The organism is Herbidospora mongoliensis (assembly GCF_001570545.1).
Lineage (GTDB): Bacteria > Actinomycetota > Actinomycetes > Streptosporangiales > Streptosporangiaceae > Herbidospora > Herbidospora mongoliensis.
Genome location: NZ_BBXD01000010.1, coordinates 115,344 through 346,029, shown reverse-complemented (window position 1 = coordinate 346,029; position 230,686 = coordinate 115,344). Strand labels below are relative to the sequence as shown.

Here is a 230,686-nt window from a genome sequence, read left to right as displayed (position 1 = left end):
ACGTCGTAGAACTCACCGTGATGGGTGACCAGGCCGCCCTCCCACAGTTCACGGATGATCCCCACCGCCTCTTCCAACATCCGCTGCCGGTCGACGGCCGGGGGCCACGGGTCGCCGAAGATGTGCTCGTTGAGTGCCTCGCCCGTGCCGACCCCGAGGTGGAAGCGGCCGTCGAGCAGGACCTGCGCGGTGGCCGCGGCCTGCGCCACGATCGCCGGGTGGACGCGGACCAGCGGGCAGGTGACCGCCGTCGTCACCGGCAGCGAGATCACCTGCGAGAGCGCGCCGATCACCGTCCAGACGAAGGAGCTCTCGCCCTGCTCGTCGATCCACGGATGGAAGTGGTCGGAGATCCACAGACCCTCGAAACCCGCGTGTTCCGCGAGCACCGCCTGCCTGACCAGCTCTTTCGGGCTGTGCTCTTCGGAGCTGAGGAAGTAACCAAAACGTGTCATGAGATTTCCCTTGCCCACGTTCCCTGGCGTTAATGACCCTTTCGGGGGGGCAGTCAGGCTTCATGGCTACTTTGCTCTGGATCATCGCAGTTGTACTCGTCATCGCCGGGATCTATGTGATCCTCGCCCGTCGCGACATCCTCTGGGGGATCGTCCTCATCGTCCTCGGGTTCCTGGTGGGCCCCGGCGGCGTCAGTATCTTCAACGTATAGAGATCATGGAAACGCGAACGGCGGCCGGAGACTCCGGCCGCCATCTCGTGTTCTGACGGATATATCAGCACTCTTCGGAGTCCAAACAATATGTCGCGTACGCCCGGCGGAGCACTGGTAGCGCCACATTGCGCACCCGGATCCCGCCGGGCGTCATGCCTTTCTCGGTGCCCGCGTGGGCGTGGCCGTGAATGATCAGGTCGGCGCCCTCGGCGTCGACCGCCTCGGCCAGCAGATAGCTGCCGAGGAACGGGAAGATCTCCGGCGGCTCCCCGGCCAGGGTCTCCTTGACCGGTGAGTAGTGGCTGAGCACGACCCGGTATTCGGTGTCGAGGCTCTTCAGCGCGACCCGCCACCGGTCGGCGATCTCCCGGGTGTGCCGGACGAACGCCTTGGTCTCGGGCTCCCCGAACTCGCTGGCCGACTTGCCGGCGAACCCGCCACCGAAGCCCTTGCCGCCGGCGACGCCGAGCCGCCCGTCCAGGAGCGTCTCCGCGCTGTCGTCGAGCACGATGCCGCCGGACTCCCGCAGCACGGCGATGATCTCCTGCTCGGCGTCGGAGTGATAGTCGTGATTTCCCAGCACGAAGACGACCGGCACCGGCAGGCCCTGGAACTCCTCCGCGACGATCTTGCCCTCGTCGAGGGTCCCGTGGCGGGTCAGGTCACCGCCGACCAGCAGGACGTCGGCACGCTCTTCGATGCCGTCGAGATGCGCTCGGTAGGAGCCGCGCTGGGCCGGGTCAAGGTGGATGTCGGCTACGGCCGCGACACGGATGCTCACAGGTGTTCCTCCTCGCCGGGGTCACGGACCTCCACGCAGGTCACCTCGTTGTGGACGGTCAGCCCGGGGGCGGCCTCCCGCGCCACGTCGGTCAGCAGGTGGAGCTGGTCCTCGCCGCTGACCTGACCGCGCAGGAACAGCTGGTCTCCCCGCACGTCGACCCGGATCCCGAGTTCGTTGGTGCGGCCGTCTTCCGCGATCGCTTGCTGCACGCGGGCGGCCACATAGTGAGGTGTGTCCATACAGAAAACGCCTGCCCGTGCCCTTTCCAGCGAAACAGGATGTTTCTTATAGGGCTTTATGAGTTAAAGTGGAAGCAATCTTGTGCCTAGGAAGCAGGCACCTCCCGCGTTGACGCATGCGTCCCGGAGGTCCCTTGCACCCCGCACAAATCCCCCTTTACGCCGCGTGTCCCCGGCGTGCGCTCCTCCCGGCTCCCGTGACCCCGGACTCGGGCTACCCGTTCGCCCGCGATCCCGCCCGCGAGCGGGATCAGCCGTTCCCGGAGGTAACGCCGTGAAGGTCGCCATGATCTCGGAGCACGCCAGCCCACTCGCCTGTGTCGGCACCACCGACGCCGGAGGCCAGAACGTCCACGTCGACGCCCTGGCCAGGGCGGTCGCCGCCCTCGGCCACGAAGTGATCGTCTACACCCGCCGCGACGACGAGAACGTTCCCGAGCGGGTACGGCTGGCGCCCGGCGTCACCGTCGTCCACGTCCCCGCAGGACCGGCCCGCAAGATCGCGAAGGATGACATCCTCCCCTGGGTCCCGCACTTCGCGAAGTGGCTGCGGGAGCAATGGCTGTTCGACCGGCCCGACGTCGTGCACAGCCACTTCTGGATGAGCGGCCTGGCCGCCCTCGGCGCCGCCCGTGACCTGGGGATCCCCGTCGTGCACACCTACCACGCGCTCGGCGCGGTCAAGCGCCGTCACCAGGGCGTCGACGACACCAGCCCGCGCGAGCGCATCGAGGCCGAGACCCGCATCGGCCGCGAGTCCGACGCCATCATCGCGACCTGCACCGACGAGGTCGACGAGCTGCGCCGGATGGGCATCAGCCGGCGCCAGGCCCGGGTCGTGCCGTGCGGGGTCGACCTGTCCCGGTTCCACCCGCACGCCGAACCCTTGGACACGGCCCGGACCCGGCTCGTGGCGATCAGCCGCCTGGTGCCGCGCAAGGGCGTGGCCACGATCATCGAAGCGCTCCGCGGCGTGAAGGGTGTCGAGCTGGTGGTGGCCGGCGGCCCGCCTCCGGGTTCGCTGCACCGCGACCCCGAGGTCACCCGGCTGCGCTGGCTGGCCCAGCGGAACGGGGTCGCCGACCGGGTGACGTTCACCGGCCAGGTCACCCGTGAAGACGTGCCCGCGCTGATGCGCTCGGCCGCCGCCGTCGTCACGGTGCCCTGGTACGAACCCTTCGGCATGGTCGCGCTGGAGGCGATGGCCTGCGGGGTGCCGGTGATCGCGTCGTGCGTCGGCGGCCAGAAGGAGACCGTGGTCAACGGGATCACCGGCGTGCTGGTGCCGCCGCAGCGGCCGACCGCGCTGGCCCGTGCGATCCAGCGACTGCTCGCCGACCCGGTGCGGCGCAGCGCCCTCGGCATCGCCGGCGCCGACCGGGCCAAGGCCCGCTACGGCTGGAACCGGATCGCGGCAGAGACGGTCGCCACCTATCGAGAGGTCGGCGTCCGATTGGAGGCAACAGCGTGACAACCGCACTCGTGCTGCGCGCGCAGGGCATCGGCCATCTCCTGACGGCCGTGCCCGCCCTGCGCGCCCTGCGCCGCAGCGGCATCAGGATCGCCCTGGCCTGCCCGCCCGAACTCAGCGAACTGGCCGCCCTGACCGGGGTGGTCGACCGCCTCATCCCCGCCTACGGCCTGGAGCGGATCCTCTGGCCCGGCCTCACCGACCGCAACTCCGACCTGCCCTTCTTCCCCGAGATAGCGATCAACCTGCACGGCCGGGGCCCGCGCTCCACCGACCTGCTGGCCGACCTGCGCCCCCGCAGGCTGTGGGCGTACGCGGAAGAGGCCTATCCCCCCGGCCCCAAGTGGGACGAGAACGAACACGAGACCAAACGCTGGTGCCGCCTGGTCGAGTGGTACGGCCTCAAAGCCGACCCCCGCGACCTGCTGCTCCCCTCCCCCACGACCCCGAGCCCCGCTCCCGGCGCCGTGGTCATCCACCCCGGCGGGACGGGCCTGTCCCGCCGCTGGCCCCCGGCGCGTTTCGCCGAGGTGGCCCGCGCCATCGCCGGAGAGGGTCTGCCGGTCGTGGTGACCGGTTCCCGGAAGGAACGGCCACTGGCGCTGCTGGTGGGCAACCAGGCGGTGCTGCCACCGCAGATCGTGTTCGCGGGGCGGACCTCGATGCGCGAACTGTGCGCGATCGTGTCCGGGGCCCGGCTGGTGATCAGCTCGGACACGGGGGTGTCCCAGCTGGCGACGGCCTACGGCACCCCGTCGGTGACCATCTTCGGCGCGGAAAGCCCGGAACGCTGGGGCCCCCCGAAGGAGCGCCCCCGCCACCAGGCACTGAGGAACAGCGCCGACCCCACCAGCGTGACGACCAGGGAGGTCCTGTCGGCAGCGGCGGCGGTCCTGAGCGAAGGACTGGTCAGGCGCTGAGCAGTTCAGGCGCTGAGTAGTTCGTCCGCCTGTTCGGCCACAGCCTCGGCGCCGACGTCGGTCAGCCAGGAGACCGGGTGGGAGCAGCCGCCCGGTTCGCGGAGGCCCGCGCCTCCGCAGGCCGGGCAGGTCGTCGTCCAGGAGATGAGTGGGCGGTGGTGGCTGCGGGTCAGCGGGCCGGCGTTGATCAGGTCGCCGCACCAGTAGACGCCCACGGTGGGCGTGCCCATCGCGGCCGCCAAACGGCGGGGGCCGCTGTCGTTGGCGATCACCACGTCGCAGGCCGTGTAGAGGGCGGCCAGGCCGCCGGCAGACAGGGTCCCGACGACCGGGATCGCTTTCGGGATCAGGGCGCAGACCTCTTCCACCAGGTCGCGTTCGTGTTCCCCACCGGTCACCACGACCGGGCGGCCCAGGCGGGCCGCGGCCTCGGCGAAGCAGGACGCGGGCCAGCGACGCCGGGCGTCCTTGCCCCCGGGGTGGACGGCGATCAGGCCGCGCGGCAGTTCGCCCAGGGCGGAGCGCAGTTCGGCGTAGTCGGCGCGGGTCACCTGCATGCGCGGTTCCACGTAGTCGCAGCTCGCCCCGACCAGCCCGGCGACCTCCAGGAAGCGCAGAGTCTCGTGCTGGTAGGGGACATAGGGCAGCCAGCGGTCAAGGGGCTGGGCGTCGTCGCCGCGCAGACCAGCGGTCACGCGGGCGCCCAGGCCGTTGACGAAGGCGTTGGCGTGCTGCCCGTCGCCGTGCATCTGGAGGGCCAGGTCGAACCGGCCGACGAGTTCGGGTGGCGCCTCGGGGGATTCCTCTATCGGGGGCACGACGACCACCTCGTCGACCGGCCCGGGACGGCCGCGCAGGAACGGCACTTGCCACTCCCTGCCGAGAAGAGTGATCGACGCGGCCGGATAGGTGCGGCGTAGCGCCTCCACGGCGGGGAGGATCAACAGCAGGTCACCCAGAGCCGTAGCCCGCAGGACGGCGATCCGCTCGACGCTCTCAACGATGAGGTTCATCGATTGGCCTTCGCTCGGTTCGTTTTCGGTACCTCGGCCCGGTTACCCGAGGGGTGCATGAGCAAACACGCTGCGGTTTTCCCCGCACACCCCCGGGCAGCAGAGACGACCATGACGGAAGAGACAGTCCGCCGCTTTCCCGGCCTCACGGCCGTGGTCGTCGGTGACGTAATGCTCGACTCGTGGCTTCAGGGCCGGGCCGGCCGGATGGCGCAGGAGGCGCCGGTCCCGGTGGTCAGCGTCGAGCAGATCGACGACGCCCCCGGCGGCGCCGCCAACACCGCCGCCAACCTGGCCGCGCTGGGTGCCCGCGTGCACCTGCTCGGCGTCGCCGGCGCCGACCCGGCCGGAACCGCGCTCATCGGGTCACTGCTCCGCCACGAGGTGGACGGCCCCATCATCGCCCGAGGCCGCCGGACCGCCGTGAAACGACGGGTCATGTCGGGCGGCCAGATGGTGGCCCGCTACGACGAAGAGGACCGTTCCCCTGTCACCGCGTCGGTCGAGCGGGAGCTGGTGTCCCAGATCCGCGAGATCGCGGAACTGGCCCACGTCGTGATCGTCTGTGACTCCGGCGCGGGCGTCTGCACCGCGGCGGTCCGCGAGGCCCTGGCCGGGCTCCCGCTGCTGGTCGTGGACGCCTACGACCCCGAACTCTGGCGCGACAGCGGCCCCGCCGCCGTGCTGGCCCGATACGACGCCTGCGACCTCGTCGCGGACGACCCCTTCGACGTCACCGGCGCCCCGATAGTGATCACCGACGAGGGCGACGGCGCGGTCGTCCACCGCGAGGACCGCCCGCCCCACCGCACTCATCGCGCCTCCGGCGACCTCATGGGCGCCGGCGCGGGCGACACCTTCACGGCGGTCTTCGCCCTGGCCTTGGCGGCCGGAGCCGACGCCGCCACCGCAGCCGACCTGGCGCAGGCGGGTTCCGACGTGGTCTCCCGCCGCCCCGGCACCGCCGTCTGCGACGCCGACGACCTGCTCGCCGAGGTGGGCCCGCGACCGACCATGCCGGCCAAGGTCCTGGCCGAACGCGTCGCCGTCGAACGTGAACAGGGCCGCCGCATCGTCTTCACCGACGGCAGCTTCGACGTCCTGCACCCCGGCCACGTGACCTGCCTGGAGCAGGCCAGACGGCTGGGCGACGTGCTGGTGGTGGGTGTACGGGACGACGCCAGCGCCGCCCGCAGGAAGGCCCCCGACCGGGTGGTCAACACGGCCGAGGACCGGGCGGCGGTGCTGGCCGGGCTGGGCTCGGTCGACTACATCACCTTGATCGAGGACGACAGCCCCGCCTCGCTGCTGCGGCTGATCCGCCCCGACTTCTACGTCAAGGGCGCCGGCGGCCACCCCGACCTGGTGCCGGAGGCACGGCTGGTGCGGGAGCTGGGCGGCGAGGTCCGGCTGGTCGAACGGCGGTAATCCGCAAAATCGGAGGGTAGGGGATAAATCATGACAGAGCCGAGAAAGACCGAAGAGCAGCACGACGCCAGGGGCAAGCCCATGGTGGCGGCGACGCCTCGCGACGTCGTCCACGTCAGGCTCGGGTCGTTCGGGCTGGTGATCGCGATCGCCGTGGCGGTGATCGCGGGGCTGAGCCAGGTGTGGTGGCTGATGATCATCGGCATCGTGGCGGCGGCCGCGATCGGCGTCGACATGTACCTGGCCACCCGGCGTCAGCGCACTCTGGGGGGCGGGCCGCAGTCAGAGGCGGGGTAGCGGAGATCGTCCAGAGAAGAGACCGGGCCGGGACGTGGTGTCCCGGCCCCAGGTTTCCCACACGTCGCCACCCGCGACCACGACCTTCGTCACGCCGAACGACACGACATGGCGTCCCGGCCCCAGGTTTCTCGCACGTCGCTACCGGTGACCCCCGCCGAATAGTGCGACGTGGCGTCCAGGCCCAAGATTCCTAGATGTCGCCGGCCGCGAACTGGTCGATCGTGGTCGCCACGGAGGTGACTCCGCTGAGGACGCAGCCCGCACCGATTTCGATGAGGTTGCTGGTGGTGCGGCCGTTGGCGCGGGCGGTCCCGCCCGCGAAGGCGCCGGCGGCGATGCCGCCGCCCTCGAGGCTGAACGAGCTCGCGTCCCCACGGAAGGTCGACTGGTCGATCGTGGTCTTGGAACCGTCGTTCCAGTTGATCGACACCTTGGCGTAGCCGGGGCCGATCGGCCCCGGGCATACGGCGGTGAGAGAGGACTCGACGCGGATGGTCCCTCCGGTGATCTTCGGGTACTTCTTCGAGCTGCAGATGCCCAGTTCGCCGCTGCCGGACAGGCGGACGGTCTTCCTGCTGAACGTCAGTCCGGGGTTGAACTGCAGGTTGAGAACGCCGCCGTTGCAGACGACGTCGCCGATGTCGGCGGCCGTAGCCGACTGGGCAGGTGCGAGGCCGAGGCCGAGAGCCAGGGCGACGGCGGGCCAAAGGATGGAGCGCATGGAACTTCCCCTCTGTCGAAGGGTTCCATGATCATCTCGACCGGCCGCCTGGGCCGCCGATCACGTGTCAGCGAACGGCCATCGTTCTTCCAGAGGTCGTACAGAAAAGAAGAGGAGCCGGGTCGGGACACCCGGCTCCTCTTGCTTCGTACGGCTTAGATGGGGTCGTTGTAGCGACGCTCCTCGTAGACGCGGCGCTGGGTGGTGTGCACTTCGTCCACGGGGGCCACAGGGGTGACGGCGGTGGCGCGGCGGACGGTGCTCAGCCGGTAGAGGCCGAACAGCAGCCCCGCCAGGCCGCCCACCATGAGAATGACCCCGATGACCTGGATGTCGAGCCCCGCGAGGCTGAACTCGACGGCCCAGGTGAGAATGGCGCCCAACATGATCAGGATGATGCTTCCGGCGATTGTCATGGCGTTCCCTCCTTCGACCGATGCACTATCCCGTCAGCGAATCTCAAACGTGACGGGACCAAAACAGAACCACCGGGGCAGAATGCCCGTCATGAACGAGACCCCCATCGTGATCATGGGCCTGATGGGCGCCGGCAAGAGCACGGTCGCCCGGATGGTCGCCGAGGCGCTCGGGCGCGAGATGCGCGACAGCGACGGCGACCTTGAAGCCCGCTACGGCCAGACCGCCGCTCGCATGAACGAGACCGTCGGCGCCGACGTCCTGCACGACCGGGAGACCGAGGTCCTGCTCGACGCGGTCGCGGCCCGGCCTCCGGTCGTGGTGGCCGCGGCGGCCAGCACCGTCGAGGACCCGGCCGCGCGTGAGGCGCTGACCTCGTCGTTCGTGGTCTTTCTGGACGGCCCGCCGGAGGTCCTGGCCGAACGGATGCTGTCGAGCAGCCATCGGCCGCACTTCGAGCCCGATCTGGTGCACATGCTGAAGACCCAGCGGGACAAGCGGCTGCCGAAGTTCCTGGAGGTGGCCGACCACACGGCCGACGCGACGATGACGCCCCACGAGATCACCACGGCGGTGCTCGCCGCGTTCCGCTGACGCGGAGTGGAACGCGCCTACGCGTCGCCCAGCACGAACCAGACGATCTTGCCGCCGCGCGCTCCCGGCGCGTATCCCCAGGAAGCGGCCAGTGCGCCGACGATCAGGAGACCCCGGCCGTCGGTGGACTCCGGGCGGGGATCGCGGGGTCGCGGCGCGGTGCCGCCGGTGTCGTAGACCTCGCCGTATATCCATTCGGCGGTGCCGCGCAGGCGCAGGGCGAAGGCGGTGCCCGCGTGGCGGACGGCGTTGGTCACGAGCTCGCTGACGATCAGCTGACAGTCGTCGACCAGGTCGGTGCGGCCCCGGCTGGTGAGTTCACGCCGGACCAGTCTGCGGGCCTCGGCGACGCTGGCGCCGACGGCCGGGAGCAGGCACTCCGCCGACCAGGTGTCGAAATCGTCGAGCCCGTCGAGCGCAGTGGCGGCGAAAGGGACTGTCATGCCCGCGTCCTCCTCACCGTCTCGTTGGGAGCGCTCCCACTACTCTCCAAGGTACGTCACCCGGCCCTTCATGTGAACCAGCGGGGTCGAACTTGTTACATGCCGCGACGCCCCTGCCCCCGGACCGGCATGGTCGAGCGAAGCGAGTGCCGCCCGAGCGAAGCGAGGCCTTGCCAGGGAGCGCGAGGGGCGGAGCCCTTCGCAAGGAGCGAAAGCGACCCGGAGCGACAGCGACGCCGGGACGCGTCAGCGGTCAGGGGGAGCGTGAAGGGGCGCAAGCCCCCTCACAGCGGGGGTTCGGGGGTCGTCCCCCGAGCGAAATTGGACGGTGTCCAACACCATCCGGTTCCCTTCCATCAATGTGATCTGAGTCACACTTATAACAACCTGCGGGGACTATCCGAATCGTCACATGTAACGTCCTTGCCAATCCATTTACTGACGGATGGGGCGCAAGTGACGTCCCACGGCAGAGCAAGGGAGACCCCTCAGTGCAGCGCACCCTCCTCATCGGCAGCACCATCGCCGGGTCCATCGGACTGCTGGCCGCAGCGCTGGTCGCGACCCCCGCCGCAGCCGCCCCCAAGTACATCGAGAAGGAGGTGCTGGCCGGTTCCAGCGAGGCGCAGGCCATCGCCTACTTCTGGGACAAGGCGCAGCTCCAGGACGCGACCCCCTACAACGTCGAGACCACGGTCGCGGCCAAGCACATCTCCACCGGCGGCCCCTCCGCCGACACCAAGGCTGGCACCGTTCCGGCGATCGGCGACGAGAAGAAGTCGACCAGCACGTCCAAGAACGTGAACCTGCCCCGGACGAGCGGCAAGGTCTTCTTCATGGGCGCCGACGGCAAGCCCCACTGGTGCTCCGGCACCTCGCTCCAGTCGAAGTACCGCAACCTCGTGGCCACGGCCGGCCAGTGTGTGTACGACACCGAGAGCAACAAGCCCGTCCTGGACAACTGGGTCTTCGTGCCCGGCTACTACCAGGGCAAGACCCCCTGGGGCATCTACGTCGGCAAGACCTCCTACACCCACTACGACTACGACGTCTTCGAGGACGGCGACCGCAACTACGCGTTCGTCACCGTCTACAACGGCGTCAAGCTCACGGGTGACAAGGAGGTCGACAAGGCCGCCTACGGCAAGTGGAAGGGTCAGAAGAAGATCCTCTCCGAGGTCGTGACCAAGGCGGAGTTCGAGGCCAAGTACACCGAGGGCGGGCCCTACTGGAAGAAGACCCTCGCCCCGGTGACCGCTCCGGTCGACCCGCCGAAGGCGTCGTTCTCCCAGGCCGAGGCCGAGAAGTACTACACCGACGGCGTCGACGGCGTGAAGCTGACGACCGAATCGGTGTCCAAGGCCGCCTACACGGCCGCGCCCACCGGCACCAACGCCATGAAGAACGGCGAGAAGTGCCCGACCTGGTGCGGGCCCGACTCCGGCGTGGAGTACCCGATCGACGAGGCCGCCTACAACAAGCTGAAGGCCGACACGGCCTTCAAGGGTGAGCTGCGGAAGACCGACCAGAACCAGTTCTTCAAAAAAGAGTGGTTCGTGAAGAAGTGGGTCAAGACCTCGGTGGCCGAGGCCTACTTCAAGGACCACTACATCATCCGCGGCGTCGAGGACGTCGGCCGTCTCGGCGACAACGTCGGCGGCCAGGGTCTGGCCTACAACCAGAAGGTGGGCAAGGCCCACTACGTGTTCGGCTACCCGAGCGGCGCCCACCCCGACGGCAACCGCGTCTTCTCCGGGAACACCCTCAAGTGGTCGTACGGGAAGACCTTCGCCGCCTCGGCGTCGGCGATCAAGGCCCAGGAGCTCGTCGGCATCAAGTCCTCCTTCACCGGTCAGGGCGCCATCGGCTCCTCGTGGCTGGCGAGCTACAAGAACACCCGCCGTCTCGGCTACCTGAACGGCGTGACCATCGCGGTCTCCGACCGTGACGGCAACCGACGCATCGACACCTCGGTCTCCGCCTACTTCGACGGCGAGACCTACGGCGTCTACAAGCAGGCGGCGAACGTCTGGTCCGGTTCGATCGTCTAACCCGCATTTTGGGAGCGCCCGTATCCACGTGGATGCGGGCGCCTCTCGTTTTTATGACTTCGCATCCCAGGCCGGATCGTGAAGTATGGTCGCAAGCGCTAACCAGACGGGATTAGAGGGGATTCGCCGGATGCCGTTGCGCCTCGCCGGACCGTTGCGTCCGGGCAAGGGGCGGCGCCGAGCGGCCGGGGCCCGCACGGCGTTCGCTCTCGCGGTGCTGCCGTTTCTCATGATGCTCCTGGTGACGCTGCTCGATCTGAGCACCGGCCCGGAGATCGGCTTCCTGCCCCTGCTCGCGGTCGGCCCGGCCTTCGCCTCGCTCACCGGCGGGATCCGGCGGACCCTGCTCGTCGGGGTGACCGCGCTGGTCTTGGCCCTGGGGCTGTCGGCTTACAACCATCTGGAGCTGCGCAGGGCGTACATCACCATGGGTTCGATCGCCGGTGTCACGGCGGCGAGCGCCCTGGCGACGGTGGGACGCCGGCGCAGGGAACGGGAACTGGCGCAGGTCCGGTCGGTGGCCGAGGTCGCGCAGCGGGTTCTGCTCCGCCCTGTCCCCCGGCGGGCCGGGCACATGCGGGTGGCGGTCTCCTACACGTCGGCCATGGCCGACGCGCACATCGGTGGTGATCTGTACGAGGTCGTCGTCGCCCCCACCGGAGTCAGGGCCATCGTGGGCGACGTCCAGGGCAAGGGTCTGGAGGCGGTCGAGACGGCCGCGCTGGTCCTGGGGGCCTTCCGTGAGGCAGCGCATGACGAGAAGGACCTGGAGGGCGTGAGCGCCAAGCTGGAGAAGGCGCTCAACCGGCGTCTTTCGGGCGAGGAGTTCGTCACCGCCGTGCTGGCCGAGTTCAACCTGGAGGAGACGACGATGACGCTCCTCAACTACGGCCATCCGGCGCCTTTGGTGCTGCGGGCCAACGGGGAGATCGAGTTCGCCGACCCCGATGACCATGTTCCCCCGCTGGGGCTCGCGGTTCTGGGGCCCGAGGGTCCGGCGCCCTACACGATCACCTTCGAACCGGGCGACCAGATCCTCTTCTACACCGACGGCGTCATCGAGGCCCGCGACGCGTTCGGCCGGTTCTATCCGCTGGACGACCGGGTCCACCTGCTCAACGACGACGACCCGGAGGCGGCGCTGGAGTCCCTGCGCCGCGATCTGATCGCCCACATCGACGGCCCCCCGACCGACGACGCGGCCATGCTGCTGATGCGCTGCCGGGAACCCGGCCTCGACCTGCCGTAGAGCCGGTAAAGCGGTAAAGCCGTGGTCCCGCCGAGGAGGACCCCCAACCTCGGCGAGACCACGACGTCCTCAATTAACTGATGGGCGGGTAGGCGTTGGCGAGGAGCTGACGGAACTGCGCCGAGAACCAGTGGCCCGACAGCGGCGAGTTGGCCAGAGCGCCGGTCGCGCTGTTGCCGTTACGGTCGTTGCCGCCGTACGTCGGGTCACACATCCGGTCGAAGCCCTTGCCCTCGTTGTTGTCGATCTGCGTCGAGGAGCCGTCCGACTCGCCCGGCGGCTTCACCCACACGTAGGCGTCGATACCGGACGCCGGAGCCGAGCGCGGACGCTCGCCCAGGCCCGCACCGCTCTGGTTGCACCAGTTGCCGGCGTGGATGCGCTTGTCGACACGCGAGTTGTTGACGAAGGTGTTCAGGTCGGTCGAGGTGCTGGCCGCGGTCGGACGGGCCGAGCCGCCCCAGCCGTTACGGCTGGTGTCGATCAGCATGCCGATGTTGGAGGAGAAGCCCTCCTGGACCAGGCGGGTGCGGAAGGCCTGGGCGAAGGACAGCTCGTCGATGTAGAAGTTCCAGTCGACCCAGCGCGACTGGCGGATCTGCTGGCCGTTCACCGAGCCGTTGACCGAGAAGTACGGCTCGGTCAGCGCGCTGTAGTTGGCGGTGTTGGTGATGAAACCGTGCACCGTCGCCTTGCCACCGGTCGCCAGGTCGGCCGTGGAGCCGAACAGGTCAGCCGAGGGGCCGAAGTTGGTGTCCCAGCCGAGCCAGCCGTGGTGACCGGCGTCGACGTAGTTGTAGACGTTCGGGACCGCGTACAGCTTGCCGAGCGCGTAAGCAACGCCCTGCTCGTAGGCGCCGGTCGACTTGGCCTCCGCGCACTTGGCCACACCGAGGTTGGTCACCAGGTTCGGCAGCGAGTCGATCTCGACGATCGCGGCGATCCGCAGGTTGGCGTACTTGGTGTCGGCCATGATCCCGGCGATCACGTCGATGTACTCGGTCTTGTACCTGTTCAACCCGTTCTGCGCGATCAGCAGTTCACCGTTCGACGCCAGCGCCGAGCAGTCACGGTTGGGCAGGTTGTAGATCACGACCTGGATGATCACCGGCGTGGAGCCGTTGGCGGCGTCCTGAGCGACGGCCAGGTCCAGGTGGTCACGCAGGCCCTTGCTGTTGCTGCCGGCCGAGCCGCTGGTGATGGCGGCGATCCGGTCGAGCCAGATGGCGGTCGAGGTGTTCGCGACGGCCGAACCGCCGGGCTCGGACGCGGCCTGGGCCGACCAGTCAGGGTTCACATAGCCGGCCGCACCCGCATAGGGGTTGTCGACGCGGCCGGGCGGCGGGGTGCCGTCGTCGTCGCTCTCGGTGGCGGTGACCGTGACGCTGGTCAGGCCCGAGGAGGCGACGGTGATCGGGCGGGTGCCGTTGGTCGAGTCGCTGTCCTGCGCGGCGGCCAGGGTGACCGTCTGCGCGGTCTGCCAGTTCGACGTGGTGAAGGTCAGGCTGGCGCCCGAGCTGACGGTGATGTTGGTGTCACCGGAGCCGGCGGTGTTCGTGACGGTCACGTTGCCGCTCGGCGCGGTCGCGAGGCGGACGGTGTAGGTGCCGGTCCCGCCCTCGTTGACGGTCACGGCGGTCGAGGAGACGACCAGCGACTGGGTCTGCGTGGTGTCGTCGTCGGCCTCGGTCGCGTTGACCGTGACGCTGGTCAGACCGCTGGAGGCGACGGTGAACGGGCGGGTGCCGTTGGTCGTGTCGCTGTCCTGGGCGGCGGCCAGGGTCACGTTCTGCGCGGTGGCCCAGTTGGAGGTGGTGAACGTGAGGCTGGCGCCCGAACTGACCGTCAGGTTGGTGTCACCGCTGCCGGCCGTGGTGCTCACGGTCACGTTGGAGGTGGGCTGCCGGTTGAGCCGCACCGAGTAGGTGGCGGTGCCGCCCTCGGGGACGCTCACGCTGGTCGGCGTCACGATCAGCGACTGCTGCTGCGGCGACGGGCTCGGCGACGGAGAGGGCGACGGCGACGGGCTCGGGCCACCGTTGCAGACGGTCCCGTTCAGGGAGAACGACGTCGGGTTGGTGTTGGTGCCGCTGACCTGCCCATTGAACCCGATCTGCACCGACTGGCCGGTGCCCAGGTTGCCCGCCCACGAGGGTGCCACGACGGTCACGTTCTGGCCCGACTGGGACCAGGTGGCGTTCCAGCCCTGCTGAATGGTCTGGTTCCCCGGCCACGTGTACGTGAGCCGCCACGGGTTCACCGCGTCACCGAGATTGTTGATCGTGATGTTGGCGCCAAAACCACTGCCGTTGTCCCACTGTTTGGCGTAAGTGACCTGGCATGCGACGGCAGCGCCCGCTGGGGCCTGCATGACGGCGAGCCCGGTGACGGCCAGCAGCATGGCCGCCGCCATCATCATGACTCTCCGCCAGGAACTCAATCGGGGTCCCATAGCTTTCTCTTCTCCTCGGCGTGCACGATTGGGAGCGCTCCCAACATGGGTTCGTTTCGTCGAGGTGTACAGCGTGTTTCCGATTTAGCGAGATATCACCAGGATGCCTATGAAAGATTCAGAGTCCGCTCGGCCAGCCGATGGAGATGCCGCCGGAACCGGGCGAGCACCTCGGGGTTCTCCGCCCCCAGCCGATCGCCCGCGTCGTCGAGGACGCCGCCCTGCACGAACCCGTGCACGCACCAGATCAGCGTCCACACGCAGTACTCCATGTCGGCCGAGTCGTCGATGTACCCGGCCTCCGCGGCCTGCTCCAGTACGGAGGTCGTCATGGTGATCAGCGGCTGCGAGTACTGCCGCTCCAGACCGGTGAGGTCGGCCGCGTCGTACAGCCACCGGTGGATCCACAGGGCGGGGAACTCCGGATTGGCGACGCAGAAGTCGATGTAACGGTCGACGATCTCGTGCACCGCCCCCGCCGCCGTCACGTGGTCGGCCGCCATCATGTCGTTGACGACGCCTTCGAGCGCCTCGGTCTCGATCCGGGCGGCCCGCTCGATGACGGCCAGGTAGAGGTCCCGCTTCGACCCGTCGAAGCCCTCCTCGGCCGGGTCGAGTCCGGTCGAGTCGACGATCTGCTTCAAGGTCGTGGCGTCGTATCCGAGTGCGGCGAACAGTCGTGTGGCCCCCTGCAGCAGGATTTCCATCCAGGGCTCCCGATCCCTTGGTCCTTACCTTTTCCAAGTCCAGCAGCCGACCGGTCACGGGAGAGCAAACGGCACGCTTGACGCCGGAATCCCCTGATTCATGGGCGTTTCATGCCTTTCTGAGATGTTTTACTGTCTTACGTTTGCCTTGTCATGGTTTGGTCACTAGTGTCGGTTTCGTTGCCAAGAGCTGACCATCCCACAAGCCAGCACTTGACCTCCCAGTCCGGGCAGCGGCCTCCAGGGCCCGCCGGACCCGCCACCTCATCTGACCCGAGTGGCAGTCCTGTCGTCGTACGGAAGATCTCCCTTTTTCATGTACGCCATCAAAGGCATCCTGAAGAACAAGACCGCGACCACTGCCCTCGCCGCCTGCGGACTGGCCGTCCTCGGCCTGGGCGCGACCGGCGCCGCCAGCGCGCTGGCCGCTCCTCCGCACGCCGGCCACGTCCGCATCCACACCAAGCCCGCCGCGATCGTGAAGCCGGCCAAGCCCGCCGCGATCGTGCAGCCGGCGAAGCCCGCGCTGAAGGAGCCCAGCTTCGTCAAGCCGGCCGTGCTGACCGGCAAGACCACCGCCTCCTACTTCTGGGACGACGCCTCCGGCCGGGCCGGCGACACCGGCCTGCCCGCGAGCGGCAAGCCGATGCAGAAGGGCATGGCCGCCTCGCCGAGCTGGCCCCTGGGGACCGAGGGATACGTGGTCTACAAGGGACAGAAGAAGCCGTTCTTCGTCGGCGACCGCGGACCGGGCGTGCCCTCCTCCAAGGGGATCATGCTGGACCTCGACGGGCAGACCTTCGCGGAGCTGACCGGCGGCACCTTCGACATGACCAGCCTGGCCGTGAAGGACAACGGCGGAGCCGGCCACATCCCGATCGAATACCACATCACCAAGTGGGGGACCGGGACCGGACTCAAGGCCGACCCGGTGCCGTTCGCGATCGGCGCGTGGCGGCGCTGACCGCTAAGGATGTGCGTTACGGGTGAGGGAGCTGCTAAAGTTTTCTCGTTGGCGCCGCTAGCTCAGTTGGTTAGAGCAGCTGACTCTTAATCAGCGGGTCCGGGGTTCGAGTCCCTGGCGGCGCACCAAAGAAATCCCAACTCGGTTCGGCTGAGTTGGGATTTTCTCGTTCCACGGCACGACATGCGCGACTGCGGCGGACCCGGGGGATCCGCCGCACCCGTCAGCGGCCGAAGGCGATCGTCCGGCCGTTCCGGACCTTGTCGGCCTTGTACGTCACGGTGTCGATCACGACGCCCTTCGGGTCGACGATCATGATCGAGTCGCCGTCGTTGTTGAGCCAGCTCACGTTGACGACCTTCACCGTGCCCGCCTCGACCGCGCCCGACAGCGGCGTCTTGTTCCCGGAGCCGTCGCGAAGGTGCCAGCCGTCCAGCTTGAGCGGGTCGGGGGTCACGTTCAGCAGGGTGATCTTCTCGGCCCCCGCGTCGGCGCCCACCGGGTTCGGCAGCGCCGCCACGATGAGCAGGTCGCCGGTGAGGACGCCGGAAGGCGTCGTCGGGCCGGTCGCCGGGTCCGGGGCGATGACGAAGTCCTCGGGCCAGGCCGTGAGCTCGATCGTGTTCCCGCTCGCGCGGACCACGTCGTGCAAGTTGCCGAGTTCCTGCTTCTCGATCAGCCACAGCGCGTCGTCGCGGTGGACCGGGTCGGCGCGCAGCCACGCGTCGAACTGGTCGAAGTTCGGGTGGCCCGCGGCGAAGTAGGGCACCAGCCGCCGGAACAGCTTCGGCCAGATGATCGTCTCGTCGAGGGTGTCGGCGGTGACGGTGGCCGGGCGGCCCGGATCGCCGCTCGCGTGGGGCCACAACCCCGTGGAGGGGCGGGCGGCGCGTGAGATCCCGGCCAGGTGGTCCCGCAACTCGGCCGGCAGGGTCGCGTAGTAGGCCGGGTAGGCCAGACCTTCGGCCAGCAGGATCCGGTTGGCCGAAGCGTCGGCCGTCTCGGGGGTCAGGAAGACCGGCAGCCCGTCGGGCGATTCCGTCGGGCCGCCGTACACGAAGGCGATCAACCGCCCGTTGGCGTCGATCCCGTTCGAGAGCACGTAGCCGCGGATCGAGTCCTGATCAGCCCGTCTGACCTTGTTCGGCAGGTCGTCGAAGAACTCGACGCCCGTGAAGCCCAGCAGGGCCAGCAGCCGGTCACGGGCCGCGTTCGCCCATTCCAGTCGCTGGTGGGTCTCCTCGAAGTGCGTCTCCAGCGTGTCGATCGCCTCCAGGCGGACCGAGATGCCCCGCCGGTTCAGGTCCGGGGACGTCCCCGAGGGCCTGGGGAGCGCTTCGATCAGCGCGGGCGTGTCGGGCAGGAACTTGATGGTGTCACCGTCGGGCTCGGGGCCCTGGCGCGGGAGATCGGGATATCTGATCACGAAATTGCCGCGCAAAAGTGTATATGTCATCGCCTATCACCCCTCGGCGAGAATAGCCGGGCCCGGAATTCAGATCCAGCCTGCTTCTGTGGCTATGCGTATCGCGTCCACACGATTTCTCGCGTTGAGTTTGGTGACGATTTTGGTCAGGTAATTGCGCACCGTTCCGACCGAAACGTGCATTTGGGCGGCGATCTCCGGGGGTTCCGCTCCCCCGGCCGCCAGGCGCAGCACCTGGATCTCACGCCCCGAAAGGGGGATCTCGCCGACGTCCCATGCGGTCAGCGCCAGCTGCGGGTCGATGATCCTGCGGCCGGCCGCCACCTCCCGTACGGCCTGCGCCAGCCGTTCCGACGGGGTGTCCTTCAGCAGGAAGCCGGACACCGAAACGGAAAGGGCCCGCCGCAACGTGCCGGGGCGGCCCAGGCCCGTGAGGATCAGGGTCCGGCACGACGGGAGTTTGACGTGGAGTTCCTCGGCGGCGGACAGGCCGTCGATCACGGGGAGGTCGACGTCGATGATGGCCACGTCGGGGCGGTGTTCCAGGGCCGCCGGGACGATGTCGGCGCCGCTGCCGACCTGGGCGACCACGGTGAGGTCGGGCTCGATCTCCAGGAGTGCGGCCAGGGCGCCCCGGACGATGCGAACGTCCTCGGCGAGGAGGATCCGTAACGTGAGCACGCCCATTCCCCCGGCCGGTTTCAAGGTCAAAATGAATCTTGTACCGACGTGGCGGAAATAGGCAATGCCGGACATTCTTGACAGAGCGTCATTATGGGATGTCGACCTTTAGTAGGAACGCCCCGGAATCTCGTTCACATTTCAACGACCCGCCGACGGATTTCAGGCGTTCGGCCAGGTCATCAAGGGCGGTGCCGGGTTCACCCGGAGGCGCCGAAGCCGGGACTCCGTCGTTCCAGACGGTCAGGGTCGCGGGTGGGGTCAGGACGATCTCGCAGCGGGTGGCGGCGCTGTGCCGCAGGACGTTCGTGACCGCCTCCCGGAGCACGACCGCCAGCAGCGCGTCGACCTCCCCGGAGGGCTCCCCGGAACGCACCTGGACGCACACCCCGGCCGCGGTCATCGTCGCGCGGGCGGAGTCGAGTTCGGCGGTGAACGACATGTGGCGGTAGCCGCTCGCGACCGATCTGACGTCGGCGACGGCGCGGCGGGCCACGTCCAGGACCTCGGCGAGTTCGGCGCGGGCCCGGTCGACCGAGCCGGGCAGCAGGCGGTAGGCGCGTTCGCTCTTCACCGTCATGTCGGCCAGGTCGTTGCCGAGCAGGTCGTGGAGTTCGCGGGCCACGCGTAGACGTTCGCGGGTGACGGCGCCGCGGGCCAGGTCGTCGCGGGCCTGGTCAACCTGGGCGACGAGGCCGGTGAGCGAGCTGATGCCGTACACGACCAGGCCTGTCAGCAGGGTCGAGAGGGTGAGGTAGACGGTCCACTCCCCCGCGTCGCCGTTGAGCACCGACAGGGCGGCCACGCTGACGCCGACGGCGGCGTAACAGCACCAGCGCCAGGCGCCGGACAGGACGATCAGCGCCGTACCGGCCAGGAAGCCGCCCATCGAGCCCCAGGGGTCGCCGATCCACAGCAGGGGGAGGTAGGTCGCCACCGCCTGCGCCGGCAGGGCGAAGCCCCGTAGATGAAAGCCCAGGGCCAGGGCGATCTGCACGCCGACCAGCACGGCCACGCAGAGGGCGAACTCCAGCAGGCCGAGGGAGCCGGGGCCCTGGGCCAGGACGTTCACGACCATCAGCACGCCGTAGCCGAGCAGCACGACGACGGCGATCGTGCGGGCCACCCGCAGGTGCCAGGGCTGGGCGGTGATCTGGGCGAACGTCCTGGTCACCGGGTCTTCCACGACCGGCTGGGCGATCGGGACCTCGGCGGTGAAGGTGAACCACTCGTCGTCCTGGACGGTGGTGCTGGTGCCGCCGGCCGCCTCGACGCGGGCCGACAGGTTGTCCAGGCCCGCGCCGCCGTCCAGGTCCTCCGCCGGGAGGTCGGGGCCGTCGTTGACCACGCGCAGCACGATGCGGTCGCCTGCCAGCGCGGTCTCCACCAGGCAGTGCTGGGCCTTGCTGTGCCGGAGCACGTTCGTGACGGCCTCGCGCAGCACGATGGCCAGGACCGTGTCGACCTCCTCCGGCAGCGGGCAGGGCGACAGGGCGATCTCGACGTCCATGTCGGCGGCGATCAGCATCGACTCCGCCGACCGCACCTCGGCCGCCAGCGACATCGGCCGGCTGCCGCCCGCGACCACCCTGACGTCGCCGAGCGCCTGGCGCGACAGCGTGAGCACGTCGCGCAGTTCGCGGCGGGCGCGGTCGGCCGCGCCGGGGAGCAGGCGGTAGGCCAGTTCGCTCTTCAGGGTCAGCGCGGAGACGTTGTATCCGAGCAGGTCGTGGACGTCCCGGGCCACCCGCAGCCGCTCCTGGGCGACGGCCACTCCGGCCAGTTCGCCCCGGGCGGCGTGCACGGTCTGGGCCAGTGAGGCCAGGGAGCTGAGGCCGTAGACCATCAGGCCGGTCAGGGCGGTGAAATAGGCGCCGTAGACGACGTCGAGCGGGGCCATTCCCAGCACCGTGAGGACCGCGAAGATGGCGGCGGGGACGGCGGCGTACAGAGCCCAGCGCAGTGGACCCGGGACGGCGAGGAGCATCGAACCGGCGAGGAACCCGGCGACCGACCCGGCCTGCGGGCCCACCCAGGCGAACGGCGCGAACATGACGGCGGCCTGGGCCATGAGCGAGAGCGCCTTCTTCGGCGGGGACCAGAAGAGGACGTCGCGGGTCGAGTGGACGAGCTGGAGCCCTAACCCGGTCAGCAGGCAGGCGGCGAAGGCGGCCAGAGGCGGGCCGCGCAGGTCCTCGCCCCAGACGAACATCAGGGCGTTGAAGGTGTAGGCGAACAGCACGACGCCGATGACGGCGCGCGCCATGGTTCCGGGCCGCATTCCTAACGACACCACAGAGCCCTCACTTACCCGGAAATTTCGGCTTATGCGAGAAGGGCGGCGGCGAGCATCGGCCAATCGGCGTCGTTGACGGGGAATCCGTCACCGACGACAACAGGCTGGGCGTGGCCTACGGCGTAGCCGCAGACGCTCGACTCGGTCCGCCAGTCGAGCCCGAACACGTGCGCCGAGGCGTCGATGTCGGGGCCGTCCACCCGGCATCCGGCGAGGCCCATGGCCGTCCCGGCCAGCGACAACGTCTGCACCAGCGCTCCCGCGTCGGTGAGCACGAGCGAGTAGCCGAGGCCGTTGTACTTCCACGACAGCCGCCGGAACCGCGCGGTGATCATCAGCAGCACGGGCGGCCGGGAGGCCAGGTTCGCCGAGGCGAGCAGCTCGTCCGGGTCGCCGTCGAGCGCGGTCAGCCTGTGGTGGTAAGGGTCGTAGTGGTAGACCCCTCGGGCCAGGCCGGCGCACCGGTCGACGACGGCGTAGAGCTCCAGTTCGTGCAGGTCGCCGCTGGTCGGGCAGGGCCGGTCGCTCGTGGTCTGGGTGGCCGCGGTGGAGGGCGAGCCGTTCAGCGCGCGGACCCGGGCGGTCCGATAGAGGAGTGTGCCCAGGTCGTCGAGGGTCATCGGCTCTTCGGAGAAGGTCTGGGCCGGCCGGTGCGCCTCGACGACGGCGGAGAACGGCGGGTCTTCGGCCAGGTCGTCCCAGGAGGGCCGGGGCAGCGAGATGCCCGCCTTGGTGTCCTTCACGACCGGTTCCACGCTGCCGTGCTCGCCGAGCGGATAGGTCACGCCGAAGTCCTGGTCGTGGCGGCCCAGCGTGGAGCGGGTGTGGAACATCAGGTCGATCGGGGCCCACATGGTCAGCGCGGGATCGTTGTCCTCGGCGAACTCGATCCGCTGGAACGGGTCGCCGGTCGCGGCCTCGACGACCATCCCTGCCGCCATCAGGAAGGCGATCACCGACCGGGTCTCCGCGCCGACCGCCGCCGGGACGGTCGGGCGCATCAGCGTGCCGAGATGGCCGATCGCGTCGGCGCGGTGCAGGATCACGCGATGCTGCGACAGCGGCGATTCCAGCAGGTAGTTGGTGCCGTCGGTGGTGAGGACGGCGAAGCGCGACAGGCGCACCGGATGAACCAGCGGGCCCTGCGGCAGGTGGAAGGTGGCCTGCGGGGTGAGCGGCACGACGGACACCAGCGGCTGCTCCCGGTCCAGGCCGAACGACCGCACGACCAGATGGGCCAGGTCGTCGAGCAGCGCCGTCAGGGCCCGCCGGTCGGCGCCCGATCTGATCACGTTGCCGAGCGAGATGGGCCCCAGGCTCATCCGGCGCAGCGCCTCGACGACGGGCGGCGCGGGCATAGGCAGGACGGTGTCCTCCCAGCGTGAGTGCACGACGACCACGCCCTCGCCGGTGTCGGGTTCGACGAAGACGTCCTCGCGGAACGACCACAACGGGAATGGGGGGAGCGTGTCGTGCATGTCGGCTCCTCTCACATGAACAGGGCGACCGGGTTCAGGTCGTCGTAAGCGGTCGGCCGATCGAGCCGCCCCAGTTTCACCGGGATGTCGAACAACCTGCCCGGGGCGAAACGTGGCCAGAAATGCCGCAGCCCCGGAACGACGACCTTCACGACGGGAAGCCCGATGTCCGGGCGGGTCTGGTCGAGAACGAGCGGATCGAACCGCCGGATCAGCTCGACGTCGGCTTTCAGATCTCCGTTCTCTCTGTACGAACTGAGCCCGGCCACCCCGTCGGGAAGCAGACAGGGATGACTCCGGGTCGAGACGCGGCCCCACCACGGGCGCATGTCGATGTCCGTGGCGGCGGGGAGGAGCTGGCCGAGTTCGGTGAGGGCGCGGCGGGCGGCCGTCGCCGGATCCAGATGGGCGCCGAAACCCAGCATGACCTCCTGGCCGTTCTTCGTGGAGACGGCGGCCATGGCCGGGATGTCGATATCGGTCGTCAGGTCGAGGACCCACAGGTCACGGCCGATTCTGGCGTAGTCGAGTTTCAGCGCGTCGGTCCACGGGTCGTTCAGGACGACCTCAGGCTGACGGGTCCGGTTGTACCACCAGATTCCGACCGCATCGCGTTCGACCAGCTCGAAGAAGCCCTGAAGAATGGCGTCTTCGATGGAGGCCCCGGCGGCGTTTCCATTGGAGTCGGCCTGGCCGCCTTCGGTGAAATAGAGCATTTCGGTGGGCAGGTAACGCCTGCCGCCGTCGAGGGTGAAGAGCGGGGTCCATTCGATTTCCGCGCTCTCGTCGAAGCGGGCGCGCTGACGGGTGTCGAAAAGCAGGACATCGTCCGGGTGCACGGCCGGCTCGCCGATGTTGCGGTAGGAGTCGTGGATGACGTGTTCCTCGCCGAGGCGGGAGCCGCAGTAACGTTCCACGGCCTCGCACAACGCGCCCACCCGCGCCTCGAGCGGGGTGCCGCCCTTGCCGCCGCTGTTGGCCCGCAGGCCGCTGACGGGGAGGGCGAGGTTGCGGCCGGAGAGGTAGGAGTTGAGAAATCCGGGGGCGCGGGGGTCGCGGCGGACCCGGTCGGTGACGCCGGTGGCCGGGTCGGTGAGGTGGACGTAGCGATCCCAGGTCTCCTGGAGGCCGGCCGACCTGTGGGCGTGCACCTTGGGCTTGGACGTGATCTCCACGGGTCCGCTGTGAGTTCGCGAGTCACCGCAGGCCGGGCACTGCGGGCGTCGGGTCACGGGGTGGTGCGCGGCGTCGAGGGTGAGCGGGTCGAACGTCCACAGGCTGTGGAGCTCCTGCCCGGCCAGCCATCCCGCGATCCGCACGGCCGCGATCTGCGCGCCGATCGACTTCGTCTGCGGCAGGGCGGCGGACGGCGCGAACCCCGGCGGCGCCTGCCGCCGGATCCTGAGGCGGGCCGCGAGACACTCCCAGCAGGCCGACTCCCCCGGCTGGAATCCCGGGCCGATCCACAGATCAGGACCGTTGACCGCGACGGGAAGCCACGGCCGTCCGTCGGCGAGGCGGTCGGCGTTGATCGACGCGAGCGCGGGATCGAGGTAGTCGTCACAGACGACCAGCACCTTCTCGGCCGTGCCGGTGCGCAGGCCCAGATCCTGGAGAGCCCTCTCGGCCGGCGAGGAATCGCCGAGCGAGATCACCTCGACCGTGCCGGTGGGCAGGCCGAGCCCGGCCAGGTCCCAGTAGGCCCGGACCTCCGGCGCCACGTCGTCGTCGGGCCGCGGCGCGACGAGGTCGGCCTCGGACAGCCGGCCGAGCAGCCGCCCCAGGTCGCCGGCTCCGATCCCGGTCTGTTCGTGCAGGTCGGCCAGGTCGTGGTTGCCGTCGAGGAGGGGGGCGACCTCTTCGATGTGGTCGCCGTGGAGGGCGACCGTGGCGCGGGCCGAGGTCAGGTAGACCCCGTCACCGGGCACGGTCACCGCTCGCCAATGCCGCTTGAACCCGACCTTCATCCGCAGTAGGTCCATTTCGCGGATTTCATCGATGGTTCGGACAGGTCGGCGATGCGCAGCGGGTCACCGCCCGCCGACAGCGGCGGCGCGTCGTCGGCGCCGAGGTCGATGCCGAACTGGGCCAGGGTGCCGGCCGGGTCGTCTTCGTAGCGGGCGGCCAGAGCGGGTTCCGTCCACGCCCGCATCACCAGTTCGGCGAATCGCCAGTCTTCGTCCGCGTGAGTCATCGTGGCCATGGAAAATCCTCCTGTCGGATCGTCTTCGATTCTCCGCAGGGCGGCCCGCGCGTCGACAGTCATCGATTCACGAGACGGGTGTGAGATTTTCACATCGGGATCGTGAAACCACGTACAGACGACCGGATGTAAGCGCTTCTAGGCTGAGCCTCGTGAATCGCATTCGAATCCGCCGGCCCGTGAGGCCGCGGCCCGGGACGGTCCGGGACATCGACACGCGGACACCGTCCGGGGTCCATCTGCCTTATTAAGGGAAATGGCATGTATCACGATCTGCAAATCAATCGGCTGAGGGCTTTGGTGACCGTGGTCGAGCTCGGCGGGTTCCGTAAGGCGGCCGAGGCGCTGCATGTGACCCAGCCGGCGGTGAGCCAGCAGATCCGTCAGCTCGGCGGTCTCGTCAAGGGGCCCATTTTCACCTCGACCGGCCGCATCCTGGAGCTCAGCACCGAGGGCGAGGAACTGCTCGGCTACGCCCGCCGGATCGTCGCGCTGAACGACGAGGCCGTGGGCCGTTTCGTCCCGCCGTCGGGCACCGCCCGCCTGACGATCGGCGTGGTCAACCAGCTCGCCGAGGCGCTCCCCGAGATCCTCCGCCTCCTGAACCGTGGGCTGCCCCATGTCCAGGTCGGCGTGCAGACGGGGTTGAGCGAGTCGCTGGAGAACCAGGTGTCGTCGGGCCAGCTCGACCTGGCCCTGCTCCTCCAGTCGGAACCGGCCGCCGGCCCCGCCCACCAGCTGGGCGAGATGCACATGGACTGGTTCGGCCGCCCCGCCCACGGCGAAGGCGCCGCCCTGCCGCTGACCCTCTTCACCGAGCCGTGCACCCTGCGCCGCCGCATCGTCGACACCCTCGACGCGTCGGAGGTCCCCTGGCGAGTGGCCTACGAGGGGCCCGAACTCGTCGGGCTGCGCTCCGCCGCGAAGGCCGGCCTCGGCGTCGCCTGTCTCGTCGCCAACGGCGACGAACTGTGGGACCTGCCCCGCGCGGCCCGGCTCGCGCTTCCCTCCGCGCCGGGCCCCCTGCCGGTGACGGTCGCCCTCTCGGCCAACGCGACCCATTCGGAGTACGTGCCGATCGCGGAGCGGGCCTTCCAGCAGGCGCTGCGCGGCTACCCGTTCGCCTGACCCCTGGGCGGAAGACATCCTACGTGTGGCCCTCGCGTGAGCAGGCACGGAGGCACCACAAGCCCGATCATGCCGGGTGATTGCTTGAATACATTAGTAATCAATCCCCGTTTGATCCTTGACAGGTCGGATGTTTCGGGGCGTCAATGTTGCACGTACATTTCGTCTGGTTCGCCTCCCCATGTAGCGGCGTACACGCGGCGGCGAGCTGATCGCATCCAGCCACCTGAGAGGACTTCATGCGGTCAAGATTCTTACGGGCAGCCCTGTCACTGCTCGTGGCGCTGACGGCCACGGTCGTCGTGCAGTCGTCGCCCGCCGCCGCCGCGCCCGGCGACAACTACGTCGTCGACGACGCGCTGACCTCGTCACGCACCCGTTGGTTCGACGAGGCGCGCTTCGGGATGTTCATCCACTTCGGGCCGTACGCGTTGTACAAGGGTCAGTACAACAACTGCCGCGAGGTCGAGTGGATCAAGCGTCAGTGCAACATCCCGTGGAACGAGTACGAGGCGAAGGCCGCCACGTTCAACCCCACCGCGTTCGACGCGAACGCCATCGTGCAGATGGCCAAGCAGGCCGGGCAGAAGTACATCGTCATCACCTCCAAGCACCACGACGGCTTCGCCATGTGGCCCACGGCCGTCAACCGGTGGAACATCCGCGACCACTCGGGCTTCAACCGCGACATCCTGCGCGAGCTGAAGACCGCCGCGACCGCCAACGGCATCAAGCTCGGCTTCTACTACTCCATCTGGGACTGGCACGACCCCGACTTCACCGGCAATTTCCCGGCCTACGTCACCAAGATGAAGGCCCAGCTCCAGGAGCTGGTGACCGCCTACGACCCGGCCGTGCTGTGGTTCGACGGCGAGTGGACCGAGAGCAACCCGGTCAACCCGTGGTCGGCGCAGAACGGCGAAGATCTTGAGCGGTACGTCCGCAGCATCGCCCCTCAGGCCGTCATCAACAACCGAGTGGGCAAGCGGCGCGCCCTCGACGGCGACTTCGGCACCCCCGAGCAGGCGCTCCAGGGTTCCGCGCCGTCGATCCAGCTCAACGAGTCGTGCATCACGATCAACAACACCTGGGGCTACGCGGCCTGGGACACGAACTTCAAGACGCCGACCTCGATGGTGCGCGACCTGGCGACCCTGACCAGCAACGGCGCGAACCTGCTGCTCAACATCGGCCCGACCGACACCGGCGCGGTCACCACCGGCCAGTCCGACGGCCTGCGCGGCATCGGCAACTGGATGGCCGTCAACAGCGCCGCCATCCACGGCGCGGGCCACACCGGCCTGGTCGCCCAGCCGAGCTGGGGCAAGGTCACCCGTAAGGGCAACAAGCTCTACCTGATCGTCAACAACTGGGCGAGCACCCTGCACGTCACCCAGCGGGCGCCGTTCACGGTGACCGGCGCACGGGTGATCGGCAGCGGCTCACCGGTGACCTTCCAGGCGGCCGGCGACGGCTACGACTTCCGGCCGAGCGGCTCGGCCACCAACTCCATCGCCACCGTCATCGAGGCCGACATCACCCCGACGGCCCCCAGGGCGGTCGGCACCGGCACCGGGCTCAAGGGGACGTACTGGAACAACACCACGTTCTCCGGTTCCCCGGCGGTCATCAGGACCGACCCGACCGTCAACTACGCCTGGCGCTACAGCGGCTCCCCGGCCCCGGCGATCAACACCGACAACTTCTCCGCGCGCTGGACCGGCACGATCGAGCCGCGCTACTCCGAGCGCTACACCTTCACCACCGGGTCGGATGACACCGTCCAGCTGTGGATCGACGGGCAGCTCGTCATCAACAACACCACCCCGCACACGGCCGCCGTCGACCAGGGCAGCGTGACCCTCGTCGCCGGTCGCCGCCACGAGATCCGCGTCGACTACACCGACCGGACCAACGAGGCGTTCATGAAGCTCGCCTGGGCGAGCCCGAACACCCCGGCCGAGATCGTGCCGAAGACGCAGCTCTACTCGACGGGCGCCACGATCCGCCGGGTCAACCAGGACGCGGCCACCTACAGCACCGGCTGGTCCACCAGCAGCGGCCGGGGCTACGGCGACGTGAACGACGACGTGCAGTACACGACCACCAACGGCGCGTCGTTCACCTACACCTTCACCGGCACCGGCGTCGACTTCCTGTCGGAGAAGTACTCCGACCAGGGTCTCGTCGACATCTACCTCGACAACGTCCTGCGGGCCACCGTCGACACGACCAGCGGCACCCGCCAGGCCGCCGCGGTCATCTGGGGCGTCCGCAACCTGTCGCAGGGGTCGCACACCCTGCGCGGCGTCAAGCGGTCAGGCCAGTACATGCTGGTCGACGCGTTCGACGTCTTCTCCTAGCCGACGCGGGAGAGCCTCCGCACCGGAGGCTCTCCTCTCAGCTGCTGCACCGGCCGAACATCTGCACATACGTCACGGCCGGGGTGGCCGACACAGACGGGTCGGCGCTGCCGTAGGCGGCCTTCGTGTACAGCTCGGTGTAGCCGGGCGTGAGGATCGTGGCCCGGTGGGGTGGGCTGCCCATCCACCAGGTGACGGCGGCCCTGGGCGTGACCGACGGGCTGCCCCAGCCGAGGTAGGCGTTCTCGCCGACGGCCCACGAGGTGCCGCGCTTGCAGTATCCGGCCGCTTTCGCCCTGGCTCCCGGGTCGGTCCCGGTCTCCGGGTTGACGTGGACGTCGCAGCGGCTCGGGTCGGACTTCAGCGGCGTACAGTTCCCGACCTGCGCGACCGTCCCCCACCAGCGGATCCGGACGGCGGCCGCGACCTGCTTGGCCGTGGCGCTGCTGAGCGCGACGGTCGTCCCGCGCAGGGCGATGTACCGCTTGACGGGCTGCAGTCCCCGGGCGGCGCGCTCGGCGTTGACCAGGCACTGGACCGACTTCTCGATCCTGCTCCCCTGCATCATGTGGTCGTAGCGACCCCGGGTCGTGTCCGGGAAGGCGGACTTCTGCTGGAAGACGAGATCGACGTCGGCGCAGGTCGCGGCACCGGCCAGCGGCGCGGCCGCCAGCGCGGGCGAGGCGGGGACGGTGACGGCGGCGGCCACGAGAGCGGCCGACCCGAGGAGCGCGAGGCGTTTCATGCGCCCATGGTGCGGCGGGGGGCTTGCCGTGGGCTTGAGTACGCCTTTACTCAATTCCCGCCGAAGTGGCCCACGTTGAGTGGTCCACCGGTGAATGCGCAGGTCACCTGCCTGGGGAAGGCATTTCTCGCGGCGCTCATCGCCGAGCTTCAAGCCCAGTGCAAGCAGGCGGACGAATGGTGCGTATCGACCGCCACTGCCGCACAGGAGAAACCCGTGTCCCCTTTCAAGAAGCTCACCCGCGTCGCCGCCGTGACCGCCGCAGCGGTGTTCGCCCTCGGCACCCCCGCCCACGCCGCCGACGAGGCCGGCAAACTGACCGCGCGCCTGGTCATCACCGGAGGCGGCAGCGACTGCCGGATCTTCACCACCGGCAAGGTCGGGATGACGAACGCCCAGGCGCAGTATCTGGTCGACAACGGCGCGACGGCCCGGGTCGAGGTCTGGGCCGACGACCCGATCTACGACAACCGCGTGTACAAAGGGCCGAAAGCGACCCTGATCCCGGTGTCGGACAAGAACGGGGGCGGTCTCCTGATCGTCTCCGACCTGCACCTCTCGTGTGTCAGTTACCTCGACGAGGACGACAAGCCGCCGTTCGACTACGGCGACGAGATCTACACCAAGATCATCTTCGAGGCCCCCGGATACTCCCGCATGACCAAGAGCTCGAACGTGATCCACCGTAACTTCGGCTTCGGCGAGCCCTAAATCGAGAATGACGTTTGCCCTCTCCTCCACGGGCACTAGGAGGTTGCACGCCCGCATCCGACGTCCGGTCCCAGGGGTCTGGCCGGTCGCCGGATGCGGGCTTTTTCGCGTCCAACCCGGAGGTTCATCGCGATTCGGGAAAACGGCAGCCTGCCGGCGGGGAAGGGCGGCATGATCCTGGGATGATGTCGCCGTGACCGGGCCTTCGGCGGAGCGGTTCGAGGAACCGCCCGCAGCGATGAGAGCTGTGCTCATGGCCGGCGGGCTCATGGGCGAGATGATCGCGGCCCACGACTGGTCCTGCTCGCCGATCGGGCCGATGGCCGGGTGGCCGCAGTCGCTGCGCAGCGCGGTGAGCCTCTGCCTGGTGTCGCGCTTCCCGTGCTTCGTGTTCTGGGGGCCGGAGATGATCCAGCTCACCAACGACGCCTTCATCCCGGTGCTGGGGTCCAAGCATCCGGCGGCCCTGGGACGGCCGGCGCGCGAGGTCTGGTCGGAGACGTGGGATCTCGTCGGCCCGATGCTCGCGGGGGTCGTGGCCGACCGGGAGTCGGCGTTCTTCGAAGACCTCCCGGTCGTGCTGGAGCGGGGCAGGTTCGCCGAGGAGTGCTACTTCACCTTCTGCTACAGCCCGATCATCACCGAGACGGGCGAGGTCGGCGGGGTGTTCGCGACCGTCACCGAGACCACCGCCGAGGTGGTGGGGGCGCGGCGGACGGCCGTCCAGGCCGAGCTGAGCGAGCACACCCGCACCGCCGGGTCGGCGGCCGAGGCGTGCGAGCGGGCCGCGCAGGTGTTCGCCCGTCATCCGGTCGACGTGCCCTTCGCGCTGCTCTACCTGCTGGAGCCCGGCAGCGACCAGACCGTGCTGGTGTCCGCGGCCGGGCTGGTCGCCGGTGACGCGGCGGCTCCCCCGGTCGTGCCGCTCCATTCGGGAGGCGCGTGGCCACTGGGAGAGGCCCTGGGCGGGCCGGTCGAGGTCGGCTGCCCGGCCGACCCCCGGCTGGAGCGGATGGCGCGCGATCGGTTCGCGCCGCCGTCCCGGGCCCTGGTGCTGCCGATCACGGCGGCCGATCAGCCCGCGGGGTTCCTGGTGGTGGGGATCAACCCCGGGCGCCCGCTGGACGCCGCCTACCGGACCTTCCTGAACCTGCTGACCGGCCAGGTCGCGGCGGCGATCACCGACGCCTCGGCGCTGGACGCCGCCCGGCACCGGGCCGAACGCCTCGCCGCGCTCGACCGGGCCAAGACCACCTTCTTCGCCAATGTCAGCCACGAGCTGCGCACCCCGCTGACCCTCATGCTCGGACCGCTGGAGGGCCTGCTGGCCGACCCGGCCACACCGGAGCGCGAGCAGGTGGAGATGGTCCACCGCAACGCCCTGCGGCTGCTCCGCCACGTCAACACCCTGCTCGACTTCACCAGCGCCGGCCACGCCGACCAGCTCAGGTTCGAGCCCGTCGACCTCTCCGCCTACACCGCCGAACTGGCCGCGCTGTTCGGGCCCGCCCTCGAACACGGCGGCGTCACCCTCGTTCTGGACTGCCGTCCGCTGCCCGAACCGGTCTGGGTCGACCGCCCGGCCTGGGACCAGATCGTCCTCAACCTGATGTCCAACGCCTTCAAGTACACGCTCGGCGGCCGGATCACCCTCGGCGTCGACGCCCACGACGGCCGCGCCCGGCTGCGCGTCACCGACACCGGGGTCGGCATCTCCCCGGAGGAGCTGCCGCTCATCTTCGACCGCTTCCACCGGGTCGAAGACAGCGCCTCCCGCAGCGTCGAGGGCAGCGGGATCGGGCTCTCCCTGGTCAGAGACCTGCTGCACCGGCACGAAGGCACCATCGAGGTGACCAGCGAACCCGGCCGGGGCAGCACCTTCACGGCCCTGCTGCCCTTCCGCGCGACCGCGGCGGCGGCCGCCTCGAACGCGCCGGTGCGGACGCGTGAGGAGCCCGAGGCCGCGGTGTACGTCAGCGAAGCCTTCAGCTGGGTCGACGGCGCCGATCACCGCGACGAGTCAGGCGGCCCGGTCGAGGTGCTGGTCGTCGACGACAACGCCGACATGCGGGCGCATCTGGTCCGGGCGCTGTCACCCCATTGGCGGGTCCGCGCCGTCGGCGACGGCCAGGCCGCCCTGGAGAGCGTCCTACGGCAGCCGCCCGAGCTGGTGCTGACCGACGTGATGATGCCGAGGCTCGACGGTTTCGGCCTGCTGAAGGCGCTGCGGCGGAACGCGGCGACCAGCGACATCCCGGTGGTGATGGTGTCGGCCCGCGCCGGCACCGAGGCGATCATCGAGGGGCTGGACGAGGGCGCCGACGACTACCTCGTCAAACCCTTCACCACGGCCGAGCTGCTGGCCCGCGTACGGACGCATCTGACCACCACCCGCCAGCGCCGGGCCGCCGCGACCCGCATCCAGCTGCTCGCCGACATCACCCACCAGCTCAACACCAGCCTCGATCCCGGTGCGATCGCGGCCACCCTCGCCCGGCACCTCACCCCCGCCTACGGCGAGACGACCAGCATCTGGCTGCACGAGAAGACCCCCGACTCCTCCCGGCGGCTCCTGCACGGCACGGGCGAGGCGGCCGACGACCGGCTCGTCCTGCCGCTGATCTACGGCGGCGACTACATCGGCGCCGTGGAGCTGAGCGGGCTGACCGCCGCCGCCCGGACGAATCTGGAGCGCCCCTTCCTCTTCCAGCTGATCGACCGTGCCGCGCTCGCCCTGGGCAACGCCACCCGCTTCCAGCACGAACACGACACCGCGCTGAACCTCCAGACCGCGATGCTCACCGATCTCCCCGATGTGCCCGGCCTGGCCATGGCCGCCCTCTACCAGCCCGCCGCCGCCAAGGACCTGGTCGGCGGCGACTGGTACGACGCCTTCGTCATCCCCGCCGATGAGGGCGTCGACGTCTCCCTGGCCGTCACGATCGGCGACATCACCGGCCACGACATCCACGCGGCGGCCCTGATGGGCCAGGTCCGCAACATGCTCCGCCAGGCGGTGATCGACCACCCCGGGCAGGGACCCGCCGCGGCCGTCACCGCTCTCGAATACGCCTGCGACAACCTGCCGATCACCGCCTCCGGCACCCTCGTCCAGGGCCAGCTCGACCGTGACACCGCCGGAGCCTGGACCTTCACCTGGACCAACGCCGGCCACCCCCGCCCGCTCCTGCTCCACCCCGACGGCACGGTCGACCAGCTCCTCGAATACGGCCTGCTGATCTTCCCCAAGCTGCACCCGCACCCCCGCCTCGACCACCGGCGCGCGCTCCCGTCCGGGTCGACGCTCCTGCTCTACAGCGACGGCCTCATCGACCGGCCCGGCAGCGACGTCGAGCACGACATCGCCCTGGCCATCCGCCTCCTGGCCGAACACCACGACCAGCCCCTCGACGAACTCCTGCACACCCTCGCGACCCGCATCCCCGGCCCCCACCCGACAGACGACATCGCCCTGCTCGCCGTCCGCATCCCCTGACGACGCCGGTGAGGCCGAACACTCGACGGCCGGGCTCGGCCTCCGGTAGATGCACCGACGGGTGTTGCGTGACCTGACGTCCGGATTTTTTACGTTTTCTTGACGCCCCGCCTTGACGAGTTCCATACGCGGCCTCAGTAGCGTGTGCACTCGTCTGACTTGCCCCGATACGAAGGTGGCCCGGTGACCGGCACGCTCCGGGAACACACAGTGCGGCGATGGCTCCTCAAGGGTCTGAAGCGTCCAGAAGGACTGGCCGGAGGGTCGCACGACGAGGAGCCGCCCGAGCACCAGCACTCCTGGTGGCAGGTCATGTGCCTGACCGGGGTCGACTACTTCTCCACGCTCGGCTACCAGCCGGGCATCGCCGCGCTGGCGGCGGGGGCGCTCAGCCCTATCGCCACCCTGGTGCTGGTCGCGCTGACGCTGTTCGGGGCGCTGCCGACCTATCGGGCCGTGGCCGAGCAGAGCCCTCATGGGCTGGGCTCGCTGTCGATGCTGGAGCGGCTGCTGCCCGGGTGGCGCGGCAAGCTGCTGGTGCTGTTCCTGCTCGGGTTCGTGGCCACGGCGTTCATCGTCACCATCACGCTGTCGGCCGCCGACGCCACCGCGCACATCCTGCACAACCCGTTCGTGCCGCACTTCCTGGGCGACTGGCAGGTGCCGGTCACGCTGGCGCTCATCGCCGCGCTGGGCGCGGTGTTCCTGGCCGGGTTCAGCGAGGCGATCTCGGTCGCCGTCGTGCTGGTGGCCGTCTATCTGTCGCTCAACGTGGTCGTGGTGGGCGTCGCCCTCCAGCACGCGCTCACCGCGCCGGACAAGCTCGTCGGCTGGCAGAACACGCTGGACACCGACTACGCCAGCCCCATGGCGATGGTCGCCGTCGCGCTCTACGTGATGCCGAAACTCGCCCTCGGGCTGTCCGGGTTCGAGACGGGCGTGGCCGTCATGCCGCTGGTCAGGGGTGACGTCGCCGAGCGGGTCAAGGGCACGCGCAAGCTGCTGACCACGGCCGCGCTGATCATGAGCGTCTTCCTGATCGCCTCCAGCTTCGCCACCACCGTGCTCATCCCGCCGGCGGAGTTCGCCGAGGGCGGCTCGGCCAACGGCCGGGCCCTGGCCTATCTGGCCCACCTGTATCTCGGCGACTGGTTCGGCACCGCCTACGACCTGTCGACCATCGCCATCCTGTGGTTCGCGGGCGCGTCCGCGCTGGCCGGGCTGCTCAACATCGTGCCGCGCTACCTGCCCCGCTTCGGCATGGCGCCCGACTGGGTGCGCGCCTCCCGGCCCATGGTGCTGGTCTTCACCGCCATCGCCTTCCTGATCACCGTGGTCTTCGGCGCCGAGGTCGAGACGCAGGGCGGCGCCTATGCGACCGGCGTGCTGGCGCTCATCCTGTCGGCGGCGGTGGCCGTGGCCCTGTCGGCCTGGACGAGAGGGCGCACCCGCCAGGCGCTCTTCTTCGGCGTGGTCACCCTGTTCTTCGCCTACGCCACCGTCGCCAACATCATCGAACGCCCCGACGGCCTGGTCATCGCGCTGCTGTTCGTGCTCGCCATCGTGGTGGTCTCGCTCATCTCCCGCGCGACCCGCTCCACCGAACTGCGGGTGACCAGCATCAGCCTGGACGACGCCGCCCGCCGGTTCGTCAACGAGATGGGCGAGCTCTACATCGTCGCCAACGAGCCCAACGGGCGAGAGGCCAAGGAGTACGTCGACAAGGCGCGCGAGGCCTGGGAGCTGCACCGCCTGCGCACCCGGGAGGGCCTGCTGTTCCTGGAGGTGACCGTCCCGGACGCCTCGGAGTTCGCCGGGGAGCTGCGCGTGATCGGTGAGGAGCGGCACGGGTTCCGGGTGCTGCGGATGCAGAGCACGACCGTCGCCAACGCCATCGCGGCCCTGCTGCTGCATCTGCGCGACCAGACCGGCAAGACCCCGCACGTCTACTTCCACTGGGCCGCCGAGGGCAACCCCATCGGCGCCCTGCTGCGCTACCTCGTCTTCGGCGGCGGCGACATCCCGCCCCTGACCCGCGAGGTCCTGCGCCAGGCCGAACCCGATCCGGCCCGCCGGCCCATCGTCCACGTCGGCTGATCTCCGGAGTCCCCGGACAGCACGGTCGTACCGGCGCCTTGTCATGCGCTCCAGCATATACGTATGCTTATGCGTATAAGTCCTTGCGTCTCCGCTATTCAGCATTGCTATGTACCAGTAGTCAGTGTTACTTTGTAGCGGTAGTCAGCATCATTGAGTAGCGCGCTCCACGGAGGAGACAACGATGAGTCAAACGATCCGAGTACGGGGCTTGGAGAAGTCGTACAAGGAACTGAAAGTGCTGCGCGGCGTCGACTTCGAGGTGGCGCGGGGCAGCATCTTCGCGCTGCTCGGCTCGAACGGGGCCGGCAAGACCACGGTCGTGCGCATCCTGTCCACCCTGCTCAAGGCCGACGCGGGGACCGGCGTCGTCAACGGCTTCGACGTCGCCGCCCAGCCCGCGAAGGTGCGGGAGTCGATCAGCCTCACCGGCCAGTTCGCGGCCGTCGACGAGATCCTCACCGGGCGCGAGAACCTGGTGATGGTCGCCCGGCTGCGGCACCTCAAAGACGCCGGCAAGATCGCCGATGACCTGCTCGAACGGTTCTCGCTGACCGACGCGGGCGCCCGCAGGGTGGCCACCTATTCGGGCGGCATGCGCCGCCGCCTCGACATCGCGATGAGCCTCATCGGGAACCCGCCGGTCATCTTCCTCGACGAGCCGACGACCGGCCTCGACCCCCAGGCCCGCCTCGAGGTCTGGGCCTCGGTCAGGGAACTCGCCAGCCAGGGCACGACGGTCCTGCTCACCACGCAGTACCTGGACGAGGCCGAACAACTCGCCGACCGGATCGCGATCCTGCACGAAGGCAAGATCATCGTGAACGGCACCCTCACCGAACTCAAGCAGCTGCTCCCGCCCGCCAAGGTCGAGTACATCGAGAAGCAGCCCACCCTCGAAGACGTCTTCCTCACCCTCGTCGGCGCCGACTCCAAGGACCCCCGATGACCACTCACTTCTTCGCCGACACCGGTGTCCTGCTGGGGCGCTCCATGCGCCACATCACCCGCAGCGTGGACACCATCATCACGACCACGATCATGCCGATCATGTTCCTGCTGCTGTTCGTGTACGTCTTCGGCGGCGCGATCCAGACCGGGTCGGACTCCTATGTGAACTACCTGCTGCCCGGCATCCTGATCATGACCGTCGCCTCCGGCATCTCCTACACCGCCTACCGGCTCTTCCTCGACATGCAGGGCGGCATCTTCGAGCGGTTCCAGTCGATGCCGATCGCCCGGTCGTCCGTCCTGTGGGCCCACGTGCTGACCTCGCTGGTCGCCAACCTGTGCTCGGTCGTGGTCGTCGTGCTGGTCGCCCTCCTGATGGGCTTCCGCTCCTCGGCGGGCCTGGCGTCGTGGCTCGCGGTGGCCGGCATCGTGATCCTGTTCACCCTGGCGCTGACCTGGCTCGCCGTCATCCCCGGCCTCACCGCGAAGACCATCGACGGCGCGAGCGCGTTCGCCTACCCGCTCGTCTTCCTGCCGTTCATCAGCTCGGCGTTCGTCCCCACCGACGGCATGCCCGGCCCGGTCCGCGCCTTCGCCGAGCACCAGCCGGTGACCTCCATCGTCAACGCCATCCGCGACCTGTTCGCCCAGCAGCCGGTCGGCACCGGCATCTGGGTCGCCCTGGCCTGGTGCGTCGGCATCCTGATCGTCACCTACGCCTTCGCGATGGCCGCCTACCGCCGCAAGATCACCTGACCTGCGGCCCGCCGGGCGATGGTCATGACGTACAGGAGAAGACCGGCTGTGGTCAGGGCGAAGCCGGCCCAGACGGTGGACAGGACGCCCCAGCCGGCGGCGAGGGTGATCGCGCCGCCGATCGCGCCCAGGGAGTTGGCCAGGTTGAGGGCGGCCAGGTTGAGGGCGCCCATCAGGGTCGGGGCGTCCGGGGCGAAGGCGGTCAGCCGGACCTGGATGGTGGGGATGGCGAACATCATGGTCGCGCCGACGCCGAACAGGCAGGGCAGCAGGATCAGCAGGTCGCTCCCGGCCACGCCGATCAGCACCAGAAGCGCCAGGACGCCGCCGTATCCCCAGATCAGGCCGCGGTGCTCGAATCTGTCGGCGACGCGGCCGCCGAGATGGTTGCCGACCGCCATGCCCAGGCCGAAGACGGCGAGGGCGACCGGGATGAGCGCGGCGTCCCGCAGCGCGGCGTCGGTGACGAACGGGCCGATGAACGTGTAGACGGCGAAGATGCTGGAGATGCCGAGCGACGCGACGACGACCATCAGCCAGACGTTCAGCCTGCGCAGGCCGGTCAGCTCGCTCCCGATGGAACCGCCGCGAAGGTCGTCGGTACGCGGTAGCCAGGCCACCAGGCCCGCGCCGGCCACCAGGCCGACGGCGACCACGGCCCAGTACATGACGCGCCAGCCGGCGTGCTGGCCGATGAGGGTGCCGAGCGGCGACCCGGCGATGGTGGCGATGGTGAGCCCGCCCATGACCGTGGCGAACGCCTTGCCGCCCTGGCCAGGTCCGTAGACGTAGGCGGCGACGACGGCCCCGGCGCCGAAGAACGCCCCCTGCACGCTGCCCGCGACGAACCGGAAGACCACGAGCGACGTGATGTCCGGAGCCACCGCGGACAGCCCGTTGCCGACCAGGAAGAGCACGACCAGGCCGAGCAGGAGCGTCCGCCGGTTCACCCGGGCGGCGAGCAGGGTGATCGCCGGGGAGCCGATCACCACCCCGAAGGCGTAGGCGGTGATCGCGTGCGTGGCGACGGGGATCGAGACCCCCAGATCCGACGCGAAGAGCTGGATGATGCCGTTGCTGCCGAACTCCCCGGTGCCGATCGCGAAGGTGCCCAGCGCCAGCGCGAACAGTGTCAGTCTCGGATTCCTGATGGGCGACCCGGCGGTGGTGTGCCGCGTCTCCTCTGCGGTGCACTGGCCCGCGTACGCACGTCCATGCATCGTGGCCTCAGCGCGCGGCGCGCTTGATGAGGTCGGCGGTCGCGCCCGGCTCCGAGATCATCGCGACGTGCGAGGCGCCGATCTCGCGGACCTCCGACCTGGCCCGCTTCGCCATGAACCGCTGCGCCCGCGCGGGGAGCACCCGGTCGTCGCGGGCGACGAGGTAGAAGGAGGGGATGGTCTTCCACGCGGGGACGCCGGAGGGCTCGCCGAGCGTGCGGGCGTCGGCGGGGCGCTGGCCGGCGTGCATGAGGTCGGTGGTCGATTTCGGCACGTCGGCCGCGAAGACCTCCCGGAAGAACCGCTTCTTGATGTAGCCGTCGACGAGGCCCTCGGCGTAGGGGCGGAAGTCCAGTTTCGACTCGTCGAGCCTGCTTCCCGGGAACTTCGTCTGCAGCTGCACCAGCGACTCGCCCTGGTCGGGGGCGAAGGCCGCGACGTACACGAGCGCCTTCACGTTCGGGTTGCCGGTCGCCGCGTTGGTAATGACGATCCCGCCGTAGGAGTGGGCGGCGAGGACGATCGGGCCGCTGATGGTGGCGAGGACGGAGGCAAGGTAGGCGGCGTCGGAGGCCACGCTCCGCAGCGGGTTCGCCGGCGCGATCACCGGATAGTCGTCGCGGATCAGCCTGGCGGCGACGCCGTTCCAGCCGGAGGCGTCGGCGAAGGCGCCGTGGACGAGCACCACGGTGGGCTTGGGTTTCCTCGGCCGGGGACGTGCCTGGGCCTCGGAGGTTCCCAGTACGGCGGCGGTCGCGACCGCTACGGATCCGGCCAGCACCGCTCGGCGGGTCGTCGTCATGATGTGAACCTTTCAAGGTGTCGTGTTCGCACCTCGAATGGTGGGCCGGGCTTGTGGATGATCACTGAACGACCTGTTCACGGATCGTCAAGTACGCCGATCTAGCGTGCGAGCATGAACTACAAGAAGAGCGAAGCCGCCAAGGCATGGGGCCTGAGGATCCACCTGTTCTGCTATCTCGCGGCCAATCTGGCCCAGGTCATCGTGTGGTACCTCTACGACTCGGACAACTTCTTCTGGCCCATGTGGTCGATCGTCTTCTGGGGCATCGGTGCGGCCTTCCACGTCTGGGCCGTCTACTCGCCGCCGAAGTCGAGAGTCGAGTAGCGCGGCACCGTGAGCGACATCCGCTTGGCCGACCCGTTGACCGCGGCAGCCGTGGACGACACCCTGCTGCATCGCGGCCTCACCTCGCGCCAGATCGGGATGGTCACGATCGGCGGCGTCATCGGCACCGGGCTGTTCCTCGGCTCGGGCCTCGCCGTGTCCATGGCCGGCCCGACCGTGCTGCTCGCCTATCTCGTCGCCGCGGCACTCGCCGCCGCGCTCACCTACGCCGCCGTCGAGATGGCCGCCGCCAATCCCGGGCTCAACGGGTTCGGCGCGTTCGCCTACCACTACCTCGGCCCCCTCGCCGGGTTCACCCAGCGGTGGCTGTACTGGGGCGTCGTCGCGATCGCCGCCGGGGCCGAGACCGTCGCCGTGGGGATCTACATCCGATATTGGTGGCCGGGGGCGCCGCTGTGGCTCCCGGTGGTGCTCACGGCCGTCTCGGTCGTCGCGATCAACCTGTTCCCGGTGCGCACCTTCGGGACCTTCGAATACTGGTTCTCGACCGTCAAGGTCTCGGCGATCATGGCGTTCGTGGTGCTCGGCGTCGTGTTCATCGCCGTCGGGCTGCCCGACCGGCCCGCGATCGGGCTGTCGGCGTTCACCGACGCGCCGTCGTACCTGCCGCACGGTCTGACCGGCCTGGTGATCGCGCTGATCGTGGCGACCTTCAGCTTCGGCGGCACCGAGACGCTCGCGCTGACCGCCGCCGAGTCGCGGAACCCCGGCCACGACCTTCCCCGCGCCGCCCGCTCGACGATCCTGCGGCTGAGCGCGTTCTATCTGCTCGGCATGGCCGTCGTGGTGTCGATCTCGCACGCGGTCGGCCGGGTGCCCGACGGCGGGCTGACCGCGAGCCCGTTCGTACGGATCCTGGAGTGGACCGGGCTGCCGACCGCCGCCGCGGTGATGAACTTCGTGGTGCTCACGGCGGCGTTCTCGGCGCTCAACACGACCTTCTACGTGTCGACCCGCACGCTGCACTCGCTCGGCGTCGACGGCCAGGCCCCGGCGTGGGCGATGCGGGTCAACCGTTCGGGCGTGCCGGTGAACGCGGTCGCGGCGTCGGCCGTCGGGCTGCCCCTCGCGGTGACGGTGTCCATGGTCTCGCCCGACGACGCGTTCGCGAAGCTGCTCGGCATCTCGACGTTCGGCGCCGTCACGACCTGGGTGCTGATCTTCGCCACGCACGCGGCCTTCCGCCGCCGGCGCACGTCTGACGAGGTGCGCCGCTCGCCGCTGTCGCTCCCCGGCGGCGGGCTTACCAGCGCCGCGGCGGCGGTCGCGATGAGCGCTCTGCTGGTCGGCATGCTGTTCATCGAGATGTTCCGCACCGCGTGGACGGTCGGCGCGCCGTGCCTCGTGGCGATCCTGATCGCGTACGCCGTGGTGCGGCGGGTGCGTGGGTGACGGGTCAGAGCCCGGCGAGGAACCTCTCGGCGCGCCGGGCGAACAGATGGGCCTCGCGTTCGGCCGACCGGGCGTGGGCCTTCTCGGCTGAGGCCCGGACCACGGCGACGGGTTCTCCTGCGGCCTGGAGCAAGCGCGCCCGGTGCAGCAGGAGCAGGCCCTCCGCGTAGCGCTGGCCATAGGCACCGAGGGCCCGGTCGCCCCGGTCGAGAGCGGCGGCGGCCCGCTCGGGACGCCCGGCCGCCAGCCACATGTCGGCGATCAGTCCGTAGTGGTGGGCTATCCCCCACCTCGGCGGATCGAGCAAGTGGTCGGCCAGCAGCAGTTCGGCCTCGGCGGCGGCACCGGCCGGGTCGTCGCCGGTGAGGGCACGCGCCCAGCACCAGTTCAGGCGGATGTAGTGGTCGATCTGGGCGTTGAGACGGTCGAGGCCGGCGGCGACCCACCGCTCACCGGCCCGCCTCGCCAGGGCGGCGTCACCGGCCATGGACGCGATCATGGTGGTGTAGTAGGCCCAGACCGAGACGGCGTAGGAGTCGCCCGGGTCGTCCCAGGTGTCGACGAAGGCCAGGGCCGTGTCGACGTCGCCGTGCAGCGCGGTCGTCACGGCCTGCCATCCAGGCCCCTCCCCCGGAATGCCCCCGTCGCGCCGGAGCGGGGTCTCCTCCCGCGCCGAGACGGAAGGGCCGCCGTCGACCGCGGTGAAGGACCGGAAGGCCGCGCCGATGTTGCCGATGTCCCACTGGTGCAGGCCCCAGGCCTGCCGGCTGTACACCCGGACGGTCGGATCGGGCGACGCCTGGCCGTGTTCGAGCATCCGGCGGGCCAGCCGTCCGCGGTCCTCGTCGATGGTCGTGTAGGCCCCGATCAGGCGGATGAAGAGGAAGTCGGCGGCCTCCGCGTCCCGGCCGAGGGCGCGGGCCAGGTATTCGGCGCGCTCCAGCAGGTCGAACGTCGAGCCGCCGAACCCCGCCTGCCTTCTGGCGACGATGGCGAGCAGGGTGAGGGCGGACAGTTCCAGCTCCATGAGTCCCGCCGTCCGCGCGATCCGCGCGGCCGACTGAAGGTGCCGGCCGGCGGCCTCGAACGCGAGCTTGGACGCCGCGCGGTGCCCCGCCCGCACCAGCGCCGCCGCGGTGCGGACCGGCTCGCTCAGAGGTCCGGCGGCCCACAGGTGGTAGGCGAGCCGTTCGGCGACGGACTCGTCGTCCGCGTGGGTCTGTTCGAGAGCGTCCGCGACACGGAGATGCAGCCGGACTGCCCGCTGCCGCGCCGTGGTCTCCGAGACCGACTCGCGGACCAGGTCGTGCGCGAAGCGCAGCGAGAAGGGGTCTTCCGGGTGGGTCTCCAGCAGACCCAGGGCCTGCAGGGGCTCCAGGCGTTCGAGGCAGTCGGCGACGTCGACCCCGGCGGCGCGGGAGAGCAGCCTGAGTTCGACGTCGCGGCCGATGAGCGCGGCGACGTGCAGCAGGTCGCGCGCGCGGTCGTCGAGGCCGGCCATCCGATCGCGGACCACGTCGCGCACGGTGGACGGCACCCCGGCGTCGCCGAGCACGCCGCCCGCGCCGAGGAGCCGTGACAGTTCCCGGACGAAGAACGGGTTGCCCGCCGTACGGGCGTGGATGGTGCGGGCGACGCCGTCGCCGGGGTCGTGGCCTGTTTCGCGGCGGATGAGCTGGGCCACGGCGGCCGGGTCGAGGGGACCGAGCCGGAACCTGCGGTGGCCGGGCAGCCTGCCGGCCGAGGCCAGCACCCGGGACAGGCCGGAATCGACTGCGGGGGCGCGGTCGCGCAGCGCGCCGATCATCGCGGCGCCGCCCGGCAACCGGCCCGCCAGATGGCTGAAGAGCTGGAGGGAGGCGGCGTCGGCCCATTGGAGGTCGTCGAGGATCAGGAGTGCCGGCCGTCGCGCCGAGGCCTGGCCGACGACGGCGACCACCTGTTCGAACAGCCGGAACCGGGCCGTGTCGTCGGGAACCGCCCGGGTGTCGTCGTCGCGCGTTTCGAGGAGGCCGCCGAGTTCGCCCGCGCGCCACTTCTCCCGCTCCGGCGCGGGCAGGCTGTCGACGACCGCGCCCAGCGCCTGTTCCCAGGGCCACATCGCCGGCGTCCCGTCGCCCTGCAGGCAGGAGCCCCAGACGACGAGTGCGCCGTGCCGGACCGCCACGGCGGCGGCCTCTTCCAGCAGGCGGGTCTTCCCCGCCCCCGGTTCGCCCTCGACGACGCCGATCGCCGTGCTCCCGGCGAGCGCCCTCTCCACGACGTCCCGCAGCACGCCCAGCTCCTTGGCCCGGCCGATCAGGGCGGACGGCGTCGTCGCCCGGATCGGCGCCGGCGTCGAGGGCTGGGTCAGCACCTTGCGGTGCATGTCCTTCAACGCCGGACCGGGCTCGACGCCGAGTTCGTCGGCGAGGCGGTCGCGGACCGTGTGGAACACCGACAGGGCCTCCGCGTGGCGTCCGGTGGCGTCGAGGGCGCCAATGAGAGCGGTCTGCACGGGTTCGTGGAACAGCGCCACCGACGCGGCCTGCCGCAACGCCGGGAGCACCCGCTTCGCCTGGCGCAGCGATATCGCGAGATCGGCCGCCGCCACACACGTGGTGTAGAACTCGTCGTCGACGGCGGCGAAGACCGCCATCGCGGTCGTCCCCTCGGCGACGCCGTTACCCGCCGGGCCGCGCCAGAGGCCGAGCGCCGCGACGTAGTGGTCGAGCGCCGCTTCGCGGCTCCGCCGGGCCAGGGCCGCCTCGGCGGCGTCGACGAGTTCCCGGAAGGCGACGAGGTCCAGCGTGCCGGGGGTGGCGGTGAACAGATAGGAACCACCGTGGCGCTGCAGGAACGAACCGGCTTCGCGGAGGAGGAGCGCGGGTTCGAGCGCCCGCCGCAACGCTCCGACGTATTTCTGGATGACGTTGAGGGCGCTGGAGGGGGCGTCGTCGCCCCAGATCAGGTCGATCAGCTCGCCCGTGCTGATCGGCCGGCCCGCCTGGGCCAGGAGCAGGGCCAGCAGATATGCCTGCTGCCGGGGGCCGGCGTCGAGTTCGACACCGTCGCGCCAGATCCGTAGCGGACCGAGGATCTGCAGGCGCAGGCCTTCGCTACCGGCCCGGACCGGAGGGGCTGAGCTATCCACGCCGCTTCCCGCTCGAATTCGTCTGTGATCCGCGGAAACAGCCGACAGGGAAGTCTCCGTTCACACTTTCCAGGTTTCGTTCAGTAGTAGTCAAGTTCGCATTCGTACATTAAGGCCGTGTAAAACGAGCGATAAGGAGCGCTGGATGCCCACTCGAGTGACCCGGCAGACCGTCGACCTGTCCGCGTATCCCGACCTCATCGTCCTGTATCTGGGCATGCGGGTGAATCGTCTGTACGGGGTCCGGACCTTCCTCGGCTTCGGCAAGAAGATCCAGGAGTCGGTCGCGAGCCGGCCGGACGGGCTGCTGCTGCACGAGCCGGTCTTCTACTCGGTCTTCCCGATGAACATGGGGATGCGCCAGTACTGGCGGGACCTGCCGTCGCTGCTCGCCTACGCCCGGTCCGAGCCGCACCGGCAGTGGTGGCTGGACTTCCTGCGGGACTCGGGCGGCACCGGTTTCTGGCACGAGACGTACTCGGCCAAGGGTGGCATGGAGGCCGTCTACGACGACATCCCCCGGCCGCTCGGCTTCGGGCGCTTCGCCGGAATTCAGCGCGCGCGGGGACCCATGTTCGGTTCCGCGTCCCGCCTGGGACGTTCCGACGACAGCAGCCCGGTCCTGAGCGAGACGGACCTCTACGGGTCCTGACCGGACCAGCCGTCAGACGACCGCGCCGACAGGGGCCGGCGCGGTGCTGACGGGCTCGTTCAGGTCCCGGTCCCGGGTCTCCGGAGCCAGCGCCACGGCGGTGCAGCAGATCAGCGCGCACCCCGCGATCAGTGCCGCGATCGGCCATGACGCGCCGCCTGTCGCCGCGACCAGGGCGGTGGCCACCAGGGGGGCGGGGCCGCTGCTCAGCGCCGCCCCCCACTCGCGCACGGCGGCGATGCCGCTGTACCGGTAGCGGGTGTCGAACAGTTCGGCGAACAGCGCGGCCTGCGCGGCGGACATGGCGGTGATGCCGATCCCGTACGCGAAGGTCACCGACAGCACGATGAGCACGGGCTCGCGGGTGTCCAGCAGCCAGAACATCGGGAAGGCGAACAGGGCCAGCAGGATCGCCCCGCCGAGGAACACCGGCCGCCGGCCGACGCGGTCGCTGAGCAGGCCGAACAGCGGCCCGGCGACGATGGCCACGCAGGCGGAGGCGATGTTGGCGATCAGGCCGACCGTCGCCGGCACACCGAGGGTCCTGGTGACGTAGGACAGCACGAAGACCTGGATGAGGTAGCCCACCGCTCCGTAGGGCGCGGTGGCGAAGAAGAGGGTGAGCACGCTCCGGGGCTGGCGCCGCAGCACCTCCATCAGGGGGAAACGGCTCACCCCGCGCTCGCGCTGCCGCTCGAACACCTGCGACTCCGGCAGCCGCGACCTGACGTACAGCCCGAGAGCGACTCCGGCCAGGCTGAGCAGGAACGGGATCCGCCAGCCCCATTCCTGGAAGCCGGGCAGCGCCGAGGCGAGCGTGAAGACCAGGGTGGCCAGCAGGATGCCCACCGACACTCCGGCTCCGGGCAGCGAGGTCCACAGGCCGCGCCGCCGGGGCTCGCTGGCCTCGGCCGCGATGACCAGCGCCCCGGCGAACTCGGCGCCCGCGCCGAACCCCTGTGCCACGCGCAGCAGCACCAGCAGGATCGGGGCCAGCACGCCGGCCGTCTCGTAGGTGGGCAGCAGTCCGATGCCCGCCGTGGACACGCCCATCAGCAGCAACGTGGCGGCGAGCATCGGGCGGCGGCCGACGCGGTCGCCGAAGTGGCTGAAGATCGCGCCGCCGATCGGGCGGGCGACGAAACCGACGGCGAAGGCGGCCATGGAGCCGAGGGTGCTCGCGATCGGGCTGCCGGCCGGGAAGAACTGGTCGTTGAAGACGAGCGCGGCGGCGAGTCCGAAGAGGGCGAAGTCGTACCATTCCACGACGCTGCCCACCACCGCGGCGCTGACGAGCCGTTTCGCGGTCATGATCACTTCCTCCGCAGGATCTGGGCCAGGAAGCGCCCGGCCTGGTCGATGGCCATCGCGGCGGCGTGGGTGCCGCGCAGGGCGTTGAGGGTGACGAACCCGTGGATCACCCCGTCGTAGCGTACGGAGGTGGCCGTGACGCCGGCCGCCCGCATCCGGGCCGCGTAGGCCTCGCCCTCGTCCCGCAGGATGTCGGCCTCCGCCGTGATGACCAGGGCCGGGGGCAGCGCCGCGAGGTCGGCGTCGGTGGCGCGCAGCGGGCAGGCGGTCATCTCGGCCCGGTGGACCGGGTCGGCGAGGTACTGGTCCCACGACCAGCGCATGTCGGCGGCGCGCAGGAAGTAGCCCTCGGCGAACTCCCAGTAGGAGCCGGTGTCCGCGGAGGCGTCGGTGGCCGGGCAGAGCAGAAGCTGCCCGGCCAGGTCACGGGGGTCGAGCAGGGCCAGCGCGGCGGCCAGCGCGCCGCCTTCGGCGTCACCGGCGACCGCGATCCGGGCGGGGTCGAGGCCGTGCGCGGCGCCGTGCGAGCGGATCCAGCCGAGGGCGGCGCGGGCCTCGCGCAGGGCGACCGGATAGCGGGCCTCGGGCGCCCGGCTGTAGTGGACGAAGGCCACGGCGGCGCCGGAGCCCCGGGCGAGTTCGCGGGCCAGCCTGCCGTGGCTGTGCTCACCGCCGAAGACCCAGCCGCCGTGCAGGTAGACCACGACGGGCAGCGGACCGCCGGCGTGATCGGGGCGGAAGAGCGTCAGGCCGGCGTCCGTGAGACGTTCCCGCGTGACGCCCGGGACCAGGAACTCGGGGTGCTGGAGATCGCGGATGGCGGCGCGGGCCTCGGCGGGCGGCATGCCGTACAGGAAGGGGGGCTGAGCGGTGGCGTCGGCCAGCGCCTTGGCGGCGGGCTCCAGCACGGATCTGCGCATGACGGCTCCAGGGGTCGACGCCGCAGCCGACCTTAGGGGGAACTCGCACCAGGGGCATTCGTCACGTGACGTACACCTGAGACAATCCGGGGGCGATCACGGGAGGAGCCGGTCAGTGACCCCCTTAATCGGGCGCGAACGCGAGACCGCCCGCCTCGAAGCGCTCGTGGACGACGTCCGCGAGCGCGGCGACGCGCTGGTGGTGCGTGGCGCTCCCGGCATCGGCAAGTCGGCGCTGCTGGCGGTCGCGGCGGCCCGCGCGCGGTCGCGTGAGGTGACCGTGTCGAGCACCTCGGGCGTGCAGAGCGAGACGCACCTGCCGTTCGCGGGCCTCTACCAGCTCGTGCACCCCCTGCTCAAAACGGCCGGTGACCTGCCCGCCCCGCAGCGCGAGGCCCTGCTGGGCGCCTTCGGCATGGCGGACGTGAGCTCCCCCGAACCGTTCCTCATCGCGCTGGCCGTTTTGAACCTGCTCGGCGAGGCGGCGGCGCAGCGGCCGATCCTCATGCTCGTGGACGACGTGCAATGGCTCGACCGGCCCACCACAGAAGTGCTCGGCTTCGTGGCCAGACGGGTGCGGTCGGAACCGATCGTGCTGCTGCTCGCCGTCCGCGACGGCTACCCCACCAGCCTCGACGACGGCGACGTGGCCGAACTGCGGCTGGCCGGGCTGAACCCGCACGACGCCGAGGCGCTGCTGGACTCGCGGGCTCCGGCGCTGCCGGTGGGCATGCGCTGGCGGGTGCTGGCCGAGGCGGCGGGCAACCCGCTGGCCCTGGTCGAGCTGCCCCGGGCGCTGACCACGGCGAGCACGGGCAACCTGGAGTTCCTCCCGCTGACCGCGCGCCTGGAGCGCGCTTTCGCCGCGCGTCTGGCGCTGCTGCCGCCGGGCACCCGGTTGCTGCTGCTGGCCGCCGCCGCCGACGACGGGCCCGACCTGACCACCGCGCTGAAGGTCGCCGCCGTCGTCACCGGCGAGCCGGCCACCGCCCACGCGCTGAGCCCCGCCGTGGACGCCGGGCTGGTCGAGGCCGACGCGGACGGCATCCACTTCCGCCACCCGCTGGTGCGCTCGGCCGTCTACCAGAAGGCCGGGGTCGCCGACCGCCTGGCCGTCCACGCGGCGCTGGCCGATGTGCACGCCGGCAACCCCGACCGCAGGACCTGGCACCGCGCCGCGGCCATCGCCCACCGGGACGACTCTGTCGCCGACGACCTGGAGCAGGTCGCCGCGCGGGCCCAGCGGCGCGGCGCGATCACCGTGGCGGTGTCGGCGCTGCGCCGTGCCGCCGAGGTCGGCGACGACCGGGGCGCCCGGGTCGAACGGCTGCTGCGCGCCGCCGAACTGTCCTTCGAGCTGGGCCAGACCGGCCAGATCGCCGAGCTGACCGCGCTGGCCGAGCCCGATCTGGAGGGCGAACGCCAGCAGGCCCGGCTCGCGTGGCTGAAGGAGGTGCGCGAGGAGAACCGCGACGAGGGCGCGCCCCGCATCCTGCGGCTCATCGCCGCCGCCGAGAGCGTCGCCGACCGCACTCTCGCGCTCAACTTCCTGCGCGCCGCGGCGCTGCGCTGCTGGTGGACCGACTCCGGCTGGGACCTGCGGCAGCGCGTCGTCACCCTGGCCGAGCACCTGGCCACCGGTCCTGACGACCCGGAGCTGCTGCAGATCCTGGCCACCGTCAGCCCCGTCGAGAGCGGCGGCCTCGTGATGGAACGCCTGGCCGCGCTGCGCGACCGGCGCTTCGACGGGCCCATGTCCAGGATCCTCGGCGTGGCGGGCAGCGCGATGGGCGCGCACGACCTGGCGGTGCCGTTCCTCAACGCGGCCATCGCCGACCTGCGGTCGCAGGGCCGGTTGGGGCTGCTCGCCCAGGCGCTGGTCTCGCTGGTCTGGAGCCTGCTCTTCTGCGGCGACGCGCCGGGCGCGCTGCTGGCCGCCGAGGAGGCCGAGCGCCTGGCCCGCGAGACCGCGCAGGACCGCTGGCACGCCTCCTCGTTCGCCGCGCAGGCGATGGTCGCCGGATTCCGGGGTGAGGAGGCGCAGGGCCTGGCGCTGGCCGCCGAGGCCGAGCGCGCGCTCGGCGCCCGCCCCAACAGCTCCAACCTCGTGCTCATCGAGCACGCCCGAGGGGTGATCGCGCTGTGCGCCGGACGGCACGAGGACGCCTACGGCCACCTGCGGCGCCTGTTCGACCCCGCCGACGTCGCCTTCCACCCGCTGGTCCGGCTGTGGGCCATCCCCGACCTGCTCGAAGCCGCACTGCCCGCCCACCGGGAGGAGATCAGGCCGCTCCTGGCCGAGGCGGAGGAGATCGGCAGGCGCACACCCGCCACCCTCCTCCACCAGAACCTGCGCCACGCACGGGCGCTCATGGCCGACGACGCCGACGCCGAACGCCTCTACCTGGACGCCCTCAACGCCGACCCGGCCCCGTGGCCCATCGGCCGGGCCCGGCTGCTGCTCGCCTACGGGATCTGGCTGCGCCGCCGGCGCCGGATCCAGGACGCGCGGGTGCCGCTGCGCACCGCGCGCGACGCCTTCGACGCGCTCGGCCTGCTGGCCTGGGGAGAGAAGGCCCGCCAGGAGCTGCGGGCGGCGGGCGAGACCAGCGACCTGCGCGTCTCCAGCGGAGTCGACCGGCTCACGCCGCAGGAGCTGCACATCGCCCGGCTGGCGGCGGGCGGGCTGTCCAACCGGGAGATCGGCCAGCAGCTCTACCTGTCGCACCGCACCGTCAGCACCCACCTCTACCGGCTGTTCCGCAAGCTCGGCATCACCGCGCGCGGGCAGTTGCGCGACGCGCTCGGCCCCTCGGCGTACGTCGGCTGACGGATGCCGCCCGGCCACGCCGCCACGTAGCGTCGATCCCGCCAGGTCACGGACGGCGCTTCGGGAAGGGTGACGAGCATGGGGTCAGCGACGTGGCCCCTGTGATCATCGGGCGGGCCGGGGAGCGCGCGGCGCTCGATCGTTTCGCCGCCGCCCTGCTCGACGGGTTGAGCGGTGTCGTCGTCCTGCGCGGCGACGCCGGCGTCGGCAAGACCGTGCTGCTCGACCACGTCGCGTCGACGGTGCCGCCCCAGGCCGTGGTCGCCCGGGTGGCGGGCGTGCGGGAGGAGGCGGTGTTCGCGTACGCCGCGCTGCACCGCCTGGTCATCCCGTTCCTCCACCGGCACGAGAACCTGATCCCCACGCAGGCGCGGGCGCTGCGGGTGGCGTTCGGGCTGGCCGACGGGCCGCCCCCGGACCGGCTCCTGGTCGGCCTGGCCACGCTGGGCCTGCTGGCCGACGCGACCGCCGAACAGCCGGTCCTGCTGTGCGTCGACGACGCGCAGTGGCTCGACGACGAGTCGCTGGGCGTGCTGGCCTTCGTGGCCCGCCGGGCCTACGCCGAGGGCATCGGCCTGGTCTTCGCCATGCGCACCGAACTGCCGGGCCTGGCCGGGCTGCCGGTCACCGAGGTGACCGGACTGCCGGAGCACGACGCGCTCGAACTCCTGCGCACCACCGTCGGCGGCGCCCTGGACGAACGGGTCGCGATCCGCCTCGTCGCCGCCACCGCCGGGAACCCGCTCGCGCTCACCGACCTGGGCCGCGAGCTGTCGTCCGAGCAGCTCAGAGGGGGTCTTTCGCTGCCCGACCCGCTGCCGATCGGCGGCAGGCTGGAGGAGCACCACCTCCGGCAGGTCAGAGACCTGCCGCCCGACACGCAGACCTGGCTGCTGCTGGCCGCCGCGGAACCCGACGGCGACCTGGCCCACATCACCGCGGCGGCCGAAGCCCTGGGACTGAACCCGGCGGCGACCGCTCCGGCCGAGTCGGCCCGGATGCTCGCCGTGGGCCGGACCGCCGTCTTCCGGCATCCCCTGATCCGCTCGGCCGTCTACGGCGGCGCGACCAGCGTGAACCGCAGGCGGGTCCACTGCGCGCTGGCCTCGGCGACCACCCGGCCGGCCGACGCGGACCGGCGGGCCTGGCATCTGGCCGCCGCGTGCCGGTGGCCCGACGAGCGGGTCGCGGCCGAACTCGAACGCTCCGCCGAACGGGCCGGGGCACGCGGCGGTTTCGCCGCACGGGCCATCCACCTGGCCAGAGCCGCCGAGCTCACCCCGCAGGGCCCTGACCGCGACCGCCGGCGGGTCGCCGCCGCCGAGGCCTCCTTCATCGGCGGCGCCCCCATGCAGGCCCAGACCCTGCTCGGCGCTCTCGACGAGGCCGATCTCGACGACGTCACCCGGGGCCGCGCGCTGATCGTCCAGGGCGGCGCGTCGTCGTCGCTGGGCGTGCCGGGCGCCTTCGGGCGCGCCCCCGCGGTGTTCATGGAGGCCGCCCGCGTGCTGGCCGGAGTCGCCCCGGAACTGGCGAGGGCCGCGCTGATCCGGGCCGCGGAAAGCGCGGTGACCGCCGGGCATCTGATGACCGGCACGACCCTCACCGAGATCGCCACGGCCGCCCGGGAGCTGGGCGGCGACGATCCCGTCCTCACGGCCTTCCGGATCCTGGTCCTGGACGGCTACGAGGCGGCCGTCCCCCACCTGCGGCGCGCGGCCGAGCGGGTGCTCGACCCGGCGACCTCCGACGACGAGGTCCTGCTCACGTCCATCCTGACCGTCACCCTGGTCATGGTGCTCTGGGACGACGACACCCAACGCGCCGTGCTGCGCCGCACCGTCGAGGTGGCCCGCCGGACGGGCTCCCCATTCAGCCTCGACGCGTCGCTCTACGCCTGGTCGATGCAGGAGACCAGGCTGGGCGACCTCGACCGGGCCGACGCCCTGATCGTCCAGTGCCACCAGATCCGCTCGGCCACCGGCGCCGGTGAAGACCTGCTGGAGATCCACCGCCATCCCGAGCTGCTGGCCCGGCGCGAGGGCGAGCACCTGGAGACCCGGCTGGCCCGCACGATGGAGGCCGCGACCACGCTGGGCGTGGGCGCGATCGAGGCGCAGGGCCGCATCGGCCGGGCCCTGATCGCGCTGGGCCGAGGTGAATACGCCCAGGCCGCCCATGTCCTCCGGCAGCTCGTCGACGGCGACGGCCTGGCCGTCCACACCCGCCTGCTGCCCGACCTGGTCGAGGCGGCGCTGCGCTCGGGCGACCGGATGCTCGCCGAACGGACGCTGGAGACGCTCACCCGCCGCGCCACCGCCAGCGGCGCCCCCCGCGCGCTGGGGGTGCTGGCCTTCTCCCAGGCGCTGCCGGCCCACGGCGACCACGCCGAAGCGCTGTATCGGCGGGCCCTGGACCATCTCGACGGCCTGCCCTCACCGAGCGACCTGGCCCGCGCCCATCTGCTGTACGGCGAATGGCTGCGCCGCCGCAGACGACGCCGCGACGCCCGCCACCACCTGCGCACCGCGCTCACGCTCTTCGAGCGGCACGGCCTGACCGGCTTCGCCGCCCGCGCCCGCAAGGAACTCGCCGCCACCGGCGAACCGGCCCGCCCCGGCTCCGGCGACGCGGCCACCGGCCTCACCCCGCACGAGGTGTCGATCGCGACCCTCGCGCGGGGCGGCGCCACCAACGGCGAGATCGCCACGCGCCTGTTCCTGTCGGCCAACACGGTCGACTACCACCTGCGCAAGATCTTCAGAAAACTCGGCGTGACCTCACGACGCCAGCTCAGCGACGCCATGGACGACAGATCGAGACCCCGCCGACCGGAGAACCGGCGGTAGCGACCGTCAGCGAACAGCGGCCAGGTTCAGCACGGAGATCTGCGTGCCATCGGCCTGCTGCCGGGTGACGCATCCGGTCGAGCTCTTGGACGGGCGAGCCGGCGCGACGACGCCCTCGGCGCTCCCGCAGGTTCTGACGGCGCGCCGACTGGGATCCCAGTAGACGACGGACGTGGGGGACGAGGAGAGCCCCACCCCGAAGGCCGCCAGATCACCGATCTTGGCCACCCTCCTGGTCTGGGGATCGTAGACGACCGTGGCGGACGCGTCGGCCGTCTTGCTTCCTCCCGCGAGAAGGAAGCCTCCGGCCAGGGCAGGCTGGTCAAGGGATCTCAGCCCCGGGGCGACGTGCCGCCCGGAGCCGTCCGGCTTCTGGACGAGCATCCCCTCACGCGTGTACCCCGAGCACCATGCCTCGTCGCAGCGGAAGCCCCGGACCGAGGCGGGCGTACCCACCGCGGTCGTCGTCCCGGTTTCGAGGTTGACGATCTTCTGCTGCCCGGACGCCGCGTTCCCGGAGACGTCGCTCGCCCACGGCCAGCCGAGCAGGTGCAGCCCCGCGCCCTCCGTGACCCGCTCAGGAGTCCCTCCGGTGAGGGGGACCCGGTAGATCCCCCCGGAACGGACCGACCAGACGACCTCGTCCGCGACGACCCCGAGACGCTCCACCTCACTGGCCTCACCGGTGAGCTCGGCCAGCTGGATCGCCCCGCCCCCGGTCCGGGGGACCGCCCAGACATCCGCCCACTTGTCGTCGTCGTTGGGAGTGCTCCCCCACCACACGAAGTGCGCGGATCCCACCTCGACCTGCTGCGCGTAGTAGCCCTTGATCCCGGCCGGTTCCGGCATCTCCGCGACGACCCGGCCGGTCTTCGCGACCGAGTCGTAGATCTCCAGCCGGGACGCCTTCTCGAAGGAGGTCTCGGCGGTGACCAGGATCTCGGTCGCGGACAGACCCGTGACCGGCCGGTAGGCCGCCCCGTCGGGAGCCTTGGCCGGCATCGTGAAGACGGCGTCCCGCCACACCTCGCTCACCGGAGCAGCCACCGCCGCACTCCGCGCACCGGCGTCCGTCTCCTCACCCCGGGTGCCGGAGACCACCGCGGTGGCGCCGACAACGGTGGCCAGAACTCCGGCCGCCGCGATGACGGCGAGGAAATTCCGGTTGCGCGCTAAAGAAGGGCTCGCTGACTCGACATTCATCCTGAATTACTCCCCTGTCCTCGTCCGGCTGCCATTGCTGCGTATGCCGGCTGAGATCACCAGCTGGGGTAGAGGCGTCGATAGGACGAGCAGGCGGGATTCGCGTACGCGTCGCTCGTGCAGAGCAGATATTGCTGGTAGATCGGATGGTCGCTGTAGGTGTCCAGCCATGACAGGACGATGCCGTCGAGGCGGACACTGCAGCCGGCGCCGCACGCGGACTCGCCGATCATGTCGTTCGTCTGGTTCTGTTCCGCGATCCACACCTCAGCACGGCGGCCGTCCTTCAGGGTGTCCTTGATCCAGGACGGGTGATGGAATTCGATGTCGTCGAAATCGATGTCGTCGGTGTCCAGATAGAAGCAGCTGTTGAGGTTGGTCTGCGCTCCCGTCATGCTTCCCGACGCGTTGTCGCAGCCGGCCCAGAGGTCGGCGTACGCGGGGCTGGAGAACAGGGGAATTGTGGTCAGCACCAAAAGGAGGGCGAACAAAGAGCGAGTTAATGCTTGCGAAGCACGCCTCAACTAACATTCCCTTCTCTTGACCGAATTCCTTACAACGATCAATATGCGTTGTAAGGATCTTCACGTCAAGGTCGCGGGATCAGGGGGCGACGAGCCGGCGGACGGAGTCGACGACCAGGCTCCGGCGTGACTCGGCCGGGACCAGCGCGCGCGTCTCCTCGCCCTGGTGGTGCCACATGTTCGCGATCGTCAGCACCAGGGAGAGCACCTCGCCCGGGGCGATCCGGTCGGTCACGACGCCGCGCCGCTGGGCGTCGGCTATCACGGCCACCTTGGCGGCCATCGCCCCGGTGACCGAGGCGCGCGGCCCGGCGTGCTCGCCGCGTTCCAGCATGTACCAGGCGACGAAGCGCATGACTTGAGGATGGGCCAGGCCCGCGTCGTAGAGGCGGCCGGCGTATTCGGGGAGGTCGTCCGCGTCGATCGGGATGCCGTCGACGGTCTGCTCGACGACGGCGTCGTAGACCGCCTCGAAGAGCCCTTCCTTGCCGTCGTAGAAGGAGTAGACGTGCCCGGCGCTGACCCCGGCGCGCTTGGCCAGCCGGTCGACGCGGGCGCCGGCGACGCCGTGTTCGGCGAACTCGGCGAGGGCGGCGGCCAGCAGGAGCTGCTTCTTCGTGTCGGGGTCTCGCACTCTCATGACCCCTCATTGTTCTTAATGAACGTTCATTTGACAACTCGCGACCAGGCGTGCCAGCTTAGTAAATGAACACTCATTCAATTGGAGGCGGGATCATGACCATGACCATCCCCCGCTGGACCCCGGCGGAGATCGCCGACCAGAGCGGCCGCACCGCGTTCATCACCGGCGGCAACAGCGGCATCGGGCTCGAGACCGCCCGGGTGCTCGCCGCGCACGGCGCCCGTGTCATCCTCGCGGGCCGCAGCCAGGCCAGACTCGACGAGGCCGTGGCCGGACTCCGCGCGGGCCAGCCCCATGCGCGCCTCGACACCGTCGTGGTCGACCTCGGCAGCCTCGCCTCGATCCAGGCGGCCACCGCCCGGGTGGCGGCGACCGAGACGATCGACCTGCTGGTCAACAACGCGGGCATCATGAACGTGCCCGAGCGGCGCACCACGAGCGACGGCTTCGAGCTGACCTTCGGCACCAACCACCTCGGCCACTTCGCCCTCACCGCCGGCCTCATGCCCGCCCTGCGCCGCTCCCCCGCGGCCCGCGTCGTCACCGTCAGCGCGATCGCGGCCACCTGGCGCTCCGGCCGGCTCGACGACCTGATGAGCGAGCGGAGCTACGGCGCGATGACCGCCTACGCCAAGTCCAAGCGCGCCAACGTCGTCTTCACCGTGGAACTTGCCCGGCGCCTGGCCGGAACCGGCATCCAGGCGATCGTCGTCCACCCCGGCTCGGCGGTCACCAACCTCCAGCGGCACGGCGCGGGGGTCCTGAACCGGCTCGTCCTGGCCGCCGCCCGGCGTTTCCTGATGGGCTCACCCGAGGGCGCGGCCTGGCCCTCGCTCTACGCCGCCACCAACCCCGCCGTGCGCAACGGCCAGTTCATCGGGCCCGCCGGCACGGACCAGACCGCCGGGACGCCGAAGCCCGTCGCGCTGCCCAAGGGCGCCGACGACCTGGCGGAGGGCGCGTCCCTGTGGACCCTCAGTGAGCGCCTCACCGGCGTCCGCTTCGCCGTCTCAGGTGACTGAGATCATTCCGGCCGAGCGGGTGGCGCCGTCGGCGGGGTCGATCAGCAGGCAGGCGCCCGTCGTGCGGCTGTCGGCGTAGTCGTCGACGGCCAGGTCTGCGGCGGTGCGGACGACCACGTCGCCGATGTCGTTGATGCCGAGCGAGTCGCCCGGCTCGATCGACGAGACGACCGCCTGGACCGTCCGGGTCGTGTGTTTCACCAGGATCTTTTCGCCGACCCGCAGGTCCTTCTCGTGCAGGTGGCAGACCGTGGCGTGCAGGTCGCGGGTCACCGCGGGGGCCGTGGCCGCCGGGGAGATGAGGCAGCCGCGTGAGACGTCCAGGTCGTCGGTCAGGCGGACCGCGATCGACTGCGGGGCCCAGGCCGTCGTCACCGGGTCGCCCAGCACGTCGATGCCGGCGACGGTGGTCGTGTGGCCGCCCGGCTGGACGGTCACCTTCTCCCCCACGTGCAGGATGCCGCCGGTCAGCTGGCCGGCGTAGGCGCGGCGGCCGCGCGTCTTGATGACGTACTGGACGGGAAGGCGGGCCGGGAGTCCGGTCGGGTCTTCGGCGGCCTCGACCGTTTCGAGGAACTCCATGATGGTCGGGCCGGTGTGCCAGTCCATGTGGGCCGAGGGCGAGACCACGTTGTCGCCGGTCAGCGCCGAGATCGGGATGGCCGTGACCTCGCCGGGGTAGTCGAGGGAGTCGGCGACGGCGGCGAAGACCTCCTCCGACCAGTCGACCAGGTCCATCTTGTTGACCGCGAGCACCAGGTGGGGCACCCGCAGGAGCCCCGAGACGGCGGCGTGCCGTCTGGTCTGCTCGGTCACGCCGTTGCGGGCGTCGACCACGAGGACGACCAGCGAGGCCGTCGAGGCGCCGGTGACCATGTTCCGGGTGTACTGCACGTGGCCCGGGGTGTCGGCCAGGATGAACCGGCGGCGGGGCGTGGCGAAGTAGCGGTAGGCCACGTCGATGGTGATGCCCTGTTCCCGTTCGGCCCGCAGCCCGTCGGTCAGCAGCGCCAGGTCACTGGGCGAGGCGATCTGCGAGAGCTGGTCGGACATCACCGACTTGGAGTCGTGCAGGAGACGTCCGACCAGAGTGGACTTGCCGTCGTCGACGGAACCGGCGGTGGCCAGCCTGAGCAGCGTGGACATCAGAAATACCCTTCTCGTTTGCGGTCCTCCATGGCGGCCTCGGCCAGCCGGTCGTCGGCCCGGGTCGCGCCGCGTTCGGTGATGCGCGAGGCCGCGATCTCCTCGATCACCTCCAGCGGAGTGCGGGCGGTCGACTCGACGGCGCCGGTGCAGGACATGTCGCCGACCGTGCGGTAGCGGACGGTCTTCCGCTGAAGAGGTTCGGAATGGCCGCCCCACGAACCGGGGCAGAGCCACATCCCGCGACGGTCGAACACGTCGCGTTCGTGCGCGTAGTAGATCGGCGGGAGGGCGATGTCCTCGGCCGCGATGTACTGCCAGACGTCCAGCTCGGTCCAGTTGGACAGCGGGAAGACCCGGACATGCTCGCCCGGCACGTGGCGGCCGTTGTAGAGGTTCCAGAGCTCCGGCCGCTGGCGGCGGGGGTCCCAGGCGCCGAACTCGTCCCGCAGGGAGAACACCCGTTCCTTGGCGCGGGCCTTCTCCTCGTCGCGCCGGCCGCCGCCGAAGACGGCGTCGTGGGACCCGCTTTCGATGGCGTCCAGCAGGGGCGTGGTCTGCAGGCCGTTTCGCTCCGGTACGTCCGGCAGCGCGCCCCGGTCGATGTACTCCTGCACCGAGGCGACCTCCAGTCGAAGGTCACTCGTCACCCGGTCACGGAACGCGATGACCTCGGGGAAGTTGTGGCCCGTGTCGACGTGCAGGAGCGGGAACGGCAGCGGCGCGGGGGCGAACGCCTTCAACGCCAGGTGCAGCATGACGATGGAGTCCTTGCCGCCCGAGAAGAGCAGCACCGGCCGCTCGAACTCGCCGGCGGTCTCGCGGAAGATGTGGGCGGCCTCGGCCTCCAGCACCTTCAGGTGGGTGGTGGCGCCTATCTCCAGGGTTGGCATCATGCGGCCCTCCGGACGGTCTGGCTCTCGGCGGCGATCCATTCGGCGAGCGCGCGCGACAGGACACTGCGGGCCTGCCGATACTCCGCGGCCTCCAGGTGCTCGTGCGGGGTGTGGTCGAGCTTGGCGTCGCCGGGGCCGTAGGCGACCATCGGCACCCCCTGCCACGTCGTGGCCAGGGTGTTCATGTCGCTGGACCCCTTCTTGGCCAGGAACCGGCTGACGACTCCTTCGGCCCGGAAGGCCCGCGAGAACGCCTTGACCAGCGGGCTCGTCCGCGCGGTGACGTGTCCGGGGGTGGCCCGGAGCACCTCGACCTCGACGGGCTGGGCGACGTCGCGGATGAGCCCGACGAGGTCGTCCAGGGCCAGGTTCGACGGCACCCGGACGTCCAGGACCGCCTCCCCGAGCTGCACGTCGCCGCCGTTGACGGCGTGGATGCCGAGCACGGCCAGCAGGGCGTCGGGGCCCTCTTCCGTCAGACCCGAGCGGATCCGGGCCAGCACGTCGACCATCTGGTCGGCCGCCGTGGTGACGCCCTGACCCGCCGTGTGCCCGACGGGGTCGGCGACGCCGATCCGGACTTTCAGCAGGCCGTAGTAGCCGATGGTCAGCGCGCCCGCGCCCGAGGGCTCTCCGATGATGACGGCATCCGCCTTGTAGTGGTCGCGGACGAAGAACGCGCCCGCCGAGGTGATCTCCTCCTCGACCGCGCCGACCACGCGGATCTGCACGTCCGGCGGGACGTCGAGGTCGTGCAGGGTCTCCAGGTAGGCGACCAGGCTGCCCTTGGCGTCGACGCAGCCCCGGCCGGAGATGGTGCCGTCATCCCACTGGACGGGCCATCGGTGCGGGACGGTGTCGAGGTGGCCGAGCATGAGGAGACGGTGACGGCCCGAACCCTTCGATGCCACGAAATTCCCGGCTTCGTCGACTTCGGCGTCGATGTCACGCTCGTGGCACCACGAGACCAGGTATTCGGCCAGCTCCCGCTCGTCCCGGGAGACCGAGGAGATCTCCACGGCCCGGGTCAGCAGGGTCAGGTCGTCGGCGGGGACGTCCGCCCGCCAGAACCGGGTGCCGACCTCCAGCGAGTGCGGGCCGGTGATGGCCACGTCGGCGTTCCCGTCGAGGGCGATCTCGGCCGCGCGCACCTTCTGCCGCATGCGGCCCTGGGCGTAGCGGAGCCCCTCCCCTCGACCGATATCCGGAATTCCCGAAATGTCGGAGGAGGGGTCGGCCAGCAGGCCCGGCGTCCCGGTGACCAGCCGCAGATGGTCGGCGTCGAGCGCGTTGGCCAGTTCGGCGGCCAGCACGTCGGCGTCGATGTTCAGCGGCGAACCGCCGTCGGAGGCGGCGGCCGGAGGCGCCACGCAGACGACGTCGAACGCGTCGAGCAACTGCGTCAGGCACTCGGTCGCGACCTCGGACACGGTCCCCGCCCGGTGATCCCTGACGATCACGGATCGGCTCTCGGAGGCCGAGGCACCGCCGTTCAGCTCAGGTCCGGTCAGCTCAGGCCCGGTCAGCCGGGCTCTCAGCGGCGGGTTGAGGTCCGCGGTCACCAGCGAGCCCGCCTGGGCGGTCGAGGTGAAGCAGGTCAGGCCGCGCGAGGTCAGCGCCTCACGCACCCGTGGCAGGGTGACCCGCTCGTAGGCGGCCACGATGTGGTCCATCTCCGCCGGCGGGCAGTAGCGCGCCGTGGAGCCGTTCTTCAGGGCGAGACTCCGCACCGGACGGCCGATGGCCTCGTAGTGGGCGGAGATGCCGGCCGCGCCGCCCGCCACCAGGAGGATCTTCGCGCCGCGGCCGCGCAGGCGGGCCACTTCGTCGAAGACCGTCTCGTGGGCGAGGCTCGCGCTGCCGATCTTGATGACGTAGAGGGCCGCGGTATGGGTCGTGGCGACCTCACCGAGCACAGACACGATTTCACACTCCTCTGGTGTTGCCGCCGTCGGCCACGAAGACCGTCCCGGTGACGTAGGACGCCTGGTCGCTGACGAGGAAGGCGGCCAGCGCGCCGAAGTCGTCGACGTCGCCGACCCGTCCCAGCGGGATCCGCTGAGCGACCTTCACCAGCTCCTCGTCGATGGAGGAGCCGAACTGCTGGTCGAGGATCGGGGTCCGGTGGAAGCCGGGGGCCAGCACGTTCACGGTCACGCCGCTCGCGCCCAGCGCTCCGACCAGGCCCTTCATGTAGCCGAGCAGGCCCAGCCGGGCCACTGACGACAGGCCGCTCTCGGGGTGGGGCTGCTTGACCGACTCGGAGGCGATCATCAGCAGCCGGCCCCAGCCGTCCTTCTTGACGTAGGGCAGCGCGGCCAGGGTCAGCGCGATGTGCGGGATCAGGTTGGCGTCGAGCGCCGCGCGGTAGTCGGCCACGCCGAACGCGTCGACCGGGCCGAACGGCACGCCGCCCGAGTTCGTCACCACGATGTCGATGCCGCCGAGAGTGGCCGCGGTGTCGCGGACCCAGGCGGCGGCGGCGTTCTCGTCGCACAGGTCGACCGGGACGCTCAGCACGTCGCCGTCGCCCATCGCGCTCACCTCGACGTGGGCGCGGGCGAGTTTGTCGGGGTCGCGTCCGCAGATGGCGACGCTGGCCCCCTCGGCGGCCAGGGCCTTGGCGACGCCCAGGCCGAGGCCGCTGCTGGAGCAGGCCACCAGGGCGACACGCCCCTTCAGGCGCAGATCCATGGGATTTGTCCCCTCAGGTCAGAATCGGGTAGCCGTACCTGCCCAGCAGTGGAAGCGCGGGGCCGGTGGCGGCGGCGCGGGCGTGGGCGGACAGGCCCGTGCGCCAGCGTTCGTCGGCGCGGATGCGCGCCGGACCGGCCGACAGCCGGTCGGGGTTGCCGGTGACCGTGTGGTTCACGCTCAGCACGACGTTGCCGTCCGCGTCGGCGGGCGGTTCGTCGTCGAGGCCGGCGAAGGCGAGCACCCGGGCGAGGGTGCCGCGCGGATCACGGCACAGGTCTTCATGGCGAACCCGCAGATAGCGGTCGGGGGCGGCGTGGGCGGAGAGTTCCGATGCGACGTTGAAGCCGGTCCAGAAGCCGCTGCTGCGGGCCGGGCTCATCGGGTCGATGTAGTCCTTGGCCTTCGCGTAGGAGAACGCGGTCGCGCGCGGGTCGCGCACCATGTGCAGCACCTTCACGTCGAGGTCGGCGCGGCCCAGCAGGGCGGCGGCCTCGGCCGGGAACTTCGAGCCGTCGACGATGAGACGCTCGCCGCCGTGCGCGGCGAGGGTCCGATAGACCTCGGCGGTACGGCCGACCGCTTCGGCCACTCCCGGAGCCGTCACTGTTCTTCCGGTCGACTCGGCGATCCGGTCGCGCGTGTGGCGGGTGCGCAGCAGCGCCCGCTGCTGGAGGGTCATCAGCCGCGCCTCGCCCTCTGACGAGGTGATGACCTTCGACCACAGCTCACACGCGGTGACGTCGGCGCCGCAGCCGCAGGTCGAGTTGGTGCCGGCCTTCAGGATGCCGTTCTGCCACAGGTAGTGCAGCTCGCCGACGTGCAGCACGCCGGGCAGTTCGCCCAGGACGTTGCCGAGCATCGTGCTGCCGCTGCGCAGCCAGCCGGTGATGTAGAGGACGCGGGGCTCACCCATGCCATTTCACCGCCATCAGGTGCTGCGGCAGGTGCACCGCGAGCCCGATCCGCGAGACGGCCCTGACCGCGCCGGGAACCAGCGCGATCGAGGCGACGCCCGGCATGAGCAGCGTGCAGGCGGCCCGGAAGTCACCCATGAGCAGGGTGTCCTTGGGCATCATCCGGGTCCGCGAGACGGTGATCCCGGCGTTCTGGAACCTGACCAGCAGGTCGTCGCGGACCATCTTCCAGTACGTCTCCGGGTGCGCCACCACGCCGTCGCACGATCCGCCGGTCTCCTCGATCTCCCCGGCGGCCCGGGTGACCGTGGTCGCCAGGTCGTCGTGGCTCTCGGCCGAGCGGCTGCCCGGCAGGCCGAGCAGGCCGGTGATGGCGCCGTCGGACGTGCCGTGCAGCAGGGATTCGTTCTCGACGACGGAGAGACGTACGAGAACCCGGTAGTCCACATAAGCGGCGAGCAACGCCGGATCGGCGGCGACGCCGTCGGGGAGCGGAACTTCGACGGAGAGATCGGTCAGCGGCGCTTTCATCAACCGGGGCGCGAACGCGGCCTCCGGGGTGGCGCCATAAGCGGTTCCGGCGCTCTCCAGCCGGCCCTTCACGGGTTCGTGGACGTAAGAGACCGCGCCGTCGGAGACATCCGCTGTTTTCAGCAGGTGCCGGACGGTGTAGCGCGGCCGGGACGCGAACAGCGGGAACGCGGCCGGCAGGTGCAGGTCGAACGGGACCTCACGGGCCCCGGCCGCCACCTCGGCGGCGAACCGCTCCCCCGGCGACCCTCCCTGTGACACAGGGGCCGGGGCATCTTGCAGGGCGATCGCTCGCATGAGCCCTCCTAGAGATATACGACTCCCACCGAGCCTAATTTCGCCGTTGAGAAATTTCTTCGGCCAAACAAGTAGCAGCGCTTATGCGGCGGCAATCACCTGTTTATATGACCCCCGATAAGCGCGGGAATTCACTTCGATCGGCAACCCTTATTGGCGGTTCAGCGCCGATTCTGGTTACGGTTGAAACGCCGAAATTTCCCCGACGACAAAGGGACGAGCCATGCAGAAGGTTGTGAACGCCCCCGAGTGTCCCGAGTGCGCGGCGCAGGTCTCCCTCGAATCCGACGCCCGGGTGAGCGAGATCGTCGAGTGCCTCGACTGCCGCAGCGAGCTGGAGATCGCCTCCGTCGCGCCGCCGTCCCTGACGGTCGCGCCCGAGGTCGAAGAGGACTGGGGAGAGTAATGACCACCGATGCCCGTCTCGCCGTGCTCGCGTCACGGGTGCGGTTCGAGGAGAAGCAGATCATGGCCGCGCTCGACCGGCGCGGCGTGTCGTTCGTCCACCTCGATCCCCGGTCTCTGGTCGTCACCGACGAAGCCCACTTCAACGAGAAAGTGGTGCTCAACCGGGAGATCGGCCACTACCGGGCCCTCTACGCCGCCAGTGCGCTGGAGTCGGCGGGGGCGGCGGTGCTGAACACCGCCGCCGCCACCCACGTCAGCGGCGACAAGTGGCTGACGACTTCGGCGCTCATGGCCAAGGGCCTGCCGACCCCCCGCACCGCGCTGGCCATGACGCCGGAGGCGGCCTTCGACGCCCTCGACCAGATCGGCTATCCGGCGGTCGTCAAACCGCTGGTCGGCTCGTGGGGACGGCTCGTCACCGCGATCCCCGACCGGGCCACCGCCGTGGGCATCCTCGAACACGTCGCGGCGCTGCCCTCGCCCCAGCAGCACATCATCTACGTGCAGGAACTCGTCGAGAAGGCCGACCGGGACATCCGGGTGCTGGTCGTCGGCGGCGAGGCGCTGGGCGCGACCTACCGGCGCGGTGACGAATGGCGCACCAACGTCGCCCGGGGCGCCCTCTCCATCCGGTGCGAGCTGACCAACGTCCACGCGAAACTCGCCGTGGCCGCCGCCGAGGCGGTGGGCGCCGAGATCGCCGGGGTCGACCTGCTCGAAGACGACGACGGGCGCCTGACGGTGCTGGAGGTCAACGACCGGGTCGAGTTCCGCGGGTTCCAGGAGGCCCACGAGATCGACGTCGCCGACGTCATCGCCTCCTACGCGATGGCGAGGGCCGAGGCATGATCCGTTGCGCGGTCGTGGGAGGCGCCGGCTACATCGGCGGCGAACTCCTGCGCATCCTCACCGGGCACCCCTCGGCCGAACTGACGGCCGCCACCTCGCGGCGGCTCCGCGGCCGGCTGATCGACGGCGCCCACCCCAACCTGCGGGGCCGCACCCGGCTGTCCTTCGTCTCCGAAGAGGAGCTCGACCAGGACGGCCCCTATGACGTGCTGTTCCTGGCCACCCCGCACCGCGAGACGATGCGGCGGATGCCCGAGTATCTCGGGCTGGCCGCGACCGTGATCGACCTGTCCGGCGACTTCCGGCTCAACGATCCCAAGGTCTACGCCGACTACTACGGCGTCGACCACGTGACCCCCGACCTGATCGGGAGCTTCACGACGGGCGTACCGGAACTGCACCGCGCGGAACTCCAGAAGGCCGGCCGCATCAGCGTGCCCGGGTGCATGGCCAACGCCGGCATCCTGGCGCTGACCCCGCTGGCCGAGGCCGGGCTCATCCACGGCGAGATCTCCGTGGACGCCCGCACGGGTTCCAGCGGCGCCGGCGCGACCGCCGGGGCCGAGAACCTGCACGCCGAACGCAGCGGCGCCCTGCGCGTCTTCGCGCCGACCCGGCACCGCCACGAGGCGGAGATCTCGCAGGCCACCGGCCTGCCGGTCCGCATGCGGGCCACCGGGATCGAGGCGGTGCGCGGCGTGCAGCTGGTCTGCGCGGCGGCCCTGACCGAAGGCACCGAGGAGCGCGAGATCCGCTCGGCCTACCGCGACCGCTACGCCGACGAGCACTTCGTGCGCGTGGTCGCCCATAGGCGCGGCCTGCACCGGTTCCCGGACGCCAAGATCCTCTCCGGCTCGAACTTCTGCGACGTCGGCTTCGCCCTCGACACCGGCTCGACCACGGTCACCGTGATCGCGGCCCTCGACAACCTCGTCAAGGGCGGCGCCGGAAACGCCGTGCAGTGCATGAACATCCGCCACGGCCGCCCCGAACGCGAGGGCCTGGAATTCGTCGGACTGCACCCCAACTAGGCCGCCCCCGAATTGGGCCGCCCCCGAACCAGGCCCGCGCTCAAACCCAGCCGGCACCCCCTTTAGGAGACCCGGATGACCACCACCATCGGTGCCCCGCCGGGCACGGCGGCCGAGACCGCCGCCCGGATCAGGGAGCACATCGTCAACCTGTGCGCGAGCGCGGAGGGCGGCCACCTGGGCGGCTCGATGTCGCTCGCCGAGATCCTCGCGACCCTCTACACGCGGGTGCTACGCGTCGATCCGCTGCGGCCCGCCGATCCGTCACGGGACGTGCTGCTGCTCAGCAAGGGGCACGGCGGGCTGGCCCTCTACGCCGCGCTGACCGAGGCGGGGTTCTTCCCGGCGACCCGACTCGACGAATACGCCCAGCCGGGCAGCGAGTTCATGGCCCACCCGCACGCCGAGATCCCCGGCGTCGAGATGCCCTCCGGGTCTCTCGGCCACGGGCTGGCACTGGCGGTCGGGTTCGCGCTCGGGTTCCGGCTCGACGGCACGGACCGGCGCTGTTTCGTCGTCATGGGCGACGGTGAACTCCAGGAGGGGTCCGTCTGGGAGGCCGCCTCGGTGGCCGCCGCCCAGCGACTCGACGGCATCGTCGCCGTCGTCGACCGGAACCGGCTCCAGATCACCGGCGCGACCGAGACGATCGACGCCCTCGAACCTCTGGCCGATCGCTGGTCGGCCTTCGGTTGGTCCGTACGAGAGGTCGACGGCCACTCAATAGAAGAACTCGAGACCGCGCTGAGCGAGCCCCCGGTACCGGGCAAACCGACGGTCGTGATCGCCCACACCGTGAAGGGCAAGGGCATCCCGTTCGTCGAGGACCAGCCCCGCAGCCACTACGCCAAGCTCGGCGAACGCCAGCACGCCAAGGCCCTCGCCGCACTGCGAAAGGGGGCCGGCTCATGACCGCGTCATCTCGTGAGGTCTATCGGGAAGCCGTCCTGGAACTGCTTCCCCAGGACGAGCGGCTCGTCTGCCTCGACTCCGACACCGGGCTCTTCGACAAGACCGCCTTCCCCGAGCGCTACGTGAACCTCGGCATCGCCGAGCACACGCTGATGGGCGCGGCCGCCGGCCTCGCCAAGTCGGGCCGGATGCCGCTGGTCAACACCATGGCGGCGTTCGCGTCGTCGCGCGCCAACGAGGCCGTGAAGATCGACATCGCCCTCAACAACCTGCCGGTGCGGATCGCCGCGACCCATTCGGGCGTCTCCGCCGGGCACCTCGGCCCGACCCACCACGCGCTGGAAGACCTGGCCGTGATGCGGACCCTGCCCAACATGACCGTGGTCGTGCCGGCCGACGGCCCGCAGACCGGGACCCTGTTCCGGCAGTCGCTCCGCGTCGACGGCCCGGTCTACCTGCGGCTCGGCCGCAACGCGACCCCCGAGCTCCCCGACGCCCCGCCGGTCGAGCTCGGCCGGGCCCAGGTGCTCAGAGACGGTACCGACGTGACGCTGGCGGCCTGCGGGCCGTACCCGGTGATCGCCGCCCTCGACGCCGCCGACGCCCTCGAAGAGGAGGGCATCAGCGCGTCGGTGCTCAACGTCCACACCGTCAAGCCCCTGGACGTCGCCACGATCGCCGCCCACGCCCAGCGCTCCGGCGTGGTCGTCACCGTCGAGGAGCACTGGCGGAACGCCGGATTCGGATCCGCCGTGGCCGAATCGCTCGCCGAGATCACCCCGAGCCTGGTGCTCCGGGTTGCGATGCCGGACGCGTTCGTCCCCGTCTCCGGCGGGCAGCGGTATCTCGCCGAGCGCGGTGGCGTCACCTCAGCCGCGGTCGCGGCGAAAGTCCGCACAGCCCTCCGGAGGGACCTGCGATGACCCGCGACGTGACCATCCTCGACGACCTCCGGGGCCACCCGGCGGGCAAACTCGCCCTGGTCTGCCATCAGGACGACACGGCCGTCGAACTCACTTACGGCGACCTGCTCGACCGCGTCGACCGCACGGCCACCCTGCTGCACCGCCTCGGTGTGACGAAGGGCCAGGTCGTGACGTTGCAGCTGCCCAACTCGTGGCAGCTCGTCGCGTTGATCCTGGCGTGCTACCGGATCGGGGCGATCCCCGGTCCCATCGTGCCGATCATGCGGCGGCGTGAGGTCCAGTTCATGCTGAACCTGACCGAGAGCCCCGTCTACATCGCGCGGGAGGAGTTCCGCGGGTTCTCGTACCGGGAAATGATCGCCTCCGTGGACGCGCCCCACCTGCGCCACACCCTCTTCATCGAGGAACTGTCCCTTCCGGAGACCGACCTCGCGGGAGTCACCGAGTCGGGTCCCGACGACCCCGCGCAGGTGGCGTTCACCTCCGGGACGACCGGGGAGCCGAAGGGCGTCGTCCACAGCCACAACACCCTCTACGCGATGAACCGGGCGCAGGCCGACGTCCTCCACCTGACCGCCGACGTCGTCACGGCCATGGGGTCGCCGACGACCCACCAGGCCGGCTTCACCTGGAACCTGATCATGCCGCTGCTGCTCGGCGGCACCGCGATCCACGTCGAGTCGTGGGACGCCGGGCGGATGCTCGACATCCTCCAGGAGAGCCGGGTGACCTTCTTCATGGGCGCCCCGACCTTCCTGTCCGACCTCATCGAGACCCAGGCCGAAGATCCCCGAGATCTGTCCGCGCTGGAGACCTTCGCGACCGGCAGCGCGCCCATCGCGCCCTACCTGGTCGAACGCTCCCGCGACGTGCTCGGCTGCCGTCTCTACGCCCTGTGGGGCATGACGGAAAACGGCTGCGTCACCATCACCCGGCCGGAGGACCCGCCGATGCGGGCCGCCGAGAGCGACGGGACGGCCGTGCCCGGCATGGAGGTGCGGATCGCCGCGGACGGCAGGCTCCAGGTGCGCGGCGCGTCGCAGTGCCTCGGCTACTTCCGGCGCGACCACGTCTACCAGGCGTGCCTCACCGTCGACGGCTGGTTCGACACCGGCGATCTGGCGCGTGACGACGGGTACGGCGGGATCCGGATCATCGGCCGGGTGAAGGACGTCATCATGCGCGGCGCCGAGAACATCCCGGTCGTCGAGGTCGAGAACGCCCTGCTCCGGCACTCCTCCATCAGCGACGTCGCGGTCGTCGGCTACCCCGACGCGCGGCTCGGCGAGCGGGCCTGCGCGGTGATGGTCGCGTCGAAGACGCTCAGCCTCGACGACCTGCGGGTTCATCTGGCCGGGCTCGGGATGGCCAAGCAGTACTGGCCGGAACGGCTGGAGATCGTCGGGTCGTTGCCGCGCACGCCGTCCGGAAAGATCCAGAAATTCGCCCTGCGAGAGGGGCTGCGATGAACACCGACTTCACACCCCAGCAGGAGACGCTGGCCAAACGGGTCCGCGAGTTCGCCGCCGACCGCATCGCGCCCTTCCGGGCCGAGAGCGACCGGCGGGGCGAATATCGTCCGGGCCTGCTCACCGAGATGGCGGCCGAGGGTCTCTTCTCGATCCGTGTCCCCGAGGAGTTCGGCGGCCAGGGGCTCGACGCGGTCAGCGCCGGCATCGTCCTCGAAGAGCTCGCGGCGGCCGACCTGTCGGTCTGCTATCCCGTGCTCAACGCGGCACTGGTCGGCGGCGTGCTGGCCGCGAACGGAACCCCGTCGCAGCTGGCCCGCTGGCTTCCCGGGATCGCCTCCGGTACGTCCATCGTCGCCCTCGGCCTCACCGAGTCCGGCCACGGGACAGACGCGGCGGCCATCGAGGCCACCGCCGAACACGATCGCGACGGCTGGCGGCTGACCGGCGAGAAGACCTCCATCATGGCCACCGCCTACGCCACCCACGGCCTCCTGTTCGCCCGCACCGGCGAGTCCGGCGCGCGCGGGATCAGCGCCTTCTACACCCCGATGCACGGCGTGCGCCGGGAACTGCACTCCGACCTGGGCTGCCGGTCCGGCGGTCGCGGCCGGTTCACCCTCGACGGCCTGCGGGTCGCCGACGAGGACCTGGTCGGCCGGCCCGGCGCCGGATTCGTGGAGGTCATGCGCGGCTTCGGGGTGTCCCGGGCGCTGATCTCGCTGATGGCCATCGCCGTCGGCAAGGCCGCCCTGGACGAGGCCATCGCCTACGCCGGACTGCGGGAGGCCTTCGGGCAGCCGATCGGCAGGTTCCAGTCGGTCGCGTTCCCACTGGTCGAGCACGCGACGATGCTGCACGCGGCCCGCCTGGTCTCCTATGAGGCCCTGGCCGCCGCCGACGCCGGACGCGACCCGCGCCTGCCCGCGAACATGGCCAAGTGGTGGGCCCCGAAGGCCGCCATGGAGGCCGTCCACCAGTCGCTCCTCACGATGGGCCACGTCGGCTGGTCGGAGGACGGCCCGGTGGCCCAGCGGTTCAGAGACGTCATCGGCCTGCAGTTGGCCGACGGCACCGCCGCGGCGACGAAGCTCGTGGTCGCCCGTCAGCTCCTCGGACGGGAGGCCGCACCATGATCTCGACGGCTCTCGTATCGAGAGGTGGTGCCGTGACCTCGACGGTCGCGTCGAAGCCTCGCCGGTCAGCTCTCCACGCGGCCGACTGCTCCACTGCGGTAGGTCCGCATCTTCGCTCGGGTGCCGCACACGGCCATCGAGCACCAGCGGCTGCCCCGGTTGCGGGAGCGGTCGTAGAAGGCCCATTCACATCGATGCTCGTGGCAGGCCTTCAGCCGGGACCACGAACCATCGGCGACCGCTCCGGCCACAGCGGCCAAGACGGTCGCGAAGACCCCTCTCAGATCCACCATCGCCGGGCGCAGGCTCAAGGTCTGGCCCGACAGCACCAGCGGGCAGTCGCGGGCGACGTGGTCGATGGTCAGCCGCGCCTCCCGATCGGGGGCGGAGCCGTTGTTCTCCCGCAGGACGGCACGCAGCGCCTCCCGCAGAGTGACGGCATCGCGCCGGTCGAGCTCGCCGACTCCTTCCACGGCGAACCCGTTGCGGCCGAGCCAGCGCCCGACCCCCTCGGTCGTCGCGAACTCGTCGGGCCCGAACTCCACATTGACGCTGTTCACGAACGACTGAACCAGCGCCAGCGGCCCCGGCGCGATCTCCCTGTCTCCCGGCTGACCTTTCATACTTACCAGTAAACGGATTTCACTGGTAACAATCAAGCAAGAGGAGGAAAGACCATGTTCCAGGAGAACCGGAAGCCGGCCCTGGCATTGCTGTGTATGGCCCAGTTCGTGCTGGTTCTGGACTTTGCGATCGTCAACGTCGCATTGCCCTCCATTCAGCAGGATCTAGGTTTCACCGACAGCGCCCTGCAGTGGGTCGTCGGCGCGTACGCGTTGTTCTTCGGCGGGTTCCTGCTGATCGGCGGGCGGCTCGGCGACATCGTGGGACGCAAGAGGATGTTCGTGGGCGGCCTGGTCGTCTTCACGGCCGCCTCATTAGTGGGTGGGATCGCGACCGAGCCGATCATGCTCATCGTGGCCCGCGCCCTGCAGGGCCTGTCGGCGGCGGCGGTCTCGCCGGCCGTGCTGGCGCTGATCGCGGCGGGCTACCCCGAGGGCAAAGAGCGCGCGAAGGCCATGGGCATCTTCGGCGCGGTCGCCTCGGCCGGGTTCACCGGCGGTGTGCTCTTCGGCGGCATCCTGACCGAGCTGTTCGGCTGGCGGGCGGTCATGTTCGTGAACGTCCCCGTCGGCGTCGCGCTGGTGCTTCGGGCGATCAAGCGCCTGGACGCCGACCACGTCACCGGCCACGGCCGGAAGATCGACATCCCCGGCGCGATCCTGGTCACGGCCGGGATGTGCGCGCTGACCTACGCCCTCACCACCGCCACCGACCACGGCTGGTCGGCGCCCGGCGTCATCTACCCGCTGGCCGGGGCCGTGGTGCTGCTCATCGCGTTCTTCGTCCTCCAGACGAAGTCGGCCAACCCGCTGGTGCCGCTCTCCATCTTCAAGATCCGCGGCGTCGTCGCGGGTGACTCGATCGCGTTCCTGTCGGGCGGCGTCATGTCGATCTCGACCTACTTCCTGACCCTCTACATGCAGCACGGCCTCGGCTACTCCGCCATCCAGACGGGCATCGCGTTCTTCCCGCAGGCCGTCGTCACCATCCTGGCCGCGAAGTTCGTGGCCGACCTGACCGGCCGCATCGGGCCCCGGCCCGTGCTCATCGGCGGCGCCGCCTTCCTGACCGCCGGTTCCGCCTGGCTGCTCACGATCCCCGTGGGCGGGAGCTACTGGCTGCACGTGCTGCCCGGCGGCGTCCTGATCGGGCTCGGCGTGACGGTCATGATGATCTCCACCGCGGTGGCCGCCACGACCGGGGTCGACGGGCCCCGGATGGGCCTGGCCAGCGGTCTGTACAACTCGCTGCGCCAGCTCGGGGTCGGGCTGCTGCTGGCCATCGCCGTGACGGCGGCGGTGCCCAGCACCGACCCGCAGAACATCGGCAGCTACCACGTCGCGTTCGGGATCAGCACGGTCCTGTCGGTGCTGATCGCGCTGATCGCGGCGGCGGTCCTGCCGGCGCGCAAGACCGAGACGCCGGTCGCCGAACCGGAGAAGGTCAACGCCTGAGAAAACTCCGAAAAGGCCGGTCTCCGCATAAGGAGGCCGGCCTTTTATTTACATAAGGAGCCCTAATCACCGTGCCATTGTTTGCCTGTGGTTACCGCCATAGCGTTGTAAGCGGTAACAGCGAAAGGACGGACATGGCGAACACACTGATCGCCGGCGGCGGGATCGGCGGCCTGGCGGCCGCTCTCTCGATCGCCCGAGAAGGCAATCGCGTGACCGTGCTCGAACGCGGTGACCGGTTCGCCGAACTCGGCGCCGGGATCCAGCTCGCGCCCAACGCGTTCCGCGCCCTCGATCTGCTGGGCGTCGGCGACCAGGTGCGCGAGCGCGCGGTCTTCATCGACGAACTGCGCTTCATGGACGGCACCACCGGCCACCGCGTCGCCGGGCTGCCCCTCACGGGGACCTACCGGGAACGCTTCGGCAACCCCTACGCCGTCGTCGCCCGGGGCGACCTCTACCAGCCGTTGCTGGACGCCTGCCGCGCCGACAGCCGGATCGAGCTGCTGCCGGGCCAGGCCGTCACCGGCTACGAACTGTCGCAGGACCATGGCGTCACCGGCTGCGGACAGGCCCCCGGCAAGGTCCTCGCCCTGACGGAAGACGGCCCCTTCGAGGCCGACTTCCTGATCGGTGCCGATGGCATCCGCTCCGCGGTCAGGGCGCGGATGGTCGGTGATGGGAGACCGCGCGTCTCCGGTCACACGATCTACCGGTCGGTCATCCCGATGGACCGGGTCCCCGAAGAGCTGCGGTGGAACGTCGTCACCCTGTGGGCCGGGCCCAAGTGGCACTTCGTGCACTATCCGATCGGCGGGGGCGCGTTCCTCAATCTGGCCGCCACCCGCGACGACGGAGCCACCCGGGAGGTCGCGGGGGAACCGGTCGCGCGAGACCACGTACAGAACGAGTTTCCCGATCTGAGCGACACCGCCCGAGCTCTGCTCGCGCTCGGCGACGAGTGGCGGACCTGGGTCCTCTGCGACCGCGATCCGGTGAACACCTGGACCGATGGCCGCGTGGCCCTGCTGGGCGACGCGGCGCATCCGATGCTTCAGTACGCCGCCCAGGGCGCCTGCACGGCTCTCGAGGACGCGGTCGTGCTCGGCGGGGTCTTCCCCGACCTCGACACCTACGCCGAGCTGCGGCGGGAGCGCACCGCGAAGGCGACGCGCGCCGCCCGGTGGCTCGGCGAGCAGCTCTACCACCCCGCGGGCGACGCCGCCCGGAACCGGAACTCCATGCTGGCCGGGCTGTCCGAACAGGACCTGCACGACCACGTGGCCTGGTTACACGCCTACAACACAGAGAGGATCCCGAGCGATGCGGTTCGATGACATATGGGTCGCCGGAACCGGCGGCACGCTCGGCGAACGGGTCCCGGTCGAGCGGGCCGTCGCCTGTGGCGACTACTCCGCCGACGCCGCGAAGAGCACCGGGCAGGTCTCGGTCTCCATGTCGCGGCAGGCCCCGCCCGAGATGGCGGTCTCCGCCGGGCGCCGCGCGATCAAGTCGGCCGAGGACGGCGGCGCCGTGCTCGACCCCGACACCTTCTACCTGCACAGCCACAGCCACTTCCAGGGCGTCGACATGTGGCCGGCCGCCTGCTGGATCGCCGGGGAACTCCTCGGCACCGATCTGCGCGGCATGCCGATGTCGGTCCAGGCGGCCTCCAACGGGTCGCTGGGCAGCCTGGAGATCGCGGCGAACATGCTCACCGCCCGGCCCGAGGTCCCCTCGGCGCTGATCACCGTCGCCGACCGGTTCGCGCCGCCCGCCGACCGGTGGTACCTGTCGCCCGGCATGGTGTTCGGGGACGGCGCGGCGGCGGCCGTACTGACCAGAAGCAGCGGGCGGCTCCGGCTCCGCAGCCTGGTGTCGGAGACCGACGCCACGCTCGAGGGTCTGTCGCGGGGGGACGAACCATTCCGCTCCGCGCCCCAGCCGGGAGCCGACATGCGGAACCGGACCCGGTCGTTCCTGGCCCACAGCGGCCTGTCGCTGAAGGACGTGCGGCGGCGCTCGGCCGACCGGACCCACAGCGTGGTCACCCGGGCGCTCGACGACGCCGGCAAGAGCCTCGATGAGATCGACTGGTTCGTCGCGCCCTTCGTCGGGCGGGCCCTCTACCAGGACAGCTTCATCCGGCCGTTCGACGGCTTCACGCCGAGGAACACGCTGCTGGAGCTGGGCCTGTCCACCGGCCATCTCGGCCCGGCCGACGGGCTCTATGCGCTGCACCACCTGATCCGCGACGACCTGATCGCGCCCGGGGCCTCGGTGCTGGTGCTCGGCACCGGCATGGGCTTCACCTTCTCCGCAGCAGTGCTTACCAGGGAGGACACGCAATGCGTCCGGTGAACCCCCGCATCGCCGCGGTCGAGCCGCTGCTCACCCCGGCCGAACTGCGCGCCACCGTCCCGGTGAGCGATCTGGCCACCCAGACCCTGCTCAGCAGCCGGCACGAGATCTCCCGGGTGCTCGACGGCACCGACGACCGGCTGCTGGTCGTCACGGGCCCGTGCTCGGTGCACGACGCCGACGCCTGCCTGACCTACGCCGAGCGCCTCGCCCACCTGGCCGAGGAGGTCTCCGACACGCTGCTGCTGGTCATGCGGGTGTACGTGGAGAAGCCGCGCACCCGGCTGGGCTGGAAGGGCCTGGTCAGCGACCCGCACCTGAACGGCTCCCACGACGTCAACGAGGGCCTGCGCCTGTCGCGCGAGCTGCTGACGAAGGTGCTGGAGCTCGGCCTGCCCACGGGTTGCGAGTTTCTCGACCCGACCGTGGCCCGCTACCTGTCCGACCTGGTCAGCTGGGGCGCGATCGGCGCCAGGACCGTGCAGAGCCAGACGCACCGGGCGCTGACGAGTGGCCTGGAGATGCCGGTCGGCATGAAGAACACGACCACCGGCGCGGTCGGCGACGCCATCGACGCGATCGTCTGCGCCTCCCAGGGCCACGTGTTCCCCGGCATCGACGACGACGGCCTGGCCTCGGTCATCGAGACCAGCGGCAACCCCGACTGCCACATCGTGCTGCGCGGCGGCGCGGAAGGCCCGAACTACGGCCCGCTCGACGTCGCCAGGACCCTCGACGCCCTCGGCGGCGCGGGCCTGCCGAAACGGCTCGTCATCGACGCCAGTCACGGCAACAGCGGCAAGGACCACGAACGCCAGCCCGTCGTCGTCGCCGAGGTCGCCCGCCGCATCGCCGCGGGTGAGGGCGGCATCGCCGGTCTGATGGTCGAGAGCTTCCTGGCCTCGGGGCGGCAGGACCTCGTCCTGGGCGAGACCGAGCAGCTGACCTTCGGCCAGAGCGTGACCGACGCCTGCGTCGGCTGGGACCGCACGACCCGCATGGTCGCCCAGCTCGCCGACGCCGTCACCGCCGGCCGCGCCGCCAATGTCGCCGCCTGAAGCGAGACGCTGACGGCCGAAGGCCGGCAGTGGCTCGCGCTGTGAACCTGCCCAATAGACAGGACATGATCATGGAATCCACCCTTCCCCTGGCCCGTCCCGGCGGGGACCCGGCCGTCACGCACGAGCGCCCGGTCGAGGCGTCCGGCAGCGCCCTGGTGGCCCTGCTGCACCGCTACACCGGTGAGACCGAGATCGCGGGATCGCACGTCACCGGCGACATGACCATCGACGAGATCGTCGCGGAACTGCCCATCACGATCGGCCCGCTGTCGTTCGACGGCACCGTCCTTCGGATGAAGGGCGCAGAGTTCGACGCCGACGCCGCCGACCAGTACGCCACCCACCTCGGCCGCTGCACCGACCCGTCGGCGAAGGTCCGGGACGTCGAGATCCTCACCCCCGAAGAGACCGAGCGCATGCTGGTCGCCTGGAACCAGACCGACGAATCGGTGCCGGCGCCCTACTTCCACGAGCGCGTCGCCGAGATCGCCCAGGCCACCCCGCACGCCCCGGCGATCGTCTGGCCGGGCGGCACGATGACCTTCCGGGAGCTCGACGACGACGCCAACCGCCTCGCCCACCGCTTGAAGAAGCTGGGCGTGCGGCGCGGCGACCGCGTCGGGACCTGCTTCCCGCGCGGACCGGAGAGCCTGATCGCCCAGCTCGCCTGCTTCAAGGTCGGCGCCGCCGCGATCCTGCTCGACCCCGACTTCCCCGCCGACCGCGTCCAGTTCATGATCGTGGACGGCGAGGCGAAGCTGACCCTGACCATGAACGCCCACCGAGAGGTGGTCACGGGCAACGTGGTCACCCTCGACGGCGACGACTGGTGGCTGGAGGCCCCCACCCCGATCAACTCGATCGTCGGCTCCAACGACCTGATCCACATCTGCTACACCAGCGGGTCGACCGGCAAGCCGAAGGCCGTCATGGTCCGCCACGGCGCGGCCCGGAACCTCATCTACTCCATGCGCACGATCTGCGGCATCGAGGCGGAATCGCGCGGAACGTGGCTGGCCGCGCCCGGCTACGGCATGGTCGAGGTCGAGTGCTTCTCGGTGCTGGCCGCCGGAGCGCCCGTCCACATCCCCGAGCCGTCGGTCGTCACGTCGCCCGAATGGCTGCGCGACTGGCTGGTCGAGAGCGAGATCACGCACACCCTGCTCATGAAGGCCATGTGCGAGCGGTTGTGGCCGCTCGACTGGCCCGCCGAGACGGCTCTGGAGAACATCCGCATCTGCGGCGAGCGCGTCCAGTCGTGGCCGCTCGATCTCCCCTTCCACGTCTTCAACCTGTACGGCTCCGCCGAGGCCACCGTCGTCTCGACCTGCGACATCACCGAACTGGGCCAGAAGCTCGGCGAACGCGAGCGGGCCAGGCGCCTGCCGCCCATCGGCCGGCCCACCCCGAACGTGCGGACCTACGTCCTGGACGAGCGGCTCAAGCCCGTCCCGCCCGGTGTCGTCGGCGAACTGTGCGTCGCCGGGGAGAGCCTGTCGTCCGGCTACCTCAACCGCCCCGAGGCGACCGCGGAGAAGTGGGTCAAGCACGAGCTCGGCACCCTCTACCGGACCGGTGACCTGGCCCGGTTCTGGACCGACGGCAGCATTGAGATCGTCGGCCGGACCGACAACCAGGTCAAGGTGCGCGGCAACAGGGTGCACCTCGGCGAGATCGAGGTCGTCATCGCGGCCCAGCAAGGGGTGCGTCAGGCGGCGGTCCTGGCCAAGAAGGACACGGACGGGGACACCCGGCTGGTCGCCTACATCGAGGGCGAGCCCACGATCCGCGACCTGCGACGGACCCTCTCGAAACTGCTCCCCTCGTTCATGGTCCCCTCGGCCTACGTCGTCGGGCAGTTCCCGCTGACGACCAACGGGAAGATCGACCGCACCGCGCTGCCCGAGCCGCCCAAGGAGCGCCCCGACGTCGACAGCCCCTACGAGGAGCCGCGCACCGACGTCGAGTTCGCCCTGCGCGACCTGTGGGCGAGCACCCTCGACCTCGACGGCATCGGGGTCCGGGACAACTTCTTCGACCTGGGCGGCGACTCGATGCGGGCCGCCGCGCTGACCGACCGGATCAGGTCGCGGTTCTCCGTGGACGCCGACATCGACGACCTCTTCGACGACCCGACGATCGAGCGCATGGCCGTGGCCATCGCCGCGAAATGAGGACGGCATGCATTACTTCGAGACCCAGGTCCCCCTCACCGAGGACGCCGTCGAGGTGGCTGCCCGGCTCGCCGACTCGGGACTCTTCGCCGACTACGTCGTCTACGAGAACGGCGGCTGCTGGTCCTACGCGGGCGGCGCCCGCGCCGAGCTGACCCTCGACCGGAACGGAGCGCTCCTGCGACACGAGAACCGGGACGACGTCTTCGAGGCGTGGAACGGCGACCCGCTGCACCAGGCCGCCGGGCTGCTGGAGAGCGTGTCGATCCCCGAGTGGCGGGCCTACGGGTGGGCGGCGTTCGAGCTGTCGTACACCGAAGAGCACGTGGGCGACGGGCGGCTGCTGCACCTGGTGGTCCCGAAGGCCGAGGCGCGGCTGGAAGACGGCCACGCCCGGCTGCGGGCGGTGGACACCGCGACGCTGACCTCGCTTCTGGCCGCGATCCAGGACGCGCCTTCGCGGAAGGCGACGAAACCCACTCCGCTGGACGTCTGGTGCACCGGCGAGGACGCCTACCGCGAGGCCGTGAAACTGGCCGTCGAGTCGATCAACGCCGGGGAACTGCACAAGGTCATCCTGTCCCGCGTCGTCGAGGTGCCCGACGAGGTCGACCTGACCGCCACCTACTTGGCCGGACGCCGGGGCAACAACCCCGCCCGCTCGTTCCTGCTCAACCTGGGCGGCCTGGCCGCGACCGGGTTCAGCCCCGAGATCGTCGTGCAGGTCTCAGAAGACGGGCACGTGGTCTCGCAGCCGCTCGCCGGGACCCGCGCGCTGACCCCCGACCAGACCGTGAACGCGGCCCTGCGGGCCGACCTCTACGGCTCCGCGAAGGAGGTCTACGAGCACGCCATCTCCGTCAAGGTCGGCACCGACGAGCTGGTCGACGTGTGCGAGCCCGACTCGGTCGAGGTGCCGGAGTTCATGGCGATCCGCGAGCGCGGCAGCGTCCAGCACCTGGCCTCCCGGGTCTCCGGCCGGCTCTCCCCGGGGATGCAGGCCTGGGACGCCTTCGGCGCCGTCTTCCCGGCCGTCACCGCGTCGGGCGTACCGAAGAAGGCCGCCTACGAGGCGATCAGGACGCACGAGCCGGAGGCCCGCGGCCTCTACAGCGGGGCGGTGATGACCGTCGACCACACCGGCGCGATGGACGCCGCCCTGGTCCTGCGGTCGGCCTACCGCCGCGACGGCCGGACCTGGCTGCGCGCCGGGGCCGGGATCGTCGGCCAGTCGACACCCGAGCGCGAGTTCGAGGAGACGTGCGAGAAGCTGGAAAGCGTCGCGCGTTACCTGGTGAGGAGCGCGGCATGAGATTCGACGACCTCTACCTGGCCGGAGTCGGTTCCTTCCTGCCCGACACGGTCACCACGAGCGAAGCCGTCTCCCACGGCCTTTACGACGCGGCGGACCGTGAGAGGTCCGGCATGCTCAGCGTGATGGTGGCCGGCGAGACGCCCGCCCCCGAGATGGCCGCCACGGCCGGAACCATCGCCATGAAGCACTCCGGGCACTCGGCGGACGACTTCATCGCGCTGCTGCACAGCGGCAGCTACCACCAGGGCCCCGACGGCTGGTCGGCCCCGCACTACGTGCTGCGCAACACGATCGACCGGCCCATCACCGCCCTCGAAGTTCGGCAGGGCTGCCTCGGCATGCTGTCCGGCCTGCGCATCGCCGCCGGCCTGCTGAAAGACGAAGACGACGCCGTGCTGCTGACCACCGGCGACAACTACGGCACCCCGCTGGTCGACCGGTGGCGGGCCTCCCGGATGTTCCTGCTGGCCGACGGCGGCGCGGCCGTGGTCGTGTCGCGGCGCGGCGGGTTCGCCAAGGTCCTGGCTGTCGGCGCGATGTCCCATCCCGAGATGGAGGAGCTCCACCGGGGCGGCGAGACGCTGTTCCCGCCCGACCTCTCGCGCGGCCTCAACTTCGAGGAGCGCGTCGGCTGGTGGCGCGACCAGTGGGCCGCCGGGATCGCCCCGCCCATGGGCCACCTGGGCGAACTCGTCAGCGAGGTCGCCTTCAGGACCCTGGAGGAGGCGGGCAGTTCGTTCGACCGCGTCAAACGGGTCTGCCACGTCGGCTTCACCGAAGGACCGCTGAACGACATCTACCTCGACCCGCTCGGCATCGACGCCGCGAAGGGCACCTGGGAGCTCACCCGGACGACGGGACACGCCGGCGCCGCCGACCCCTTCATCGGCCTGGAGTGGCTGTGGACGCGGGGCGACGTCGAACCCGGCGACCACGTGCTGCTCATCGGCACCGCGCCCGGCATGGAGTCGGGCTGCGCGGTCGTCGAGATCACCGAAAGGAGCATCTGATGTTGCCCGGTTGCACCCCGTGGCCGGAGGACCTGGCCGCCTACTACCGATCCCAGCACGTCTGGCAGGGCGTGTCCCTGGGCGACCTGCCGGCCGCCTGGGCCGCTCAGTACGGCGACGCGACCGCGCTGGTCTGGCGGGAGGAGCGCATCTCGTACCGGGACCTGGCGATCAGGGTGGCCCGGACGGCCGCCGGGTTCGCCCGGCACGGCATCGAGCCCGGTGACCGGGTGGTGCTCCAGCTGCCGAACACGCCGGACTTCGTGGTCGTCGCGTTCGCGATGTTCAAGGCCGGGGTGAAGGCGGTGTTCTCACTGGCCAGCCACCGGTCGAACGAGGTCGGGCACCTGTCCGACACGGCCGGGGCCATCGGCTACATCGGCCCGAACCACGACATCGCCCACTCGCTGCGGATCAAGCACGTCCTGTCACCGGAGGATCTCGACGCCACCCCGATCACCCACCCCGAGGTCGACCCCTCCGACGTCGCGTTCTTCCTGCTCTCCGGCGGGACGACCGCGCTGCCGAAGCTGATCCCGCGGACCCACGACGACTACGCCTACCAGACCCGCATCGTCGCCGACCTGTGCCGGGTCACCTCCGATGACGTCTATCTGGCCGCGCTCCCGGTCGAGTTCAACTTCACCTGGGGCTGCCCCGGCGTCATCGGCACCCTGCACAAGGGCGGCACGGTCGTGCTGGCCGACGACCCCGGCGCCGACGAGTGCTTCGCGCTGATCACCCGGGAGAAGGTCACCGTCACCTCGGTCGTGCCGACGGTCGCGCACCTGTGGCTGGAGGCCCGCGAGTACCTCGACGACGACCTGTCCACGCTCCGCCTGATGCAGATCGGCGGCGCCAGGCTCCAGCCGGAACTGGCCGCCCGGATCGAGCCGGAGCTCGGCTGCCGCCTGCAGCAGGTGTTCGGGATGGCCGAAGGACTGCTGTCCATGTCCCGCCTCGACGATCCCGTCGAGCGGGTGATCGCCACCCAGGGGCAGCCGGTCAGCCCGTACGACGAGATCCGGATCATCGACGGCGAACTGCTGACCCGCGGCCCTTACACCCTGCGCGGCTACTACAACGCGCCCCAGCACAACGCGAAGGCGTTCACCCCCGACGGGTTCTACAAGACCGGCGACCTGGCCTCGGTCACGGCCGACGGCGACCTGGTCATCGAGGGGCGGATCAAGGACGTCGTCATCCGGGGTGGCGACAAGATCGCCGCCGGCGAGGTGGAGGGCCACCTGCTCACCCACCCCGACGTCGACCGCGCGGCCGTGGTGCCGGTGCCCGACGAGTTCCTCGGCGAGCGCATCTACGCGTTCCTGGTCAGCCGCAGGGTCCGGCCGTCGCTGACCGACCTCAAGCGGGCCCTGCACGAACGCGGCCTGGCCGACTTCAAGCTCCCCGACCGGATCGAGTTCGTGGACGCCTTCCCGCTGACCCCCCTCGGCAAGGTCGACAAGAAGACCCTGGCCGCCGCGGCGGCCGATCCCACGATGGGCCGCGACTGGAAGGAAGAGGCATGAGCGTCAAGGAAGAACTCCGCACCACGGTCGCCGGCCTCGTCGGCGCCGACCCCGCGTCCGTCGCCGACGACGACAACCTGGTCCTCCTCGGCCTGGGCTCGCTGGAGATGATGCGCCTGGTCACCAAGTGGCGCCGGTCGGGCCTGAAGGTCGAGTTCCGCGACCTGGCGGCCACCCCGACCATCTCGGCCTGGACCTCGAAACTCGAGGAGGCCAGCGCATGAGCCGCCTCCTGATCAAGGGCGGGACCGTCTACCCCGCCGATCCCGCGCACGGGGTCATCCCCGGCGGATCGGTGCTGGTGGAAGACGGTCTGATCGCCGGACTGGTCGATCATGCCGATGACGCCGAGGTGATCGACGCCACCGGGATGCTGGTGCTGCCCGGCTTCGTGAACCCGCACTGGCACGAGATGTTCGCCCTGCGCTACCCGTTCAAGGGCGCGCTGCGCCCCCCGTCGGACCGGGACGACAAGCCGGCCTTCATGGCCCACGGCGGCGACATCCCGGCCATCTCGATGGCGTTCGACCGCTTCTACGGCCTGGTCGACGCCCTCACCGACGACGAGGCGCTGGCCATCGCCCGCTATTCGCTGTGGACACAGCTCCGCTCCGGCGTGACGACCCTGGGCGACGTCGGGTCGGTCAACAAGCCCGCCGCGCTGGCCCAGGCCGCGCGCGAGTTCGGGATGCGGCTGTCGGTGTCGGCGTGGGCGAGCGACACGGTCTGCGGCCGCCGCACCCGCGACGCCGACGAGGTCCTGGCCCGGGTCTCCGCGCTCATGGATCTGCGGGATTCGTTCGTGCGGGTCAGACCCACCGCCGTGTACGGCACCAACATGACCGACGAGCTCGGCGCCGGCCTCCGGGACCTCTGCGAGAAGCACGATCTGCCGTTCGCCGCCCACGTGGGCGCGCTGCGCAACGAGACCGAGGCCATGCGCGCCTGGTTCGGAGTCGCTCCGGTACGCCGGTTCGCCGACCTCGGCCTGCTCGACGAGCGGTTCACGGCGGTGCACTGCGCGTTCGCCTCATCGGAGGAGAGAGACCTGCTCGTCCGGGCGGGGGCGCACATCACCCACTCCCCCGCCAAATACGGGCCCGCCGGCGAGTCGACCATGACCGAGACGCGGCAGATCCCCGCGCTCCGGGAGGCCGGGCTCGACGTGTCGTTGTCGACCGACGGGGCTTCGACGCCCGTGCCGGGGATGGCGGAGAACATGACGGCGGCGTGGCAGACGTACACGGAGATGGCCGCCGATCCGACCGCCCTGCTGCCCACCGACGCCCTCGCCATGGCCACCCGCGTCGCCGCGAAGGGACTCGGGTTCGCCGACGTCGGGTCGCTGGAGGTCGGCAAGCGCGCCGACCTGGTGCTGATCCGGGCCGACGACTGGCGCTACCTGCTCAACCCCCGTCCGCTGGAGGCGTTCCTGACCCTCGGCGGGTCGGCCGACATCGAGACGGTCATCGTGAACGGGCAGGTCGTGAAGGCCGACGAGAACGCGCTGCGCGACTCCTACCTGGAGGCTCTGACGTCGTTCTCGGTCCGCTGCCTGGGGGTGGAGCTGTCATGATCGCCCTGGTCACCGGTGCCTCCGGAGGAATCGGCGCGGCGGTCGCCAAGCGGCTGACCGACGACGGCTTCACCGTGGTCGGCCTGGACGTGGACGACGCCGACGTGACCTCGTCCGAGCAGGTCGAGGCGTTCGTCGATCGGATCGAGGACTCCACGGGACCCATCACCGCGCTGGTCAACACGGCCGGGATCCTGCGGACCGGCAAGGCCGTGGAACTGTCGGACGCCGACTGGGCCGCCACGATGGCGGTCAACACCTCCGGCGTCTTCCACGTGTCCCGGGCCGTCGCCCGGCGGATGATCCCCCGGCGCGCGGGGGCGATCGTGACGGTCGCCTCCAACGCCTCGAAGACCGCACGCCAGAACATGGCCGCCTACGCCGCCTCCAAGGCCGCGGCCACCGCCTTCACCAAGTGTCTGGGGCTGGAACTGGCCGAGTTCCACATCCGCTGCAACGTCGTCGCGCCCGGCTCCACGGACACCCCCATGCTGACCGGCCTCTGGGACGGCTCCGACGCACTGCTGACCTCGGTCGAAGGGTCGCCGGAGGCGTACAGGGTCGGAATCCCCCTGGGCCGGGTGGCCCAGCCCTCGGATGTCGCGGACGCGGTCGCGTTCCTGCTCTCCGACCGGGCCGCGCACATCACCATGCAGGACCTGACGGTCGACGGAGGCGCCTCACTGGGCGTCTAAGCGAGACGCGGACGGCCGCAGGCCGGCCGTGGCTCGCGCCGTGAATCTGCCGGAAGACAGGAGTTGTTCAACCATGGCGATCCCCGCGATCGAGCCCTACCCGATGCCGACCGAGCTCCCCGAGAACATCGCCCAGTGGCAGGTCGACCCTTCCCGGGCCGCGCTGCTGGTCCACGACATGCAGAACTACTTCCTGAGCCCGTTCACCGACCCGTCGGCGCTGCTGGGGAACGTGGGCGCGTTGAAGGACCGGTTCTCCGAGATCGGCGCGCCGGTCTACTACACCGCCCAGCCCGGCGGTATGAGCACCGAGGACCGAGGGCTCCTGATGGACTTCTGGGGCCCCGGCATGACCGCCGACCCCGCGCACCGGGCGATCGTCCCCTTCCTGGAGCCGTCACCCGGCGACGTGGTCCTGACCAAGTGGCGGCCGAGCGCGTTCTGCCGCACCGACCTGCTGCGGATGCTGCGCGAGCAGGGCCGCGACCAGCTCGTCATCTGCGGCGTGTACGCCCACGTGGGCATCCTGATGACCGCCCACGAGAGCTTCTCCCACGACATCCAGACCTTCGTCGTGGCCGACGCGATCGCCGACTTCACCCCGGACTTCCACCGCCTGGCCCTCGACTACGCGGCCTCCCGCTGCGCGGTGACCATCACGACCCGGGGTGTGCTCTCGTCGATGGAGGGATCATGTTAGACCGGCTGCTGAGCACCGACCCGCCCCCTTTCGCCCTGCTGCACCGCCCGGGTTCTGACGTCTCCGAGATCGACGTGCTCGTGGGCGACATCTCGGCCTACGAGCGGATCGCCGACATCCCCCTCTCCGACGAGGGCGCCGACCGCCACGAGACGCTGGTCGTGCTCCCCTACCGCCAGATCCGGGAGCGGGGCTACGAGTGCCCCGACGACGCGGCCCCCCTGCTGGCGATGACCGTGACCGACCAGTCGACACTGTCCGTCGAGGACGCCCTGCGCGTCCTCCCGAACGAACCGATCGTCCTGCGGGACGACTCCTTCGACACCACGGACGCAGAGTACGAAGCCGTCGTCCGCCGCGTGCTGGCCGAGGAGATCGGCGAGGGAACGGGCGCCAACTTCGTCATCAAACGAACCTTCAGCGCCAAGATCGACGACTGGTCCCATCTCTCCGCGCTGTCGTACTTCCGCCGCCTCCTGGGGAGAGACCCCGGCTGCCACTGGACCTTCGTCATCTGGACCGGCACGCGGACGTTCGTCGGCTCCTCCCCCGAACGCCACATCACCCTGGAATCGGGAAACGTCGTGATGAACCCCATCAGCGGCACCTACCGATATCCGAGGAGCGGCCCCGAACTCCCCGGCGTCCTCGACTTCCTGGACGACGACAAGGAGGCCGGCGAGCTTTACATGGTCCTCGACGAGGAACTCAAGATGATGGGCCGCGTCTGCGAACAGGGTGGCCGCGCGATCGGCCCCCACCTGAAGCAACTGGCCCGCATCGCCCACACCGAATATCTGATCGAGGGCCGCAGCTCCCTGGACGTCAGAGACATCCTCCGAGAGACGCTGTTCGCCCCGACCGTGACCGGAGGACCGTTGGAGAGCGCCTGCCGCGTGATCTCCAAGTTCGAACCGGAAGGCCGCGACTACTACGCGGGCATGGTGGCCCTCATCGGCCGCGACCCGGCGGGCGACCGTTCACTGGACTCGGCGATCCTGATCCGCACAGCGGACATCTCGTCCGAGGGAGAAATGCGCATCTCGGTCGGCGCGACCCTGGTCCGCGACAGCGACCCGGCCTCGGAGGCGGCCGAGACCCGCGCCAAGGCGGCCGGCCTCCTGGAAGCCTTACAGGGCGGGACCTGCCGCGACGCCCCCGCCGGCCTGAACGGCCACCCGGCCATCTACCAGGCCCTGATGTCCCGCAACGAACCCCTGGCGGGCTTCTGGTTCGAGGGCCCGGAGTCCCGAGACCGCAGGGTGCCGGAACTGTCCGGCCTCCGCGTCCTGGTCATCGACGCCGAAGACACCTTCACCGCGATGGCCCGCCACATCATCCGCGCGCTGGGCTGCGACGTGACGGTCACCCGCTACGACGAGCCCTACGACGTCGGCGACCACGACCTGGTGATCGTCGGCCCCGGCCCCGGCGACCCCCGCGACCTGCGCCACCCCAAGATCGCCCGCCTGCGCGAGACGACCCGCGAACTGCTGGACCGCCGTATCCCCTTCCTGGCGGTCTGCCTGGGCCACCAGGTGCTCTGCACCCTGCTGGGCCTTTCGATCACGAGGAACCCGTTCCCCAACCAGGGCGTCCAGCGCACCATCCCGTTCTTCGGCCGCAGGGAACAGGTCGGCTTCTACAACACCTTCGCCGCCCGCTGTTCGACCGACTTTCTCGGTGAGATCGCCGTCTCCAGGGAAGAGGACGAGGTCCACGCCCTCATCGGCCCGGGTTTCGCGTCGGTCCAGTTCCACCCGGCGTCGGTCCTGACGAGGAACGGCGTGGAGATCCTGGCCGACCTGCTCAAGAGACTCACGAGAGAGGACGCCACATGCTGAACGTCCGAGAATGGGGCACCGGCGAGAAGACAGCGGTCCTGGTCCACGGCATCCTGTCGGACTCGGGCTGCTGGTGGCAGGTGGGGCCCGACCTGGCCTCACGCGGCTACCACGTGCTGGCCGTCGACCTCCCGGGCCACGGCCGCAGCGCGCCTATGCATGACGCGACGGTGGAACGGATGGCGCTGGAACTCTTCCAAGCCGTCCCGGCCGAGATCGACCTGGCCATCGCCCACTCGATGGGGTCCTTCATCCTGGGAACCGCCCTCACCGCGGAGCGCGTCGTGTACGTGGACACCCCGGCGGGCCCGAGCCACACGATCCCGGAAGACGCGCTGCGCTCGACGTACGTGAAGGCCAAGGCCAAGCGGACCCTCGCCACCCTGACGGACCGGCACCCGGATTGGCACGAGGTCGACCGGGAGGTGGAGGCCGAGGCGGCCAAGCACTTCGACGTGGAGACAGCGGTGGCGTTGTTGCTCAACGCGGCCGGCAAGGACTTCACGCCACCCCAGCAGGGCCTGGTCATCAGACCGGAGGGCAGCCGCTTCGTCCCGGAGGAGACCGAGGGCGCGATCACCATCAAGGGCGCGGACCACCACGTCTGGTACGGCCACCACGACGAGTTCATGAAGGCCGTGGACGCGTAAGCAGGCACCCGTTGAACGCGGCGACCCCCGGGCATACGTCGGGGCCGGCCGCAGTCCCCCAACTGCGACCGGCCCCGACTCCAAGCGGTGCCGCCGAGACGTCCTCCCCCAAAGACGTCTGGACGGCTTCCCCCGCTCTCGGGCGCGGTTCCCCCTCCGCGCCCTTATGGGAAAAAGGCTTGTGTGGCGGCTTTCCAGCCCCCTTGACCTGCTTCCACGTTACTGAACCGACCTTAAGGACCACGCAATGCCACAGCCGGTTGTTGGTCTAACTCTCAGGAGTGCGGCAGGTCGAGCTTGACCTCGGTCCCGGCTTCCAGGGATCGGCTCACGATGCAGTGCCTGTCGTGCACACGCTGGGCTATTTCGTGGAACTTGGCCATCGTCATGCCCTCGGGCAGCTCGATTTCGTAGCTGACCGTCACTTTGCCCAGGAGGGTCGGAGCAGACCTTTCGGCGCTGACCGTCACAGAAAGCTCGGACAGCCGGAGCCCCCGCTGAGCGGTCAACGGCTCGACCGTCATGGCGTTGCAGGCCCCTACGGCGACCTGAAGCAGTTCGACCGCCCCGAACTGCCCCTCGCCGTGTCCGAGGGCCACCGAGGCGCCTCGTTCATTGGTGGCGACAAAGCCGGACGGGGTCCGCGAAACCCGTACATCTCCCATAGAGCAGCACCCTACGGGAAGGCCAGCCGGACGAGCGTTCCCCCGCCAGGAGCGGGACCTGCGGAAACGGAACCGCCGTGGCTGTCGACCACCTGGCGGACGATGGCGAGGCCCAGCCCTGACCCGGGCTGGGAGCGGGCGCTGGACGAGCGGTAGAAGCGGTCGAAGACATGCGGCAGATCGTCGACGGCGATGCCGGGGCCGTGATCGCGGACGGTCAGCACGCCGTCCCTGAGCAGGACCTCCACGGCGGACCCCGTGGGGCTGTATTTGGCCGCGTTGTCCAGCACGTTGCCCACCGCCCGGGACACCCGGTCGGCCACGCCGTGGACCACTACGGGCTCCAACTCGGAGGCGTAACGGGTGAGGGGCCAGTGGGCCGAGGCCCGGGAGATCTCCCGGGTGACGATCTCGTCGAGGCGCAGCGGCTCCACCAAGGCCTGGGGTTCCTCGTCGCGGGCCAGTTCGACGATGTCGGAGACCAGGCCGGTCAGTTCCTCCAGGCCGCTGATCACCGCGGCCTCGACCTCTTCCCGCTCCCCGGCGGGCAGTTTGCCGCGCTGGAGGAGTTCGGCGTTGGTGCGGACGGCGGTGAGGGGGGTGCGCAGCTCGTGGGAGGCGTCGGCCACCAGGCGCTTCTGGGCCTTGGCCGAGCGTTCGAGCGCGTCGAGCATCGTGTTGAAGCTGCGGGCCAGGCTGCCGAGCTCGTCGTCGCCGGTCACGTCGATGCGGGTGGTGAGGTCGCTGGTCGCGGCGACCCGCTGGGCGGCGTCCTTGAACTTCCCGACCGGGCGCAGGCCCGTCCAGGCCGCGATCCAGCCCAGCGCGCCGGACAGGCACAGGCCGCCGAGGGCGATCGCGAAGAACGGCCAGCCGAGGTCGGTCACCTCGGTCAACCCGGCGAGGACCCCGGCCGGCGGACGGTATCCGTAGCTTCCCATCGCCGACTCGACGCGGTTGCAGGTGATCCGCCAGGCCGCGTAGATGACCACGATCACGCTGACCGCCCCGGCCAGTGCCGAGGCCAGGGCCATCCGCCAGTGCAGTTTCACGAACGCTCCCGCAGCGCGTAGCCCAGACCGTGGACGGTCTGGATGAGCCTCGTCTCCCCGTCGGCCTCGGTCTTGCGGCGCAGGTAACGGATGTAGACCTCGAGGGAGTTGGACCCGGGGGTGAACTCGTATCCCCAGATTCTCTCCAGGATGACCTCCCGCGTCAGGACCTGGCCGCCGTTGCGGATCAGCAGCTCCAGCAGGGCGTACTCGGTGCGAGTCAGGTCGAAGACCCGCGTTCCGCGCTGTGCCTGCCGCCGGTCGGGCAGCAGGTGCAGGTCGGCGAACGAGGTCTCGGGAGGCGGGGCGGCGCGCCGCAGCAGGGCCCGGACGCGGGCGAAGAGCTCCTCCAGGGCGAACGGCTTGACCAGGTAGTCGTCGGCGCCGGCGTCCAGTCCCGCCACCCGGTCGCCCACCCCGTCCAGCGCCGTCAGCATCAGGACGGGGGTGCGGTCGCCGTTCCTGCGGAGGCGGCGGCAGACCTCCAGGCCGTTCATCTCGGGCATCATCACGTCCAGGACGACCACGTCGGGGGCGTTCCCGGCGATGGCCGCGAGAGCCGTCACGCCGTCGACGGCGCTGGCCACGCGGTGGCCCTCGACGCGGAGCGCGCGGGCGATGGCGGTCCGCACTTCGGGCTCGTCGTCCACGACGAGCACTCGGGTCTCTGGCACGTCGGCCATTGTGCCGCCGGATGATGAAAAGTCGCTGAGGAACGTAAAGAATCCGACATACCTCTTAAAAAGGACGAAAGGGTTGAGATTAAATCGTTATCGGGGTTGAACGCGTCCGTGCTCCGGCGCGTACCTCCCGTCGGAGACGAAGGAGTGCGATGACTACCTCTACGGACACCACCACCCGCCGTATCGACCGCTTCCCCGGTGCTCACCGGGCTGAGGACCTCATGGGGTCGCATGTCGGGATCGACATCCGCACGGCTCTCCCCCAGCGGGAGCTGCGGCCGCTCCTCGATGACGCCTTCCAGTGGCTGCGCTGGGTCGAAGAAACTTTCAGCACCCGCCGGGACGACAGCGAGCTCAACCGGCTGGCCCGGGGGGAGATCACCCTGGAGGAGGCCTCGCCCGAACTGACCGAGGTCCTCCAGCGGATCGCGGAGATCGGCAAGACCACGGACGGCTTCTTCGGCGGCCCGGCGGGCGACCCGGCCGGCGCCGCGGCGGGGGCCGCGTACGTACGCGACTGGGCCCTCGAACGGGTCTCCCGCGCGCTGGCCGCCGCCGGTGCGGTGGACCACTGCGTCAGCGCCGACGGCGACGTCCGCGTCCGCGGCTCCGCCCGGCCCGGAGTGCCGTGGCGGGTCGGTCTCAAGGACCCCAGCGAAGGCGCCGTCTCACGCGTCGTGTTCGCGCACGACCTGGCCGTCGCCACGGCCGAGCGGCCGGGGGGCTCCGGCGGGCAGGGCGACCTGGCCTCCGTGACCGTCGTCGGGCCCGACCTGGCGACGGCGGGCGCGTACGCCGCGGCGCTCTACGCCATGGGCTCGGTCCGGGCCCGCCGGTTCGCCCGCGAGGTCGCCCTGCCGAAGGACGTCCAGGCGACGCCCTACGACGTGATGCTCACCGGGCTCGACGGCCGGGTGACCAGCACGCCGGGCTTCCTCGTGTACGGGCCAGAGGTCAAGGCGAGCTAGTCGTCGAGATCGACGTCGTGTTTGGAGAGGTACTCGATGTAGACCGGGCGAAGTGCCTCTCCGAGTTTGCCCTCGCCCGACGCGAGGGCGTCGCTGAGCAGCGCGGAGACCCGGCTGAGGTCGTTGGCCGACTCGTCTTCGCTCCCGCTGGCGCCCTGGGCCGCCGGGATCACCTTCAGCAGGTCCCAGAGGAACCCGAAATCGCCGTGTCTCACGGCATATCGGACCGCGCGGTCGTGCAGTTCCTTCGCGGAGAGCTGTTCGAGCTGGTCGACGTTCATGATCTGGCCCACCCCCAAGCGGTGATTTCCCGGGACGATCACCACCTATGCCCAACAACGGGTCAGAGTCACGCGACCTTCGCTCAGAACGCCTCGACATGCGAGGATCACCATCGTGAAAGTCATCGTCAAGATCATCGTGATCGCGGCGGCACTGTGGGTGTCCACACGTGTCGTCGACGGCATCACGATCGGCGGCGATTCGACCGCCAAAGAGATCGGCACGCTGCTCGCGGTCGCGCTGATCTTCGGGGTGATCAACGCCCTCCTGAAGCCGATCATCAAAACGATCGGCTGCGCCTTCTATGTCCTGACCCTGGGCCTGTTCGCGCTGGTCGTGAACGCCGGCCTGCTCCTGCTCACGAGCTGGATCGCCGAACAGCTCACCCTCCCGTTCGAGGTCGTCGGCTTCTGGGCGGCCTTCTGGGGGGCGCTCATCATCGGCGTCATCTCCTGGCTGCTCGACCTGATCTTCGGAATTGACGACTAAGACCGTTCTCCTCGATGGCTCGACCCTGACCTGCGATCAGGTCAGGGCCGTCGCCCACGGCGCGGCGAAGGTCGTCCTCGGTTCCCTCAAGCAGGCCGAGGAGGCCTTCGCGGCCGCCCGCGCGCAGACCGGCCCGGTCTACGGCCGCACCACCGGAGTGGGCGCGAACAAAGACGTCGAGGTCCACGAACCGGGCCTCGACCTGCTGCGCAGCCACGCCGGCGGGGCGGGCCCGCTCGTCGACCCGGCCTGCGCGACCGCGATGCTCACGGTCCGCCTCAACCAGCTCCTCCGGGGCGGTTCCGGCATCGATCCGGCCGTGCTGAACACGCTGGCCGAGGCGATCAACACCGGGGCGACCCCGCCGATCAGGCGCTACGGCGCGATCGGCACCGGCGACCTGACCGCCCTGTCCACCACGGCGCTCTGCCTGCTCGGCGAGGTGCCCTGGAACGGTCCGCTCTTCCCGCTGTCCTCCGCCGACGCCCTGCCGTTCATCAGCTCCAACGCGCTGACCCTGGCCGACGCCGCGCTGGCCTGCGCCGATCTGGCCCGGCTGCTGGAGGCGTCGGTGCGGGTCGCCGCCCGCACCTGGCGCGCCGCCGGGGCGTCGGTCGAACCTCTCGCGTACGAGGTCCAGCGCGCCCGCCGCCACCCCGGCCAGGCCAGGGTCGCCGCCGCGCTGAGCTCTCTGCTCGACGACCACTCCCCCGCCGGGCGCATCCAGGATCCCTATGGCTACCGGGCGTTGCCGCAGGTCCACGGCGCGGCCTTCGACGCGCTCGACGTGGCCAGGCGGGCGGTCACCATCGACATCAACTCGGCGGCCGAGAACCCGCTGATCGCGGGCGAGGCAGCCTGGCACAACGGCAACTTCCACACCGCGCCGGTCGCCCTGGCCCTCGACGCCCTCAGGGCCGCGCTCGTGCAGACCGCCTCGCTGTCCACGGCCCGGCTGGCCACGCTGATGGAACCCGCCTACTCCGGCCTGCTCCCCTTCCTCGCCGGGTCACCGGGAGGATCGGGCGCGTTGATCCTGGAATACGTCGCCCACGACGCCCTCGCCTCGCTCAGGCAACTGGCCGCACCGGTCACACTGGGCGGCGCGGTGCTGTCGCGCAGCGTGGAGGATCACGCGGGCTTCGGCACCCAGGCCGCGCGGGCGTGCCTGGCGGCGCGGGAGCCCTACGAGATCATCCTGGCCTGTGAGCTGGTCGCCGCCGACCGGGCGCTGGCGATGCGCAACGGCGAGGAACCGAAGGACCGGTCGCTGGAGGCCGACATCGAGGCGGCCAGGTCGGCGCTGGCCGACTGACCGGCGTTTCGACAGGGCGACCTCCGCGGAAGCGGCCGCTCAGCGTCGGCCGACTGATCCGCGTTCGCGCAGCGTCGGCGCCTGCACCACCCGGCGGCGGCGCAGGGTTCCGTCGGCCGCGCCGAGCACCAGCCGGACCGCCGACCGGACGATCCCGTCGAGATCCCAGCTCACCGTGGTCAGGCCGAGCAGCTCCGACATCGGATAGTCGTCGTACCCCATGACCGAGACGTCGCCGGGCACCGACAGCCCCAGGTCGCCGGCGGCCTTCAGCACCCCGTAGGCGATCGAGTCGGAGAAGCAGAACACCGCGCTCGGCCGTGACCTGAGCACCGCGCGGGCGGTCTCCGCCGCCGGGCCCAGGCCCTGCGGGCAGTTCTGCACGGTCACCTCGAGCCCCAGCCGGGCGGCTTCGGCCGCGACGAGCCGGTCGGCGGGCCGGTCGGGCGTCTCGGCCAGGGTCGAGGTCAGCACCGCGACCCTCCGGTGGCCGCGTCCGGCGAGGTACTCCAGCGCCAGCGTCACCCCGCGCTGGTTGTCGAAGACCACCTCAGCGGCGGTGCGGGTCCCCTTCAGCGCGTCACCGATGGTCACCAGCGGGACGTTTTCGGCGATTTCCGCCCAGAACGGCGCGGCCGGGTCGACCGGCTGCACGATCAGCCCGTCGACCCCCCGGAGCTGCCGGGCCAGCGTGCGTTCCCGGTCGGGATCGCCGGCGGCGTCGAGGATGAGGCCGTAGTGGTCCTTCTCGCGGAGGGACCGGCCGATGCCCACGGCCAGCGACTGCTGCCAGAGGTCCTCGAGTGAACCGCAGAGCACACCGATCATTCCGGTACGCCCGCTCGCCAGCGCCCGCGCGTTGGGATCGGCCTCGTAGCCGAGTTCGGCCGCGGCGCGGCGGACCCGGTGCATGGTCTCCTCGGAGACCTGGAGACCCCGCAGCGCGTAGCTGACGGCGGCGGTGGACAGCCCGGTCGCCTGGGCCACCTCACGGATCGTCGCTCGCTTCCGTTGGGGCATCGGCCCAGACTACTTGACACATATGGGGTGAAACGGTTCACTGAAGCGAATCAGTGAAGCGGTTCACTAGCCTCAGATCGATATACCTGTATTATGAGTAGGGAATTCGGGTTGGAGGAGGCGGAGATGGCTGTCGACGTGCACCAGCACCTCTGGCCTGCGCCTTTCCTCCACGCCCTGCGTTCGAGGGCCACCAATCCCCGCCTCGACGGCTGGACCCTGCTGCTCGACGGCGAACCGGTGTACGAAGTGAACCCGGCCGATCACGATCCAGCCGCGCGGGCGAAGCTGAACAAGGAACTCGATCTCGCGCTCATCTCGCTGTCGAGCCCGCTCGGCATCGAGCACCTCCCGCCCGATGAGGCGTGGCCGCTGATCGACGCCTTCCACGAGGGTGCGGCCGAGCTGCCGGAGCCCTTCGGTTTCTGGGCGTCGGCGCCGGTGACCGACATCTCTGTGCCGAAGCTCGAAGAAGCCCTGAACGCGGGCGCGGTGGGGCTGCAGCTCCCGGCGACAGCCGTACAGGACCAAGAGGGTCTTGAGAAGGTGGCCCCGCTGCTCGGCGCCCTCGACGACCGGCCGCTCTTCATCCACCCCGGACCGGCCAGCGCGCCCGGCACTCCGGGCTGGTGGCCCGCCGTCGTGCCCTATGTCCAGCAGATGCACGCCGCCTGGTACGCCTTCCAGGCGTTCGGGCGGCCTCGGCATCCCCGGCTCAAAGTCTGTTTCGCGCTGCTGGCGGGCCTCGCCCCGCTGCACTCGGAGCGCCAGATCAGCCGCGGCGGGCAGGGCCGCGGCCTCGTCGATCCCGGCCTGTTCGTGGAGACCTCGTCCTACGGCCGCCGTGCCGTCGACTCGATCGTCCGCGAACTCGGCATCGACGTGGTCGTGAACGGATCCGACCGCCCTTACGCCGAAGCCCCGGCCCTCGATTTCGGGGACGCGGCCCAGCACGCCATCACCGTGGCGAACCCGACCAGATTGCTGACACGAAAGGAGCCGTCCTCATGAGCACGCCCACCCTTCCGGTGCCCGCCACCTGTCCAACGGCCCCTTTCGAGACGCTGCCACCACGGTCGCTCGACCGGCGTGAGCTGCGCGAACTGGTCGACGACCTGGCGACCAAGCCCGGCCTGTGGGAGGAGCACCTGTCGTTCGAGGGCTCCGAGGACGGCGGCCGCCACTACGCCTCGCTCTACCGCGACTCCTACGTCGACGTCTGGCTGCTGTGCTGGCGACCGGAAGACGACACGGGCTGGCACGACCACGACGTCTCGTCGGGCGCGGTCAACGTGGTCAGGGGCACGCTGGTGGAGGCCAACCCGCGCATCGGCGGCGAACACCTCGAGACGAGCGTCAGCGCCGGCACCTCGTTCAGCTTCGGGCCCGACCACATCCACCGCCTCACAGGGGCGGAGCACGGCAGCGTGTCGATCCACGCCTACTCCCCGCCCCTGTGGCGGCTCGGTCAGTATTCGATCAGCGACGACGGCATGATGCGCCGCCAGTCGGTGAGCTACGCCGACGAGCTGAGGCCCATCGACCCGGCCTGATCGGCCTGCCTAGCGCTCGGTGCTGAGCACCGCGCGCGGCATCGAGGGGTCGTCGGCGAAGATGCCGTCGATCTCCTGCTCGAACAGCGCCGCCGCGAAGCCCATCACGTTGCCGACCGCGCGCGGGAACACCGGGCTGGCCGGGTTGCCGAACTGGTAGTCGGCCGGGAGCTGGGAGTTCTCGTTGCGCAGCGTCCACGCGTGGACGATCAGGTCCTCGCGGTGGGCGTCGCGCACCAGCGTGGTCGGCGGCAGGGTGCGGTTGTCCGGACCGACGGGGAGGATCCGGCGGGTGTTGACGCCGATGCCGTTGGCGTAGGTGCGGATCTCGCGCAGGCCCTCACGGGTGACCATCTGGTCGTAGGTGAGGGTGGCGGTGTCGAACGGCTTGCCGGCGGCGTCGATGAGCTGGGCCAGCTTGAGCTTGGTCTTCGGGCGCAGCGCCTTCAGGTTGCCGACCTCGAACGACTGGATGATGACCGGGTCGCCGGAGCGGCGCCAGCCGTACCGGTCGAGCAGCGCGAGGAGGGGCTCCTCCAGCGAGAGGCCGATGGAGTCGAAGTACGTGGGGTGCTTCGTCTCCGGGTAGATGCCGACCTCGTGGCGCTGCGCGAGCTGGATCACCTCTTCAAGGGTGGGGATCTCGGCCAGGCCGTTGAAGGCGGCGTTGCCGGGCCGCAGGTCCGGGATGCGCTCGGTGGCCCGCAGCGTCTTCAGCTCGGCGAGGGTGAAGTCCTCGGTGAACCAGCCGGTGATGGGCCGGCCGTCGATGATCTTGGTGACCCGGCGGCTGGCGAACTCCGCCTTGGCCGAGACGTCGGTGGTGCCGCCGATCTCGTTCTCGTGCCGGGCGACGAGCACGCCGTCCTTGGTGGAGACCAGGTCGGGCTCGATGTAGTCGGCCCCCAGGGCGATGGCCGCCTCGTAGGAGAGCAGGGTGTGCTCAGGACGGACGGCGCTGGCGCCCCGGTGGCCGATGACGGTGACGTCACCGAAACGCTTCTTGGCGAGTGCGGGGGTGGTGCCCATCAGGGCGCCGGCGGCCGTTCCGGCCGCGAGCACGGTGATCGCGCCTCTGCGCGTGAGACTCATGGGCCGGACGGTAGGGGGGTCAGATGAAGATCAGGTGCCCTGCGGTTGACGTGCGGCGAGATAACCCAACACCAATTGCACACCGCAGACCCCGAGGCCCACGGTCAGGGGAACCGTCCAGTTCCCGCTGACCTGGTAGATCGCGCCGATCACGACCGGGCCGATGGCGGCCAGGGTGTAGCCGGTCGACTGCGCGACCGCCGACAGGGCGGTGACCGAGCGGGGGTCGGGCGCGCGCAGCGTGATGATCAGCAGGGCGAGGGCGATGGAGGCACCCTGGCCCACACCCAGCACGATCATCCAGAGCCACGGGACGGTGGTCGGCCAGAACAGCACGCCGACGTATCCGACGATGGTGATCAAAGCGGCGCCCACGACGTGCGGAACCTGGGATTTCGCCTTCCCCGCGTGAATCGGCACGGTCAGGGTGGCGGCGATCTGGGCCAGGTTGGTGAGGCCCAGCAGGTATCCGGCGTCGTCGGCGCTCAGGCCGGCGTCGGTGAAGATCGTGGGCAGCCACGCCAGCATGATGTAGAAGCTCATCGACTGGACGCCCATGTAGGTGGCGACGTACCAGGTCACCCGGCGTCTCATCAGGGCGCGGAACGGCCGGGGCGCCTGCGGCGCGGGCGGGGTCGGGGGCTTGAGCACCTGCGGCAGCCAGACGACCGCGGAGATCAGGGCGAAGACCGCCGTCGTGGCGGCGGCCCAGCGCCAGCCCATCTCGTGGGCCAGCGGCACCATCACGGCCGAGCCGAGGGCGGCGCCGCTGACCAGACTGGTGACGTAGAGGCCGGTGAACAGGCCGATGCGGTCGGGGAAGTGCTGCTTGACCAGGCCGGGCATGATCACGTTCATGAACGCGATGGCGGTGCCGGCCATCGCCGCGCCCAGATAGAGCGTGAAAACGCCACCGGAGCTGCGGATCACGACACCGAGGATGAGCAGCAGCATGCCCGCCATCAGGGTCCGGTCGAGACCGAGCCGCGATGACAGGACGGGCCCGAGCGGGCCCAGCAGGCCGAGGCACAACAACATGACTGTGGTGATGGCCCCGGCCGCGGCGGGGGTGAGGGACAGGTCGGACATGATCTCGCCCAGGAGTGGCGAGACTCCGGCAAGCGCCGGTCGCAGGTTGAGTGCCGCCAGGACGAACCCGGCGACCAGCAACAACCAGCCGTTCTTTCTCATGACCCGCGAACCTACAACATGGGTCAGAACGGGTAAGCAGCGATGTCGCCCTGCATCGTCACCCACTGGGTGTGGGTGAACGCGTCGGCGTTCGCGCGGGCCCCGCCGAACCGCGATCCGGTGCCCGAGGCGCCCAGTCCGCCGAACGGCGCGACCGCCTCGTCGTCGACGGTCTGGTCGTTGATGTGCACGATCCCGGTGGGGATCCGCTCCGCCAGATGCATCGCCTTCATGACGTCGCGGGTGAGGATGCCCAGCGAGAGGCCGTATTCGGTGTCGCCCGCCAGGGCCACCGCCTCCTCCAGGGAGTGGAAGGGCATGACGGGGGCGACCGGCCCGAACACCTCGTTGTCGTAGGCGGGGCCCGCTCCGGCCAGCACCGTCGGGCGGTAGAAGAGATCCTCGTACGTCCCTCCCGCCGCCAGCCGCGCCCCCGCGTCGACGCTGCCGGTGACCAGGGCATGCACCTTGTCCCGCTGGCTCGCCGAGATCAGCGGCCCCAGGGCGACCTGCCCGGTCGCGGGGTCGCCCACCGGGAGGTGGTCGGCCTTGGCGGCGAGGCGCTCGACGTACTCGTCGGCGAGGGAGGCGTGCACCAGGTGGCGGCCTGTGGTCATGCAGATCTGGCCCTGGTGCAGGAACGACCCCCACGCCCCCGCTGAGACGGCGAGGTCGAGGTCGGCGTCGTCGAGCACGACCAGCGCCGAGTTGCCGCCGAGCTCCAAGTGGGCGCGCTTGAGGAGCCGTCCACAGGCCTCGCCGACCTTGCGCCCGGCGGCGGTCGAGCCGGTGAACGAGATGACCGGCACCAGCGGATCGGCGACCAGCGCCTCGCCCACGTCGGGCCCGCCGGGCAGCACGTGCAGCAGCCCCTCGGGCAGCCCGGCCTCCTCCAGCACCCGGGCGATCACCACGCCGCCGGAGACGGCGGTTCTGGGGTCGGGCTTGAGCACCACGGCGTTGCCCAGCGCGAGCGCGGGGGCCACCGAGCGGATGCCGAGGATCAGCGGCACGTTGAACGGCGCGATCACGCCGACCACCCCGACCGGGATCCGCCGGGCGATGCTGAGCCGCTTGCGGTTGGTCGGCAGGATCTCCCCGGTCGTCCCGGAGGCCAGGGCCGCGGCCTCGAAGCACTCCTGCGCGGCGACGTGGGTCTCCAGGCCCGCTTTCGGCGGTACGGAGCCCGTCTCCCGGATGATCCAGTGGTGGATCTCGTCGGCGTACTGCTCGAAGAGGGCGCCCGCGCGGCGGAGCACGGCGGCCCGCTCCTCGAAGTTGGTCGCGGCCCATTCCCGCTGCGCCTGGGCGGCCTTGCGGACGGCGGCCGTCACGTCGGCGGCGCCGGCCACCCCGACCCGGCCGATTTCACTGCCGGTGGCGGGCTCGACCACGGCCGCGTCACCCGTTTGGGAGGTGACCCAGCCGCCGCTGTGGATCAGGCCGGTCCAGAGTTTGGGGTCCAGCAAGGACATGTGACCCTCCGAGGAGTAGGGGATCTGCCCGTTCTACTCCAAGTTGGCGTCCAGGTCACTGTTCCGGCGGCTCCGTTGTGAGCGCGGGCCGGGCGAGCGGCCGCCACAGGAAAGCGCCCGCGACGATCACCAGCCCGCCGCAGATCGCGATCGCGTGGTGCACGTCGACGAGTTCGGCCAGGCCACCGGCCAGCGCCCCGCCGACCCCCTGGACGGTCATCATCCCCGACCCCTGCAGCCCGAACGCCAGCCCCCGCTGGTGCTCCGGCACGGCGTCGACGAACGGCCGCTGCAGCACCAGCTGGTAGGCGAGCCCGTTGCCCGCCAGGAACGCCAGGATCCCGGCCCACCAGGGCCCCGGTTCGAGCACGAACCCGATCAGCGGCACGCCCATCAGCGCGACCAGTGGCAGCCCAAGGCGGTTCCGCTTCGACGGCGTTACGAACCGGCCGACGATGAACTCCCCGAAACCCATCCCGGCGGCCGTCGCGGCCAGCACGAACCCGGCCGCCCCGGCCTGGCCCATCCCGGTCAGGTAGGGGATGAAGACCGCCTCGGAGCCGACCATGAACATCAGCGGCAACCACCCGGCCAGCAGCAGACCCAGGATGGTCCCGTCGCTCAGCAGCGCCCAGTTGCCGCGCAGGGTGGCGCGGACCGCGCCGGTGCCGTCCTTGACCGCGCGCGGCGGCCGGTCGGCGAGGCCGAACCTGATGAGCGGGACCGCCACCAGCGAGAGCACGGCGGTGACCAGCAGCGCGCCCTCCGGACCGAGCAGCGCGATCACGGTGCCGCCGACCGCGAGCCCGGCGATCTGCGCCCCGGCCCCGGTCATGGTGAACAGCGCCCGGCCGAGCACGAAGCGGTCGCCGTCGAGGATGTCGGGCAGCACCGCGTTGCGGGCCGCCATGAACACGGCGGTGGGCACGCCGGTGACCAGGACGACCGCGAACATCGCCCACACCGGCAGCCCGGCGAACGCCAGGAGCAGGCACACGGCGACCCGGGTGACCTCGCCGGTGATCATCAGGGACCGGGGCCGGATCCGGTCGGCCAGCGACGCCAGGAACAGGCCACCGAGCATCATCGGCACGAAGCCGAGCATCCAGGAGACGGCCGACAGCCCGGCGGAGTTGGTCTGTTCGAAGACGATGACGGAGAAGGCCAGCATCTTGACCGACTCGCCCAGCGTCAGCAGCAGCTGACTGCCGAACAGCACCCGGAACTCGCCGATCCGGAAGAGTTCTCCGAAGGTCGCGCTCCGGTCGTCAGTCACACTCACCGGGCGATGCTATGACAAACCGGTCATTGGCCGCTGTTTTTCGCTGCCAGCACCAGCGCCCGCTGCAGTTCCACGACGTCGGGGTTCTCCATGAAGATGCCGACCGCGTCGTTGATGGCCGCCCGCCAGCCGTCGCCCGCGACGACGCCGTGCTGGATCGACCCGGCCAGCTGGTCGCGGGCCCATTCGCCCTGGTTCCAGGCCAGATAGTCCTTGTAGAGCGAGGTGTCGGCGTCGCGGCGGGCCGGGATCGAGCCCTTGAGCGGGTTGAACGCGTCCTGCCCGGCCTTGCTGGCGGCCACCTTGAGCCAGGCCAGCGCGCCCTCCCGGTTGGGGGCGCCGCGCGGCAGCGTGAAACTGTCCGAGAGCCACATGAAGGTGCCCGCGGTGCCCGGCGAGGGCGCCCAGTCGAAGTCCTTCTTCGAGGTCTTGCCCAGGCCGCCGTCGGGCGGGTTGTGGAAGTAGCTGTAGGCCCAGTCGCCCATGACGGTGAACGCGGCCTCGCCGTCGGCCACCTGCTTGGCGGCCGGCTGCCAGTCGGTCTGCGGCGGCCCGGTGAACGCCAGCACCGCCGCGAAGTCGGTCAGCGCCCGCTTCATCGCCGCGCTGTTCCAGTCGCCGTCGGCCGTCCAGAGCTTGTTGTACGCCTTGGTCCCCAGCGACCCCAGCAGCACGGATTCGAAGAGGTGGACGACGGTCCACTGCGGCCCGATGGCCAGCGGGACCTTCCCGGTCGCCTTGACCTTCTCCAGCGCTTCGAGGAACTGCGGGAGGGTCTGCGGCGCCCCCGGCACCCCGGCCGCTCGCAGCACCGCCGGGTTGAGCCACAGGACGTTCGAGCGGTGGATGTTCACCGGGACCGAGTAGATCTCACCGTGCACCGAGATCTGCTCGACGAGCTGGGGCGGGAAGGCGTCGCGTAACTTCAGCTCGTCGTACAGGAAATTGAGGGGTTCGAGCTTGCCGGCGGTGATGTAGCCCTGGAGCTCGGCGCCCGCGTGACCCTGGAAGGTGTCGGGCGGCTGGTTGGCCTGGAGCTTGCTGGATAACAAAGCACGGGCCTGGTCGCCCGAGCCGCCTTCGACGGCCGCGTCGACGAACGTGAAGCCGGGGTTCTGCTTCTCGAACAGGGCGCGCATCGCCTTGAGGCCGTCGGCCTCGCCCAATCCCGTCCACCAGGAGAAGACCTCGACGCGCTCTCTCGCGGAGGACTCGGGGGTTTCCACGGCCTCGCCGCTGCATGACGTCACCAGCACGAGCAGTGCTGCGGCGACCGCGGTCAAACGTCGCCTCATCGCGGCCGACCTCCGGGTGTGAATGGCAGCCAATCAACCCACCGAGGGAGGTACCACGTCAAGCAACGGTTCTATATACACGTTCAGATCCGACGCACGCAGCGTTTCCCGCACTCCACGACGGCCGCCACCGTCACCCCCAGCTCCCGCCCGCCGCCCGTCACCACCACGGCCCCCTTCGCGAACGCCAGCCCGGCCAGCACCGCGAGGTCGGCCGACCCCGACGGCGGCCAGTCGACCAGCACGACGTCGCGCTCCTTGAGGAACAGATGCCCGTCGAGCAGCGCCATCGCCTCGGCGAACCCGTCGTGCCCGAGGTCGCCCTCCTCCGCGGTGATCGCCGGACCCGCCGAAACGGGGAGCGGCAGCGGATCGAGACCGAGCAGCGTCTCGAACTCGGTCGCGCCGTGCCCGCCGCCGAACGAGACGACCTGCCGCACCCGCGACGCCTCGGCCGCCGAGACCGCCTCGGCGGCCAGCTTCCCGCTGGTGAACATCAGCCGGACGTCATGGGCCAGCAGTTCGGCCGGATCGGGCACCGTCAGCGGCAGCGCCACCCCACCTGCCGCGATGACCGCGAAGACGGCGGTCAGATGACCGAAGACCCCGTCGGTGTAGACGGCGGCGGTCTGCCCGGGGCGGGTCCCCCTCCGAACCAGCCCCGAGGCAGCGCCGAACACGGTCGCGGCCAGCGTCTCGTGGCTGACTGCGCGGCCCTCGCCGAAATCGATCAGCGCCGGCCGGTCGGCCCACAGCGCGGATCGGCCGAACACCGCGCCGGTGACCCCTGACTCCATGACCGTGACCGTACGGGCCGGGCTCCCGCCCCGGAATCCGCATAAGTGTGTAGGCGCGTATGTAATGCCTTCGACCAAGCGAGTGGGCGGGCCCGGGTCCTGCGCGACCCGGGCCCGCGGGCTACGTGCCCCCGGTCTCGGTCTCCACCCCTCCGAGGCGACCTCGACCGGCGTGACGGACACGTGGCCGTTTCCAGATGCCCCCCCTGACGTCCGGCTTCAGTAGGCATCCGCCCTCGCGGATCGGAGTGACGGCCACGGAGTCGCGCCGCACCCCGACCACAGAGTCACCGTAGATCGGGCGAGCCGTCCTCACATCGGCTGATGTGCGCATGTGGGTGTGTAGACGGCGGTTCCCTGCCGTCTACACACCGTGGTCATACGCCGTGCTCGACGACCCAGGTCGCGACCTGGGTGCGGGAGGTGAAACCGAGTTTGGCCAGGATGTTGGCGACGTGGCGGGCCACGGTGGCCTGGCTGATGACGAGCTCGTCGGCGATGGCCCGGTTGCTGAGCCCCAGAGCGACCAGCCCGGCGATCTCGCGCTCGCGGGCGGTCAGCGTGCTCTGCGGGGTGACCGCGACCGGCGCGACGACGGGCATCGGGCTCCCGGCCGACTCCTCCAGCGCCAGTGTGACCGCCACGTCGAACGGCAGTCCGAGCCCCTCGGACCACAGCGCCGCCACCGCGGCCTCGCCCAGCTGATCGCGGGCGGGCGTCAGCACGGCCTCCACCCGCGCCCCCGGACGGCCGCTGCGCAGCCCGGCGGAGGCGGCGGCCAGCAGCACGGCCCGGCGCGCGTCGCCCTGTTTCAGGTAGAGCGCGGCGAAGGCCTCCAGGCGACGGGCCGCCTGCATGCGCAGCCCGGCGTCACGCCCGAGCACCAGCGCCTCGCCCAGCCGGCGGCGGGCCTCGGGCAGGTCGCCCGCGTCCAGCGCCACCGAACCCAGCCCGGCCAGGCACGAGATGAGCCACTGCCGGGCGTCGAAGGTGCGGACGATCCGCAGCGCCCGGGTGAAGTGGTGGCGCGCGGCCGAGAGGTCGCCCCGGCGGCGGGCGGTCTGCCCGAGCCCCGACAGGCCGATGACCAGCGCGAGATGGTTGTCGAGCTCGGTGGCCAGCACGACCAGGCGTTCGGCCGACCGCTGCGCCTCGCGCAGCCGCCCCTGGGCCAGCGCGAGGAAGGCGCGGGTGCCGTGGGCCTCGGCCTCCAGCACCCGTTCGCCGATGGCGCGGGCGATCGTGACGGTCGCCTCCAGCCGCGTCTCGGCCGGTTCCGAGCCGTCGCTGATGGCCAGGACCAGCAGCGCCTGCCCCTCGCCGACCTGGTCACCGGCTTTCCTGCACAGGTCGAGGGCCTGGCGGGCCCGGTCTGCGGCCCCGGCGAAGTCGGCCGTGTTGGACAGCAGGTTCGCGGTGAACGCCAGCGCCCGCCCGTGGGTGGCCGGGTCGATGTCCGGCAGCGCGAGCTCCACGAGCCGGTCGGCCCAGCGGGTCAGCTCGGCCTGGAACCGGCCGCTGCCGAGCAGCATCCACCGCAACCCGAGCAGCGCGCCCAGCATCGGCGCCGCGTCGCCCGAGGTGAGCGACCACTCCACCGCCGCCCGCAGGTCGCTCTGCAGCCTTTCCAATCGTTCTGTACGTCTGTGCACCGCCGGCCACGACCCCGCGTCGACCGCGATCTCCCAGTCGCGCGCGAACCGCACGAAGAAGTCACGGTGCCGCCGCCGGGTCTCCTCTTCGTCGGGCCCGTCGAGCTGCTCGGCGGCGTATTGACGGATGGTGTCGAGCAGCCGGTAACGGGCCTCGCCCGCGAGTTCGCCGTCGACGACGACCAGCGACTTGTCGACCAGGGCGGTCAGGTGGCCCAGGACGTCGGGAACCTCGACCGGGCCACCCGCGCAGACCTGTTCGGCCATCGGGAGCGTCCAGCCGGAACGGAACACGGTGGCCCGGCGCAGCAGCACCCGCTCGGGCTCGGCGAGCAGGTCGTAACTCCAGTCGACGGTGGCCCGCAGCGTGCGCTGCCGGGGCGGCGCGGTGCGGTCACCGGCCGAGAGCAGCCGGAACCGGTCGCCGAGCCGGGCCACGATCTGCGGGACCGACAGCACCCGGGTCATCCCGGCGGCCAGCTCCAGCGCCAGCGGCATCCCATCGAGCGCGTGGCACAGGCGCGACACGTCGGCCGCGTTGTCGTCGGTCAGCGTGAACCCCGGCCGGACCGAGGCCGCGCGGTCCTGGAACAGCCGGACCGCCTCGTAGCCGCCGACGACGGCCGCGCCCGCGTTGTGGTCGGGCGGCAGCGCCAGCGGCGGCACCCGCCAGACGGTCTCGCCGGGCACCTTCAGCGGTTCACGGCTGGTGGCCAGCACCCGGACCTCCGGGCAGTGCTCGGCCAGCCGCCGGGTCAGCAGCGCGCACTCCTCGACCACGGTCTCGCAGTTGTCGAGCAGGATCACCGCCTTGCGCCCCGCGAACACCTCGGCGACGGCCAGCCCGAGGTCGCGCCCCGGCTCGCCTTCCACCCCCAGCACCGACGCGATGCGCCGGATCGTCTCCTTGGGGCGGGTGCCCTCGGGGAACTCCACCAGCCACGCGCCGTCGGGCAGGTCGCGGGCGAGCTCGGCGGCGACCCGCAGGCCCAGGCGGCTCTTCCCGATGCCGCCCACGCCACAGAGCGTGACGACCCGGGTGGCCGTCATGAGCTGGACGAGTTCCTCGACGTCGGACCCACGTCCGACGAACGCGTTGGGTTCCAGGGGGAGGTTGCCCTCGACGGCGATCGAGCGGAAGATCTCAGTGGTCATCGGCCCTCGGAGTCGCCTTACGTGTGCTTCGGGGGTGCGTCGTCACAGGAAGTGTCGCACCAATTCCGGAACGTGCCCAGATCGCATTCCGGTTTGACCCCTGACATCCCCGGTGCCGCTTTGTCGGTGGGCGAGCGCACACTGACGGCATGACCGTCACCCCCGTCGACAGGGACGACCCAGCAGAAAGTGACGACCTACCGGACTTCTCCGACCTGACCACCCACAAGTGGCACGAACACGACGACCTGATGAGCAATGTCGGCTTCTTCACCGTCGCCCGCCGCTTACCCGCACTCATCAACCGGTCGTTCCGCATGGCCTGGGAGGCCAGCCCCCGCGACACCGTCGCGACGATCACACTGAACCTGCTGAGCGGCGTGTTCACCGCGTTCGGCCTGCTGGCCACCACGGGGGTGCTGGAGGCGCTGTTCGCCGCCGGCCCCACCCCCGACCGGGTGCGGGACGCTCTGCCCGCCCTGGTGCTGGTCGGCGCCGCCGCCGTGATGCGCACCCTGCTCCAGGCGGGCGCCGGATGGGCGCAGTCACGGCTGCAACCCCAGGTGCAGCGCATCGCCGAGAAACGTCTCTACGGCCTGACCTCCAAAGTCGACCTGATCAGGTTCGACGACCCCGAGTTCCACGACGCGCTGCAGCGGGCCAGGAACCGGGGCGTGAGCTCCTCCGACGACGTGGTCGGCTCGGCCATCGACGTGCTCACGGCGGCGATCGGACTGATCGCCGCCGGTGGTGTGCTGGGCGTGCTCCATCCGGTGCTGCTGCCGCTGCTGATCCTGGCCGTGCTGCCCGATGCGTGGGCCACGGTCCGGTCGGCCCGCATGCGCTACACCACGATGCTGTCGCTGCTGCCGACCTACCGCCGCAAGTGGATCATCAGCGAGTTGCTGGCCGACCGCGACACGGCGGCCGAGGTGCGCTCGTTCACGATGCGCGGTTTCCTGCTGCGCGTCTACGACATGGTGGCCCGCAAGGAACAGGACGTCCTGGTCGACCTGGCCCGCCGCCAGACCACGGCCGGGATCGTCGGTCAGGCCCTCGCGGGCCTCGGCACCGCCCTCGTCTTCGTCGCCCTCGGTTTGCTGCTGGCCACCGAGGCCGTCCCGCTCGCCGTCGCGGGCACGGCGGTGCTCGCCGTGCGCACCGGCCAGGGCTCGCTCCAGAAGCTTCTGTACGCGGTCAACCGCCTCTATGAGAACGGCCTCTACTTCACCGACTTCATCGACTTCATCACGGCTTCGGAGTCCGCGCCGGTCATGGCGGGCTCGGGAGCGCCGCCCGACGGCTTCACCCGGATCACCGCCGAGAACATCGTCTTCGGCTACCCAGGCAAGGACACCCCGGCGCTGAAGGGCGTCTCCGTCCACATCAACCAGGGCGAGGTGGTGGCCCTGGTCGGCGAGAACGGCTCCGGCAAGACCACCCTCGCCAAGATCCTGGCCGGCCTCTACGAACCCGACTCGGGCCGGGTCCGCTGGGACGACGTCGACCTCGCCACCATCGACGCCCACGCCCTGCGCGGCCGCATCGCGGTCATCGCCCAGGACCACACCCGCTGGCCCCTGTCGGCCCGCCACAACATCACGATGGGCCTGAACAAGGGCGAACCCGCCGTGGTGAGGGCGGCGGGCGTCGCCGGAGCCGACGAGGTCATCGACGAACTCCCCCACGGCTACCGCACTCTCCTCGACCGCCGCTTCAAGGACGGCCAGGAACTGTCCGGCGGCCAGTGGCAACGCATCGCGGTGGCGCGAGGCTTCTACCGGGACGCCCCCCTTCTGATCTGCGACGAACCGACGGCGGCCCTCGACGCGAGAGCCGAACACGCCCTGTTCGACCGCATCCGCGCCCACGCCGACGGAAGGACGGTCCTGCTCATCACCCACCGCCTGGCCAGCGTCCGCTACGCCGACCGCGTCTACGTCCTGGACCACGGCCTGGTCGTCGAGGAAGGCACCCATGACGAACTCGTAGCCCGCCAAGGGATCTACGCCGACCTCTACGGACTCCAGGCCAGCGCCTACCAGGCATAAGGTCTTCGCGCCCGGCCTGCCCGTCCCGAGCCAGGCACCTGCCCCGGCTCGGGAATCAGGGCTCTGCCTGCTTTCGCGCCGGGGCGGCGGGACGTGTCGACCCGCCTGACCGGCGCATTCGAGCGGCGAGGCCGCTACAGCAATGCGCGCATGACCGCGCGGGCGATGGGGGCGGCCACCCGGCCGCCGAAGCCGCCGTGTTCGACGAGCACGCCGACGGCCACCACCGGGTCGTCGGCGGGCGCGAAGGCGGTGAAGATGGCGTGGTCGGAGCCCTCGTTCTCGGCGGTGCCGGTCTTGGCGGCGACCTTCACGCCGGCGATCGCGGCGGCGGTGCCGGTGCCGCCGGGACCGGTCACGGCGACCATCATCTCGGTCAGCCGGTCGGCCACGGTCATCGGCATCGTGTCGCGGTATTCCGACGGGTCGGTCGAGCGCACGGTCGTCCCGTCGCGCAGGCGCACCTCGTCGACCAGGTAGGGGCGCATCAGCGAGCCTCCGTTGGCCACCGCCGCCGAGATCATCGCGATGTTCAGCGGGGTCGCGCGGTCGTCGTACTGGCCGATGGCGCTCATCGCGGTCTGGGCGCGGTCGAGGCCGGTCGGGTAGACGCTCTCGGCCACGGCCAGCGGGACCTTCAGGCCCGCGTCGCCGAAGCCGAAGTGGCCCGCCCAGCGGCTCAGTTCCTCCTCGCCGAGTTCGAGGCCGAGGTCGGCGAAGGCGGTGTTGCACGACATCACGAAGGCGTCCAGGAGCGCGGGGGTGCCGTCCCCGCACTCCTCGCCGCCGGAGTTGCGCAGCCACGTCTGGGTGCCGGGCAGCTTCATCCGGGCGGGCGCCCGCACCTCGGTCTCGGGGTCGTAGTCGCCCGAGGCCAGCGCCGCCGCCGCCGTGATCACCTTGAAGGTCGAGCCGGGCGGGTAGTTCTCGCCGATCGCGCGGTTCAGCAGCGGCCGCGCGGGGTCCCGCTGGAGCTTCCTGTCGTACGTCGTGAGTTCGTCCGCGTCGAAGGTCGCGAACCCGTTGGGGTCGAACGACGGCAGCGAGACCATGGCGAGGATCGCGCCCGTGCGGGGGTCGAGGGCGACCACGGCCCCGCGCTTGCCCGTGGCGGTCAGACCGTCGTAGGCGGCCTTCTGGGCCCGGGAATCGAGCGTCAACGTGACGGTGGCGCCGCGGTCGATGTCCTTGAGGAGCGCGCGGACGCGTACACGCGGATCCTCACCGGTCAGGGAGGCGTCTTCGGCGCCCTCGATGCCGGTCGTGCGGTAGAGCGAGACGTAGCCGGTGGCGGGCGCGTAGACCGGGCCCTGCGGATAGACGCGGCGGTAGGCGAAGCGCTGGTCGGTGACGCGTTCGCTGGCGGCGACGACGGTGCCGTCGCGCAGCCGCACCTCGCCCCGGGGTTCGTCGAACCGCAGGATCATGGTCCGGCTGTTGCGGGGGTCGGCCATCAGTTCCTCGTAGCGGAACGCCTGGAGGTAGCTGACGTTGCCGAGCAGCGCGAACAGCATCGCCCCCGACACCGTCGCGATGCCGCGCAGCGGCACGTTCATGCGCCTGGCACGCGGACCCGCCATGCCGCCCCCTCCCCCGGACTCCGGTTCTAACAGCCGGACCGGAAAGAGGGGGCTTCCGATGGGTAAAGGGGGGAACTAGATCGCTTCGGGGATGGAGAGCACGTCCCTGTAGTACTGAACCTTGCGCTGGATGGCGCCCTGCTTGTGGCGCAGGTCGGCGACCTGCTCCTCGACCTGGTGGTCGTGCGCCTCCAGCAGGCGGATGCGCTCGGGGATGGTGTGATCGCCCTGCCGGGTGAGCTCGGCGAACCGCAGCATCTCGGCGATCGGCATGCCGGTGTCGCGCAGGCAGCGGATCATGCCGAGCCAGCCGACGTCGCCGTCGGTGAACCTGCGCTGACCGGCCGAGTTGCGGCCGACGTTGCCGAGCAGCCCGATCCGTTCGTAGTACCTGAGCGTGTCGAGGCTGAACCCCGTCTCCTCGACGACCTGTCCGGGTGTGTAAACGGCCATGTACGGCATCATCACACCTGGAGTCGGCTCCGGGTCAAGCTAGCCGAGGTGGTCGGACAGGTAGCGGCGCACCAGCCGCTTACACTCGGCGATCAGGTCGGCGTCGCCGTCGGGGCAGGCCCGGAAGGCCAGCTTGAGCACGGCGTCGGCGGCCTCGACGGCCACCACGAACGCGCGCGCCTGCTCGTCTCCGGCGGGCACCCCGATCAGCCTGATCAGCAGCCCGCGCAGCCGGTCGGCGACCACGAGGTTGTCTTCGAGGGCCTCGTCGAGCATCCGCGAGGTGCCGGGCGCGGCCAGCGCGACCCCGAAGTCGAAGACGCCGAAGCCCGGCATCGAGCGCTTCATCCAGACGAACTCGTCGATGACGAGGTCGGTCGCCTCGGTCCAGTCGGAGATGCGGGTCGCGGCCAGGGTGGCGGTGATCCGGGCCAGGAAGGCGTCGAGGTTCCGGAACGCCAGCGCCCGGACGAGCCCCTGCTTGTCGGGGAAGAACTGGTAGAAGGTGCCGATCGGGACCTCGGCCCGGCGGGCGACCTCTTTGGTGGTCAGGCCTTCGTAGCCCACCTCGTCGAGCAGCCGGGCGCACTCGTCGAGCATGCGCTCCACCCTCTCGGCGCTCCTGCGCTGGGCGGGTTTGCGGCGCAGGGTTCCGGTGGCGGTGTTTGTCATGGACCCATTTTCTCCTGGTTCGATTGCCAACGAGTTAACCTGAGTCGCACTCGCGTTTTAGGAGGGACCGCTGATGTTCCTGTGGGGGGCGGCGACGGCCGCGTACCAGATCGAAGGAGCCCTTTCCGAAGACGGCCGGGGGCCGTCGATCTGGGACGACTTCGGCCCGATCCGCGACGGCCACACGGCCGCGGTCGCCTGTGACAGCTACCACCGATGGACCGACGACGTCGCACTGCTGGCCGGCCTCGGGGTGAACGCCTATCGGTTCTCGGTGGCCTGGACCAGGATCCAGCCCGACGGCGCCGGCCCGGCCAACCCGAAGGGCCTCGACCACTACGAACGACTTGTCGATGCCCTGCTGGCGGCCGGGATCACCCCCGCGCTGACCCTGTTCCACTGGGACCTGCCCCAGGCCCTCCAGAACGACGGCGGCTGGCTCAACCGGGAGACGGCCCACCGCTTCGCCGACTACACCGCCCTGGTGGCCGACCGGCTGGCCGACCGCGTGGGCCTCTGGATCACCCTCAACGAACCGTTCGTGCACACCGTCTTCGGCCACGCGCTGGGCACCCACGCCCCGGGACAGACCCTGTTCCTGGACGCCCTCCCCGCGGCCCACCACCAGCTCCTCGGCCACGGCCTGGCCGTTGACGCGCTGCGGGCGGCGGGGGCCTCCTCAGTGCTGATCACCAACAACCTGACCCCCGTCTGGCCGGCCTCGTCGTCGGCGGAGGACCTCGCGGCGGCCGACGCCTACGACATCCTGCACAACCGGATCTTCAACGACCCGGTGTTCATCGGGAGCTATCCGGACCTGAGCGCCTTCGGCCTCGACCGGATGCCCGGCCTCCGCGACGGCGACCTGGCGATCATCAACCGGCCGATCGACGGGCTGGGCGTCAACTACTACAACCCGACCCGCATCGGCGCCCCGGAGTCGCCCGAGCTGCCCTTCACCGACGCCGGCGTCGAGGGATACCCGATGACGGCGTTCGGCTGGCCCGTCGTCCCCGACGGCCTCAGGGAGCTCCTCACCGGGCTGCACGAGCGCTACGGGGTGCCTCTCTACGTCACGGAGAACGGCTGTTCGTACGAGGGCCTCGACGACGAGAGGCGCATCGCCTACCTCGACGGGCACATCGACGCGGCGCTGGCGGCCAAGGCCGACGTACGGGGCTACTTCGTCTGGTCGCTGCTGGACAACTTCGAGTGGGCCGAGGGCTACCACCAGCGGTTTGGCCTGGTGCACGTCGACTTCGAGACGGGGGTGCGCACGCCCAAGGCGTCGTACCGGTGGTTCAGGGAAAGGATCGCGCGGGGCGCGTGACCCGTCAGAGGACCGACACGTGAACGTGGTCGTAGTGGTTGGCCGTCGCGCCGCCGCGGTCGGCCATCATCTTGCCCGGCGCCCCGGTGCGGATGTCGTAGTACTTCTGCTGCCAGATCACGTACATGATCCCGAGGGCGCGCCCGTTGGTGATGCACCACTGCAGCAGGGCGTCGCCGCGGGCCTTGTTGTTGCCGCCGGCCGAACCGCCGCCGCCCGACATCATGAAGTCGCAGGCGCGGCCCTTGCCGTGTTCGCCGAAGTCGCCGGCCCGGAAGCAGCCCACGCCGTAGGGCATCGGGAACTGGGCCATGATGGCGGCGCGGATGCTCACCATGCGGGCGGTGAGGCCGTTGCCCGCGTCGGGGGTCTGGAAGCCGAACTTCGACAGCAGCTTCTCGACGTCCTTCTGCTTGGCCTTCAGCTCCTTGATGTCCTTCTCGAGCTGGTCGAGCTTCAGGCCGGCCTCTTTGGCCGCCTGCTTCTGCCGGTCGATGAGGCGCTGCACGTTGCCGAGCCGTTCGACCTTCTCGCTCGACAGCCAGGCGAGGGTGGCCGCCTGGGCCGGGTCGGCCGCCAGCGAGAAGATGCTGACCGCGTCGACCCCGCCGCCCATGTAGGACGTCTGGGCGAACTGGACCGCCCGGCGTTCGGCCGCGCCGAGATCCCTCTTCAGCTTCTTGACCCGGGCCCCGGCCTTCTCGGCGTCCTTGCGGGTGTCGTCGAGGGTGGCGATCTCGCCACGGTAGGCCTTGGCCAGGTCAGCGGCCTGTTTGGTCAGCTTGTTGAGCTTGGCCTGCTGGTCGGGTTCGGCGGCCGTGGGCGACACGCAGAGGGCGAGAAGGAGTCCGGAAGCGAGCAGACACGCCAGCGCTCGACGCATGCACCCTCCCTCCCAGTCGGACCGAAACTATAGAAGGCGATCTTGGTGGTCGCCACCGGAACCAGGGAACCCATGCGCCTTTGGCGAAGATTCATCCATTTTGTATGGGACGAGTTGATGTGCCGGGACTGTCCCATCCTTGCCAAGGCCTCACAGAACATGATTCGGTCGAGTGCGACCGGCACCAGCTTCTAAGGCAGATTCAGAGCGCGAGCCACGACCGGCTCTCGCTTATGGGAGGCGGATCCATGATCCAGCACGACACGCTCTTCATCGGCGGCGACTGGGTTTCCCCGGCGGGCACCGGCACGATCGACGTGGTCTCCCCCCATACGGAGGAGATCGTCGGCCGGGTGCCCGAGGGCACCCCGGCCGATCTCGACCGGGCCGTCGCCGCCGCGCGCCAGGCCTTCGACCACGGCCCCTGGCCCCGCCTGACGATGGCGGAGCGGGCCGAGGCCCTGGGCCGCCTGGCCGGGCTCTACGCGGCGCGCGCCGCCGAACTGGCCGACCTGATCACCCTGGAGATGGGCTCCCCCATCACCTTCTCCCACTTCGGCCAGGTCGGGCCGCCGACCGGGGTCCTCCAGTGGTACGCCGAACTCGGCAAGACCTTCCAGGTCGAGGAGCAGCGGCCGGGCATGTTCGGCGCGGTCACCGTCCGCCGGGAGCCGGTGGGTGTGGTGGCGGCCGTGGTGCCGTGGAACGTCCCGCAGTTCGTCATCATGACCAAGCTGGCCCCGGCCCTGCTCGCGGGCTGCACGGTCGTGGTCAAGCCCGCCCCGGAGACCCCGCTCGACAGCTACATCCTCGCCGAGGTGATCCGTGAGGCGGGGATCCCGGCGGGCGTGGTCAACATCGTCGCGGCCGGACGCGAGGCCGGCGAGCACCTGATCTCCCACCCCGGGATCGACAAGGTCGCCTTCACCGGCTCGACGGCGGCCGGGCGGCGCATCGCCTCGATCTGCGGCGAGCAGCTCAAGCGGGTCAGCCTGGAGCTCGGCGGCAAGTCGGCCGCGATCATCCTCGACGACTGCGACCTGCCCTCGGCGATGGGCATGTTCTCGATCGCCGCCCTGCTCAACAGCGGCCAGGCGTGCGTGGCTCAAACCCGGATCCTGGCCAGCCGCAGCCGCTACGACGAGGTGGTCCAGGCGGTCGCCGAGATGGCCGCCGGGCAGAAGGTCGGCGACCCGGCCGACCCCGCCACCGGCATCGGCCCGATGGTCGCCCGGCGCCAGCAGGAACGCGTCGAGGGCTACATCCGCATCGGCCTCGACGAGGGCGCCAAGGCCGTCGTCGGCGGCCTCGACCGCCCCCACGACAAGGGCTGGTACGTCGCCCCGACCGTCTTCGCGAACGCCACCAACGACATGCGGATCGCCCGCGAGGAGATCTTCGGCCCGGTCCTGACGGTGATCCCGTACGACGACGAGGCCGACGCCGTGCGCATCGCCAACGACAGCGACTACGGCCTGTCCGGCAGCGTGTGGACGGCCGACACCGACCACGGCATGGACATCGCCCGCCAGGTGCGCACCGGCACCTACGGCGTCAACATGATGAACCCGCTGGAGAGCGGCACCCCGTTCGGCGGCTTCAAGGCCAGCGGCATCGGCCGCGAACTCGGGCCGGAGGGGCTGTCGGGCTATCTGGAGTACAAGAGCATCGCCCGGCTCGGGTAACCCCCGGGACCCCCGGGAGGGTGCCCATCGCGCCCCCGCGGCGCTGGGCCCCTCCCGTCACTTTCATGTAGACGACGCCTGAGGCGATTTGGTTCGCACCAGAATCCAGTCTTCGATCCGCCGGATCAGATTCGGGCTCGCGGCGGTCTCCGCGTGCCCGAATCCGGGCTCCACCCAGAGCTCCTTGGGCTCGTTCGCGCACGCGTAGAGCTGCTCGGCGTGCTCCAGCGGGAAGAAGGCGTCGCTGTCGCCGTGCACGACCAGCAGCGGGGCGGGCGTGATGAGCGGCACGGCCTCGAACGGCGCGAGCGGGATCGGGTCCCAGGCGCCGACTTTGATGCGGGTTCTTTTCGCCAATCGGGCGGCCAGCCGGCCCGAGGGATGCTCGATCACCCAGTGGACCTGACGCATCGGGCGGGTGCCCCGGTAGTACCACCGCGCGGGGCCGCTCACCGCGACGACCGCGTCGACGCCCCGGTTGAGCGCCGCGTGCCGGATCGCCACCGCGGCTCCCATCGAGAACCCCACGGTCGCCACCTTCGCGTAGTGGGCGCGCGCATGGCGTACAGCCGCTTCGAGATCGAGAATCTCCAGGTCACCGACGGTGCTCACCCCCGACGACCGGCCGTGCCCCCGGAAGTCGAACGCGATCACCCCGGCCTGCCGGGCGAGCGCGGCGGCGATGCGCCGATTGGCCGGAGAACGCCAGGTTCCGGTGAATCCGTGGGCCACCACGATGCCGAGATCTCCGTCGCCGGGGAGGTGCGCCGCGTCGATCCGGACGCCGTCTGGAGTACGCAACATGGCCCCATAGATCATGGGCGCAACATTACGGCGTTGTGAATTGTCTCCCTCTTGCGGGCGGCAGGCTCGGAGCGGTAATGGCGATCAACTAAACTTGAAACGCCGTGCCATGGCGCGGCCGAACGCGTCTCCCGAATCGGGAGCGAGACGCGGCACCGCCCCGACAACCAGAGCGAGACTCAACTATGCCTATGAACAGCCGCGACGACCTGCGGAACCTCGCGATCATCGCGCACGTCGACCATGGCAAGACGACGCTCGTCGACGCCATGCTGTGGCAGTCCGGGGCGTTCCGCGCCAATCAGGACGTCGACGACCGCGTGATGGACTCCAACGACCTCGAGCGCGAGAAGGGCATCACGATTCTCGCGAAGAACACCGCCGTCAAGCACGGCGGGCGGACGCTGAACATCATCGACACGCCCGGCCACGCCGACTTCGGCGGTGAGGTCGAGCGCGGCCTGTCCATGGTCGACGGCGTGGTCCTGCTGGTCGACGCGTCCGAGGGCCCGCTGCCCCAGACGCGCTTCGTGCTGCGCAAGGCGTTCGCCGCCAAGATGCCGGTCATCCTGTGCATTAACAAGGTCGACCGCCCCGACGCCCGCATCGCCGAGGTCGTCGACGAGGTCTACGAGCTCTTCCTCGACCTCGACGCGACCGAGGAGCAGATCGACTTCCCGATCGTCTACGCCTCGGCCAAAGCCGGCCGCGCCTCACTGACCCGCCCGGCCGACGGCGGCATGCCCGACGAGGAGAACCTCGAGCCCCTCTTCGAGACGATCTACAAGACCATCCCCGCCCCGACCTACGACCCGACCGCGCCGTTCCAGGCCCAGGTCACCAACCTCGACGCGTCCAGCTACCTGGGCCGCATCGCGCTGTGCCGGATCCACCAGGGTGAGATCAAGAAGGGCCAGCAGGTGGCCTGGTGCCGCACCGACGGCTCCATCCAGCGAGTGAAGATCACCGAGCTGCTGATGACCGACGCGCTGGAGCGCAAGCCGGCCGAGTCGGCGGGCCCCGGCGACATCATCGCGATCGCCGGCATCCCGGAGATCATGATCGGTGAGACCCTGGCCGACCCCGAGGACCCGCGTCCGCTGCCGCTGATCACGGTCGACGAGCCCGCCATCTCGATGACCATCGGCACCAACACCTCGCCGCTCGTCGGCCGGGTCAAGGGCAGCAAGGTCACCGCCCGCATGGTGAAGGACCGCCTCGACAAGGAGCTCGTCGGCAACGTGTCGCTGCGCATTTTGCCGACCGAGCGTCCCGACACCTGGGAGGTCCAGGGCCGTGGCGAGCTGGCGCTGGCCATCCTGGTCGAGCAGATGCGGCGTGAGGGCTACGAGCTGACCGTGGGCAAGCCCCAGGTGGTCACCAAGGAGATCGACGGCAAGAAGCACGAGCCCGTCGAGCGCCTGACCGTCGACTGCCCCGAGGAATACCTGGGCGCCGTCACCCAGCTCCTGGCCGTCCGCAAGGGCCGCATGGAGCAGATGACCAACCACGGCACCGGCTGGATCCGGATGGAGTTCATCGTCCCGGCCCGCGGCCTGATCGGCTTCCGCACCGAGTTCCTCACCGAGACGCGCGGCACCGGCCTGGTCCACCACGTCTTCGAGGCCTACGAGCCCTGGTTCGGCGAGCTGCGCACGCGCAACAACGGCTCCCTGGTCGCCGACCGCTCCGGCCCGGTCACCGCGTTCGCGATGACCAACCTCCAGGAGCGCGGCATCCTGTTCGTCGGCCCCACCACCGAGGTGTACGAAGGCATGATCGTCGGCGAGAACTCGCGCGCCGACGACATGGACGTCAACATCACCAAGGAGAAGAAGCTCACCAACATGCGTTCCTCGAACGCCGACGTGACCGAGACGCTGATCCCCCCGCGCAACCTCTCGCTGGAGCAGGCGCTGGAGTTCATCCGCGAGGACGAGTGCGTCGAGATCACCCCTGAGCAGGTCCGCATCCGCAAGGTCGTGCTCGACGCCAACGCCCGTGGCCGCAGCGCCGCGCGGGCCAAGCGCAACTAGGCGCGTCAACTCGTCAGGGCCGCTTCGGCCTTTCTCCGTGCGAGCCTCCCACTCTCTGTGCTTGCCTAGTCACGCAGAGTTGATATCGAGGGGGAGGCTCGCATGCCGGGCAAGGTTCATCTCGCGCTCGCCGGGGCGCTGCTCACGGGTGTCGGCGTCATCGGGGCCACGACGGTCGCCGAGGCCGGCCCGTGGAGCCGGGGCCGCTCGATCGCGCTCCACGACGCCGCCGGGACCCGCGTGGGCACCGTCGTGGTGCAGCGCAGAGGCGTCACCAAGGTGAGGATCGGCGTCCAGGTCAGGGGCCTGGCGCCGGGCTTCCACGGGTTCCACGTCCACACCGCGGGCGTCTGCGACCCCAAGTCGGTCGACCCGGCGACCAGCCAGGTCACCCCGTTCTTCTCGGCCGGGGGCCACCTCGACGTCGCCAGGGCCGCGGCCGAGCCCGACACGACCGTGCTGCCGGTGGCGCCGGCGCCGAAGAACCACGGCGACCACGCGGGCGACCTGCCGCCGCTGCTGGCCGAGGCCGACGGCGTGGCCGCCGCGTCGTTCACCACCGACCGGTTCAAGATCAGCAAGCTCACCGACGCCGACGGCGCCGCCTTCGTCGTGCACGCGCTGCCCGACAACCTCGCCCACATCCCCGACCGCTACGGCGCGGCCGACGCGGCCACCCTGCGCACCGGCGACGCGGGCGGACGGGTGGCCTGCGGCGTCCTGCGCTGATCGGACACCTCGCTGATTGAACTACAAGTCAGTTACAAGCGCGGGGCGGCATTCTCTCAGCATGAGAATCGTCAGCGGGGGAACCTACGCGGCGCTTGCGGGCGCCTGGGCGTTGATCGCCCTACTCGTCATCGTGATCGGCTAGCTCAGCCGGACTCGCAGCCAGTCGACCAGCGGGGTGAGCTCGCGCCACGCGGCGCGAACCCGCTGGGTCACCTCGGCGGTGTGGAACCAGGGATCGGGCTCGAAGCGGTGACCCGCGTAGAGAGTCCGGTGCCGCATCAGCTCGATCCGGGGGTGGTCGGGGGAGACGCCACGGGGGCGCGTCTTCACCCGGTCACCCTCGATCGCGTAACGGCCGGGCAGCCCGGCCACGATCTTCTCCAGCTCGCCGCCGTGGTCGTCGTGGTCGACGGCCTCCCGGTAGCGGTGGGTCATCTCACCCGGCGACCACCAGCCGCCCGCCACGTAGAGCCCGTCGGCGTCGACCTGGACGTAGTAGCCGACGCCGTCGAGCTTGGCCACATAGGCGCCCTGGTGGTCTTTGTACGGCGTCTTGTCCTTGGAGAACCGGACGTCCCGGTGCGGGCGGAACACGTGGGGATCGCCGAACTCGTCGGCCAGCTCGGCCATCAGCTCCTGCATGGGGGCTTTGACGGCGCTGTCGTAGCGAGGCTTGTTGGCCGTCCAGTAGGTCTTGCTGTTGTCGGCGATCAGGCCTTCGTAGAACAGCAGGGCCTCGTCGGGGAACCCGGTGAATGCCATTGACCCACTTTATTTGGGCGGCCGGTTGTCGAAGTACTTGCGGCCCGGGGCCATCTCGCCGAAGAGCTCGGTGATGGTGACGTACACGAACCCCTTCTTGTCGAGCGCGTCGAGCAGGCGCGGCACCGACCGCACGGTCGACTCGTGGATGTCGTGCAGCAGGATCACCTCGCCGGGCTTGGCGGAGGACGACCGCCTGACGATGCGGTCGGGCTTGCGGACCAGCCAGTCCTGCGTGTCGACGCTCCAGATGATCTGGGCCAGCCCGTGGACCTTGCTGACCTCGGCCACCATCTTGCTGGTGGCGCCGTAGGGCGGCCGCATGGTGCGCATGCGCACCCCGGTGATCCTCCTGACGACGTGCTGGGTGCGGGCCAGCTGCCGGTCGACGCCGTGGCGGGACAGGCCCGACAGCATCGCGTGGTCCCAGGAGTGGTTGCCGAGCTCGTGGCCCTCGGCCACCATGCGCTTCAGCAGCGGCGCCGACTTGTCGGTGACCAGCTTGCCGAGCACATAGAAGGTCGCCTTGGCCTGGTGGCGGGCCAGATGGTTGAGCACCTTGTCGGTCTCGGCGCCCGGCCCGTCGTCGAAGGTCAGCGCGACACACTTGACCTTGGCGCAGTCGACGCGACGGATCGGCGGGAACGGCAGCCGGGGGAAATCGGGCTGCGCGAGCGTCAGCCGCCGGTTCAGCAGCTCGGGGTCGGGGGTGTCCGCGTGCACCGGTGGCGTGTTCACCAGGATACAGACGGTGACCGCCAGAAGCCGCAAATATCCCCGCATTATTTCCGTCCCCCCAGACGTCTACGGGGGTTATGGATAGTCGTCCACTGCTTCCCCCCGGAGGACCCCGTTCTGGTCCTCCCACCAGGGCGGCACTTCCTTGATCAGACCGGCATGCCGCCGGGCGACCCGGACGGCGCACCCACGCGGATCATCTCCTGGGTGGCGGCATCGGGACGCACCTTCCCACCAGCGGAAATAGCCATCCCGATAGACCACCACCAGGCTGATCCACACACAGAGCGTAGCGTCGTCGCCCAGCTCATAGGCGCCGTTCACGCCGAGTTCGATCAAGTCCGAATGCAGTTTTTGAATAGCTGCGCGGGACTCACTCACCGGGGCAACCTCCAGGACGAGACGCGCACATGGGTGGATGTACCCAAATTTGGGACACCGCGTTGCAACGGCATGGAGTAATCATGGGACTGCACGCCGTCATCATGCAGGCGTATTCCCCCCGAGGGTTGCCCGACCCGGAAAGTTCCTGCTGTATTCGATTTATTGTCGCTTCCTGACGCATTGTCACGACGCGAGACGCTTGTTACGTTCATCCCCGTGCAGGCCGAACGGGGAACTCGCGGTGCGGTGGCCTTCACGCACCTTGCTGTGCCTTATGAGACGAGTGAGGAATACCTCCGGCTGGTGCTTCCGGCCCTCATCGACGGGCTGCGGCGGGGCGACCGCATCCTGTACGTGGCCCCGGAGGAGAACCTCGACCTGATCCGGGCCCACCTGGGCGCCGACGCCTCCCGCATCCGCTCGATCAGAAGCCAGGACTGGTACGGCCACCCGGCCCGCGTCCTGGCCGAATACTTCGACTACGCCCGCCGGGGCGGCCCCTCCCTGTTCGTCGGCCATCCGGTGTGGCGCTCGGCCCGCGACGCGGCCGAATGGGCCAGGGTCGAGGCGATCGTCAACATCGTCTGCGCCAAACTGAAGGGCGCCGCCCTGTGCGTCTACCGCCGCCCTGCCGAGGAGGCGCTGCGGACCCACCCCCGCTACCTCGACACGGCCGGCGAACACCGCAGCGGCGGCTACGTGCCCCCGCAGCGCATGGACTGGGCGCGCCCGCCCTTCTCTGTCCCACCCGCGGACGCGCGCGTCATGGAGTTCGACCTGGCGACCGTACGGAACATGCGGTCCTTCGTCCGCAGCACCGCCACCGCGGCGGGCCTCGACGACGACTCGGCCGGATCCCTGGTCCTGGCAGCGGCGGAGATCGCCGCGAACGCGGTCGAGCATGGGGCCGGGCACGGGACGGTGACGATGTGGGCCACCGACACCGACGTGGTCTGCGAGATCACCAACCCCGACGGGGGCGGCATCGAGGTCGAGTTCCCCGGCTACATCCCGCCGGAGCAGGAGTCGTTGCGCGGCTACGGCCTGTGGATCAGCCGCCAGTTGTGCGACCTGATGGAGGTCCAGACGACGGGACGGGAGTCCCGGATCAGGCTCCACATGGCCATGGCCTAGAGAACATCCCATTCGACCTCGCCGCCGACCGCCTTCGGCTTCCAGTAGCCCACCTGCCCGCCCTTCTCCAGCGCGTCGGCGGTGAGCCTGAGCAGCTCCAGGTACGAGCCGATCGTGACCCCCTCCCAGTCGAAGGACATCGTGCCTTCGTGGTCGGTCTGACCGACGTCCCCCACGACCGAGTCGATCACCAAGCTGTCGCCGCCCCCGTTGACGGAGAAGGGGATCATGCGGCCGTCCCACCAGTCGTCCCGGTCGCCGTAGTCCACGTTTTCGCTCTCGCACAGCTCCTGCCACGTCGTGGCGATCCCGTCGGCGGTCATGAGCACCTCGGCCATGAACCCGAAGCCCCAGGTCTCATCGCTCACGGTGCCGTTGTGCCGCAGCAGCGAGGCCCGCAGGGCGTCGGGGAACCGCAGCCCCATCGTCGCCTCGGCCTTCGCGATCATCTTGGGGGTGGCGGGTCCGGCGAGGGTGGCGTAGGACTCGGGGGCGTTCGCCGCCAGCCACTTCTCGATCCGTCGCCACTGGCGGTTCACCTGCCTGACGGTCTTCTTCGCAGGAGCGGCGACGACCGGGCGTCTCTTCTGGGGGGCGCAATCTGCATCGGCCCCGGCGGGCGGCGCGAGGGCTGTATCCACCCCGACGGCCTCGGGGATCCCGACAGCCACCTCTTCGGGGGAGACCACGCCGTCGATGGATTCCGCGCTCGACCCGTACCACGCGGTGAGATCGCCCGGCAGATCCTCATCCCACTCGTCAAACCCCGCCTCGGAACCGCAGCCGGGGTATTCACACTCGTATCCGGGCGCGGACGGGACTTCGGCTTTGTCGAACACGGCGTACACGAACCACTGCCCGAGACCCGCCACGACGGCGAGCGCGAGACCCGCGACCGCCCAGCGCGGCAAGGGTCTGCGCGGTTTCCGGGGCGTGTGTTCGCCCCGCATCCGCGCGAAATCGTCTTCGGTGGGAAGCCCCAGAATCGGAACGGGCGGCCAGACAGCCGGCTTTTCGGGCTCCTCGATTTCCGGTGCGACCGGTTCAGGCCGACGGCGCCGCACGAGGAACACAGCGGTCACGGCCATGGCGACCGCGGCCAAAGAGAGGATTAACGCCCGGGGCGTGAGAAATCGCCGCACGCCCGGCAGGGTACCGCGCCGGAGGCGCGGTCATATTCAGGCGGCGACGGCCTCCCGGACGACGCCCTCCTCGCGGGCGTACCCCTCCAGCATCCCCCGCAGCTGCCTCCGCCCCCGGTGCAGCCTCGACATCACGGTCCCGATCGGAGTCCCCATCCGGTCGGCGATCTCCTTGTAGGCGAACCCCTCGACATCGGCCAGGTAAACAGCCACCCGGAACTCCTCGGGCAGCGAGCGCAGGGCGTTCATCACGACGTTGTCGGGCAGCGAGTCGAGCGCCTCGTTCTCGGCCGAGCGCAGGCCGGTCGAGGTGTGCGACTCGGCGGCGGCGAGCTGCCAGTCCTCGATCTCCTCGGCGGCCGACAGCTTGGGCGAACGCTGCTTCTTGCGGTAGTCGTTGATGAAGTTGTTGGTGAGGATCCGGTGCAGCCAGGCCTTGAGATTGGTGCCTTCGCGGAACTGGTGGTAGGACGTGAACGCCTTGGTCACCGTCTCCTGCACGAGATCTTCCGCGTCGGCCGGGTTGCGGGTGAGTCGCATGGCGGACGCGTAGAGCTGGCTCGTCACCGGCACGACGTCGCGCTCGAACCAGGCCTGACGCTGCTCGTCGGTCATCGAGATCATGTCATCCCCCCTGCTGAACTCTCCCCCGATTACCCGTCCGTTGCGGCTCCATGCGGGTTCGGCGGATCCCGTCGATATCGTCTCAACCAGCCCGTAAGTCGGGCGTTAGGCGGTGATTCAGCGAGCGTGGCCTCGGTCACACGCAAGCCGGACAGGTCTCATTAGCGTAACACTGAACCCCCTATCCGTCGTAAAATGTGTCAAACCACACTCACTACAGTGGGCCACATGAAACACGTGGACCGGCATGACCCAGTGACGCGGACCTGGGTCAACGACGCCATCCGCGCCGTCGAGGCCGACGCGAACCGCAGTTGCGACACCCATCTCCACGTCTTTCCTCTCCCGCCCTCCTGGGGCGTGGACCTCTACCTGAAAGACGAGTCGGTCCACCCGACCGGTTCACTCAAACACCGTTTGGCCCGCTCCCTCTTTCTGTACGGCCTGGCCAACGGCTGGATCGGCCCGTCCACGACGATCATCGAAGCCTCCTCCGGTTCGACGGCGGTCAGCGAGGCGTACTTCGCCAGGCTCCTGGGTCTGCCCTTCATCGCGGTGATCCCAGCCACGACTTCTCCCGAGAAACGGGAGATCATCGAGTTCTACGGCGGCAGGTGCCACCTGGTCGAAGACCCGGGGAAGATCTACGAAGAGTCGTCAAGACTGGCTTTGGAGACCGGCGGCCACTACATGGACCAGTTCACCTACGCCGAGCGGGCCACCGACTGGCGCGGCAACAACAACATCGCCGAGAGCATCTACGACCAGATGGCGATGGAGCGGTTCCCCGAGCCGTCGTGGATCGTGGTCGGCGCCGGCACGGGCGGCACCTCGGCGACCATCGGCCGCTACATCCGCTACCGCCGCCACTCGACGAGGTTGTGCGTGGCCGACCCGGAGGGCTCGGCCTTCTACCCGTCCTGGGTGACGGGCGGCTCCCACCCGGGCACGCCGTCCCGTATCGAGGGCATCGGCCGTCCCCGCGTGGAGCCGTCGTTCCTCCCGATGATCATCGATCGCATGACTTCAGTGCCGGATGCGACCTCGATCGCGGCCATGCGCTGGGTGAACGAGGTCACGCACCACCAGGTGGGCGCCTCGACGGGCACGAGCGTGGCCGCCGCGATGGAGATCATCCGGGAGATGCGCAGCCACGGCGTCAGGGGCAGCGTGGTCACGCTGATCTGCGACAGTTCCAGCCGCTACAAGGGGACCTACGAGAAGGACTCCTGGCTGAAGAAGAACGGCATCGACATCAGCCCCGCGCTGGAGGAGTTCCGCGCCCAATTCCGTCGCTAGCACCTGGAATGATCGCCGGATGAGCAAGGCGACCGCGCGCACGTACACGTGGCTCTACCGCGACTCCACCGACGACGCAGGCGACACGTGGCTGGAGGTCGCGTTCGTCCGGGGCCTGTCCCCCGACGAGGCGCTCGCCCGGGTCGCGCCGGAGAAGGAGCTCTACGCCTCACCGGCCGCGGGCGGCACGGTCGTGTTCTTCGGCGGCCTCAGCGAGCATCCCCACCACCTGGCCGGCCTCCTGTCCGCCGGCACGTCGGCGGCCCTGGTCGTGGTCACCGTCAACGACGACCGGTTCTCCTACTACGAAGACGGCCGGCTGGTCACCGGGTTCAGCCTGTTCTCCTACGACCTCCGCGAGGGCCTCGCCCCCGACCTGCTCGGGCCGGAAACCGAAGACCTCGGCCTGCACCTCACGGGCGAGTCGATCGACTTCCCCCGCGACTACGTCACCCGGGCGCTCGCCCTGGCCGACCGGGTGACGGGGGTCCGGCTGTCACGCCGATAAGAATCTTTTTCTTCCGTTACGGCTCCGCCCACCCCGGCACCGCCCGCCGCCCCCGGAACCCGCCGTATCCGGCGCCAACCGGCCGCGCCGAGTCGCGCTCCCTGATCGCCGATCAGCCGTGTCGTCGGGCTAGTCGCCCAGGAGGGCGTCCACGAAGACCTCGGGGTCGAACGGCGCCAGGTCGTCGGGACCCTCGCCGAGGCCGACCAGCTTGACCGGCACGCCCAGCTCCCGCTGGACCGAGATCACGATGCCGCCCTTGGCCGTGCCGTCGAGCTTGGTCAGCGCGATGCCGGTGATGTTGACCACCTCGCCGAACACCTGCGCCTGGCGCATCCCGTTCTGCCCGGTCGTCGCGTCGAGCACCAGGAGCACCTCGTCGACCAGGGCCTTCTTCTCGATGACCCGCTTGACCTTGCCCAGTTCGTCCATCAGACCGGTCTTGGTGTGGAGCCGCCCGGCGGTGTCGACGATCACCACGTCGACCTTGTCGGCGATCCCCCGCGCCACCGCGTCGAACGCGACCGAAGCCGGGTCGCCGGCCTCGGGACCCCGGACGACGGGAGCCCCGACCCGGTCGCCCCACGTCTGCAGCTGGTCGGCCGCGGCCGCGCGGAAGGTGTCGGCCGCGCCGAGCACCACGGTCTTGCCGTCGCCGATCAACGACCGGGCCAGCTTGCCGGTGGTGGTGGTCTTGCCGGTGCCGTTCACGCCGACGACGAGGACGACCGCGGGCCGCTCGCCGGGGGCGCTGGTGTGGAGGGTCCGGTCGAGGCCGGGGTCGATCTGGTTGAGCAGCTCCGCGCGGAGCAGGGCCCGGACCTCGGTGGGGCTGCGGCTGCCGAGGACCTTCACCTTGGTCTTCAGGTCTTCGACCATGGCGCGCGTCGGCGCGACGCCGACGTCGGCGGTGATCAGGAGCTCCTCGATCTCGTCCCAGACGTCGTCGTCGAGCCGGTCGCGGGACAGCAGTTCGAGCAGCCCCCGGCCCAGAGTCGTCTGCGACCGGGCCAGCCGGGCCCGCAGCCGGACCATGCGCCCGGCGGACGGCGGCGGGACCTCGACCTCGGGAGCCTTGACCAGCTCCTCGGCCGGGGCGGCCGGCGGCGCGAGCGTGTCGACGGCCCCCGCCTCTTCCTCCTCGACCGGCGGCGCGGGCGCCTGGGGGGTCGGGGCAGGCGGCGGCAGGGTCGTCTTCGACCGAGGCCTGACCAGCAGGGCGGTGGTGCCTACGCCCAGGAGAAGGACGACGATGATGATCGCGATGATGCCGATGTACCCATCCACAAAACGTCAGTCTTGCAGAGCTCTGTCTTCGGCCGCGCCTCCGGCACGGCGCGCCTGCCGCTCTTGTCCGGCATCTTCCCTCCTCCGCTCTGGTCGCTGCGCTCCCGGCGCTCCGTCAGTCCAGACGCCGGCGCGGCAGGCGGGGGGTCAGGCGTGTTCGCGTAGCCGCTGGCTGACGACCTGGGTCACGCCGTCGCCGCGCATCGACACGCCGTAGAGCGCGTCGGCGATTTCCATCGTGCGCTTCTGGTGGGTGATGACGATGAGCTGGGAACTCTGCCGCAGCTCCTCGAACAGGGTCAGCAGGCGCTGGGTGTTGGTGTCGTCGAGGGCGGCCTCGACCTCGTCCATCACGTAGAAGGGCGACGGGCGGGCCTTGAAGATCGCGACCAGGAACGCCACCGCCGTCAGCGACCTCTCGCCGCCCGACAGCAGCGACAGGCGCTTGACCTTCTTGCCCGGCGGGCGGGCCTCGACCTCGACGCCGGTGGTCAGCATGTCGGTCGGGTCGGTCAGCAGCAGGCGGCCCTCGCCGCCGGGGAAGACGCGTTCGAAGATCGTCGTGAACTCGCGCTGGACGTCTTCGTAGGCCGCCGAGAACACCTGCTCGACCCGGTCGTCGACCTCTTTCACGACCAGGAGCAGGTCACGGCGGGTCTTCTTGAGGTCTTCGAGCTGCGAGGTGAGGAACGTGTGGCGCTCCTCCAGGGCGGCGAACTCTTCCAGGGCCAGCGGGTTGACCTTGCCGAGCTGCTGCATCAGCTTGTCGGCCGCGCGGGCCCGCTTCTCCTGCTCCTCCCGGACGTAGGGAACGGGAGGATCTCCCGGCACGAGCGTCTTCGGGCCGTATTCGGCGCCCAGCGCCTCGAGTTCGACGCCGTACTCCTCCAGAGCGCGCTCTTCGAGCTGTTCCAGCCTCATGCGCTGCTCGGTGCGGGCCATCTCGCTGCCGTGGGCCCGGTTGACCAGTTTGTCGAGCTCCGTCCCCAGTTCACGGACCCGCACCCGGACGATCTTCAGCTCGGTGTCGATCGACTCCCGGGCGACCGTCAGCTCGTCGCGCTCGGCGGCGGCCCGCATGATCGAGGCCTCCAGCGAGTGCAGGGCCACCCTCGCCGCGGTCACGACGCTCGCGGCGACCACGGCCTGGCGGCGGCGGCGGGCCCGCTGGGCGGCGGCCTGGGCGCGGTCGTCGCGTTCGCGCTGGGCGGCGCGCATGAGGCTGTCGGCCCGGCCGGCGATGCCCCGCACGCGTTCCTCGGCGGTGCGGACCGTCAGGCGGGCCTCCATCTCGGTCTGGCGGGTGACGCCGACCGTGGCGGACAGCCGGTCGCGCTCTTCGGTGGTGGGCTCGGACTCCAGTTCGGCGGCGAACTCGGCCTCGGCGAGGCGTTCTTCGAAGGTGAGGGCCTCTTCGCGGGCCAGCTCGCGCCCCTCCTCGGCGAAGGCGACCGAGGCCTGACCGCGTTCGGCCTCGTCGAGGGCGGCCTTGACGTTGGCCTCCAGCCGGGCGAGCTGCTTGGCCGCGTCGGCGAGGCGCTGGTCGGCGGCGCGCTGGCGGCCCCGGGCCCGGTCGAGGGCCGCCTGCGCCTGGTCGAGGCCGGAGCGGGCGGCGTTGACGCCGTTCTGGGTGGCGGCCTGCTGGGCCTGCGCCTCGGCCACGACTCCCTGGGCCGTCTCCAGTGCCTCCTGCGCCGCCTCCTCGCCGGAAAAGGCCTCCTCCAGGGCGAGCGCGGTCTCCTCCCCCGCCTCCCGGGCGAGGTCGAGGTCGCGGGTGGCCTGGTCGAGCGCGGCGCGGACCTGGAGGATCGAGCCGCCGCCCGAACCGCCCTGGGCGGTGAACGCGCCGAGGAGGTCGCCGTCGCGGGTGACGGCCCTCAGGTCGGGGCGGGCTTCGACGATCTTCCGGGCGGCTTCGAGGTCGGGGGCGACGACGACGGCGTACAGCAAATGATCAAGAGCGGGCCGCAGGGCCGCGGGGACCTCGACCAGATCGGCGGCCCATTCGAACGAGCCCTCCGGCCTGGGGACCGCCGCCGCGTCGCCGATGACCAGGGAGGTCCGGCCGGTCTCCTTGGCCCTGAGCAGCTCCACGGCGTCGAGTGCGGCGTCGAAGGACCCCACGGTGACCGACTCGGCCAGCGGGCCCAGCACGGCCGCGATGGCGGTCTCGGCACCCTGGCGGACGCTCATCACCGCGGCGAGCGGCGCGTGGCCGCCCTCGGCCAGCAGGGCGGTGCCGTCGGCGCCTCCGGCCAGGCTGAGTTCGAGCGCCTCCCGGCGGGCCTGGAGGGCGGTGACGGCCTTCTGGGCGTCCTGATCGGAGGTGCGGGCGCTGGAGACCCCCGACGACGCGGCGGCCAGGGCCGCGCGGGGGCCCGCCAGCGCGGCGCGGGCCTCGTCGACGGCGGCCTTGGCCTCTTCCGCGACCTCGCGGGCCGCCTCGACCTGGGCGCGGGCGAGCTCGACGCCCTCTTCTGCGAGGGCCAGCTCGGCGACCACCTCGGGATCGGTGGCGGGTTCGGCGGCGGCCTGGGCCTCAAGGTCGCCCTGTGCCTGGACGGCGCGTTCGCGGGCCTGCCGGACGGCGGCCTCCAGACGGCCGATCTCGTCGTCGGCGGCGCGCACCCGGCCCCGCGCAGAGTCGGCCTGCCCACGCAGCCGCGCGAGGGCCTCACGGCGGTCGGCGGCGGCACGGGCCGCGATCGACAGCCGTCGCTCCTCGCCGGTCAACGCCTCTTCGGCCTCGCCGCGCGCCTCGACGGCGGCCTCCAGGCGCATCTGGGCCTCGTCGAGGGCCTCCTGAAGCACCCGTTCCTTCTCGCGGATCTCGGCGGCCTCGCGCTCGAACTCCTCGGGGTCGCGCCCCCGCCGCTCGATCGCCGCCGCGTCGGTCGCGTGGCGCTCCCGCTCCGCGGCGAGGTTCTCCACCGACCGCAGGCGCTCCCTGATCGCGGAAAGCGCGTAAAAGGTCTCCTGGGCGACAGTCAACCGTGGCTGCGCCTCGGCCGCGGCGTTCTCCAGCGCGGCCTCGCGTTCCTGCGACTCGGCGAGCTCCCGCTCGACGTGGGACCGCCTCGTCTGGACGGCGGCCTCGTCGGCCGCCTCACGGTTCAGGGTGTCCCGCAGGGTCACCACGTCGTCGGCCAGCAGCCGCAGGCGGGCGTCGCGCAGGTCGGCCTGGATGACGGCGGCCTTGCGGGCGATCTCGGCCTGGCGGCCCAGCGGCTTGAGCTGGCGCCGGAGCTCGGTCGCGAGGTCCTGGACGCGCGTGAGGTTGGCCTGCATCGCGTCGAGCTTGCGGAGCGCCTTCTCCTTGCGCTTGCGGTGCTTGAGGACCCCGGCGGCCTCCTCGATGAACGCCCTGCGCTCCTCGGGACCGGCGTGCAGGACCTGGTCGAGCTGGCCCTGGCCGACGATGACGTGCATCTCACGGCCGATGCCGGAGTCGGAGAGGAGTTCCTGGATGTCGAGCAGGCGGCAGGTGTCGCCGTTGATGGCGTATTCGCTCTGGCCCGAGCGGAACATGAGGCGGCTGATCGTCACCTCGGCGTAGTCGATCGGCAGCGCACCGTCGGTGTTGTCGATCGTCAGCGTCACCTCGGCACGGCCGAGGGGCGGGCGGGACGAGGTGCCCGCGAAGATCACGTCTTCCATCTTGCCGCCGCGCAGCGACTTGGCGCTGTGCTCGCCCATGACCCAGGCGAGGGCGTCGACGACGTTGGACTTGCCCGAGCCGTTGGGCCCGACCACACAGGTGATCCCGGGCTCGAACTGCAGCTTCGTCGCGGACGCGAAAGACTTGAAGCCGCGCAGGGTGAGGGTCTTCAGGTACACCTCAAGGGCCCCTCCCTGCGCGAACAGTACCGGGGAAGACTACCGCTTGCGTCCCGGAACTACCGTCAGGGAACAGAAATGACGAGGGACGCCCCAACGAGGCGCCCCTTGCAATTGGTGTTCCGTAAACCCGGTCTCTCAGGTGAGAGCCGGCTCGCGATCCTGCAGCCGTGCCAGGTCTTCATCACGAGTTTGTGCCGCTAGGGCCTCGTTCTGTTCCTGGAGTCGGGTGAGTTCTGCCTCCAGATCACGGATGCGCTGCTGGAGGCGACGCATTTCCGAGACCATTCGAGGATCAGGACCGCCGACGTGGCCGAGTAGAGCCTTAGCCATGGTTAAGGGTCCTCCACGCTGAGTGACCAGACTGGTTCGCGCACTTCAAGCCGCGGGAGGGGTGCGCGTGGTTCTTCTACAAGAGTCGCACCGGCTGCGAAGTCGGTCAAGTTGAACGCCTCGTAAGGATCAGCCGTTGGACACTGTCGACATGTAAATATACCTCATTTGGGCGGTTTAGGGGAAGGGCTACCGCTCCACGAAGCCCACCAAACCGCCCTTGACGTCCGACCAGCGCTCAGACACTCCTAAGACATTCCCGGGCGTGTCAGGGCTTCTCAGGCGCTCCAGGAGCCGCTCACAGGCCTCCCTGGACCCCTCGGCCACAACCTCCACGCGACCGTCGGTCAGGTTCAGCGCCCAGCCTGTGAGCCCGAGTTCCAGCGCCCGCGCCCGCGTCCACCAGCGGAAACCCACGCCCTGCACCCCTCCGCGCACCCACGCGGTGAGCCTCACCATCGCCCGTTCCTCGGGCGCGGCTGACACGTGGGGCAGGAGTAGCTGCTGCGGTTCATGAAGGCGTCTCTCCGGATCGGCGTGCCACACCTCGGGCAGGGTTCGTCGCGTCGGCCGTACACGCTGAGTGATCGGTCGAAGTAGCCGGACTCGCCGTTCACGTTCACATACAGGCTGTCGAACGATGTACCCCCCTGGCCGAGCGCCTCGGTCATGACGGCACGGGCGGCGGCAAGGAGTTCGGAGATCTTCGGGGCGGTCAGGGTCTCGGTGGCGCGGGCCCAGTGCAGTTTCGCCCGCCAGAGAGCCTCGTCGGCGTAGATGTTTCCCACACCGCTGATCAGGCTCTGGTCAAGAATCGCCCGCTTTATCCCGGTCTGGCGTTTTTTGAGGGCCGCAGTGAACGCCTTCTCATCGAAAGCCTCTTCAAGAGGGTCGGGCGCGATGTGGACGATCGGTTCGGGGACCGTACGGCCGCCGCTGATTCCGAGCGGGGTGACCATCAGGTGACCGAACGTCCGCTGATCGACGAAGCGCATCTCGGGCCCGTCGTCGGCGAAGGTCACCCGGACCCGGAGATGCTTCTCGTCGGGCGCGCCCTTGGGAAGCATCAGCATCTGGCCGCTCATGCCGAGATGGGCCATCAGGGCGGCGCCGTCGTCGAGGGGCAGCCACAGATATTTGCCGCGCCGGTCGGCCGACTCGACGCGGCGGCCCTTGAGCTGGTCGGGCAGCACGCCCTCCTGCCGGCGGACCGCCCTCGGGTGGAGCACCTCGGCCGACTCGATCGTCCGGCCGGAGACCCAGACGTCGAGGCCGTGGCGGACGACCTCGACCTCCGGAAGCTCAGGCATCAGACGGCGCCCATCAGACGGTGGCCTGTCCCGCCGCGGCGGCAGCGGCCTCACGGGCGTCGCGCATGGCGCGGATGGCCGTCCAGGCGGCCTCGGCGGCCTGCTGCTCGGCCTCCTTCTTCGACCGGCCCGCGCCGGTGCCGTAGTCCTGGCCGCCGACGCGGACGGTCGCCACGAACGACTTCGCGTGGTCGGGGCCCGATTCCTCGACGTGGTATTCGGGCACGCCGAGCACCTCGGAGGCGGTCAGCTCCTGCAGCGAGGTCTTCCAGTCGAGCCCGGCGCCCAGCGAGGCCGACCGCTTGATCAGCGGGTCGAACAGCGTGTGCACGACCCGGAACGCCTCGTCGAGACCCTTGTCGACGTAGACCGTGCCGATCAGGGCCTCCAGCGTGTCGGCCAGGATCGACGACTTGTCGCGCCCGCCGGTGCCCTCTTCGCCCCGGCCCAGCCGCAGGTAGCGGCCCATGCCGAGCGACCGCGCGACGTCGGCGAGTGCCCGCATGTTGACCACGGCGGCCCGCAGCTTGGCCAGCTGGCCCTCGGGCAGGTCGGGGTGCTCGCGGTAGAGCGTGTCGGTGACCACGAGACCCAGCACCGAGTCGCCGAGGAACTCCAGGCGCTCGTTGGTGGGCAGGCCGCCGTTCTCGTACGCGTAGGAGCGGTGGGTCAGGGCGCGTTCCAGGATCGCGAGCGTGAGCCGGACCTTGAGGACACCCTCCAGCTCGTCCCGGACGGACTCGACGGCGACGGGCTTACCGTTCATGAACTTCCTCCTCGTGCATGGCTGACAGCCGGCACGGTGGCAGGAGTGAACTTCTGGCGAAGCCCCGAAGGCGTGGTGGACGCCGGGTTGAACCCGGCGTCCACCACGACCGCGGGCACCACCGCCGCCGCACGCAGTGAAGCCGCGCCTGTATGACGCGTCTGTGGAGCAGCAGGACGCGGACGGCCGAAGGCCGACCGTGATCTGCCTCAAAGAAAATAACGCCGACCGGGGTCGTTTGACGATCCCGGTCGGCGGTGAAAATCGCGCCGGGTCAGGCGTTGGGCTCGATGACCTGGCGGCGGTTGTAGGTGCCGCACTCGCCGCAAGCCATGTGGGGGCGCTTGGGGGAGCGGCACTGCGGGCAGCTCACGAGCGCGACAGCGCTGGTCTTCCACTGGGACCTGCGGGCGCGCGTGTTGGCCCGCGACATCTTCCTCTTGGGAACGGCCACGTCAGGCCTCCTGATCGTCTTCGTCGTTGTTGGAAACCAGGCCCCGCAGTGATGACCAGCGGGGATCGAGCGTCTCATGGCGGTGGTCGGGACCGGCATCGGCCAGCCTGACTCCGCACTCCGTGCAGAGACCGGCGCAGTCATCGCTGCACACCGGACTCAGCGGCAGTGCGAGCACCGCCGCGTCACGGAATGTCGGCTCAAGATCCAAGAGATCGCCGTCGAGGATCTGGTCGTCCTCGGCGGCGTCTTCCGCCGTGTAGAAGAAGAGTTCCTGGAATTCGACCTCAATGTTCGAGGACAGGGGTTCCAGGCAGCGCGAGCACTCTCCCGTGAGAGGCGCTCGTGCCGTGCCCGTGACGAGCACGCCTTCCATCACTGCTTCGAGCCGGAGATCCAGCTCGACGTCGGCGTCTTTGGGGACACCGATCAAGCCGACCGCGACATCCGCCGGAGCCGGGAGAACGGGTTTCATCGTGCGCATCAAACCCGGGCGGCGCCCGAGTTCATGGGTCGCGATAACCCATGGAGCGCGAGGGTTGAGGGTGTGCACTTTCATCCTGGTCTCTTAGGCATGGCGAATGAACGCCGTCGTGCAAGGCCGAAACGCAAGAATACCAGCCTGACCGGTGAGCTCAGCCGCGCAAGCGCTCCGTCAGCAGCTCGAGGACGAGGTCGGGCACCAGGCCCGAGACGTCTCCGCCGTAGCGGGCGATCTCCTTCAGCCTGCTGGACGACAAGAACGAATATTCGGGGTTGGTCGACATGAACAGCGTCTCGACCCCCGACATGCGGTAGTTGAGCTGCGCCATCTGGAGCTCGTAGTCGAAGTCGCTGACCGCGCGCAGGCCCTTGACGATCGTCGGGATGCCCTGCTGGCGGGCGAAGTCGACCAGAAGGCCGTGGAACTTCTCGACCCGGACGTTGCCGTATTCCTTGGTCACCGCCTGGAGCATGTCAATGCGTTCCTCGACGGTGAACAGACTCTTCTTCTCGATGTTGATCAACACCGCGACGACGACCTCGTCGTACAGACGTGACGTGCGGCCGATGATGTCCAGGTGGCCATTCGTCACGGGATCGAAAGATCCGGGGCAGACGACCCTGCGCACAACAACCCCCTCAATCGCCCTGGTTGGCGTGACCGTACCAAACGGTCGCTTCACCGTAACGACGGGCCCTGGCCTCCTCGAAACCGGGGGGCCATCGCAGATCGTTCCCTCTGGTCTCGCGTTCGACCGCCACGAGCGCCCCGTCGGCCAGCCATCCGTTCGCCCTGAGGTTGACCAGCATCTTCTCGACCACGTCGTCGGAGACCACGTAGGGCGGATCGGCGAAGACGAAGTCGTAGGGCTCGCCATCACACGGGCGGGCGGCCAGCCGCTCGACCCGATCAGCCAGCACGACCGCTCCCTCGAGGTTGAGCGACGCGACGTTGGCCTTGATCGTTCGGAGCGCCTTGGCGTCGGACTCGACGAGCAGCGCGTGGCTCGAACCCCGGCTGAGCGATTCCAGCCCGATGGCGCCCGACCCGGCATAGAGGTCGGCCACCCGCTCCGGCACGCCGGCGAGCGACAGCACGGTGGAGAAGATGCCCTCACGGGCGCGGTCGCTGGTGGGCCGGGTTCCCTTGCCTGACGGGACCTCGATCCGCCTGCCACCGGCGGTTCCGGCGATTACGCGAGTCACTCGACCATTCTCCCGGACCCCGGAGGCCGGATCGCCGAATGGAAAAGATCGGTAATGCCTGGCGAAGGAACGGCCAGGCTCGTTCCGTTCACGGCGGCGGCCCTGCACTATGAGTTTGCGGCCTTCAAGGTGACCCAGGGGAAGGCCGGCCGGCGTGATCGTGAGCCCTTCCGCACGCCGGCGCCCTCGGCACCTGACCCGAGGGTGGGCCCAGCCGGGGACGGCATTCGGGGGGAGGCCGTCCCATGGCTGGGCCCTGGGTCATTCATATGACCCAGGGCCCTCCGCACGGCAGCCCCCGGCACGGATCGCTCCCGTATCTCTTCCAATTCGCAACCAACCGCCCCAGCGGCAACTGCCTTCAAAACTCTTTCTTCCGTTACGGCTCCGCCTGCCCGGGCCCCGCCCCCCGCTCCCGCGCCACGCCGAAACGACGGCAGCGCGACCGAGAACCGGGCCCCCATCACCCCGGCCACAGCCAGCCGGCGCACTCGAACCAGGCCACCTCGTCGTCACGGATCCCGAACGACCAGCTGTGGAAAGTGTCGCCACCCACGCGCAGCCGAACCGACCCATCCGCGACCGGCAGATGCTGATCCAGGCCCAAGTGCGGCGAGTGGCGTCCACCCGCGTGATCGGCGCTCGTAGGCGGCGAGGAGCCTAGGTCTTCTCCAGGTATTCGGCGCGTTCGCCCGCCGCCAGCGCGTCGAGTTCCGCCTTCAGGGCCGGGTGGTCGGCCAGATCCGGATCGCGCGTCAGCAGGTTCTGGGCCTCTTCGCGGGCCGCCGCGATGACATCCTCGTCACGCAGAAGCTGAAGCATGCGGAGCGACGACTTCCGCCCCGACTGCGCCGCGCCCAGCACGTCGCCCTCACGCCGCTGCTCCAGGTCGACACGCGAGAGCTCGAACCCGTCGAGGGTGCTCGCCACCGCGTCGAGGCGCTCGCGCGCGGGAGCGCCCGGCATGGTCTCGCTGACCAGCAGGCACAGGCCCGGCAGGCCGCCTCGCCCGACCCGGCCGCGCAGCTGGTGGAGCTGGGAGACGCCGAAGCGGTCGGCGTCCATGATGATCATCACGGACGAGTTCGGCACGTCGACACCCACCTCGATGACCGTCGTGGCCACCATGACGTCAATCTCGCCCCGCGTGAAGGAGCGCATGATCGCGTCTTTCTCCTCAGGCGGGAGCTTGCCGTGCAGGACCTCGACCCGCAGGCCCGCCAGCGGCCCCGAGGCCAGCATCTCGGCCACTTCGAGGACCGCCAGCGGGGGGCGCCGCTCGTCGGCGTCTTTGGTCAGGTCGCCCTCGTCGCCCTCCAGGTCGCCGATGCGGGGACAGACGATGTAGGCCTGCCGGCCCAGCCCGACCTCCTCGCGCACCCGCTCCCACGTGCGCTCCAGGTAGTGGGGCTTCTCGGCGGCGGGCACGACGTGGGTGGTGATCGGCGCGCGGCCCGAGGGGAGCTGGGACAGCGTCGAGACCTCCAGGTCGCCGAACACCGTCATGGCGACCGTGCGGGGAATCGGGGTCGCCGTCATCACCAGCACGTGGGGACGCCCGGACACGGACTTCTCCCGCAGCGCGTCGCGCTGCTCGACCCCGAACCGGTGCTGCTCGTCGACCACGACCAGCCCCAGGTCGGCGAACTGGACCTTGTCCTGCAGCAGCGCGTGGGTGCCGACCACGATCCCGGCCGCGCCGGACGCCGCGTCGAGCAGGTTCTGCCGCCGTGCGGCGGTCCCCATCGAGCCAGTCAGCAAGGCCACGGACGTGCCGCCGAACATGCCGCCCCCCGCCAGGTCGCCGAGCATCGCGGAGATCGAGCGGTGGTGCTGCTGGGCCAGGACCTCGGTGGGAGCCAGGAGCGCGGCCTGGCCGCCGGAGTCGGCGACCTGGAGCATCGCGCGCAGGGCCACCACGGTCTTGCCGGCGCCCACCTCGCCCTGGAGCAGCCGGTGCATCGGATGGTCGCGTCCGAGGTCGGCGGCGATCTCCCGACCCACGGTCCGCTGGCCCTCGGTGAGCTCGAAGGGCAGCCGCCCGTCGAAGCCGTCGAGCAGGCCGTCGGCGCAGCCGGGCCGGGGCCGGGCGGGCAGCGCGTCGGCGGCCATGCGGCGGCGGGCCAGGACGGCCTGGAGGGTGAACGCCTCGTCGAACTTGAGGCGGCTGCGCGCGCGGGCGATGTCGCCCTGGTCACGCGGCCGGTGGATCAGCGTCAGCGCCTCGGCCAGGCCGATCAGCGAGTGACGTGCCCGCAGATCGGACGGGAGAGGGTCGTCGAGCGACAGGGTGTCGAGGATCAGCCGGACCGCGCGCCCGATCTTCCAGCTCGCCAGGCTCTGCGCCGACGGGTAGATCGGCACCGGCGCGGTGGCGAACTCCTCGCTGGTCTCCTCGTCGTCGGTGACGTAGTCGGGGTGGGTGAGCGAGCGCCGTTTCGCGCCCTTCGGGGAGACGAAGATGTTGACCTTGCCGGAGAAGGTCGCCTCGGTGCCCGGCGGCAGCCGCTGCTCGGCCACGAACGCGCCCTTGCCGAAGAAGGCCAGGTGGATTCGGTCTTTGCCGTCGGTGACCTCGACATCGAGCCAGGTGCCCTGCCGGTTCTTCATCGGCCGCCGCTGCACCGCCGACACGCGGCCCCGGACGGTGGCGATCTCGTCGTTCTCCAGCGAGGCGATCGAGGTCAGCTCACCCCGCTCGGCGTAACGCCGCGGGTAGTGGCGCAGCAGCTCACCCACGGTGGCGACGCCGAGGGCACTCTCAAGAGGAGTGGCGGTCTTGTCGCCGACCACCCGCTTCAACGGCTCGTCGAACCTGGTCACGACAACCAGTTCTACCGCGCCGGGGCGACAGATTTCACTCGACACCGATGAGCAGCGGATATCCGCCCTGCCCACCCGCATAGGTGACGACCTCGACGTCCGGCCGCGCCGCCGCCAGTTCCTCCTGTACGGCCACCGCCAGCCCCTCCCCCGTCTCGCCGCCGGTGACCAGCGTGACCAGCTCACTCGATGCGGACATCAGCCGCCGTGCGACCTCTCCCGCGACCGTGACGAGATCCGCGCCGATGAGGGAGACGTCCCCGTCCACGACCCCGAGGACGTCTCCCGGCCGGCACACCCCCGCCGAGGTGAACGCCTCCCGGTTGGCGACCCAGACATGCCCGTGCCGGGTGTGCGCGGCGGCCTCGGCCATCGCCAGCACGTCGTCGTCGAACCGCCGGGCGGCGTCGTGCACCGCCAGAGCCGCCAGCCCCTGGACGGACGCCAGCGTCGGCAGCACGCTGACCGCCATGCCCTCCTCACGGGCGATCTCGGCGGCGGCCGCCGCGACGGCCCGGGTCCCGCCGTCGTTGGGCAGCACCGCCACCTCCGACCCCGCCTCCCTGATCGCCGCCAGCACGGCCGCCAGCGGCGGCGACGACCCCGGTTCCCGGGTGACCACCACGGCCCCGGCCTGCCGGAACAGCGCGCCCAGCCCCTCGCCGGCGGCGACCGCGACGACCCCGCGCCCACCGCTGACGTGCCCCCGGCCGCCGAGATAGGTGACCCGGATGCGATGGGGCCGTCCGGCGGCCAGCCCCGCTTCGACGGCCGCCCCGGCGTCGGCGACGTGGACGTGCACATTCCAGAGCCCGTCCCCGCCCACGATCACCAGCGAGTCGCCCAGGGCGTCGAGTTCCGCCCGGAGCGTGTCGACGGAGGGGGCGTCGAGCAGATACATGACCTCGTAGCCCTGGGAGTCGTCCACCTCGCGGACCACCGGCCGGGCGGGGGTGGGCACCTCGTGCCGGCTGTGGACGCCCGTGACGACGTCCACCAGCGTTTCAAGGATGATCACCAGCCCGGCCGCGCCCGCGTCGACGACCCCGTTCCTGGCCAGCACCTCCAGCTGGCCGGTGGTCTTCCCCAGCGCCTTCCGCGCCTCCTCGGCCGCCCGCGCGGCGATCACGGACAGGTCCCCCGGCAGGTCCCGCACCGCCGAGGCGGCCGTGGTCAGCACGCTCAGGACGGTCCCCTCGACCGGCCGGGACACCGCCGCCCTGGCGAGTTCGGCCGCTCTGGTCAGGCCCTTCCTCAGGTCGTCGGCGCCGCGGAGGACTTCCGCCAGCCCGCGCAGCGCCTGGCTGACGATCACCCCCGAGTTCCCGCGCGCCCCCAGGAGCGCGCCGTGGGCGAAGGCCCGCCACGCCGCCTCCCGGTCGGCGTCCGGGGGCAGCTCGTCCAGGGCGTCGGCCGCCGCGAGGAGCGTGAGGTGCATGTTCGTACCCGTGTCGCCGTCGGGGATCGGGAAGACGTTCAGCGCGTCGATGTCGCCCCTGGCCGCGCCGAGCGCGTCGGCCGAGCGGCGCGCCCAGTCCCGGAGCGCCTGCGTGTCGAGCACGTCCAGCATGGGTGATCCCTTCGTTTAACATGCATTGGCCGACATCAGCTATCCTCATATGGCCAGCCGTTCGGCCTGGCCTTTCTGCCCGTGGTGACCCGGGCTCTCTGATTCTTTGAAGGAGCGATGACCGTGGCTTCCGTCTGCGACGTCTGCGCTAAGAAGCCGATTTTCGGCAACAACGTCTCCCACTCGCACCGCCGAACCCGCCGTAACTGGAAGCCCAACATCCAGACCGTGCGCGCGACGGTCAACGGGACGCCGAAGCGGCTGAACGTGTGCACCTCCTGCATCAAGGCCGGGAAGGTCACCCGCTAGACCCATCGAAAAAGGCCCGCCCTCCGGGGACGGGCCTTTTCGTGTTTCTCCGGTACGTCTTATTACTGCACGACGTCGAGGGGCCGCCACTGCCAGGCGTGGTCGACCGGGCCGATGCCCGCCCCGAGCGCGAAGCCGTTGGCGATGGCGCCGGTCACGTATTCCTTGGCCAGCCTGACCGCGTCGGGCACCGACTCGCCGTGGGCGAGGTGCGAGGCGATGGCCGAGGCGAGGGTGCAGCCGGTGCCGTGGGTGTGACGGTTGCCGTGGCGTTCGGCGCCGTAGCGATATTCGGTCTCGCCGTCGGTCAGCAGGTCGACCGGCTCGCCCGGCAGGTGGCCGCCCTTGATCAGCGCCCACTTCGGCCCGAGCGCGAGAACGGCCTCGGCCGCCGCCATCATCTGCTCCTCGGCCTCGACCTTCACGCCGGTGAGCTGCTCGACCTCCCACAGGTTGGGGGTCACGACGGTGGCCAGCGGCAGCAGCCGGGCCTTGAGCACGTCGACCGCGGCCGGCTCCAGCAGGGGATCACCGTGCTTGGACACCCCGACCGGATCGACCACGATCGGCGCGTCGACCGCCGCGAGCACCCCGGCGACCGTCTCGACCAGCACGGGCGAGGCCAGCATGCCGGTCTTCACCGCGTCGACGCCGATGTCGGAGAGCACCGAGTCGAGCTGGGCCCGCACCGCCTCGGGCGGCAGCTCCCAGTAGCCCTGCACGCCCAGCGAGTTCTGCGCCGTCACGGCGGCCAGCACACTCATGCCGTGGACGCCGTTGGCCAGCATCGTCTTCAGGTCGGCCTGGATCCCGGCGCCACCGCCGGAATCGGAGCCCGCGATCGTCAGCACGCGCGGTGGGGTCATGCCGACATCCAATCAGTTACCGCCCCGGATCGAACCCGAGCCCCGGCTGGGTCGGCCCGGTGTCGAGGTCGACCTCGACAGGAGGCGGCTCGGGCGTGGGCGTGGTCGGTTTGGGCTTGGGGCTCGGCTTGGGCTTGGTGACCACCGGCTGCGGGTGCGGCCGCGAGGTGGCCTGCGCCGACTCGGAGACCTTGGGCGTGGGGCTCGGCGAGGCCTTCTGCGGCGTCGGCGAGGGCGGCGGCGCCGACACCTCACTGGGCGTCGGCACGACGACGAGCTCGGTCCCGCCGGAGGTCAGCCGGATGCCCGCCACGGTCAGGCAGACCGCGGCGACGACCGCGACCCCGGAGATCACGGCCATCCGCCGCGACCGGGCCAGGGTGCTCGCCTGCTTGGTCCTACGCCGCCGTCCGGGCCGGGGCGTGCCGGGCTCGGGCGTCTCGGTGGCGGGCGTCTCACCGGTGACGGCCTCCCCCTCGCCGTCGGGCCACCGATAGGTGAGCTGCGCGGTGCCCGGCGCGACCGCCGCCGGATCGGCGGCGGGTTCACGGGCGAACCGGACCGGAGCCGTGATCGGCCCGGTCGCCCGATCATCGGGAGCCTGCGCCGCCAGAGGTTCGGTCCCACCCGGGCCAGTGGACGGCCCGCCGGACCGCCGGCCCCGAGGCCCGGCAGGATCGCTCCCGGGATCGGCCATCAGACCAGCGGGAACCGGTCCCGTGATCGGACCGGTCGCGGCATCACCCACGCCTGGACCCGCCAGTGGATCGGGCACAGGACGGGCGACCGGGACCGGACCGGTGAACGGACCGGTCGACGGACCACCACGACCCGGACCCGCCGGAGAATCCGCCGGCCCGACGGGAGCCACGAACGCACCCGTCGAAGGAATGTGCGACGACCCGGGCGCGGGGACTACGCTCACCGGCCTGCCGGGAACCTGCGCCGCGAACGCGCCGGTCGAAGGAACAGCCGGAGCCGGGGCCGCCGGAGGATCAGCGATCGGCCCGGTCGAGGGCCCGCCAGGATTCTGCATCGGTCCCGTGAAGGGGCCGGTTGAAGGGCCGCCCTGCGGATCGGCCGACTGCCTGCCGGGAGCCGCGAAGGCGCCTGTCGAAGCGCGACCCAGGCCCGCGGAAGAGGAGGTCAGCGGAAGGATCGGAGCGGGCCCGCCGTAACGCTGCAACGGTCCCGTGGAAGGGCTGCCCTGCGGGTCGGTCGCCGGTCCGGCCGGAGCTTGGACGGGGGCGGCGAGGGGACCTGAGGGCAACGGATCACTCGGGTTCGGAACCGGCGCGGCCGATGCCGGACCTGTCGGTGAGCCGCCGGTCTCCTCGACCGTCGGCTTGGGAACCGTGGTTTTCTTGACCGGGGTCGTGGCCGTACGTCCGGCCCGGTGGCGCCCCATTCCTGGTCCTTCCTGATCTGCACCCGGCAACCTTCATAACAGGTCACGCTGCCGCTGTCACAAAGTTCCCATCATCCTCGAAAGTGATCCCAACCCCCGCGCACATTCTCCCGCCCTCCGGCCTGTACTCCATCCCCTTCGGCCACATTTCCTACAATCCGCCACTCGGGCGGCAGGAGAACGCCCGATGGGAAGGTCGCCGCGAGTCCGTGATCCTCACCCCCGGTGAGCATCCAGTCGACAGGGTCGGCCCCGAGCGCCTTGGCCGCCGCCGCGAGATCTTCGGGCACCTCGAAGGGATTGAGGACGAGCGCCACCCCGCTGGCCTTGGCGATGTGACCGAGATCCTGCAGCAGGCCGTCGCTGACGTCGAGCATCGCCGTCGCGCCCAGGAGAGCCGCGCGGGGCCCCTCAGGGTACGGCGGGCGGGGTCGCCGGTGCGCGTCCACCAATTCGTCAAAACCCGACAATTCCGCCAAGAGGAGCCGCAACCCGGCCTCCGACCGCCCCAGAGGCCCCGCCACGGCCACCACGTCACCGGGCCGGGCCCCCGACCGGGTGACGGGCGCGCGGCCCTGAAGATCTCCCAGAGCCGTGACGCCCAGGACCACGGAATCGGACCGCGTCACGTCTCCGCCGGCCAGGCTGGCCCCGACGACGGCGCACTCGTCACGCAGGCCGTCGATCAGGGAGTCGAGCCAGGTCACGGACAGGTCAGCGGGTATGCCCAGGCCCACGAAAAGCCCTGTCCCCACCGCCCCCATGGCAGAAATGTCGGAAAGATTCTGAGCTGCGGCTTTTCGACCGATCTCGTACGGACTGGACCAATCGCGGCGAAAGTGTCTACCCTCAAGGAGCATGTCCGTCGTGACGACGACCCTGCCGTCCGGCGCGCGCAGAATCGCGGCGTCGTCTCCAGGGCCGAGGAGGACTGTCGCGCCTTGGGGCAGACGCCCCGTTATCCGGCCAACAACACCGAATTCGCCGAGTTCTCCGACTGTGATGTCACACCTCCTGGTGTTCGGGGTACCTTGACCTTTCGGTGGTGATCAATCCCGGGAGGACCTGATGGTGCAGGCCTACATCCTTATCCAGACCGAGGTCGGCAAGGCCGCTGCGGTGGCCGAAACCATCGCGAAGATCCAAGGGGTCACCCAGGCCGAAGACGTGACCGGGCCCTACGACGTGATCGTCCGGGCCGAGGCCAGGAACGTCGACGAACTGGGCAAGCTCGTGGTCGCCCAGATCCAGTCCGTAAGAGGGATCACCCGCACGCTGACCTGCCCTATCGTCCACATATGAAGCCTGGCTCGTTGATCGTGGTGGCGATGCTGGCGGCGGGGTGTTCCCAAGTGGTCGCCCTCGACCCGCCCGCCCCTGAAGGGGCCGCCGCGACCGCCTGCCAGGCACTGACGGCGAAGCTTCCGGCCACCATCGAGGGGCTGGAGCGCGCCGAGACCGATCCGGTGTCCCCCTACACCGCCGTGTGGGGGCCCGGAGAGATCGCGTTGCGCTGCGGCGTGAGCCGCCCGGCCGCGATGGAACCGACCGCAGAGGTGAGCGACGTCAACGGGGTCGGCTGGTTCGCCGATCCCCAGCTGCCCACCCTGTTCACCGCGGTGAACAGGGAGGCCTACGTCGAGGTGACGATCTCCGCGAACCATCAGCCGGGCAGCGTCCTGGTCGATCTCGCCGAACCGATCAAGGCGACGATTCCCTAGCGCAGTCCGAGCGGGCGCTGGAGCGCGAGCTGGATCAGCCGGTCGACGAGTTCCGGGTAGGTCAGCCCCGTCGCCGCCCACAGCTGGGGCGCCACCGAGAGTGACGTGAATCCGGGCATCGTGTTGATCTCGTTCAGGACCAGCTCACCGTCGGGTGTGTAGAAGAAGTCCACCCGCGACAACCCCTCGCAACCGAGCGAGTCGTAAGCGCGCACCGCCATGGCCCTGAGCTCTTCCGAGACCTCGTCGGGCAGGTCGGTGGGCACCTTCAGGGCCATCTGGTCGGGGTAGTACTTCGCCTCGAAGTCGAAGAACTCCTGCCCGCCGGTGACCAGCACCTCACCCGGCACGCTCGCCGCCGCAGGTTCGTCGCCCAGCCCCTGAAGCACGGCACACTCGATCTCGCGACCGGCGATGGCCGCCTCGACCAGGACCTTCGGGTCGTGCTCGCGGGCGAACTCGATCGCCGTCTCCAGCTCCTCGGGCGAGGAGGCCTTGGAGATGCCCTGCGACGACCCGGCCCGCGCGGGCTTCACGAACACCGGCCAGCCGAGCTCCTCGATCTCCTTGAGCACCCGGTGGCGGTCGGTGCGCCAGGCCCGGTCGGCCACCACGACATACGGCCCCACCGGCAGCCCGGCCGATTTCAGGACCGCCTTCATGTACGCCTTGTCCATACCAACGGCACTCGCGAGGACCCCGGAGCCGACGTAGCGGACCCCGGCCATCTCCAGCAGTCCCTGGATGGTGCCGTCTTCGGCGAAGGGGCCGTGCATGACCGGGAAGACCACGTCGACCGCGCCGATCGAGCGCGGGATGTCTCCGGCGTCGAGCACGACCAGGGAACCGTCACCCGGCGGGATGGCCAGGGCCGATCCGCTGGTGTCGACGACCGGGAGGGCGCCGTCTTCGATGGCGTAGCTCTGGGTGTCGGCCGCGATGACCCACCGGCCGTCGGTCGCGATGCCGATCGGCACGACGTCGTATCTATCTCTATCGATCACCGACAGGACACTCCCGGCGCCCATCAGTGACACCGCGTGCTCGGAGTTGCGTCCGCCGAACACGACGGCGACTCGAATCCGGTTCATGAGGTCCGAATCTATCCTGTCGAGGTCGGAAAAACGCCTCGTCAGGTCCGAGCTCGGGGCAAAGAGCCCAACGCGTCGGGTGCCTACACGTAGCGCTCGGGCTTTGGAGTGCGGGACATCAGCAGCATCGCGGCCTCGCCGGGGGTCATCCCGTCGTGCACCACGCCGACGACCACCTCGGTGATGGGCATCTCGATGTCGTGCTTCCTGGCCAGTTCCAGCACCGACTCGCACGACTTGACCCCCTCGGCGGTCTGCTTGGTCACCGAGATGACCTCTTCCAGGGTCATGCCGCGCCCGAGGTTCTCACCGAAGGTGCGGTTCCTGGACAGCGGAGAGGTGCATGTCGCGATGAGGTCGCCCATGCCGGCGAGCCCGGCGAAGGTGTGCTGGTCGGCGCCCAGCACCACGCCCAGCCGGGAGATCTCGGCCAGGCCCCTGGTCATCAGGGTCGCGGCCATGTTGTCACCCAGGCCCATGCCGGCCGACACCCCGACCGCGAGCGCGATGACGTTCTTGACCGCGCCGCCGACCTCGACCCCGATCACGTCGCTGTTGGTGTACGTCCGGAACCAGGGCAGGTGGATCGCCTCCTGCAACCGGGCGGCCACCGATTCGTCCGGACACGCCACGACCGTCGACCCCGGCTGGCGCTTGGCCAGCTCCCCCACCAGGTTCGGCCCCGACACGACCGCGATGCGCTCCGGCGGCACCTCGCCGACCTCGGCGATGACCTCGCTCATGCGCTTGGTGGTGGACAGCTCGATGCCCTTCATCAAACTCACCAAGACCGCCTGGGGCGGCAGCCAGGGCCGCCACTTCGCCAGGTTCTCGCGGAGCGTCTGCGACGGCACGGCCAACACGACGTAGTCGGCGCCGTCCATCGCCTCGGCCGGGTCGGTGGTCGCGCGCAGCAGGTCGGGCAGCCGGAGTCCGGGCAGGTAGTCGGGGTTCTCGTGGCGCTCGTCGATCGCCTCGATGAGCTCGGGCCGACGGCCCCACAGCGTGGTCTCCGTGCCCGCCTCGGCGAGGATGAGCGCGAACATCGTGCCCCACGAACCGGAACCGAAAACGGCAGCCTTGGTCATGGAACTCACCGTACGCGCTAGTTAGATGTCAGGCGCCTTCACGCCTCGCAGCTCGGCGAGCAGCAGCGTGAGGGCCCGCATGATCTCCGCCGTCGCCTCGGCCGGGCGGTCGGCGAACCCCGACAGGTCGACCGGTTCACCGGCGATCACCGTGAAGGTCTTGCGGGGGAACAGGCGAGGTTTCCTCTCTCCGTACGGCAGCAGTTCCTGCGCCCCCCAGTGGGCGATCGGGACCACCGGGACGCCGGTCGCCAGGGCCAGGCGGGCCGCGCCGGTCTTGCCGGCCATCGGCCACAGGCCGGGATCGCGGGTGATGGTGCCCTCGGGATAGAAGAGGATGCAGCCGCCCTCGGCCAGCCGTTCCTCGGCGTCGGCCAGGGAGTTGTTGGCGTCGGAGCGCCCCCGGTAGACGGGGATGGCGCGCAGTGCGACGAGCACCCGGCCCAGGACCGGGACCTTGAACAGGCCCGACTTGGCCAGCACGACCGGCCAGCGCCCGGCGGCCCAGAGGAAGTGGCCGAGCAGCACCGGGTCGGTCAGCGACAGGTGGTTGGTCACGATGATGACACCGCCCGTGCGGGGGACACGGTCGGTCCGGCGCCAGTCGTGCCTCACCAGTAGCGTGGAGAGCGGCTTGATGATCACGACGGCGACCGACTCCCAGAAAAGGGACGGTCGTCCGGGGCGGCGACGGCTCATCGAACACCTCGTGCGGATTACGGCTGTGACCTTCCAGTGTCCCGGTTGGCCCGAGCGGATGTCGAGGCGCGATGCTGGGGGCATGCAAGGGCTCGGATGGACGATGGTCATCCCCGTCAAGACGCTGATCAGGGCCAAGACCCGGCTGGCCGCCGCTGTCGGGCCGCACCGCGAGGACCTCGCGGTCGCGGTGGCCGCCGACACGGTGACGGCCGCGCTCGCGACCGCCGGGGTCGGGCGGGTGATCGTGGTGACCGCCGACCCCCGACCGGCCGAGGTGGTGGCGGGGTTGGGGGCGGAGGTCGTCCACGACCCCGATGTCGGGCTGAACGCGGCCCTGCGCGCCGGAGCGGCGCACGCCGCCGGCGCGGTCGCCGCCCTGCAGGCCGACCTGCCCGCGCTCCGCCCCCGTGAGCTGGCGCGCGTGCTGGCCGCCGCGGCGGAGTTCGACCAGGCGTTCCTGCCCGACGCCGCCGATGTGGGGACCGTCCTGTACGCGGTCCGCCCCGGGATCCCCTTCCGGCCGCGATTCGGCGGCGAGTCCAGGGCCCGGCATCTGACGGGTGGCGCCAAGGAGCTCTGCCTCGACGACGTCGACTCGGTCCGCCGCGACGTCGACACGATCGAGGACCTCAGAGCGGCGGCGGCGCTGGGCCTGGGCCCTCACACCGCCGCCGTGGCGCGCCTAGTGCTGTAGGTCTTCTTCCTTCACGTGCTTGGGCAGCAGGAACGACACCACGAAGGTGAGCAGCAGCATCCCCGCGGTCACCCAGAGCGTGGTCTCCATCGCGCTCTCGAAGGTCTCCGGGCTCGGGATGTCGCCCAGGCGGCCGAAGAAGACCGTGCCGAGCAGCGCGACGCCGAGCGCCCCGCCGAGTTGCTGCACCGCGGTGAGCGCGCCCGACGCCGACCCGGACTCGCGGTCCTCCACTCCGGCGAGGACCAGGTTGAAGAAGGGCGCCATCAGCAGGCCCATGCCGATGCCGGTGACGATCAGGCCGGGGGTGAGCTGCCAGGGGGTGACGCCGATCCCGGCGATCTGGAGGGTCACCCAGACCAGCACGACGCCGAGGGTCATCAGCAGGGTGCCGCCCTGAAGGCAGCGGCGGCCGAACTTGAGCAGCGGCTGGGCCAGCCCGAACCCGATGATCATGCCGACCGACCACGGGACGCCCGCCAGGCCCGCCTTGAGCGGCGAGTAGTGCAGCCCGATCTGGGTGTAGAGGTTGAAGACCAGCATGAACCCCGACATGCCGGCGAAGAAGACGAGGCCGGTGACCAGACCGCCGTTGAAGGCGCGCTTGCGGAACAGGCTGCCCTCGACGAGCGGGTCACGGCCCGTCCGGGTGCGCCGGGCCTGGTACCACCCGAACAGCCCGAACACCGCGACCGAGGCGGCCATCATCACGAACGCCCACGCGGGCCAGTCGTGCTCGCGGCCCTGGACCAGCGGGAAGACGATGAGCAGCCCGGCGGCCGAGGCGAACACGACGCCGAGCAGGTCGAGCGAGGGCGGGTTGGGCGACTTCGACTCCGGCAGATAGCGCAGGCCCCCCGCGAGCGCCAGCAGCCCGATGGGCAGGTTGATCAGGAAGATCATGCGCCACCCGGTGCCGAAGAAGTCGGCGTCGATCAGGAATCCGGCCAGGATCGGCCCGCCGACCGAGGCCAGGCCCATGACCGGCCCGAACATGCCGAACGCCTTACCCATCTCCGCGGGCGGGAACATCTCGCGGATCATGCCGAGCCCCTGCGGCAGCATGACCGCGGCGAACAGGCCCTGGAGGGCCCGCGAGCCGACGAGCATCTCGGGCGACATGGCGACCCCGCACAGCAGGGAGCTGAGGGTGAAGCCCACGGCGCCGACGAGGAACATGCGGCGGCGGCCGAAGACGTCACCGAGACGGCCTCCGGTGAGCAGGCCCGTGGCCATGGCCAGGGTGTAGGCGGCGCCGAGCCACTGGAGCAGCGTCTCGGAGCCGCCCAGCTCGGCCTGGATGTGCGGACCCGCGATGTTGGTGACCATGGCGTCGATCAGGTCCATGATCTCGGCGCCGAGGATGACGAAGAGGGCCGGCCACCGCCACCGGTAGCCCTGGGCCGCGGCTGATTCCGCGACTGACTGGGACATGGTTTACCCCCGGGAGGAGAACAGTGTTCAATAGCGAATGAACACTGTTCTAGCATGAACACTGTTCACCACACAAGAACACTGTTCAGCACAATGGAGTGAGAAGGTAGAGGCATGATCATGCCGACGCCCCCGTGGGAGAAGGACAAGGAACCCAAGCGTCCCGCGCGGGTCCCGCTCACCCGCGCCCGCATCATCGAGGCCGCCTTCGTCGTCCTCGACCGCGAGGGCTACCACCGGATCAGCATGCGCCAGGTGGCGGCCGAGCTCGGCGTGGCGGTGTCCGCCCTCTACGCGCACGTCGAGAACAAGAGCGACCTCTTCCGGCTCATGTACACCCGGATGTTCGACGGCCACACCCTGCCCGACCCCGACCCGGCCAACTGGGCCGAGCAGCTCAAGGACTTCGCCCGCAACGGCCGTCGGCGGCTGAGCGAACACCGCGACATGGCGTGGATCTCCATGGCCCACGTGCCCTTCACGCCCGAACTGCTCCCCCACGTCGAGCGCCTGGTGGCGATCATCCGCTCCAGCGGCATGCCCGACCGGGTCGCCGCGATGGCGGGTGACCTGCTGTCGACCTTCCTCGACGGCTTCACCCTCGAGGAGAGCGTCTGGGCCGAGCGCTGGCGCGAGAGCGGCGAGACCGAGTGGGAACAGCAGCGCGACGAGATGTCGGCCTACTTCCGGGATCTGCCGCCCGAGCAATATCCCAACATGACCGCCATGGCGCCCTACTTCGCCGACGAGTCCAACGACTACCGCTTCGAGCTCGGCCTGGAGATCATCATCCGGGGTCTGGCGTCCTACATCGACTACCCTGGCGGCGTGCAGGCGACGGTGAAGACCTTCGACGACGAGACCCGTTCCGGGTCGGTCTACCTCGACGACGGCACCGAGGTGCCGTTCCCGGCCGAGGCCTTCGACGCGGGGCCGCTGCGGCTGCTCCGGCCGGGCCAGCGGGTCAACATCGTGCTGGCCGACGGCGCGATCACGTTCATCACGCTCAGCACATTCCCGGTGCCCTGAAAAGGAACGGCGCCCCCGAAACGAAATGGATCGGGTGCGCCGTTTTCCACGTGCTTTGAGCCAGATTCAGAGCGCGAGCCACGGCCGGCCTTCGGCCGTCCGCGTCTCGCTTCGCTACTTCTTCTTCTGCTGCTTCTTTCCGCCCGCGTTGACCAGTTCCTTGAAATCGGCCCCCGGACGGAACTTGGGTGCCCAGCTCTCGGCCACCTTGATCGGATCCCCCGTGGAAGGGTTCCGAGCGGTGCGGGCCGGCTTGTGCGCCATTTCGAAAGCGCCGAAGCCGGTGATCGAGACCTTGTCGCCACTGGCCACTGCCTGCTGAATGGCGTCGATGACCGCGTTGATCGCTTCGGCCGCCGTCTTCTTGTCACCGACGCGGTCGGCGATGGCGTCGACGAGTTCCTTCTTGTTCATGTGGTTCCTCCCCCTTACGCGCTTTGAAAGTAGGGGAGGAACGCGTGCGACTCAATCACCTTACGTGAATTCACCGCTACTCGGCGTGTCGAATTCCCCGTCCAGGAAGGCGATCAAGCTGTCCAACCGGGTAGTTGCGTGGGGAATGTCACGCTTTGCCACATCACAGATAGCGAGAAGCCGCCGGGCGAGGCGTTCTCGCTCCTCGCCGGTGACGGGAAGGTCCCTGACGCGGCGCTGCGTGTCGCGCAGCCGCCGCGCCAGTTCGGCTTCCGGTTCGTCTTCCGGCCGCGTCAGGCCGTCTTCGGCAGCCACGGCTGCCGCTCGCTCTCGTACGCCGTGATGGCGTCGGCGTGCCGCAGGGTCAGCCCGATGTCGTCGAGGCCCTCGAGCAGCCGCCAGCGGGTGTAGTCGTCGATCTCGAACGACCACGCCTCGCCCACGGCGCGCACCTGACGCTCGGACAGGTCGACGGTGATCTCGGTCGCCGGGTCGGCCTCGATGGCCTTCTGGAGGGTCTCCACCGCCTCCGGGGACAGGATCACCGGGAGCAGGCCCATCTTGGTGGAGTTGTTGCGGAAGATGTCGCCGAAGCGGGCGGCGATGACGGCGCGGAAGCCGTATTGCTGCAGGGCCCAGACGGCGTGCTCACGGGAGGAGCCGGTACCGAAGTCGGGGCCGGAGACCAGGATCGAGGCGCCGCTGTAGGCGGGGTCGTTCAGCACGAACGACGGGTCTTCGCGCCAGGCCGCGAACAGGCCCTTCTCGAAACCGGTGCGGCTGACCTGCTTGAGCCAGACGGCCGGGATGATCTGGTCGGTGTCGACGTTGCTGCGCCGCAGCGGGACGGCGGTGCCGGTGTGGGTGACGAAGGCGTCCATGATCGTGGGTCTCCGGGTCAGACGAGGTCGGCGGGGGCGGTCAGCTTGCCGGTGACGGCGGTCGCGGCGGCGACCTGCGGCGACACCAGGTGGGTGCGGCCACCCTTGCCCTGCCGGCCCTCGAAGTTGCGGTTGGACGTGGAGGCGCTGCGCTCCCCCGGCGCGAGGATGTCGGGGTTCATGCCCAGGCACATCGAGCACCCGGCCTCCCGCCACTCGGCCCCGGCGGCCCGGAACACCTCGTGCAGCCCTTCGGCCTCGGCCTGGAGCTTGACCATCATCGAGCCCGGCACGATCAGCGTGCGGGTGCGGACCTGGCGGCCCTGGAGGATCTCGGCGGCGGCCCGGAGGTCTTCGAGCCGGCCGTTGGTGCACGACCCGACGAACACCGTGTCGACCTCGACGTCGGTGAGCCGGGTGCCCGCGGTCAGCCCCATGTACTCCAGCGCCCGCTCGGCGGAGGAGCGCTCGATCGGGTCGCCGAACTGCTCGGGCGCCGGGACGACCGAGCTCAGCGGCGCGCCCTGGCCCGGGTTCGTGCCCCAGGTCACGAACGGGGAGAGCGTCGCGGCGTCGATCTCCACGACCTTGTCGAAGACGGCGTCGTCGTCGGTGCGCAGCGTCTTCCAGTATTCGACCGCCTGGTCCCACGCGGCGTCCTCAGGGGCGTGCGGACGGCCCTTGAGGTAGTTGAAGGTGGTCTCGTCGGGGGCGATCAGGCCGGCGCGGGCGCCCGCCTCGATGGACATGTTGCAGACCGTCATGCGGCCTTCCATCGACAGGGCGCGGATGGCCTCGCCCCGGTATTCGACGATGTAGCCCTGGCCGCCGCCGGTGCCGATCTGGGCGATGATCGCCAGGATCAGGTCTTTGGCCGTGACGCCGTAGGGCAGCGCGCCCTTGACCTCGATCGCCATCGTCTTCGGCCGGTAGGCCGGCAGCGTCTGCGTGGCCAGCACGTGTTCGACCTCGGAGGTGCCGATGCCGAACGCGATGCCGCCGAAGGCGCCGTGGGTCGAGGTGTGGCTGTCGCCGCAGACGATCGTCATGCCCGGCTGGGTCAGCCCGAACTGCGGGCCGATGATGTGCACCACGCCCTGCCCGGCGTCGCCCATCGGGTGGAGCCGGATGCCGAACTCGGCGGTGTTCTTGCGCAGCGTCTCGACCTGGGCACGGGACACCGGGTCGGAGATCGGGCCGCGGATCGTCGGCACGTTGTGGTCTTCGGTGGCGATGGTCAGATCGGGCCGGCGTACCGGCCGCCCGGCCATGCGGAGCCCGTCGAACGCCTGCGGGCTGGTCACCTCGTGAATGAGGTGGAGGTCGATGAAGAGCAGGTCGGGCTCACCTTCGGCACGCCTGACGACGTGCTGCTCCCAGACCTTCTCGGCCAGTGTGCGTCCCATGGTCTCCAACGCCTCCTCATCTCTTATCATGAGATAGAAATATCGGGATATGGACAGCGTATCCTCATACCGCCGCTACTGCGGTTGCATCTCGGATAGCGAGACGGCAGTATCGGGGTATGGACAACTCTAGCGGAGTCGGCGTACTCGACAAGGCCGTCCTCGTGCTCAACGCCCTGGAGGCCGGACCGGCGTCGCTGGCGCAGTTGGTCCAGGCCACAGGGCTGGCCCGGCCCACCGCCCACCGGCTCGCGGTGGCGCTCGAACACCACAGGATCGTCACCCGCGACACGCAGGGGCGTTTCATATTGGGGCCGAGGTTGTCCGAATTGTCCACCGCCGCCGGCGAAGATCGGCTGCTGGCCGTCGCGGGTCCCGTCCTGACCCAATTGCGTGACCTCACCGGGGAGAGCGCCCAGCTCTACCGCCGTCAGGGCGACGAGCGGGTCTGCGTCGCCGCGGCCGAACGCGCCAGCGGCCTGCGCGACACCGTGCCGGTCGGGTCGGCGCTGCCGATGACCGCCGGGTCGGCCGCCCAGATCCTGCTGGCCTGGGAGGAGCCCGACCGGCTCCACCGGGGCCTGCGCGGCGCCAAGTTCACCGCCGCCACCCTCGCCAGCGTGCGGCGGCGCGGCTGGGCCCACAGCGTCGGCGAGCGCGAGCAGGGCGTCGCCTCGGTCTCGGCGCCCATCCGGGGCGCGGGCGGCAAGGTGATCGCCTCAGTGTCGGTCTCGGGTCCCATAGAGCGTCTCACCCGCACCCCCGGCCGCCTCCACGCCGCCCCCGTCGTCAGCGCCGCCGACCGCATCACCGAGTCGATGCGCCGGGCGGGCGCCAACGGGGCCTGAACCGGGGCCTGAACAAGGGCTAACCGGTTAGATGGCCCCGTCCGTTGGGCCTAGGCTGGCGGGGTGACAGATCGCATTGAGGCAGCCGCGGCTGAACTGCGTCCACTGCTCCAGGAATTCCTTCTCTGGGTGCCGGCCAACGCCCCGGAAAGCGACCCCGACCTGGTCGGCTCGGCAGCCCTGTGGCACCGCCTGAGCCAGCGTTCCGACGTGGGCCACTGGCGCCGCGACGATCTGCGCCCCCTTCTCCTGGAGCGACTGCCCCAGGTGGTCGAAGACCCCGACGCCGCCGCCGACGTGATGGTGCCGTCCTTGCGGGCCTACCTCACCTTCCTCGACGAGACCAGCCGTCTGACGGTCGGCTCCGACCGGATCGAGCTGCTGCTCAACGAGCTCGACGCGCTGGAAGACGACTTCGTCGACCGCATGGAGGACATCGGCGAGCAGGAGTGGGACGACGAGGACGACGGCGAGGAGGACGACGGTCTCGGTGACTTCGAGCCCTTCGCCGACGAGATCGCCGAGCTGCCCACCCTGCGGCTGCGCCCCGACGGCGAACTGGCCGCCCAGGCCCGCCTGGTGCCGCTGATCGCGCAGGCCCGTGACCTGTCCGTCTGGATCGGCACCGACCGCAAGGTCGGCACCGACACGCTGCTGGCCGACAGCGAGGTCGACGAGGCCGTGACCGCCCTCGGTCTCGACGGCCCGCCGAACCTGTGGAACCTCTGGAACCTCGCGATCGACCTGGAGTTCGTCGCCCCCACCGGCGACGACACCGTGGGCATCGACTCCGACACCGCCGCCTGGCCGTTCGACGACGACGAAGACGTCCTCGACGCCTGGATGCTCGGCCTCGGCTCGGTCGACTACGGCGACCCCGAGCTCGAAGACGACGAGCTGACCCTGGCCCTGTCCGGCCTGACCCGCGAGACGCTGATCCGCGTCCTGCTCGGGGGCGGCCAGAAACCGCTCGACGAGCTGCGCGAGGAGCTGGCCGAAGCGGTCCGCGACTACGACGACCTGGGCGACGCCGCCTGGGAGGCGGCAGGCGACCCGCTGGTCTCCGTGCTCGCCTGGCTGAGCGGCTACGGCATGGCCGAGGTCGACGGCGAGACGATCAAGCTGACCTCCCTAGGCACCGAGGGCGTCGTCCACCTGGTCGACGAGGCCGACCTCGACATCGACGCCCGCCCCGCCATCGACGCGATGACGGCCCACGACCTGCTGTCGCTCAGCGCCGACATGTCCGAGGAAGAGGCCGACGCCGAGTTCGCCGCCTGGATGCGCCTGCGCGAGCCCGCCCAGGCCGCCGAGGAACTGCTGGGCGCCGCCGTGGAAGACGAGTCCGACGCTCTCGTACGCGTCCAGGCCGCCTCCCTGGTCGGTCAGCTCGGCGAGGTGGCCGTCCCCGCCTGGCGCAAGGCCCTCAACGAGGAGTCGCTGCGCTCCTACGCCGCGACCCACCTCACCCAGCTCGAGGTCGAAGACGCGCCGGAGCCCACCCCGGCCGACACCCACTGGCTGATCCTCGACATGTGGACCATCTCGGCGGGCCTGGGCCGCGCCGAGTTCGTCAGCAGCCTGGAGGACATCGGCCCGGCGACCGACCTGATCAGCCTGCTCGACGTGATCTGGAAGGTCCGCCACCCCCACCTCGACGAACTCCTCGAAGCCATCGCCGAGGCCCACCCCGACCGCAACGTCGGCAAGGCCGCCAAGCGGGCGCTGTTCAAGGCGCGCAGCGGCGACTAGTCACCTCAGCGGGAAGACGGCGCACGTCGTGGTGCCGTGGGCGTAGAGCTTGCCGTCGTTCACGCCCACGAGCGACCCCTCGGCGGTGGCGGTGGTCCGTCCGACGTGCAGGGTCTTCGCCTCACAGCGCAGCGGCCCGGTGTGCGCGAAGGCGGGCCTGATCATGTTCACGTTGAGCTGGACCGTGGTGTAGGCGCTCCCCGCTGGGAGGGCCGACATCACCGCGCACCCGAGGGCCGAGTCGAGCAGCGTGGAGAAGTAGCCGCCGTGGACGGTACCCATCGGGTTGTACTGGTGCTCGCCCGTCTCCCCCTCGAACAGGGCCAGGCCCTTCTCGACCTTCAGCATCGTGAACCCGAGCGTGCCCGCGATCGGGGGCGGCGGGATCTTCCCGTCCAGCATGGCCTGAAGGAACTCCAGGCCGGACATCTCGGCGATGTCGGCGGGGATCGTCGGCGGGACCCAGGAGTGCGTGCGGCTCTGCATCGTGGTCGTCATGAGTCTAATTTTGGAACCCAGCAAGGGTCTGGGGCAAATCGGCGCGGCAACCGACCCTGGTGCGCCTACACGCCGCTCGTTCGGACGGCGGACCAGTCCGGTAGCGGCCGGTAGACCGGGATCCCGGCGTTCTCCAGTTCGCTCCTGAGCGCGAAATAGGCGTCGCCGAACGGGTCGACGCCGTCGAGCGGCATCAGCCCGCGCCTGATCGCCACGTCATGCGGCGCCAGCTCGGCCGCGACGGTCAGGTGGTGCCGCGCCTGGTCCGGACGTCCTTCCCGGAACGCCCAGGCCGCGATCCTGGCGTGCAGGCGGGCGGTCCGCTCCTCCTCGGTGGACCGGCGCAGGCCCTGGCCCGACGCGGCCGACTCCCCGGTCAGCGCCCAGTGGCGCAGCGCCGCGACGGCCGCCTCGGAGGAGAGGCCGTTCATGGCGCGGAAGGTGTCGGTCGCGGTCATGGTGTCCTGAGGGCGGGCGATCCGGCCGTCCTCGTCGATCCAGACCACGGTCGGGACGTTGATCACGTTGTAGAGGTCGGCCACGACGCCCTCGCTGTCGACCGGCCCGTCGTGCCACTCCGCGGCGTCGGCACGGTCGCGGTCGAGCGAGATCGGGACGATCTCCACGGGCAGTTCCGCGTCGAGGGCCAACCAGGCCGGCAGGTCGTAGCGGCAGCCGCACCACGACGCCCAGAAGACGAGGACGACCTTCCTCCCCCGCAGCGACGACAGGGTGAACCCGTCGAGCGTGAAGTCGGGCGCGGTGCTCAGATCGGAACCGGCGGGCTCGCCCACGGCGACGACCCCGTCACCGGCGACCACGGGACACCCGAGGAGTTCGGCGAACCTCACGACGTCCACCCCCTCGGCGGACTCGGCCGCGGCGGCCCGGAACGCCGGGACGCACGCGTCTCCACGGCACCACCCGTGCGGCTTGCGTTCCCAGCTCATCAGGGTCACACCGTGCGGCACCACGTTTCCATCGGGAACCTCAATTAGATAGCTCATGTATCGATAGTAGCACTATCCAATTTGAGGGCAACAAAAAAACGGACTCCATGAGGAGTCCGCTTCAATGTAGCCCCGAGCGGATTCGAACCGCCGCTACCGCCTTGAGAGGGCGGCGTCCTAGGCCACTAGACGACGGAGCCTTAACTACTTTTGAGAGGGAAATTCTCGTACTCCCGAGCGGATTCGAACCGCCGCTACCGCCTTGAGAGGGCGGCGTCCTGGGCCACTAGACGACGGGAGCAAAGCTGCACTGCAGCGCTGGGGTACCAGGACTCGAACCTAGAACAACTGAACCAGAATCAGCCGTGTTGCCAATTACACCATACCCCATCAGCGAACTTGTTCCCCGGAGGGCCTTGCGCTCGCGACTCCGAAAGAATAGCCCAGCTAGGGGCTCACTACCAAAACGAATGTGGATCGCCGCGCCGAAGACCGGTGTGACAAGCTGAAAGTCCCGATTCGCGAAGGAGCCCGGCCGATGACCAACCCGTTCTTCACGCCCAGCGCCCTCCCCTACCGACTGCCTCCGTTCGCGGAGATCAGGGAGGAGCACTACGTTCCGGCGTTCGAGCGGGGCATGGCCGAACACCTGGCCGAAGTCGACGCCATCGCGACGCAGACGGCCCCCGCGACCTTCGCCAACACGGTCGAGGCGCTGGAGCTGGCCGGCGAGACGCTCCAGCGGGTCTCGATCGTCTTCTTCAACCAGGCGGGCAGCGACACCACCCCGGGGATCCAGGAGATCCAGAAGGAGATCACGCCGAAGCTCACGGCCCACGGTGACTCCATCCACCTCAACGCGGCGCTCTACGCGCGTCTCAAGGCCGTCCAGACGGACGTGCCGGCTGAGCAGTGGCTCCTCCAGCGCTATCTGACCGACTTCGTGCGCTCGGGCGCCGAGCTCGACGACGGCCAGCAGGCCCGGCTCCGCGAGATCAACGAGGAGATGTCCGGCCTCAGCACCGCCTTCCAGCAGAACCTGCTCAACGACACCAATGAACGCGCCGTGGAAGTCGACGACGAGGCCGCCCTCGACGGGCTCGGCGCCGACGAGATCGCCGGCCTGCGCGAGACCGCGACCCAGCGGGGCCTCGACGGGAAATACCTGATCACACTGGTGCTGCCGACCGGCCAGCCGGCGCTCTCCTCGCTGACCGACCGGGCGCTGCGAGAGCGCGTCTACCGGGCTTCGACCGGCCGGGGGGCCGCCAACGCCGAGCTGATCACCCAGATCGCCGGGCTGCGCCGCGAGCGGGCCAACCTGCTCGGCTACGGGAACCACGCCGAATACGTGCTCGCCGACCAGACCGCCGGCACCACCGGCGCGGTCACCGAGATGCTCGACAAGCTGGTCTCCCCGGCGGTCGCCAACGCCCGGCGCGAACAGGAGGCCCTGGAGGAGCAGGCCGGCTTCCCCATCGAGGCGTGGGACTGGTCCTTCTACGCCGAGAAGGTGCGCCAGGCCCGCTACGACCTCGACAGCGCCGCCATGCGCCCCTACTTCGAGCTGAACCGCGTCCTGGTCGACGGCGTCTTCCACGCCGCCCACCGGCTCTACGGACTGTCGTTCGCCGAGCGGCCCGACCTCATCGGCTACCACCCCGAGGTGCGCGTCTGGGAGGTCTCCAACGAAGACGGCTCCCCTCTGGGGCTGTTCCTCGGCGACTTCCACGCGCGGGCGTCCAAGCGCGGCGGTGCGTGGATGAACAGCCTGGTCCACCAGTCGGGCCTGACGGGCTACCGGCCGGTCGTGGTCAACAACCTCAACATCGTCAAGGGCGAGCCGACCCTGATGACCTTCGAAGAGGTCAACACGATGTTCCACGAGTTCGGCCACGCCCTGCACGGGCTGTTCTCCGACGTCCGCTTCCCCCGCTTCTCCGGCACCTCGGTGCCGCGCGACTTCGTGGAATATCCGTCGCAGGTCAACGAGATGTGGGCGACCCACCCGGAGATCCTGGCCAACTACGCGAAGCACCACGAGACCGGCGAGCCGATGCCCCGCGAACTGGTCGACCGCATGCTGGAGGCCCAGAAGTTCAACCAGGGCTTCGCGACGGTCGAATACCTGGCCGCGACCCTGCTCGACTGGGCCTGGCACACCACCTATGAGGGCGGCGACGCCGGGACCTTCGAGACCGCGGCCCTGCGCGACGCCGGGGTCGACCTGGCCGCCGTCCCGCCGCGCTACCGGAGCACCTACTTCGCCCACATCTGGGCGAGCGGCTACGCGGCGGGCTACTACTCCTACATCTGGAGCGAGGTCCTCGACGCCGACACGGTCGATTGGTTCACCGAGAACGGCGGCCTGACCAGGGCGAACGGCGACACCTTCCGGTCGCGGCTGCTGTCGAAGGGCGGCAGCACCGACCCGATGGAGGCCTTCCACGCCTTCCGCGGCCGCGACCCGCGCATCGAACCGCTGCTGGAGCGGCGCGGGCTGCTCTGACGGTCAGTACGTGCACTGCACGATGGCGTCGTCGAGTTCGATCTCGGCGGGGTAGGGTCCGTTCCCCTTGGCCAGCAGGGCGAACCGGAGCACGACATCGGGGCGCTGGGCGGTCCAGGTCACCGTGTGGAGTGTCCAGCCGGCGACCCACCCCGGATACGGCACCGTCTTCAGTGCGATGTACGTCCACGTGTCGGGATCGATCACCTCGACGTTCAGCTGGGGGTCTCCGCCCCTCAGCCTCGCCCAGATGCCCGCGGTGCACCTGACCCCCGTGCGGCCCACCACCGGCGAGAGCCGGATGGTGCGCCCGATCGAGCACCAGTCAGGCTGGTAGAGGACCCGCCAATGGGCGAACCCGGTTCCGGTGCGCGCGGGTCCGATGCCGCCCGTGTAGTAGGGCCCCCAGCAGGTTCCCACGGCGGTGGGCGTCCACCTGGACGCCGGATTGGTGGCGGGCTCGAATCCATCGGTGAGCTGCCAGATCCCGGCGGAGGCCGGCCCGGCCGGGGCGAGCGTGACCGTGAGGGCGACCGTGACCGCGACGAGCGCGCGGGACAACCTCGAACGTAAGCGCATGCGCCCAGTGTGGGAGGCGCGCGATGACCTGTAGACCCTGGACTTTCCGGCGCGGCACCCTAGGGTCGGCCGACTTCGGGCGTTGCGGCGGGAAGCGGGAGCGGGCGGTAGGTGCCGGGTTCGGCGCGGTGCGGGGGCGGCGGGCGGGGCCGGGGTAGGCGGAGCCGTAACGGAGCAAAAAGGTCTTGAAGCCGCGGCGGCCGCCCACCCGGCTCGGGCAGGCGGCCGTCGGCAGGGTGTCAGGCGGCGGTGAGCTTCGACAGGGCCGCGCTGATCCGCGCGATCGACTTCTCGCGGCCGAGGACCTCGATCGACTCGAACAGGGGCAGGCCGACCGTGCGGCCGGTGATCGCGACGCGGACCGGGGCCTGGGCCTTGCCGAGCTTGAGGCCGTGTTCGGCGCCGACCTCTTCGAGGGCGGTCTTGAGCGTGTCGGGGTTCCAGTCGGCGGAGGCCAGGCGGGTGGCGTAGCCGGTCAGGATCTCCTGGGCCCCCGTCTTCATCGCCTTGTCCCACGACGGCTGGTCATGGACGGGCTCGTCGAGGAACAGGAAGTCGACGTTGGGGGCGATCTCCGACAGGACCGCCACCCGGGTCTGGGCCAGTTCGGCGAGCTTGGTGAATTCCGCGCGGTCCCAGGACGGGTCGAGGAACGGGTCGCAGCGGTCGATGAACTCGGCGAGGGTCAGCTTGCGGATGTATTCGCCGTTGAAGGCGCGCAGCTTCTTCTCGTCGAAGAACGCCGACGACAGGTTCACGTTCTTGAGGTCGAACAGCGGCGCCATCTCCGACCACGGCATGATCTCGCGGTCGTCGCCGGGGCCCCAGCCGAGCAGCATGAGGTAGTTGACCATGGCCTCGGCCAGGTAACCCTCGTCGCGGTAGGACTCCAGCGCCACCTTGTCGCGCCGCTTGGACAGCTTCTGCCGCTTCTCGTTGACGATCACCGGCACGTGGGCCCACACGGGCGGGGTGTGGCCGAGCGCCTCCCACAGCAGCTGCTGCTTGGGCGTGTTCGACAGGTGTTCCTCGGCCCGGATGACCTGGGTGATCCCCATCTCGACGTCGTCGACCACGTTGGCCAGCACGAACAGCGGCGAGCCGTCAGCGCGGGCGATCACGAAGTCTTCCATCGCGTCGTTGGGGAACTCGACCGTGCCCCTGACCTGGTCTTCGACGACGGTGACGCCCTCGTCTGGGCTGCGGAAGCGCAGCGCGCCCTCGGTCAGCCCCCGGTCGCGGCAGTGGCCGTCGTAGCCCTTGTGCTCCGAGCCGGTGCGAGCCTTGACGTCGTCGCGGCTGCAGGTGCAGAAGTAGGCGCGGCCCTCCTTGTGGAGGCGGGCGGCCTGCTCGCGGTGCTGGTCGGCGTAGGACGACTGGAAGTAGGGCCCCTCGAAGACCGGCGAGTCGCTGTCGATGCCGATCCACGACAGGGCCGAGATGATGCCGTCGGTCCATTCGGGCCGGTTGCGGGCGGCGTCGGTGTCTTCGATGCGAAGCACGAACTTGCCGCCGGCCTGCTCGGCGATGGCCCAGTTGAACAGGGCGGATCGGGCTCCGCCGACATGGAACATGCCGGTCGGGGACGGCGCGAAGCGAACACGTACCTCAGTCACGAGAGACAACCCTGTTGGTGAGAGTTCCAATGCCTTCGATGCCCACGGATACCTCGTCACCGGGTTTGACCGGCCCGACGCCGGCGGGGGTGCCGGTGAGGATGATGTCACCCGGCAGCAGGGTCATGACGGCGGTCACGTGGGCGATGAGCGCCGGAATGTCGAAGACGAGCTGACTCGTGCGCCCGCTCTGCCGCAGCTCGCCGTTGACCGTGGTGGTCAGCGCGAGGTCGGACGCGTCGAGGTCGGTCTGGATCCACGGTCCGAGCGGGCAGAACGTGTCGAACCCCTTGGCCCGGGTGAACTGGACGTCCTTCTTCTGGAGATCCCGCGCGGTGACGTCGTTGGCGCAGGTGTAACCGAAGATGACGTCCTTGGCCCGCTCGACCGGCACGTCGCGGCAGAGCCGCCCGATCACGACGGCGAGCTCGCCCTCGTAGTCGACGTGCTGGGTGAGATTCTCGGGATAGGCGATGGGCTCGTTGTGCCCGATCACCGACGTCGACGGCTTCAGGAAGATCATCGGCTCTTCCGGCACGTCGTTGCCCATTTCCTTGGCGTGGTCGGCGTAGTTACGCCCGATCGCCACGACCTTCGACGGCAACATCGGCGCGACCATGCGCACCTCGGCGACGGGGAACCGCTCCCCCGTCAGCGTCACCCCACCGAAGGGATGACCGTCGATCTTCGCGAGCACCTGCTCGCCCTCTTCGACCACACCGAAGGCGACCCCGCCACCAGTGGAGAACCTCGCGATACGCACCGTCCCAGGCTAGTGCCTCGTAAGGTGACGCCATGGCATCGGTAGTGAAGATCAACGTCCTGACCATCCCGGCGGAGATGCGCGAGGACCTCGAACGCCGGTTCGCGGGGCGCGCCGGCATGGTGGAGACGGCCGACGGTTTCGAATGGTTCGAACTGCTGCGGCCGGTGGACGGCACGGACAAGTACCTGGTCTATACGCGGTGGCGCAGCGAAGAGGACTTCGAGAAGTGGTCCGGTCAGGGGCACGGCCAGGGGCAGGCGGAGGTGTGGACGTTCGACGTCGTCCAGAGCACTGGTCCTGGACGGGATCTGAACTAACCGCCGATCCGGCTGCGCGATGAGGGTGCCGGAGAGATAATCGGGCCATGGCCCTTCCCAGCCGTTACGCGGACGTCCCGGATCGGGCGCCGGCGTCGCTGTCGGCGCTGCGCGGCCTGTCCGAGGGCGTCGTCGACCTGCCGCTTCACCTCTGCTGGTCGGGTCTGCGCAGCTTTGACGTGGGAGACCCGACGGAATGCCGGATGATGTACCAGATCGTCATCACCGAGGGCGTGCGGGCCGACGTCGAGCACTATCTGGCCTACGACCGCTTGCTGGAAGTGTGGCCCAGGTTCCACATGATGCTTGGCTCCGCATACGTGGACACCTGGGAAGATCGCTTCCCAATTCTCCGAGAAGCGGCCGAACGGGGCGCCCCAGCACTCAAAGCCGAACTGCGCCGGGCCCGGGAAGCGCTTGAGGCGAGGCGTTCCGCCTGAGGTGTGCGATGACCACGGCCTGGTATTAGCGGGCGGCTACGCGATGCGGGCTCACGACCTGGTCGATCGGCCGGGCATGGACCTCGACTTCGCCAGCTTCGACGCTCCCTCCATTCCTGACGCGACACGAGCGATGGCCGAAGCGTTCCGGCGCCACGGCTTCACCGCCGAAGAGGTCCGCGGCGCTCCCCTGCTCGGCCGCCTGGTCATCACGGACCCCATGAAGCTGCCGCTTCAGAAGGCACCGGTCCGGCGGCACGACATTCCGGTCGCCAGCCTTGACGACATGGTGGGCATGAAAGTGGCGGCGCTCAACGGGCGTAACGTCTCCCGAGACCTCATCGACGTCGCATCCGTCCGAGACTTCTACAGCTTCACCACGCTGGAACGCCTCGGATCCTTGTTCGATGACGACTTCAACCTCATCCGCCTTGTCGACCGGCTGGAAACCGCGGTAGAGACCGACGCGCGGGTCTTCGGCCACTACAACCTGACCGACGACCACATCGAGAGCATCCGGCAGTTCGCCCTGGACTGGTATAAAGATCTTTCACTCCGGCTGGCCGGAGAAGAGCTCGGCGATTAGTACGTTCCCGGGTTCTCCGGTGTTTCTCAGGCTCCGCTGACCGACTTGACCAGCGACGCGCCGTTCGGCCAGCATGAGCCGCGCCCCCCGTGTGGAAGGAACAGGCGTGACGCGCCGTATCCGATTCGGCGTGTTCGCCGTGCTGGTCGTTTTAGGGAGCCTGATCCAGGCCGGGCCCGCCCACGCCGTGGCGAAGACGCCCGAGTGTCAGGGTGAATGGCTGCCCTCGACACCGACCTCTCCCGATGTGATGAACGGTGAGCTGGGGTTCCTCGACCTCGACCCGGTCAAGATCGGGGAGAAGGTCAACTGGAAGCTCGACCCGTACAAGAACCGGTCCTGGGTCATGGTGTTCCAGTCGCTGCGGTGGGCCGGACGTCTGGTGGCCGACTACGAGACGACCGGCAAGGACGCCTATCTGGCCCGCGCGACCGCCGTCATGAAGGACTGGGTCGAGAAGAACCCCTACGGCGGGCGCTCGACCGCGAAACTGGCCTGGTCTGACCACCCGGTCTCGCTCCGGACCCCGGCGCTGGTGTGCCTGTCGAAGCACGTCTCGGCCAAATGGCTCACCGACAGCCTGAAGGCGCACGGCCGCTACCTCGCCAACGACGCCCACTACAAGTGGGGGCACAACCACGGGCTCGACGCCGACATCGCGCTGCTGGGCGTGGGGTGCCGGATGGGTGACTCCGGCTGGAAGTCCAAGGCGCTCAGCCGGATGACCAAGACGACCACGATCGACGTCGACTCCCAGGGCGCGCTGCGCGAGCAGTCGCCGCGCTACGCGATCTACTTCCACGAGCGCCTCAAGGTCGCCATGGACCGGATCCGCGAGTGTGGCCAGAAGGTCCCCGCTGAGCTGGCCAAACGCTGGAACCTGCTGCCCGAGCACATCTCGGCGGCCACGATGCCCAACGGCTACCTGGTCCCGATCGGCGACGGCGCCGCCGACGTGCAGCCGTCCGCCTACGATCGGCCGAATTCGAAGGTCCAGATCTACAAGGCCGGGTACGTCTTCGGGCGGTCCTCCTGGGATTCCAAGGAGGCCTCCTACTACTCGATCCGGTACGGCCCCGGCATGAAGTTCCACGGCCACGAAGACCACCTCGGCGTCACCTACTACGCCCAGGGCCGGTCGATCCTGACCGAGGCCGGGTTCCACTCCTACGAGTCGAGCCCCTACCGCAACTGGACCCTCAGCCCCGAGGCCCACAACGTGCCGATCCCGCAGGGCCGCAGGCTCAAGCCGGGTACGGCCTCCACGCTGGTCAAGAAGACCCTCAAAGAGGACCGCCAGTCGTACACGCTGAGCGACAGGGCCTATGGAGTCAGCCGAACCCGGGCCGTGCTGGTCAACCATGACAAGAAGGACGTCATGGCGGTTCTCGACACGGTCTCGTCCGGGAAGGTGCGCAACCTCTGGCACCTCGACCCGCGTCTGTCGGTCGCCGGCAACGTCGGCGGGCGGGTCGTGGTCAAGGACAACGACTGGCGCGCCTCGGTCGTGCAGTTCTCGGTGCCGGGCTGCAAGCCGGTGACCGGCCAGAAGATCGTGTCCGGCCGGCCGAGCCCCTTCCAGGGCTGGATCTCCCAGAGCTACATGCAGAAGGTCGCCGCCCCGGTGATCGTCTCGCCCGACGCGAAGGGCCTCCTGACCGTGGTCGTGCCCGGCTCCGCCGAAGGGGCGGTGACCTGTTCGGGGAGCACAGTCCTGGTGCACACCCCGAACGGCCCGGTGTCCTTCAAGATCTCCGGCAAGAACCTCTTCTAGATCTCATATCCGGCGCGGAGCAGGCCGAACGTGACCGCCTGCTCCAGCGCGTGCCAGGACGCCTCGATGATGTTCTCGTCGACGCCGACCGTGCTCCAGTCGCCCTTCGGGTCGCTCGACGTCACCAGGACGCGGGTCACCGCGTCGGTGCCGTGGCTGCCCTCGACGATGCGGACCTTGAAGTCGATCAGCTCGACCGTCGCCAGCTCGGGGTAGAGCTTCTCCAGGGCCAGCCGGACCGCCTTGTCGAGCGCGTTCACCGGGCCGTTGCCCTCGCCCGTCGCCACGATGCGCTCGCCCTTGGCGTGGAGTTTCACGGTCGCCTCGCTGACGACCTCGCCCGCCGGGCGGCGTTCGACGATCACGCGCCACGACTCGACGGTGAAGTGGCGGCGGCTCTCGCCGTGGAGGGTGTCGCGGAGCAGGAGTTCGAACGACGCGTCGGCGGCCTCGAAGGTGTGGCCGCGCGACTCCAGGTCCTTGACCCGGTCGACGAGCTCGCGGGACTGGTCGCCGGTGAGCTGGTAGCCGAGCTCGCGGCCCTTCAGCTCGACCGAGGCGCGACCGGCCATGTCGGAGACCAGCATGCGCATGTCGTTGCCGACCTCGGCCGGGTCGATGTGCTGGTAGAGGTTCGGGTCGACCTTGATCGCGGAGGCGTGCAGGCCGGCCTTGTGGGCGAAGGCGGAGGCTCCGACGTAGGGGGCGTGGGAGTTGGGGATCACGTTGGTGACCTCGGTGATCGCGTGGGCGATCCGGGTCATGTCGGCCAGAGCCTCTGCCGGTACGAGGTCGAAACCCCGCTTGAGCTGCAGGTTGGCCACCACGGTGAACAGGTTCGCGTTGCCCGAGCGCTCGCCGTAGCCGTTGGCGCAGCCCTGCACGTGGGTGGCGCCGGCCTTGACCGCCGCGAGGGTGTTGGCGACCGCGCAGCCGGTGTCGTCGTGGCAGTGGATGCCGATCCGGGCGCTGGTCAGAGCCGCCGCGTGGACGACGTCGGCGAGCTCGTCGGGCAGCATCCCGCCGTTGGTGTCGCACAGGGCGATCACCGACGCGCCGGCCTCGGCCGCCGTGCGGAGCACCTCGAGGGCGTAGGCGGGGTTGGACTTGTAGCCGTCGAAGAAGTGTTCGGCGTCGAGGAATACTCGCTGGCCCTCCGCACGCAGGTGGGAGACCGTGTCGCGGATCATCGCGAGGTTCTCCTCCAGAGTCGTGCGGAGAGCCAGCTCCACGTGCCGGTCATGACTCTTGGCGACAAGGGTCACGACGGGCGCGCCGGAGTCGCGCAATGCGGCCACCAGTGGGTCGTCGGCGGCCTTCGCACCGGCTCGGCGGGTCGCGCCGAACGCGGCGAGCTGCGCGTGCTTCAGGTCGAGCTCTGTTTGAGCGCGCCGGAAGAACTCCGTGTCCTTGGGGTTGGCACCCGGCCAGCCGCCCTCGATGAAGCCGACGCCCAGTGCGTCCAGGTGACGCGCGATGGCGAGCTTGTCCACCACGGAGAGGGTCAGGCCCTCCTGCTGGGCGCCATCGCGGAGTGTGGTGTCGTACACGTGGAAGCGGTCGTCGGCCATCTCGGGTTCCCTCGGGGTGTTTGAAATCCTGGGACAAACAAAAAGACCCCTCACGGGCGTGAGAGGTCTGCGCGCCTGGCTGGAATGATCCGTCAGCCGGCGCGCCTGCCAATAATGAGCAGACCGTTGTTCATGGTGTTTGCGAGCTTACCCATACGAACCACGATCTGGCACATCGATCTCACCAGATAAGATAGTGATCATGAAGGGTTCCTATCTGGGCGAAGCGCTCCCGCCCTATCTCTCCGCCCACGCCACCCAGCCCGACCAGATCCTCCGCGATCTGGCGATCGAGACCTCCGCCCTCCACACCAAGTACGCCGGCATGCAGATCTCGCCCGAGCAGGGCACGTTCATGACCATGCTGACCCAGCTCACCGGCGCGAAGCTGGCGGTCGAGGTCGGCACGTTCACCGGCTACTCCTCCATCTGCATCGCCCGCGGCCTGGCGCCCGGCGGGCGGCTGATCGCCTGCGACGTCAGCGAAGAGTGGACCGCCATGGCCCGCAAATACTGGGAGCGGGCCGGGCTCACCGACCGCATCGAGCTGCGTCTGGGCAACGCCGTCGAGACCCTCGAAGCCATGTCCGGCGACGAGGAGATCGACTTCGCGTTCATCGACGCCGACAAGGGCGGCTACCCGGCCTACTACGAGGCGCTGCTTCAGCGCATGCGGCCGGGCGGGCTCATCGTCTGCGACAACACGATCCAGGGCGGCTACATCACCGACCCCGACGCCGAGGGCAACGTGCCGGTGATGCGGGCGTTCAACGACCAGGTGACCGCCGACCCCCGGGTCGATTCGGTGCTTCTCTCGGTGGCCGACGGTCTGACGCTGGTCCGCAAGCGTTAGGCGATCTTGTGCACCCAGTTGCGGGGGTCGGGACGGCTTCCGTACTGGATGCCCATGAGCTCTTCCCGGATCTTCAGCGTGACCGGTCCGGGGGTGCCGTCGCCGACGGTCCAGGCGCGGTCGGCCCCCTTGACCGAGCCGACCGGGGTGACCACGGCGGCGGTGCCGCAGGCGAAGACCTCGGTGAGCTCGCCCGACTCACATCCGGCCTGCCACTCCTCGATCGAGATGCGGCCCTCCTCGACGGTCAGGCCGAGGTCGCCGGCGAACTTGAGGATCGAGTCGCGGGTGATGCCGGGCAGCAGGGTGCCGGTGAGCGCCGGGGTGAACAGGCGGTCGCCGAAGACGAAGAACAGGTTCATCCCGCCCATCTCCTCGACGTAGCGGTGCTCCACCGCGTCGAGCCAGACGACCTGGTCACAGCCCTCGGCGACGGCCTGGCGCTGGGCCACGAAGGCCGCCGCGTAGTTGCCGCCGCACTTGGCGAAGCCGGTGCCACCGGGGGCGGCGCGGGTGTATTCGGTCGACAGCCACACCGAGACCGGCTGCACGCCGCCCGCGAAGTAGGAGGCCGCCGGTGACGCGATCACCATGTAGCGGTAGCTCTTCGACGGGTAGTTGACGCCCAGCCCCGCCTGCGTGGCGATCATGAAGGGACGCAGGTAGAGGCTGTGGCCCTCGGTGGTGGGCACCCAGTCGCGGTCGGTCTGGACGAGCAGCTCGAGCGACTCGACGAAGGTGTCCTCAGGCAGCTCGGGCATCGCCATGCGGGCGGCCGAGGCGTTGAACCGGGCCGCGTTCGCGTAGGGGCGGAACGCGACGATCGAGCCGTTGGCCTGGCGGTAGGCCTTCAGCCCCTCGAACAGCTCCTGCGCGTAGTGGAACACCGAGGTCGCCGGGTCGAGGACGAGAGGGCCGTAGGGCTCGAGGCGGGCGTCGTGCCAGCCCTGCCCGTCGGTGAAGTCGATCGACACCATGTGGTCGGTGAACGTCTGCCCGAATCCGGGCGCCTCCAGCACCCGCTCTCTTTCTGACGCGCTGCGCGCCTGGGGGTTCGGGCGCACCTCAAAGCTGAGCTGGCTGGTCATGGCAGGGTTCCTTCTCTCTACGCTACTGATGAGAACTTAAGGCATGTCACGGGGCACAAAAAAGCGCACAGTGACCCAAACACGGGCCACTGTGCGCTACAGAACGAGGGAGGTGGCCGGCGATCAGCCGGCTACTCGGGCGGCGATGTCGTCGCCGATCTCACGGGTCTGCCGGGCCGTCCACCCGGTCGCGCGCTCGACCAGGTCGTCGGCGACGGCCTGCTCCACGCGCGCGGCGGCCTCGGTGTGGCCGAGGTGGTCGAGCAGCATGGCGATCGACAGGATGGTCGCGCTCGGGTCGGCCTTGCCCTGCCCGGCGATGTCGGGGGCCGAGCCGTGGACCGGCTCGAACATGCTCGGCGCGGTGCGGTCGGGGTTGACGTTGCCGCTGGCCGACAGGCCGATGCCACCGGCGATGGCGGCGCCGATGTCGGTGATGATGTCGCCGAACAGGTTGTCGGTGACGATCACGTCGAACCGCTGCGGCTGGGAGACGAAGAACATCGACGCCGCGTCGACGTGGCAGTAGTCGGTGGTGACCTGCGGGTATTCCTCGGCGACCCGGTTGACCGTGCGGGACCAGAGGTCACCGGCGAAGGTGAGCACGTTGGTCTTGTGGACCAGCGTGAGCAGCTTGCGCTCGCGGCTCGCGGCCTTCTCGAAGGCGTAGCGGACGACGCGCTCGACGCCGTAGGCGGTGTTCACCGAGTCCTGTGTGGCGATCTCGTGGGGGGTGCCCTTGCGGAGCACGCCACCGGCGCCGGCGTAGGGGCCCTCGGTGCCCTCGCGGACGACGACCATGTCGATGTCTTCGGGACGCGCCTTGCCCAGGGGCGTCTCCACGCCCGGGAACAGCTTCACCGGGCGCAGGTTGACGTAGTGGTCGAGCTCGAACCGCAGGCGGAGCAGCAGTTCGCGCTCCAGCACCCCCGGCGGCACGCTCGGGTCGCCCACGGCGCCGAGCAGGATCGCGTCGAACCCGCGCAGCTCGGCGAGGACCGAGTCGGGAAGGGTCTCACCGGTGGCGTGGTAACGCGCGGCACCCAGGTCGTAGTGCGTGGACTCGACCTTCACGCCGATCGCGTCGAGAACTTTGAGGCCCTCCGCGACGACCTCGGTGCCGATCCCGTCACCGGGGATCACTGCCAGGCGGATGTTGCTCGAATCCATGGAGGTACCTTATCGGGCTGTCTCGGAGATCGAACACCGATCTCACCATACGGGCAGCGTGGCGTTCAGCGCTCCGGCGAGCCGCCGTTGTCGCGCAGGTCGAGGGCCGTCTGCAGGGCCTCGGCGACCTCGTCGTCGTTGTCTTCGGGACGGTTCCACGGATACATGTCGTACATGAGGAGCTCCAGCAAAAGATGCGAGAAAGGGGAGGTCGGCAGCGCCACACTCCGCGGCGGGTCGCCGGCCTGCTGGATCAGACCCCGCCGCGGCAGGTGATTACGAGTACCCGACGCATGTTTTTCACAGTACCCCAGCCGTCTCGTAGGACGACCTACCATCTCACTTCTTGAGACGACAAAGCCGCCCCCTTCCGAAGAAGAGAGCGGCTTCCGTCCAAAGGCTTTAGCCCTCCAGGTCCACGACCCGGCCGCTGTCGGCACCGATCTCGGCGGCGATCTGGTCGACCACGTCGGCCGGGGCCGCCGTGTCGAGGGTCAGCGCGATCAGGGCCTTGCCGCCCTTGGCGCCACGGGCGACCTGCATCGAGGCGATGTTGACGCTCTGCTCGCCGAGCAGGCGGCCGACGATGCCGACGATGCCGGGGCGGTCGGTGTAGGTGAAGAACGCCAGGTGGTCGGTCGGCTCGATCTCCATCGTAAAGCCGTTGACCTCGACGATCTTGGTGATCTGGCGCGGGCCGGACAGCGTGCCGGAGACCGAGACCGTGCGGCCGTCGGCGAGCACGCCGCGGACGGTGATCACGTTGCGCCAGTCGGGGCTGTCGGGGCTGGTGACCAGCTCGACGACGGTGCCCCGGTCCTGGGCCAGCAGCGGCGCGTTCACATAGGTGACGCCACCCTCGACCACGTCGGTGAAGACGCCCTTGAGCGCGGCCAGCTCCAGCACCCGGACGTCCTGCGAGGCGATCTCGCCCCGGACCTCGACGACCAGGCGCGTGGCGACCTCGCCCGCGAGGGCGGTGAAGACGCGGCCGAGACGCTCGGTCAGCGGCAGACCCGGCTTGACCTCCTCGGCGACGGCGCCGCCCTGGACGTTGACCGCGTCGGGCACGAACTCACCGGCGAGCGCGAGCTTGACGCTGCGGGCCACCTGGGTGCCGGCCTTCTCCTGGGCCTCGTGGGTGGAGGCGCCGAGGTGCGGCGTGACGACGACCTGGTCGAGCTCGAACAGCGGGCTGTCGGTGACGGGCTCCTTGGGGAACACGTCGATGCCGGCGCCGGCGACCCGGCCCTCCTTGATGGCGGAGTAAAGGGCGTTCTCGTCGATGATGCCGCCGCGCGCGACGTTGATCAGGCGGACGCTCGGCTTGACCATGTGGAGCTCGCGCTCACCGATCAGGCCGATGGTCTCCTTGGACTTCGGCAGGTGGACGGTGATGAAGTCGGCCTGCGCCAGCACTTCCTCCAGCGAGAGGAGCTGGACGCCCATCTGGGCCGCGCGGGCCGCCGGGAGATAGGGGTCGTACGCGATCAGGGTCACCCCGAACGGCGCGAGGCGCTGCGCGACGAGCTGCCCGATCTTGCCGAGGCCGAGGATGCCGATGACCTTCTCGTCGAGCTCGACACCGGTGTACTTGGACCGCTTCCACTCGCCGGCCTTGAGCGCGGAGTGGGCCTGGGCGACGTTGCGGGCCGAGGCGAGGATGAGCGCCACGGTGTGCTCGGCGGCGCTGGTGATGTTCGAGGTGGGCGCGTTGACGACCATGACGCCGGCCTTGGTGGCCGCCTCAACGTCGACGTTGTCGAGGCCGACACCCGCACGGGCGACCACGCGCAGCTTCGGCGCGTGGGCCACGGCCTCGGCGTCGACCTGGGTGGCGCTGCGGACGATCAGAGCGTCCACGTCGGAGAGAGCCGGGAGGAACGCGGACCGGTCGGCCCCGTCGACCTGACGGACCTCGAAGTCCGCTCCGAGGACGGCGAGACCGGCCTGGGAGAGCTCCTCTGCGACCAGTACGACGGGCTTGTTCACTGGTGATTTCCTTCGAACGTGACGACTTCATCGGTCGCCCGAAGTCTATCCGCGCTCTTCGGAGTGCCCTCGGAGGATCCGCCATACGAGACGGTTGTTACTCAGGGGAGTCGTGAGACTTCTTCACGTAAACAGCAGATTAGGGTGGATACCCGGCTTGGACCGAGCCAATCCAGACTCCCGCCAAGTTGGTATTGATCGCACCTAATCTTGGCGATTAGCCTGCTAAATCGTGGTTCGGTACCTATGGTTCAGCATATGAGCATCGGGAATCCCGCTCTCGGCGAAGTGCTCGCCCAGCACGGCAGTCCGCACCAACTTCTCGCCGCTTTGGCGGAATGGGGCATCCTGGTTGCCGTCCGGCCCGATCGTTCCGTGGTGCTCGGGACCACGCAGAGTGGCGAACGGGTGCTGCTCGGATACACCGGTCCGGCGACCTACGCGCGCCATCGGGGCAGCCATTCGCTGTCGGTCTGCGACGTCGACACGATCCTGGACATCCAGCGGGTGACCGCGGTCCGCGAGATCGTCATCGACGCCGCGGGGCCGGCGGCGGCGGCCGTGCCGATCGACGACCTCCAGCGGTATCTGCGTCAGACCCGCAGCGGCCCGCACCCTGTCCTGTCGGGTGCGACGCCCAACGCGTACGCGACCGGGAGCATGGACCGGATCCCCAAGCCGCCGGTCCGCACCGCGGCCCCCATGCCGCTGGGCGCGCCGACGCAGCCACCGGTGCAGCCGGTGCGTCAGCCGCTGCAGCAGCAGGCTCCGGCCGCCGCTTCGTGGATCCCCCAGCCGCGCCAGCACCTGTCGGGCGCGATGCAGGTGGTCGACCCCGGATATCAGCGTACGAACCATCCGATCCTGCCCGCGCTGCGGGTGGCCATCGCGGAGTTACTGCGCGACTACTCGGTCATACACCACGTGTGGATCTCCGCCGCGCGGACCGTCTCCGGCACCACCGGGATCATGCTGCACGTCAAGGTGCACACGGCCAACGCCGAAGACCTCGTGCGCGACCTCCATCGGGGGGTGCGCGCGCGGCTGCCGCAACTGGCGGCCAGCGAGGCCCCGGTGCTGATGGCACGGGTGGCCGACGCGTTCACCGAGCGCCGGATGATCGAGCTGGGGGCCCACGTCGTCTGCGCCGACGTAACGGACTGATCGATTCCCTACCCCATTTACCGTGATTGGGCTTGAATGTCGCCATGGTCACGGTCCCCACCCGAGTGCGCCTCGGCTATGCCGTCGGCTCCTTCGCGACGGCGAATTTCACCACGATTCCCGGCCTGCTGCTGCTGATCTACATGACCAACGTGCTGGCCGTCGATCCGCTGCTGGCCGGCGTCGTGGTGTTCCTGCCGAAGGCATGGGACCTGATCGCCAACACCCTCGTCGGGCAGTGGTCCGACAAGACGGTGTCACGGTGGGGCCCCCGGCGTCCGTGGATGCTGGGCGGGGCCGCGATCCTGCCGATCTCCTTCGTGGTCATGTTCCTCGGGCCGCCGCTCACCGGCGTCCCGGCCGCGCTCTACGTCGGGGCCGTCTTCCTCATCGCGGCCAGCGGTTACGCGCTGTACGAGGTCCCGTACAAGGCGATGCCGGCCGAGATGACGCACGACTACCACGAGCGCACCTCGCTGCTGCAGTGGCGCATGATCTTCATCGCGATCGGCATCGGCATGAGCGGCATCCTGGCGCCGATCCTCGCCGGTGACACCGTCGAGGGCTACCGCCTCATGGGCATCGTGTTCGGCGTGGTCCTGCTCGTGGCGATGCTGGCCTCGTTCTTCGGCACCGCGAACGCGCCCTTCACGGGCCAGGCGGAGCCTGAGGGCACCCTGAGGGCCCAGCTCAGGGCGGCCCGCACCTCCCGGCCCTTCATGTGGCTGCTGGGCCTGAGCAGCGCACAGACGCTCGGCGCGTACGTCATGCTCGCCGGCGCCCCCTACTTCGCCGCCTACACCCTGAACAGCACCGGCGCGACGACGACCCTGTTCGCGGCGCTGGTCGGCCCGATGCTCGTGACGATGCCGCTGTGGGTGTGGCTGGCCAGGAGGCTCGACAAGCGCGGCGCGATGATCCTGGCGGGCATCCTGTTCATGTCCGGCGCGACCGCGGCCGTCCTGACCCCCGTGTTCGGGCCGGTCTACGCCCACATCGTGATCGTCGTGGTCGGCGTCGGGTACGCCGGCCTCCAGCTGCTCCAGTTCTCGATGCTGGCGGACGTGATCGCGTACGACGGCCTGACGAGCGGGAAGCGGCGCGGCGGGGTGTTCACCGGCCTGTGGACCGCCGTGGAGAGCGCGGTGGCCGCCTTCGGCGCGACCATCTACGGCGCGGTTCTGGCCATCGGCGGCTTCCTCGAGTCTGACCCGAAGAACCCGGTCGTGCAGCCGGAGAGCGCCCAGTTCGCGGTGCTGATCGGGATCACTCTGATCCCGGCCGCGATCATCCTCGTCGGGGTCCTGATGACCTTCAAATACGACCTCACGAGCACCAAATTGTCACAGGTTTCCCACGATGTGACGTAAATCACATGAACCTCGCTTGGAACGTGGCCATCAGGGATTCCGTAACGGGAAGATCTCGGCCAGGTCACCGAATATGACGGTTTTCCTCCCACGATGCTTCCGACCAGGCCATACTTCGGTTCCATTCCAGAGCTTCGGAACCCCACCCCTGGAAGGAAGTTCATGAAGACTTCACTCCGCGCGCTCTTCTGCGCCGGTGTGCTGCTGGTCGCCACTCTCCCGGCGACCAGTTCTGCGTCCGCCTCCACCTCCGCCTCGGCGTCGGCGGCGCAGGCACAGGCCGCCCGCTGCCGCATCGCCGCTTCGAAACCGGCCGTGAACCAGCTCGGCCAGCTCTCCGCCGTCGGCTCCCGTACCGGCCGCTGCTTCGGCAAGACCAGGGTCCGCGTGCGGATCAAGCAGGCCGTCGCCGGCCCGGACACCACGCTCAAGAGCGGCTCCAAGGTGGTCCGCACGGCGAAACTGCGCGTCCGCGCGGCGTGCGCCCCCGGCGTCTACTACACCCAGGTGACCGGCCGCTTCGGCCAGGTCGTCAACTCGCGCAGGGTGAACATCACCTCGTGCACGCCGGCTCCCGCGCCGTCGCCCTCTCCGTCGCCCTCGCCTTCGGCGACGCCCTCCGCCTCGCCGAGCGCCACTCCGACGGCGTCCCCCGCCCCGGGCGGAACCACCGTCGGAACGACCGTCGAGAACGAGGTCGTGCGACTGACCAACGCCGAGCGCGCCAAGGGCGGCTGCGGCCCCCTGACGCACGACGCCAAGCTCCGCGCCGCCGCGCTCGGCCACTCGGCCGACATGTCGGCGAAGAACTACTTCAGCCACGACTCGGCTGACGGCCGCAAGTTCTCCGACCGGATCCGTCAGGCCGGCTTCAGCTTCCGCGCCGCCGGCGAGAACATCGCCAAGGGCTACCAGACGGCCGCCCAGGTCGTTCAGGGCTGGATGGACAGCCCCGGACACAAGGCCAACATCATGAATTGCACCTATACGCACATTGGCGTGGGTCACGTGGCCGCGGGTGGGCCATACTGGACTCAAGACTTCGCTAAGCCCTGATCACAGGGGCTATCTGGACACCGGCCTGACCGAAAGCGGATACTCCAGACATGAGCTCCGAGCCTCACGTGCGCGCCTCTGATGAGGATCGCGAGCGTGCGCTCAACGAGCTGAGAGAGCGGGCGGCTGAAGGCCATCTCTCCATGGAGACGTTCGTCGGCAGGGTCGACCAGGCACTGCGGGCACGCAGTGCCGCAGAGCTAGAACAACTCGTCGCCGACCTGCCCCAGCGGGGCAGGTTCCGGCGCCGGGCGACCCACATCGTGGGTTCGATGTCCGACTTCAGCACGCGCCTGCGGGCGGCCTGGCGCCGCCCGAAACTACCCCGCCTCGCACTACCGGCCGACACGCGGATCCGGTACGTCGTGGGGCGAGGATCGGCCTGCGACCTGGTCCTGGCCGACCTGACCGTGTCGCGGATCCACGCGGAACTGCGACGAGAAGAAGACCACTGGCTGCTGGTCGACCTGGGCTCACTGAACGGCACCCGCCTGAACGGGTGGCGCCTGGTAGGCCCGGCCCGCGTCCGCAGCGGTGACGAAATCAGCTTCGGAGACTGCGCCTTCCTGGTGTCGGTCCCACTCTGAGCAACACAAAGCCCGGCCCCTCCGATCAAGGGGCCGGGCTTTTCGTATTCCTGGCTAGACGTCCACCCGATGCCTGGACTCTTCCCCTAGTAGCTTGCCGACAGCCTGGTGGCTCACTCCGAGCAACACCCCGATCTCGCGATGGGCGTAGCCGCGTTCTCTCAGATGCCGCGCCGTGGAGCGGGTGAGTGTGGTCGCCTCCACGCGGAGACGATCCGCCTCGCGCCGGACCCGGCGGGTGCTGGCCAGTTCGTCGGCAAGGGGCTCGTCGGCGGGGATGATCTCGATGTCGCCGATGTGCGACGCGTCGCCGTCGAAGTGAAGGGCCAGCAGGTCACGGACCATGTCCTCGGCCTTGTCGAGACGACGGACCTGAGTGTGCGCCGGCCGGGACAACCCCGGGCCTTCCACCCTCAGCGCCCACCAGTCTTCAGACTTCTGAGCCGTCACCCGGAAGGTGCTCACTGGTCCTCCTCCGACTCGGCCGATTCCCGCAGGAGTTCCTCCCACGTGCGGAGGATGCCCTTGGCCGTCAACTCGTTGATCTCATTGTGCCGGGGCACGATGATCGCGTCTCCCCCGACATATCACTTGTCGTGGCTCCCGCCATTGACGTCGGGTGTCTTCGAGAACTCGTAGCCGAACTTCCTGGCCAGGCGGGCCATCCGGTTGAGCAGGTCATACCGCTTCACCAGCGTAGGCTACCCAGTTGCCACATTCAAGGCACCCTGGTTGCCAAAAGGCCCGGCTTCCCCGTTTTACGGGGGGCCGGGCCTTTTTCGGTGCTTTAGGCCTGGTTCTGCAGCCAGCTCATCATCGGACGCAGCTTGGCGCCGGTCTTCTCGATGGGGTGCTCGGCCAGTTCGTCGCGGTACTGCTGGAAGCGCTTCTGGCCGCCGTCGAACTCGGCCACGAGCTCACGCGCGAACTCGCCCGACTGGACCTCGTCGAGGATGCGGCGCATCTCCTTCTTGGTCTCGTCGTTGATCAGGCGCGGGCCGCGGCTGTAGCCGCCGTACTCCGCGGTGTCGGAAACCGACCAGTACATCTTGTGGATGCCGCCCTCGTACATGAGGTCGACGATCAGCTTCATCTCGTGGAGGCACTCGAAGTAGGCGACCTCGGGCTGGTAGCCCGCCTCGATCAGGGTCTCGAAACCGGCCTTGATGAGCTCGGACACGCCGCCGCAGAGCACGGCCTGCTCGCCGAACAGGTCGGTCTCGGTCTCCTCGGTGAAGGTGGTCTTGAGCGCGCCGGCGCGGGTGCCGCCGATGCCCTTCGCGTACGACAGCGCGAGCTGCCAGGCGTTGCCGGTGGCGTCCTTCTCGACGGCCACGAGGCAGGGCACGCCGCGGCCGGCCGCGTACTGGCGGCGGACCAGGTGGCCCGGGCCCTTCGGGGCGACCATGGCGACGTCGACGCCCTCGGGGGCCTCGATCAGGCCGTAGCGGATGTTGAGGCCGTGGCCGAAGAACAGGGCGTCGCCCTGGACGAGGTTCGGGGCCACGTGCTCGGCGTAGAGGTGGCGCTGGATGTGGTCGGGCGCCAGGATCATCGTCAGGTCGGCCTCTTCGACCGCCTCGGACGGGTTGAGCACCCGCAGGCCGTCAGCTTCGACCTTCTCCCGGCTCTTGGAGCCCTCGGGGAGCCCGACACGGACGTCGACGCCGGAGTCACGCAGGCTGAGCGCGTGAGCGTGGCCCTGGCTGCCGTAGCCCAGGACGGCGACGTGGCGGCCCTGGATGATCGACAGATCGGCGTCGTTGTCGTAGTAGATCTCAGTCACTTCAAATAACCTTTCGGGTTCTTATCTCAGGCGGTCCGGTCCAGGGCCCGGAGCGAGCGGTCGGTGATCGACCGGGCACCGCGGCCGATGGCCACCATGCCCGACTGCACGAGTTCCTTGATGCCGAACGGCTCAAGGACGCGCACGAACGCCTCCAGCTTGTCGACGGTACCGGTGACCTCGATCGTGACCGCGTCAGGGGCGACGTCGACGCAGCGGGCCCGGAACAGGTTGACCAGTTCCAGGACGTGGCTGCGCGAGTCGGCGTCGGCCCGCACCTTGATCAGCATGAGTTCGCGCTGCACCGACTGGGTCATGTCCAGTTCGACGATCTTGAGCACGTTGACCAGCTTGTTGAGCTGCTTGGTGACCTGCTCGAGCGGCAGCTCATCGACGTTGACCACGATCGTCATCCGCGAGACGTCGGAGTGTTCCGTCGGGCCGACCGCGAGCGAGTCGATGTTGAACCCGCGGCGGCTGAACAGGGCCGAGACCCGCGCGAGCACGCCGGGCTTGTTCTCGACCAGAACGGAGAGGGTGTGCCTGGTGCTCATCAGTCCTCGTGCTCCCACTTCGGCGCCATGTCACGGGCGTACTTGATGTCGTCGTTGCTGGTGCCGGCGGCGACCATCGGCCAGACCATGGCGTCGGCGTGCACCACGAAGTCGATCACGACCGGCATGTCGGTGATCTCCATCGCCTTGCGGATGGTGTCGTCGACGTCTTCCGGCCGCTCGCAGCGCAGGCCGACGCAGCCGTAGGCCTCGGCCAGTTTGACGAAGTCGGGGATGCGGCGGGACGACTGGAGGTCGGTGTTGCTGTAGCGCTGATCGTAGAAGAGCGTCTGCCACTGCCGGACCATGCCGAGGTTGCCGTTGTTGATGACGGCGATCTTGATCGGCACACCTTCGAGCGCGCAGGTCGCGAGCTCCTGGTTGGTCATCTGGAAGCAGCCGTCGCCGTCGATGGCCCAGACTTCCTTGTCGGGACGGCCCATCTTGGCGCCCATGGCCGCCGGGACCGCGAAGCCCATCGTGCCCGCGCCGCCGGAGTTGATGAACGAACCGGGGTTCTCGTAGCCGATGAACTGGGCCGCCCACATCTGGTGCTGGCCGACGCCCGCGGTGTAGATGGCGTCGGGGCCGACCAGGGCGCCGATGCGCTCCATGATGTACTGCGGGGCCAGCGAGCCGTCTTCGTAGGTCTCGTAGCCGAGGGCGTAGGTCTCGCGGTAGGCGTCGAGGTGGCGCCACCACTCGGCGTAGTCGCCCTTCCTGCCGTCGGCCTTGATCGCCGCGACCAGGTCGGAGATGACCTCTTTGCAGTCGCCCACGATCGGCACGTCGGCGTGGCGGTTCTTGGAGATCTCGGCCGGGTCGATGTCGGCGTGGACGACCTTGGCGTGCGGCGCGAAGGTGTCGAGCCGGCCGGTGACCCGGTCGTCGAAGCGGGCGCCGAGCACGATCATGAGGTCGCTGCGCTGGAGCGCGCCGACCGCCGCGACCGTGCCGTGCATGCCGGGCATGCCGAGGTGCTGGCGGTGGCTGTCGGGGAAGGTGCCCCGGGCCATCAGCGTCGTGATGACCGGGATGCCGGTCAGCTCGGCCAGTTCGAGGAGCTCGGGCGACGCGGTCGCCTTGTGGACGCCGCCGCCCACGTACAGAACCGGGCGTTTGGCCTCGGCGATGAGCCGGGCCGCCTCCCTGATCTGCTTGGAGTGGGGACGGGTGACCGGGCGGTAGCCCGGGAGCTGCATCTGGACCGGCCAGGTGTAGGTGGTGGTCGCCTGGAGCGCGTCCTTGGAGATGTCGACCAGCACCGGGCCGGGACGGCCGGTCGCCGCGATGTGGAACGCCTCGACGATCGTGCGGGGGATGTCCGCGGGGTCGGTGACGAGGAAGTTGTGCTTGGTGATCGGCATGGTGATGCCGGAGATGTCGGCTTCCTGGAAGGCGTCGGTGCCGATGGCGGCAGAGGCGACCTGCCCGGTGATCGCGACGATCGGCACCGAGTCCATGTAGGCGTCGGCGATGGGGGTGACCAGGTTGGTCGCGCCCGGTCCGCTCGTGGCCATGCACACGCCGACGCGGCCGGTGGCCTGGGCGTAGCCCTCCGCGGCGTGCCCGGCGCCCTGCTCGTGACGCACGAGCACGTGCCGGACCTTCTTGGAGTCGTACAGGGGATCGTAAGCGGGGAGGATCGCACCGCCGGGGATCCCGAACACGGTGTCGACCCCGACCTGCTCCAGTGCCCGCACCAGGGCCTGAGCACCTGTCATCTGTTCGGTCATCGGCTCGTTCCTTGTGACTGAGCTGGGCGTGTTCCGGCATAAAAAATGCCCCATCCGCAGAGGCGGAGCTGGGGCGGCGCGCGCAGGACTTTGGACTTCGTCAGGCGCGCCTGCGAAGTACTACAAGAAGGATCCCACCGCGATGCATGGACCCACCTTGTCCGATGCAACGGGTGCTCGTCAAATCCCGTGATACACGAATCTCATCATGCGGACGCGGTGAGGCTGGTCCGCATGAGCGAATCGACCCCCTGGGCGGCCATCGGGCGGCCTACGAGATAGCCCTGACCTCGACTGCAGCCCATTTCACGGAGCAGATCGAGTTGTTCGGGACGTTCGATTCCTTCGGCGACCACAATCAGCCCCAGATCATGCCCAAGACGAACAATGGTGCGCGTGAGAAGGCTGAGTGTTTCATCGCGGCCGAGGCCGCTGACGAAGGAGGGGTCGATCTTGATGATGTCGACCGGGAGCTGGCGCAGCAGGGCGAGGGAGGCGTAACCCGTACCGAAATCGTCGATCGCGAGGCGGACGCCGAGCGCCCGGAGGTCGGAGAGCTTACCGATGGTGTCCTCGGCGTCCTCGACGAGCATCTCCTCGATCACCTCAAGAGTGAGGGCGCTCGGGGGCAGACCGCTGTCGGCCAGGGCCTCCGAGACGGTCTCGACGAAGCCGGCGGCCATGATCTGGCGCTTGGACAGGTTGACCGACAGGCCGATGTCCCAGTTGGCCGCGCGCCATTCGGCCACCTCGCGGCAGGCCTCGCGCAGGATCCACTCGCTCAGCGGCACGATCAGGCCGGTGTCCTCGGCGGTGCCGAGGAACTGCTCGGGCGGGGTGAACTCGCCGTTGCCCCGGCACCAGCGCACCAGCGCCTCGACGGCGGTGACGCGCGAGGTGGCCAAGTCGACCACGGGCTGGTATTCGATCGCGAACTGCTGGTCGAGCAGCGCCCGCTGCAGGTCGGCGGCGGTCTCCAGACGGCGTACGGCTTCGGCGTGCATGTGGGCTGCGAAGACCTCGACGCGGCGCCCGCCCAGCCCCTTGGCCCGCGCCATCGCCACATCGGCATTGCGCAGCAGGTCGGCGGCGGAGGTGCTGGGCTCGGTGAAGGCCACCCCGACGGAGGCGGTCAGCGCGATGTCGCGGTCGGCGACCCGGAACGGCTCCTGCGAGACGGCCCGGACCAGCCGTTCGGCCAGGTCGACGACCATCTGCGCGTCGGCCCCCGCCTCCAGCAGCACGGCGAACTCGTCGCCGCCCCACCGGGCCAGCGTGTCGTCGGCCCGCAGCGCCTGCCGCAGCCGCCGGGCGGCCTGCCCGAGCAGGTAGTCGCCGCTCGCGTGGCCCACGGAGTCGTTGACCCCGGTGAACCCGTCGAGGTCGAGGAAGATCACGGCGGTGCCGGCCGAGCGGGCGAGCACCTCGCGGGTGCGCTCCTCGAAATAGGCCCGGTTGGGCAGCCCGGTCACACCGTCGTGGAAGGTCAGATGGGTGACCTGGTTGCGCAGCGCCACCTGGTCGGAGACGTCGCGGGTGGTCACCAGGATCAGGTCTTCGCGCCGGACGTCGCGGGAGGCGACCGACTCGGTGGGCCGCCAGGTCCCGTCGGCGGCGCGGACCCGGCAGGCCAGCCGGCAGGTGCCGTAGCGCTCGGTGCCCTCGTCTTCGGCGACGTTGCGCAGCAGCGCCTGGATGCCCGGCACGTCTTCGGGATGGACGTAGTCGACGATCGGCTTGCCGAGCAGGTCGCCGGGCGCGTAGCCGTAGGTGGTCTCGACGCCGTCGCTGATCTCCTGTACGACCCCCTCGAGGTCGACCATCAGCACGACGTCACCGGTGTTCTCGGCGAGCTGCCGCAGCTGCCGCTCGGTCACGATCATCTGCCGCTTCATCCCGTCGGCGGACAGCATGACCACGAGCAGCCGGGCCAGCAGCACGGCGACGGCCGACACCGAGACGATCGGCAGCAGCACGTCACCGGTCGCGGCGGCGGCCTTCACGGCCACCACGGTCACGGCCGCGAGCACGAGGGCGTAGGGGACGGCGGTGATCACCACGGGCGGGGTCGCGGCGTTGCGCTGGTCGGAGGGCACCCGGCGGCGTCCGGTCTCCTCGATCCACGGCGCCACGGCCAGAGCGACGAAGCCGAGCGGCGCGACCAGCCCGGCCGGGACCACCGGGTCGACGCCGTTGAGGCGGGCCACGGCCGTGGCCAGCTCGGCCACCGTGACCGCGAACAGCACCGAGAGCCCGGCCAGCCCGACCGCGCGGTTGGCCGCCCGGGAGATCGCCACGAACGGAGCCGCGGCGCAGGTAGCCAGCAGGCACAGCACCGGCAGCGCGAGCGTGGTGTAGAAGGCGCCCGGCTCCTCGGCCTTGGCGAACATCGGCGCGAGCAGCAGCGCCCAGGTGATCGCGAACAGGGAGGCGGCCGACAGGTAGCCGTCGCTGATCTGCCGGAACAGCCCCCGGCTCTGCGGCGGCGGCAGCGAGGTCAGCCAGCAGCCGATCATCATCAGCAGGGCCCCGACCAGGAGCATCAGGTCGGCGAAGGTGAGGACGAAGGCGGTGCCCTCGGCGACCGGGCGCACGCCGATGCCGGCCAGCCAGGTGAGCGCGCCACCCGCCAGCCACCGCCAGCCCACGGCCTCTCTGCGGTCACTCGTAGAACGGTCGCCCGTGATGATCCGGCCCGAGGCCACGACCAGGGAGACCGCTGCGAGCAGGCCCGTCACCAGGCCCGCCACCGCCGTCACCGCGGAAGCCGATCCCCCCGCGATCAGGGCAGCGGCGATGATCACCGCGCCGAGCCCGGCAGCGGCGATGAGCGAGACCCTGGGGTCACGCGTGCCGTTCACGCTCGTCGCCCTTTACTTCCGGTCACATCGTCAGTTTGCGCGCCGGTGCCGCCCCTGATGAGGACATCGGCCCAGTCGTCACCGATCTGATAAACAGGAATTCACGGTACGGACCCGAGGTCACGGCCCCGCTACGGTCCGGAACCAGATTCAGTAGCCCCCGCTGATGATATTGGTCAGCGGATGCCCCTCGTGCAGCCTGCGCAACTGGGCCTCCACGAACACCAGGGCCCTCCTGGTCGAGGCCGGGGTGCTGCCCGCGACGTGGGGGGTGAGGAACAGGTTGGGCGCCTTCCAGAGCGGATGACCTTCGGGCAGCGGCTCGGGATCGGTGACGTCGAGCGCCGCTCGGAGCCGGCCCGACTCGAGTTCGGCCAGCAGCGCGCCGGTTTCGACGACGGGCCCGCGGGCGGCGTTGACGAGCAGGGCGCCGTCTTTCATCCGGGCCAGGAACGCGGCGTCGACCATGCCCCTCGTGCCCGGTGTGGCCGGCACGAGCAGCACCACGACGTCGGCCCTGGGCAGCAGTTCGGGCAGTTCGTCCTCGCCGTGGACGCCGTCGCGCGCGCTTCTGGCCACCCGGACGACCTCCACCTCGAACCCGGCCAGCCGGCGTTCGAGGGCGGCGCCGATGGAGCCGTACCCGAGAATGAGAACGGTGGAGTCGGCCAGGACACCGGTGTGCTGGTAGGCCCACCGGCCCCGTTCCTGGGCGCGGACGAAGGCCGGGAACTCACGCAGCGTCGCGATCATCGCGCCGACCGCCCACTCGGCGGTTCCCGCGTCGTGGACGCCCCTGGCGTTGCACAGCAGCACACCATCGGGGACGTGGGGCAGGTAGGGTTCGACCCCGGCGGTAACCGTCTGGATGAGGCGCAAACGTGTCATCCGCGACAGCAGCTCCGAGATGTCCGGCACCGGGATGAGCGGGGGAACCCACACCTCGACGTCCTGCGCACCGGGCGGTTCGGGGTGGTCTCGCCCGTCGAAAACCGCATATTCGACGTCGGCCAGGTCAGTCGGCACTGCGGACTCGGCCTGCGGGGCCACCCAGATCTTCACGGGACTTAACCCTAATGACTGACACAGGAGGGTGTGACTGATGCGCGTAGGCCGGACCGGGCTGCTCACGCTGGCGGCGGCACTGACGGTGAGCTGCACCGCGGAGACCGGAGTGGGCACGGGCGTGACGCCCACCCCCCTCGCGGCGACGGCCGCGACCTCCGCTCCCCCCGCAGACGGCCCGCGCACTCTGGTCGAGGGCCTCGAGGTCCCCTGGGCCATCGCGTTCCTGCCCAACGGCGACGGCCTCGTGACCGAGCGCAACTCCGGGCAGATCGTCCAGGTGGCCGCGTCGGGCCGCAAGACCGAGATCGGGACGGTCGACGGGGTGGCCGCGTCCGGGGAGGGCGGCCTCATGGGCATCGCGGTCTCTCCCTCGTACGACGAGGACCAGCAGATCTTCGTCTACTTCACCTCATCCACGGACAACCGGATCGTCCGCTACCGCTTCGACGGCACGCTGTCCGACCCGCAGCCGATCGTGACCGGCATCCCGAAGGGCGGCAACCACAACGGCGGCCGCCTTGCCTTCGGCCCCGACGGTTTCCTGTACGCCTCCACGGGCGAGATCGGCGACCGCGGTCTGTCCCAGAACCGCGACTCCCTGGCCGGGAAGATCCTCCGCATGACGTCCGACGGGAAACCGGCCCCCGAGAACCCGTTCGGCAGCCTGGTCTGGAGCATGGGTCACCGCAACGTCCAGGGCCTGGCCTGGGACGAGAGCGGCAACATGTACGCCACCGAGTTCGGCCAGAACTCCTTCGACGAGGTCAACCTGATCCGCGCGGGCGGCAACTACGGCTGGCCCGAGGTCGAGGGCGTCGCCGCCGACGACCGCTTCGTGAACCCGCTGGTGACGTGGTCGACCGACGAGGCCTCGCCGTCCGGGCTGGCCTATGCCGGGCACGCGGTGTGGGCGGCGGGCCTGCGCGGCGAGCGGCTGTGGAAGGTCCCGGTGACCCAGGACGGGGTGGCGGGACGGCCGGAGGCGCTGTACGAAGGTGAGTTCGGCCGCCTGCGCTCGGTGGCGACGGCGCCTGACGGATCGTTGTGGGTGGGCACGAGCAACCGCGACGGCCGGGGCGACCCGAAGAACGGCGACGACCGCATCCTGGTCATCCCGGTGCGCTGACGCCTAGCTCGTTTCAGTGGAGGGGCAGACGATCTCGGCCCGGGGCTTGTAGATCGTCTTGATGTACTCCGGGGGCTCGGCCGTGCCGTCGAGGCGGACGCGTTCGCGGGTCGTCATGATCATGAAGCCGCTGCTGCCCACCAGGGGCACACAGCCCACCTCCGGCCCCTTGATCTTCGGGGCGGGGGTGAACCGGGTGCGGGCGCTCTGGGTGATCTTCACGGTGAAGGTCTTGGTCCCCCACAGGGACACCTTCATCACCGTGTCGGTGGCCGAGGCCTGGATGAGCACCCCGTAGTCGGTGTTGTTGCGCCAGACCAGGTCGGGTTCCGGATAGGAGACGACCACCTCGCGCCCGGCCGGATAGGGCGGCAGGAACGACTCGTGCGGCACCGCCTCGACGATGTCGAGGCCGCTCCCGAGCGCGGCGTTGAACAGGACCGTCCCGGCGACCGAGATCCCCGGGACGTCCTGGCCGCTACGCCCCCGTATCTCGATCGGCTCGCCGAGACCGACGAAGCCGGACACGCCCTCACGGCGCCCGGTGACCTGGTTCAGGGAGAACGTCTCGCCGGGCCGGATGATCAGGCCGTTGACACGCCGGACGGTCTCCTTGATGTTCTCCACGCGCGGCTGGCAACAGGTGTAGCTCATGTCGACCCGGACCAGCTCGGCCTCGATGCCCAGCGAGGCGGCCTCTTTGTCGTCGAGGCCGGGCCTGAGCTCGGTCAGCGGCACGGTCACGACCCGGTCGGTCTCCCGGCCGAGGACGGTGATGATCTGCGCGCCCAGTTTGGAGGTGTCGATCCCGATCCCGGGACGTCCGGGCACGAGTTCGGGCCGTCCGCCGGTGGTGTCGAAGGTCGCGTCGCGGGGGGCGTCCTGCGCGGGCACGAACCGCATCCCGCGCGTCGCCACGGCCGCGTCGAACCGGGGTTCCAGCCCGCCGGTCTCTCCCGGCTCGAAGCTCAGCGCCGCCGCGATGTCGGTGGGCGTGAGCTGTAGCGACGTGCCCGCATTGGTCAGCGTGACCGGTGCCGCGACCGCCTTGCGCGCCCACGCGACCGCCCGGTTCACCCCGTCCTTCGTCACGCGGGGCGTGGCCTTGGCCGGTTTCACGTCGACGATGATGTCGGGGTTCAGGTAGGCGCTCCGCACCGCCCCCGCGACCCGGGGCACGTCGAGCGCGGTCCCTTCCTCCGGATAGACCGGCTCGGGCCGGAGCCCGTCGAACGTGATGCCGCCTTCGACCATCGGCTGCTCGATGCCGCGCGCCAACTGGGTCGAGATGACCTCACCCAGCCGGTTGCTGTCGACCCGGACGACCGGGGTGACCTCACGCCCGTCGGTCATCGCCCGCCAGACGTCGAACGGGCTGGGGAACCCGATGGGCAGCGCCTGCACCGTCTCCGGAACGTTGATCGTGAGCCCGCTCTTCTCCGGGCTGATGCGCTCACTCTTGGTCCCGTCACGGACCACGATCGCGTTCGTGGCCGGCCCGACCAGGCCGGTGGTCAGCCTCTGGGTGGCCTCGGCGGCGGTCATCCCGCCCACGTCGACGCCGAGCACGGTGGTCCCGGGGTAGACGTGACCGGCCATGAGGAAGGCCGGGACGGCGTACAGGACGGCCAGCACCCCGGCCACGACGAACAGACACGGCCGCACCCAGCGGACCTTCGGCTCGTCATCGGGCAGATCATCGAGCATGGGGGGCGGCGCGGTCGTCCAGCCCCTGCGCCTGGCCGCGACCGGCCAGACCTCGACCTTGGCCGGCGGCGGTAACGACGCGTCGGGGGGAGGCGTCTTGACGAGGGGCGCGCTGCCGAAGATGTCCGATGACACGCCGGGAGGCAGTGTTCCACCTGCGCGAACGGGGTGCTTACGTGCGGAAACCGCCCCGGAATCCGCTGCGAACGGATCCGTCGGCGGGTCGATGGACGCTTCGGCGTTCCGCACGCCTTGCTCTCCTCCGGCTCAGGGGAAACTCCCGTTCAGTTAACCCTAAAGCACCCTCTTCTGGATATGTCGTGAAAACATGAGGTTCGGCCTGTCAGGAGTCATGTCAAGGGGTCGCGAACGGCGGAATCGGGGCAAGACATCGGACTTCTCATATCGAAGCCAGGGCGCGGGGACCCTTGGCCCGTCAGGGAACTGTCATGACTCATTCGCTCCAGGGGTGCCAGCGGATGAAACGAATCATGAATTAGTGGCAGAACCATTCGCCGTCATGCGCCGGGGCGGGGGTTGGGGCCCGTGTCAACCTTGCCCGTTCCCTGTGTAGTGCGGATGCGGGCGGTCAACATCGGATACGACCGGGATTAGGGGAGAACATGATCCACTGATCCGTCGCGGCGTGACTCTGCGGCGAACGATACGGCGGGAGCAGGAACGAATCGGGCCCGTCGCGGCGTGGCGCGGGAACGGGCGACCGACAACTGCTGAGATGGCGCCGAACCTGGTCCGTTGCGGCGAGGTGCGGGAGCGGGTGGTTGGTGCCGGATATGGCGAGGGCCGGAAGCGGTGGGCGGGGCCGGGCAGTCGGAGCCGTAACGGAAGAAAGAGTCTTGAAGGGGCGTCCGGGCCTGTAAGCCACAGGCCCGGACGCTCCCGTTCTATTCGCTGACGCCCAGCTTTTCGAGGATGAGGGTGCGGGCGCGCCCGGCGTCGGCCTTGCCTCGGCTGGCCTTCATGACGCCGCCGACCAGGGCACCGACTGCGGCGATCTTGCCACCACGGATCTTCTCGGCGGCGGCGGCGTTGTCGGCGATGACCTGGTCGATGATGGCCGACAGCTCGCCGTCGTCGTTGACGATCTTCAGACCGCGGGCCTCGACGACCTCGTCCGGGGAGCCTTCGCCCGCCAGGACGCCTTCGAGGACCTGACGCGCCAGCTTGTCGTTCAGCGCGCCCGACTTCACCAGTTCGGTCACGCGGGCGATCTGCGCGGGCGTGATCGGCAGGTCGTGCAGGGTGACGCCGCCCTCGTTGGCGCGGCGGGCGAGCTCGCCCATCCACCACTTGCGCGCGTCGGCCGCCGGGGCGCCGGCCTCGACCGTGGCCTCGACCAGGCCGAACGCGTCGTTGTTGTGCATGGCTTCCATGTCGAGGTCACTGACGCCCCACTCCGACTGCAGGCGCGCGCGACGGACCGACGGCAGCTCCGGCAATTCAGCCTTGAGCTGGGCGACCCACGCCGTGTCGGGGGCGATCGGGACCAGGTCGGGCTCGGGGAAGTAGCGGTAGTCCTGCGCCTCTTCCTTCGAACGGCCCGACGTGGTCAGGCCGGTGTCCTCGTGGAAGTGGCGGGTCTCCTGGATGATCCGGCCGCCGCCGGCCAGGATCGCGGCCTGCCGCTCGATCTCACCGCGGACCGAGCGGTCGATGCTGCGGAAGGAGTTGACGTTCTTGGTCTCGGTACGGGTGCCCCACTCCTTCGAGCCGCGCGGCATCAGCGAGACGTTGACGTCACAGCGCATCGAACCCTGGTCCATGCGGACATCCGAGACACCGAGGGTGCGCATGACCTCGCGCAGCTCGGTCGCGTAGGCGCGGGCGACCTCGGGGGCGAGCCGGTCGGTGCCCTCGATGGGCTTGGTGACGATCTCGACGAGCGGGATGCCGGCCCGGTTGTAGTCGACGATCGAGTGATCGGCGCCCTGGATGCGGCCGGTCGCGCCACCGACGTGGGTGGACTTGCCGGTGTCCTCCTCGAGGTGGACGCGCTCGATCTCGATCCGGACCGCCTTGCCCTCGACGATGATGTCGAGGTAGCCGTCGAAGCAGAGCGGCTCGTCATACTGGCTGATCTGGTAGTTCTTCGGCATGTCCGGATAGAAGTAGTTCTTCCGGGCGAACCTGCACCACTCGGCGATCGAGCAGTTGAGAGCGAGGCCGATGCGGATCGTCGACTCGATCGCCGCCGCGTTGGCGACCGGCAGGGCTCCGGGGAAGGCCAGGCAGGTCGGGCAGACGTGCGTGTTCGGCGGGGCGCCGAAGGTCGTCGGGCAGCCGCAGAACATCTTCGAGTTGGTGCCGAGCTCAACGTGGGTCTCCAGGCCGAGCACCGGCTCGAACCTCTCCAACGCCTCGTCGTACGGCATGAGTGTCGGCGTGTCAGCCATGCTGATAACCCAGTCCTTCCAGAGCTTTGATCATGTCGGCCCACCACTGCCGGAAGGACGGCACCTTCTTCAGCACGGCAATGTCAGTAGCTTCGGCCATGGATACGTAGAAATTGCGAAGAACACCGGTCTTACTGGGGTTCATTCCAGCGTCGTTCTTCAGCAGCGCGGCCAGCGTCGCTTTCGGGTCCGGACAACCCTCAGCGGCGGGACCGGCGGGGATATTCGTTACGAACTTCCGCACGCATACAACCCGGGAGATCGCGGCCTGGTCGGCGAGGATCCAGGCTTCCGTTTCTCTCATCGGGACTACTGCGACCATCGGCTCGGGCGACCTCACGGACTCCCAGGCCTGGACCATACGGCGGATGGTCTCATCCGATTTGGCGGGCGGGGCGCCGTCGTGGTGGTAAAGGACCACGTCGAAGGTGCCCCGCTCGGCATCAAGGGCCTTGAGCACCGTATCGGGGTGCTGATTACCCGCCTTGGGGAGGCTGCGAATCTCCTGGACCTCCCGGCAGGCCGGGAAGTCCTCGATGACCATCGTCTCCAGAGCCCGGCGCAGCAAGATCGGCAGAAACCAATCGTCGCTAGGGCCTTCACGGATGAGGACGCAGCTCACGCTTCTCACCCGACCGGCTCCTCGATACCGACGCGGAAGCGGTCGAGTTCGGAGTCGGTGACTCTGGCCCAGCGCTCGCCTTCGACGGAGGCAGGACCGCCTTCGTCGCGGAGTCGACGGGCTCGAGTCACCCGGCTCGGGGCACCGTTCTCGATGACCGTGGTCATGTCGAAGTAGGCGATATTCTCCCGCGGGACCGCATCGAGAACCACTGGAGCGTGGCTGGTGAAGATCACCTGACGGTCTCCTTCGAGGTCCTGCGCGATCACCAGCAATTGCCTCAGCCTCTCGGGAAAGACCCCGTTCTCCGGCTCCTCGACGGCGGCCAGTCCGATGTCGTGCAGAACAGCCAGCATCGCGAGAATGCGCAGCGTCCCATCGGAGGCCAACTCCGCGCTCAAATCGTCCTGGTAGGGCGAGGAGAACCCGATCCGGACGTCGCGGCGGGCCTCATCGACGATGACCTCGAATTCGGTGACCTCTCTGACCAGCCCCGCCAGATGCATGGCGATCTCGCTGAGCACCCCACGTGGACGCTCGGGTGACGCGGTTTTCCGGCCCATCCCCAAGAGATAGTTGGGCAGATGTCTTCCGGCTGGAGTGAGAGCCGATCCCCCGCCGATCCGGCTGGCCTGGCGAAGGGCTCCCGCCTCGAGGTGCAGAGCGCGGATCAAACTGAGCTCGCGCCCTATGAGAAGGAATCCGACCCTGTCGTTGTCTTCATCAGGAAGGTCGTCAGGGGAGCCCAATAGGTTGTGGGTCCCTGGGGTCACTGGGAACCAATCACCCAATTCCGGCTCTTGATCCGAACGGCCAAATCCGGAAGCGATGCGCTGCGACCTGACGACGATGCCATCGAGCAGGTCAGCCCGGATCCCCCAGGCGAACTCGACTTCATAGCGAGCCCGCGTATGGAACCCCTCGCGGACATCGCTCATCTCCAGGGCGAACCACATGCTGTCGACAACGCTGCCGTCTCCGCGCCGCCGGAAGAGCCCACGAGCGTCGCCACGCCCCAAGTCCACTGCAGCATCGAGATCTTCGGTTGCGGCGGTCGACAGGAACGTCAGCGCATCAAGCAAGTTTGACTTGCCGCTGGCGTTCGTACCGATGAGGACGAGAAAGGGCGGCACGTCGAGCGCGAAGTTCTCGAACGACTTGAAGCCGTCGATCTCGATGCGAGTGATCATGCCGCCCTCCTTCCCTGTTTCTACAGAGCCGGAGCCTTGGACAGCAGCGGCCCGCCCCAGCGGGACTCGAACGCGCGCTCCACAGCCGCGCCAACCCGGTAACACCGATCGTCACCAAGCACCGGAGCCATGATCTGCAGCCCGACCGGCATCCCGTCTTCATCGGCGAGACCACAAGGCACCGACAGGGCCGCGTTCCCAGCGAGGTTCGACGGAATGGTGCACAGGTCAGCCAGATACATGGCCATCGGGTCGTCGGCCCGCTCCCCGATCGGGAACGCCGTGGTCGGCGTCGTCGGCGAGATGAGCACGTCCACATGCTGGAACGCGGCCTCGAAGTCACGCGAGATCAACGTGCGAACCTTCTGAGCCGACCCGTAGTAAGCGTCGTAATAGCCAGAGGACAACGCGTAAGTCCCCAGCATGATCCGCCGCTTGACCTCAGGCCCGAACCCAGCGGCCCGGGTCAAAGCCATGACCTCTTCAGCCGACCGAGTGCCGTCGTCCCCCACCCGAAGCCCGTATCGCATCGCATCGAACCGAGCCAGGTTCGACGAACACTCGGAAGGAGCGATCAGGTAGTAAGCCGGCAGAGCGTAGGTGAACGAGGGACAGGACACCTCGACGACCTTCGCACCCAGCGACTCAAGCAGCTCAACGGATTCCTGGAACCGAGCGAGAACGCCAGGCTGGTAGCCATCGCCACCGAATTCCTTGACGACACCGACCGTCAGACCCGCGACGTCACCCTGCCGAGCGGCCTCGACCACAGAGGGAACCGGCTGGTCGATCGAGGTCGAGTCCATCGGGTCGTGCCCGGAGAACGCCTCGTGGAGAAGCGCGGCGTCCATGACATTGCGCGCGAACGGCCCAGGTGTGTCGAGCGAGGAGGCGAACGCGATCAGCCCATATCGAGAAGACCCACCGTAAGTGGGCTTCATCCCGACGATCCCGGTCACCGCGGCAGGCTGGCGGATGGAACCGCCGGTGTCCGTGCCGGTGGAGAGCGGCGCCTCGTAAGCGGCCACCGAAGCGGAGGCGCCACCCGAGGAGCCACCGGGGATCCGAGTGAGATCCCAGGGGTTGTGCGTAGGTCCGTAAGCCGAGTTCTCGGTGGAGGACCCCATCGCGAACTCGTCGAGGTTCGTCTTCCCGAGGATGACCAGCCCGGCCTCGCGCAGACGGCGGGTGACCGTCGCGTCGTAGGGCGGACGCCAGCCTTCGAGGATCTTCGACCCGGCGGTGGTCGGCATGTCCTTCGTCGTGAAGACGTCCTTGTGGGCGATCGGCACGCCGGCCAGCGGCCCCAGTTCCTCGCCGGCGGAACGCCGGGCGTCGATGGCGGCGGCCTGGGCCAGGGCCGACTCCGCACCCACGTGCAGGAACGCGTGTACTCGATCTTCCACAGCCGCGATCCGGTCAAGATGCGCCTGCGCGACCTCGACGGCGGAGACCTCACCGGAGGCGATCAGGGCGCCGAGCTCGGAAGCGGTCTTCTTGATCAGCTCGCTCACGCCTCCTCCCCAAGGATCCGGGGCACGCGGAAACGGTCGTCCTCAACGGCAGGCGCGCCAGAAAGGGCCTGCTCATTGGTGAGGCTGGGGGCGACGACGTCAGGCCGGAACACATTCGTCAACGGCAGCGCGTGCGACGACGGCGGGATGTCGGCGGTGGCGACCTCGGCCACGCGCGCGACCGCGCCGACGATCTGGTCGAGCTGGGCGGCGAAGTGGTCGAGTTCCTCGTCGGCCAGCGCCAGCCGGGACAGCCGGGCGAGGTGAGCGACCTCGTCGCGGGTTATGGCAGACATAAGTCGTTTAACCCGATTCCTGGGTGGAGTGTGGACACCTCATCCTAGGGCGCGCCGCAGCCCCTCCTCGACGCACTTACTCCACTGTGGACGTGGCCATCGGCAGCCGCATACGCGACCGCAGCCACACGACGGCCTCCTCGGCCGGCATCGGCTCGGCGAGCCACCAGCCTTGCCCGGCATGGCACCCCATTCCACGCAATTGCGCGGCGATGTCGGCGGATTCCACGCCTTCGGCCACGGCACGCAATCCGAGCGACCGCACCAGATCGATGATCGAGCGCACGATCCGCTCGTCGTCGGCCGACTCGCCCAGTTTCCGGACGAACGAGGCGTCGATCTTGACCTCGTCGACCTGGAGTCGTTGCAGCCGGACGAGCGTCGAGTAGCCGGTGCCGAAATCGTCCAGCGCGAGGGGAACGCCCAGTTCCGCCAGCGTGCGGATGGTGTCGGCCGAGTAGGCCTGGTCGGTCATCAGGATGCGCTCGGTGACCTCGAGGTGGATGGCCTTGGCGGGCAGCGAATAGCGGGCCAGACCCGCTGCGAGCTGGTCGGGGAGGCCGGAGTCGAGCAGGTCGCGGGCCGAGACGTTGACCGAGATCGGGACTTCCAGGCCGGAGTGCCACCAGCGGGCGGCCTGGTCGAGGGCCTTGGCGATGACGTACTGGGTGATTTCCCGCATCAGGTAGGACTGCTCGGCCAGCGGGATGAACTCGGCCGGCGAGACGGGGCCGCGGACCGGGTGCCACCAGCGCAGCAGCGCCTCGACGCCCTCGACCCGGCCGTCCTGGAGCGCCACCTTGGGCTGGTAGTGCAGTTCGAGTTCGGCCTTGTCGATGGCCCGGCGCAGGTCGCCGAGCAGGCTGAGGCGCTCCGGAGAGTTGCGGTCGCGTTCCGCGACATAGAACTCGACGCCCGAGCGGGCCTCCTTGGCCATGTACATCGCCACGTCGGACCGCTGGAGCAGCAGCTCGAAGTCCGGCGCGTGGTCGGGATAGAGGGCGATGCCGATGGAGGCGTCGAGATCGAAGGTCATCCCTTCGAGCCGCACCGGTTCGGTCAGCGCCACCCGCAGGCGGGAGGCCACTTCCTTGGCCGCCTGGGCATCCCTGATCTGGGGCAGCAGTACGGCGAACTCATCGCCCCCCAGACGCGCGACGACGTCACCGGGCCGCACGGAGTGGGTCAGCCGATGGGCCACGATCTGGAGCAGCAGGTCGCCGACCGGGTGTCCCAGGGTGTCGTTGACCTCTTTGAACCGGTCGAGATCCAGCAGGAACAGCCCCACCCGTTCGTCTTCCCGGGCTTCGGCGAGTGCTTCCTCCGTACGGAGAATGAGCAGTTTGCGGTTCGGAAGCCCGGTCAGGCCGTCGTGCATCGCCTGGTGGTCGCGCCGCATCGACAGCGTGGCGGTGAAATAGACGGCCGCGAGCGGCGCCACGAACAGCGGCACCAGCCCGGCGGAGTGCTCCATCACCACGACGACCAGCGGCGCGAGGCCCAGCAGCGCGCCGTAGACGAGACCCTGCGGGATGAGCGAGGTCTTCACCACCCGGAGCACGGACTTGCGCTCGTGCAGTGCCACCGCGCCGCACACCAGAAGGCCTCTGACCAGGAAGTACGCCAAGCCGGCGAGCACGATGGCCGGGATGTCGGCCCCGCTGGGGGTCCAGGTGTGCAGGGGCCCGGGGTGCACGCCGAACATGCCGAACGTGACGGCGGCGGCGAGGCAGGCGAGCGTGACCTGGGCGACGTTGAACGCGATCCGGTGCCAGGATCGTCGATGGACGAGCCCGCTGACCAGCATCGCGACCGCCTGCATGATCGCGGCGGCGGAGAGTCCGTAGTGCATCAGCACTGCGAACGTGAACATTGTCGAGGTGGGGGTGCCCCCGACAAGCGCGGACGAACTCACCATCACCGGGCGCAACTCACCCAGGAAGACCAGCGCGACCAGCACCCAGAAGAGAGGTTCCGCGGCGAGCATCCCCAGCTCGGGGCCGCCCAGACGGGCGCTCGCGACCATGAGGGCGGTCAGGCCGATCGTGATGATCGCCGCGAAGTAGGTCCACAGGGGCGAGCCCGGCCTTGGCCCGGCGTCCCGCGTGTCGGGCGGCCCGGAGGCACGGCCGGTTGGCCCGGTCGTATCGCCGATCTCAGGACATGGCATGAGATGGCGCGCAATTGCAGTCATCGTTGAGAAACCCCCCAAGAGGTCACTATGGGAGGGTACGGCCTACGGGCCACTTCGCGAAACCGCTTGGGCACAGTCAGTTACGGGATATTTCGTGCGATGAGTTGATCTAGCACCTTCGCACTGAAAGTTTCAGACGCCCAGATAGCCGTTTCTACCGTGTTGCCTGGGTGTTTCATGTTGGGACTCCGTCCTAATCCGGCCCAGGCCTTCAGGTGGCCCTGTTCTGATGGTTAGATCGCCGCAACCCGGTGGGAGCGCTCCCACATTCTGGGACGGAGAATCTCATGTTACGAAGAAGATCCTTGACGGCAGCAATCGCCGCCGCCGTCGCCGCCCTGGGAATGGGCGCCGCAGTGCTCACCACATCGGCGGCCAGCGCCGCCGACTCGGTGTTCTGGGTCGACCCCGACACGAGCGCAGCGAGATGGGTGGCCGCCAACCCCAACGACTCGAAGACGGCCGTGATCCGCGACCGCATCGCAGCGGTCCCCCAGGGACGCTGGTTCACCACGACGAACACCTCGGCGGTCCGCTCGCAGGTCAGCAGCTACACGGCCGCTGCCGCGTCGGCGGGCAAAATCCCGATCATGGTGGTGTACAACATCCCCAACCGTGACTGTTCCGGCGCTTCGACGGGTGGCGCCCCCAACCACACGGCCTACCGCGCCTGGATCGACGAGGTCGCGGCCGGCCTGCAGGGACGCCCGGCCTACATCATCCTCGAGCCCGACGTCCTGCCGATCATGACCAGCTGCATGAACAGCCAGCAGCAGAGCGACGTGCGCGCGTCGATGGCGTACGCCGGCAAGAAGCTCAAGTCGGGATCGTCGCAGGCCAAGGTCTACTTCGACATCGGCCACTCGGCGTGGCTGGGCGCCCAGGAGGCGGCCAACCGGCTCCTCCAGTCGGACATCGCCAACTCGGCCGACGGCATCGCGCTGAACGTGTCCAACTACCGCACGTCGTCGGAGTCGGTCGCGTACGCGAAGAACATCATCTCCGCGACGGGCATCTCCCGCCTGAAGGCCGTGATCGACACCAGCCGCAACGGCAACGGCCCGCAGGGCAGCGAGTGGTGCGACCCGTCCGGACGCGCGACGGGAACGTGGAGCACGACCGCCACCAACGACTCGGCGATCGACGCCTTCCTGTGGATCAAGCTCCCGGGCGAGGCCGACGGCTGCATCGCGGGCGCCGGTCAGTTCGTGCCGCAGCGCGCCTATGACCTGGCGATCGCGGCTCCGTACACCCCGCAGCCCAGCCCCACCCCGTCACGGACGCCGACGCCGACGCCCACCCCGACGCCCACTCCCACGCCGACCCCCACGCCGACCCCGACCCCGACTCCGACGCCCACCCCCACTCCCACGCCGACCCCCACCCCGGGTGGGAAGGCTTGCGCGGCGACCTACCGGGTCATCAACCCGTGGGGCGGCGGCTTCCAGGCTGAGGTCACCGTCCGCAGCAGCGGCAGCGCCGCGCTCACCGGCTGGCGCGTGAACTGGACGTTCGCCAACGGCCAGACCATCACCCAGCTGTGGAGCGGCACCCACACCCAGTCGGGCGGCAACGTCCAGGTGACCAACCTCAACTGGAACGGCAACCTCGCCCCGAACGCCAGCACCAACTTCGGCTTCACGGCCAACTCGGGCAGCACCAACAACACGCCCTCGGTGACCTGCACCGCGCTCTGACCCCCGAACACTGCGGGCCGCACCGACCCACTTGAGGCCCCCGCAGACCGAGGCCACCTATCCCGGCCCAGAAGCCCGGGATGGGTGGCCTCTTCCATTCCTTTGATCTTGTACGCGCCCTCGACCGGAGCCATCCAGCGCCCATCCAGCCGGAACCACCGACAACGAAGCCGCGGCCTCTTCCGTCGCGCGACCCGAGCCGCCGTGGAGCCCGTATACGGCAGGGATTTCGGCCGGAAGCCGAATCCGCGACACCGCCGCCCGACGCCTCGCGGAACTGGAACGACAACCACCCCGGCCCCTCGGCTGCCTCATAGCGATGCACCGGCACGCGATCAACGACGACCGCCGACTGCATCCGCCCCCGCAGGTTCTACAGGCCGCCCCGCGCACACCCGGCAGCCGGGCGGCTCCTACTTCTCCTCGACGACCGCGATCCCCCGCGCCGCCTCGACCCCCTGCGTCACCAGCACCTGAAACCCGTCCTCATCGAGGATCGGCACCTTCAGCGTCACCGCCTTGTCGTACTTGGACCCCGCGTTCTCCCCCACGACGACGAAGTCTGTCTTCTTGGACACCGAAGCCGTCACCTTCCCGCCCCGTGAAGTGATCTCCGCAGCCGCCTCGTCGCGGCTGAAGTCGGCGAGCGTCCCCGTGACCACGAAGGTCAACCCGGCCAGGGTCTGGGGCATCGCGTCGACGGGTTCCGGGTCTTCCATCACGACCCCGGCCGCCCGCCACCGATCGACGATCTCGCGGTGCCAGTCGACCTCGAACCACTCCTTGATCGTCTCGGCCACCCGGGCGCCGATGCCCTCGACCTCCGCCAGTTCCTCGACCGAGGCCTCGGCGATGGCCCGGATCGAGCGGAACTCCTTGGCCAGCGCGGTGGCGGTGGGCAGGCCGACGTGCCGGATCGACAAGGCCACCAGCACCCGCGCGACCGGCGCCTCTTTGGCCTTCTCCAGGTTCTCCAGCATGGTCAGGGCGTTTTTGCTCGGTGCTCCCGACTTGGTGGCGAAGAAGGCCACCACCTTCTCCTCGCCCGTGGCGGGGTCGAGTTTGGCCAGGCCGGTGTCCTGGTCGCGTACGAAGGACTCGATCGGCAGCAGTTGCTCGATGGTCAGGTCGAAGAGGTCCGCCTCGGTGCGCATGACGGGTTCCTGCGGGCGCAACGGCTGGGTGAGGGCGGTGGCCGCGACGTATCCGAGGCCCTCGATGTCGAAGGCGTTGCGCCCGGCCGCGAAGAAGATCCGTTCACGGAGTTGGGCGGGACAGGCCCGGGTGTTGGGACAGCGCAGGTCGGCGTCGCCCTCGCGCTCGAAGGCGAGCTCGGTGCCGCATTCGGGGCAGTGCGTGGGCATCACGAACGCCCGCTCGCTGCCGTCGCGAAGGTCGGCCACCGGCGCCACGATCTCGGGGATCACGTCGCCGGCCTTGCGCAGGACGATCGTGTCGCCGATCAGCACACCCTTGCGCACCACTTCCGACCCGTTGTGCAGGGTCGCCCGCTCGACCGTCGACCCGGCCACGACCACCGGCGTCATCACGCCGAAGGGAGTCACCCGCCCGGTACGCCCGATGCCGACCTGGATGTCGAGGAGCTTGGTCGTGACCTCTTCGGGCGGATATTTGTAGGCGATCGCCCATCGGGGAAACTTGCTCGTCGAGCCCAGTTGCCGCTGCACGTCGACGCGGTCGAGCTTCACCACCACGCCGTCGATCTCGTATTCGGTGTCGTGGCGGTGATCGGCGTAGTAGTCGACGAACTCCTGGACCTCGGCCATCGTCGCGACGACCTTGTATCGGTCGCTGACCGGCAGCCCGAACGACTTCAGCCGGTCGTACATCTCCGACTGAGCCTTCGGCGGGGCCGCGCCCTGCCACACGCCGACGCCGTGGACGATCATCCGCAGCTCCCGCTGCGCGGTGATCTGGGGGTCCTTCTGCCGGAGCGACCCGGCGGCCGAGTTGCGGGGATTGGCGAAAAGCTTCTTCCCCGCCTCCCCGAGCTGCTCGTTCAGCTTCTCAAAACCCCAGACCGGCAGGTAGACCTCGCCTCGGACCTCCATGAGATCGGGGACGTCGTCACCGGCGAGCCGCTCCGGCACGTCGGAGATGGTGCGGACATTGGCCGTCACGTCCTCCCCGACCGTCCCGGTTCCCCGGGTGGCGGCCCGGACCAGGCGTCCCTTCTCATAGACCAGCGCGACGGCCAGCCCATCGATCTTCAGTTCGCACAGATAGGGCGCGGGATCACGTTCGGCGAGCTTCAGGGCCCGCCCCTGCCAATCGGTCAGATCGGCCGTGTTGAACGCGTTGTCGAGGCTCTCCAGCCGCCGCAGATGTTCGACGGTGGTGAACTCGGGGGAGACCGCTCCCCCGACCTTCTGCGTCGGCGAATCGGGGGTGCGCAGCTGCGGCCGCCGCTCCTCGATGGCGGTGATCTCCCGCATCCAGGAGTCGTATTCGGCGTCGCTGACCGTCGGCGCATCCTGCCCGTAGTAGCGGGCGCTCGCCTGCTCGATCAGCTCGGCGAGCTCCGCGTGCCGCCTGCTGAGCTCGGCTTCTTCCGGAGTCAGTTCCGGCGCGGTCCCCTCAGTCATGACAGCAATCTATCGCCGCCCACCGACTTTCCCGAGCTCAGCCGCCCTGCGCCCAGACCCCCGCGTAGGCGGAGCAATGCCCGCTAACCCCCTTCTTCGTCCCCCGGCAGACCTGCGCTTCGACGCTGAGGACATGTCCGGTTCTGAGGGCGGCCGTGCGCCATCCGGTCTTGCAGTTCTTGTACGACTTCTGCACCGTCTTGCCCTGGTCCGTGAGGTACCGGAACCGGACCCATGTGCACTGACCGCCCGCCGTGGTGTCGTACAGGCGACCGGTGATCTTCAGCCCCGACGAGGTGCTCACGATTTTGCCGTTCGTGATCTTCCCTTTGCCGTCGGTCGACTTCACCGGCCCCCAGCTCCAGGTGTCCGCGACGGCCGGGGAAGCAGCGAGGAGGAGGGCGGCGACAACCGCGCCGGTGGTGAGAAATATCCGCATATACGAATAAATAGCAGCCCCACCTTGCCGTTCGGTTGCAAGATCGAAAACTACTCCTCTTCGGGATTCTCCCGCAGCACCCGCGCCGCCTCACGGCACTTCGCCAGCGCCGCCTTCGCGTACGCGGGTGAGCCCCCCGCCAGCCCGCAGGCGGGCGTCAGCACGACCTGGCGGGTCAGGTCCTCCGGCCTGAACCCCAGCCGCCGCCACAGCTCCAGCGCCGGCCTGGCCACCACGTCGATGTCGGGCAGCTTGCTGTCGGTGCCGGGCACGACGCCCAGGAAGAAGGCGATCCCGTTCTCGATGGCCGACCCCATCAGGTCCTCGTCGCGCCGCCGCATGAGGCTCGCGTCGATCGAGATGCCCTTGGCTCCGGCCGTACGGATGACCTTCAGCGGCACCGCCGGTGCGCAACAGTGCACGATCGGGAAGTCGGCGACCGACAGCACCTGCCCGAGCCCCGCGGCGGCGATCGGCCCGTCGACCGTCCTGAGGCGGCCGAACCCCGACGCGGTCGGCACCGTCCCGGTCAGCACCCCCGGCAGCCCAGGCTCGTCGACCTGCACCACGAGGGTGGCCCCGGGAACCCGTTTCCGCACGTCGGCGATGTGTGCCGCGAGCCCCTCGGCGAGCGACTCGGTCACCTCCCGAACGGCCCCGGAGTCGGCGAGGATCTTGTCGCCGTAACGCAGCTCGATCGCCCCCACCAGCGTCCATGGCCCGCAGATCTGGATCTTCAGCGGTCCGGTGTACCCGTCGGCGACCTCCTCCAGGGCGTCGAGATCCCGGAGCAGGTGATCACGCGCCCGCTTGTGGTCACGCCCCGGCCGGTCGACCATCCGCCAGCCCGAGGGCTGCACCTCGGCGGGCAGTTCGACGAGAAGCGAGGCGGTACGCCCGATCATGTCCGCCCCCACCCCCCGCATCGGCAACTCGGGCAGATAGGGCATCGGCAGCTCATCGAACACGGTCCGGAGCGCCTCGAGATTATCTTCGCCAGGGTGGGAGCCGACCCCGGTCGCGGCGGCCTGGTCCCATGGGTACGAATGCACGAGGTCTAGCTTAGGAACTATGAAGCTCACCAAACTCGGCCATGCCTGCTGGCGCTTCGAGAAGGACGGCCGCGCGTTCGTCCTCGACCCGGGCAGCTTCAGCGGTACCGGCCTGCTCGACGGCGCGGAAGCCGTCCTGATCACCCACGAGCACGTCGACCACGTCGACCAGAACCTGATCAAGTCAGCCAGCCCCGACCTGGAGATATGGACCTGCAACGGGGTCGTGAACGCCCTGGGCGAGGTCCCCGTGAAGATCCAGACGGTCCGCGAGGGCGACGTCTTCGACGTGGCCGGCTTCACGGTCCGCGTCATCGGCGAATGGCACGCCCCGACCGTCCCCGACGCCCCGATCATCCAGAACATCGGCTTCCTGATCGACGACCGCGTCTTCTACCCGGGCGACGCCCTGACCGACCCGGGCGTGGCCGTGGAGACCCTGCTGGTCCCGTCGAACGCGCCGTGGCTGCGGGTGTGGGACTTCGTCGAATACCTGAGGGCCGTCCGCCCGAACCACGCCTTCTCCACCCACGACGGGCTGGTCAACGAGATCGGCGGAGGCATGATCGACAACTTCCTGGCCGCCGAGGCCAAGAACCAGAAGGCCGACATGCGCCGCCTCAAGCCAGGCGAATCCATCGAATTCGCCTAATCCGGCTGCCACTCAAAGATCTTTCTCCGTTACGGCTAACGCCTGGCCGGCCCCGACCACCGCCGCCGGCACCCGCCGCATCCGGCGCCAACCACCCGCTTCCGCACCACCCAGCAACGCCGGCACGTGGGCCTCTTCATGCGGTTGTCACGAAATTTCGGGCGGCATGGGATCGAGTGGTCGCAGACAACCCGGCCCGGACTCGCTGCCGCTCCGTTTGCGGGTGTCACGAAATTTCGGGCGGCGTGGGATCGGGCCGTCGCAGACAACCCGGCCGGTACTCCCTGCCGCTCCGTTTGCGGTTGTCACGAAATTTCGGGCCGCGTGGGATCGAGCCGTCGCAGACAACCCGGCCCGGACTCTCGCGACTCGGTTTGGCGAAAGTGACGACGTCGCGGCGCGGAGCGGAAGCGGCCGGTTGACGCCGGATGCGAGGCGCGCCGACGGCGGCGGGCGGTGCCGGAGTAGGCGGAGCCGTAACGGAGAAAGAGCTTCTCAGGCCGCCGAAGAGATCGTCGCCGACCCGATCACGGTGTCGCCGTGGTAGAGCACAGCTCCCTGACCTGGGGCGACGCCACTGGCAGGCGCCTCAAGGGTGATGTGGACATCACCCTCGCCGACTCGAACCCGAGCGGGATAGACCTCGCCGTGCGCCCGCAACTGCACCAGGCATCCCAGCTCCCCATCAGGAGCCTCAACCGGCCCATTCCAGACAGGCTTGGTCCCGATGATGGACGTCACCTCGAGCGCCGCCCGGGGCCCGACCGTCACCGTGTTGGACACCGGCTCGATCGACAGCACGTAACGCGGCCGCCCATCAGCGGCCGGCCGGTCGATGCTCAGGCCCTTGCGCTGCCCGATCGTGTAGCCGAAGGCCCCGCCGTGGGTCCCGACGACCTGCCCCGACAGCGCGTCGACGATTGGCCCCTCGGAGGCGCCGAGCCGATCGGCGAGGAACGCCCGGGTATCGCCGTCGGCGATGAAGCAGATGTCGTGGGAGTCGGGCTTGTCGGCGACGGTCAGCCCCCGGCGAGCGGCCTCTTCACGCACCTGGGCCTTGGTGGAGTCGCCCAGCGGGAAGATCGCGTGGGAGAGCTGCTCGCGGGTCAGCACCCCGAGCACGTAGGACTGGTCTTTGCCCTCGTCGGGCGAGCGCCGCAGCAGCCCGTCGTCGAGCCGTGCGTGGTGCCCGGTGGCGACGGCGTCGAAGCCGAGCGCGAGCGCCCGATCGAGCACCGCCTCGAACTTGATCTTCTCGTTGCAGCGCAGGCACGGGTTCGGAGTCCGCCCCGCGGCGTATTCCGCCACGAAGTCTTCGACCACGTCGCGGTGGAAGCGTTCCGCCATGTCCCACACGTAGAACGGAATGCCGATCACGTCGGCCGCACGGCGCGCGTCGCGGGAGTCTTCGACGGTGCAGCACCCCCGCGCGCCGGTGCGGTAGGACTGCGGATTGGACGACAGCGCGAGGTGCACGCCGGTCACGTCGTGGCCCGCCTCGGCGATGCGAGCGGCGGCCACGGCCGAGTCGACGCCGCCGGACATGGCGGCGAGCACACGCAGAGGCTTGAATTCCATAGCCCTTCGAGCGTACCCGCGTTGGCGTAGTGCCCGTCCTGCTGATTGGATTGCGGGCCATGCGGTTGTTCGGGCGCAAGAGCGAGCCGGTTGACCCGGCAGTGGCGATCTCCGGGTTCTGGGCGTGGTGGGCCGAGGCCCGTCCCCGGGTGGAGGCAGCCGACGACAAGGCGGAACTGATGGCCCCCGCCGTGGCGGCCCTCGACCCCGGCCTCATCTGGGAGATCGGCAACGGCCGCGGCAGCCTCTTCTCCCTGGTCGTGAGCTCCGCCGCCGACCCGGAACTACGTTCCCTGGCCCACCGCTGGGCCAAGGCCGCCCCCGAGCCCGACGCGATGTGGGAGTTCCACCCCTCCCGTCAGGCTGCCTCGATTCCCGCGGATGTACGTTTCCCGGCCGGCCCCCACGAATTCGACATGGCGAGATTCGTCGTGGCTCTGCGAGTGCCTCCGGGCAGCCCCAGGGTCGACATCTCCGCCTATCACCCGATCTTCGAGGACATCGACGACGACACCCGCATGGAGACCGCCATGCTGGCCCTCGACCGCCTCCTCGGCGAAGACGAGGTGGCCCGCTGGGTGGGCGACATCACCGCCGCCCAGATCGAGCCGATCGACGCCCTCCCCGCCATCCACCTCCCCGCCGTCGTGGCCGACGTGGCCGAAGGCTTCCAAGACGAGCAGTGGGCGCTCCTGGAGGGCACCACGGCCCGCGGCAAGAAACTCACCGCGACGGCCAGGTTCCCCCTCCGCCCGGTCGACTACCCGCTCTACGACCACCACATCGCCATCACCCTGCCCTACCGCAAATCCGACGGCGACGGCCTCCCCGCAGGCGACTCCCTCGACGCCCTCAACGCCTTCCACCAGACCCTCACCGCCGCCCTGGGCCCGGCGGTCGTCGCCGCCCACGTCAGCTCAGAGGGCGTCAGAACCTTCCACGTGTACGCCGATCCCACGGGCGCCACGGAACGCGCGATCCGCGACCTCGTCTGGAAAGAGGGCCGCCCGGCGATCGTCGCCTCCATGGACCCGGAATGGTCAGCCGTAGCCCACTTTCTTACGTGATGTGACCGCCCTCAGGAGAGGCCGGCTCGGCGGGCGCGCTCGACGACTCCGCCGATCACCTCGCCGACCCGTTCCACGTCTTCGATCGTCGAGGTGTGGCCCAGCGAGAAGCGCAGCGAACCCCGGGCCCGTGCGCCGTCCTGGCCCATCGCGAGCAGCACGTGGGACGGCTGCGCCACCCCCGCCGAGCACGCCGAGCCGGTCGAGCACTCGACGCCCTTGGCGTCGAGGAGCATCAGCAGCGCGTCGCCCTCGCATCCGGGGAAGGTGAAGTGGGCGTTCCCGGGCAGACGTTCGTCCAGGTCGCCGTTGACCACGACGTCGGGCACCGCGGCGCGCACCTTCGTGATCAGCAGATCCCGGAGCTCGGTCAGCCGGGCCGCCAGGGAGGCCCGCCGGTCGACCGCGAGCTTCACCGCCGTGGCGAACCCGGCGATGGCGGGCGCGTCGAGGGTGCCGGATCGCACGTCTCGTTCCTGGCCGCCGCCGTGGAGCACGGGAACCGGGTCGACCCCGCGCGCGAGCAGCAGGGCCCCCACCCCCATTGGGCCGCCGACCTTGTGGCCGGAGATGGTCATCGCGTCGACCCCGGAGGCGGTGAAGTCGACGTCGAGCTGGGCGACCGCCTGCACGGCGTCGGTGTGGAACGGCACCCCGGCCTCGTGGGCGATCGCCGCCAGCTCGTGGATCGGCTGGACGGTCCCGACCTCGTTGTTGGCCCACATGACGCTCACCAGCGCCACGTCGTCGCCGATCGCCGCGCGCAGCGTCTCGGGACGCACCCGCCCGAAGGCGTCGACGGGCAGCAACTCGACCCGCGCGGCCTGGTGGTCGGCCAGCCAGTGGGCCGGATCGAGGGCGGCATGGTGTTCGACGGAGCTGAGGAGCACGCGGGGACGCTGCCGGGCCCAGAACAGGCCCTTGATCGCCAGGTTGTCGGCCTCGGTGCCCCCGGCCGTGAAGACGACCTCGCTCGGCCGGGCGCCGATGGCGCAGGCGATGGTCTCGCGCGACTCCTCGACGATGCGGCGGGTGCGGCGACCGGCGGCGTGAAGTGAGGAGGCGTTTCCGACCCGGGAGAGTTCCGCCACCATCGCCTCGACCGCCTCGGGCACCATCGGCGTGGTCGCGGCGTGATCCAGGTAGGCAGTTCGCACCGAACAAGCGTATCCGCAGTGAGAAGCGAGATGCGGACGGCCGTGGGCCGGCCGTGACTCGCGCTGTGAATCCGCCCCACAAAAAGCGACTCCACCACGGGGAATTGGTGGTCGCCCGTTACGGCCCGGGCCGTAAGGGCGACCTGAAACGGTCTTCCCGCCGGACAACACCCGGAAACCCGCCGTTCACGTAGCGGACAGTGACCACGAGGAGAGAATGAGCTCCCGTCCGCCGGCGGTTCCGCCGACACCGCAGCCCCAGGCGCGCACATCGAAGAGGGCGCCGGGCCGAGGCCCGGCGCCCTCTCAGGTTCGCTGACTACTTGCGCTTGGTGATCTCGTCGATCAGCTGCGGTACGACCTTGTGCAGGTCGCCCACCACGCCGAAGTCGGCGATCTCCCAGATCGGGGCCTGGGCGTCCTTGTTGACGACCACGATGGTCTTGGCCGTCTGCATGCCCGCCCGGTGCTGGATCGCCCCCGAGATGCCCGCCGCGATGTAGAGCTGCGGGGCCACGGTCTTGCCGGTCTGGCCGACCTGGAACTCGTGCGGATACCAGCCCGAGTCCGTCACGGCCCGCGAGGCGCCGACGGCCGCGCCGAGCGAGTCGGCGAGCTGCTCGATGATCGAGAAGTCGGCGCCGACGCCACGCCCGCCGGAGACCACGATGGCGGCCTCGGTGAGTTCGGGGCGGGAGCTCGACTTCTCCTTGACGCGTTCGACCACGCGGGCGGCGCGGGCGGCGTCGGTGAGCGCGACGTCGACCTTCTCCTCGGTGCCCGCGCCGGCGGTGGCGACCGGCTGGGTCGAGTTGGGGCGCAGCGCGATGATCGGGGTGCCCTTGGCGACCTTGCTGTGGACGATCACGCCGCCGCCGAAGATGGGCTGTTCGGCCACGAAGCCCTCGGCCACGCCGACCGCGTCGGTGATGACGCCGCTGTCGGTCTTGATGGCCAGGCGGCCCGCGACCTCTTTGCCCTCGGTGGTCGAGGCCACTAGGACCGCCGCCGGGGACCGGCTGCCGACCAGTGAGGCCAGCAGTTCGGCCTTGGGGGCCACCAGGTAGTCGGCGATGTCGGCCGAGTCGGCGACGTAGATCTTCTCGGCGCCGTATTCCGACAGGCGGGCCTTGGCGGTCTCGGAGTAGCCGGGACCGGCCCACACGGCCGACGGCTCGCCGAGCGAGCGGGCCAGGGTGAGGAGTTCGAGGGTGACCTTCTTGATCTCGCCGTCGATCTGTTCGACGAGCACCAGGATCTCTGCCATGTCAGCCCTCCCTTAGATGAATTTCTTCGACACGAGGAACTCGGCCGCCTTGGTGCCGCCGTCGCCCTCGTCGTTGACCACGACGCCCTTGCCGCGCGGGGGCGCGGTCGTGAAGTCGGACACCACGCTCCAGGCGGCGGCGAGGCCGATCTGGGCGGGGTCGATCTCGGCGTCGGCGATGCCGAGCTTCTCGATCGGCTTCTTCTTGGCCGCCATGATGCCCTTGAAGGACGGGTAGCGCGGCTTGAAGGGGTCGGGCTTCTCGACGACCGACACGACGGCCGGCAGCGTGGCCTCGACCTTGTCGTAGCCGTAGTCGGTCTGCCGGTGGATGGAGATCGCGGAGCCGTCGACCTCGATCTTGCTGGCGAGCGTCAGCTGGGGGACGCCCAGGCGCTCGGCGAGCATCGCGGCCAGCATGCCGGTCCGCGCGTCGGTCGACTCGGAGCCCAGGATGACGACGTCGAAGCCGATCTTCTTGAGCGCCTGCGACAGCGCGTAGGAGGTCGACAGGGCGTCGGAGCCGTGCAGCGCCTCGTCGGACAGGTGGACGGCCTTGTCGGCGCCCATGGCGAGAGCCTTGCGGATCGCGTCGGTGGCCTGGTCGGGCCCCATGGTGAGGACCGTCACCTCGCCGCCGTAGGCCTCTTTCAGCTTGAGGGCATCCTCGACCGCGTATTCGCAGAGCTCGTTGATGACCCCGTTGGCGCTGCGGTCGAGCGTGCTGTCATCGGACCTGAGCTTGCGCTCGGTCGCGGTGTCGGGAACCTGCTTCACGCAGACGACGATGTTCATGGCCGGTGGCCGACCTCCCGTACTCAGACGGCTCGCGCCGCAATGGACGACTGACTATTTGTTACCCGCCAGTAGCTTACTCACAAACCCCGCGTATGGGGCACTTGTCATCACCATACCGAACTATGTTCTGGAGGTGGCGCGCGGGGGGCGGTCAGCCGGCCAACGCCAGCAGGCCGAGCGCGAAGAAGAGGGCGCCGACGGCCAGCAGCAGGATAAACGTACTGAAGAACGTGCTCAGCACCCACCACAGCACGATCGATCCGGCGATGGCCGACAGGTCGAGGATGACGCGACCCTTCGCCTTGGCCGCCAGGCCGAACATGGCGTCGATGAGGAGCGCCAGACCGTACACGACGAGAAGGAGGAGAGAGGCCTCGGGGACGTGCTCGCGGCCGGTGGCGGCGAGCAGGCCGACGATGGCGCAGGTGCCGATCACCCAGCGGCGGCGCACCACGTCGGCGCGGCGGGCGCGGGCGATCTCGGCCGGCGAGCGGGGCTCGGGCGGCGGCGCCCCCGGCTTCCACTCGGTGGTCTCTTCTTCACGGTGAACACTTGTGGTGACGGGAACAGGTCGTTGTGCGCCCAGGCGGGCCAGTAGCTGACCGGCGGTCGGACGGGCCGCCGGGTCGGTCGCGAGGGCGTCGCGCAGGATCGGGGCCAGCCACGACGGCACGCCCGACAGGTCGGGCTCGTGGTGGACCACCCGGTAGGCGACCGCGGGCGCGGGCCCCTGGCCGTAGACGGAACGGCCGGTGGCTGCGTAGGCGAGCGTCGCCGCGAAGGCGAACACGTCGGCGGGCGGCCCGGCGTCGCCTCCTTCGAGGACCTCGGGGGCCAGGTAGCCGGGGGTGCCGACGACCGCGCCGGTGTCGGTCACCGAGACCAGGTCGAGCGCGGAGGCGATGCCGAAGTCGATGAGGAACGGCTCGCCGTCGGCCAGCATCACGTTGGCCGGTTTCAGATCGCGGTGGACGATCCCCGCGTCGTGGATCGCGGTCAGCGCCTCGGCCAGGCCCCGGGCGAGGCGCAGCAGCTCGGCGTCGTCTTTGATCGCGCCCTCGGCGACGATCGTCGACAGGGCCCGGCCCGGGACGTAGCGGGTGACGATGTAGGGCCGGTCGCCTTCGAGCGACACGTCGAGGACCTCGGCGATGTGCGGCCCGCGGACCCGCAGCATCGTCTCGACCTCACGCGACAGCCGGGTGATGGCGGAGGCGTCGCCGGCGATGTGGGGGTGCAGCACCTTCACCGCGACGGTCCGGCCCTCGGCGTCGAGCGCCAGATGGACCTCGCCGAACCCGCCCTTCCCCAACGGGGAGAGCAGCCGGTAAGGACCGGCGTTAGAGACGCTCGACTCCACCGGCTGCTCCCTTCAGGGTTCACAAGTCATGGTGCCCCGTCGGGGGCACCGGCTCACTTCCCGACGAGGAATCCCAGTCCGATCTGACTCATCAGGTCTTCGAACAGGCCGGTGATCAGGTTGACTGCCGTGTCCTGTCCCTTGCCGAGACTGGCGACGAGGTCGTCGATCACCGCCGACGGCGGCCGCCACGGCGTCCAGACCGCCTCGGCCGACAGCGCGGTCATCACGATGAAGAACGCCAGCGTGCCGAACACCAGGGTGATCACCATGCCGGCGCCGGGGCTGCGGATGACGCCCGCGAGCGCGCGCTGCACCGCCTGCCTGGGCTTGCGCCCACCCGGCAGCAGGAACAGCCCGCCGACGAACGCCGCCGCCGCGTAGGCCGCCGCGTCGTTGGTCGTCATGCCGCCCAGGTAGCGGAACGCACCCCACACGCAGATGCCGAACAGGATGCCCAGCGGGACGTGGACCAGGGTCGCCAGCACCGCCTTGAGCAGCGCCCACGGGGTGCCGAGCACCGCCCGCATCGGGTCGGAGCCACTGGCGCCCCGGATCGAGCGGCGCTCGCTCACGTCGCCCAGCAGCGAGTTGCCCACCCGCAGGCACAGCACCAGCACGATCGCGAACAGGCTCACCATCACCGGCAGCAGGCACGCCGCGCCGACCAGCACCGCCAGCATCAGCCCCGCCATGACGGGGTGGCTGGTCTTGTAGCGCGGCCGGTCCTGCTGGGGCTGCGGCGGCGGTTGATAGGCCGGTGGCCTCGCCTGTGGCGGGGCCACCGGCGCCGGCCGCATCTGCTGGGGCGCCGGGTGACCGGCCACCCTCTGGTCGGCGTAGGGCGGCGGCGCGAACTGCGGCGCGGGCTGATAGGGCGGCACGTAGGGCGGTGGCTGCTGGGACCCGCCCGACCGCCGCTGCTTCGACGGCTTCTGCGGCCGGGGCTCCCGCTCGGGCGCGACGTAGTTGACCGGCGGCAGCAGGTCGGAGTATGTCTCGCTCCGCCGGGCCGAGGGCACGTCGTCGAGCACACGGGTGCCGTCGATCTGCACGCGGGTGCCGTCGCCGAGGACGCGGGTGCCGTCGGTCAGCACCCGGGTCCCGTCGTTGAGAACCCTGGTGCCGTCGGCCAGCACGCGGGTCCCGTCGGAGAGCACGCGGGTGCCGTCGGCCGACTGGTTCCGCTGGACGGCGGTGCCGCCCTCCTTGAACACCGTCACCGACGGGTCGAGGGCGCGCGAGAGCTTCAGCAGCGACCCGGCCGTGGGGCGGGACTGCGAGTCGGTCGCCAGGGCGAGCCGCAGCCAGCCGCGCAGGAACGCGGGCGCGGTGTCGACCTGGGCCTTGCCCTCCAGGATGTTGTAACAGACCGACTCGAACGTGCCCGAGCCGAACGGCGGCTTGCCGGTCGCGGCGAAGAACACGGTCGCGGCCAGCGCGTGCACGTCGGCGGCCTGGGTGATCTCGCTGTCACGGATGATCTCCGGAGCGAGGTAGCCGGGGGTGCCGACGAACATGCCCGTCTGGGTCAGCCGGGTGGCGTTCACCAGGTGGGCGATGCCGAAGTCGATGACCAGCGGCTCGAACATGCCCGAACCGTCGTCGACGAGCATCACGTTGGCCGGTTTGAGGTCGCGGTGGATGACGTCGGCGTGGTGGATGGCCACCAGCGCCTCGCACAGCCCCCGGGCCAGCTTGGTGAGCTCGGCGCCCTTCAGGGGGCCGTCTTCCAGCACCCGTTGCTCGAGCGTGCGGCCCGGCGCGAACCGGGTCACGATGTAGGGCGTGGCGCCCGTCAGGTCGGCGTCGAGCACCGCGGCGACCCGGTTGTTGCGCACCCGGCGCATCGTCTCGACCTCACGGGTGAGGCGATCGCGCGCCTTCAGGTCGGAGGCGACGTGCGGGTGGAGGACTTTGACGGCGACTTGGCGGTCGTCGGAGTCGAGTCCCAGATGGACGACACCCATTCCGCCTTCGCCAAGACGCCGGAGCAATCGGTAGGGACCGATCCTCTCCGGTGCTTCCGTTGCGGCCACCTATGACCCCCCTGGTCCTGATTCCCTTAGTTCCGACAGTCGCTCCGTCAGCGTCTGCAGGTCGAAGCCCCAGATCAGACCCGCCGTGTGGTTGTCAGAACTGAGCGACAACAGCGCCACTCCCCCGAGGACCACCGCCACCACTCCCACGATGGCGGCGATCCCGATCGCCATGGTCCTGGTGGGGAACAGCGATGCCAGCGTACGTCGTACCTGGCGGGTGGGGGCCTCGACAGCCGGGCCGGCACAGATCGTCCAGAGGGCGACCGCGACGCCCCAGCCGAGTGTGGCGGGAATGTCCATCTTGGTGAGCACCGTCAGCAGCAGCGTGACGGGAATGCCGAGAATGAGTCCGTAGAAGATGAGCCCGATCGTCGCCCCGGCCGACTTGACCAGCGCGGCGGGCTCGCTGAGCACCCGGAGCACGTCGCCCGCCGCCGCGCTGACCTGACGCTTGCCGTTGAGCTGCGGCTGCGCGATGTCGGCGGCACGGAAGAGGATGACGCTCGGGATGATCAGCAGCGCCGCCAGCGTCGGCGCGATGGCCGCGCCGCCGATCAGCGCGACCTGCATGAGGACGCTCGCCACGCCGTAGGCCCGGGAACGCTGCAGCATGGCGCCCGGACGCGCGCCCGGGTTGTGCAGCGGCGGGGGCGGCGGGACGCGCAGCGTCTCCAGGAACGGCGCCGGCTTGGGCTGGTGGACCTGCGGGGTGCGCTCGTAGTGCTCCGCGGGCTGGGTGAAGAACCCCGGCTGCGGATTCTGCTGCGGGTTCTGCTGGGGATTCTGCTGTGGGTGTTGCTGGGACTGGCGCAGTTCCTCGGGCGAGACCCGCCGGGTCGGCAGGTCGCCGTCGCGTGGCTGGTTCCAGCCGCCCTCACCGGCGCGGCGCGTCGGCATGTCGCCGTCGTTCCAGCCGCGCTGCTCGCCCGGCAGCCGGGTGGGGATGTCGCTCTCCCCGGAGAGACCGGCCCTGCGCAGGTCGTCGCCGGTGACCCGGACCGTGGGGAACGGGTCGCCGCCGCCCCGGCCGGGCATGTGCCCGGGGCCGGAGGGGTTGACCGCCTGACGCGGCGCGGTCGGCTCGGCGAGGCCCGGATTCTGTCCGGTGCCGGGCTGTCCGGTGCCGGGCTGTCCCGCATAGCCGGAAGGTCCGGTCCCCTGGCCCGTCTGGGCCGGGCGGTTGCCGCCCTGCTGCGGGCCGGTGCCCGGGTAGGGCGGATTGGGCCGGCTCGGATAGCCGGGCATGGTCGGCCGCACGTCGCTCGTCGGGAGCGGTTCGGCCGGGCCCTGGTGGCCCGCGAACGGGGTGTCGTTGAGGAGGGAGACGTACTCCTCCTGCGACGGCTGGCGGCGCACGACCGGGGTGATCAGCGGGTTCGCCTTCGGCCCGGCCACCGGCTGGTTGACCTGGTCGGTCGACGGGGGCCGCGGCGTCGGCGGCGGGCCGTCGACGCCCAGGACGCGGATCGGCTGCCCGGTCTGGTCGTCGATGTTGGGGACCGTCGTGATCTCGTCGGGCACCCGGGGCCGCCGTGCCTGCGGCATCAGCCGGGACACCTGTTCCCGCAGGTCGACCGCGCGCGGCCGGCGCGAGGGATCACGGTGGAAGGCCGCGCGCAGCACCGGCTGGACCACGGCGGGGGCGGCGTCGATGTTCGCCTTCCCCGACGTGATGTTGAAGAAGATCATCTCCAGCGTGCCCTTGCCGAACGGCGGCAGGCCGGTCGCGGCGTAGAGCAGGGTGCCGGCCCAGGCGTGCACGTCGACCTCGGGGCCCGCCTCGTGACCTTCGATGATCTCGGGGGCCAGGTAGCCGGGGGTGCCGATGAACATCCCGGTCTGGGTCAGCCGCGTCGAGTCGACGGCCTGGGCGATGCCGAAGTCGATCAGCACCGGCTCGCCGTCGAGCATGAGCACGTTGCCCGGCTTCAGGTCGCGGTGGATGACCCCGGCCGCGTGGACGGCGGCCAGCGCGTCGGCCACGCCGTAGGCGACCTTGAGGATCCCTTCGACGCTCAGCGGACCGTCGTGTTTGATGAGGTCGTCGAGGGGTTTGCCGGGGACGTAACGCGTGACGATGTAGGGCCGGTGGCCCGTCACGTCGGCGTCGAGCACCTCGGCGATGTACGGGTTGCGCACCCGCCGCATCGTCTCGACCTCACGGGACAACCGGCGGCGCGCGGTGTCGTCACCGGCGACCTCCGGGCGCAGCACCTTGACGGCCACCTGCCTGCCGTGAGGGTCGAGGGCCAGGTGGACCACGCCCATGCCACCCTCACCGAGCCGCCGAAGCAGTCGGTAGGGACCAAGTCGGTCGTCCTGATTCATGCCTTAAGCACCATACCGACTAACACACCGCCCATGAGTGAACCATCAGGCCACATTCCTGCCCTGTACAACGGCAGGATTGGTCCAACGGTTTCCCACCCTACGGTCACAAACTGAGCAAGAGCACCTCGCCACGAGTGGCGGTGACGAGATCACTACCGGAAAGCGCCAGCTTGGACCGCCGAAGCCCGCTGCCGATGACGACGAACTCGCGGCGGGTCACGTTTTCGTCAACGAGCACCGGCCAGCCCTCCGGCAGGCCGATCGGGGTGATTCCGCCGTATTCCATACCGGTCAGTGAGACGGCGTCGTCCATGGGGGCGAACGAGATCTTGCGGGCGTCGAGGTGTCGGCGGACGATCCCGTTGATGTCGGCGCGGTGGGTGGCCAAGACCATCACGGCGGCGTAGCGGGTCTCGCCGCCGCGCTTGGCGGCCACGATGACGCAGTTGGCCGAGTCTTCCAGTGCGATGTCGTACTTCTCGCAGAAGGCGGCGGTGTCGGCCAGATCCGGGTCGATGGGGGCCACTTTCAGGTCGATCTTCAGGTCCGGTACGGCCTTCGCCACCGGTTCGGCCAGAAGTTCGGCGCCTTCGGCGACGGGGACCCAGCTCAGCATCAGTTCTCCTTCAGCGCCCTTTCGTGGATCAGGAGCACTGCCTTGCGCGCGGACTCGAAGGCTCCAGCCTGCCAGGCCACCAGGTCGGTCAGCCAGTCGCCCGCCAGGTAGACGCGGCCGTGGGCCTGCTCCAGGAGCCCGCCCTGCAGTCCGGCCGTGAACATGCCCTCGATGTGCGGCCGTTTCCGCCACGACATGGAGATGCTCGACAGCAGGTCCTTGCGGTAGCGGGGACCGTGCACCTTCTCGCCCTCCTTCAGGGCGCGTTCGAGGCGGGCGGCGGGTGCCAGGGCGTCGTAGGAGTCGGCCTGGTCGAGCAGGTGGTAGTAGCCGACGAGCAGGCCGCGGCGTTCGTGGAAGCCGTGGGAGGGATACCAGATGGTGCGGATGTCGAGGTCGGTCTCGGTGGTGCCGCCGTAGATGTCCTCGTCGAGCTCCCACCAGCGGCGGCCGTATTCGAGGCCGAGTTTGGAGCCGGAGAAGTTGAAACCCGAACCCAGGCTCTGGACGACCTCGGGCGGGAGGCTGCCCGGGATGCGGGCCAGGACGTGCGGGGGCAGGGTGGCCACGCAGAAGTCGGCCTTGATCGAGCCGTTCTTGTACTCGACGACGACCTCACGGCCGTTGTCGGTGATCCGCGTGGCGGGGGTGTTCGTCTTGATCCGGTGGCGGCCGACGTTGGCGGCCAGGGCGTCGACGATGCGGTCCATGCCGCCGACCGGCTGGAACATCGGCATGGCCTGGTCGTGGGCGAGGTCCCAGAACAGGGCCTGCGGGATGCGGTAGCCCAGCACCTCGCTGACCGACGGGATCGGGCCGGTGTTCGCGCGGCGCTCGCCGCCCTCGTAGGTGAACTGCTCGCCGAGCTGGCCGAACTCGCGCAGCAGGTCGAGCAGGTTCGTCTTGTCGGCCGCCGTCAGGTCGGCGTCGAGGGCGCCCTGGTTGGTCGCCTTGGCCAGCAGTTCGCCCAGGTAGCCGTAGGTGTCGGCGCGGGCGGTGCGGTAGCGGACGGACTTCCCGCCGGTGTGGACGTAGGCGTCGGCGTTGGAGTTGACGAAGATCTCCAACGGAACGCCGAGCTCGCGGCAGTAGTCCATGGTGATCATCCACTGCGCGATCCGGGCCGGGCCCGCGTTGAAGTAGGTGCCGTCGCGGAAACCGGCCTCCTGGGTGACGCCGCCGATCTCGGTGATCTCGTCGCCGCCGCGCAGTGTCAGGTTCCGGCCGCCGACCTTCTTGGCGGCCTCCAGGATCGTGACGTCGTACCCGGCCTTGCGCAGTTCATAGGCCGTCGCGAGGCCGGCGATACCGGCGCCGAGGACCACGACGCGCTTGGGCGAGCGCCCGGTCAGGGAGAAGTCGCCGGGCTGCGGCGCCCGGAACGCATGGGACTGACTACCCGGTACGAGTCCCAGGGCTCCCATCGCGGCCAGCATGGCGCCCGCGCCACCGGCGGCGCCCAGGCCGTGGAGCAGGGCCCGGCGGGTTAACTCACCTGTCATCCATATACACCGCTTCCACAAGCGACCTGACCGGCGATCATGGCGTATATCCCGAACAGGGCCATGATCTCCCGATAGTCGGCCGTTGTGAACTCGGTGCGCCTTGCCCCGTTGTGCCGGGTTCCCGGAATGATCCCGCAGGCCGTGGCGATGGCGGTGCTGTTCCACTCGACTTCGAGCGTGTACGGCGGCTCGATCACGTAAGGGCGGAAGTCGGCCAGGCGATTCAGCGCCCGAGCGGCCCCCTCCTCGATCCTCCGCTGCGCCACCTCGATCGGCAGCAGTTCGGCGGCGAACATGTCGATGCCCTGCTTGACGGCCACCGTCTCGACGTCGCCGAGCAGTTCGCGGGCCTCCGCGCAGACCGCCTCGTCGCCGGTGACCAGCGCGACCGGCACGCCCACGAACCCGGCGTAGGCGGCCACCAGCCGGGTCTCGCCGCAGATCTCGCCGTTCAGCCAGACGTTCTGGATCTCCTTGCCCATCCACGTGTGGTTGAGCACGCCATGAGAAACGCCGGCCCGCGCGTGGTAGCCCGCGAAGATCGCGGCGTCGAAGCCCTCGACCAGGCCCTGGGCCATGCGGTGCGGCTTGCCGGAGCCGCGGATCAGGGTCGCGCGGGTGTCGAGCCGATCGATGCGGAGGTTCCTGGTCGAGCCGTGGGCGTCGTTGACCAGCACCTGCGTCGCCCCGGCCGCGAACGCGCCGCGGACGACGGCGTTGGCGTCGCCGGTCATGAACTCACAGCCGCGGTCGTAGCCCCGGCCGCCGTGGTGCATCTCCTCGGGATCGGTGAGCCCGGTGACGCCCTCCATGTCGACGGACAGGTAAACCCGCATCAGTAGCTCCGCAATCGATCGACCTCACGGCGCAGCGCCACCACTTCCCGGCGCAGCATCTGGATCTCCCACAGGGCCTCTTTGAGGTCCTGCCGGTGATCGGCCCGGGTGACGTATCGGGCATCCACTCGGACGCGGACGGCCCGGCGGAGCCGGGGTGGGGCGAGCACACGCAGGATGAGGCGGAGGACGGGCCGCATGACCCGAAACCTTATCCGGGATGGACGGAACGTTCCGCGCGCTATGGTCACAATAGCCGCACAGACCGGCCCTCCCACCTGGGAAGACCGGTCTGTGAGGTAGATCCTTGGCCCGGACGGCTCAGCGGAGGGTGCCGTTGGTCATCCCGGCCGGCTCCTCGGGCACCGCGATCAGGCCGAGCTCGGCGGGCGAGGCCATCAGCGGGTGGAAGGGCACCACCCGGACCGAATAGCCGAACGCGCCGGTGCGGTCGAGCGGGATCACGCCGGTGAAGGTCGCGTGACCGTCGTCGTCGAGCGAACCGACGGTCAGCTTCACGTGGTTGGGGTCGATCAGCTCGTCGTGCTGGCCGACGCGGCCGTAGGCGGCCTGCACCTCGACGTCGTCGGGCGACAGCTCGCCCAGCGCGATCGTGGCGCTGACCTCCATGGCGTTCCCGAGTTCCGGGGTGTCGCCGATGCCGGCCGTCTCGACGTGCTCGACCCGCACGGCGGGCCACGCCTGCGAGACCCGCAGCTTCCAGGCCGCGAACGCCTTGGCCTGGGCGTAGCCGTCGGCCGAGAGGGTCTGCGCGGCGCCGGCCGCCGGGCTGTAGAGGTCGACGACGTAGTCGCGCAGCATCCGCCCGGCCAGCACCTTGGGCCCGAGCGAGCTGAGGGTGTGCTTGACCATCTCCAGCCAGCGGCGCGGCAGGCCGTCGGCGGCCCGGTCGTAGAACCGGTCGGCGACCTCGCGCTCGATCAGGTCGTAGAGGGCGTTGGCCTCCAGCTCGTCACGCCGCTCGGGGTCGTCGACGCCGTCGGCGGTCGGGATGGCCCAGCCGTTGTTGCCGTCGTACCACTCGTCCCACCAGCCGTCGCGGATCGACAGGTTCAGGCCGCCGTTCAGCGCGGACTTCATGCCGGAGGTGCCGCACGCCTCCAGCGGGCGCAGCGGGTTGTTCATCCAGACGTCGGAGCCCTGGACGAGCAACTGACCGACGGTCATGTCGTAGTCGGGCAGGAAGACGATGCGGTGCCGCACGTCCTCCATGTCGGCGAACTTGATGATCTGCTGGATGAGCTTCTTGCCGCCCTCGTCGGCCGGGTGGGCCTTGCCGGCGATCACGATCTGGACCGGCTTGACCGGGTCGAGCAGCAGCGAGCGCAGCCGCTCGGGGTCGCGCAGCATCAGGGTGAGCCGCTTGTAGGACGGCACCCGGCGGGCGAAGCCGATGGTCAGCACGTCGGGCGACAGGGCCTCGTCGGACCAGGTCAGCTCGGCGTCGGAGGCGCCGCGCTGGCGCCACGACTTGCGCAGGCGCTTGCGGGCCTCGTTGACCAGGTTGGCGCGCAGCTGGCCGCGGATGGTCCACAGGTCGGCGTCCGACAGCTTCTGCACACCCTCCCAGCCCTGGGCGCGCTCGACGATCGTCGGCAGTTCCTTGCCGGCCAGCTCCATGACCTCGCGGCCGACCCACGTGGGGGCGTGCACGCCGTTGGTGATCGAGCCGATCGGGATCTCCGACAGGTCGAAGCCCGGCCACAGGCCCTGGAACATCTCCCGACTGACCTCGCCGTGCAGGACCGACACGCCGTTGACCCGCTGGGCCAGGCGCATGCCCATGACGGCCATGTTGAAGACGGCCTTCTCGCCGTCGCCGCCGTGCGACTCGGGCTCGGCGCCCAGGGCGAGGATGCGGTCGACCGGCACGGTCGGCCAGGAGTTGTCGCCGCCGAACTGGCGGGCGATCACGTCGGCGGGGAAGCGGTCGATGCCGGCCGGGACCGGGGTGTGGGTGGTGAAGACCGTGCCCGCGCGGACGGCCTCGAGCGCCTCGTCGAACGACAGGCGGGCCTCGGTGAGCTCGCGGATGCGCTCCACGCCGAGGAAGCCGGCGTGGCCCTCGTTGGTGTGGAAGACCTCCGGCTCGGGGTGGCCGGTGACGCGGCAGTAGGCCCGGATGGCGCGCACGCCGCCGATGCCCAGCAGGAGTTCCTGGAGCAGGCGGTGGTCGCCGCCACCGCCGTAGAGGCGGTCGGTGACGTCGCGGGCGGTGGTGTCGTTGTCGGCCACGTCGGAGTCGAGCAGCAGCAGCGGGACGCGGCCGACCTGGGCGATCCAGATCTGGGCGTGCAGGGCGGCGCCGCCCGGGAGGCTGATGCGGATGCGCGCGGCGGTGCCGTCGTCCTCCTTGAGGAGGGTGAGCGGGAGGCCGCCCGGGTCGAGCGACGGGTAGTGCTCGAGCTGCCAGCCCTCGGGCGACAGGCTCTGGGTGAAGTAGCCGTGCCGGTAGAGCAGGCCGACGCCCAGGATCGGCACTCCGAGGTCGGAAGCGGCCTTCAGATGGTCTCCGGCCAGAATGCCGAGGCCGCCCGAATATTGGGGAAGGGCGGCGGCGATGCCGTATTCGGGTGAGAAGTAACCGACGGCGGCGGGCGCGTTCTCCAGCGTCTGGTACCAGCGCGGCGCCGTCATGTACTCACGGAGGTCGTCGGCGGCGTCGGCCACCCGGCGCAGGAACCGGCGGTCCTGGGCCAGGGCACGCAGCCTCTCGGCCGAGACGGCGCCGAGCAGGGCCACGGGGTCGTGCTCGACCCGCTCCCAGACCTCGGGGTCGACCTCGGCGAACAGGTCCATCGTCTCCGGGTGCCAGGACCAGCGGAGATTCTGGACCAGCTCGCCAAGCGGGGCGAGCTCGACCGGTAGAACGGTACGGACGGTGAACCTGCGAATTGCTCTCACGTGGCCAGACCCTAGGCGATCGAAGGGGGTGGATGTGGCCGGAACTTGGCGCCACACAGTGCCAACTCACCGTTGGCATACCTGCTCAAACCTCACCGATGAGCCCAGCGCCCGGTGAGTACGTGTACGCCACACGAACCTCCGGAGACCCGTGGATGACACACGGGTTTGACCGGCCGGACTGACTTTCATTCTGGCGGGTAAAGGGGGAGCATTAGGGCAACTCCAGTATGAGCGAGTGGCCCGGTCAGCGGGCTGTGGTTCATGCTGCCCCAAGACAGAACAAAGATCGACAATTGCCCCGTGGTCTCCGGCGGTACCGGGCGTGCCGTCGCTACGTTGAGAAACGATGATCGGAAGAATCCCAATCCAGGACATCCATCCCGTCGTCGACTGCGGGAAGCGACCCGCCAAGGCCGCCGCCGGGGAATCCTTCGAGATCACCGCCGTCGTGTTCCGTGAGGGACACGACGCGGTGAACGCCGGGGTCGTGCTCTTCGACCCCGACGGCGTGCCCGGCCGTCTGAGACCCATGCGGGAACTCACGCCCGGCACCGACCGCTGGGGCGTCGACGTCACGCTGCCCTCGGAAGGGTTGTGGTCCTACCGCGTCGAGGCCTGGAGCGACCCGATCGCCACCTGGCTCCACGACGCCGGGATCAAGATCCCGCGGGGTCTCGACTCCGATCTGATGTGCGAGGAGGGCGCGCGGCTGTTCGACCGCGCCGCCAAGGCGGTCCGCGCCGCCGACTGCCCGGACGCCCCGGCCAAAGCACGCAAGACGGTCACGTCCAAGACCAAGAAGCCTCCGGCCAAGACCGCGCCCGTCTGCGGCCACAGAGCCGCGCTCCAGGCGATGGCCGCCCGGCTGCGTGACGACGACGTCGACCCGCGGGCCCGGTTCGCCGCCGCGCAGCTCCCGGAGACGCAGGCGCTGATCACCGCCCACCCGCTGCGCGAGCTGGTCACCCGAACCGTCCGCCACAAGGTCATGGTCGACCGCAGGCGAGCACTGTTCGGTTCCTGGTACGAGTTCTTCCCGCGCTCCGAGGGCGCCATCGTCGAAGAGGGCGTCGCCCCCAAGTCGGGCACGTTCAAGACGGCCGAGAAGCGTCTCCCCGCGGTCGCCCAGATGGGCTTCGACGTGGTCTACCTGCCGCCGGTCCATCCGATCGGGATGGCGTACCGGAAGGGACCCAACAACACCCTCACGCCCGAGCCCTACGACCCGGGCAGCCCGTGGGCGATCGGCGCCGAAGAGGGCGGGCACGACGCGATCCACCCCGATCTGGGCACGATCGACGACTTCGACTCCTTCGTGGCGCGCACGCGTGAGCTCGGCATGGAGATCGCACTCGACCTCGCGCTGCAGTGCTCGCCCGACCACCCGTGGGTCAAGGAGCACCCCGAGTGGTTCAACATCCGGGCCGACGGGACGATCGCCTACGCCGAGAACCCGCCGAAGAAGTATCAGGACATCTATCCCCTGAACTTCGACAAGGACCCCGAAGGGATCTACCGGGAGGTCCGCCGGGTCGTCATGCACTGGATGGACCACGGGGTGCGGATCTTCCGGGTCGACAACCCCCACACCAAGCCGGTGTCGTTCTGGGAGCGGCTGCTGCGGGACGTCCGCAACACCGACCCCGACGTGCTGTTCCTGGCCGAGGCCTTCACCCGGCCCGCCATGATGCGGACGCTCGGCCGGATCGGGTTCCACCAGTCGTACACGTACTACACGTGGCGCAACAGCAAGCCGGAGCTGGAGGAGTACCTCACCGAGCTCTCGCACGAGACGGCCCACTTCATGCGGCCGAACCTGTTCGTCAACACGCCCGACATCCTGCACGAGTACCTTCAGCACAGCGGGATGCCAGGATTCAAGATCAGAGCGGCGCTCGCGGCGATGCTGTCACCGACGTGGGGCGTCTACTCTGGCTACGAATTGGGGGAGGGTGTCCCCGTTCGTCCTGGGAGCGAGGAGTACCTCGACAGCGAGAAATACCAGTACAGGCCCCGTGACTGGCAGGCGGCCGAACGTGAGGGTCGTAGTCTGGCGCCGTTCATCACGCAGTTGAATTTGTTGAGAAGAGCCCACCCGGCGCTTCAGGAATTGCGTAATCTACGGTTTCACAGCGTCGACCAGCCGGCCGTGATCTGCTTCTCCAAGCGGCTGCCGGGCGCCTACGACACGGCCACACGAAGGCACGCCATAGGCGACGTCGTGCTGACGGTCGTCAATCTTGATCCACACAACACCCATGAGGGCACCGTCTTCTTGGACATGCCGGCCCTGGGTCTCGACTGGCATGCCGAGTTCGTCGTCGAAGACGAGCTGTCCGGCGAGTCGTACCGCTGGCGGCAGGCCAACTACGTGCGCCTCGATCCGCATGTCAATCCTGCACACATCTTCACGCTGCGTCACGGGTCAGCGCACCGCCCTTAATCCGCAGCCCTGCACCAACCGGGGAGTCCACAGGTGAGCGTTACGACACCTCAGCCGAGTCCGCAGAATCAGCCGAACCAGCCGATTCCGAACACCTTCACGCATGAGAAGCCGCGCGATGCGTCCTGGTACAAACGCGCCGTCTTCTACGAGGTGCTCATTCGCGGTTTCGCCGACTCCAACGGTGACGGCACCGGCGACATCAGAGGCCTGATCGAGAAGCTCGACTATCTCGAGTGGCTCGGCGTCGACTGCCTCTGGCTGCTGCCGCTCTACGAGTCGCCGCTGCGTGACGGCGGTTACGACATCGCCGACTTCATGAAGATCCTGCCCGACTTCGGTGACCTGGGCGACTTCATCAAGCTGGTCGACGAGGCACACAAACGCGGCATCCGGGTCGTCGCCGACCTGGTCATGAACCACACGAGCGACCAGCACCCGTGGTTCCAGGCCAGTCGGCACGACCCGACGGGCCCGTTCGGCGACTTCTACGTCTGGAACGACGACGACGAGCTCTACAAGGACGCCCGGATCATCTTCATCGACACCGAGACGTCCAACTGGACTTATGACCCGGTCCGCCAGCAGTACTACTGGCACCGGTTCTTCCACCACCAGCCCGACCTGAACTACGAGAACCCGGACGTTCAGGAGGCGATGCTGGAGGTTCTGCGCTTCTGGCTGGACCTGGGCATCGACGGCTTCCGCATGGACGCCATCCCCTACCTGTTCGAGGCCGACGGCACCAACTGCGAGAACCTGCCGCAGACCCACGAATACCTGAAGCGGGTCCGGGCCGAGATCGACCGCCTCTACCCCGACCGGGTGCTGCTGGCCGAGGCCAACCAGTGGCCGAGCGACGTGGTCGAATACTTCGGCGACCCGGTCACCGGCGGCGACGAGTGCCACATGGCGTTCCACTTCCCGCTGATGCCGCGCATCTTCATGGCGGTCCGCCGGGAGTCGCGTTACCCGATCTCCGAGATCCTGGCCCAGACGCCGAAGATCCCGGAGAACTGCCACTGGGGCATCTTCCTGCGGAACCACGACGAGCTGACGCTCGAGATGGTCACCGACGAAGAGCGCGACTACATGTACTCCGAGTACGCCAAAGACCCGCGCATGCGCGCCAACGTCGGCATCCGCCGCCGCCTGGCGCCGCTGCTCGACAACGATCGCAACCAGATCGAGCTGTTCACCGCGCTGCTCATGTCGCTGCCGGGCTCCCCGGTGCTCTACTACGGCGACGAGATCGGCATGGGCGACAACATCTGGCTGGGCGACCGCGACGGGGTGCGCACCCCGATGCAGTGGACGCCCGACCGGAACGCCGGGTTCTCCGACTGCGACCCCGGCCGCCTCTACCTGCCGGTGATCATGGACCCGATCTACGGCTACCAGGCGATCAACGTCGAGGCGCAGCAGAAGCACTCCGGCTCGCTGCTCCACTTCACCAAGCGGATGATCGAGATCCGCAAGCGTCACCCCGTCTTCGGGCTGGGCGACTTCACCGAGCTCAACTCCTCGAACCCGAGCGTGCTGGCGTTCGTCCGGGAACTGGGTGACGACCGGGTGCTGTGCGTCAACAACCTGTCGCGCTTCCCCCAGCCGGTGGAGCTCGACCTGCGCCGATTCGAGGGGGTTTCACCCATTGAGGCGACGGGTAACGTCCCGTTCCCCCCGATTGGCGAACTTCCGTATCTTTTGACGCTCCCGGGGCATGGGTTCTATTGGTTCACCATCCCGCCGTCGTCCCGGGAGGATTAGAAAGTGCTTGCCGAGCTCCTTACCGGATGGATCCCCGATCAACGATGGTTCGCCGGTAAGGGGCGGCCGATCGACGATCTGTCGATCGTGTCAACCGTCCCGCTCATGGACGGCGACCCCGCCCTGGCCCACTTGATCATCTCGGTGCGCCAGGGTGAGCGCACGACCCGATATCAGCTCCTGCTGGGGCTGCGCGACACGCTGAACAGCAGGTTGCGCCACGTCTACATCGGCCGTTGCGAGTGGGACGGCCGCGAACGCGACGTGTACGACGCCGCTCACGACGCCGAACTCATGGGCCGGCTGCTCAACGGCATCGCCGACGACGCGACCGTCGGCCCGCTGACCTTCCACCGCGCGGCCGACGTGGAGATCGACACCTCCCAGCGCAGCCTGGTGATGACCGCCGAGCAGTCCAACACCTCGATCGTCTTCGGCGACCAGTACATCCTCAAGATGTTCCGCGTGGTCGTCCCGGGGATGAATCCCGAACTGGAGATCGTCAGCGCGCTGGCCGGCGAGGGGTCCCACCACGTGGCCCGGCCGTTCGGCTGGATCCAGGGGGAGATCGACGGAGAGTCCACCACCCTGGCGATCATGCAGGCGTTCCTCGGGGGCGCCAGCGAGGGCTGGGCGATGGCGCTGACCAGCGTCCGCGATCTCTACGCCTCGCCCCGCGAGGTGACCGCGGGCGACGCCGGGGGCGACTTCGCCGCCGAGGCCGAACGGCTCGGCATCGCCACCGCCGAGGTCCATCGGGAGATGCGCGAGGCCTTCGGGTCCGGCACCCTCGATCCCGACGAGATGCGCGCGTTGGCCGAGGGGTTCCGGGCCTCGCTGGAACGGGCGGTCGAGGAGGTCCCGTCGCTGGCCGACCACGCCGACGTGGCGCGGGAGGCGTACGACCTGCTGGCCGCCATCGACGAACCCGTGCCGGCGCAACGCGTGCACGGGGACTACCATCTCGGTCAGGTCATGCGGAGCATGACCGACTGGATCGTGCTGGACTTCGAGGGTGAACCGGGGCAGCCGCTGGCCGAGCGCCGCGCGCTCCACTCGCCGCTGCGGGACGTCGCGGGCATGCTGCGCTCTTTCGAGTACGCCGCCCGCCACCTGCTCGCCGACCACCCCGACGCGGAGACGCTGGAAGACCGGGCCGAGGAGTGGGCGGTCCGCAACCGCGCCGCGTTCCTGTCCGGTTACACGAAGTCGGGCGGCGACCTGCGCCCCGCCGACGTCGTGATGATGCGCGCCCTGGAGCTCGCCAAGGCCGTTTACGAAGTGGTCTACGAGGCGCGCAACCGGCCGTCCTGGCTGCCGATCCCCCTGGCGGCGTTCACCACGAAACATTGAGAGTTGGAATATGAGCAACGACTTGGACCGCCTCGCCGGGGGTGCCCACCACGACCCCCATTCGATCCTGGGCGCCCATATGACGGGCGAGGGCGTGGTCATCCGGGTGCTGCGGCCGTTCGCGGAGAAGGTCGAGGCGCTGGTCGACGGCGAGGTCCATGCGCTGGAGCACGTCGAGTTCGGGATCTTCGAGACCCTCCTCGAAGGATTGGACAAGATCCCGGTCTACCGCCTGCGGGTCAAATACGAGGGCGCCGACGCCGTCGAGGCCGGCGACCCCTACCGCCACTGGCCGACGCTCGGCGAGGTCGACCTGCACCTGATCGGCGAGGGCCGCCACGAGCGCCTGTGGGAGGTGCTCGGCGCGCGGCCGCTCATCCATGAAGACGAAGAGGGCACCGCGTTCGCCGTGTGGGCGCCCAACGCCCTGGGTGTACGGATGATCGGCGACTTCAACCACTGGAACGGCGGCGGCCACCCGATGCGGTCGCTGGGGTCGTCCGGGGTGTGGGAGCTGTTCATCCCCGGCGTGGGGGCCGGGACCCGCTACAAGTTCGAGATCCTGGGCGTCGACGGGGTGTGGCGGGGCAAGGCCGACCCGATGGCGCGGCGCACCGAGGTGCCGCCGCTGACCGCCTCGGTCGTCGACGAGACCACCTACTCGTGGAACGACGAGGAGTGGATGGCCGCCCGTCCGGCCCGCGACGTGCTCAAGGAGCCGATGTCGACCTACGAGGTGCACCTGGGCTCCTGGCGCCCGGGGCTGTCCTACCTCGAACTCGCCGACCAGCTCACCGCGTACGTGACGGAGATGGGTTTCACCCACGTCGAGTTCATGCCGGTCGCCGAACACCCCTTCGGCGGCTCGTGGGGCTACCAGGTGACCTCCTACTACGCGCCGACCTCCCGGTTCGGCACCCCCGACGAGTTCCGCGTCCTGGTCGACGCGCTGCACCAGGCCGGCGTCGGGGTCATCGTCGACTGGGTGCCCGCCCACTTCCCGATGGACGAATGGGCCCTGGCGCGCTTCGACGGCACTCCCCTGTACGAGCACGCCGACCCCCACCGGGGCGAGCACCCCGACTGGGGCACCTACGTGTTCGACTTCGGCCGCCGCGAGGTGAGGAACTTCCTGGTCGCCAACGCGGTCTACTGGCTGCGTGAGTTCCACATCGACGGCCTGCGGGTCGACGCCGTGGCCTCGATGCTCTACCTCGACTACTCCCGCCGCGAAGGCGAGTGGACCCCCAACGAGTTCGGCGGCCGCGAGAACCTCGACGCGATCGAGTTCCTCAAGGAGATGAACGCCGTCGCCTACCGCGAGTCGCCGGGGATCGTCACGATCGCCGAGGAGTCGACCGCGTGGCCCGGCGTCTCGCAGCCCGTGCACCTGGGCGGTCTCGGCTTCGGCTTCAAGTGGAACATGGGCTGGATGCACGACACTCTGGCCTACCTCGCCCACGAGCCGGTCTACCGTCAGTATCACCACCACCAGCTCACGTTCTCGCTGATGTACGCCCACTCCGAGCACTTCGTGCTGCCGCTGTCCCACGACGAGGTCGTCCACCTGAAAGGCTCGCTGCTGGGCAAGATGCCCGGCGACGAGTGGCAGCGCTTCGCCAACCTGCGCGCCCTCTACGCCTTCATGTGGGCCCACCCCGGCAAGCAGCTGCTGTTCATGGGCGGCGAGTTCGGCCAGGGCAGCGAGTGGTCGGAGTCCAAGGGCCTCGACTGGTGGATGCTCGACTTCGACTTCCACCGGGGCGTGCAGAACCTGGTGCGCGACCTGAACGGGATCTACAAGCAGACCCCCGCGCTCTACACCCAGGACGACACCCCCGACGGGTTCCGCTGGATCGACGCCGACGACTTCGCCGGGAACGTGTTCTCGTTCGTCCGCTACGGGACCGACGGGTCGGCGCTGGCCTGCGTGACGAACTTCTCCGGCGGGCCCCACGAGGACTACCACCTGGGCCTGCCCGAGGGCGGCACCTGGACCGAGGTCCTCAACACCGACGCCTACGAATACGCCGGCAGCGGTGTCGGCAACCTCGGCGGCGTGGTGGCGACCGAGGTCGGGCGCCACGGGCTGCCCTATTCGGTGCGGCTGCGGGTTCCCCCGCTCGGCACCGTCTGGCTCCGTAAGCAGGTTTGACAAGGGCCCCTTCGGGGGCCCTTTCTTATGTGTACCTTAAGCGCAGATTAACCCCCTTACGAGAACGTTGACCGACGTCAGACCATGGCCTTAGCCTCGGGCGTACTAATAGGAAACTTTCCTAAGAATTACCCCCGGGAGCGTTCCTTGCGACGTATCACCATCGGCTCGCTGATCGCCGCGGCGGCGCTGCTCGTGCCGTTCGGCTTCAGCCAGGCCAGTGCCGCCACCCCGGCCACCGCCACCTACGCCGTCGACCAGGACTGGGGCACCGGCTTCCAGGGCAAGGTCACCGTGAAGGCGGGCGACACGGCCCTGCCCACGTGGACGGTCGAGTTCGACGTCCCGAGCACCACCACCATCAGCTCGGCGTGGGACGCCGACATGGTCAAGTCGGGCAACCACTACACGTTCACCAAGAAGAGCTGGGCGGGCCCGCTCGCCGCCGGGACCTCCTTCAGCTTCGGCTTCATCGGCGCCCCGGGCGGCCTGGCGGCGGTCCAGAACTGCAAGCTCAACGGCGCGGCCTGCACCGGCGGCCCGGTGAACCCGTCGCCCACTCCCACGCCCACGGTCACCCCGACCGTCACCCCGACGCCGACCCCCTCGCCGACGCCCACGGTCACCCCGACGGTCACTCCCCCGCCGGGCGGCAAGAAGGTCATCGGCTACTTCACCAACTGGGGCGTCTACGGCCGCCAGTTCTACGTGAAGAACCTGCACACCAGCGGCAGCGCCGCGAAGCTGACCCACATCCTGTACGCCTTCGGCAACGTCCAGAACGGCCAGTGCACGATCTCCGACAGCTACGCCGACTACGACATGGCCTACACCGCGGCCAACTCGGTCGACGGCGTGGCCGACACGTGGGACGCCGGCGCGCTGCGCGGCAACTTCAACCAGCTCCGCAAGCTCAAGGCCATGTACCCGGGCCTGAAGGTGATCTTCAGCATCGGCGGCTGGACCTACTCCGGCGGCTTCACCCAGGCCGCCGCGAACCCGGCCGCGTTCGCCAACTCCTGCTACAACATGGTCGAGGACCCGCGCTGGGCCGACGTCTTCGACGGCATCGACATCGACTGGGAGTACCCCAACGCCTGCGGCCTCACCTGTGACGCCACCGGCTTCTCCTCGTTCAAGAACGTGATGCAGGCGCTGCGCACCCGCTTCGGCTCCAGCGCGCTGGTCACCGCCGCGATCACCGCCGACGGGACCAACGGCGGCAAGATCGACGCGGCCGACTACGCCGGCGCCGCGCAGTACCTGGACTGGTACATGCCGATGACCTACGACTACTTCGGCGCCTTCGCCGCGCAGGGCCCGACCGCCCCGCACTCGCCGCTGACGAGCTACACGGGCATCCCGACCCAGGGCTTCCACAGCGACGCGGCGATCCAGAAGCTCAAGTCGAAGGGCATCCCGGCCAGCAAGCTGCTGCTGGGCATCGGCTTCTACGGCCGTGGCTGGACCGGCGTGAGCCAGTCGGCCCCCGGCGGCTCGGCCTCCGGCGCCGCGCCGGGCACCTACGAGGCGGGCATCGAGGACTACAAGGTCCTCAAGACCCGCTGCCCGGCCACCGGCACGGTCGGCGGCACCGCCTACGCCCACTGCGGCAACCAGTGGTGGAGCTACGACACCCCCGCCACCATCACGAGCAAGATGACCTACGCCAAGAACCAGGGCCTGGGCGGCGCGTTCTTCTGGGAGACCAGCGGCGACACCGCCAACGGCGAACTGATCACCGCGATCAGGAACGGCCTGAACTGACCATCCTCTGACGGCTGAACGGCTCCGCGCCCTGTGCGCGGGGCCGTTTCGCTTAGTGTGGGGTGATGGACGCGACCAAGACGATCATCGAGGCCGTCGGCAAGATGCGGCAGCGCCGGACCTCTCCGCTCATGCTGGAGCTCGACCTGACCGAAGGTCTGACCGACGCTCCGCCCGCCGACCCTCTGTCGGCCTTGCTGTCGATGCGCCGGGCCCGGCTGAGCGACGTCATCGGCGGCCTGCGGCGGGCCCGCCGCGATCCCCGGGTGAAGGGCCTGATCGTCAAGATCGGCGGCCAGCCGCTCGGGCTCGCCCTGGTCCAGGAGATCCGCAACGCGGTGGTCCACTTCAGGGCCGCCGGGAAGCTCACCGTGGCCTGGGCCGACAGCTACGGCGAGGTGGCCAACGGCACGGTGCCCTACTACCTGGCCAGCGCCTTCGAGAAGGTCTACCTCCAGCCGTCGGGCGACGTCGGGCTGACCGGGGTGGCGATCGAGCAGCGCTTCCTGAAGGGCGCGCTCGGCAAACTCGACATCGACTACCAGGTGGGCCAGCGGCACCAGTACAAGACCGCCGCCAACATGTTCACCCAAGACCACATGACCGACGCCCACAAGGAGATGACCGGCCGGCTGGCCGAGTCGCTGACCGAGCAGCTCGTGGCCGGCATCGCCGAGGGCCGCGGGCTCGAGCTCAAGCGGGTGCGCGAACTCATCGACCAGGGTCCCTTCTACGGCGACGAGGCCGTCCAGGCGGGGCTGGTCGACGGGCTGAAGTATCGCGACGAGGTCTATGCCGAGCACGTACCGGAAGGTTCGCTTCTTCTGTACGTCGCCCGCTACGCGAAGACCCAGCTGCCCAAGATGCCCCACCCGGGTGAGTCGGTGGTCGCGCTGGTCCACGGCCACGGCGCGATCCGGCTGGGCCGCAGCGGGCGCTCGCCGCTGGGCGGCGGCAACGCGATGGGGTCCGACACGATCAGCGCGGCGCTGCGCGCGGCCCGCCGCGACGACAAGGTCAAGGCGATCGTGTTCCGGGTCGACAGCCCCGGCGGGTCCTACACCGCCTCCGACTCGATCTGGCGTGAGGTCGTGCTGGCCCGGCGGGCGGGCAAGCCGGTCGTGGTGTCGATGGGCGACGTCGCCGCCTCGGGTGGCTACTTCGTCGCGATGGCCGCCGACATGATCTTCGCCCAGCCGGGCACGCTGACCGGCTCGATCGGGGTGTTCGGCGGCAAGGCCGTGCTCGGCGGGCTGCTCGACCGGCTCGGCATCGCCACCGAGATCGTCGCCGAGGGCGCCAACGCGGGCATGTTCTCCTCGACGCGGCCGTTCTCCGACTCGCAGTGGGCGCGCATCAACACCTGGCTCGACCGGGTCTACGACGACTTCGTCGGCAAGGTCGCCGAGGGCCGGGGCATGGAGCGCGGCAAGGCAGAGTCGCTGGCCAGGGGCCGGGTCTGGACCGGCGCCGACGCCCGCGACAACGGCCTGGTCGACCAGCTCGGCGGGGTGGAAGACGCGCTGGCCGAGGCGCGCAAGCGGGCCGGCCTCGCGGCCGACGCGCCGGTGCGCTCCTACCCGAAGATCAACCCGCTGGAGCGGCTGATCCCGGCCGAGTCGAGCGAGGACAAGACGGCCGCGATGACGCGGATCCGGGTGGAGGCGTGGGGGCCGCTGGCGGCGTTCGCCGCCGACCTGGGCCTGCCGGCCGCCGGGCCGCTGGTGCTGCCCGGCACCTGGGTCATCCGTTAAATTCTGACCGGCCGGTAACGGCCACGTAGCCGGGTGAGCGGCGGTCGCGTGGAGTCCACGTAGTCGACCGCCGTGACCTGGGCGATGAACAGCATGTGGTCGCCAGCCGGGACGACCGTGATGGTCTCGGCCTCCAGCGCGGCCACCCCGTCGTCGACGATGAGTGCCTGCGAGTGGGCACCCCGATGGTGGGCCACCGAGGCGAGCAGCAGGCGGGCGCTCGGCCGGCCCGGGGTGGCGAACCGCGAGGCGATGGTCTGCTGGCCGTCGCTGAGCAGCGTCGCGGCCCATCGGTCGTGGCGCAGCAGGAGTTCGGTCAGGTAGCTGCCGTTCGCCAGGCTGATCAGCACGGTCGGCGGCTCGGCCGAGATCGACAGCAGGCTCGTCACGGTGTTGCCGACGTCGTCGCGGTCGTCTTTGACGGTGATGACCGCGACCCCGGCGGCGAGCTGCGCCATCGCTTCCACGAAGGGAGGGCCCGCCGCCGGAATCGTCATCAGATGAGGCCGTTCTGGGTCAGCCAGTCCTTGGCGACCACGGGCGGGTCGTCCTTGTCGACGGCGATCCGCTTCATCAGTCCGAGCAGGCCCTCGGTGGTGAGCTTGGCCGAGACGGCGTCGAGGGTGGCCTTGACGTTGTCGTCGACCCCGGCCTTGAACACCAGCGGGACGATGTTGTCGGCGGAGAAGGCGTTCTTGTTGTCCTCGAGCGAGACCAGGTCGTTGAGCAGGATCTTCGGGTCGGTCGTGAAGACGTTGCCGGCCTGGACGGTGCCGCTCTTGATGGCGTCGGCCGTGGTCTCGGCCGTGGGCTCCCACGACTTGAACTCCAGGCCGTAGGTGTCCTTGAAGTTCGCCTCCTGGCGCTCCTTGAACTCTGGCGGGCCGCCGACCTTGAGGTCCTTGGAGATCTTCGCCAGGTCTTCGATCGTCTTCAGGCTCTTCTCGGTCGCGAAGGCCTTGGTGACCGTGAGGGAGTTGCCGTCCTGGGCGGCGGCGGGGGTGAGGACCTCCACCTCCGGCGGGAGCTTGGTCTTCAGCGCGGCGATCACGTCGTCGGTCGACTTGGCGGTGGCGGCCGGGTCGACGAAGGCCAGCAGGGAGCCGCCGTATTCGGGCAGAAGGGTCAGGCCGCCGGACTTGACCTGGTCGAAGACGACCTCACGGGAGCCGATGTTGGGCTTCTCCTCGACGGTGACGCCCTTGGCCTGGAGGGCCTGCGCGTAGATCGAGCCGAGCAGCACGCTCTCGGGGAAGTTGAAGGAGCCGACGACGACCGTGGTTGCGGCCGGAGCGGAACCCCCCGTGGCGGCGGGAGCGGTCGGGGTGGCCTGCGTCAACGGGTCGCCGCCACCTCCACCGCATGCGGATAGGGCGAACACCGCGGCGACCGCGGTGAAAAATGCTCGTTTCAACGTACATTCCCTTCAAAATCGGGGGGATAGGTAGAGATTAGCGGACCTGTCGCACCCCCGGCGAGACGATTACCCGGTTGAGCAGCGTGAACCCGGTCTGTACGGCCAGAGCCAGCAGGACCACGAGCACCGCTCCCCCGAACACCTCGGCGTAGTTCTTGGTCGCCAGGCCGTCGATGATGTATCTCCCCAGCCCCCCAAGCCCGACATATGCCGCCACCGTCGCCGTCGCGACCACCGTGATGGCGGACAACCGCAGACCCAGGAGGATCAGCGGCAACGCAACAGGCACCAACGCCCGGAACAGCACCTGACTTCCCCGCAGGCCCATGCCGTATGCGGCGTCGCGCAGATCGGGATCGGCGCCCCTGATCCCCTCATAGGTGTTGACCAGGATCGGCGGGATCGCCAGCGCGATCAGCGGGATCAGCACCGGCCACAGGGTGCCGACGCCGATGAGCAGCACGACCAGCACCAGCAGGCCCAGCGTGGGCAGCGCGCGGGCGGCGTTGGCCGCCACGACGACCACGATCGCGCCCCGGCCGGTGTGCCCGATGAGCAGGCCGAGCGGGACCGCGATGAGCGCGGCGATGGCGAAGGCCAGGAACGAGTATTCGAGGTGCTGGAGCAGCCGCACCGGGATGCCGTCTTCGCCGGACCAGTATTCGGCGCTGCCGAAGAACTCGATCAGCCAGTTCACGCCGACCTCCTCGCCCAAGGAGTGAGCAGTCGCTGGGCCACGATGATGACGAAGTCGGCGACCAGGGCCAGCGCGACCACGAGCACGATGCCGACGACGATCGGGGTGTAGAACTGCCGCTGCCAGCCGTCGATGAACAGGTAGCCGAGACCGCCCTGCCCGATCAGCGCGCCCACGCTGACCAGCGAGATGCTCGACACGGCCGCGACCCGGAGCCCGGCCAGGACGACCGGGACCGCGATCGGCAGTTCGACCTTCATCAGCCGTTTGTAGGGCTGGAAGCCCATGGCGACGGCCGACTGGCGTACGTGGTCGGGAACCGACTTCATGCCGTCGACCACGGCCGGGATGAGCACCGCGAGCGAGAACAGGGTCAGCGGGATGATGACGGTCGTCTGGGTGAGGCCCGTGACCGACAGCAGGATCGAGAACAGGGCCAGCGACGGCAGCGAGTAGACGATGTTCATGATTCCCACGGTCGGCTGGTAGAGCCACCGGTAGCGGGCGCAGGCGAGGCCGAGCGGGATCGCGATGAGCAGCCCGACGACCACGGGCACGAACGCCATCACGATGTGGTTCTCCAGCAGCACCTTCACCGAGGTGGGGCCACCGTTGTCCCAGTTGCGGGCGATCCAGTCCCAGCGGACGAGTGGCTCATCCACGGGCCGCCCCCACGAGCGCGGCCTGACCGACCACCCCGAGCACCCGCCCGTCGTCGTCGACGGCCACCGCGAGCCCGTCGGGCGACAGCAGCGACGCGTCGAGCGCGGCCCGCAGCGAGTCTTTCGCCGGGTTGAAGGTGCCGTGGCCCTGTGCGGTCACGCCCTCGGGCGCCGGTTCGAGCGTCAGAGTCCCGCTCGGTACGAAGCCGAGCCGCCGGATCCCCCGATCGCGGCCCAGGAACTCGCGCACGAAGTCGTCGGCCGGAGCGCTCAGCAGTTCGGCCGGCGCGGCGATCTGGGCGAGCTTGCCGCCCACCCGCAGCACCGCGACGGTGTCGCCGAGCTTGACCGCCTCGTCGATGTCGTGGGTGACGAACACGATCGTCTTGTGCAGTTCGTCCTGCAGCCTGAGCAGTTCTTCCTGCAACGAGGTGCGCACGATCGGGTCGACGGCGCTGAAGGGCTCGTCCATCAGCAGCA

201 protein-coding genes and 4 tRNA genes (2 of these 205 only partly in view) are annotated in these 230,686 nt (G+C 69.8%); 84 read left to right on the top strand and 121 right to left on the bottom strand.

Going from position 1 to position 230,686, the window contains the following annotated elements; genetic code table 11:
- Positions 1-455, bottom strand: the 5' end (the start) of a protein-coding gene (locus tag AW272_RS10380) for a TIGR03557 family F420-dependent LLM class oxidoreductase (RefSeq protein ID WP_066363104.1). The gene continues 493 nt to the left of window position 1, outside the view; only the first 455 of its 948 coding nucleotides appear in the window; its start codon is at positions 453-455; its stop codon lies beyond the left edge, outside the window.
- Positions 456-517: 62 nt separating this feature from the next.
- Between AW272_RS10380 and AW272_RS43130 the strand changes: the two genes are divergently transcribed.
- Positions 518-667 carry a GPGG-motif small membrane protein gene (locus AW272_RS43130; RefSeq protein WP_169807523.1) on the top strand — a complete coding sequence of 50 codons (150 nt, stop codon included), beginning with the start codon at positions 518-520 and terminating at the stop codon, positions 665-667.
- Between the two features lie 64 nt (positions 668-731).
- Here AW272_RS43130 and AW272_RS10370 read toward each other — a convergent pair whose 3' ends face one another.
- Complete coding sequence (locus tag AW272_RS10370) at positions 732-1,451, bottom strand: metallophosphoesterase family protein (RefSeq protein ID WP_218010838.1); 720 nt, start codon at positions 1,449-1,451, stop codon at positions 732-734.
- Complete coding sequence (locus tag AW272_RS10365) at positions 1,448-1,693, bottom strand: BON domain-containing protein (RefSeq protein WP_066363097.1); 246 nt, start codon at positions 1,691-1,693, stop codon at positions 1,448-1,450. The genes AW272_RS10370 and AW272_RS10365 overlap by 4 nt, the downstream gene beginning before the upstream one ends.
- 274 nt (positions 1,694-1,967) lie before the next feature.
- On the opposite strand from AW272_RS10365, the gene AW272_RS10360 reads away from it, so the two are divergent.
- Both AW272_RS10360 and AW272_RS10355 read left to right on the top strand, forming a co-directional pair.
- The gene (locus AW272_RS10360; RefSeq protein ID WP_066363095.1) at positions 1,968-3,164 is read left to right on the top strand and encodes a glycosyltransferase; all 1,197 of its coding nucleotides are present in this window, start codon (positions 1,968-1,970) and stop codon (positions 3,162-3,164) included.
- Positions 3,161-4,084, top strand: coding sequence for a glycosyltransferase family 9 protein (locus AW272_RS10355; protein ID WP_169807522.1), 924 nt, complete (start codon positions 3,161-3,163; stop codon positions 4,082-4,084). The genes AW272_RS10360 and AW272_RS10355 overlap by 4 nt, the downstream gene beginning before the upstream one ends.
- 5 nt (positions 4,085-4,089) lie before the next feature.
- Here AW272_RS10355 and AW272_RS10350 read toward each other — a convergent pair whose 3' ends face one another.
- Positions 4,090-5,097, bottom strand: coding sequence for a glycosyltransferase family 9 protein (locus tag AW272_RS10350; protein ID WP_066363094.1), 1,008 nt, complete (start codon positions 5,095-5,097; stop codon positions 4,090-4,092).
- A 111-nt stretch (positions 5,098-5,208) separates the two neighbouring features.
- Between AW272_RS10350 and AW272_RS10345 the strand changes: the two genes are divergently transcribed.
- Both AW272_RS10345 and AW272_RS10340 read left to right on the top strand, forming a co-directional pair.
- Positions 5,209-6,525 (top strand): PfkB family carbohydrate kinase, encoded by a 1,317-nt coding sequence (locus AW272_RS10345; RefSeq protein WP_066363092.1) that lies wholly within the window; start codon positions 5,209-5,211, stop codon positions 6,523-6,525.
- A gap of 30 nt (positions 6,526-6,555) precedes the next feature.
- Entirely contained in the window at positions 6,556-6,822 is a 267-nt protein-coding gene (locus tag AW272_RS10340) for a hypothetical protein (protein WP_066363091.1), read from the top strand.
- A gap of 193 nt (positions 6,823-7,015) precedes the next feature.
- Here AW272_RS10340 and AW272_RS10335 read toward each other — a convergent pair whose 3' ends face one another.
- Positions 7,016-7,546: a hypothetical protein gene (locus AW272_RS10335; protein ID WP_066363089.1), complete on the bottom strand. Its 531-nt coding sequence runs from the start codon at positions 7,544-7,546 to the stop codon at positions 7,016-7,018.
- A gap of 155 nt (positions 7,547-7,701) precedes the next feature.
- Entirely contained in the window at positions 7,702-7,962 is a 261-nt protein-coding gene (locus AW272_RS10330; protein WP_066363088.1) for a DUF6458 family protein, read from the bottom strand.
- Positions 7,963-8,053: 91 nt separating this feature from the next.
- Between AW272_RS10330 and AW272_RS10325 the strand changes: the two genes are divergently transcribed.
- Positions 8,054-8,557 carry a shikimate kinase gene (locus tag AW272_RS10325; protein ID WP_169807521.1) on the top strand — a complete coding sequence of 168 codons (504 nt, stop codon included), beginning with the start codon at positions 8,054-8,056 and terminating at the stop codon, positions 8,555-8,557.
- A 17-nt stretch (positions 8,558-8,574) separates the two neighbouring features.
- On the opposite strand, the gene AW272_RS10320 is transcribed toward AW272_RS10325, so the two are convergent.
- Complete coding sequence (locus AW272_RS10320) at positions 8,575-9,000, bottom strand: ATP-binding protein (protein WP_066363086.1); 426 nt, start codon at positions 8,998-9,000, stop codon at positions 8,575-8,577.
- A gap of 491 nt (positions 9,001-9,491) precedes the next feature.
- On the opposite strand from AW272_RS10320, the gene AW272_RS43735 reads away from it, so the two are divergent.
- Positions 9,492-11,051: a trypsin-like serine peptidase gene (locus AW272_RS43735; RefSeq protein WP_066363084.1), complete on the top strand. Its 1,560-nt coding sequence runs from the start codon at positions 9,492-9,494 to the stop codon at positions 11,049-11,051.
- Positions 11,052-11,181: 130 nt separating this feature from the next.
- The gene (locus tag AW272_RS10310) at positions 11,182-12,300 is read left to right on the top strand and encodes a PP2C family protein-serine/threonine phosphatase (RefSeq protein WP_066363082.1); all 1,119 of its coding nucleotides are present in this window, start codon (positions 11,182-11,184) and stop codon (positions 12,298-12,300) included.
- A 73-nt stretch (positions 12,301-12,373) separates the two neighbouring features.
- Here AW272_RS10310 and AW272_RS45975 read toward each other — a convergent pair whose 3' ends face one another.
- The gene (locus AW272_RS45975; protein WP_066363081.1) at positions 12,374-14,752 is read right to left on the bottom strand and encodes a glycoside hydrolase family 6 protein; all 2,379 of its coding nucleotides are present in this window, start codon (positions 14,750-14,752) and stop codon (positions 12,374-12,376) included.
- Positions 14,753-14,859: 107 nt separating this feature from the next.
- The gene (locus AW272_RS10300; protein ID WP_066363078.1) at positions 14,860-15,459 is read right to left on the bottom strand and encodes a TetR/AcrR family transcriptional regulator; all 600 of its coding nucleotides are present in this window, start codon (positions 15,457-15,459) and stop codon (positions 14,860-14,862) included.
- A gap of 316 nt (positions 15,460-15,775) precedes the next feature.
- Here AW272_RS10300 and AW272_RS44900 point away from each other — a divergent pair, with 316 nt between their 5' ends.
- Both AW272_RS44900 and AW272_RS10290 read left to right on the top strand, forming a co-directional pair.
- On the top strand, positions 15,776-16,423 hold the full coding sequence (locus AW272_RS44900; protein ID WP_245657385.1) for a hypothetical protein: 648 nt from the start codon (positions 15,776-15,778) through the stop codon (positions 16,421-16,423).
- A gap of 51 nt (positions 16,424-16,474) precedes the next feature.
- Positions 16,475-16,551: transfer RNA gene (locus AW272_RS10290), tRNA-Lys, on the top strand.
- Positions 16,552-16,646: 95 nt separating this feature from the next.
- Here the strand turns inward: AW272_RS10290 and AW272_RS10285 are convergent.
- The 6 genes from AW272_RS10285 to AW272_RS10260 all read right to left on the bottom strand — a co-directional run bounded on the left by AW272_RS10285 (position 16,647) and on the right by AW272_RS10260 (position 24,507).
- Positions 16,647-17,879 (bottom strand): lamin tail domain-containing protein, encoded by a 1,233-nt coding sequence (locus AW272_RS10285; RefSeq protein ID WP_066363077.1) that lies wholly within the window; start codon positions 17,877-17,879, stop codon positions 16,647-16,649.
- Between the two features lie 39 nt (positions 17,880-17,918).
- On the bottom strand, positions 17,919-18,530 hold the full coding sequence (locus AW272_RS10280) for a response regulator transcription factor (RefSeq protein ID WP_500778907.1): 612 nt from the start codon (positions 18,528-18,530) through the stop codon (positions 17,919-17,921).
- Between the two features lie 91 nt (positions 18,531-18,621).
- The gene (locus AW272_RS10275; protein WP_169807520.1) at positions 18,622-20,796 is read right to left on the bottom strand and encodes a sensor histidine kinase; all 2,175 of its coding nucleotides are present in this window, start codon (positions 20,794-20,796) and stop codon (positions 18,622-18,624) included.
- Between the two features lie 59 nt (positions 20,797-20,855).
- Positions 20,856-22,304 carry a SagB family peptide dehydrogenase gene (locus tag AW272_RS10270; RefSeq protein WP_066363070.1) on the bottom strand — a complete coding sequence of 483 codons (1,449 nt, stop codon included), beginning with the start codon at positions 22,302-22,304 and terminating at the stop codon, positions 20,856-20,858.
- An 11-nt stretch (positions 22,305-22,315) separates the two neighbouring features.
- A complete protein-coding gene (locus tag AW272_RS10265; RefSeq protein WP_066363068.1) occupies positions 22,316-24,286 on the bottom strand; it encodes a TOMM precursor leader peptide-binding protein in 1,971 nt (656 codons plus the stop codon).
- Positions 24,268-24,507 carry a hypothetical protein gene (locus AW272_RS10260; RefSeq protein WP_066363066.1) on the bottom strand — a complete coding sequence of 80 codons (240 nt, stop codon included), beginning with the start codon at positions 24,505-24,507 and terminating at the stop codon, positions 24,268-24,270. Before AW272_RS10260 ends, AW272_RS10265 begins: the two co-directional genes overlap by 19 nt.
- Before the next feature lie 261 nt (positions 24,508-24,768).
- On the opposite strand from AW272_RS10260, the gene AW272_RS10255 reads away from it, so the two are divergent.
- Both AW272_RS10255 and AW272_RS10250 read left to right on the top strand, forming a co-directional pair.
- Entirely contained in the window at positions 24,769-25,635 is an 867-nt protein-coding gene (locus AW272_RS10255; RefSeq protein WP_066363063.1) for a LysR substrate-binding domain-containing protein, read from the top strand.
- Between the two features lie 239 nt (positions 25,636-25,874).
- Positions 25,875-27,998, top strand: a complete 2,124-nt coding sequence (locus AW272_RS10250) for an alpha-L-fucosidase (protein ID WP_066363061.1) — start codon at positions 25,875-25,877, stop codon at positions 27,996-27,998.
- A gap of 37 nt (positions 27,999-28,035) precedes the next feature.
- Here AW272_RS10250 and AW272_RS10245 read toward each other — a convergent pair whose 3' ends face one another.
- The gene (locus AW272_RS10245) at positions 28,036-28,743 is read right to left on the bottom strand and encodes a CAP domain-containing protein (protein ID WP_066363060.1); all 708 of its coding nucleotides are present in this window, start codon (positions 28,741-28,743) and stop codon (positions 28,036-28,038) included.
- A gap of 216 nt (positions 28,744-28,959) precedes the next feature.
- Between AW272_RS10245 and AW272_RS10240 the strand changes: the two genes are divergently transcribed.
- The 5 genes from AW272_RS10240 to AW272_RS10220 all read left to right on the top strand — a co-directional run bounded on the left by AW272_RS10240 (position 28,960) and on the right by AW272_RS10220 (position 36,754).
- On the top strand, positions 28,960-29,454 hold the full coding sequence (locus tag AW272_RS10240) for a hypothetical protein (protein WP_066363058.1): 495 nt from the start codon (positions 28,960-28,962) through the stop codon (positions 29,452-29,454).
- A gap of 238 nt (positions 29,455-29,692) precedes the next feature.
- A complete protein-coding gene (locus AW272_RS10235) occupies positions 29,693-32,950 on the top strand; it encodes a SpoIIE family protein phosphatase (RefSeq protein ID WP_157518461.1) in 3,258 nt (1,085 codons plus the stop codon).
- A gap of 183 nt (positions 32,951-33,133) precedes the next feature.
- The gene (locus tag AW272_RS10230; protein WP_066363054.1) at positions 33,134-35,047 is read left to right on the top strand and encodes an APC family permease; all 1,914 of its coding nucleotides are present in this window, start codon (positions 33,134-33,136) and stop codon (positions 35,045-35,047) included.
- 184 nt (positions 35,048-35,231) lie between these two features.
- A complete protein-coding gene (locus AW272_RS10225) occupies positions 35,232-35,996 on the top strand; it encodes an ABC transporter ATP-binding protein (RefSeq protein WP_066363051.1) in 765 nt (254 codons plus the stop codon).
- Positions 35,993-36,754 carry an ABC transporter permease gene (locus AW272_RS10220; RefSeq protein WP_066363048.1) on the top strand — a complete coding sequence of 254 codons (762 nt, stop codon included), beginning with the start codon at positions 35,993-35,995 and terminating at the stop codon, positions 36,752-36,754. The genes AW272_RS10225 and AW272_RS10220 overlap by 4 nt, the downstream gene beginning before the upstream one ends.
- Here the strand turns inward: AW272_RS10220 and AW272_RS10215 are convergent.
- Together AW272_RS10215 and AW272_RS10210 are read right to left on the bottom strand one after the other, a co-directional pair.
- Positions 36,733-37,974 (bottom strand): MFS transporter, encoded by a 1,242-nt coding sequence (locus tag AW272_RS10215; protein ID WP_066363047.1) that lies wholly within the window; start codon positions 37,972-37,974, stop codon positions 36,733-36,735. The genes AW272_RS10220 and AW272_RS10215 overlap by 22 nt on opposite strands.
- A gap of 7 nt (positions 37,975-37,981) precedes the next feature.
- On the bottom strand, positions 37,982-38,776 hold the full coding sequence (locus AW272_RS10210; protein ID WP_066363044.1) for an alpha/beta fold hydrolase: 795 nt from the start codon (positions 38,774-38,776) through the stop codon (positions 37,982-37,984).
- Between the two features lie 114 nt (positions 38,777-38,890).
- Between AW272_RS10210 and AW272_RS10205 the strand changes: the two genes are divergently transcribed.
- Both AW272_RS10205 and AW272_RS10200 read left to right on the top strand, forming a co-directional pair.
- Positions 38,891-39,103 (top strand): 2TM domain-containing protein, encoded by a 213-nt coding sequence (locus AW272_RS10205; RefSeq protein ID WP_066363042.1) that lies wholly within the window; start codon positions 38,891-38,893, stop codon positions 39,101-39,103.
- A gap of 9 nt (positions 39,104-39,112) precedes the next feature.
- Positions 39,113-40,516: an amino acid permease gene (locus AW272_RS10200; RefSeq protein ID WP_218010837.1), complete on the top strand. Its 1,404-nt coding sequence runs from the start codon at positions 39,113-39,115 to the stop codon at positions 40,514-40,516.
- 4 nt (positions 40,517-40,520) lie between these two features.
- On the opposite strand, the gene AW272_RS10195 is transcribed toward AW272_RS10200, so the two are convergent.
- Complete coding sequence (locus AW272_RS10195) at positions 40,521-43,649, bottom strand: ATP-binding protein (protein WP_066363040.1); 3,129 nt, start codon at positions 43,647-43,649, stop codon at positions 40,521-40,523.
- A gap of 145 nt (positions 43,650-43,794) precedes the next feature.
- Between AW272_RS10195 and AW272_RS10190 the strand changes: the two genes are divergently transcribed.
- Positions 43,795-44,301 (top strand): monooxygenase family protein, encoded by a 507-nt coding sequence (locus AW272_RS10190; protein WP_066363036.1) that lies wholly within the window; start codon positions 43,795-43,797, stop codon positions 44,299-44,301.
- A gap of 12 nt (positions 44,302-44,313) precedes the next feature.
- Here the strand turns inward: AW272_RS10190 and AW272_RS10185 are convergent, their stop codons facing one another.
- The gene (locus tag AW272_RS10185; RefSeq protein WP_066363031.1) at positions 44,314-45,612 is read right to left on the bottom strand and encodes an MFS transporter; all 1,299 of its coding nucleotides are present in this window, start codon (positions 45,610-45,612) and stop codon (positions 44,314-44,316) included.
- Positions 45,613-45,614: 2 nt separating this feature from the next.
- Positions 45,615-46,532, bottom strand: coding sequence for an alpha/beta hydrolase (locus AW272_RS10180; RefSeq protein ID WP_066363029.1), 918 nt, complete (start codon positions 46,530-46,532; stop codon positions 45,615-45,617).
- A 115-nt stretch (positions 46,533-46,647) separates the two neighbouring features.
- Here AW272_RS10180 and AW272_RS10175 point away from each other — a divergent pair, with 115 nt between their 5' ends.
- On the top strand, positions 46,648-49,362 hold the full coding sequence (locus tag AW272_RS10175) for an ATP-binding protein (protein ID WP_218010836.1): 2,715 nt from the start codon (positions 46,648-46,650) through the stop codon (positions 49,360-49,362).
- A gap of 92 nt (positions 49,363-49,454) precedes the next feature.
- Entirely contained in the window at positions 49,455-52,211 is a 2,757-nt protein-coding gene (locus AW272_RS10170; RefSeq protein WP_083958171.1) for a helix-turn-helix transcriptional regulator, read from the top strand.
- A gap of 6 nt (positions 52,212-52,217) precedes the next feature.
- On the opposite strand, the gene AW272_RS10165 is transcribed toward AW272_RS10170, so the two are convergent.
- From AW272_RS10165 to AW272_RS10155, 3 genes are all read right to left on the bottom strand, one after another.
- The gene (locus AW272_RS10165; protein WP_157518460.1) at positions 52,218-53,414 is read right to left on the bottom strand and encodes a hypothetical protein; all 1,197 of its coding nucleotides are present in this window, start codon (positions 53,412-53,414) and stop codon (positions 52,218-52,220) included.
- Between the two features lie 56 nt (positions 53,415-53,470).
- Positions 53,471-53,905 carry a hypothetical protein gene (locus tag AW272_RS10160; protein ID WP_066363023.1) on the bottom strand — a complete coding sequence of 145 codons (435 nt, stop codon included), beginning with the start codon at positions 53,903-53,905 and terminating at the stop codon, positions 53,471-53,473.
- A gap of 112 nt (positions 53,906-54,017) precedes the next feature.
- Entirely contained in the window at positions 54,018-54,578 is a 561-nt protein-coding gene (locus AW272_RS10155; RefSeq protein WP_066363020.1) for a TetR/AcrR family transcriptional regulator, read from the bottom strand.
- Positions 54,579-54,673: 95 nt separating this feature from the next.
- Here AW272_RS10155 and AW272_RS10150 point away from each other — a divergent pair, with 95 nt between their 5' ends.
- On the top strand, positions 54,674-55,603 hold the full coding sequence (locus AW272_RS10150) for an oxidoreductase (RefSeq protein WP_157518459.1): 930 nt from the start codon (positions 54,674-54,676) through the stop codon (positions 55,601-55,603).
- On the opposite strand, the gene AW272_RS10145 is transcribed toward AW272_RS10150, so the two are convergent.
- Genes AW272_RS10145 through AW272_RS10120 form a run of 6 tightly spaced genes read right to left on the bottom strand, consistent with a single transcriptional unit; the run spans position 55,592 to position 62,084 of the window.
- Positions 55,592-56,752, bottom strand: coding sequence for a sulfate adenylyltransferase subunit 1 (locus AW272_RS10145; protein ID WP_218010855.1), 1,161 nt, complete (start codon positions 56,750-56,752; stop codon positions 55,592-55,594). The genes AW272_RS10150 and AW272_RS10145 overlap by 12 nt on opposite strands.
- Complete coding sequence (gene cysD, locus AW272_RS10140) at positions 56,749-57,645, bottom strand: sulfate adenylyltransferase subunit CysD (RefSeq protein WP_066363015.1); 897 nt, start codon at positions 57,643-57,645, stop codon at positions 56,749-56,751. The genes AW272_RS10145 and cysD overlap by 4 nt, the downstream gene beginning before the upstream one ends.
- Positions 57,642-59,567, bottom strand: a complete 1,926-nt coding sequence (locus AW272_RS10135) for a M20/M25/M40 family metallo-hydrolase (RefSeq protein WP_245657383.1) — start codon at positions 59,565-59,567, stop codon at positions 57,642-57,644. The genes cysD and AW272_RS10135 overlap by 4 nt, the downstream gene beginning before the upstream one ends.
- A gap of 4 nt (positions 59,568-59,571) precedes the next feature.
- Positions 59,572-60,339, bottom strand: a complete 768-nt coding sequence (locus tag AW272_RS10130; protein WP_066363012.1) for an SDR family NAD(P)-dependent oxidoreductase — start codon at positions 60,337-60,339, stop codon at positions 59,572-59,574.
- Positions 60,340-60,352: 13 nt separating this feature from the next.
- The gene (locus AW272_RS10125) at positions 60,353-61,255 is read right to left on the bottom strand and encodes a sulfotransferase family protein (RefSeq protein WP_066363010.1); all 903 of its coding nucleotides are present in this window, start codon (positions 61,253-61,255) and stop codon (positions 60,353-60,355) included.
- Entirely contained in the window at positions 61,248-62,084 is an 837-nt protein-coding gene (locus AW272_RS10120; RefSeq protein ID WP_218010835.1) for a family 3 encapsulin nanocompartment shell protein, read from the bottom strand. The genes AW272_RS10125 and AW272_RS10120 overlap by 8 nt, the downstream gene beginning before the upstream one ends.
- Positions 62,085-62,307: 223 nt before the next feature.
- Here AW272_RS10120 and lysW point away from each other — a divergent pair, with 223 nt between their 5' ends.
- The 7 genes from lysW to AW272_RS10085 all read left to right on the top strand — a co-directional run bounded on the left by lysW (position 62,308) and on the right by AW272_RS10085 (position 68,815).
- A complete protein-coding gene (gene lysW / locus AW272_RS10115) occupies positions 62,308-62,490 on the top strand; it encodes a lysine biosynthesis protein LysW (protein ID WP_066363009.1) in 183 nt (60 codons plus the stop codon).
- On the top strand, positions 62,490-63,341 hold the full coding sequence (locus AW272_RS10110; RefSeq protein WP_066363007.1) for a RimK family alpha-L-glutamate ligase: 852 nt from the start codon (positions 62,490-62,492) through the stop codon (positions 63,339-63,341). Before lysW ends, AW272_RS10110 begins: the two co-directional genes overlap by 1 nt.
- Positions 63,338-64,372, top strand: a complete 1,035-nt coding sequence (gene argC / locus AW272_RS10105; protein ID WP_066363005.1) for an N-acetyl-gamma-glutamyl-phosphate reductase — start codon at positions 63,338-63,340, stop codon at positions 64,370-64,372. Before AW272_RS10110 ends, argC begins: the two co-directional genes overlap by 4 nt.
- A 75-nt stretch (positions 64,373-64,447) precedes the next feature.
- Complete coding sequence (locus AW272_RS10100) at positions 64,448-65,284, top strand: transketolase (protein WP_066363002.1); 837 nt, start codon at positions 64,448-64,450, stop codon at positions 65,282-65,284.
- The gene (locus tag AW272_RS10095) at positions 65,281-66,207 is read left to right on the top strand and encodes a transketolase family protein (RefSeq protein ID WP_066363000.1); all 927 of its coding nucleotides are present in this window, start codon (positions 65,281-65,283) and stop codon (positions 66,205-66,207) included. Before AW272_RS10100 ends, AW272_RS10095 begins: the two co-directional genes overlap by 4 nt.
- Positions 66,204-67,679: an AMP-binding protein gene (locus AW272_RS10090; protein ID WP_066362998.1), complete on the top strand. Its 1,476-nt coding sequence runs from the start codon at positions 66,204-66,206 to the stop codon at positions 67,677-67,679. The genes AW272_RS10095 and AW272_RS10090 overlap by 4 nt, the downstream gene beginning before the upstream one ends.
- Positions 67,676-68,815 (top strand): acyl-CoA dehydrogenase family protein, encoded by a 1,140-nt coding sequence (locus AW272_RS10085; RefSeq protein ID WP_066362997.1) that lies wholly within the window; start codon positions 67,676-67,678, stop codon positions 68,813-68,815. Before AW272_RS10090 ends, AW272_RS10085 begins: the two co-directional genes overlap by 4 nt.
- Positions 68,816-68,880: 65 nt before the next feature.
- Here the strand turns inward: AW272_RS10085 and AW272_RS10080 are convergent, their stop codons facing one another.
- Positions 68,881-69,438, bottom strand: coding sequence for a CGNR zinc finger domain-containing protein (locus tag AW272_RS10080; RefSeq protein ID WP_066362993.1), 558 nt, complete (start codon positions 69,436-69,438; stop codon positions 68,881-68,883).
- Positions 69,439-69,492: 54 nt separating this feature from the next.
- On the opposite strand from AW272_RS10080, the gene AW272_RS10075 reads away from it, so the two are divergent.
- The 14 genes from AW272_RS10075 (at position 69,493) to AW272_RS10010 (ending at position 85,811) form a co-directional block, all read left to right on the top strand.
- The gene (locus AW272_RS10075; protein ID WP_066362992.1) at positions 69,493-70,893 is read left to right on the top strand and encodes an MFS transporter; all 1,401 of its coding nucleotides are present in this window, start codon (positions 69,493-69,495) and stop codon (positions 70,891-70,893) included.
- 134 nt (positions 70,894-71,027) lie between these two features.
- Positions 71,028-72,230: an FAD-dependent monooxygenase gene (locus AW272_RS10070; protein WP_066362990.1), complete on the top strand. Its 1,203-nt coding sequence runs from the start codon at positions 71,028-71,030 to the stop codon at positions 72,228-72,230.
- On the top strand, positions 72,217-73,254 hold the full coding sequence (locus tag AW272_RS10065; protein ID WP_066362988.1) for a ketoacyl-ACP synthase III family protein: 1,038 nt from the start codon (positions 72,217-72,219) through the stop codon (positions 73,252-73,254). The genes AW272_RS10070 and AW272_RS10065 overlap by 14 nt, the downstream gene beginning before the upstream one ends.
- Positions 73,242-74,312: a 3-deoxy-7-phosphoheptulonate synthase gene (locus AW272_RS10060; protein WP_066362987.1), complete on the top strand. Its 1,071-nt coding sequence runs from the start codon at positions 73,242-73,244 to the stop codon at positions 74,310-74,312. Before AW272_RS10065 ends, AW272_RS10060 begins: the two co-directional genes overlap by 13 nt.
- Positions 74,313-74,383: 71 nt before the next feature.
- Positions 74,384-76,489 (top strand): non-ribosomal peptide synthetase, encoded by a 2,106-nt coding sequence (locus AW272_RS10055; RefSeq protein WP_218010834.1) that lies wholly within the window; start codon positions 74,384-74,386, stop codon positions 76,487-76,489.
- A 7-nt stretch (positions 76,490-76,496) separates the two neighbouring features.
- Positions 76,497-77,801 carry a salicylate synthase gene (locus AW272_RS10050; RefSeq protein ID WP_066362983.1) on the top strand — a complete coding sequence of 435 codons (1,305 nt, stop codon included), beginning with the start codon at positions 76,497-76,499 and terminating at the stop codon, positions 77,799-77,801.
- Entirely contained in the window at positions 77,798-78,814 is a 1,017-nt protein-coding gene (locus tag AW272_RS10045; protein ID WP_066362981.1) for a ketoacyl-ACP synthase III family protein, read from the top strand. The genes AW272_RS10050 and AW272_RS10045 overlap by 4 nt, the downstream gene beginning before the upstream one ends.
- Entirely contained in the window at positions 78,814-80,346 is a 1,533-nt protein-coding gene (locus tag AW272_RS10040; RefSeq protein ID WP_066362979.1) for a (2,3-dihydroxybenzoyl)adenylate synthase, read from the top strand. The genes AW272_RS10045 and AW272_RS10040 overlap by 1 nt, the downstream gene beginning before the upstream one ends.
- Positions 80,343-80,570 carry a phosphopantetheine-binding protein gene (locus AW272_RS10035; protein ID WP_066362977.1) on the top strand — a complete coding sequence of 76 codons (228 nt, stop codon included), beginning with the start codon at positions 80,343-80,345 and terminating at the stop codon, positions 80,568-80,570. The genes AW272_RS10040 and AW272_RS10035 overlap by 4 nt, the downstream gene beginning before the upstream one ends.
- Entirely contained in the window at positions 80,567-81,922 is a 1,356-nt protein-coding gene (locus tag AW272_RS10030) for an amidohydrolase family protein (protein WP_066362975.1), read from the top strand. The genes AW272_RS10035 and AW272_RS10030 overlap by 4 nt, the downstream gene beginning before the upstream one ends.
- Positions 81,919-82,617 carry an SDR family oxidoreductase gene (locus AW272_RS10025; RefSeq protein WP_066362972.1) on the top strand — a complete coding sequence of 233 codons (699 nt, stop codon included), beginning with the start codon at positions 81,919-81,921 and terminating at the stop codon, positions 82,615-82,617. Before AW272_RS10030 ends, AW272_RS10025 begins: the two co-directional genes overlap by 4 nt.
- A gap of 73 nt (positions 82,618-82,690) precedes the next feature.
- The gene (locus AW272_RS10020) at positions 82,691-83,317 is read left to right on the top strand and encodes an isochorismatase family protein (RefSeq protein ID WP_066362971.1); all 627 of its coding nucleotides are present in this window, start codon (positions 82,691-82,693) and stop codon (positions 83,315-83,317) included.
- The gene (locus AW272_RS10015; protein WP_066362969.1) at positions 83,311-85,161 is read left to right on the top strand and encodes an anthranilate synthase family protein; all 1,851 of its coding nucleotides are present in this window, start codon (positions 83,311-83,313) and stop codon (positions 85,159-85,161) included. The genes AW272_RS10020 and AW272_RS10015 overlap by 7 nt, the downstream gene beginning before the upstream one ends.
- Positions 85,155-85,811 carry an alpha/beta fold hydrolase gene (locus tag AW272_RS10010; RefSeq protein ID WP_083958169.1) on the top strand — a complete coding sequence of 219 codons (657 nt, stop codon included), beginning with the start codon at positions 85,155-85,157 and terminating at the stop codon, positions 85,809-85,811. The genes AW272_RS10015 and AW272_RS10010 overlap by 7 nt, the downstream gene beginning before the upstream one ends.
- A 275-nt stretch (positions 85,812-86,086) precedes the next feature.
- Here AW272_RS10010 and AW272_RS10005 read toward each other — a convergent pair whose 3' ends face one another.
- The 3 genes from AW272_RS10005 to AW272_RS09995 form a co-directional block, all read right to left on the bottom strand.
- A complete protein-coding gene (locus tag AW272_RS10005; RefSeq protein ID WP_245657381.1) occupies positions 86,087-86,410 on the bottom strand; it encodes an OsmC family protein in 324 nt (107 codons plus the stop codon).
- A 77-nt stretch (positions 86,411-86,487) separates the two neighbouring features.
- Complete coding sequence (locus AW272_RS10000; RefSeq protein ID WP_157518458.1) at positions 86,488-87,528, bottom strand: HAMP domain-containing sensor histidine kinase; 1,041 nt, start codon at positions 87,526-87,528, stop codon at positions 86,488-86,490.
- Entirely contained in the window at positions 87,525-88,211 is a 687-nt protein-coding gene (locus AW272_RS09995; RefSeq protein ID WP_066362959.1) for a response regulator transcription factor, read from the bottom strand. The genes AW272_RS10000 and AW272_RS09995 overlap by 4 nt, the downstream gene beginning before the upstream one ends.
- A 149-nt stretch (positions 88,212-88,360) precedes the next feature.
- Here AW272_RS09995 and AW272_RS09990 point away from each other — a divergent pair, with 149 nt between their 5' ends.
- Positions 88,361-89,179 (top strand): FAD:protein FMN transferase, encoded by an 819-nt coding sequence (locus AW272_RS09990; RefSeq protein ID WP_083958168.1) that lies wholly within the window; start codon positions 88,361-88,363, stop codon positions 89,177-89,179.
- Here AW272_RS09990 and AW272_RS09985 read toward each other — a convergent pair.
- Positions 89,176-89,460 (bottom strand): hypothetical protein, encoded by a 285-nt coding sequence (locus AW272_RS09985; RefSeq protein WP_066363707.1) that lies wholly within the window; start codon positions 89,458-89,460, stop codon positions 89,176-89,178. The two genes, AW272_RS09990 and AW272_RS09985, sit on opposite strands and share 4 nt — an antisense overlap.
- Before the next feature lie 115 nt (positions 89,461-89,575).
- Between AW272_RS09985 and AW272_RS09980 the strand changes: the two genes are divergently transcribed.
- The gene (locus AW272_RS09980; RefSeq protein ID WP_066362955.1) at positions 89,576-89,950 is read left to right on the top strand and encodes a phage holin family protein; all 375 of its coding nucleotides are present in this window, start codon (positions 89,576-89,578) and stop codon (positions 89,948-89,950) included.
- A complete protein-coding gene (locus AW272_RS09975) occupies positions 89,940-91,265 on the top strand; it encodes an aromatic amino acid lyase (protein WP_066362954.1) in 1,326 nt (441 codons plus the stop codon). The genes AW272_RS09980 and AW272_RS09975 overlap by 11 nt, the downstream gene beginning before the upstream one ends.
- 39 nt (positions 91,266-91,304) lie before the next feature.
- On the opposite strand, the gene AW272_RS09970 is transcribed toward AW272_RS09975, so the two are convergent.
- Positions 91,305-92,285 (bottom strand): LacI family DNA-binding transcriptional regulator, encoded by a 981-nt coding sequence (locus AW272_RS09970; RefSeq protein WP_066362949.1) that lies wholly within the window; start codon positions 92,283-92,285, stop codon positions 91,305-91,307.
- A gap of 126 nt (positions 92,286-92,411) precedes the next feature.
- Between AW272_RS09970 and AW272_RS09965 the strand changes: the two genes are divergently transcribed.
- Complete coding sequence (locus AW272_RS09965; RefSeq protein ID WP_066362948.1) at positions 92,412-93,296, top strand: amidohydrolase family protein; 885 nt, start codon at positions 92,412-92,414, stop codon at positions 93,294-93,296.
- The gene (locus AW272_RS09960) at positions 93,293-93,838 is read left to right on the top strand and encodes a cysteine dioxygenase (RefSeq protein WP_066362947.1); all 546 of its coding nucleotides are present in this window, start codon (positions 93,293-93,295) and stop codon (positions 93,836-93,838) included. Before AW272_RS09965 ends, AW272_RS09960 begins: the two co-directional genes overlap by 4 nt.
- Before the next feature lie 9 nt (positions 93,839-93,847).
- On the opposite strand, the gene AW272_RS09955 is transcribed toward AW272_RS09960, so the two are convergent.
- The 7 genes from AW272_RS09955 to AW272_RS09925 form a co-directional block, all read right to left on the bottom strand.
- Entirely contained in the window at positions 93,848-94,930 is a 1,083-nt protein-coding gene (locus AW272_RS09955; RefSeq protein WP_066362946.1) for a glycerophosphodiester phosphodiesterase, read from the bottom strand.
- 30 nt (positions 94,931-94,960) lie between these two features.
- Complete coding sequence (locus AW272_RS09950) at positions 94,961-96,121, bottom strand: CynX/NimT family MFS transporter (protein WP_066362943.1); 1,161 nt, start codon at positions 96,119-96,121, stop codon at positions 94,961-94,963.
- A gap of 23 nt (positions 96,122-96,144) precedes the next feature.
- A complete protein-coding gene (locus AW272_RS09945) occupies positions 96,145-97,596 on the bottom strand; it encodes a benzaldehyde dehydrogenase (protein ID WP_066362941.1) in 1,452 nt (483 codons plus the stop codon).
- Between the two features lie 55 nt (positions 97,597-97,651).
- A complete protein-coding gene (locus AW272_RS09940; RefSeq protein ID WP_066362939.1) occupies positions 97,652-98,878 on the bottom strand; it encodes an MFS transporter in 1,227 nt (408 codons plus the stop codon).
- A 23-nt stretch (positions 98,879-98,901) separates the two neighbouring features.
- Positions 98,902-100,173, bottom strand: coding sequence for an ABC transporter substrate-binding protein (locus tag AW272_RS09935; protein ID WP_066362938.1), 1,272 nt, complete (start codon positions 100,171-100,173; stop codon positions 98,902-98,904).
- Positions 100,174-100,256: 83 nt separating this feature from the next.
- Positions 100,257-100,970 carry an AMP-binding protein gene (locus tag AW272_RS09930; RefSeq protein ID WP_066362937.1) on the bottom strand — a complete coding sequence of 238 codons (714 nt, stop codon included), beginning with the start codon at positions 100,968-100,970 and terminating at the stop codon, positions 100,257-100,259.
- Positions 100,971-101,347: 377 nt separating this feature from the next.
- A complete protein-coding gene (locus AW272_RS09925) occupies positions 101,348-103,777 on the bottom strand; it encodes an ATP-binding protein (protein ID WP_066362936.1) in 2,430 nt (809 codons plus the stop codon).
- A 149-nt stretch (positions 103,778-103,926) separates the two neighbouring features.
- On the opposite strand from AW272_RS09925, the gene AW272_RS09920 reads away from it, so the two are divergent.
- Positions 103,927-105,828: an ABC transporter ATP-binding protein gene (locus tag AW272_RS09920; protein ID WP_066362934.1), complete on the top strand. Its 1,902-nt coding sequence runs from the start codon at positions 103,927-103,929 to the stop codon at positions 105,826-105,828.
- A gap of 134 nt (positions 105,829-105,962) precedes the next feature.
- Here AW272_RS09920 and AW272_RS09915 read toward each other — a convergent pair whose 3' ends face one another.
- From AW272_RS09915 to AW272_RS09905, 3 genes are all read right to left on the bottom strand, one after another.
- A complete protein-coding gene (locus AW272_RS09915; RefSeq protein WP_083958167.1) occupies positions 105,963-107,408 on the bottom strand; it encodes a peptidoglycan D,D-transpeptidase FtsI family protein in 1,446 nt (481 codons plus the stop codon).
- A 75-nt stretch (positions 107,409-107,483) separates the two neighbouring features.
- Positions 107,484-107,861 (bottom strand): MerR family transcriptional regulator, encoded by a 378-nt coding sequence (locus AW272_RS09910; RefSeq protein ID WP_169807519.1) that lies wholly within the window; start codon positions 107,859-107,861, stop codon positions 107,484-107,486.
- A 39-nt stretch (positions 107,862-107,900) separates the two neighbouring features.
- Positions 107,901-108,533 carry a TetR/AcrR family transcriptional regulator gene (locus tag AW272_RS09905; protein ID WP_066362932.1) on the bottom strand — a complete coding sequence of 211 codons (633 nt, stop codon included), beginning with the start codon at positions 108,531-108,533 and terminating at the stop codon, positions 107,901-107,903.
- Between the two features lie 73 nt (positions 108,534-108,606).
- On the opposite strand from AW272_RS09905, the gene AW272_RS09900 reads away from it, so the two are divergent.
- Positions 108,607-109,863, top strand: coding sequence for a GH1 family beta-glucosidase (locus AW272_RS09900; protein ID WP_066362931.1), 1,257 nt, complete (start codon positions 108,607-108,609; stop codon positions 109,861-109,863).
- A 4-nt stretch (positions 109,864-109,867) separates the two neighbouring features.
- Here AW272_RS09900 and AW272_RS09895 read toward each other — a convergent pair whose 3' ends face one another.
- On the bottom strand, positions 109,868-110,746 hold the full coding sequence (locus AW272_RS09895) for a coiled-coil domain-containing protein (protein WP_066362930.1): 879 nt from the start codon (positions 110,744-110,746) through the stop codon (positions 109,868-109,870).
- Between the two features lie 248 nt (positions 110,747-110,994).
- Between AW272_RS09895 and AW272_RS09890 the strand changes: the two genes are divergently transcribed.
- Positions 110,995-112,431: an aldehyde dehydrogenase gene (locus AW272_RS09890; RefSeq protein ID WP_066362929.1), complete on the top strand. Its 1,437-nt coding sequence runs from the start codon at positions 110,995-110,997 to the stop codon at positions 112,429-112,431.
- A gap of 63 nt (positions 112,432-112,494) precedes the next feature.
- Here the strand turns inward: AW272_RS09890 and AW272_RS09885 are convergent, their stop codons facing one another.
- Positions 112,495-113,250 carry an alpha/beta hydrolase gene (locus tag AW272_RS09885; RefSeq protein ID WP_245657380.1) on the bottom strand — a complete coding sequence of 252 codons (756 nt, stop codon included), beginning with the start codon at positions 113,248-113,250 and terminating at the stop codon, positions 112,495-112,497.
- A 170-nt stretch (positions 113,251-113,420) separates the two neighbouring features.
- Between AW272_RS09885 and typA the strand changes: the two genes are divergently transcribed.
- Together typA and AW272_RS09875 are read left to right on the top strand one after the other, a co-directional pair.
- Positions 113,421-115,271 carry a translational GTPase TypA gene (typA, locus tag AW272_RS09880; protein WP_066362928.1) on the top strand — a complete coding sequence of 617 codons (1,851 nt, stop codon included), beginning with the start codon at positions 113,421-113,423 and terminating at the stop codon, positions 115,269-115,271.
- Between the two features lie 102 nt (positions 115,272-115,373).
- Positions 115,374-116,000, top strand: coding sequence for a superoxide dismutase family protein (locus tag AW272_RS09875; protein ID WP_066362927.1), 627 nt, complete (start codon positions 115,374-115,376; stop codon positions 115,998-116,000).
- A 141-nt stretch (positions 116,001-116,141) separates the two neighbouring features.
- Here the strand turns inward: AW272_RS09875 and AW272_RS09870 are convergent, their stop codons facing one another.
- The 3 genes from AW272_RS09870 to AW272_RS09860 form a co-directional block, all read right to left on the bottom strand.
- Complete coding sequence (locus AW272_RS09870; protein ID WP_066362926.1) at positions 116,142-116,765, bottom strand: DUF2461 domain-containing protein; 624 nt, start codon at positions 116,763-116,765, stop codon at positions 116,142-116,144.
- Positions 116,766-116,774: 9 nt separating this feature from the next.
- The gene (locus AW272_RS09865) at positions 116,775-117,503 is read right to left on the bottom strand and encodes a polysaccharide deacetylase family protein (RefSeq protein ID WP_245657379.1); all 729 of its coding nucleotides are present in this window, start codon (positions 117,501-117,503) and stop codon (positions 116,775-116,777) included.
- Positions 117,504-117,578: 75 nt separating this feature from the next.
- A complete protein-coding gene (locus AW272_RS09860) occupies positions 117,579-117,884 on the bottom strand; it encodes a hypothetical protein (protein WP_066362925.1) in 306 nt (101 codons plus the stop codon).
- A gap of 219 nt (positions 117,885-118,103) precedes the next feature.
- Here AW272_RS09860 and AW272_RS09855 point away from each other — a divergent pair, with 219 nt between their 5' ends.
- Positions 118,104-119,021 (top strand): anti-sigma factor RsbA family regulatory protein, encoded by a 918-nt coding sequence (locus tag AW272_RS09855; RefSeq protein WP_369408721.1) that lies wholly within the window; start codon positions 118,104-118,106, stop codon positions 119,019-119,021.
- Here AW272_RS09855 and AW272_RS09850 read toward each other — a convergent pair.
- A complete protein-coding gene (locus AW272_RS09850; protein ID WP_157518457.1) occupies positions 119,018-119,971 on the bottom strand; it encodes an SMI1/KNR4 family protein in 954 nt (317 codons plus the stop codon). The two genes, AW272_RS09855 and AW272_RS09850, sit on opposite strands and share 4 nt — an antisense overlap.
- A gap of 228 nt (positions 119,972-120,199) precedes the next feature.
- Positions 120,200-120,787, bottom strand: a complete 588-nt coding sequence (locus AW272_RS09845; RefSeq protein WP_066362918.1) for a sigma-70 family RNA polymerase sigma factor — start codon at positions 120,785-120,787, stop codon at positions 120,200-120,202.
- Positions 120,788-121,015: 228 nt separating this feature from the next.
- Here AW272_RS09845 and AW272_RS09840 point away from each other — a divergent pair, with 228 nt between their 5' ends.
- Both AW272_RS09840 and AW272_RS09835 read left to right on the top strand, forming a co-directional pair.
- Entirely contained in the window at positions 121,016-122,086 is a 1,071-nt protein-coding gene (locus AW272_RS09840) for a PLP-dependent cysteine synthase family protein (RefSeq protein WP_066362917.1), read from the top strand.
- A gap of 19 nt (positions 122,087-122,105) precedes the next feature.
- Entirely contained in the window at positions 122,106-122,594 is a 489-nt protein-coding gene (locus AW272_RS09835) for a DUF6461 domain-containing protein (protein WP_066362916.1), read from the top strand.
- Positions 122,595-122,723: 129 nt separating this feature from the next.
- On the opposite strand, the gene ftsY is transcribed toward AW272_RS09835, so the two are convergent.
- From ftsY to AW272_RS09780, 12 genes are all read right to left on the bottom strand, one after another.
- On the bottom strand, positions 122,724-123,881 hold the full coding sequence (ftsY, locus tag AW272_RS09830; RefSeq protein WP_066362912.1) for a signal recognition particle-docking protein FtsY: 1,158 nt from the start codon (positions 123,879-123,881) through the stop codon (positions 122,724-122,726).
- Positions 123,882-124,028: 147 nt separating this feature from the next.
- Entirely contained in the window at positions 124,029-127,718 is a 3,690-nt protein-coding gene (locus tag AW272_RS09825) for an AAA family ATPase (RefSeq protein ID WP_066362911.1), read from the bottom strand.
- A 138-nt stretch (positions 127,719-127,856) separates the two neighbouring features.
- On the bottom strand, positions 127,857-128,051 hold the full coding sequence (locus AW272_RS44895) for a hypothetical protein (protein WP_061297041.1): 195 nt from the start codon (positions 128,049-128,051) through the stop codon (positions 127,857-127,859).
- 189 nt (positions 128,052-128,240) lie between these two features.
- A complete protein-coding gene (locus AW272_RS09820) occupies positions 128,241-128,510 on the bottom strand; it encodes an acylphosphatase (protein ID WP_066362910.1) in 270 nt (89 codons plus the stop codon).
- Complete coding sequence (gene mutM / locus AW272_RS09815; RefSeq protein ID WP_066362909.1) at positions 128,504-129,361, bottom strand: bifunctional DNA-formamidopyrimidine glycosylase/DNA-(apurinic or apyrimidinic site) lyase; 858 nt, start codon at positions 129,359-129,361, stop codon at positions 128,504-128,506. Before mutM ends, AW272_RS09820 begins: the two co-directional genes overlap by 7 nt.
- 13 nt (positions 129,362-129,374) lie before the next feature.
- Positions 129,375-130,127, bottom strand: coding sequence for a ribonuclease III (gene rnc, locus AW272_RS09810; protein WP_066362902.1), 753 nt, complete (start codon positions 130,125-130,127; stop codon positions 129,375-129,377).
- A gap of 274 nt (positions 130,128-130,401) precedes the next feature.
- Positions 130,402-130,581, bottom strand: coding sequence for a 50S ribosomal protein L32 (gene rpmF / locus AW272_RS09805; RefSeq protein ID WP_030456611.1), 180 nt, complete (start codon positions 130,579-130,581; stop codon positions 130,402-130,404).
- Position 130,582: 1 nt separating this feature from the next.
- Positions 130,583-131,140, bottom strand: coding sequence for a YceD family protein (locus AW272_RS09800; protein ID WP_066362900.1), 558 nt, complete (start codon positions 131,138-131,140; stop codon positions 130,583-130,585).
- Between the two features lie 76 nt (positions 131,141-131,216).
- Positions 131,217-131,693, bottom strand: a complete 477-nt coding sequence (gene coaD / locus AW272_RS09795) for a pantetheine-phosphate adenylyltransferase (protein ID WP_066362898.1) — start codon at positions 131,691-131,693, stop codon at positions 131,217-131,219.
- A gap of 10 nt (positions 131,694-131,703) precedes the next feature.
- Positions 131,704-132,270 (bottom strand): 16S rRNA (guanine(966)-N(2))-methyltransferase RsmD, encoded by a 567-nt coding sequence (gene rsmD / locus AW272_RS09790; RefSeq protein WP_066362897.1) that lies wholly within the window; start codon positions 132,268-132,270, stop codon positions 131,704-131,706.
- Positions 132,271-132,930: 660 nt separating this feature from the next.
- Entirely contained in the window at positions 132,931-135,093 is a 2,163-nt protein-coding gene (gene recG / locus AW272_RS09785; RefSeq protein WP_066362896.1) for an ATP-dependent DNA helicase RecG, read from the bottom strand.
- A gap of 34 nt (positions 135,094-135,127) precedes the next feature.
- On the bottom strand, positions 135,128-136,663 hold the full coding sequence (locus tag AW272_RS09780; RefSeq protein WP_066362895.1) for a DAK2 domain-containing protein: 1,536 nt from the start codon (positions 136,661-136,663) through the stop codon (positions 135,128-135,130).
- Positions 136,664-136,786: 123 nt separating this feature from the next.
- Here AW272_RS09780 and rpmB point away from each other — a divergent pair, with 123 nt between their 5' ends.
- Entirely contained in the window at positions 136,787-136,972 is a 186-nt protein-coding gene (gene rpmB / locus AW272_RS09775; protein ID WP_030456605.1) for a 50S ribosomal protein L28, read from the top strand.
- Between the two features lie 62 nt (positions 136,973-137,034).
- On the opposite strand, the gene thiD is transcribed toward rpmB, so the two are convergent.
- The 3 genes from thiD to AW272_RS09760 all read right to left on the bottom strand — a co-directional run bounded on the left by thiD (position 137,035) and on the right by AW272_RS09760 (position 140,250).
- Positions 137,035-137,838 (bottom strand): bifunctional hydroxymethylpyrimidine kinase/phosphomethylpyrimidine kinase, encoded by an 804-nt coding sequence (thiD, locus tag AW272_RS09770; protein ID WP_066362893.1) that lies wholly within the window; start codon positions 137,836-137,838, stop codon positions 137,035-137,037.
- 16 nt (positions 137,839-137,854) lie between these two features.
- Positions 137,855-138,535 carry a hypothetical protein gene (locus AW272_RS09765; protein ID WP_066362891.1) on the bottom strand — a complete coding sequence of 227 codons (681 nt, stop codon included), beginning with the start codon at positions 138,533-138,535 and terminating at the stop codon, positions 137,855-137,857.
- Between the two features lie 782 nt (positions 138,536-139,317).
- A complete protein-coding gene (locus AW272_RS09760; RefSeq protein WP_066362889.1) occupies positions 139,318-140,250 on the bottom strand; it encodes a thiamine-phosphate kinase in 933 nt (310 codons plus the stop codon).
- Positions 140,251-140,314: 64 nt separating this feature from the next.
- Between AW272_RS09760 and AW272_RS09755 the strand changes: the two genes are divergently transcribed.
- A complete protein-coding gene (locus tag AW272_RS09755) occupies positions 140,315-140,548 on the top strand; it encodes an Lrp/AsnC family transcriptional regulator (RefSeq protein WP_066362888.1) in 234 nt (77 codons plus the stop codon).
- On the top strand, positions 140,545-140,967 hold the full coding sequence (locus tag AW272_RS09750) for a DUF3515 domain-containing protein (RefSeq protein ID WP_066362887.1): 423 nt from the start codon (positions 140,545-140,547) through the stop codon (positions 140,965-140,967). Before AW272_RS09755 ends, AW272_RS09750 begins: the two co-directional genes overlap by 4 nt.
- Here the strand turns inward: AW272_RS09750 and AW272_RS09745 are convergent.
- From AW272_RS09745 to AW272_RS09735, 3 genes are all read right to left on the bottom strand, one after another.
- A complete protein-coding gene (locus tag AW272_RS09745; protein ID WP_066362886.1) occupies positions 140,964-142,058 on the bottom strand; it encodes a D-alanine--D-alanine ligase family protein in 1,095 nt (364 codons plus the stop codon). The two genes, AW272_RS09750 and AW272_RS09745, sit on opposite strands and share 4 nt — an antisense overlap.
- Positions 142,059-142,141: 83 nt before the next feature.
- On the bottom strand, positions 142,142-143,146 hold the full coding sequence (locus AW272_RS09740; protein WP_066362884.1) for an NAD(P)H-dependent glycerol-3-phosphate dehydrogenase: 1,005 nt from the start codon (positions 143,144-143,146) through the stop codon (positions 142,142-142,144).
- Between the two features lie 21 nt (positions 143,147-143,167).
- Positions 143,168-143,845, bottom strand: coding sequence for a lysophospholipid acyltransferase family protein (locus AW272_RS09735; RefSeq protein WP_066362882.1), 678 nt, complete (start codon positions 143,843-143,845; stop codon positions 143,168-143,170).
- Positions 143,846-143,927: 82 nt separating this feature from the next.
- Between AW272_RS09735 and cofC the strand changes: the two genes are divergently transcribed.
- Positions 143,928-144,542 (top strand): 2-phospho-L-lactate guanylyltransferase, encoded by a 615-nt coding sequence (gene cofC / locus AW272_RS09730; protein ID WP_083958163.1) that lies wholly within the window; start codon positions 143,928-143,930, stop codon positions 144,540-144,542.
- Here cofC and AW272_RS09725 read toward each other — a convergent pair.
- Entirely contained in the window at positions 144,531-145,976 is a 1,446-nt protein-coding gene (locus tag AW272_RS09725) for an MFS transporter (protein ID WP_066362878.1), read from the bottom strand. The genes cofC and AW272_RS09725 overlap by 12 nt on opposite strands.
- A 114-nt stretch (positions 145,977-146,090) precedes the next feature.
- Here AW272_RS09725 and AW272_RS09720 point away from each other — a divergent pair, with 114 nt between their 5' ends.
- On the top strand, positions 146,091-147,005 hold the full coding sequence (locus AW272_RS09720; protein ID WP_066362876.1) for a TetR/AcrR family transcriptional regulator: 915 nt from the start codon (positions 146,091-146,093) through the stop codon (positions 147,003-147,005).
- 114 nt (positions 147,006-147,119) lie between these two features.
- Here the strand turns inward: AW272_RS09720 and AW272_RS09715 are convergent, their stop codons facing one another.
- Genes AW272_RS09715 through leuC form a run of 4 tightly spaced genes read right to left on the bottom strand, consistent with a single transcriptional unit; the run spans position 147,120 to position 149,706 of the window.
- Positions 147,120-147,419 carry an HU family DNA-binding protein gene (locus AW272_RS09715; RefSeq protein ID WP_066362875.1) on the bottom strand — a complete coding sequence of 100 codons (300 nt, stop codon included), beginning with the start codon at positions 147,417-147,419 and terminating at the stop codon, positions 147,120-147,122.
- A gap of 60 nt (positions 147,420-147,479) precedes the next feature.
- Positions 147,480-147,734, bottom strand: a complete 255-nt coding sequence (locus AW272_RS09710) for an SCO5555 family protein (protein WP_066362873.1) — start codon at positions 147,732-147,734, stop codon at positions 147,480-147,482.
- Entirely contained in the window at positions 147,713-148,300 is a 588-nt protein-coding gene (leuD, locus tag AW272_RS09705; protein ID WP_066362871.1) for a 3-isopropylmalate dehydratase small subunit, read from the bottom strand. Before leuD ends, AW272_RS09710 begins: the two co-directional genes overlap by 22 nt.
- Positions 148,301-148,317: 17 nt before the next feature.
- Complete coding sequence (gene leuC / locus AW272_RS09700) at positions 148,318-149,706, bottom strand: 3-isopropylmalate dehydratase large subunit (RefSeq protein ID WP_066363701.1); 1,389 nt, start codon at positions 149,704-149,706, stop codon at positions 148,318-148,320.
- A 119-nt stretch (positions 149,707-149,825) separates the two neighbouring features.
- Between leuC and AW272_RS09695 the strand changes: the two genes are divergently transcribed.
- Both AW272_RS09695 and AW272_RS09690 read left to right on the top strand, forming a co-directional pair.
- Entirely contained in the window at positions 149,826-150,554 is a 729-nt protein-coding gene (locus tag AW272_RS09695) for an IclR family transcriptional regulator (RefSeq protein ID WP_066362869.1), read from the top strand.
- 63 nt (positions 150,555-150,617) lie between these two features.
- Positions 150,618-152,306, top strand: coding sequence for a hypothetical protein (locus AW272_RS09690; RefSeq protein ID WP_066362867.1), 1,689 nt, complete (start codon positions 150,618-150,620; stop codon positions 152,304-152,306).
- Here the strand turns inward: AW272_RS09690 and AW272_RS09685 are convergent, their stop codons facing one another.
- The 5 genes from AW272_RS09685 to AW272_RS09665 form a co-directional block, all read right to left on the bottom strand.
- Positions 152,307-152,804 (bottom strand): PaaI family thioesterase, encoded by a 498-nt coding sequence (locus AW272_RS09685; RefSeq protein WP_066362865.1) that lies wholly within the window; start codon positions 152,802-152,804, stop codon positions 152,307-152,309.
- Positions 152,805-152,869: 65 nt separating this feature from the next.
- Positions 152,870-153,811 (bottom strand): TlpA disulfide reductase family protein, encoded by a 942-nt coding sequence (locus AW272_RS09680; protein WP_066362864.1) that lies wholly within the window; start codon positions 153,809-153,811, stop codon positions 152,870-152,872.
- 70 nt (positions 153,812-153,881) lie between these two features.
- Positions 153,882-153,954 (bottom strand) — tRNA-Glu (locus AW272_RS09675).
- Positions 153,955-153,982: 28 nt separating this feature from the next.
- Positions 153,983-154,055, bottom strand: a tRNA-Glu gene (locus AW272_RS09670).
- 17 nt (positions 154,056-154,072) lie between these two features.
- Positions 154,073-154,144: transfer RNA gene (locus AW272_RS09665), tRNA-Gln, on the bottom strand.
- Between the two features lie 148 nt (positions 154,145-154,292).
- Here AW272_RS09665 and AW272_RS09660 point away from each other — a divergent pair.
- Complete coding sequence (locus AW272_RS09660) at positions 154,293-156,263, top strand: M3 family metallopeptidase (RefSeq protein ID WP_066362863.1); 1,971 nt, start codon at positions 154,293-154,295, stop codon at positions 156,261-156,263.
- Positions 156,264-156,266: 3 nt separating this feature from the next.
- On the opposite strand, the gene AW272_RS09655 is transcribed toward AW272_RS09660, so the two are convergent.
- The 3 genes from AW272_RS09655 to AW272_RS09645 all read right to left on the bottom strand — a co-directional run bounded on the left by AW272_RS09655 (position 156,267) and on the right by AW272_RS09645 (position 159,221).
- Positions 156,267-156,842, bottom strand: coding sequence for a hypothetical protein (locus AW272_RS09655; protein WP_066362862.1), 576 nt, complete (start codon positions 156,840-156,842; stop codon positions 156,267-156,269).
- 239 nt (positions 156,843-157,081) lie between these two features.
- Positions 157,082-158,458, bottom strand: coding sequence for a glutamate--tRNA ligase (gene gltX / locus AW272_RS09650; RefSeq protein WP_083958162.1), 1,377 nt, complete (start codon positions 158,456-158,458; stop codon positions 157,082-157,084).
- The gene (locus AW272_RS09645; protein WP_066362859.1) at positions 158,451-159,221 is read right to left on the bottom strand and encodes a fumarylacetoacetate hydrolase family protein; all 771 of its coding nucleotides are present in this window, start codon (positions 159,219-159,221) and stop codon (positions 158,451-158,453) included. Before AW272_RS09645 ends, gltX begins: the two co-directional genes overlap by 8 nt.
- A gap of 32 nt (positions 159,222-159,253) precedes the next feature.
- Here AW272_RS09645 and AW272_RS09640 point away from each other — a divergent pair, with 32 nt between their 5' ends.
- From AW272_RS09640 to AW272_RS09625, 4 genes are all read left to right on the top strand, one after another.
- Positions 159,254-159,541: an antibiotic biosynthesis monooxygenase family protein gene (locus tag AW272_RS09640; protein WP_066362857.1), complete on the top strand. Its 288-nt coding sequence runs from the start codon at positions 159,254-159,256 to the stop codon at positions 159,539-159,541.
- Between the two features lie 47 nt (positions 159,542-159,588).
- On the top strand, positions 159,589-159,981 hold the full coding sequence (locus AW272_RS09635) for a hypothetical protein (protein ID WP_066362849.1): 393 nt from the start codon (positions 159,589-159,591) through the stop codon (positions 159,979-159,981).
- 76 nt (positions 159,982-160,057) lie between these two features.
- The gene (locus tag AW272_RS09630; RefSeq protein ID WP_157518456.1) at positions 160,058-160,567 is read left to right on the top strand and encodes a hypothetical protein; all 510 of its coding nucleotides are present in this window, start codon (positions 160,058-160,060) and stop codon (positions 160,565-160,567) included.
- A gap of 106 nt (positions 160,568-160,673) precedes the next feature.
- Entirely contained in the window at positions 160,674-162,341 is a 1,668-nt protein-coding gene (locus tag AW272_RS09625; protein WP_245657362.1) for a heparinase II/III domain-containing protein, read from the top strand.
- On the opposite strand, the gene cimA is transcribed toward AW272_RS09625, so the two are convergent.
- Positions 162,338-163,912 (bottom strand): citramalate synthase, encoded by a 1,575-nt coding sequence (gene cimA / locus AW272_RS09620; RefSeq protein WP_066362845.1) that lies wholly within the window; start codon positions 163,910-163,912, stop codon positions 162,338-162,340. The two genes, AW272_RS09625 and cimA, sit on opposite strands and share 4 nt — an antisense overlap.
- 202 nt (positions 163,913-164,114) lie before the next feature.
- Here cimA and AW272_RS09615 point away from each other — a divergent pair, with 202 nt between their 5' ends.
- Positions 164,115-164,765 (top strand): O-methyltransferase, encoded by a 651-nt coding sequence (locus AW272_RS09615; RefSeq protein ID WP_066362844.1) that lies wholly within the window; start codon positions 164,115-164,117, stop codon positions 164,763-164,765.
- On the opposite strand, the gene AW272_RS09610 is transcribed toward AW272_RS09615, so the two are convergent.
- The 3 genes from AW272_RS09610 to serA form a co-directional block, all read right to left on the bottom strand.
- Positions 164,762-165,853 (bottom strand): branched-chain amino acid aminotransferase, encoded by a 1,092-nt coding sequence (locus AW272_RS09610; RefSeq protein ID WP_066362842.1) that lies wholly within the window; start codon positions 165,851-165,853, stop codon positions 164,762-164,764. The two genes, AW272_RS09615 and AW272_RS09610, sit on opposite strands and share 4 nt — an antisense overlap.
- Before the next feature lie 123 nt (positions 165,854-165,976).
- The gene (locus tag AW272_RS09605) at positions 165,977-167,023 is read right to left on the bottom strand and encodes a 3-isopropylmalate dehydrogenase (protein ID WP_066362840.1); all 1,047 of its coding nucleotides are present in this window, start codon (positions 167,021-167,023) and stop codon (positions 165,977-165,979) included.
- Between the two features lie 402 nt (positions 167,024-167,425).
- On the bottom strand, positions 167,426-169,015 hold the full coding sequence (gene serA, locus AW272_RS09600; protein WP_066362838.1) for a phosphoglycerate dehydrogenase: 1,590 nt from the start codon (positions 169,013-169,015) through the stop codon (positions 167,426-167,428).
- Between the two features lie 258 nt (positions 169,016-169,273).
- Here serA and AW272_RS09595 point away from each other — a divergent pair, with 258 nt between their 5' ends.
- The 4 genes from AW272_RS09595 (at position 169,274) to AW272_RS09580 (ending at position 173,192) form a co-directional block, all read left to right on the top strand.
- Entirely contained in the window at positions 169,274-170,179 is a 906-nt protein-coding gene (locus AW272_RS09595) for a hypothetical protein (protein WP_066362831.1), read from the top strand.
- 44 nt (positions 170,180-170,223) lie between these two features.
- The gene (locus AW272_RS09590) at positions 170,224-171,549 is read left to right on the top strand and encodes an MFS transporter (protein WP_066362830.1); all 1,326 of its coding nucleotides are present in this window, start codon (positions 170,224-170,226) and stop codon (positions 171,547-171,549) included.
- A gap of 162 nt (positions 171,550-171,711) precedes the next feature.
- Entirely contained in the window at positions 171,712-172,605 is an 894-nt protein-coding gene (locus AW272_RS09585; RefSeq protein WP_066362828.1) for a CAP domain-containing protein, read from the top strand.
- A 50-nt stretch (positions 172,606-172,655) separates the two neighbouring features.
- Positions 172,656-173,192 (top strand): FHA domain-containing protein, encoded by a 537-nt coding sequence (locus AW272_RS09580; protein ID WP_066362827.1) that lies wholly within the window; start codon positions 172,656-172,658, stop codon positions 173,190-173,192.
- A 54-nt stretch (positions 173,193-173,246) separates the two neighbouring features.
- Here AW272_RS09580 and AW272_RS09575 read toward each other — a convergent pair whose 3' ends face one another.
- From AW272_RS09575 to AW272_RS09550, 6 genes are all read right to left on the bottom strand, one after another.
- Complete coding sequence (locus tag AW272_RS09575; RefSeq protein WP_066362826.1) at positions 173,247-173,657, bottom strand: hypothetical protein; 411 nt, start codon at positions 173,655-173,657, stop codon at positions 173,247-173,249.
- Between the two features lie 322 nt (positions 173,658-173,979).
- The gene (gene ilvC, locus AW272_RS09570; protein ID WP_066363697.1) at positions 173,980-174,969 is read right to left on the bottom strand and encodes a ketol-acid reductoisomerase; all 990 of its coding nucleotides are present in this window, start codon (positions 174,967-174,969) and stop codon (positions 173,980-173,982) included.
- A gap of 35 nt (positions 174,970-175,004) precedes the next feature.
- Positions 175,005-175,532 (bottom strand): acetolactate synthase small subunit, encoded by a 528-nt coding sequence (gene ilvN, locus AW272_RS09565; protein ID WP_066362825.1) that lies wholly within the window; start codon positions 175,530-175,532, stop codon positions 175,005-175,007.
- Positions 175,532-177,322 carry an acetolactate synthase large subunit gene (locus AW272_RS09560; protein WP_083958159.1) on the bottom strand — a complete coding sequence of 597 codons (1,791 nt, stop codon included), beginning with the start codon at positions 177,320-177,322 and terminating at the stop codon, positions 175,532-175,534. The genes ilvN and AW272_RS09560 overlap by 1 nt, the downstream gene beginning before the upstream one ends.
- A 152-nt stretch (positions 177,323-177,474) precedes the next feature.
- Positions 177,475-180,129, bottom strand: a complete 2,655-nt coding sequence (locus tag AW272_RS09555; protein ID WP_245657360.1) for a putative bifunctional diguanylate cyclase/phosphodiesterase — start codon at positions 180,127-180,129, stop codon at positions 177,475-177,477.
- Positions 180,130-180,279: 150 nt separating this feature from the next.
- Positions 180,280-181,191, bottom strand: coding sequence for a 2-hydroxyacid dehydrogenase (locus tag AW272_RS09550; RefSeq protein WP_066362821.1), 912 nt, complete (start codon positions 181,189-181,191; stop codon positions 180,280-180,282).
- 40 nt (positions 181,192-181,231) lie between these two features.
- Between AW272_RS09550 and AW272_RS09545 the strand changes: the two genes are divergently transcribed.
- Positions 181,232-182,323 carry a PQQ-dependent sugar dehydrogenase gene (locus tag AW272_RS09545; protein ID WP_066362819.1) on the top strand — a complete coding sequence of 364 codons (1,092 nt, stop codon included), beginning with the start codon at positions 181,232-181,234 and terminating at the stop codon, positions 182,321-182,323.
- A 3-nt stretch (positions 182,324-182,326) separates the two neighbouring features.
- On the opposite strand, the gene AW272_RS09540 is transcribed toward AW272_RS09545, so the two are convergent.
- From AW272_RS09540 to AW272_RS09510, 7 genes are all read right to left on the bottom strand, one after another.
- On the bottom strand, positions 182,327-184,165 hold the full coding sequence (locus tag AW272_RS09540) for a VanW family protein (protein WP_066362817.1): 1,839 nt from the start codon (positions 184,163-184,165) through the stop codon (positions 182,327-182,329).
- 770 nt (positions 184,166-184,935) lie between these two features.
- Positions 184,936-186,444: an Asp-tRNA(Asn)/Glu-tRNA(Gln) amidotransferase subunit GatB gene (gene gatB, locus AW272_RS09535; RefSeq protein ID WP_066362816.1), complete on the bottom strand. Its 1,509-nt coding sequence runs from the start codon at positions 186,442-186,444 to the stop codon at positions 184,936-184,938.
- Positions 186,437-187,066: a DUF4276 family protein gene (locus tag AW272_RS09530; protein ID WP_066362814.1), complete on the bottom strand. Its 630-nt coding sequence runs from the start codon at positions 187,064-187,066 to the stop codon at positions 186,437-186,439. The genes gatB and AW272_RS09530 overlap by 8 nt, the downstream gene beginning before the upstream one ends.
- Positions 187,067-187,071: 5 nt before the next feature.
- Positions 187,072-188,256 carry an AAA family ATPase gene (locus AW272_RS09525; RefSeq protein WP_066362812.1) on the bottom strand — a complete coding sequence of 395 codons (1,185 nt, stop codon included), beginning with the start codon at positions 188,254-188,256 and terminating at the stop codon, positions 187,072-187,074.
- Between the two features lie 20 nt (positions 188,257-188,276).
- On the bottom strand, positions 188,277-189,770 hold the full coding sequence (gatA, locus tag AW272_RS09520; RefSeq protein ID WP_066362811.1) for an Asp-tRNA(Asn)/Glu-tRNA(Gln) amidotransferase subunit GatA: 1,494 nt from the start codon (positions 189,768-189,770) through the stop codon (positions 188,277-188,279).
- Positions 189,767-190,066 (bottom strand): Asp-tRNA(Asn)/Glu-tRNA(Gln) amidotransferase subunit GatC, encoded by a 300-nt coding sequence (gene gatC / locus AW272_RS09515; protein WP_066362810.1) that lies wholly within the window; start codon positions 190,064-190,066, stop codon positions 189,767-189,769. Before gatC ends, gatA begins: the two co-directional genes overlap by 4 nt.
- 76 nt (positions 190,067-190,142) lie before the next feature.
- On the bottom strand, positions 190,143-192,236 hold the full coding sequence (locus AW272_RS09510; RefSeq protein WP_066362808.1) for a putative bifunctional diguanylate cyclase/phosphodiesterase: 2,094 nt from the start codon (positions 192,234-192,236) through the stop codon (positions 190,143-190,145).
- 311 nt (positions 192,237-192,547) lie between these two features.
- Between AW272_RS09510 and AW272_RS09505 the strand changes: the two genes are divergently transcribed.
- A complete protein-coding gene (locus tag AW272_RS09505; protein WP_066362806.1) occupies positions 192,548-193,957 on the top strand; it encodes a glycoside hydrolase family 6 protein in 1,410 nt (469 codons plus the stop codon).
- A 413-nt stretch (positions 193,958-194,370) separates the two neighbouring features.
- Here the strand turns inward: AW272_RS09505 and ligA are convergent, their stop codons facing one another.
- From ligA to AW272_RS09490, 3 genes are read right to left on the bottom strand one after another with little or no spacing between them, the layout of a single operon-like run.
- Positions 194,371-196,563 carry an NAD-dependent DNA ligase LigA gene (gene ligA, locus AW272_RS09500; RefSeq protein ID WP_066362805.1) on the bottom strand — a complete coding sequence of 731 codons (2,193 nt, stop codon included), beginning with the start codon at positions 196,561-196,563 and terminating at the stop codon, positions 194,371-194,373.
- A gap of 37 nt (positions 196,564-196,600) precedes the next feature.
- The gene (locus tag AW272_RS09495; RefSeq protein WP_066362803.1) at positions 196,601-197,002 is read right to left on the bottom strand and encodes a hypothetical protein; all 402 of its coding nucleotides are present in this window, start codon (positions 197,000-197,002) and stop codon (positions 196,601-196,603) included.
- A gap of 50 nt (positions 197,003-197,052) precedes the next feature.
- Positions 197,053-198,054 carry a methionine synthase gene (locus AW272_RS09490; RefSeq protein ID WP_066362802.1) on the bottom strand — a complete coding sequence of 334 codons (1,002 nt, stop codon included), beginning with the start codon at positions 198,052-198,054 and terminating at the stop codon, positions 197,053-197,055.
- 19 nt (positions 198,055-198,073) lie between these two features.
- Here AW272_RS09490 and AW272_RS41880 point away from each other — a divergent pair, with 19 nt between their 5' ends.
- A complete protein-coding gene (locus tag AW272_RS41880; protein ID WP_066362800.1) occupies positions 198,074-198,706 on the top strand; it encodes an MBL fold metallo-hydrolase in 633 nt (210 codons plus the stop codon).
- Between the two features lie 495 nt (positions 198,707-199,201).
- Here AW272_RS41880 and mnmA read toward each other — a convergent pair whose 3' ends face one another.
- The gene (gene mnmA / locus AW272_RS09480; protein WP_275527289.1) at positions 199,202-200,284 is read right to left on the bottom strand and encodes a tRNA 2-thiouridine(34) synthase MnmA; all 1,083 of its coding nucleotides are present in this window, start codon (positions 200,282-200,284) and stop codon (positions 199,202-199,204) included.
- A gap of 59 nt (positions 200,285-200,343) precedes the next feature.
- Here mnmA and AW272_RS09475 point away from each other — a divergent pair, with 59 nt between their 5' ends.
- Complete coding sequence (locus AW272_RS09475; RefSeq protein WP_066362799.1) at positions 200,344-201,351, top strand: DUF695 domain-containing protein; 1,008 nt, start codon at positions 200,344-200,346, stop codon at positions 201,349-201,351.
- Between the two features lie 11 nt (positions 201,352-201,362).
- Here AW272_RS09475 and AW272_RS09470 read toward each other — a convergent pair whose 3' ends face one another.
- From AW272_RS09470 to glgP, 11 genes are all read right to left on the bottom strand, one after another.
- Positions 201,363-202,508: a cysteine desulfurase family protein gene (locus AW272_RS09470; protein WP_083958156.1), complete on the bottom strand. Its 1,146-nt coding sequence runs from the start codon at positions 202,506-202,508 to the stop codon at positions 201,363-201,365.
- Positions 202,509-202,827: 319 nt separating this feature from the next.
- Positions 202,828-203,775: an electron transfer flavoprotein subunit alpha/FixB family protein gene (locus AW272_RS09465; RefSeq protein WP_066362797.1), complete on the bottom strand. Its 948-nt coding sequence runs from the start codon at positions 203,773-203,775 to the stop codon at positions 202,828-202,830.
- A gap of 12 nt (positions 203,776-203,787) precedes the next feature.
- On the bottom strand, positions 203,788-204,570 hold the full coding sequence (locus AW272_RS09460) for an electron transfer flavoprotein subunit beta/FixA family protein (protein ID WP_066362796.1): 783 nt from the start codon (positions 204,568-204,570) through the stop codon (positions 203,788-203,790).
- A 154-nt stretch (positions 204,571-204,724) separates the two neighbouring features.
- Positions 204,725-205,933: a serine/threonine-protein kinase gene (locus AW272_RS09455; RefSeq protein WP_066362795.1), complete on the bottom strand. Its 1,209-nt coding sequence runs from the start codon at positions 205,931-205,933 to the stop codon at positions 204,725-204,727.
- A 53-nt stretch (positions 205,934-205,986) separates the two neighbouring features.
- On the bottom strand, positions 205,987-207,972 hold the full coding sequence (locus AW272_RS09450) for a serine/threonine-protein kinase (protein WP_066362794.1): 1,986 nt from the start codon (positions 207,970-207,972) through the stop codon (positions 205,987-205,989).
- A complete protein-coding gene (locus tag AW272_RS09445; protein ID WP_083958155.1) occupies positions 207,973-210,303 on the bottom strand; it encodes a protein kinase domain-containing protein in 2,331 nt (776 codons plus the stop codon).
- A gap of 106 nt (positions 210,304-210,409) precedes the next feature.
- Positions 210,410-210,922, bottom strand: coding sequence for a YbaK/EbsC family protein (locus AW272_RS09440; RefSeq protein ID WP_066362790.1), 513 nt, complete (start codon positions 210,920-210,922; stop codon positions 210,410-210,412).
- The gene (locus AW272_RS09435) at positions 210,922-212,424 is read right to left on the bottom strand and encodes a flavin monoamine oxidase family protein (protein WP_066362787.1); all 1,503 of its coding nucleotides are present in this window, start codon (positions 212,422-212,424) and stop codon (positions 210,922-210,924) included. Before AW272_RS09435 ends, AW272_RS09440 begins: the two co-directional genes overlap by 1 nt.
- A complete protein-coding gene (locus tag AW272_RS09430; RefSeq protein ID WP_066362785.1) occupies positions 212,421-213,263 on the bottom strand; it encodes a M55 family metallopeptidase in 843 nt (280 codons plus the stop codon). Before AW272_RS09430 ends, AW272_RS09435 begins: the two co-directional genes overlap by 4 nt.
- Positions 213,263-213,463, bottom strand: coding sequence for a hypothetical protein (locus tag AW272_RS09425; RefSeq protein WP_066362783.1), 201 nt, complete (start codon positions 213,461-213,463; stop codon positions 213,263-213,265). The genes AW272_RS09430 and AW272_RS09425 overlap by 1 nt, the downstream gene beginning before the upstream one ends.
- 121 nt (positions 213,464-213,584) lie before the next feature.
- A complete protein-coding gene (glgP, locus tag AW272_RS09420; RefSeq protein WP_066362781.1) occupies positions 213,585-216,188 on the bottom strand; it encodes an alpha-glucan family phosphorylase in 2,604 nt (867 codons plus the stop codon).
- A gap of 349 nt (positions 216,189-216,537) precedes the next feature.
- On the opposite strand from glgP, the gene AW272_RS09415 reads away from it, so the two are divergent.
- From AW272_RS09415 to sppA, 6 genes are all read left to right on the top strand, one after another.
- Positions 216,538-218,634 carry an alpha-1,4-glucan--maltose-1-phosphate maltosyltransferase gene (locus AW272_RS09415; RefSeq protein ID WP_066362780.1) on the top strand — a complete coding sequence of 699 codons (2,097 nt, stop codon included), beginning with the start codon at positions 216,538-216,540 and terminating at the stop codon, positions 218,632-218,634.
- Between the two features lie 33 nt (positions 218,635-218,667).
- On the top strand, positions 218,668-220,401 hold the full coding sequence (treS, locus tag AW272_RS09410; protein ID WP_066362779.1) for a maltose alpha-D-glucosyltransferase: 1,734 nt from the start codon (positions 218,668-218,670) through the stop codon (positions 220,399-220,401).
- Positions 220,402-220,404: 3 nt separating this feature from the next.
- Positions 220,405-221,754: a maltokinase N-terminal cap-like domain-containing protein gene (locus AW272_RS09405; RefSeq protein WP_066362778.1), complete on the top strand. Its 1,350-nt coding sequence runs from the start codon at positions 220,405-220,407 to the stop codon at positions 221,752-221,754.
- 10 nt (positions 221,755-221,764) lie between these two features.
- On the top strand, positions 221,765-223,909 hold the full coding sequence (gene glgB / locus AW272_RS09400) for a 1,4-alpha-glucan branching protein GlgB (protein WP_066362777.1): 2,145 nt from the start codon (positions 221,765-221,767) through the stop codon (positions 223,907-223,909).
- Between the two features lie 147 nt (positions 223,910-224,056).
- Complete coding sequence (locus tag AW272_RS09395; RefSeq protein WP_245657344.1) at positions 224,057-225,676, top strand: glycosyl hydrolase family 18 protein; 1,620 nt, start codon at positions 224,057-224,059, stop codon at positions 225,674-225,676.
- A 65-nt stretch (positions 225,677-225,741) separates the two neighbouring features.
- Positions 225,742-227,430 carry a signal peptide peptidase SppA gene (gene sppA, locus AW272_RS09390; RefSeq protein WP_066362774.1) on the top strand — a complete coding sequence of 563 codons (1,689 nt, stop codon included), beginning with the start codon at positions 225,742-225,744 and terminating at the stop codon, positions 227,428-227,430.
- Here sppA and AW272_RS09385 read toward each other — a convergent pair.
- The 5 genes in view from AW272_RS09385 to AW272_RS09365 are tightly spaced (at most 37 nt apart) and all read right to left on the bottom strand, a layout consistent with a single transcriptional unit that may run on beyond the window.
- Positions 227,427-227,927 (bottom strand): flavin reductase family protein, encoded by a 501-nt coding sequence (locus AW272_RS09385; RefSeq protein ID WP_066362771.1) that lies wholly within the window; start codon positions 227,925-227,927, stop codon positions 227,427-227,429. The two genes, sppA and AW272_RS09385, sit on opposite strands and share 4 nt — an antisense overlap.
- On the bottom strand, positions 227,927-228,844 hold the full coding sequence (locus tag AW272_RS09380) for an ABC transporter substrate-binding protein (protein ID WP_066362770.1): 918 nt from the start codon (positions 228,842-228,844) through the stop codon (positions 227,927-227,929). The genes AW272_RS09385 and AW272_RS09380 overlap by 1 nt, the downstream gene beginning before the upstream one ends.
- 37 nt (positions 228,845-228,881) lie before the next feature.
- A complete protein-coding gene (locus AW272_RS09375; RefSeq protein ID WP_083958203.1) occupies positions 228,882-229,544 on the bottom strand; it encodes an ABC transporter permease subunit in 663 nt (220 codons plus the stop codon).
- Positions 229,541-230,206: an ABC transporter permease gene (locus tag AW272_RS09370; RefSeq protein WP_066362768.1), complete on the bottom strand. Its 666-nt coding sequence runs from the start codon at positions 230,204-230,206 to the stop codon at positions 229,541-229,543. Before AW272_RS09370 ends, AW272_RS09375 begins: the two co-directional genes overlap by 4 nt.
- Positions 230,199-230,686 carry the 3' portion of an ABC transporter ATP-binding protein gene (locus AW272_RS09365; protein WP_066362767.1) on the bottom strand. It continues 466 nt past the right edge of the window, so 488 of the gene's 954 nt are visible here — the last part of the coding sequence; the start codon falls outside the window, past its right edge; the stop codon is at positions 230,199-230,201. The genes AW272_RS09370 and AW272_RS09365 overlap by 8 nt, the downstream gene beginning before the upstream one ends.

Bases quoted from the DNA above. Each gene is read 5' to 3' on its own strand.
- AW272_RS09850 (WP_157518457.1), bottom strand. From the start codon at position 119,971: ATGCGGGGCGAACACACGCCCCGGAAACCGCGCAGACCCTTGCCGCGC.
- AW272_RS43130 (WP_169807523.1), top strand. From the start codon at position 518: ATGGCTACTTTGCTCTGGATCATCGCAGTTGTACTCGTCATCGCCGGG.
- AW272_RS09845 (WP_066362918.1), bottom strand. From the start codon at position 120,787: ATGATCTCGATGACCGACGAGCAGCGTCAGGCCTGGTTCGAGCGCGAC.
- AW272_RS09430 (WP_066362785.1), bottom strand. From the start codon at position 213,263: ATGCGGGTTTACCTGTCCGTCGACATGGAGGGCGTCACCGGGCTCACC.
- AW272_RS10050 (WP_066362983.1), top strand. From the start codon at position 76,497: ATGCATTACTTCGAGACCCAGGTCCCCCTCACCGAGGACGCCGTCGAG.
- AW272_RS10030 (WP_066362975.1), top strand. From the start codon at position 80,567: ATGAGCCGCCTCCTGATCAAGGGCGGGACCGTCTACCCCGCCGATCCC.
- AW272_RS09870 (WP_066362926.1), bottom strand. From the start codon at position 116,765: ATGGCATTCACCGGGTTCCCCGACGAGGCCCTGCTGTTCTACGAAGGC.
- AW272_RS10310 (WP_066363082.1), top strand. From the start codon at position 11,182: ATGCCGTTGCGCCTCGCCGGACCGTTGCGTCCGGGCAAGGGGCGGCGC.
- AW272_RS09905 (WP_066362932.1), bottom strand. From the start codon at position 108,533: ATGACAAACACCGCCACCGGAACCCTGCGCCGCAAACCCGCCCAGCGC.
- sppA (WP_066362774.1), top strand. From the start codon at position 225,742: ATGGACGCGACCAAGACGATCATCGAGGCCGTCGGCAAGATGCGGCAG.
- AW272_RS10035 (WP_066362977.1), top strand. From the start codon at position 80,343: ATGAGCGTCAAGGAAGAACTCCGCACCACGGTCGCCGGCCTCGTCGGC.
- AW272_RS09970 (WP_066362949.1), bottom strand. From the start codon at position 92,285: ATGCCCCAACGGAAGCGAGCGACGATCCGTGAGGTGGCCCAGGCGACC.
- cimA (WP_066362845.1), bottom strand. From the start codon at position 163,912: ATGGCCGACGACCGCTTCCACGTGTACGACACCACACTCCGCGATGGC.
- AW272_RS10345 (WP_066363092.1), top strand. From the start codon at position 5,209: ATGACGGAAGAGACAGTCCGCCGCTTTCCCGGCCTCACGGCCGTGGTC.
- AW272_RS09475 (WP_066362799.1), top strand. From the start codon at position 200,344: ATGCGGTTGTTCGGGCGCAAGAGCGAGCCGGTTGACCCGGCAGTGGCG.
- AW272_RS09820 (WP_066362910.1), bottom strand. From the start codon at position 128,510: ATGGTGAGGCTCACCGCGTGGGTGCGCGGAGGGGTGCAGGGCGTGGGT.
- AW272_RS09740 (WP_066362884.1), bottom strand. From the start codon at position 143,146: ATGACCAAGGCTGCCGTTTTCGGTTCCGGTTCGTGGGGCACGATGTTC.
- rnc (WP_066362902.1), bottom strand. From the start codon at position 130,127: ATGAACGGTAAGCCCGTCGCCGTCGAGTCCGTCCGGGACGAGCTGGAG.
- AW272_RS10015 (WP_066362969.1), top strand. From the start codon at position 83,311: ATGTTAGACCGGCTGCTGAGCACCGACCCGCCCCCTTTCGCCCTGCTG.
- AW272_RS10215 (WP_066363047.1), bottom strand. From the start codon at position 37,974: ATGCATGGACGTGCGTACGCGGGCCAGTGCACCGCAGAGGAGACGCGG.
- AW272_RS10120 (WP_218010835.1), bottom strand. From the start codon at position 62,084: ATGCGAGCGATCGCCCTGCAAGATGCCCCGGCCCCTGTGTCACAGGGA.
- AW272_RS09585 (WP_066362828.1), top strand. From the start codon at position 171,712: ATGAAGACTTCACTCCGCGCGCTCTTCTGCGCCGGTGTGCTGCTGGTC.
- AW272_RS09385 (WP_066362771.1), bottom strand. From the start codon at position 227,927: ATGACGATTCCGGCGGCGGGCCCTCCCTTCGTGGAAGCGATGGCGCAG.
- AW272_RS45975 (WP_066363081.1), bottom strand. From the start codon at position 14,752: ATGGGACCCCGATTGAGTTCCTGGCGGAGAGTCATGATGATGGCGGCG.
- AW272_RS09660 (WP_066362863.1), top strand. From the start codon at position 154,293: ATGACCAACCCGTTCTTCACGCCCAGCGCCCTCCCCTACCGACTGCCT.
- AW272_RS09635 (WP_066362849.1), top strand. From the start codon at position 159,589: ATGGCCCTTCCCAGCCGTTACGCGGACGTCCCGGATCGGGCGCCGGCG.
- AW272_RS10275 (WP_169807520.1), bottom strand. From the start codon at position 20,796: ATGGCGCGCGCCGTCATCGGCGTCGTGCTGTTCGCCTACACCTTCAAC.
- AW272_RS10340 (WP_066363091.1), top strand. From the start codon at position 6,556: ATGACAGAGCCGAGAAAGACCGAAGAGCAGCACGACGCCAGGGGCAAG.
- AW272_RS10020 (WP_066362971.1), top strand. From the start codon at position 82,691: ATGGCGATCCCCGCGATCGAGCCCTACCCGATGCCGACCGAGCTCCCC.
- AW272_RS09580 (WP_066362827.1), top strand. From the start codon at position 172,656: ATGAGCTCCGAGCCTCACGTGCGCGCCTCTGATGAGGATCGCGAGCGT.
- AW272_RS09630 (WP_157518456.1), top strand. From the start codon at position 160,058: ATGGACCTCGACTTCGCCAGCTTCGACGCTCCCTCCATTCCTGACGCG.
- AW272_RS09685 (WP_066362865.1), bottom strand. From the start codon at position 152,804: ATGACGACCACGATGCAGAGCCGCACGCACTCCTGGGTCCCGCCGACG.
- AW272_RS09655 (WP_066362862.1), bottom strand. From the start codon at position 156,842: ATGCGCTTACGTTCGAGGTTGTCCCGCGCGCTCGTCGCGGTCACGGTC.
- AW272_RS09990 (WP_083958168.1), top strand. From the start codon at position 88,361: ATGACTACCTCTACGGACACCACCACCCGCCGTATCGACCGCTTCCCC.
- AW272_RS09510 (WP_066362808.1), bottom strand. From the start codon at position 192,236: ATGCCATGTCCTGAGATCGGCGATACGACCGGGCCAACCGGCCGTGCC.
- AW272_RS10350 (WP_066363094.1), bottom strand. From the start codon at position 5,097: ATGAACCTCATCGTTGAGAGCGTCGAGCGGATCGCCGTCCTGCGGGCT.
- AW272_RS10255 (WP_066363063.1), top strand. From the start codon at position 24,769: ATGTATCACGATCTGCAAATCAATCGGCTGAGGGCTTTGGTGACCGTG.
- AW272_RS10210 (WP_066363044.1), bottom strand. From the start codon at position 38,776: ATGACGACGACCCGCCGAGCGGTGCTGGCCGGATCCGTAGCGGTCGCG.
- AW272_RS09695 (WP_066362869.1), top strand. From the start codon at position 149,826: ATGGACAACTCTAGCGGAGTCGGCGTACTCGACAAGGCCGTCCTCGTG.
- AW272_RS44895 (WP_061297041.1), bottom strand. From the start codon at position 128,051: ATGGCTAAGGCTCTACTCGGCCACGTCGGCGGTCCTGATCCTCGAATG.
- AW272_RS10055 (WP_218010834.1), top strand. From the start codon at position 74,384: ATGGAATCCACCCTTCCCCTGGCCCGTCCCGGCGGGGACCCGGCCGTC.
- AW272_RS10075 (WP_066362992.1), top strand. From the start codon at position 69,493: ATGTTCCAGGAGAACCGGAAGCCGGCCCTGGCATTGCTGTGTATGGCC.
- AW272_RS09435 (WP_066362787.1), bottom strand. From the start codon at position 212,424: ATGACAGGTGAGTTAACCCGCCGGGCCCTGCTCCACGGCCTGGGCGCC.
- AW272_RS09615 (WP_066362844.1), top strand. From the start codon at position 164,115: ATGAAGGGTTCCTATCTGGGCGAAGCGCTCCCGCCCTATCTCTCCGCC.
- AW272_RS09885 (WP_245657380.1), bottom strand. From the start codon at position 113,250: ATGATCTATGGGGCCATGTTGCGTACTCCAGACGGCGTCCGGATCGAC.
- mutM (WP_066362909.1), bottom strand. From the start codon at position 129,361: ATGCCTGAGCTTCCGGAGGTCGAGGTCGTCCGCCACGGCCTCGACGTC.
- AW272_RS10125 (WP_066363010.1), bottom strand. From the start codon at position 61,255: ATGGGTGAGCCCCGCGTCCTCTACATCACCGGCTGGCTGCGCAGCGGC.
- cysD (WP_066363015.1), bottom strand. From the start codon at position 57,645: ATGATGCCAACCCTGGAGATAGGCGCCACCACCCACCTGAAGGTGCTG.
- AW272_RS09720 (WP_066362876.1), top strand. From the start codon at position 146,091: ATGATCATGCCGACGCCCCCGTGGGAGAAGGACAAGGAACCCAAGCGT.
- AW272_RS09965 (WP_066362948.1), top strand. From the start codon at position 92,412: ATGGCTGTCGACGTGCACCAGCACCTCTGGCCTGCGCCTTTCCTCCAC.
- AW272_RS10260 (WP_066363066.1), bottom strand. From the start codon at position 24,507: ATGGCCACGATGACTCACGCGGACGAAGACTGGCGATTCGCCGAACTG.
- leuD (WP_066362871.1), bottom strand. From the start codon at position 148,300: ATGGACGCCTTCGTCACCCACACCGGCACCGCCGTCCCGCTGCGGCGC.
- AW272_RS10330 (WP_066363088.1), bottom strand. From the start codon at position 7,962: ATGACAATCGCCGGAAGCATCATCCTGATCATGTTGGGCGCCATTCTC.
- AW272_RS09950 (WP_066362943.1), bottom strand. From the start codon at position 96,121: ATGAGAAAGAACGGCTGGTTGTTGCTGGTCGCCGGGTTCGTCCTGGCG.
- AW272_RS09915 (WP_083958167.1), bottom strand. From the start codon at position 107,408: ATGGCGGGTCCGCGTGCCAGGCGCATGAACGTGCCGCTGCGCGGCATC.
- AW272_RS10285 (WP_066363077.1), bottom strand. From the start codon at position 17,879: ATGACATATACACTTTTGCGCGGCAATTTCGTGATCAGATATCCCGAT.
- gatC (WP_066362810.1), bottom strand. From the start codon at position 190,066: ATGTCTGCCATAACCCGCGACGAGGTCGCTCACCTCGCCCGGCTGTCC.
- AW272_RS09425 (WP_066362783.1), bottom strand. From the start codon at position 213,463: ATGCGGCCCGTCCTCCGCCTCATCCTGCGTGTGCTCGCCCCACCCCGG.
- AW272_RS10325 (WP_169807521.1), top strand. From the start codon at position 8,054: ATGAACGAGACCCCCATCGTGATCATGGGCCTGATGGGCGCCGGCAAG.
- AW272_RS09465 (WP_066362797.1), bottom strand. From the start codon at position 203,775: ATGGCAGAGATCCTGGTGCTCGTCGAACAGATCGACGGCGAGATCAAG.
- AW272_RS09745 (WP_066362886.1), bottom strand. From the start codon at position 142,058: ATGAACCGGATTCGAGTCGCCGTCGTGTTCGGCGGACGCAACTCCGAG.
- AW272_RS09985 (WP_066363707.1), bottom strand. From the start codon at position 89,460: ATGAACGTCGACCAGCTCGAACAGCTCTCCGCGAAGGAACTGCACGAC.
- AW272_RS10130 (WP_066363012.1), bottom strand. From the start codon at position 60,339: ATGGATCTGCGCCTGAAGGGGCGTGTCGCCCTGGTGGCCTGCTCCAGC.
- AW272_RS09800 (WP_066362900.1), bottom strand. From the start codon at position 131,140: ATGAAAGTGCACACCCTCAACCCTCGCGCTCCATGGGTTATCGCGACC.
- AW272_RS09590 (WP_066362830.1), top strand. From the start codon at position 170,224: ATGGTCACGGTCCCCACCCGAGTGCGCCTCGGCTATGCCGTCGGCTCC.
- glgB (WP_066362777.1), top strand. From the start codon at position 221,765: ATGAGCAACGACTTGGACCGCCTCGCCGGGGGTGCCCACCACGACCCC.
- gatB (WP_066362816.1), bottom strand. From the start codon at position 186,444: ATGGCTGACACGCCGACACTCATGCCGTACGACGAGGCGTTGGAGAGG.
- AW272_RS09495 (WP_066362803.1), bottom strand. From the start codon at position 197,002: ATGCGGATATTTCTCACCACCGGCGCGGTTGTCGCCGCCCTCCTCCTC.
- AW272_RS09910 (WP_169807519.1), bottom strand. From the start codon at position 107,861: ATGGCCGTTTACACACCCGGACAGGTCGTCGAGGAGACGGGGTTCAGC.
- AW272_RS09545 (WP_066362819.1), top strand. From the start codon at position 181,232: ATGCGCGTAGGCCGGACCGGGCTGCTCACGCTGGCGGCGGCACTGACG.
- thiD (WP_066362893.1), bottom strand. From the start codon at position 137,838: ATGACCCCACCGCGCGTGCTGACGATCGCGGGCTCCGATTCCGGCGGT.
- AW272_RS09780 (WP_066362895.1), bottom strand. From the start codon at position 136,663: ATGCTGGACGTGCTCGACACGCAGGCGCTCCGGGACTGGGCGCGCCGC.
- AW272_RS10300 (WP_066363078.1), bottom strand. From the start codon at position 15,459: ATGGAAATCCTGCTGCAGGGGGCCACACGACTGTTCGCCGCACTCGGA.
- AW272_RS09835 (WP_066362916.1), top strand. From the start codon at position 122,106: ATGAGCAAGGCGACCGCGCGCACGTACACGTGGCTCTACCGCGACTCC.
- AW272_RS10110 (WP_066363007.1), top strand. From the start codon at position 62,490: ATGACCACCGATGCCCGTCTCGCCGTGCTCGCGTCACGGGTGCGGTTC.
- AW272_RS10205 (WP_066363042.1), top strand. From the start codon at position 38,891: ATGAACTACAAGAAGAGCGAAGCCGCCAAGGCATGGGGCCTGAGGATC.
- AW272_RS09935 (WP_066362938.1), bottom strand. From the start codon at position 100,173: ATGAGGCGACGTTTGACCGCGGTCGCCGCAGCACTGCTCGTGCTGGTG.
- AW272_RS09875 (WP_066362927.1), top strand. From the start codon at position 115,374: ATGCCGGGCAAGGTTCATCTCGCGCTCGCCGGGGCGCTGCTCACGGGT.
- AW272_RS09605 (WP_066362840.1), bottom strand. From the start codon at position 167,023: ATGGATTCGAGCAACATCCGCCTGGCAGTGATCCCCGGTGACGGGATC.
- AW272_RS10250 (WP_066363061.1), top strand. From the start codon at position 25,875: ATGCGGTCAAGATTCTTACGGGCAGCCCTGTCACTGCTCGTGGCGCTG.
- AW272_RS09725 (WP_066362878.1), bottom strand. From the start codon at position 145,976: ATGTCCCAGTCAGTCGCGGAATCAGCCGCGGCCCAGGGCTACCGGTGG.
- ligA (WP_066362805.1), bottom strand. From the start codon at position 196,563: ATGACTGAGGGGACCGCGCCGGAACTGACTCCGGAAGAAGCCGAGCTC.
- AW272_RS09715 (WP_066362875.1), bottom strand. From the start codon at position 147,419: ATGAACAAGAAGGAACTCGTCGACGCCATCGCCGACCGCGTCGGTGAC.
- AW272_RS10235 (WP_157518461.1), top strand. From the start codon at position 29,693: ATGAGAGCTGTGCTCATGGCCGGCGGGCTCATGGGCGAGATGATCGCG.
- AW272_RS10065 (WP_066362988.1), top strand. From the start codon at position 72,217: ATGCGGTTCGATGACATATGGGTCGCCGGAACCGGCGGCACGCTCGGC.
- AW272_RS10045 (WP_066362981.1), top strand. From the start codon at position 77,798: ATGAGATTCGACGACCTCTACCTGGCCGGAGTCGGTTCCTTCCTGCCC.
- ilvN (WP_066362825.1), bottom strand. From the start codon at position 175,532: ATGAGCACCAGGCACACCCTCTCCGTTCTGGTCGAGAACAAGCCCGGC.
- AW272_RS10365 (WP_066363097.1), bottom strand. From the start codon at position 1,693: ATGGACACACCTCACTATGTGGCCGCCCGCGTGCAGCAAGCGATCGCG.
- AW272_RS10165 (WP_157518460.1), bottom strand. From the start codon at position 53,414: ATGAATGTCGAGTCAGCGAGCCCTTCTTTAGCGCGCAACCGGAATTTC.
- AW272_RS41880 (WP_066362800.1), top strand. From the start codon at position 198,074: ATGAAGCTCACCAAACTCGGCCATGCCTGCTGGCGCTTCGAGAAGGAC.
- AW272_RS10010 (WP_083958169.1), top strand. From the start codon at position 85,155: ATGCTGAACGTCCGAGAATGGGGCACCGGCGAGAAGACAGCGGTCCTG.
- AW272_RS10100 (WP_066363002.1), top strand. From the start codon at position 64,448: ATGACCACCACCATCGGTGCCCCGCCGGGCACGGCGGCCGAGACCGCC.
- mnmA (WP_275527289.1), bottom strand. From the start codon at position 200,284: ATGGAATTCAAGCCTCTGCGTGTGCTCGCCGCCATGTCCGGCGGCGTC.
- AW272_RS09445 (WP_083958155.1), bottom strand. From the start codon at position 210,303: ATGAATCAGGACGACCGACTTGGTCCCTACCGACTGCTTCGGCGGCTC.
- AW272_RS10060 (WP_066362987.1), top strand. From the start codon at position 73,242: ATGCGTCCGGTGAACCCCCGCATCGCCGCGGTCGAGCCGCTGCTCACC.
- AW272_RS10270 (WP_066363070.1), bottom strand. From the start codon at position 22,304: ATGCACGACACGCTCCCCCCATTCCCGTTGTGGTCGTTCCGCGAGGAC.
- AW272_RS09840 (WP_066362917.1), top strand. From the start codon at position 121,016: ATGAAACACGTGGACCGGCATGACCCAGTGACGCGGACCTGGGTCAAC.
- AW272_RS09765 (WP_066362891.1), bottom strand. From the start codon at position 138,535: ATGGCCGATCCCGGGAGCGATCCTGCCGGGCCTCGGGGCCGGCGGTCC.
- AW272_RS10090 (WP_066362998.1), top strand. From the start codon at position 66,204: ATGACCCGCGACGTGACCATCCTCGACGACCTCCGGGGCCACCCGGCG.
- AW272_RS09930 (WP_066362937.1), bottom strand. From the start codon at position 100,970: ATGGAGTCAGGGGTCACCGGCGCGGTGTTCGGCCGATCCGCGCTGTGG.
- AW272_RS09925 (WP_066362936.1), bottom strand. From the start codon at position 103,777: ATGACCACTGAGATCTTCCGCTCGATCGCCGTCGAGGGCAACCTCCCC.
- AW272_RS09890 (WP_066362929.1), top strand. From the start codon at position 110,995: ATGATCCAGCACGACACGCTCTTCATCGGCGGCGACTGGGTTTCCCCG.
- AW272_RS09945 (WP_066362941.1), bottom strand. From the start codon at position 97,596: ATGTCCTTGCTGGACCCCAAACTCTGGACCGGCCTGATCCACAGCGGC.
- AW272_RS09750 (WP_066362887.1), top strand. From the start codon at position 140,545: ATGAAGCCTGGCTCGTTGATCGTGGTGGCGATGCTGGCGGCGGGGTGT.
- AW272_RS10220 (WP_066363048.1), top strand. From the start codon at position 35,993: ATGACCACTCACTTCTTCGCCGACACCGGTGTCCTGCTGGGGCGCTCC.
- AW272_RS10070 (WP_066362990.1), top strand. From the start codon at position 71,028: ATGGCGAACACACTGATCGCCGGCGGCGGGATCGGCGGCCTGGCGGCC.
- AW272_RS09415 (WP_066362780.1), top strand. From the start codon at position 216,538: ATGATCGGAAGAATCCCAATCCAGGACATCCATCCCGTCGTCGACTGC.
- AW272_RS09440 (WP_066362790.1), bottom strand. From the start codon at position 210,922: ATGCTGAGCTGGGTCCCCGTCGCCGAAGGCGCCGAACTTCTGGCCGAA.
- AW272_RS10155 (WP_066363020.1), bottom strand. From the start codon at position 54,578: ATGAGAGTGCGAGACCCCGACACGAAGAAGCAGCTCCTGCTGGCCGCC.
- AW272_RS10150 (WP_157518459.1), top strand. From the start codon at position 54,674: ATGACCATGACCATCCCCCGCTGGACCCCGGCGGAGATCGCCGACCAG.
- AW272_RS09460 (WP_066362796.1), bottom strand. From the start codon at position 204,570: ATGAACATCGTCGTCTGCGTGAAGCAGGTTCCCGACACCGCGACCGAG.
- AW272_RS10265 (WP_066363068.1), bottom strand. From the start codon at position 24,286: ATGGACCTACTGCGGATGAAGGTCGGGTTCAAGCGGCATTGGCGAGCG.
- typA (WP_066362928.1), top strand. From the start codon at position 113,421: ATGCCTATGAACAGCCGCGACGACCTGCGGAACCTCGCGATCATCGCG.
- AW272_RS10080 (WP_066362993.1), bottom strand. From the start codon at position 69,438: ATGAAAGGTCAGCCGGGAGACAGGGAGATCGCGCCGGGGCCGCTGGCG.
- AW272_RS10085 (WP_066362997.1), top strand. From the start codon at position 67,676: ATGAACACCGACTTCACACCCCAGCAGGAGACGCTGGCCAAACGGGTC.
- AW272_RS09920 (WP_066362934.1), top strand. From the start codon at position 103,927: ATGACCGTCACCCCCGTCGACAGGGACGACCCAGCAGAAAGTGACGAC.
- AW272_RS09610 (WP_066362842.1), bottom strand. From the start codon at position 165,853: ATGACCAGCCAGCTCAGCTTTGAGGTGCGCCCGAACCCCCAGGCGCGC.
- AW272_RS09895 (WP_066362930.1), bottom strand. From the start codon at position 110,746: ATGCGTCGAGCGCTGGCGTGTCTGCTCGCTTCCGGACTCCTTCTCGCC.
- AW272_RS09525 (WP_066362812.1), bottom strand. From the start codon at position 188,256: ATGATCACTCGCATCGAGATCGACGGCTTCAAGTCGTTCGAGAACTTC.
- AW272_RS10095 (WP_066363000.1), top strand. From the start codon at position 65,281: ATGACCGCGTCATCTCGTGAGGTCTATCGGGAAGCCGTCCTGGAACTG.
- AW272_RS09505 (WP_066362806.1), top strand. From the start codon at position 192,548: ATGTTACGAAGAAGATCCTTGACGGCAGCAATCGCCGCCGCCGTCGCC.
- AW272_RS09955 (WP_066362946.1), bottom strand. From the start codon at position 94,930: ATGAGTCTCACGCGCAGAGGCGCGATCACCGTGCTCGCGGCCGGAACG.
- AW272_RS10335 (WP_066363089.1), bottom strand. From the start codon at position 7,546: ATGCGCTCCATCCTTTGGCCCGCCGTCGCCCTGGCTCTCGGCCTCGGC.
- AW272_RS09995 (WP_066362959.1), bottom strand. From the start codon at position 88,211: ATGGCCGACGTGCCAGAGACCCGAGTGCTCGTCGTGGACGACGAGCCC.
- AW272_RS10190 (WP_066363036.1), top strand. From the start codon at position 43,795: ATGCCCACTCGAGTGACCCGGCAGACCGTCGACCTGTCCGCGTATCCC.
- AW272_RS10040 (WP_066362979.1), top strand. From the start codon at position 78,814: ATGTTGCCCGGTTGCACCCCGTGGCCGGAGGACCTGGCCGCCTACTAC.
- AW272_RS10320 (WP_066363086.1), bottom strand. From the start codon at position 9,000: ATGACAGTCCCTTTCGCCGCCACTGCGCTCGACGGGCTCGACGATTTC.
- AW272_RS09640 (WP_066362857.1), top strand. From the start codon at position 159,254: ATGGCATCGGTAGTGAAGATCAACGTCCTGACCATCCCGGCGGAGATG.
- AW272_RS09960 (WP_066362947.1), top strand. From the start codon at position 93,293: ATGAGCACGCCCACCCTTCCGGTGCCCGCCACCTGTCCAACGGCCCCT.
- AW272_RS09735 (WP_066362882.1), bottom strand. From the start codon at position 143,845: ATGAGCCGTCGCCGCCCCGGACGACCGTCCCTTTTCTGGGAGTCGGTC.
- lysW (WP_066363009.1), top strand. From the start codon at position 62,308: ATGCAGAAGGTTGTGAACGCCCCCGAGTGTCCCGAGTGCGCGGCGCAG.
- argC (WP_066363005.1), top strand. From the start codon at position 63,338: ATGATCCGTTGCGCGGTCGTGGGAGGCGCCGGCTACATCGGCGGCGAA.
- AW272_RS10225 (WP_066363051.1), top strand. From the start codon at position 35,232: ATGAGTCAAACGATCCGAGTACGGGGCTTGGAGAAGTCGTACAAGGAA.
- AW272_RS09755 (WP_066362888.1), top strand. From the start codon at position 140,315: ATGGTGCAGGCCTACATCCTTATCCAGACCGAGGTCGGCAAGGCCGCT.
- AW272_RS09900 (WP_066362931.1), top strand. From the start codon at position 108,607: ATGTTCCTGTGGGGGGCGGCGACGGCCGCGTACCAGATCGAAGGAGCC.
- AW272_RS44900 (WP_245657385.1), top strand. From the start codon at position 15,776: ATGTACGCCATCAAAGGCATCCTGAAGAACAAGACCGCGACCACTGCC.
- AW272_RS09595 (WP_066362831.1), top strand. From the start codon at position 169,274: ATGAGCATCGGGAATCCCGCTCTCGGCGAAGTGCTCGCCCAGCACGGC.
- leuC (WP_066363701.1), bottom strand. From the start codon at position 149,706: ATGGGACGCACACTGGCCGAGAAGGTCTGGGAGCAGCACGTCGTCAGG.
- cofC (WP_083958163.1), top strand. From the start codon at position 143,928: ATGCAAGGGCTCGGATGGACGATGGTCATCCCCGTCAAGACGCTGATC.
- AW272_RS10180 (WP_066363029.1), bottom strand. From the start codon at position 46,532: ATGCGCAGATCCGTGCTGGAGCCCGCCGCCAAGGCGCTGGCCGACGCC.
- AW272_RS09560 (WP_083958159.1), bottom strand. From the start codon at position 177,322: ATGGGGCATTTTTTATGCCGGAACACGCCCAGCTCAGTCACAAGGAAC.
- AW272_RS10185 (WP_066363031.1), bottom strand. From the start codon at position 45,612: ATGACCGCGAAACGGCTCGTCAGCGCCGCGGTGGTGGGCAGCGTCGTG.
- AW272_RS09680 (WP_066362864.1), bottom strand. From the start codon at position 153,811: ATGAGCTATCTAATTGAGGTTCCCGATGGAAACGTGGTGCCGCACGGT.
- AW272_RS10245 (WP_066363060.1), bottom strand. From the start codon at position 28,743: ATGAAACGCCTCGCGCTCCTCGGGTCGGCCGCTCTCGTGGCCGCCGCC.
- AW272_RS10025 (WP_066362972.1), top strand. From the start codon at position 81,919: ATGATCGCCCTGGTCACCGGTGCCTCCGGAGGAATCGGCGCGGCGGTC.